A 230,686-nucleotide genomic window follows, 5' to 3' on the forward strand; every position below is an offset into this window, starting at 1 on the left:
TCCATTGTAAAAATTCGCTCAAAATTTTCTTCTTCAATCTCTGTTCGAGTTGGTAGACCGGAAAAAGCTGCACAGCGCAAAATGAAGCCTCCTATTCATGTGTTATTTCCCGTAGGTAACAAAGGCGGGCCAATGAGAGATCTTTTAAAAGCATCTAATATCGAATCCTTTTATTCAGAAAAATCCAATAGATTTTGCTACAATTGCAATGTCCCTTCATTAGGTACCAATTGTAGCCAATGCAATGAACCGACCCCTATTAAATTTATTTGTAATGTTTGTAAGATTGAATCTCTTGATTTGCCTTTCAACCCTGTGGACAAAATGAAAAAAAATATAAAGTGTTTGAAGTGTGGTAACGAATATAAAACATTCTCTCCAATAAAATTTCCATTAAAGACCTTAATTGAAAAAGCAGAAAATCACCTAAGTCTAAAAGCAAATTCTCCACTAAAAGGTGTAAAATCATTGATGGGAAAAGATAAGGAAGCAGAACAAATTGAGAAAGGCATACTTAGACAAAAGAGTGGATTATCTGTGTTTAAAGACGGTACTATAAGATTCGATGCGACAAACGAACCACTTACTCATTTTATGCCATCTTTCATAAATACATCGATTTCAAGATTAAGAGAATTAGGTTATACAGTCGACTATCAAAATTCGGAAATTAAATCCGATACACAAATTATAGAATTGTTGATCCAGGATGTAATAATTCCTTTGGATTCTGCAAAATATCTTTTAAAGATTGCTAAATTTATAGATGAGGAAATGGTAAGCTTGTATAACTTACCACCGATTTACAATGCTTATACTGAAAATGATTTGATTGGACATCTAATTGTTGGATTAGCTCCTCATACTTCTGTTGGCATTATCGGGCGCATAATTGGTTTTACAGAATCGCAAGTTTGCTTAGGTTCGCCTATTTGGCACTCTGCAAAAAGAAGAGATTGTGATGGAGATGCCGATTCAATTATTTTACTGTTTGATGCTTTTCTAAATTTTTCTTATTCATTTTTGCCTGACAAGATAGGTGGGTTGATGGATGCTCCTTTACTCATACAACCAACTGTGTTACCTCATGAGGTTCAGAGACAAGCTCATAATGTTGATATTGTAGAAAAGTATCCTCTTAGCTTTTATCAAAACACTTGGTTGGGAGTCAAAGCTTCTGATGTTTTAGATTCGATCGAAATACTAAAAAATCGAATCGGTACAAATAAACAATTCTATGATTATGGTTTTACCCATCATACCAATACGTTAATATCTGATGTAAATCGAAGTGCATATTCCACTTTAAATACTATGAATGAAAAATTAGAAATGCAAATAGCGACCGCAAATCTTATCAACTCGGTGGATACGAATGAAGTCATTTCAATGGTTCTTACAACACACATTATTCCTGATATTATGGGTAACATGCGTTCCTATTCGTCACAGTCATTTAGATGTAATAAATGTGGTGAAAAGTATAGAAGAATTCCATTATATGGTAAATGTTTAAATTGTAACCATACCTTATTACAAACTGTTACCCGGGGTTCGGTTGAAAAATATGTATTATTAGCCGAGAACATGTGCAATAATTTTAAAGTAACAAATTATTTGAGAAGTAGAGTAGAATCGTTGATTGTAGAACTAAATTTCATATTTCAATCAAAAGAAGAACAACCGACATTATTAGATTATTTGTAACTTTTTCTGTTTAGTTGTTGTATCCTGTATTTTACTTGAGTTAGAAGTTTGTAAAATTTATTTGATAAGGTTTCAGGGTAGACAAATTAATTACTATCGCTATTCCAGGGGTAGGCGTAATTCCCATAGCCCGTTGAAAAGGTGTTTGGGTTTGCCAAGCGCCAGAATTCACTACTAATGTCCCTTTGTAGCTATCCACGTCAATTACATGAACATGTCCAGAATGAAAAATGTCAGGGACTTCTTCAATAACCATCATGTCTTCAATCTCTGGTGCTATAGGCGTTCTTTGCCCATAGATAGGTGAAAGATGCCTAGATTTTAGTAAAATCTTCATTGCTTCAGCAGGTTTGGAATAGCTTAATCCAGGTATAGTAGCAATAGTGTCATCTAAACTTTGACCATGGAACATTAAGGTCTTAACCCCCTCCATATCAATCATACAGGGATTACCTAACATGGTGACATTATTTAAAGAGTAAATCTTATCGGCATATTTTTTAGGTATTGCTGGTTGAGGCAATGCACGTCTTCCCAGATCATGATTTCCCGGAATCAAAAATACCTTCATATGCTTAGGTATTCTTGACAGTAGTCTCGTAGCATGTTCCATCTGAGAAAAAGAATCCTTTTCGAGCAACTCCCTATCCTGATGTGGAAATATACCAATTCCATCTATCAAGTCTCCGCATATACAAATATATTTTATTTTTGAAACAACCTCTTTATGTTCTCCTGCGAAATTTAACCAGTCCAAAAACATTTGAAATTCATTTTCCATAAAAAATTTGCTGCCTATGTGCAAGTCAGATATCAAAACTGCATACACATCAGAGTGAGCTCTATTTGAAATTCGATCTGGTACATCTATTGAATACAAATTCTTCATCACATAGTTCTTTTTTTTCACATTGTTCTCAAGTTCTATCATGATCATTTGATCTAAAGTCACTAATGAAATTTGCTTCTTCAAGTCATCGTTATATGCCGCTACTTCTAGCAAACCTGTTTGATCATCAATGGCGATATTGTAGCTATTTTTTTTTTGCTTCTTTTCCATAACCAATCCTGCAATAAACAGGGATTCTTCATCTCTCTCTTTGGAATGCAAATTTGAATTAGAGTTATTCCGAGATTGACTGAATAATTGTTTTATGCTTGCAATTTTTTTTATTCTCTTGCTATCTGGTCTATTAGCTAAGATCTTCAATGATTTATCAAATCTGCTTCTAAACAAAGAAATATACCCCTCAACTCCTTCACCACTATTGATACTATAATTCGAATCATATACTATATTGCCATTATAATGATTCTTAAATTCTGTAGGGTTATAGGTGATAAGCTCTAGTGCCGTCTTTTCATTTACTTTCTCAATGTCATAGTACCTGTCACCATCAGTACCGTTTAAAATAATGGAATTGCTATCATCTTTGTCATTTTCTGTCAATGTAGTTTCTTCTGAAAGCCTCAGTGCATTTCTGATATCTTCTGAGGAAATAATCTTAGACTCTTTTCTTTCTCTTTTTCCTGTAAGTATCTCTTCGACTATTTGAATCATTTCTCCTTTCGTATTTTCTATCAATACCAGTGCATCGGGGTGTATCTGAAATCCCCTGCTGGTTATGAATGAAATTATTTTTGAGAGATTAAGGTTAACGCTCAATAGTCAAATTAACTAGTTCAAGATATTTTTTAAGTCTTTTTATATCGATTTAAGATAAGATACTTAGTAATGCTCATTTCGATTAAAAAGAGACTTTTGCTTTTCTTTATTGCCATTTTCTTCTTTTTAGGCATTTTCTTTGTTGGCTTTTCCTTTAAAATGGATGAATCATTTTCCAAGGAATTATCGAAAAATTTTATTAATCAAATAAGAGATATTGACGAATTTGGTATTTTTTTTAACAATCTAAAAATCGCGCTAGTTATGTTTATTCCTGTTATCGGTATTATAATGGGAACTATTTCTGGTTTTTCAACCGGTCTAGTATTTAATTCAATAATGGACGTGTCTGGTCCTACTTCTTATACTAATCCATTAATAATTTTTTTGACACCATTTGGTATTTTAGAACTTCTATCCTATGGATTGGCAATATCAAGAGGTGGAATTTTGTTCTTCGAACTTATAAAAAGGAAATTCACAAAAAAGTCTTTAATATACCTATTGGTAGAAGTCGCGCTAGTTGGTATAATGCTTTTGGCTGGTGCGATTATAGAATGGACGATGATTGAAAATATTCCAAGAAAGATATAATCTAACTTTATATTTTAATTGGATTAAGTTAGATTATTTTATATCATTGTTATAAAATGCCATAGTGTTTAAATAGTTTTAATGAAGATTTACCTACAGTGAATTATTAGATGCCAGTAGCAATACTTCCAGATGTTAGTGAACAGCATTGTATTGGATGTGCTTTATGTGTAGAAATTTGTACAGCTCTTGGTCCAGATGTATTAAGAGTAAAACCTGTTGAAGGTTGGAAAAGAGGTAAAGCATTTGTCTTTTATCCAGAGAGATGTATTTCTGATGGTGCTTGTATTGGTGTTTGTCCAACAAAAGCAATTTTCTGGATGAGACCGATGGAATATACGCCAGGACAACCAATCCCATTAAAGAAAAACGCCATATTTACGAAAGGCTGGGAAGAGGGCTAACTCCCATACTATTTTTATTTTTTTCAATTTAGTTTAGCAATGTTTTATATCCGTCTAAATCTTCAGTATATCTAATTTATCACTTAAATATGAAGTATAATTACTAGTAGTTTTACTTGACAAAAAAATTATATGTTGTAGGTGTGGGTCCAGGATCGAAAGAATACCTGACTAGTTATTCTATTGATATAATCAAAAAGTCAAAATTTATTATAGGGTACAAATATACCCTTAATACTATAAGACATCTTCTAGACGGATCTTATCATCAAATATTTGAAATAACTATGAGGAATCAAGAGGATGTGTATTTAAATGTATTCAGTAATTTGATGAACGAAAATGATGTATGCACTGTCCCGTTTACGGGCGATGTAAATTTCTCCGAATCAGAGGTCGTTGATAGACTCTTAAACTTGTTTGGTGATGAGAACGTCGAAATAATCCCCGGTATTAGTTCAGTTCAAATAGCATCAGCAAAATCTCGGGTTCCATTGGATAAGGCCAATATCATTACTTTTCACGTAACCGGCGATATCGAAGAGAAAAAAATTGATCTAGTAAAATCAATTATCGATAAAAAAAGTGTAATATTAGTACCAAGGCCCTGGCCATCTGATCTATCAAAAAACTTTATGCCCGCAGAAATCTCATCTTTTATTAAAGAAAAAGGAATTGATACTTCGAAAATAGACGTATGGGTGTTTGAAAATCTAACAAATAATGAAAAAGAAACTGTATATACAGGAAAATTAGATTCATTGACAAACAAAAACTTTAGCGATCTTTCAATAATGGTTATAGATCAGAATAAAAGACAAACTTACTTGGATTTCTAACTTTAATTTATGTGTTTTGTGCTCTGATGTAGATAAAATATATTACAATTAGTTCTATATATTATTGAATGAGCAAGATTGAATTTAGATATTGCATTGAATGTGGTTCAAAAATGTCTAAAAGTATCAGGTTATGTCCAGCTTGTGGAGAATCACAGCTCTAGCCCAGCCCTCGATCTTTTTAATTTTTACTTATTCTTAAAATATCTCTATTTTTTATTATTTAAAAGATGGTAAAAAAAATAACTCTTCTTATTCCGGTAATTATCTCAGCATTTATCATAGGAATATTAGGAATAGTATTTATTCCATCAGATATCACAAATAAGGACATTGATTTTTCAAAAGGAACAATAAAAATTGACGAAGAACTCTTGACAGTTGAAATTGCTGATACAGATTTTGATCGACAGAGATGGCTAACCTTTAGAGATGAAAAATTAAGCCTTGATTCTGGATTGCTACTGATTTATGATAAGCCTAGTTTATACGCTATGTGGTTATTAAATATTAGATATCCCTTAGATTTAATATGGTTTGATCAAGACGGTAATGTTGTTTATACCAAGAAAAATGCCCAACCTTGTGATACCATTCTTGATTCATCAGAATGTACATTCAAAAATACTAAACCTGCTAAATTTGTATTAGCTGGTATGTCTGGATTCATTCAGTACCACAATATAACCGGGACTTCAAAATTAGAAATGATTTCTGTTTAATCCTTTTACCTTCAAATTATATGTTATTTGAATAAGGTTATCAAGTCCATGTCAAGATCATTCACTTTTACCTTACCTTGAATGAAAATTTAGTATAGAAAATAATTTTGTGATATATCCTTGATATCTATCAAGATTTTATGGATGAGAACCGCTTAAATTGATGGGATATTTAAGTAGATAAGGTATCTTTATAGCTCTGTTCACTTAACGGGTTTTATCTCTTTGTTATGATAGTCTACAAATAACCGTAGCCAATTTTGTACATGCTTTAACTTGCAATTCTTTAACCTGCAAGGAAAATAATCATCAAAGTTTTCTGTTCTGTCCTTGATGTATTGCATCGTTCTTTCAATGATGCTTTCCTCAAATGAAGAATGAATGTGATGCTCTAGTCCAAGGAATCTACAGGCTTGTGGGTACCATGTTCCACCATCGGTCGATATAGCATGTTTTCCATGAATCTTAATTAACCCTGACAGAAATCTTTCGGCAACAAACATGTTTCTCTATTTGGATATGGTTAGTGCGAGAATTTGCCTGTTTTCAGGCTCAATTGCAACCCAAATCCAGATGTATTCAGAACCAATCTTGATCAAAGTTTCATCTACAATATACTCTAGAATTTTCCTTTTCCTATCCTGTATCTTTAAAGGCTTGTACTTTTGAATCCAATTCCAAATAGAAACGTGATTTCTCTTGTACATCTGTGATAATCTTTCCGAGGCTTTTCTTAAAGATAAACCTGAAAAGTACAAATGCAACCCATAGTAAACATATTTTGAAGGTGTTTTATTTCTGGTAAACATAAAGGAGATAAAGCATCTTCAAGCTATAAGATTTCGTTAAATGAACAGAGCCGTCTTTATAGTTGTTTATTGATCGCATTTAATTCCTGAGTGATCTCTTCGATTGATGCTTCATCCTCAAGAGTTGAGATGTCACCAATAGTTTCTTTATTTACGATGGATTTCAAAAGCCTTCTCATTATTTTACCACTTCGCGTTTTTGGTAACTTGTCTACAAAGTATATCTTTTCAGCTGATGCAATCGGTCCTATAGTACGTTTAATATGTTCATTTACCTCTGTATCTAAATTTTGTGATGACGCTATTCCTTTCCTTAATACCAAGAATGCTATGATAGTTTCACCCTTAATTTCATCACTTTTACTGGTAACAGCAGCTTCAGCAATTGATGGGTGAGATACAAATGCACTTTCTAACTCTATGGTTCCCAATCTATGACCAGCTACCTTTAAAATGTCATCTGCTCTTCCTAGTATCCATATATATTTGTCATTATCTTGATATGCAAAATCACCCGCAAAGAAACTGTTATCCACCCTTTCCCAGTAAGTTTTCTTGTATCTTTCATTATTGTTCCATAGTGAAATAAGCATTCCGGGCCATGGTTTCTTAATGGTTAAATAACCTTTTTTACCATCTTCTATCTTTATGCCCTTATCATCGACTATTTCTATTTCGATCCCTGGTAATGACAATGTTCCTGAACCGGGTTTCATTTTTATGCTTTCAATCCCTGGACACATACTTATCATGATTCCACCTGTTTCAGTTTGCCACCATGTATCTATTATTGGACACCTATTTTTTCCGATTACGTTGAAATACCATTTCCAAACTTCAGGATTTATCGGTTCTCCCACAGTACCTAGTAGTCGCAGACTAGATAAGTCATAAGAGTTCGGTATTTCATTTCCGTATCTCATATAGGATCTCAGTGCTGTTGGTGTAGTGTACAGTATAGTTGCACCATGTTTTTCAACTATTTTCCAATATCGATCTGGATTGGGAAAATCTGGTGCACCCTCATAAAGAACTTCTGTTACCCCGTGCATTAATGGTGCATATACAATATAACTATGTCCGGTTACCCAACCTATATCTGCTGTGCAGAAGAAAACATCGGTCGCATTAAAATTGAATACCCATTTTGCGGAATTATATAAATGAGTTAAATAACCGCCAGTTCCGTGTACTACTCCCTTAGGTTTGCCAGTAGTTCCTGAGGTATATAAGATAAACAAAGGATCATTACTTTCCATCCATTCTGATGGGCAAAAACTTGATTCTCTATTTACAGCGTTTTCATACCAAATATCCTTTTCTCCCATAATTATATTCTCATGAGTTCTTTTAACAACGATTATCTTTTCAATTGAGGAAGTATGTTTTATAGCATCATCAACTATTCTTTTTAATGGTACTATTTTTCCTCTTCTATATCCGCCGTCGGCTGTAATTATTATTTTAGACTTTGCATCATTTACTCTATCTATAATTGATTGAGAGCTAAATCCAGAAAAAATGACCGAATGGATTGCTCCGATTCTAGCACAAGCGAGCATTGATATTGGTAATTCTGGTATCATTGGAAGGTATATTGTAATTCTATCTCCCTTTTTAATCCCCATCTTTTTGAATGCATTGGCCAATTGATTTACTCTTCGAAACAATTGATCATATGTGATAGTAACTGTTTCTCCATCTTCGCCTTCCCAAATGATTGCTGCTTGATTTTTCTTATTGGTGGTCAAATGTTTGTCTAGACAGTTATAGGCCGCATTTAATTTTCCTTCACAAAACCACTTAGCAAAAGGATATTTCCAATCTAATACTTGCTGCCATTCTTTAAACCATACCAAGTTTCTTGCACAATTTGACCAGAATTGATTTGGATCCTGTTGAGCTTCATCTTTCATTTGCTTTATCCTAATTCCTTCTAGCGAAATAACCTCTGGGTTTCTATCCTTGCTAATCTGAGGATCATTCATGTGAAAGTGATAAATTTCCTTAGCATAAATTCTTTTTTTTGTTGACATGGATATTCACTATCTGTATTTAATTCAATGTTATAGATGGATAGCTTCTACATGAAACACAAAACTCGCGACTGAATGTTATTTTAGACGTCATATCTTACAACCCCTAATAAACTTATATAGGAATGTTATATGTGATTGTTGCAATAAATTAAAATAAATAGAAAGAACGAAAGTAAACTGTGAAATATAGAAGTAGAACTGAAATAGTGGCCATGATTCTTGATGCAGCAAATGGCGGTGCTACCAAAACAAAAATAATGTATAAAGCATTTTTGAGCTATGCACAATTACGAGAATATTTATCAGTATTAATCGAAAATAATCTAATTGAGTATGTTGAAGGCTCTCAAACTTATAAAACAACAGAAAAAGGCTTGAATTTTCTTAAGATGCACAATGAAATTGGGGAATTGTTAAGCTCAACAACTCCGAAGTAAAACAATCTATCTTTTCATAATTTTTTAGAATTATTTTTCAAATATTATTTGTTAATCATAACTGCAAACAAAATAAAAAAAGAAAAGCATTTCTATAGAAATCAAACAAACCAAAGTAATATTACATTACATTATTACTCTTCTACTCCTGTAAATATCAATTATTAGTTGCCATTATATGTGTAGATTCCTGGTTATCTGTTGTGTTTTCTATTGAAGCTTCAACATAGTTAGTTACTTCATTACCAGATTCATCAGTTGTTTCCATGTCTACCTCAATATCTCCTTGTTGGTCTTGTTGTAGATCGCGATTATAATTTATTGTCTGTTCAGATCCTTGATTTGTCTTTTGCATATCATACTCCATTACTTCTCCTTTGTCGTCGTTTTGGATGGTCAATTGATCATTATTATTGGCAGTAATTGTATTGTCAACTGTTTGTTGAGTCAGCTTATTAATGATATTATTAATTTCCGTTTTTTCTAAATTTACATGTTCTATTAATTCATTCGTATGCATGGTTATTTGTTGATAAATATCTTCAGTTATTTCGTTACTCTTATACTGTAGCTTTGCATCGAAAAGAACCGACTTTATTCTCTTGGATTCCATGTCAATTTCTGATATTCTTTGATTCAACCTCTCTATGATTTCTTTTGTATTTTCGCCTAAATCATCCAATCTTTTTTCGTATTTTAAGTATATCAGTTCTGCATCATCCTTCATGCTGTCATTATCGGTCACGATTTCTTGCAATGCCTTAATCCTTTTCAATGTTAAAGATTTTTCCCTCAATAGTTTTTGCGCATCCAATCTCCATCGGGGTATGAAAATAACGTAATCCCCCTGAACCAATAGTTGTTCATACGGTAAATTTTTTATCCCACTAGATCCGCAGTCCACGCTAACTGATTCGATAGATCCCTCTATATCTGTGATAATCCCTACGACTTTTCCGATGAAAGTTCCATACATGTCTTTAACTTTTTTACTGACAAATTCGAGCTTTAATTCGCTCATGTAATTTATTATTATACCAGTATAATGCTCGCTGTGTGAAAAAAAATTTATAATATTGTAATATTTAATCAACATTAATATTTCAAACATGCATGGAAACGATCATGTTGGTATAATATGAATTATGAAAGTTTTAGCGACCACGAAAAAAAAGAACTGGAGTCACATTTTTCTAATTCTGAAGATAATGTATTTGTAATAATTACGCCTCACCAAGTTGATCGTGGCGCTTTGATGTCTAGATACTCTAGAACTGATAAAACAATGAGAAGAATCTATATTGATGAATTTCTGTCTAACCCTAATAGGGGCCTAGAATTCTATAATAGAGTTCTTCTGGAATACGGAGATGATTCTGTAGCGGAGCTTGGTACTGCCCAATGTGCTTTGGAGTGGATTTCAAATATTTCCGCACAAAAGATAGAAGATCACAGAATCGGTTTATCCTTTTTAGAAAAATCATCCCGTTATGTAGCATTTGATAAAAAAATTAATGGATTTTATAAATATTATAGGGATAAACGAATTATGTCGTCTGATTATGCTGATAATTATGTAAAGTCTTGTGATCTGGCATTTGATATCTATGCTAAAAACATAAAACCCATGCAACAATATCTTAAAGAAAAAATTCCAATTGACAATTTGCCTTTTCATAATTCTGAAATTGGTATAGATAGTCCCTTCTGTAGTCTACGGAATTCAACAGATATAGATGTTGCCAATAAGATATACAATTCATCCATTAAAGCTAAAGCATTAGATATATTGAGAAATCTCCTTCCATCCTCGACTCTAACCAATCTTGCAATCACAGGAAATGGAAGAGCTTTTGAATATCTTTTATTTAAAATGAATTCTTCTGAATTGGATGAAATTAAGGAGCTAGGCATTCAATTATATGATGAAATGAAAAAATACATCGAACCATTCATCAGGAGATCGAGGGATATACATAGTACATCAAATCTAAGTTATCTGAGTAAAACTAAAGAATCTATTTCAAAAATTTTAGATAGTTTTGATCAGAAATACCATAATATTACTACAAATGATACTTCGCGTGAATTATTGCATGAAAATAAAAATACGATTGTAAATGTTAGGTTGCTACATCATCTGCCTAATGTTGAGGCAGAAGTCAGATTGGCTTCCTTTATATTACATGAATATGGCACCAATCTTTCTATGTCCGAGCTATTAGAATATGTTACCAACATTCCTATTGAAAAACGTTACGAAATAATTCGTGCATATTTTGAGTTTAGAGAAAATAGACGTCACAAACCGGGAAGAGCTTTTGAGATTATAGAATATTCATTTGAATTAACAACAAACTATGGAATGTTTCGGGATCTTCATAGGCATAGGCTTCTAACTATGAGCAGGCAATTATTATCAACAAAATATGGTTTTGACATTCCCAAAGAAATAACTGAATTAGGAATAGAAAAGGACTATATAGATTGTATGTATACCAGTAATGATACTTACAAGTTAATATCTACTAGAATGCCTGTAGAAGCACAATACGTTGTTAATTTTGCCTATAAATATCCATATTTTATAAAAATGAATCTTCGTGAAGCATGTCATATGATTGAGTTACGTACTACTCCTCAAGGTCATCCTGATTATCGAAATACTTGCCAACAAATATACTCATTGATAAAACATGTCCATCCTGTTATATCTGAAGGTATCAAATTTGTGGATATGAATAGTTATGATTTAGAGAGATTCAAATCAGAAAAAAATACTGCATTAAAAAAATCAAGGCTGGATTCAACAACCACGAACCTTTTTTTATAATTCACTAAATCCAAATTAATACCAGAATTACATATTCTATAAAGAACATTGTTTATCAAAACCATTTGTCAAGAGATTCACCTTTTTTTAGGGTATTCTTTTCTAATCTTCCTATATGATTTGCAACTCTTTCAATAGAGAAACTTTTCTCATCGCAAAGATATTTCATAATTTTTTCTTTTTCTATGTCTCTAAATTGGATCTTTAAATCCTCAATATTAGTAACCTTGGGATTCAGAAAAATTTCTCTAATTTCGTTATATGGAGTGTTGGATAATTCTTCTTTTATTTTTTCTATTTTTTCTATTTTTTCATACTTTTGGATTAGTTTTAGAGCATTTTTGGGACCAATACCACTAAATCCACTCGGATTAAAATCAGTACCAATAAGAATTCCGACATCTACAAGCTGTTCATGGGTTATGTTATTGATTCTTAAAACTTGATCATGTTCTATTATTTCTGGCACAATATCAACATATACGTTTCTATTTGGGATCTTTCGTTTTCCACTGATAGTCAAATTTCTAATGAGCCTTTTTGCACCAAACAAAATGGAATCGTAATCTTGACTCACACTTGAGTAAGCTAATTCCTTCTTAGATAGTAATGCTGCAGTCGCCTCCCCTTCTGACGTTGCATCAATAATTGGAATTCCCATTATAGATAACAAGTACTTTGATTCTTCAATCATTTTGGTGGTCAAAACTGAAGTGCCTTGGCTATATTTTTTTGCATCATCCATTCTTCCCTCTTCCAAAGCTCGATCGTATTTTTCAGAAGCTTCTTCCTTGACTTTCTTCCTTCTCTCAATTTCTTTAGCTTTCAATTCATGTGGTTTCCCGTCAAAAATATAAACCAATTTAACCCCATCACAAAGTAGATTAATGTTCCTATAAAAAAGTCCACTAAGATGACTTGTAGGTTCTCCATGAATATTCGCAAGCAATTCTCCGGTGGGACCTCTAATTGTTGCCAGGAATTGATATATTACATTCAAGGCGTCTACCGCGACTACTTTTCCAACCAACTCAGGAATTCTAATAGGATTGGATATAACCAATGGTTTCAAATTCAAACCCATTAACGATTCGTACTCATGAATGATTTTTAAATTTTTGATAAAGCTATCGAAAATTTGTTGGTTTGGTATCCTGACCGTTTTTTTGACATTCCAAATAATAATGAGCTTGGTTATCTTTAATATTAATTTAATTTAGTTTATTTATTAAATCTTGTCAAAAAATTTTAGTGACTAAATATCACAGCTTGGCTGATATTCCTCCATCTAGAGCCATTACAGAGCCGGTTATCCATTTCGAATCCTCAGAAACTAAAAATAAAATGGCATTAGAAACATCTTCTGGCTCTCCAATTCTTTTTAAGGGAAATGATCCTTCTAACATCCTTTTTGCATTTTCGTCTTGCAAATATGGTTCCATTATAGGACTCCGTATAGTTGAAGGGGCAATACAATTGCATCTTATATTATATTGTCCATATTCTACTGCAATACTTTTTGTCAGCATTATAATGCCTGCTTTTGTAACTCCATATACTGAAAAGGGTACCTTAGGTATCGCCCTTATTCCTAGCAGTGATGATATATTTACTATATTGCCTGATTTCTGTTCCATCATGATGGGTAGTACTGCTTTTATAGGTTGAAACGTACCTTTCAGATTGACATTGATCAAATTGGTCCATTGATCTTCAGTCATCAAATGAAATGGTGTGGGATCGTTAATTATTGCAGCACAGTTTATAAGAATGTCTATTTTATCAAATGCAGTTAATGTTTGTTCAATAACACTCAATACTTCAGATTCATGAGAAACGTCAGCAGCTGCATATATTAAATTGTCATTTCTACCTATCTCATCGACAGTTTTTCTTAACCTATTCCTATCCCTTGAAACTAATACTACTTTGCTGCCTTCTTCTAGAATCTTCTTTGCTGCCGATTTTCCAATACCTCCAGATGCACCGGTAATTATAGTTACTTTTCCATCCAGTTTCATGGAATAGTTATGATATAATTAATTAAAAGCTTTTCAATTAATCCAAATCAATTTTCATTACGAAATTATTAGTGAATAATTAAATCATTTGGCATTTCATATATTTGATTGAATTCATTGAGAACGCTAACTTTACGTGATTACAAAATAGATCAATATTTGGAAAAATTCTTATTTTGAGTATGTCATCTAACTAACTTGCCCGAATTGTTCAATCATGATGAAAACTAATCAAATATTTGGTGTTGCTATTGAATTCTGTACCTGTTATGAAGATGTTTTATTAGATAGAGGTGAAATAGAAAAAAATTGTTAATGCTCCTAAAAGATATGACGAGAACCCGGTTCTTTCAAACGAACGATTAGAGAATCGCGAAGGATGGTCTAGAAAATATGAAGATATCAATCCAACGACTATAATGATTATAATGACAAGTCTCTTCATTATGGACATAAAAGGAAAAAACAAGGTTTTTAACGACTCTTTTGATTTTTATTAATAACTAAATTCATCTAAATGAACTAGTGAGAGTTTACGAAATTTTGATTCTTTTATTAGAGTATCTTATCTCTTATTTGTTTTTTATATTTTGACTACTACTGTTATTCAGATCAATTTTTCTTTCCCTGTTTAGTATAATTATTATGAGTATAGGAAATGCTAATCCTATTAATATCATAACCTCCAATGTAATAGCAATAAAAAAACCAATAATGATGAACCAAACATAGCAAATTGTTACGATGTAGTCATACGTGCTCTTTAACATATGATTTGATGCTTTTACTCGATAATAAACTAAAAGTTATTAAGTTTAAATGCAGAAATAGATCATTAAAATCTAATTAGCCCATTTTAACCTTGAGCAACAATTCAAATGAAAAACAATTCGCAATTTCGTTCTCAAAGTATTACGTCAAAAATTTGTATACTGCAACAATGGATCATATAAAGATATTTTGTGTTAATGTTAATCCGTAATTTTCTAATTTTTTGAAAGTAATGACATCGAATCATTAATACTGGTACTTGTGCATAATTATTAAGATTAAGCATGAACTATTATATTCATGGTGAATATTCGTAGGGCTAAACCCTCTGATAAAGAACTAGTATTAGATTTTTGTATAAATACCTTTGAATGGGGTGATTATTTTGATAGAGTTTGGGATAAATGGATCTGTGATCCTTCGGGCCCGTTACTTGTGTATGATTCTTCTATTTCTCCTTCTACATCAAAATCCTTTCCATTGGGAATAATACATATCATAAACTGTTTAGGGGATATTTTATGGCTCGAAGGATTAAGAGTAAATAAAATTTACCGAAACAAAGGGATCGCCACAGCACTAGTAGAATACAGTCTCAATTATGGAATCAATAAGGGCATCAAGGAATCTTGCGCTTTGGTATCCAAGAATAATTTTGCTTCTCAAAAAATGCTGGAAAAATTAGGATTTTCTAAATTTTTAGAGTATTGCTATTATAACATCAATTTAAAAAAATATAGAGATGACCACAATGCATTTTTTAAGCCTGAACTAGTATTTTCATCGAAACTCGATATCAAAGTACCTCGATTAAGAGATATATTCTCCATACAAAAGTATCTCTCAAAACCTGAGATTTCAAAATCTTGTGTTAACAAGTATTTTGACTCATGGAGGTTGTATAATTTTAATACCAGTTCATCGAGCTTATCTTTATTTGTAAGAAATAAAGAATTACTAATTATTGTAAATGATACTAATGAGATTGTGGGTATTGTGATAGTAAAACCATCAAGAAAATTTAATTTTTACGATATACCCATAATACAAATCAGTTATCTCAATTGCCTCAACATAGCTATATTTGCAAGAGTTATTCATCTTCTCTTGAGGAAGTATTGCGATGTTAAATTATTCAACAATGCCCATTTTCTTTTGCCTGTTTTTGCTGAATTAGAAAAAATTCTGAATATTCAATCTATTGAGTATTCGGAACGTTTCTTTCTATATTCTAAATTTTTGAATACACTACATCCAACTTGATTTTAATATTACTTATCATTTAAAATAAGACAATTATGCGTATATAGATCGGATACTTCATTCTGTCTATGATTTATTAACAAATAAAAATAGACAAAGATAGTAGAGTAGGCTGCTAGACTATTTTATCTTGATTTAACACAGTAAACAATAGGCCATGTTAGCATTTCGATTTGTATAGCTGCTTCAATCTATTTTGATTCCTCATTAATTTCCTCTTTGATAATCTCTTTACCACTTAAGATCAGCTTATAATGAGTCAACATTCTTTTGTGCATACCCGCAAGTGCAGCTTTACCATAAATTAAAAGAAAGTCAAAAATGATCGTAACTACTATGAACATTGCAAGAGTTTCTCCAAATAGAGAGAAGGTAAATCCCGGTTCTATTCCAATTTTTTCAGGTATTTCAAACCTAATAATCATGCCTAAAGATGTAATAATTAAGCGTGTCACGGTTGCCAATATATAACTAAAATTAGAGAACCATCCTAGATCAACGAAAATTAAGCCTTCTTTATTTTTATAAAATCTTAATGTCTTATCTGCATACTTATTGCTTAAGTATAGTACAACAATGAATAGTGCAACGTAGGGTACTATAAAGCCAATTGGAACTCCAATAATGAAAAATGAACTAAATAATAATAATAATGTAAGAACAAATTGTATTACAGAATGAATGATAACTTTTCTTTTATTTATTTTTTGAACTTGTCTTACTGATTTAAACCTCATGGCTGATACAACTAACTATTACTTTATTAAACTTTGATTAAAAAATTTTGTGATTCATGTCGATTAATGCAGTTTCTCCCCATCGGATCTCTTTCTAAGCTTCATTTTTATGCCATTTTTGGGATTGAGTGTAATTCCCGGATCCATTTTAATATTCTGATTAGGAACAAGTTCCAATTTCCAATGACTTGAAACTGTTGCGATCAACAATATGCCTTCCTGCCATGCAAACGATTCACCTATACACCCACGTATTCCTCCTCCAAAGGGGAAATAACTAAATCTGGGTAGATGTCTTTTGAATTCGTCTGTCCATCTATCAGGATTGAATTCTTCAGGATTGCCATAATATCGACTATCATGATGCATAATATACTGACTCATTATGATTGAAGATCCTTTCGGAATTACGTATTTATCAATAATATATTCTTCATCAACCAACCTTCCAATACTCCAAACTGGTGGATAAACACGCATCGACTCCCTGAATATTCTTTCAATATACTTAAACTTGGGAAGGTCCTTAACTGTTGGATTTCTATAAACCTTCTTTCCGCTATCATCACTTTTTAGAAGGATCGTATCTATTTCTTCAAACATTTTTTGTTCAATTTCCGGAAACTTAGATATAAGATAATATGTCCACGTAATTGCATTTGACGTGGTTTCATGTCCTGCTATAAGCATAGTTATGATATTATCTCTTATCTGTTGATCAGTCATAGAATTGGGAGTAACTAAAGAACCTACACGTTGACTATTTTTCTGGTATTCAAGATCGTCTTCTGAATTATTTACACTTGATGATTGTGCTTGTAAGAGTCTTGATAAAAGATCATCCTCCTGACTCGCTTGTAAATTTGATTCTATTCTGCTAAAAGCACTTATCGACTTTTTTCTTTCGCTAATTAATCGGTAAACAATAGAATCTAGTATTTTAATAGATTCTCTACTTTTGGATACCTCTGGAAGAATTTCAAAATGGTCTAGAATATGGCCAATTGGATGTTGAAGGCGTTTAAAATATTTCTTGGAAAATTCCAACGCTGATGAAAATTTAGCAGCTTCTTCGGAATCAATTTCATAATTCATAATTGATTTGCAAATAATTTTTAAGGTAACATTCATCATTTCTTTATGAATATCAACAGTCGCATCATCCCTCCATCTTTCACTCATTATGGATGCCTTGTCTACAACAATTTGACCATATGATATGATTCTCTTTGGCAAGAATAGAGGATGAATGATTTTTCTTTGATTATCGTGTTTACTTCCTTCACTCGTTACCAATCCTTCGCCTAACAATCTCTTTGCAGTTTGTAATCTTTTGCCCTTTTTAAAATTTTTATGATTGTAAATCAAGATTTTTTCAATGTGATTAGGATTATTAATCAAGTAAATATGACCTCTTCCAATCTTGAAATGGACTATCTCACCATACCTTTGATTAAATTCACTTAAAGTTTTTATTGGATCTGTTGCCAATTGGCGTAATAATTTTGGTGAAAATTTGGATGCGGGTCCTGGTGGAAATTCTGTACTTACTTTTGCCATTCTAATTTAGAGAATTTAATTGACCTATATATCTTCAATTGGTTGATTATGGTCAGGAACCTTGGTTTATGGTCGATTTGAATCCAAAATTTATGATCATCGCGATAATATCATTTGTTATGTTCGACCTATTAGTGACTGGATTTGATAGATGCAATAGATTCAAGTAAAATTCTAGAAGTTAATAGGGAGGTCATATTATTCACATCAAAATCCGGAGAGAGTTCTACAATATCCATACCAACAATACCTAAACTAACTGCTTGTTTGATAAGTGTTATTAAATCAATACTAGAAATACCCCCTGCTGAAGGTACTGAAACTCCTGGCGCATAGGCAGGATCCAAACAATCAAGATCGATCGAAATGTATTTTCTACGTCTATTGTACTTAGATTTTACCTTCTCCATGATCCTAGAGATTCCGTTCTCATTGATATCTAGAGGTGTTACAATTTCTACTTCATATCTTTGTGCATTTTCTAGTTCTTCCGTTTCAGCAGATCTTGTTCCTATTAACAAACTTTCATTAAAGTCTATCCACTCAGTAGAATCGGTCAATACAGAACCATAATAATCTGTCGTAGAGGAAACAAAATCTGGGTGTGCATCAAAATATAACAAACCAATCTTTCCTATCGAATCGCCAATTGCTTGCAATACAATGGTGGTGATTGAATGGTCGCCTCCTATAACAATAGGAATCTTGTTATTTAAAACTAAATGAAATACTATTCGATATAATTCTTCCCTAGTGACATTACCATAATCAAAAATGTATTTTTCATTCAAATTACCACGCATTGGACAAATTGGAATAATGTTTCCATCTCTTTCAAAAAAATTTGATTCATTGGTTACCTTCCTGAGAACATCTGGACCATTGCTTGTGCCTTTTCTTTTAGAATGAGATTTAGTTTCATCGGGTACTCCTATAATTACTATTTCCGCCTTCGAAACCTCCTTCACATTAGAGTAAGTAAAGACAACCATGTATCGTTATCTTGCAGATTTTCATAATAATCTTACTATCCAACAAAATATTGCTTCCTACTTCTGATGATACTGCTGCATAATCTAATCAAGGTATTCAAGATTTACTCTTTCCAAGTTTTAATTCTTACAAAAAATCTCTCTATAAATACTGCCCAGTTGATTTTTAAGAAAAAAATAAAGAGGATGCTAAATACGATTACTGAAATTATGATCGTAATAATTAATGTGTTCATATCCAATGATATTTCAGAAAAATTTCCTATTACGGGTTTACCAATTATTAGTGTCCCCCATACGATTATTATGTTTAAGAGTAATTTTGAGAAAAAAGTTATAAAAATAAACTTTATGGGATTATACTTGTACATACCAAATGGAATGAATATTATGTTATCAGGAATGGGGGTAATTCCAGCCAAAAATATTGCCAAACCGCCATATTTTTTCAGAACCCTAAATGTCTCTGGATACTCTTTTGCATTAAAGTTTCTCTTCGAATTACCGATATTTGTGCCATAATAACTTATCATATATACTATTGATTTCGCAGTTACGGCGCCCAATGCCCCATATAAAATTATTAGATTCGGATCCAAATCTGTGACCAAAACAGCGGTCATGAGAACGGGGAAATAGGGAATAGGAACAATAATTAATATTGCAGAAACAAAGGTTAACAGAAAAATTGCAGAGTAATCCAACCCCTGAATTAGCTGTATGATATCAAAGACTTGCATGCTGTACACATATCTTATCAATTTCTTGATTAATTACTTTTTTTGTAGTTAGAAGAATATCTTAATTAATATGTTAACTTTTGCTAAATGTATTCGCACCGAATATAATTCGTCTAAAGTAACGAAAATCTGTTCTAAGAATCGGACATATCTTTAAGAATTCTCTTAAGATGGGTCATTTTGGTAGTGTAAACATAATTACTATTTTGATTTTGGCTACTAAGTATCACTAATTTAACTTGAGCATAGTTCCTGTTGTATTTTACCAAACTATTGGATCTGAATTGCAATTGGCTCCAGACAGAATAAATATATTATTCTATCTCAATCATGCGAGGAAAATCAATTTGTGACTCTAATGTAGAATTCTTATTCAATATGATTATATGAGACATAGATATCAGATTTGATACTTTGATTAGGTTTAACAAACGATTCCTATTGCTCTGTTGATCAGCGATTTAGAAACCGCTTTATAACTTAGAATTTCCGTTGTATTTTATGATGTAACCAAAAAGTGCAGCAGAGATATTTTTTACTAGATATTCATCTAAACCACGATGTGTATTTTTATATTCTTGTTTCAGACAAGTTCTTATTTTCAACAACTAGTGAGATTGTTACTACGCCTTTTTTGAACTTGAATTCAAATTAGAGCCAATAAATTTATTTAATACCCTATAATAGATTGATTATTGGAAAAAAAACAAACAGCAACAAAAGCAACAAAAGCAACACCTAAAAAAAGTGCAACAAAAGCAACAAAAGCAACACCTAAAAAAAGTGCAACAAAAGCAACAAAAGCAACACCTAAAAAAAGTGCAACAAAAGCAACAAAAGCAACACCTAAAAAAAGTGAAACCAGTGAACCTGTGGTAAAAAAAACAGTAGCAAAGACCAAATCAAAATCATCTACACGTAAGTAAAAAAGAAATTTTTCTCCATACTTTAAATTTTATTTTCTATTCAATTTTTCTTAACCTTAAGTGAATCAAAAATGACGTGAGATAATTTTGAACAAACTGTTAATATTGGCTTATTATTCTTTGAACTGAATAATCAATCAAACAACCAATTGAATTAGCAAGAAATGACTATTTAATGAATTAAAAAATAATGGCTTTGTAGGGATTGGATATGATCTCCAACTATAAGAAGGTAAACATCTACTTCTGCTATTTTGTTAACATCTTTATCATGAGCCTTGTGTATCTTATCTCTGCTCGTGATACGCAATAGTGGCAAACGTCTTTGACATCGATAAAATCATCTATAGATCAGTCTTACAAATGGTTTAATTTTTAATTCACTCAAATAAACCCGTTGAATTATCACGCTTATTACATTGGAAATAAATTATCAATACAAAGCAGTCAAAATTCCTCATGTAATAGTGTAATGTTCGAGTAACTTTTATAAGCACTTTAAGAAAGTAGATACGGAATAGATTGGGAATAACCATACTATATACTTCTGATGACAGCAAGTTCAAGCCATTTAACCTATATTTCGAGCCATATATCTCTGATAACGTTGCCGACCATCATTCTCGTATAAAATTAGTTAATAAAGATTTAGGATTAGAAATTCATTTGGACAGTAATGATAATGAAAATTCTATTAATCAAAAAATAAAAGACGACCTGGAATTATCATACAAAAAGATTGTAACTGACTATGACGATAGCAAACAGATATTTCGAACATTGAAGAAAATTAAGGACAATTTGGAGAAGTTGAGTGATCTATAAATCTAAATTCATAAATTTGTTTTTTTATAGTAATGGAATGTAACAAGATATTTTATTGAACATTCAAAAACAAAATTCAGTAATAGTATTATCCAGCACTTGTGCTTAAAGAAAAAGAGGTAGTTTATTTTCACGTATGGATCGAACCTAATATTTTTTGACAAGATAGTAGACATTTACGCTGCGTAATACATATTAGTACAGTACATAAATAATGTTAATGAACAAGAAAAAACAAATAATAAAACTAAAAATCATTAGTCGTTCACCATACCTTAGGGAAATCAGAAAGCGAATTAAGATACAAAGTAAGAGATAATCAATCATATTCACGATTAGGTATAATTATTTTAGGAGAAAGGAAATTTGACCTCAAATATAATCAAGGATGATTTGAAATCATTTCTTATTGACAACTCATAGACTGGTAGGAAATAATTCAGGTCAAGTCACGTCCATCTTTCTCATCATCTTTATCCAATTTTTCATCAATTTTTCTCTGCATTTCTTTATATTTTTTATATTTTTTATCCCATTTTGAAAGTACAAACCACTGTCTGATTCCTATTCCCAACCATACCAAAACTACCATCACTGGAATTAATGGCAAATATCTAAATGACGGGTTAGAGTTGGACCTGTCTTCCCATGGAGCGGTTTTAGCAGTTCCTCCTACATTGTTTGTTTCTTCACTTTGATTGATGTTACCGCTTATAACTCCGTCATTACTACTACTACTACTACTAGCAGCACCGCCATCACCACTACTGACACTACTACTTCTGTTAGCATCCATACCTGCACTTCCTCCATCGTCTTCCCTTATCCTGTCATTTGTCCACCACCATCTCCCACCATTAATGCCATTTTGATCGTCATCATAATCATTATCATGAAACGGAAAACCAAATAGTACAAATGATAACATAAATGCTATAGGCGGAATAATCATAATTGTAAGTAACATGATTATAAACAACTTTTTTGTTTTGTTTAGTTGATCGATTATTCCATCCATTATGAAGAAAATACTAGAGTCTGATCTTTCCTTATCATCGTTATTAGGTTTAGATTTACTCAAATTACTCTCCTCCTTTCTCCTCTTCTTCTTTTACTTTTTCATTTCTTGGAAACAATTCCTCATATGGTGCAAGAATTTCGTTTAAAATCGATCTTCCTCTTTCTGAAATTTTGTAGTTGATTATGATTTTACTGCCCCATGTTTGTTCCATTCGGGTTATCAAATCTTTGTAGACCATATCATCCAAAATCTCTTTGTGTTTCACATTATTCAATCCACAATAGCTCATGAGCTTGCTTTGATTGATTTCACCATATTCACAGAGTTTCAAGAGAATATCCTTCCTGATAAATATTCGGTCACGGTATTCATGAACCACAATGAATCAATCAGAATAGGTAAATTCTAATTAATTATTAAAATTTTTTCTTCATGGGATTCTTGCCAAATTAGAAATAAATGAACTATTTATAAAAATAAGAATTTTCTGTTTCTCTAGGAAAAGTAATTCAAAGGTTTGAGTTATTATGTTGCAATAGAGTTGGTGTTTTTTTACTTTATCGGTATCTGCTGAGAAAATCAAGGAACTCTCCTTTTTATTTTTGATGTTATGTTTTGGCTCTTCAAATGGGTATATAATTTTGCTAGGTTACAGTAAATAAATCCCTTCATGACGTCACTGGTAAAATCTTGAGTTGTTTTTCAATTCCATAGTAAGAATATTTCAAAAATAAGCTCATTTTTCTATCTTTGTGTCTTCATATATGTATGAATTAATTCGTTAATTAATAGGCTTCATGTGGAAAGTAACTCTTAGTATTATTACATGGAGATATGCTGATTATCAATATTAACGAATTCAAACATGAAGAAGCTCGAAAAATTTTTGTAAACTTGCCGGTAAAGGAACTAAATAAAAGTGTTGAATTTTTTACCAATCTTGGATTTAAATTTGATCCAAAATTCACAGATAAGAATACTACTTGTATGATAGTAAATGAAACCATTTTTGTTATGTTACTGGTTGAGATATTCTTTAGGACTTTTTCACAAAAGGAAAAATGTAATACTGCAAAAAATATTGAATTAATCTTGGCTTTGTCAGTAGAAGGTAGGGAAATAGTAGATGAATTGGTTGATAAGGCAATTAATGCCGGAGGGATTGAGCCACTTAAACTTCAAGATCATGGTTGGATGCATGACCGTTCTTTTGATGATATAGATGGATATCTCTCGAAATTGGTATTCATGAATGGGACCAAGATAATGTAACATCAAAATTTATGTCTACACAATCAATTACTGTCCTAATTTTCTTAACTTTCTGCTGTTGATTATCCTGCATCTACAAAGAATAAGTAATATACAGGAAGTTAGTCGTATTATATTTCCTTGAAAATGGTCGTATACCTTATAGTATTTTAATACTAATAACTACTTTGTAATTGGCTATTATGGATACAAGCAGAACAGCAAAAAGCAAAAAAATTGCATTGGTAACGGGAGCCAACCGCGGCATAGGGTTTGAGACTTGTAAACAGCTTTCGGAACTAGGTTTAACTGTTATACTGACCTCACGTGATCCATCTAAAGGCAAAATCGCAACAAGAATACTAGCAGCGAAGGGGTTAGATATAGTATTTTACCAATTAGACGTAACTGACAAAAATAGCATAATAAACGCATATAGTCAAGTAGAACAAGAATATGGCCGCCTTGATATTTTGATCAATAACGCCGCAATTCTATTCGATGAAGATCAGTCTACCGTAAATGCAGATTTAGATTTGGTTAATAATGCGTTGACAACAAATCTATTTGGTCCATGGTCCGTATGTCAAGCATTCATTCCATTAATGAAGAAAAATCAATATGGACGAATTGTTAATGTATCGAGTGGCGCAGGTTCACTATACTATATGGAAGGAGGTACTCCAGCATATGGCATATCTAAGGTAGCTCTCAATGCATTAACAAGAAAATTGGCATCAGAATTGAAAGGGGTGAATATACTTGTCAATTCAATTGATCCTGGTTGGGTAGAAACGGATATGGGTGGAAGGGGTGGACGTTCAGTAGTAGAGGGTTGTAAAGGGATAATTTGGGCTGCAACACTTCCGGACAATGGTCCTAGCGGGGGATTCTATCATGATCAAAAACCTGTTCCTTGGTAATGACCGATTATGATAGAAAACATTTTTAGAAAAACAAGTTAGACAAAAAAATAATTAATGATAATGATCATCAATAATGAATGCATTCATGCCAGTTTATGCATATTGTTTGTAATATAAGACGGACAGTTTAGTGGGGTGTTCAAATATTCACAACAAATGCAAATTAATGGTGAGATTAAGTAATACTTACAGCCACTCGTAAAGTTCATGGAGTATTAATAAAGTCAAGATTATTCAGCAACTAGAATATCCTTCTATATTAAATCTCAACCCGGTTATTTTGTAGAACGAATTAAGTTTCATAAGAAAATTATAGAAATTTGTTATAAAAATATTAACTAGAATTAAATTTGCAAAGTATATTCAAAAATTATTATATCATATATTATTGCAAAAGAAAGCAAGAATAAAATGTTAAAGTCAATTGACACAAAATTAACTGCAGTATTAGTTGTAGCAGTATTTGCTGTTTTGATGACGCTCGGACCAGCCGCGGCATCCAACTTTCAAAGCGCATTTGCACACTATGGGGTAGATAGTGAACAATGTAAAGATGATGAAGATTATTATGAAGATCATGAAGAAGCATGTGACAAGAATCTAAGAGTTCACTATGGTGAAGATTATGATGGTGATTTTGGATCTAAAACAATCGATGACGATGACGATGACGACAATGATAACGACGACGATAACGGAAATCGCTCCAATCAGGGAATAGGCCAATCTCAATCCTCTCGTCAAAACTCACAATGTGTATCAGGCGGTGACACAAATGACTCCTGCAATAACATAAGCCTTCAGAACCAAGAGAATTCTGGCAACAACGCAGCAGCTCAGAATGGTGGAGATAACGACGACGATAACGGAAATCGCTCCAATCAGGGAATAGGCCAATCTCAATCCTCTCGTCAAAACTCACAATGTGTATCAGGCGGTGACACAAATGACTCCTGCAATAACATAAGCCTTCAGAACCAAGAGAATTCTGGCAACAACGCAGCAGCTCAGAATGGTGGAGATGATGACGACGATAACGGAAATCGCTCCAATCAGGGAATAGGCCAATCTCAATCCTCTCGTCAAAACTCACAATGTGTAGCAGGTGGCAGTTTGGGTAACTCCTGCAATAACATAAGCCTTCAGAACCAAGAGAATTCTGGCAACAACGCAGCAGCTCAGAATGGTGGAGATGATGACGACGATAACGGAAATCGCTCCAATCAGGGAATAGGCCAAAATCAAGATAATGAACAAAATGCACAGTGTGTATCCGGCGAGGATGCAATAGTATCTTGTGACAATGTTAGTTTCCAAAACCAAATAAACAGTGGAAAGAATGCATTAGCACAAGATTAACATCTCTATCTTTTTTAGTTCAATTTTATGCAGAATTAATTCAATTAAAATATTTATCAAACTTGATGGAGAATCTCGAATTACTGAACAAAAATATTTTCTACCGCAATTAGTTTTGGTATCATGCTTGTTAATATTCATTATTTAAGAAAATTTTTATCATTCGGATTAGAAATATTCATTAATGATTGACGATACAAAAATTAATTTTCCTAGTTCTAATAAAATCGCAAACAATTTTGATAAATATTATATTTTGAACGGAGTTAGATATCGAATTCTTGTGTCAGGCAATCAGACTCAAAATAGCTATTCTCTTATCGAGGCCAAATTTCCATCCGGAGAAGAATCTGAAATTCCTTTGCATATTAGAAGTAGAGAATCAGTTGTAGTGTATGTTCTTGAGGGAGAATTCGTTTTTGTCTATAATTATGAAACTAAAAAAGTAAATCAAGGAACGATTTTGAAATTCGAAATTGATCTACCACTTTGCTATAAGAAACTTCATGACAACAGCGAGGGAAAATTGTTGTTCTTATATATTCCTGCTGGATTTGAAAACTTTTTCAAAGATTTAGAACGGCTAAATGTTACTAATTTTAAGATGTTTAGCGATGGCGATCCGATCTTGTTACAATTATTAGAAAATAACTATGGATGGAGATTTATTGTTGATCAAAAATAAAAAATATTATGATAACAACAAATGAGACAAGAGCATGGTTAGGCCCCCATCCAGAAAGATTAAACTTTAGAAAGGAACATAATCAATTATCTGTAGAAAATACCTCTCCATCAAGATTAATAAAGGGTTCTTCAGGATTGTCTCCCTTTTTGTTTGTAAATTGCTGACAACTTTCTACCAAATTAAAACCCGCATCTTGTGAGGATGGAGTAAAAGCTACACAAACAGAATAAGGTGCACCATCTTTAAACAGACCCGGCGGCGTCTCTATTTGGCTTAACTGGTAGGTATTAATACCGTCATCTACAATAGACTGCATATTTTCAAAAAATAAATCTGCAGTGGGTATTATGCAAAATGCTTGAGGATCATTATTCGATTCGAGAGTTACATTGCCTTCATATACACAATAACTAAAATCACCTTCCACATTATCACTCCATTGAATTATAGGTGTAATTTCTAGTCCTTCGCCTGATTGAGAATAAACGGGGTTAACCAAACCAGGATTGTAATATATTATAGATATAATAAATATAGAGACAATATATAGTAACAAAGAATATTTTATCATTATTACCAACGTAATCAAGAAACTATATAAGACTATGTCTTTTGACAAATAGGTAGTAGATAGAGGAAATGAGCCTGGTAAATATCCTTGATTGGTAATACAGTGATATTGATAAACATAGATTCATGAACAAGGTAGAAATAGCAATAACAATAGAATTTGACAATCAACTCAAATAACTAAAATGAAGTTTATAGAAATTCAGAAGACAACTTGAAAGAATAGAGATTTGATTCATTATGGAGTGGATCATTAATCAATTGAGAATGTGAATCATCTTATACAAAGCGAATATCAATCGGTGCTTTTCTGCTATAATATTTGTTTAGCTGATGAGAGATTGAATCAAGTACAAATACCTCACTGTTTGAAGATTCATATGGTCGATTCTACAGTAGAATTATTACAAACTCTATTTCTAACAAGATGACAAGAGTTCATGAGAAATCCCTTGTTTCAAATATATAAAAAGACTAGAGAGGACGAACTGGAATTAGAGTGTCAAGAGGAAAAATACGGCTTTGTTAGCAACTCAGAAAATGACTTTACAAAATTACAATCAGATGACTTGATGAATTGCTTAATGGGGGTAGGTCTGATAAGATTTCTCGAAGATGGATGGCATATTAACGTGTTACCAAAATAAGGATTATAATTAGATCCATTCCTCATTCGTGGGGACATATTGATTATGGAAGGATAATAAAAGCCCTATCTATAGTCAATACTAGTAAGATATTTTTAGTATTCCAAAATCATGAGATAGGATCGGTCTCTCTTTTTTTATCGGATTAGTGCAATATTTATTCATTCTTTTCAAATTATTGAATATAGATAGAGACTGCGAAGAATATTATAACATATATATCACATCAGATGAATTGGTTGGATAAGTATAAAGGATAGGATCATTAAGATCTTTTACTGTAAGACCTAACCTTATGGCTATTGAAAATATATTTATGACTTCCTCTGCGTGAGGTCCTAAAATATGAGCTCCTAAAATTCTATCACTTTCTTTTTCAATCAATACCTTAAATCCAGAATGAGTCTCTCCCACACGTCTAGAAGAATACCAGCTGGAGGTGTCTTTGTAATTGGTTCTAAATTGTAGTCCTTGTTTTGTTGCTTCCTTTTCATTTAAACCCACTGATGCAATTGGCGGGATAGTAAAAACAACACTGGGCAGTCCATTATAATTTGATTTACTGGTATTTCCATTTAGTATATTATGTGATACTATATTGCCATCATAGCTTGCTACTGGAGTCAAGGGTGCACCACCACTCGCCGCAACATCCCCTGCTGCATATACAATGGGATTAGAAATACTTTGAAGATATTCATTCACCTTTATTCCTCCTGTAGGTGTATATTCTATTCCCCCTGCCTTCAGATCGAGTTCTTCGACATTGGGAATTCGTCCAGCACCATGTACTACCATATCAGTTTTTAATGTTGAAGACGGATTATCGCTTGGATAAGATTCTAAACTTGTAGAATAATTTACAACTAATTTGCCGTCAGATACCAATTTGTCGATTCTGCCGACGTTCGTTTCTAAAAGGATATCAATACCGATGTCCCTGCTCTTTTGTATCAGCTGATTAACAAGGTCTGAATCAAAGTGATTTAATGGTTGTTTACCCCGATGTAAAATTGTAATTTTTTTGACACCTGAGCGGGCGGCAATATGTGCAAACTCAAATGAAATATATCCACCACCGATGAATACAATACTTTCAGGTAATTGATGGTTTTTAATATCCATAAACTGGTCACTTGTGATTACATTCTCTGAACCAGGGACATTTAAATTCATTGGTTTTGCTCCTGTTGCTATTACAATATGCTTACCTTTTAAAATATCATTATGCGAATTGGTATTCTTCTTATCCGTTTTCATGTACTCCAATTTGACTGTATCTTTATCGATAAATTTTGCTTTGCCATGAACAGGAATAATTCCAGCGTTGATATAACTGTCTTCCCTCTCCTTTGGGAAGGGTTCAGTAAAAGATTTCTTAAATCTTATCAATTCATCCCATTTCATATAAACTCGATCGGTAACACATATCCCTTTATTTTCATGTTTCTTGTTTGAATCAATAGTTTTTGCAGCTTCCACAAGAACCTTTTTTGGTTCACAACCGCGTAAAGCACAAGTACCCCCAAATGGCATCGAATCAATAATGGCGACTTTTAAGCCTTTAGAACGACAATTTAATGCTATTGTAGTCCCTGCTGTTCCTGTTCCTATTACAACTAAATCATACATGGTTGTTTTGTCCAATGGTTAATCATCAATATAGATAAGAAAGTCAAGTTATAAAAAGAAAAAGCCTTGTCAAATTTTCTGGTTACCGATAATGATGATAGGTTTTCATCAAACAATATTCTAACATCGAATCATTCTGCTTTTATAAATAGCCGAGCTTTAATACACTCAATCTATACTCGGTTGTCATATGTTCTAAAACTGCCAGAGTTTATCAATCCGCATTTCATTTCTTTTTAATAAAGTATTAGAACATGGTGTAGCGGATATCATAAAGTTAAGCAATTATCTGCGCCCTTCTTTTAGATAATCTACCTGCAGATTATTTCTAACTATTATTCAAAGTACTCGTCTTAAGATACTTTGGTATTTCTAGTTATATACTAAATCATATCTAATGGCCCATCAAATGTAGGTACGGGAAATACTCTGTTAATCTCTGTTATCTCATCCGCAGTTAGGTTCCAACCTGTGCTTTCACTATTCTCCTTAACATGATCGGGATTGTTGGCCTTGGGAATGGTAAAGATCTTAGTATGATTTACCATAAAATTTAGTGCTACTTGATGTACTGTTTTATGATGTCTTTCTGCAATCTCTGCAAGGAGTCGACCCTTGTTACTATTTGGTGATGGGAAAATGCCATGTCCAAATGGCGAATATCCTACTACAGCTATATTTTTACTATTACAATAGGAAAGCAACTTCCTTTCTATACCTCGAGAATTTAGATGATACAGAACTTGATTACATGCGATAGATTCGTCTTGAAGAACACTTTCTGCTTTTTTTAAATCTTCCACATCAAAGTTGCTTACTCCAATGAAGCTTACTAGCCCTTCCTTTACTAATTTTTCCATTGCGCGCATCGTTTCATGAATCGAATATTCTAAACTTGGCCAGTGAAGTAAATAAAGATCAAGCCAATTTGTTTTTAATCGGTTCAAGCTACGCTTACACGCTCTTATTGTGCCTTCATATGAAGCATTTGACGGCAAGACTTTGCTTACAAGGAACACTTCTTCTCTTCGGCCCATAATGGCTTGACCCACCAACTGCTCTACTATACCATTTCCATACATTTCAGCAGTATCTATATGTGTCATTCCTAAGTCAAGTCCTAATTGAAGGGATCTTGTAACAAATTCATATTTTTGAATGTCATTATCTCTCTCAATCATCCATGTACCTTGCCCCACAACAGAAACGTCAACGTTAGTGCAACCAAATTTATGCTTAATCATGATATGTATCTCAATCCTGTATCCTTAAAGTTCATTTTCATAGTCTTTTTTTTGCTGACAGCCGGTCTTATTTGTACCTATTAATTATCCATAATACCATCTTGCACTTCATTTATCTTTAATTTGTTAGTCTTGATAAAATTCTATATTCCAAACTCTTGATTCAATGAATTATTTATGAACAAAAGAAATACATAGTAAATAATTGCGATATAGCATCATAGCTTGCACGAAAAAATACAAATTATAGACAAACCCATTGAAGAGTTTACTAATGCTTGGAATAGATCTGATTCTAAATACTTTGCAAATTTGTTTGTTGACGATGACAAATGGACTGATGTATTGGGTCAGCATGTCAGGGGAAAGGATCAAATTAAAAGACTTTACGAATATTCATTCAAATCAGTCCTGAAGAATGGGACTTTAATTACTAGATCAAAAAGAATCAGATTTATTAGAAATAGTCTTGTAGCAATAGAGGTCGAATGGAAATCAACTGGAAACAAGTCTCCCGATGGTAAATTGCTTACATCTAGATGTGGATTGCCTGATCTTATTGTTGCCTTAGAAAATAATATCCATGATTGTAAGATTATTCTTAGACATATTGTGGACTATACAACTACCTATTATAGAAGCGATTTAATCCATGACCACATGACGATTAATGGGATTGAGGGGCATGAAATTTAAAACCGACTATCTTTTGTTCAACACACCATCAAAGTTTCAATTGCTTAACATTACACCACTAGTTGAAAAAACATTGAAAGAAAGTGGAATCAAAGAGGGATTATGCTTGGTAAATTCTATGCATATTTCCTCTAGCATATTCATAAATGATGACGAAGTAGGACTGCATAGGGATTTTCAAAAGTGGTTAGAAAAACTAGCTCCTCATGAACCCATTGGACAGTATAGTCATAACGATACTGGAGAGGAGAATGCTGATGCGCATTTAAAGCGACAAATCATGGGACGTGAAGTCGTAATAGCAGTTACAAGCGGTAAATTAGACTTTGGTCCATGGGAACAGATATTTTATGGAGAATTTGATGGAATGAGAAACAAGAGAGTATTAGTTAAGATAATAGGTGAATGATATGTTCTCATATGAGACTAGGTATAACAGAGCTATCTATTCTATTTTGCTACTTTGATATGGTATATATGAATCAAGGGTCAAAACTGATAAGTTGCAATTATCCAGCCAGAATAACAAAAAGAGAATGTGAAATTGTGATGTTATTTATGCTTCAATTCGTTTTGATTTCGTAAATAGTTTTGACTTTATTGTATATATTAATAGCTTGAGGTTTGAGGTGATCTTATAGAACTTCATACTTGTATATACAATGTTCTACTTTTTTATCTTTTTCATTTTTATAGGGTTTTTGTAAGAATTAGTCATCAGGTTTCCGCATCATAATCTACATATTTTATCATGCAGTACAATTTACACCGCCAGAATCAAAGCTAAAGACACTCAGAGCAAGACGATCTCTTTAATCAGCTTGAGAATTTACTCATACATAACATACGCAGGATGCTCGATTACTTGATCTCTTAATGATCTTTTGATATGTTTGATATTTTACACTTATTAACATCTTTCTGCCTAGAAGAAAATTATTGTAAAATAATGAGTGGAATTTATACAAGTATTTTGATAATTTCGGGTGCTTTTTGAGGCATATTTTTTAGTTCGTAACAATGCTTTTCATCATTTACTTCATCACTGTCAACTTCTTCTAAACATATATGGAAGACTTCATTGACATCTATTAAACCAGAGGGTATTACTATTTTAGTAGAATAATCTCCATTATTGCTATTGCTGTACATCGCATCGTCTAAATCGATGCCAAAAATACCATACCGAGGATATTCTTTAACATATATATCGACTGTATCAAAAGATATACTATTAGTTTCACCATTCAAATCGTCTACTAAATTTACATTTATGATGAACTTTCGTTTGTTATCGCTATCTTGTACAGATGCATAGGTCAAGTTCGTAGTATGACATATTGAAATCAGTGCTGCAAATACCATTATGGACATCGTAACTAAAAATAGGTTCCTCCTTTTACTTCTGGTTTCATTATATGTAATTGTTATACACATAATTCTTATTGAATCAAAAAAATATTAGTGATTTACTTACAAACTGCAATACTCTAATAGTCTTGCAAGTCTAGAATTGCATATTTTATTCATCATGTCTAAAAAAATAGACAGAAGGCATCTAACTGTATCATTAATTGCCTAATTGCAAGTTATTATCAATTTCTTAGGCCTTCTCGTTCTTACGCAAGGATTATTTGGTACATACAAATTTGGATTTGTAATCAAGTGATCATTTCACAAAGACCTCATTTAGTATTCATTTTAGAAAAAATGTTGATATGACGAATAAAACTTTAAGAAAGATAAAACAAGACAATATGCAATGAATATTAATATACTTTTTACCTTATTTGCTGGTTTAACATCTCTAGTAGGATTAGGGGGAGAAATCTATGTATTTGCCCAAAATATTACACCACAAACCGATCAAGTGAGAGATGATAATCAATCTGTTATAAATGGGACCACTGAAACTACAGGCAATGTAACAAAGGGATTGATTGGAGTGGCAAATGGGACTGGTAATGCAGCTGGCAATATAACTGAAGGATTAGTCGATGCAGTAAATGAAACAGGCGAAGCATTATCAAATACCACTAAAGGTACACTCGAAGGAATTCAAAACATAGTCAATGGCTCAAGCCAATGACTGCGTGAATCATTTTCTATAGTTCTATTGTATGTTGACTCTTACAAAATTTTTGGATAGGTTGGATTTGCTTGAGCATACTATTTGATTTTGTAGTGTATATCCTTATTGTTTCTTGAGTGTGTATATTGCCTGCCCTGCCACGTTAATGACTTGGTTTTTCCATAAACAAGTAACATAGCAGTATAGTAAAAACAGACGATAAAGACAAACCCAGATCCAAAAGGGGCTCCTAAAGTATATACAAATGGTATTCCTCTCGTACTTCTTTTCATTGAATAGAAACCAAATACAAACAAGCAAAAAATCAAACTTAAAACAGGCAAATATAGCACTAAAAGATAGTACTTTTCTTGAACACTTTGGACATAAGATGCAGTCAAAAGTTGAATACTAATGGAGAGTGTAATCGGAAAAAGTACAAACGGTAGTACGCAACTAAAAAAGATGATCAATAAATTTAGTATACTCTTGTATTTGTTATTCATTATTAGAGGTGCTATGGTTCTTCCTATTCCATGCCATAGAGTAGTTAGATCATCAGCCCATAATGTGTAGACCATATTTTTTAATTTAACTAATCTCAGCTCATATCCTCTCTCTTTAATGATGATACCGAGTGCTTTATCTTCTTGTATTTCTTCGCGAACTGATTCAAATGTTCCTATATTTATTAATACTTGTCGCTTAATGAGAAAGAAGCTGCCCATCAAATAAGCAATTTTTGATTTTGGATCGTTTACTTCAGCTACTGAACCAACGCCAAATAGTATGCCAAGGAGATCCCACATTGGATTTGTTATCTTTGACCAAAAATTGGTAAGTCTCTCTGAGGTAGGAATTCCAGTCAATACATCAAGTTTTTCTCTTTTCATATACAACACAGCTTGTAGTATTGTATCTCTTTTAGAGTAATATGTATCTGCATCGGTAAAAAGCAAAATTTCTCCTTTGCTTAAAAGGAATCCTTTTTGAGAAGCCCATGTCTTTCCTGTCCATTGATCAGGTTTATTCTTTAAAGTTATGATTCTAAGTCGATCCGCCGCTATAATTGAGGTAATAGAGGTATTTACCGTATTGTTGTTGTTGTTGTTGTTGCCATCAATGATATTTTTCAATATCTTTGATGTAGCATCAGTTGAATTATCATCAATAACAATAATTTCAAACTCCGGATAATCTTGTTTTAGCAAGGATAGTATGCAACGTTCAATGTATTTTTCCTCATTTCTTGCTGGAATTACTACGCTTACAAAGGGCAAATCATGATACTTGTTTGACAATGTACTTGCTAGCATGATTTTGTCATCATTCTTATGTTTACGAGATGATTCTTGTTTTTGAAACCTCTTGATGCCACGATTATTTATGATTGAATATGCCCAAGTTCCTTTTGATTTTAATTTATATCGATAAAACCATTTTTGTTTTTCAGATCTGATGACAGGTATAGAAAATTGTGCTCTATAAGATAGTCTGTATAAATAAGCACAAGCACAAATTGTCATCGAAAATAGCATATACATAATAATTATTTGTACATCCTGATGAAATTGAAAAGTTATAGTAGATAACATTTACATATTTATTTGTCTTAAAGTTTGTATAGTCACATTAGACCACCACTGGTTTCTTATGACCAATAGAGTCTTCAGTAATGAGACATTCAATGCTGGACATATTGCCCTGATTCCTCAAAAAGATAACAAAACATATTGCAATTCTCCGTGGGATCTTGTTAACCGCTAAAGGGTTTTTAGTTATTACAACGTATGTGCTTTTTGTCAATTAATTTAATCTCTTATAATAATAATACACAAACAATATGGAAGACGACATAATCAATAAAAAATTTTTATTGGTTGCACTATACACTCCCATTATATCTAATCTTTCAACTTTTGAAATCATTACTATTGAAGTTTACTTGTTCATGTATCAATTCACTTGTTATAGTTTTAGTTTCAAATATTGGCTTTTTCTTTAATACTATTTCTTCTTTGACAAAAGATCTTTTAGTGATGATAGGCTCTTCTCTTTCTAAAGCAATAATTATTTCAGTCACATTATTAGAATCGCCAGTAATACCAGCTTCTTGTTCTTCTTCTACTTTTATTGTTGAGAGAGTACTTTCTGATATAGTATCAGTTGCTTTATTTATATCCACGTTGACAGGTCTTTTAATTATAGTAACTTTATCATAGCTTAATTCGATTTCTTCACTTTTTGTTTTCTTTATAGGCTCTTTTATTACTTGCACATTTTCTTCTATAGTCTTTTTCGTTACTTCTAATTCCTCATCTATTATTGGAATGGTTGTCTGAACTTCATGTGACATGTCTGAGGCTTTAAATTCTGAATAACCTTCAAAAATAGTATCTTCAGTTTGTTCATAGCTTTTAAGATCACTTTCATTGATCCTTAAACTTAAGAACTCGCCATCATAACTTTCTATTGATGAAATTGGTAGATGATACTTTTTCTTATTTATTAGCCCTCTTTGAGTAACTACAAATGTATCTCCTATCTCAATTACTTTTCCTAAATCTAGTCCATCAATCCCGACAGCTTCTTTATCTAAAGCGTCATCAAAATTAATATTATTTTTTGAATTTGAATTTATTGTCACTTTCTTGTCAGACACGACCTTTTTTGTATAACATATTATATATTATTATTAGATTCCAGTGATTTCTTCTTTGTTACCATCAGGGTATTTCACAGTAACTTTTTCATTTCTGACTTCTACATCCAACTTACGATTTTCAGAGATTTTGGATTTCTTTATGATTACTTCGCCTATCTTGACTATTTTCTTGTCTATAATTAATTGCTCTCCCCAAAGTGGAATTACTTGTTCTTCTTCTTCCTCTTCCATATTATTCGAAACTTGTATTTGGTTCTTATCCGTCTCCTGGTCGGTGTATTTTTTTAGTGGTAATGCTGACTCAGCTTTATTTTCATGATTTAGCTCTTCGTTTCTCATGATTTTTATGTCTAAATCATTTGGATATTGTTTACTATCTTGGCCACTATTATTTGATTCATCATTTGCGTTCTTCTGTGGGTGAACCACTTCTGAAATTTTTTCCTTTATTTTTGAAAAAACCTCTATCAATTCATTATGAGAATACGAGTCAAGCTCACGTCCGTTGATAAATATCTCCTCATGTTTTGTCGGAATTTCAATTTTGCTTGTTGAATTGATCCATTTTTTTTCTAAATGCAATTGAGTCTTTGTAACTTCTTTGCTAATGCTGAAATCTTCTTCATATACAGGGATTTTCTCTATTATTTCCTCTTTTTGCTGTAATGGGGTATTAATGGAAGGAACATTATCTAGATTTGATGGAATTTCACTACTGGAAGGGATTTTTGAATTATCAGTCACAAATATATTATTACATTATTATTTATAATATTGTATATTTTTGGTATTATGAGATATAATTTTTTTTATTAATTTATGTAATTATTTAAGGATAAAACTTGTTATGTTATTTAACTGTGGTAGTAATATACACATCATTGATTGTCGGTTGCCATTAAAGCAGACGCAAGATAGTATAGTAGGATATCATTTTTTTGATCATGTAAATATAGTCTTTAGTGGAACCTCCAAAAAAAATCACATCAATTTGGCCATTGAAATTGACAATTTTTCAAAAAAATTATTCGTATAAGTACTACAAAGTTACAAAAACCAGTTAACAAACCACAAACAAAAAAGATATCTCAATAGGCTAGCTAACCTTGCAATCAATAAAAACAATTAGAAAAATATTGAACAATTACGGTTGTTTTACTTAAGATTTTAATATATATATTAACTGTGATGTGCACCTTTAGTTATTGATAAAAATAATAGAAGAATATTCTGAGCTTAATAAAAAAGAAATAAAGAAAATAAAAGTAAAAACAGAGGATATGCACGAGATCACCTTTGACTCCTATCCAATTAGAATTACATCCAAGAATTTAGAATATATGCAATATGAAGTGCAAAAGAAAAGAGATCATTCGAAAAATCATAATGGCAAAAATGATGGAGTGCTAGATAAGGCAAAAGAAAAAGCTCTAGAGTTTAAGGATTCTGTAGTAGATACCACTAAACAGTCATCGTCTTCTAACGTACAATCACAATAATTGATTATCACTTTCATGTATGTTCAGTATTTTAATGGGATATTACTAGGTCTACCACTGGAGGATTATTCCTCGTATATCAACAAGTACTAAACTAATTATCTTAATGAAAATAAGTTACTATCAATTTAGATCAAGCGCGATATTACAGCTTCTTGGTTTAGTTTCTATTACTAATATATTTTTTTGAAAAACATATTTCATCTTTAGAGTAAGTATGATACCAATAATACTAGTTAATAACAAGCCAAATTATGCCATTTACCACTACGGCAAATAAGAATCTATAATAATACCTGTTGTTGTTCCTCCTATAAGAAAAGGAACTTGATATATTAGAGTTGCTTTAGATAGTGCATTTACATTCGTATTCATATTTATTTTTATTTAGGACCGTTCAACATTGTTTTTATGGCGCTACAAACCCACAATGAGATTAAATTGAATATCATTTACTATTACTTTTCTCATTTAGAAGATAACAATTTGATACGAATTTTTTGAATATTATGATGGAATAAATTGATCTAATCATTTGAAAGCACAAATACTTAACTAAATCGTTCTGCGTCTTAGGAAATAATGATTCTTAAAGTATATGTTTTAATTTCTGAACAATACAGTATTAAGCAAATATAGTTAATATTTCGTTATTCAGCGAAAGCGAATTTGAATTGTTAAAAAGACAAAGATCGACGTAATTTTCTAAAATTCTGGTGGTATGGATAATAATTTCCTTTGACAAATAATATGTCTACTATGTGGAATATATAATTTGTTAAATTATACAATATATGTCATCAGTTCATGATGAGGATATTGATTGGGACAAAGTAATGGAAAAAGAAGCAATGGGTGAAAACGGCCTGGACCTTGGAACTATTAAACAAATAGAACAAGAATATATCATCACTGAAATGGGAGGTCTTACCAAAAAAAGATATAAACTTCCAAAGTCTGCTGTAAAGTCCTTTAATGGTGTATTTTTGAACTTTCTATTAGACGAGTCAGATGCATCAGCTTTTATGTTAAAGGAAGATAATGTTAATATCAACACCGACTCTGTAATGCAGCCAGTTGAGTCAAGCGTGCAAAAAGAGGAAGAAACTTTAGTTCCACTAATTGGGGAGGACTTGAAAGTAACCAAAAAAATAATAGAGGATAATGTTAAAATAACAAAAGAACCTTTAAGGGAAACAAAAACTATACAAATCACATTGATGCATGAAAAAATTACAGCCGAGAAAATAACAATCAGTAACAATTTTAATACTTATAATAGCAAATCCGTCTCTGTTCCTAGTGCAAATAACACTGCATCTTTAGAGGATGAGAAGGAAGATGACAATGAACCTGCTATATATTCGAAGATTGAATTGTTGATACCAGTAAAAAGAGAAGAACCAGTCATCACTAAAAGATCTTTTGTCAAAGAAGAAATAGTATTAAAGAAAAAACCGGTAACGGAAACAAAAAACATATCAGGAGAAGTAATGAATGAAGAAATGGAGTATATCAACACGACAGAATGAATGACATTATAATTTTGTTTTAGAATAATTTTACCAAAATCAAATTTTTCGTTTTTTTTGTTTGAAAATTATCCAGGGATCTTGTAATCCATTCTTTCATTGATTTGATATTTTTGACATCTGTATCTACCAAAAGTCAAAATGTAATTTTTGTCATATGCCTTCATTAATTTTTAAGATATTTTGAATATATAAAATATTAGTAGGTTAAATAGCATATTAAATATAGTCTAATTGAAATAGGTGAAAACTAAGCCATATAATATAAAGCGTTTATTATCCAGGGCTTATTTTAGATACTACAATGTCATTTCTTTAAACAAAAATTTACTTATTTCAGGCTTTGTAGGCTTGACGTTTAGCATAATTGTTTCACATTTTTTAGTAGATCAAGCCGTTGATTCGATTGTAAACTCTGCACTAACGGTTACAGTAGGTTTCATAGCATATAAAACAATTTTTGCACTTCTCTTTCACAATGATAACAAGAAAAACTATACGAAGAGACGATCTGGACGGTATAACTTTAGACTATTAAAACATATTTGGATTAGGATCCTTCTTGTTAGTTCGGTATTTGACAGTATAAATAATATTACAAGATTTATTCTTATGATCCAGTTACTCAATTCAAATTATTCAGCCATTGAGTCAACAACAGTTTCATCGGCTATCGCTTCCTTAATATCTTATTTATCTATTAATTTGGTTGTAAAATACACTCATCTTTATTATCTGAAAAAATGAGATAACTAATCACCCGTTGTGACTACTTTCGAGTATATTTATAACACGCATAAATACCATGATGGCAAAATGCAAAGTGGACATTTATTTTCATGATAATGATTCAAAAATGAGGTATAAGGTATATTGGTATAATATGGCTTCGTGGTAGGTATTACTATTACTATTACTCATTACCATTTCAAGTATTAATTTGTTTATGTATTAATACTTTGTTGTATAAATTATTGTATGAGTTCAAATATTGATTGGAGTGATGCTATTAAAAAGGAAGCCGAGGGTTTAAACGGCGAGGATTTTGGAGAAGTGCAGGATGTATCAAATGGATTTGTTTTGCTGCAGAGGGGCATCATCAACAAGGAAAGGTTTCTAATACCTCAGGGGTTGGCTGAAAGCTATGACGGTGATATTGTAAGGTTTAGCATATCAGAAGATGATATGCTAAATAAGTATCGTCAGGGGTCTGAGGTAGAATCAGCATCAGCAACAGCAACAACGATAAATACAGAACAAGATATGACAACGCAGGATAACGTACAGAAGGTAATAGAAACGAGTCCTTTGAAAGAAGAAAGACTTGACGTGTCAAAAAATGTTCAGGAGCAACAAGCCACAATAACAAAGAGGCCTGTGACTGAGACTAAGACTATAAAAGTCCCAGTAACTCATGAGGAAGTATCGATAGAAAAACGGGCACCTTCAGGCGGAGATGGTCAAGTTGCTTCTGAGGGTCCTGTAACTTCAACACAAGAGATAAGCATTCCAGTCAAAAAAGAAGAAGTTGAAGTAACTAAAACTCCATATGTAAAAGAAGAGATTGCAGTCACAAAAAAACCAGTTACGGAGACAAGAGAGGTCAAAGAAGAGGTAACCTCTGAAAGGATTGATACAGAAGATTTAAGATAAGATAATGGATTATTTATTTTTTGGAAATTTACATACAATATCGCGATATAGAGAGGTGCAGTTATACTCATGCCCGTAAGAAGATGGATAGTGTCGTATTTAGCTAGTAGAGGCGTTCAAATGCTAATTAATAGGCTTCTAAATCAAAGAAGGAGGCGGTAAATTGTTCAGTGGTCAATAGTATGCATTGGTCAATATAACGCCAAGTTACTGTATCAAATACTATACATAATTGCGCTATAGTTAAATACCAACGGTGCATATTGCTACTAAATATATTTTCTTAGAATACAAGCAATTAGAAATAAAAGCGATATAGAATATCTTAGTTTTAGTTATATATTTTGCATAGGGTAGGATGAAATTTTTTCTCATCTATAAAAGTCTTAAATCATTTTGTACTGTTAATCACGTTATGAATTACGTTAGTGACATAGATTCTGATTCTTCTGGACCTGCTATAACATCAGAAAATAATAAAGCTATAAAGGAAATACAAGATAAGCTGAAGGAACTAGTACCTTCGTTACATAACTCGATCAACCTGACTACTATTAAAGACCTTGAATCACGTATATCTAATTTAGAGCAAAAAGTAGATCAAATTCTTAAGACTTTAGAATCTAGAAAGATTAATTGAAGAAGATCACTTTCTTGCTATTAAATAGTATATTCTTTCATGAGTTTTCTTCCCACCATTGCCTTTATCCTTTCATATTGTATGAGCAAACATACTTTAGAAATGAATTTTGACTCACCTTCATGCATTAGAAATTACTACCATGATATCAAAAGGAGAATAAGTTTGGATTGAAACTAATTATTGAATACATGGATTGCGATTTTAAATATTGGATATAATGTAATCTTACACAGTAATGCTTAATGTTTAACCTCATTAGATGTATTGGTCTTAATTCATTAAAATAATTATGAGTACTGATCATATGGAATTTGTTGCTGCTACCATTGCTACCACTACTGCCTCCGCTGTCTGGCCTAGTAGTACGAAACTATAGTTAAATCGACATTTATACTCCGTTTTTCCCATAGCTTTTGTTGATATATTTATAATATGTTTAGATAGTAATAGTATGAGTTCAAATATAGACTGGACAGATGTTATTAAAAAGGAAGCAAGAGGATTAAATGATTATGATCTGGGTGAAGTCCAAGAGGTTTCTAATGGACTAATCCTAACTCAGAAAGGTATTGTAAACAAGGAAATTTTTAGTATCCCGCAAAGCATTGTTGCAAGCTACGATGGAAAGGTATTACGCTTCAGAATCTCAGAAGACGAGGCTACCAGCAAATATAAAAAATATTTTAAAAGAGATCCAAATGATATGGGTACAGATAATACTGAATTGGAGAATAAATCACCAAAGTTCGATGCTCCCAAGATTGATACGGTAATTGATAACGCAGTTGACGATACCTTGGAAGAGGCATTAATACCACCAACGGCAGAAGAAATGGAAATTGAAAAGAAAGTCCAAAAAGAACGAGCAGCCTTAGTAGATGAAGCTAATTCAGATATTACCATTACTAATGATAATCCTTCCTCGTATGTAGTGAATAATACAGAAGATACTCAATCCGAGATGGATGCGGATAAACAAGTTAGAGAACCGGTAAATTCAAAAGAAGATGTATCAGATCCTTTGAAAAAGGAAGAAGCTGGCATTTCATAGTTCTACAATTTTCCTGCTATAAGAAAAAGTCTGTTAATGGATATATCCACTAAAGAATCATCTAAATCCAATATCTATAACCTTACCATCAAAATCAAAAGTATTTTTACATTATTCAAGCGATGTTCTTATAATTTGTTATATTAGGCATAGTATGTCTCTTAACAAAGATGATAATAGAGTAGTAATTATTACTGGTTTGAGTCAAGGGATAGGGCAGTCAATTTTAAAAGATTTTGTAGAGTCTGGAACTAATGTTTTGGCTAATTCACCTAATGAGCAAGAGTTAAAAAAAATAGTTTCAAGTATTTCAGATTTAAATGATTATGATAATAACAATAGAATATCATATCTTGTAGGCGACATCACTGAAAAAGGATTTGCTGAAGTATTAATGGAAGAAGCAATAAAAAAATGGGGAAGAATTGATATCTTAATCAATAATGCAAAAATAACTAACAATCCCAAGATAAAGTGTGATGATGAAGTTATATCTGAAAATAAACAACAGCAACGAGAACAGCCATCTTCATATTTTGTGCCCGAAGAGTATGAAACGTCGGATCCAATGATAAGAGGTATATATTATTGTATCAAAGCAGCAGTAACTCGGATGTTATCTAATAATGACGGCAACGCCACTATTATTAACATATCGTCTTGTCAGGGATGTCTGTCCCAGCAATCTGTCAATTCCTATAGAGAAGATAATTTTGGAGTAGATCCATATGTTGATTCCATGGCTCGAATCGAAACTTTAACAAAGTCAATTGCTTTACAGTTAGCAGATAAAGGAATAAGAGTCAACGGAATTGTACCTGGTCTTGTGCTTGACGATATAGATGATGAATTAGTTAAGGATGTAAATAAAAGAAATTACAAAGAGAATGAAGTTCCTTTAGGAAGGATCGCTAAACCGCAGGAAATATCTAGGGCAGTCCTTTTCCTAGCCTCAAAGGAAGCTAGTTACATAACTGGAGCAATGATCCCTGTGGATGGAGGTTTAATGCTAAAGCGTCCTAATTATTTCGTGGAAGTAATTTAGTTGTACCATACACACACAGAGAGAGAATCCAACTGTTCATCCAAAAGAATGCATTTAGTTAAATAATACATACCTCTTATTTACTGCGTCTAACTCTAAAACATAGAGTCAAATTCTATCATCAAAATTATTCTTACGAGTTAGTCAAATAAAAGAGGTGCATATTGTGATGTGTGTGGGTTTCGATAATGAAGCAGGAGAAGAGGAAAATTATTATCGTTCATTAAAACTATTCTTCCTGATTTGGTTTATAGTAAAGTAATGATTTAAATCAAAATAATTTATACTATTAATCTATGTGTTTCTAATCCAGCTTCTATCTACTAAATTTACCACATTTTTATTATAAAAAGAAATGATCATTAAAATGAATTTTAGTTAACTTATGTATATTATATGCCTAATATAGTATGTTAAAAATATATATTTGTATTAACAATGAGCGAAATTATTGATAAAGTAAAGGAGAAAGCTAAAGATGTAAAGGATGCATTTGTTGACACTACAAAAGATGCTGCAGATAAGACAAAAGATACTATAGATCCATCATCATCATCTTCTGATGGAAATAGAAGATACGAGGAAGGCGGACCCGGAACAGATGTAAATAGAACCGATGATCCGCTAACAGAATATAGAGATAAAGAACCTATGACTCCTGCTAAACTTAATGCAGGCGAGCCAACTGCAGTAAAAAGAGATCCAAGTGATCAACAAATTACTTCGGAAGGACAGACTGGAACCAATACTCCAGAAGCACAAGAGGAATATAGGAAAAGAGGAATGACGAAGGTGGATTCTCATGAGCACTCGCACGAAGGTTCATCGTGTTCATGTGGTCACTAGTCCACATTTGCTCAGAAAACCAATATGGTGTATAAATAAACTAGCGATTCAATTTTTACAGACAGTGATTGTGAATTATAATCGACTGTCACTATTTTTTTAGAATAGTAAGTATATTTTTGCCAAGTCATGATCATATCTTAGAAATGAGTATTTCTATCAGTCGTGTAAAACTCAACTGTGAGATTTGTTACCATATATATCCTATAAATCTAGTTTCATTTTGTTTCCTTTAATAATCAAATATAATCTATCAAAATATTTACTAATCTGGATCGGATCCACAACTAAAGCGCTGGAGGTGGGCCGCGAACCATGATGCTCAACTTGTAGGTTTATCTAGTTATCTATAGCATAAATAACTGTAAATCAGCTTAATAAAGAACACTACTGAAAAATCCCTATGGGCCATTATAGAAAAATATTCATAGCGAGTTTAGTTTAAATGATGTGAAAGTGCAGAGCCTAGAAATTTAAAGTTAATCAACGGACTATGTTAGGGTTTAATTTTAAATATCTTTTTGATGAAATTATATTATGGTTTCAGGAAATGGATCTGGATTTAATGAAAGTCCTAATCACTTTATGGTTTTAGACGCTATTGCTCGAGGTATGAAAAAAGTGAACAGCATCGCTAAAGTTACCAAATTATCTAAAGATGAAGTGGAATTAATTGTAAACGACTTGAGATCACAAAGACTAATAACTCTAGAGGTAAAAAGAGGATTCTTTGGTAATAAGAAAATCGAAGCTTTTATCACAGAAACAGGAACAAGAATATTGAATTCGAAAAAAGAAGAACTATCCTATAAATCTCAAAAACTTCAACAACTTTATGAAACCGGTGATAGAACTCAAATGCAAAGTTACATGAATGATAACAGAAGTTGGATACCAATGATGTTATTTTCAGGATTGATAAATATGATGATGTTTGCGTCTATGATGTCGTTTATGGGAATGGCTATGAATCCTGCTGAAAGTGCGCAGACAGAAGGACAAGTTGATCAGTCAGGAGCAGCAGCAGCAGCAGAAGAATCAGCAGGAGCAGGAGCAGAAGATAGTGGAGCAGCTGGTGATACAGGCGGTTTTAGTGATATTGGTGGTGGAATGGATACAGGAGGTTTTGATTCCTTCTAGTAAATGCCTGGAATAGGATACTGTCTATTATTAATTATCATCATTGAGTTTCTAATCTAATAACCTGATGTTCTTCTTAAGACACATACAGTTCTTTATTTAATATTATAATACGATCAGAATCTAATAGGGCCTAATTAGATCATAATTTATTTTGTCTTCTTTATAGACTACTGGTAGTGATACAAGCTTTGTGATTACCAACTAAGAACAGTAACTCAATTCTAATTAATTGAAGAAAAATGAAAAATGAAAATTGATATTGCTTTTATAGAATAAGACTATACTTCTTGCGAAATATTGTTTATCCGATAAAAGCAATATTATTTATATAACAAACTATTTAGCCACTGATCATTTCATCCAGGTGGAGCATTTTATTAAAGGCGTGTTGTAGCCACCTATTGTCTATGACTTTCAATTCCAGGTATGCCTTGTTTATAACTAATAGTCAAGTTATCTCCCAGCTCATAAGGACAATTGTCAATTGATCGAGGCACACCATCTGAAGCCTCTACAACGCATGTGTTACCTTGTTTAATTTGTACAGAAACTACCTCTTCTATACTGCCACTGAAAAGTTGTGTTAGTGAACCTCCCATCAGCATAAAAACTACAACTATACCAGCTATGACAAAAAGGACAGCAAGTATTTTGGGTGAAAGATCAAAATCCATATATGATAGTTAATTTAAAACAAAGGTTTTAACGATTATACAGCTTGATGCATTTTTAACATGAACGTATAAATACCAAATAAGATAGTCAAATCAGTTTGTCAGTGGATAAACGATAATAACTCGTGAAAAGAATATTGTTTTGTTTTTATTATCTATACTGTTTAGCAAAAAATGAATGCATATAATTTATTTTGCTGAAAAATCTTTTGTTAGTTATTTACCACTTTTAATACACTTACAAAATAATTATTATGGTCCAAAACCAGATTTGATATCTTTATCCTTTACTTGCTGTTTTGAATGTGTGTTTACAGACTGTGAAACTTTGGAATCAAATTTATCATTTCTTTTTATTTGTTCTTCTTTCAAATCTGTAACTTGGTTTTTACTATAGCCGGAATACGATTCCGCAATATCGGCTTGATTTCTTTGTCTAAGCTCCTCAGCAATGTATTCTCTTAACTTGCTAGAATAAACAAAGTTATCAATTGGAGGATTTTCTGCAAGTTTACTTGCGATTGAATCTGAAATATCTTTGGCCATCATAAATGGTGTCCCAGCTCTGCTTATTCCTGTTAAAAGCTTTTCACTACTAAAGTTTTCTCGCTTTCCACTCTTTTTTTCAACTCTTAACTCCGATAGAGAAAAATTCGACTTTTCAACCATTATACTATTATTTTCATCTAAGTATAAAACTACTAACACATTGAAATTATGTCGAGGATTTGATGAAGTATATAAATAATCTATTAATTGAGTCTAAATCTAATAACAAAACTCAGTTAGTTTTTCAAACTAAATCATTATTTGTTTATTGTAGGAGATTCATTAATTGCTTTAGTATATAGAAAAAAGGTTTGAATAAATAACAAATATCGATCTACTGTTGGTAACATCTATAATCTGCTCTCATCAGATTCAACTTGTTACTTCACATGGACAATATTTGAAGTACATATGATAATACAAATAATAAATATCAGGGTTTGTTAAGATGATTCTGCAATATTTTAAAGTATCTTTTTTCTCAAAAGAATAAGAACATGGTTTTTAAAAATTACAAAACTGTAACAGACAAAGTCTGGGACTCTACTCGAATCCATACCGTATAATCGTAGAGTCCTCAAATAAAACTCTTGATTGAAAAGGAGCCGATTAGTTTATCTAGCAGTCCTGTGCTATGCAACAATCAAAACAATATCATTTGCACTTTCTGAAATTCTATATTCATGTTTTTTCTCTAAAGTGGGGTAATACTTTTTTACAAAATTGTTGTACAAAATCAAGTTCATCAGGACTAGTGCTATGTAAATAAATCTGAGTGAAACCACTATTAAAATAGCCCTCAAGTGGTTTTATCAAATCTTCTACAGATGTTACTATTAGGGTCGACTTTTTTAACTTTTCATCCGATACTTCTTCTAATGCTTTTTCCTGTAATTTTCTTGGATCATTAATAGAGGTATCAAACACATTTTCAATGTTGCTTGCTCTCCAAAAATTTACGGATTTGAATGCCTCATCGTAATCCTCAGAATAAGATATCTTGGGTTTTCCTATTTTCTCAAGTTTAGTTGGATCTTTACCTACCGCTTTAGCAGCCTGATCAAATTTATCAAATACGTCTTTTGAATTGTTAGGCTTTGATGTTGTGATCAGTCCATCTGTAAAAGTAGCTGCAGCTACAATAGCCTCAGGTCCTGATGCAGCCATATATAACGGGATTGGATGGGAGGAGGGAGTATAGAGTTTAGCCGATTTTGTCCTAAAATATTGACCATTATAGGTTAGAAATCCATCCTTGTCGATATGTGTATTGCCAAAGTTAAATCTCTTTTCGTTATCTGGTGGAATTTGAGAAAGAGGTTGATGGCCTTTATTCCAAAGATTGTTAATTATTTGGATCGCTTCTATTGTTCTATTTAATCTAGTTTCTGGAGAAGGCCATTCAAATCCTACGGAAACCTCATTCATGGCCTCTCCTGTGCCAATGCCCAAGCTAATTCTGTTTGGATACAACGTATCAAGGGATGCAAATGCCTGGGCTATTATTGCAGGATTGTATCTGTAAACTGGAGAAGTAACACCCGTAACAAATTGCATATTATTTGTTCTTTCTGAAGCTGCAGCAAGCCATATCCAAGTAAAATTACCAAATCCTCCATCATTCCACCATGGATGAAAATGATCACTTGTCATAGTTGAAGTAAAGCCGCCTTTCTCTGCTTCAATTACAAACTTGATTAAATCTTGCATAGAATATTGTTCTTGAGAAGCCCAATAACCAACTGATCTCACATCTTGTTATTTTTAAAATAGTATATATCACATATAGCATATACTAGACGATGCGATATAGAAAACAAACAAACCCATTGAAAAATTTACTATATCTTGGAATATACATGATGATGCTATAAAGAATTTGTAGAATTAGTTATTTATGATAATGAATCTCCAGATAATACAAATGTTGGGTGAATACAATAAATCTCCATTTAGGAATTTGGTAGGCAGTCTAACAACATTATCATTACAAACTATTCCATAGACAAAGTTAAGTCGGATGTAGGATTACTTTTAGTATGTCATTTACCATAAACTCCACGGCTAAATTAAATAACGGAATTCTAATTCCACGACTTGGACTTGGAGTGTATCAGATACCTCTTGGAAAATCAACATTCAATGCAGTCAAATACGCGCTAAAAGTTGGCTATAAGCACATTGATACTGCCAAGATTTATGGTAATGAATCTGACGTAGGTGAGGCAATTCAAGATAGTGATATAAAAAGAGATGAAATTTTTGTCACCACCAAAGTATGGAATAGCGACCAAGGATACGATTCAACCCTCAAAGCATTTGACGCAAGCTTAAGACGGTTGGGTTTGTCATACATTGACCTTTATCTTGTACATTGGCCAGTTCAGAAAAAGATTGTTGAAACATGGAAGGCTATGACCACTTTACTGAAAAACGGTAAATTACGTGCAATTGGAGTGAGCAACTATGACATTAATGAAATCAAAGAAACAATTCAAAACTCTGATACTATACCTGCTATTAATCAAGTGGAGTTTCACCCATTTCTATTTCAAAAGGATTTATTACAATTCTGCAAAAGTAATGGGATTCAACTTGAAGCGTATAGTCCATTAACCAGAGGTAAGAAATTAAATCATCATCAATTGATTAGACTAGGGGAAAAGTATAACAAAAGTCCAGCACAAATACTTGTACGCTGGAGCTTGCAACACAATCTAATTGTCATTCCTAAATCCAGTCACGAAGAAAGAATTTTAGAAAATAGTAGGGTATTTGATTTCTATATCAATGAAAAAGACATGGAAACTTTAAATTCGTTAAATGAGGATTTGCGTACAGTTTTCTTGGATTAGCAACAACAGTTTCGGTTAAAGTCGATCTTACTTTCTTTAGTCAAGTCTTTTATGTTTATCTCATTTGTTCTGTAATGATATATTTACAAACGATCATGGTATTATTGGGAGATATTTTTCTAATAAATTACTCAAAGATTTTTTAACATATACTTTTTGATACTTGCGAATTGAGTTAATTAGCTCTTGTACAATTGTTTCTTTCTTCTTAGCGACTAAACTGTCCTGTGGCTGAGAAGAGTTTTGCAAATTATCCTTAATTTTGTGTCTTTTTTTAGATAATTAAGGCATTGGGATAAATACGCGATTAAGGCGCCGGAGGTGGGACTCGAATCCATACCGTATAATCGTGGTTTCATCAAATAAAACTTTTTGATCTATAGGAGGGAATGGGATTTGTTCATATGTCAGGTTGTCATGGGTTTTATACTATAGTACAAAAAAAATAGATTGAAATTTTTTGAATTGATTGGGGATCGGGTCTGTGTGTTTCCGCTGCATTTTGTTATTAAAGTAAAACAAACTAAACATGATTGTATTAATTTTTCATTAGTTGATCCAGCGATGTGATAATATTTTTATTAGTAAAAGCAGACCCTTCGACATATTTTTTATCGTTTTTAAGAGTGACTGTTTTTGTCTATTGAGGGTAAACTAAATACAAATGTAGAACCAATACCGTCACTATTATTATATGCCCAAATTCTACCCTCATGAGCCTCGACTAGTTTTTTAGTAATATATAATCCAAGGCCAGTCCCAAAATCAGAGTCTGTGACAAACTTTTGGAATAATTTTGGCATTATGTTTGTAGATATTCCTTTACCCGAATCTGATATGCCAATGTAAATTTCACCTACTCCTCTTATTCTTTGATGTTCAAAATCATTTGATTCATCTTTTTTCGGAAGGGGGTTAACTTCGTCTACTTGTCTTTTGGATATATCAAAGCCAAAATCATTGTTATCTTTGATTAAAATATTGATTTCGCCTTTTGCCTGAGAGAATTTGATAGCGTTATCTATTAAGTTTATAAGAATTTGATTTAATCTAAATTTGTCAGCATATACCCACCATTTTTCACCCAAGTCGCTATTTATGAAATTTATTTTAATTTCTTTCTCTTTTATTTTCTGACTAAAATAGTCTGCAATAAGATCGTTTATTTCCTTTACCGCTTCTACTTTCTCTTTATAAAGTTTGATGTCATTATCAGGACTTGACTCAAATCGTGCTACGTCCAGTAAGTTGTTTATCAAAACGTTTAATCTTTCAGCATTTCGTAAAATGAATTCATGATGCCTATGCAGACTCTTGATTATTCTTCTTAGATCATCTGGGTTCAGATTGTTTTCGTTTCTATGGAAATCATCAAAAATTTCATTATTCATTTCTGAATATCCAGTAATGCTCTGAGTAGGGGTTCTTAATTCATGTGCTGCCGTGTTTATAAATTCTCTCTCTAATTGCTCGCTTTGCAAAAGTGCCTTGTTGGCTGTTTTCAGATTTTCAGCCATTTCTGTTTGGTCCCAAAGGCTTTCAAATATTGAGGTATAAGATTGTGTAGTAGGTTTAGTTAATGAATATGCAGATGTTCCTACCGCTTCTTCAAATAATTCTTTGGAGTCGTCCTTTAATTCTGTGACCAAGACATATTTTCTATCTACAATTACAATGGTAGATGCCAGATGTTCCTGTTTCCGAATCTCTCTAGTGAGGATGTTGTCTAAAACTTTATTCTTGTTCTTCTTATCATCATCATTATTAATAGTATTCTCTGAAAATAGTATTTCTTTTACATTCACAGGGGATAGAATTCTAATCCTAATATTTTCAGAACTCTTTTGTCTTAACAAGCCAGTAATTCCTGTGATGGTCTCTCTTTTAACGGCATTTAGTGAGGGAAAGAGTATCAGAATCTCTTCTCTTGCATCTTGTATCAAGTCAACAAAATATTGCTTCGTCTTAATTGGATTTTTAATGATCCTTGTAGGCTCAATCGCTGCAGCATCTGTTTCGTTTTGTTTGAATTTTTCTTGGGTACAGAATAAATCATTTGTTACCTTAGAATTATCGTCTTCTTCATCCATCTATTATGATAACTTGTGTAACAATTAATATAAAAGACATATAGTGTTGTTGGATTTATAGGTGCATTCTATTGGAGTGTCATTAATATTTGAATGTTACCTTTTAGAATAAATAATTTAAATTGAACATAGAAGGAACAATTAGCAAAATAGTCGTCATTACCTCACAACTTTGAACAATCAACTTCATTTCTATTTCTCGTCGATGGCTAAAAATTTTGTTAGTGGGCTTTGAATCTATAGATAAATAGAAATTATGCATCATAATTTTTAATTTTACGAAAAAGAGAAAATTAGTCGCTAATAGTTAGGATATAAATTTGAATGTAAGGCTAAGTTTGGGCAATATTTTCACCACTGGAAAAGGATTCTGCTAACGAGACTATCTACATAATTAAACTTTTATGATTAATTGATTATAGGTGTTGTAAAGTAAAGCCTAGAGATGAGATTCTGAAATTAAAGTTGGAAGATGCAGCCAATGTTGTATCAGAATCAGATTATGGCACTCACGCTTTAATTATTTACCAAGATTTACAAACACTAAGAGACTTTTATTCCCATTATGTGAAAAAAAGAATAGAGGAAAAAAATGAAATTGTTCACCTGGCATCATTTTATGAAACCGTTGATTCTGTTAGAAAGACCCTTTCAGAAGGAAAGGCGTCCATCACAGATATTGAAAAGAGAGAAGATAAAGAAAAGTCATTGATTATTATCGATTCGTTACAGAAGTATGCAAAATATGATTCACCGGATTCTGACAATAATTTCAACAAGGAACTAGTTAATTATGCCAATACAATTCAAAAGGCTGGTGTTTCGATATTGACTGATACAGGGGCGTTTCCATACAATCATCGTGAAGAGGACCTTGTTAATTATGAGTTGGCTCTACCTTCCAAATACGATGTTGATTTAAAGAGAATATGTTTGTATCATCAAAATGATTTTAATAAATTATCAGACGATCAAAAACTAAAGTTATTGGATCATCATATACTTGCATTTAAAATATGAATTAGACATTTCAAACTTGGTATATTTTATGACCTGATAGACTTAGAAAATTAATAACATTATTCCTTCAATACATTATTTATCATTTTACGAAGATCAGAAAATTGAATAGGTTTTTGTAATATTCTGTCGATTTCGGCTTCCTTGAAATCTTTATTCTCTTGTAAATCACTGATATCAAAGGCGGTCATTAAGAATATTGTTATGTTCTTATTTATCCGTCTAACATTCTTTGCAAGTGTAATTCCGCATAGACCTGGCATTCTGAGATCTGTTATTATTAATGAATGATTGCTTGAGGTTTCTTTGAAATACTCTAAAGCAATCAGAGAATCCGTGAAGGATAAAACATCATAACCTTCCATTTCCAAAAATTCTTTGAATAAAGTTGCAAGTTCAACCTCGTCATCGATTATGATGATTGAATGTTCTTGTGTCGATGACAATCGTTACTTCTCTCTTTAGAGACTATTTAACCTTATTCCTATTACTATTATGTAACCTGCAACAATATTATATATTGACTAAAAGTTACAATCTCCACACTCTCAGAAGAATATAAAGAAAAAAACGAATTCAGATTTTTAGTTTCAACATCTTTTATTTATGATCATCTTGATGGTAAACGTGATCAAATATACGTATTTTATTAGTTCGATACGAGAAAACAATCGTTGGGATCATAAAGTGATAAACAAATTCAAAGGAAAATGTAAATTATAAAACATGAATACTTGATAAATCTCCTATTACTCATTGCAAAAGATTTAAACTAAAAATATATCATATTAACTCAGAAGCGTTAATATGTGAATTTACAAAGGTTTTATTCATACATTTGGGGATCTTCCTTTACTGGTCTTATATCTTCCTGATAGATAATTAGCGCAGTAAATTTGTCAAGACCGTCTTTACTAATGGCAGTAAACTTGACATCAATTAATTGTTTTACTTCTTCTTTTTTGAGAAATTCGTTTATATTTTTTTCAAGTTCAGCAAGTTGTTGATTGTCATATATTTTTACTTTTGTCATAATATGTTTGGTCTCAAGAATCATATATTCTTTTATTGTTTTAGATAGACATCAAGAAAAAAGATAATGAAACGAGGTCTTGGCAGGTCTAAAAAGTTTTAATGACCTATCGTGTGCATCTGTTATTCGAAAAAAAGAAAAATCAAAATATCTTATTCTACTCTTACAGCCCCCGATCCACAGTTAGGACATTTTCTTTCTTTGTGTTCCTTTTTGCAATTCATACAAACAAATCTTAGCGGTTCTGCTCCCAGTGAACTATAGGGATTATTAAACAAAGTATTTGAAAGAGATTCGATGAACGCCCTAAATCCTTTGTTTTTGTTATTCTTTATGGTAGTACGCTCGTACATACTGGCTTGATAATTATCTTGTATTTTTTTTATTCTATATGTCTGCACTATTAGTATTATTCCTATGTATATTAGCAATGATACTGGAAAAGATACTGTAAAAGACAATATCAGTCCTATTGTAATATATATTGCAAACCATGTAAAGTAATTTTTATCTAGGCCATTGAAATTTTTGTAGTCTCCTATCTTTGCCATCTCATACACCCCTTTACCTCAGATGAATGATCGATAATTAATATTCCAAAACAACTAAATAAATTTTACTTCTATAGTGGTGAAGTTAGATAATACATCAAATATCGTCTTTTAGTATCAATTTTGATAATATGAATTGTTAACGTATGATTATTCTAAAGAAGGTCTAAAGTTATATCGTTAACATTCGTATACCCAATATTATGGTAATCGCCTTAATTTCCTAAACTTCATCATCAGATATCTAAAACAAATTTAATGATATACTTCAAAATAATTCGTTTTAGTAATAATATTGCTTGACAGAGAAAATCAACATAGTAATATTTTTCAAATCAAAAAAGGTAAATTAAGGTATTCATCACAGGTCTTTTCTAAATCAACTAGTCTATTTTGATTTCTTTTCCTGTGGGCTTTGCTTCTTTTTTCTTTTTGTTAAACCTTACCTCTAGTATTCCGTTGTTATAGGTAGACTTTGCTGTATCAATATCTGTTTCTCTGGGTAATTCTAAAATTCTATGGTATTTTCTTTGTGCGTCATTTGTTAATACTTCTACTTCTCCGTCACGAGCGTTTATCTTTATGTTCTCCTTCTTTACTCCCGGCATCTCTATAACTACTTTTATCTCATTATCCATAACACTTACATCTGCCAAAGGTTCTCTTTCGGCTGTTATTTGAGGACCCATGGTATAACCTGTATTAGTCCCTCTGATATTTCGCATTCCTCTTCCTGATGGATGCTTTATATTTCCAAATTCCGTTACCTTAGGCTTCCCATCAGGTCCAATAGTCATTGAATATCCGTAAACTAATGGTCCAATCTCTCTTACCTTTTCTCCTTCAGGTGTTTCATACTCTCTTATCAATTCTTTTGGAGAATTCTTTGATATGTGCTCGAACTGATCAAACATTTCATTCATCTCTCTATTCATACTCTCTTCAAATTCTCTCAATGGGTCTATGTCAAAGAAATTTGAAGGTCTACCTCTTCTCATCAAGTTATAATTGTAGTTGGGATCAAAAAATCTCTTAAACCATTCAAAGTTATTGTATGGTATCATGCTCATTTTTTTTGAACACCTGTCATATATTACAAATCAAGAAATATATTTTTTTCTAACATACTGTTATGTCTATTACATAAAGTAAAATTTATATTTCTAAAATGAAATATTTATCTCGGTGATTTCATTATGAACGCGAAAGAGTTTATAACTAAAATCATCAAAAAACAAAACCAAAATAAAATAATACAAAAAGTTAAAACAATGCCTAAACTATTTTCGGTAGGATTGATCTCTGTGCTAGGATTGCTTCCTTTAGCATCAATACCTAATAGAGGAATTGCAACTTATGCACAGCAAGCGCAGGGACAAAGCCCATTAGAACAGCAGCCTACTGATCCATGGTACCAATCAATAGAGATAGCACGTGCCAAAGTAGAAGCAGCCATATCGCCTGGAGCATATGGACATGGTGTCCCTGGATTACATAATTTAACTACAAACGATATCTTAATGGCATTTGGGATCGCTGTATTAGCATCTATAGCAGTATATACGGCTGTCAGGACGTTACCTAATCTTTTGAATAACCAAAAGATTGGTAGAGTACCACTAATAAATAAAATGGTCTAGGCTTGTGTCAAAAACTTTTTCTTTATTTTCTCTTGAGTTAAATTGACAGTTAATGATAATATAAAATTCAGTTTGATACTTTCAAACGTATCATATCCATTGATACCAAAAAAGGATACAAAGGGTTATGATTAGAATATATTAACGTTTGATTACCTTGCTCCTTCTAATTAAAAGATATGAAGAATTTATTTTTATTTGAGATTTTGGAAGATGGTGAATCATTATAAGTTGCAATGAAAATGTAAAAGATTCAAAGCAAAAAAGAATTCAAGTAATTCTTCACGGTATGCTTAAGGACTAAAAGATGCAGTGTCTGTGAGATGCTTATAGAGTAGAATGAAAATCAGTATGCCCGTGTTGTAATAATAAACTTATAACTATACCTTTCCGTGGATTTGGAATACACAAAAAATATAAAGAAAAAAGATACTAGCATTATCATTAAAAAACAAATAAATTTTTACTAGAGTTTCTCCCCTCTGATAATTTAATTCATGGATGAGATACACAAGAAGGTCATTTGGACAAATAGAACAAACAGCATTTGTATGACCTTCTTGTTATTCTCAGCAGAATCGCAGTGGAGGTACCTACGAATCTTGGCTCTGATATAACATGCCTCTAAAAGAATGGTTTTTTATTTCTGATTTTTTGTGCTGAAGTGATCCATTACACATCATCACTTATGTACTATAGTGCAAAATTCATATTTACAATTTTTGATCTACAAAGTTGATATTTCGTATCGTAAAATTAAAATTTTAGTTTTGTAATAGCATGAATCTCATTTACTGTCTTGATTGTAAAGTGATAGCAATATTATTGATAACATAATGCAATTGCTATTTCAAAACTTGGTCGTTAAAAATTATAAAACTAAAACAGATAAGGTTCGGGACTCGAAACCATACCGTATAATCACGCAGTCATCAAATAAAATTTTCGTCTGCTGTGGTTTCTTGAATTCTTAAGCGGTGAAGACAACGCTTTAATTGAAAAGAACTAGAATCTATATTAATTCTAACTGAGTTGCATAGGGATCGAGGTTTCCGTTGTGGCAATCATATACCTGAGAAATTATCAATGGTTTAAAACCTATGTAGTCTCATATTTTTTATGGTGAAAAACATATTGCCTGTATGTGATGTTTGCGGTATTTCTGTTAGTGATCTTGTGGAGCCAGAAGTAAAAAAGAAGGTCAGGTTAAAGAAGGCAAATACATTGACAATGTATGGATTTGCGTTGACTGTATGAAAAATAAATAGAATTACATACTTTTTGATAATTAATTTTATTGAATCTTCTGAGTCGGAGTAAATACTTATACATATTTGATCGCTTAGTAGAACCAAAATGCAAAAGATCACTCCATTTTTATGGTTCGACGACAATGCTGAAGAGGCCGCAAATTTTTATACATCTATTTTCAAAAACTCAAAAATTGAAAACACTAGTTATTACGGCGAGACAGCCGGAAAAATATCTGGAAAATCTAAAGGATCAATTATGACTATCTCATTTCAATTATCTGGACAAAATTTCATTGCTATAAATGGCGGACCAAATTTCACGTTCACTCCAGGAATATCATTTTTTGTGAATTGCGAAACCAACGAAGAAATAGATTATTTGTGGAAGAATCTTTCTGAAGGATCAACTGTTCTTATGGAATTAGGAAAATATCCTTTCAGTGAAAAATTTGGTTGGCTTCAAGATAAGTATGGTGTCTCATGGCAATTGAACATGGCATCACGTCCTCAAAAAATCGTGCCGTTTTTAATGTTTTTTGGAAACCAATATGGAAAAGCAGAAGAAGCAATGAATTTTTATGTTTCATTATTCAAGTCATCGAGAGTTACCAATATAGAACATTATAGTAGAGAAGAAAATGATTCTGAAAGAAAAGTTAAACGCACAATATTCTCATTGTCTGGACAGGAATTCATGGCACTTGATAGCCATATGAATCATCCTTTTACAATCACTCCAGCGATATCATTTTTGGTGAATTGTGAAACACAAGAAGAGATAAATGATCTTTGGGAAAAACTCTCCAAAGAAGGTGTGCCTGAACAATGCGGATGGATTAAGGATAAATACGGTATTTCGTGGCAGATTGTTCCTGCTATTTTGAACCATATGTTAACAGATAAAGATACTGAAAAATCAGAAAGAGTCATGAAGGCTCTGTTTGGTATGCAAAAGATCAATATTCAGGACTTGCAACTTGCATAATAATTATCATGATATTTTGTTAGACTCCATAACCTTGGAAAAATGAATTTCAGCAGATCTTTTTTTTAGAATTAGAACCTTTGTTACATATGCAATACTATAACAGACGAAGTTTGGGACTCGAAACCATACCGTATAATCGTGGAGTCATAAAATAAATATTTTCAATATGGAGGAGTGAGGGATTTGCATATTCTTGATAGAGATGGTTGATGTCAAGATATAGTCTCAAATTAACATATTATCTTACTCTTGCGTTCAGTTTTTTACAGATCATATTAAAAATCCAACTATGCAAACAAATAGAGGAAAAATGGAGAATAATTTGCTACTATTCCTTTGACATCGCTACCATAAAATTAAGATCAACATCTGTTCCAAAAGCATCCGTCTCGGCTGTTTCATATTCTACTACATCATCTACTTTAAAACCGTCTGCTTTCACATAATCTACAGCGTTGAATAACAGATCTGGATATTGTGAATCCATTAAGACTGTCTCATCACTTTCATACAGAACAAAGATTCTTTGAGTACCAAGGGAAGATTTCCATTCTGTTGTATTAAAAAAGGGTGCCCATTTAGTTGTTTGAGTAAAATTTTCAGTAGGTATTTGAGTAAAAGCACTTTTTGATTCATATAGCGATATTCCTAGTACCTATGAATACTGCTGTCAAAACAGACAAACAGGAAATTCCTACGTATAATTTTGTGTTCATCAACAATCATACTAAACTTATTTATTTAATCTATCCTCCATTAGCACAACTAGAACTTATCTGCTCTATGTTGATGAAAAACAGATTCATATAGATTATTTTCTAAGATGCAATTATTACCCATTTTGACCTATGGTAATGGGACGAATCTCCATCTTTCGGATGTGGATTTCATCCAATCCATAGTAATCTTGGATATGCTAGTTTTATTCTAGGTTAGGAGCGTAGGGATTAAGATCCTTGAAAAAGGGTTTCTAATGCGATATTTCTATTAATAAAGATCATTAAGTTATAGATTCATTAAGTCATATAGAGGCTGCTAATCCATTAAACACTCAATGGCACTCATTTGATTGTCTTTATTACCTATCTATTTCCATATTCCAATATAGTTAACTAAGAGATGAACAAAATTTAACTTAAAGTGGAGAAAATACAAATAATAAGAAACTTGGAAGCATTATTTCAAGTCTGTTTTTCAAAAGAACAAAATTTCTTACGTGCAGGAAGTGAACAAAACGATGTAAGAGTAACTTTCCATAAACATTTGATAAATACCATAAATTCTAGCATCCATTTATTGATATTTTCGGAATCTACATTATTAACAGAAGATTGGTGGACAAAAAAACTGCCTAAATATAAGATAAATAAACGGGTTTTCTCAACCAGTCCACAAGAGTCTCGTCAAATAGAAAAAGGCTATATCGATCAGTATTTGATATTTTCTTATTTTAATTTCATTTTTCATACATTCGAGTCTTCATTTAGAATAATTTGTGAAAATTGTTTTAAAGATGAGTATTATATCATTAAAGAAAATGGGGAGAGGAAAAAACGAGATATTAAGAATTTGTGTGAAGTGATCCTAAAGAAATTAAATTTATTGGATAAGGATAGAGAAAATTTTTTAGAAATAGTTGTAAAATTCAGAAATTCTCTTCATAATAATGGAGTATTCATTAATGATAACGAAAGGTCTCCTCCACCTTACACATGGAAACATAATTCATATGTATTTAATCATGGCAAACAAATTACATTAGAAAATAACAGTGATCTTTGGACCGAATATTTGAGATTTACCCGCGAATTCATTAGTATTTTTACTGAAGTAATAGAACATCCTACTGTTAAGAAATATCGGTTTATTGAAGATATCACAGAAATAGCATAAGACACAATATGCTTTTCATTTTAGAGATGAGCACTACTTTGTATATAGTAACGGTTCTCCGCCGTGGGGATACTGTTCAAGATTGAATAGAGTTGTATATTCACTCCATACAAAACAACCTTCTGAGAACTATTATAATAATGACAGAGAAAATAAAACAGAAATAAGTTTAAGTAAAGTTAATCATCAGATTATTAAATCAAATTTTAGTCCCATTAGTTTATAAGATGATGGGATTACAAAGATCAAAATCAAACCATTTTCTTCCTTTTGCATTCTTTATTTTTTCGCTGTTTTTTTTGAACTTGCCTTTTATAGGCTTGACTAACACCGTGTTTGCAGTTGAGGATGTGATAGATACAATAAATGTTGGAGAAAGGCCATATGCAATTGCATATAATCCTGATAATAAGAACATCTATGTGGCGAATATAGATGACAATTCTGTTTCAGTTATAAGAAGTTCTGACAATGAGGTGATAGATACAATAAATGTTGGAGATGATCCAACAGGAATTGCATATAATCCTGATAATAAGAATATTTATGTATCAAATACCGGTAGTTACAGCGTTTCAGTTATAAGAAGTTCTGACAATGAGGTGATAGATACAATATCTTTAAACGATAATCCATTTGAAATTGCCTACAATCCTGATAATAATAATATGTACGTCCTAGTTGTCGATCCTCGATATAATGCATTCTCTGTTATAAGAAGTTCTGACAATGAGGTGATAGATACGAAAAGTGTAGGGGGTTTCCCACGAGGAATTGCATATAATCCTGATAATAAGAATATGTATGTGGCAACTAGTGCTGATAACGCCATCTATATTATAAGTTCTGACAATGAGGTGATAGATAAGGTATTTCTAAGGAATTCGCCAACAGCAATTGCATATAATCCTGATAATAAGAATATGTATATATCAAATTTTGGCAGTAACACCATCTCTGTTATAAGTTCTGACAATGAGGTGATAGATACAATAAATGTTGGAGATACCCCACGAGGAATTGCATATAATCCTGATAATAAGAACATCTATGTAGCAGTTGATCGTGATAATACTGTTTCAGTTATAAGAAGTTCTGACAATGAGGTGATAGATACAATAAATGTTGGAGATACCCCACGAGGAATTGCATATAATCCTGATAATGCACATATATATGTGGTGAACTTGCTTGGCAACACTGTTTCTGTCATAGGAGAACTACCACCTCCAACTGCTGATGCTGGACCTGACCAGACAGTAGAATCTGGGGATACAGTACAACTCGATGGAAGTGGTAGTTCGGACCCAAGAAATGAAACACTAACCTATCAGTGGACTCAAACAGGAGGACCACAAGTCACTTTAAGCGATTCAACATCAGTTAATCCCACATTTACTGCACCGCAGCATAGTTCCCAAATAGATTATACCTTTGAATTAGTTGTAACAAATGAGAATGGCATTAAGAGTGACCCCAACATGGTCACAATCTCAGTATTTCCTGCATCTCCTCCAACTGCTGATGCTGGACCTGACCAGACAGTAGAATCTGGGGATACAGTACAACTCGATGGAAGTGGTAGTTCGGACCCAAGAAATGAAACACTAACCTATCAGTGGACTCAAACAGGAGGGCCTGGCGTGATGTTGGATGACTCATCTTCTGCTACACCGTCCTTTACCACACCTGATACGAATAACCAAGAACAATTAGTATTTGAATTAGTCGTTATGGATGAGCAAGGAATTGCCAGCGAGCCAGATAGCGTAGTTATAACGGTCAATCCCGAGAACGAACCTCCCCCATTTTCTGGAATATTCGGATCAGGTAACAACATAAATATCCAAGTTCAAGAGAATTCAGGCAATAACGTAGGTGGGCAATCAGGAGATGATAACATGTATTCTGATTCACCTATCCTACAAGACCAATCAACTGAACAGAACAGTAGTGTAGTATCCTGAGAATTTAAACTTAATGCACCCTAACCCCTTACTTTGTCGTCATCATCGCTCTTGTAGATTTGTGCAGTTGTATCATGATTTACTTGTTTTTTGGTAATTCTTTATAACTGATTTAGGACTAGGAATCAGAATTTCACTATATCTACAGAATAAATGTGCATATATATGGCAAGCCATGTTATTATACAGAAATATGGCAATACTTATTAGGCAGTGACGCCTATAATAAGTGTAGATTTAATGACTATAGATAAACTGACTATCCGGATTGACGCGAATTTGCTAAAGGACCTAAAACATTATGCAACGGATAACAATACTACTGTTACAAAAATAATACATGACGCCGTTTTGCAATTTTTCCATACACGAAAGGTGACAACTTATGAAGGGGATGATATGGCATCCTATGTGGCGCTGCTCGTGCCTTTATTCATAAAAGAACTTCGAAAATTAACAAAGAATGATGAAACGACGGATGTTGAATTTGAGAAAACTTATGTAGATGTGTGTAAAAAAACTGGCAGTCCAAGTGGTATTGGTGCTGTAGACGCAGGAAATTTAACGTTAAAAAACCGAGTATATCAGGAACTGTTAGGTAAGGGATTCATTAGAGAGACTACTAATGGTAATATAGTAATTACATATCAGGGAAAGAGCGTCCCTGGTTTAGGATAAGATAAAACATGAAAAAATCTAATCCTCAAATGGAATTAAAGAAAATAATTGAAAAATCCCATATGAAAATAAATGAGATGATTGGCTATGAATACTATTCTAAAAGTGATATTGAAGTTAAAAGCAATAAATTGGTACAACTGCTTCCATTAATGGAAAAGGTAACTAAATTCAAAAGACCAATCTCAGTAGATCAATTGAGCAATGAGATTCCAGATTATGATAAATGCACAGAGCGTGCAATTGAAGGGCTACTAGGAGGTCATATTATCAAAAATTATGCAGGTACTACCACAAAAGAAAAATTTGAAAATTATCTTTATTATTCAGGTATTGAGCAAATAAGATGGATTGCCAATACTTCTTATGATGGATATTACAAAAGGTTGTTTGTAGTAGCCAACAATATTAAGTATAAGATCGAAACCATTGGTTTTGTAAAACAATTTCTTTCAACAAAATTCTTACCAACTACGCAAGGGTTATCAAGTATCTTCCTCAAGGAAAAGTTCTGGAAAGAAAAATTATCCGTTGATGAAAGTATAATAGATGAATTTATTGAGATATTTCGGAGTCTAGTAGCAATATATGAAAATAAACTAAAATTGCTATATGGGATTAAATATCACAAATATCAGGATATTAAAAAATTAGAACGTAAAAAATTCTACGAGGTATGGTCGGATCTAAAAGAAGATGATGATTACAATTTATTTACGACACCACTGCTCAGTACCATATACTGGAATGCATCCAAACATGATGGCATAACAAAAGTTATCTATTCTAAGACAATAAGATTTGAGTCAAATGAGGGCACGGAAGAAATTTCTTATGAAGATTTCCTGGCTTTGGTTAGAGAACTATATGCTTGTGTAAGCGCTTTTATGAAGTTTAATCTTATTCTATATTTCCAGGATCGATACTCTATTAGATAAAAATTCAAAGTCATGGCAAATACTAATTTAGAACATTCTACAAATTCTCCACTTTCATACAACGAGATAATTAGTCTAATAAATGGAGTTAGTAAAAAAAAATTCTTAAGCGATCGGGATTTATACATTAAACCAATAAATGATAATCTAAATAATTTAATTGAAAAAAATGTCCACGATCTTATTACATGCATTAGAAAATTAGGGGTGTATACTAAGAACGATCTCTATCTCTACAATTCTTTGTTAATTGAAAATTCACCTCTAACCGACATCAATGGAATTAGTCTTCTCAAAGTAGTAGAAGAACGACATGATGATAAATTAGGAATCCTCCGTGGATTCATACTTGGGTTTTTGTCTGCCAGGAATAATAGTTTATTATCCGAGAGAATTAGTCCAAACCTGGTAGACAACACAGGAAAATACTATGTTATTGGATTGATGATAGCAATACGAATGTTGATAATAAATGATCCATTTTGCAAATTAGACAATAAAATACTAAAATTTCTATTATCTGGATTAAGTTCCGCAGATAAGGAGATATCAAATCAGGCACTAGATATCTCCTTAAGAACATATAACAGTCATAAGGTTAAGTTAAAAAAACCAATCAAAAGTTACTTCAATAAATCACTATTTCACAAATTTAATACCTGTCATTCAATGTATTTGCTGTATCCCTTTGTTAAGGATGAAAATCTTACTTATTATTTTTTTCACAATTTATACAATATAATCATTGTATCCAAATCCTTGAAAGTAACAAAAAATTATTCATATCTATTAATTCGTATGATCAGACAGTTAAGAAGATTTAGTGTCGATAAGTATGAAAAAAAATATCAGGAAATGGTTGAAAATTTGGTCGACAAATTTGTGGCAAAGGGTTGGTGGGATATTGTCCAGATGGATGAATTTTTAAAAGAATTTGGATTCTATGATCTCCAAACTAACGGTAAACATCTGCGAAAATTGTTATGGTCAAATAAACTAAGGATAGAATTAGTATACTTTTCTATAATTATCGTAAAAGCGTTTGGTTTCAATAAGATAATAATAGATTTTTTATATCATCTTCATCTTTATTATAATATAATCTTCCTGCCAACCTTAAAATTACTTGTAGATGAAATATCTGACAAATTCAATCAAGAATTTATTACTCACAAAACTTTGATTACTCAAATATTTAGAAAGGCAGGCAATCAGATAAATTATATTACTTTACCGGAATTTGAGTGCTCAACTTATGATGATTTAATACCACAAACAACAAAAATATTTGAACTAGTAAATTCTCTGAGAACTAAAGAATTTGAAAATAGTGTAAATGAAATCAGATGGTTTGATTCTGATTCAAAAAGGAGATATGAACTAATCCGAACTCTTGTTAAATTATTGGAAGACATTAATCAGTTACTTCTACAAGTAATAAAACCCTGTAACTGGATAAATCCAAATCAATTGAGCGCTAATACTCCTAAAATTGGAATCCAAAATAAACTACTGGCTTTTGAAAAAGCAATTTATGAATTGACACATCCTCCAGATATAATCATAGGAGAAACAGTTAGAAAAAATTTAGAACTATTTCCAATTATCAAAAAGATGTTTACAGATAAATGGATAGAAACCCAACTGAAGAGCAATTCATATCATCCACTTCTGAGATGGTTGAACAGATATAATGATATAACAGCAGAGAAAAAGGATTTTAGATCTGAAAGTACTTTTGCGAATCTCAAAAACTTAGAACATTCGTTATCATTTTTCACTAGTGTAACGGACAAAGGAACCAAAACCATTATGAATGAACTTAAAGATAATCATAGTTTTTTTGACGGTTTAGTTCATCTTCAATTAGCTAAGAAGTTATCAGGAAAATACAAACCTATAGCGGAAGAAAAAATAGAAGGAAAGCCTGTGGATATTTATTTACAAGGAAAAAATTCGAATTGCATAATTGAGGTTACAAGCATTGATATGTATCAAAGGCTAAAATATACAACGTCAGTTGTTCAAATTAATGATAAGGTAGAACCTGTATTCATTAAGAAAACTGAAAAGACATCTCAAATACCAAAAATAAAGGATCCTGTCATCATAGCAATAGATGTTTCGAGATCACCTGAATCGGATCCAAATGAATTAATTTCTGCTCTGAAAGGATATAAGACGGTAACAGAGGTTCGATTGGATAATAACAAAATGGTTATTGTAAATAGTGTAAAAAAGGAATACGATGCATTTTCTATAATTCCCGAAAGTAAGAACGTTTCTGCAGTTATATATTTTAGAACACAAGTTTTAAGGGAGGATACACAATTCTTTGGCTATATATTTCCGAACAAAAAAGCACTGATTAAGTTTCCTGATACAGAATTGACTATTCTAGGAAAAACCATATTTCAAAATGATGACTTCATGACTGAAGTGGAGGATTAATCATGGTTTGATATATCTTAATAGAATCAAAACCAAATAACTCATAATTCATTTATGTATATTATATGGCTAAAATTAATGTCTGGTTTAAAAGTGGTGCTTCCAGTGTAAAAATTATGAATTCTATTAGTATATATTAAATCCTGCTATACAATACGGTTACTTGTACTTGTGAACACATGATATGATCAAAAGTAAACTACTGAAATTGATAAAACTTTTATCATTTTAAGCACAAATATTGATAGGTTGACTCTATTCACTAAATCTGAAAAGGAGCAGATAATAACAATTGTATCAAGGTGCATGATATTTAGATTTACAGATGATGAGACAATGGCAGAAATTCAAAAAGTGTTTACTAGTAAGTGCATTAGTAAACCTACATTATCAAGGATTAAGAGGGATATCAAAACTAGAAATTTGAATATGTATAATCAATTGAAAATGACCCAGAATTTTTTTTTATCTAAAGTATTAGAGAAGTATCAGAATATAGATACTTATATCAAAGAATATTTCAAAATGTATAATAGTGAAAAAACTAGCAATATTATTAAATTAAAGATTCTTGAAAAAATAATAGAACTGGACCAGTGTCAATTGAGAATGCAACAAGATTTCCCTTATTTGGAATTATATCACAAAGATGCAAGGGATGAATTGATACGACTAGACAAAGATATGATGGAATTGAAGGAAAAATTAATTGATAAACAGGACCCTCAATCTGTAGATTCTTGTGTTACTAAAAACAACTCTACAATGAGAATCCCCATAAATTCTATTACAAAAGATGAAGAAATCCAAAATATTTTATTAAGTAGGACTCAATCAGGATTTGAGGGACGACTTTGATGATCCTTAGACAATTCTAAATGTCGCTTAATTTCTTCTGAATGTATGTTCTCTACACTAGGATGTTGTTTACAATAATAAAACGGGTATTTGAATCCAATGTTTGCATTAGATGTTGAGTTTTTGTTATTCTCATTTGCCTCATATTTTAGTTCTTCTTTTTGACTATTAAGATATATCATAAAATCCGATTCCTTTCTCTCATCTTTAGTTCTTTTAATGTCATCCCTCGCTAACGCTTTTAACGATTGTAACGTTTTTTCAGAATCAGTAGACTCTTTTATATCTGATTCCTTAGTTGACATATCTATTTTTTCGCTAACTTTTGGACGAACGTCATTGTTAATCGTCTTAAGAAGCGGGTTATTGTTCAATTTAGTTGATTCTAAATTTCTGTCTTTAAATTTGTTTTCACTAAGTGAATTCCAAAATGTGTTAAAAGCGTTAAAAGCGTTAGCGTCTCCATCACCTTTGACAGCAGTCTTATATGTAATTTCTATTTTGTCTATTTTAGAATAATTATCTTTCAATCTTTCAATAACATTTTTCTTAAATTTCAAACATCGTTGCTTTCCATCGTGGCCTCTTTCAGCACCAAATTTGTCTTCACAGATCTTTGTTAGTTGTATTTTTGAAACCATACCGAATTCGTCTGTTTGATATGAGTTTGGTTTGCTAGCAACAATACTTCCTGGTAAAGTTTGAATCACACTCCACAAGGTGTCATTAGAGATCGTAAAAATTTTTCCATACTTATCATTTCTTTGTGCCGAATCTAATAATATAGCATAAAGTAATGAGTCTAACGAATTAAGTTTCTTATTTTTCTTTTCAATTATGAATTTGGACAATGATTTTATTATTTTATCAGTAACATCATTATTTTGAAATAACCTTAAGAGAGGCTTGCATAGTTGTTTATCTCTGTTTTTTATCGAAAGATGAATATCTGGGATTGAAGTATCATAACTACATAATCTATATATAAACAGGAGTTTCCTTGTATCTTCAATCTCTCTTTCTAATTTCCTAAATACAGGATCTCCTGCATTATTTTCTATCTCAGAGATATCATACTGAGGATTACCTGATGAACAGTTAATCACTAATAATCTTTCATTAAATCCCTTTGCCTTGAAGAAGGAAGGATTTTTTTCGGAACTGAAGGCTTTAAAACAAAAAGTAAAGAATCTCTGCTGTTTTCTCTTAGTTTTTGAACCTTCAGCAGATTCATATAATCTTGTAACTCTAGTTCCAGAAACATATCCTCCTTTGTATATTTTCATTTTCTCTGGTTGTTCTTCAATGTTGTCTATCTCATCTTCCAAAATTATTCCCTGCCCTTCCTCTACTCTATCAAGAAAATTATAGATATTTGCTGGTGTGATGTCTGTATCTAATATAGGACGATATCCTAAATGATAAAAAATTCTTAGTGCGTTACTTTTTCCTGTGCTATTATCTCCGACGAATAAGAGATAATGAGTCATCCCAAGTTTATCTTGAAAATATGTAAATAGGGTATCAGCAGCACACAGTGTCAAAGATTCTTCGTCTATGTCAAAAAATTTTCTCCATATTTTTCTTAACCTTCTAAACAAAGAAGAAGGATTTTCTTTCATCGCTCTTCTAACATAATCCCTTATTTCTTCTATGGAAGAGAAAGAATATTCCTTACTTAGATAAGATATTTTGTCTTTAGGTGGCATCAATATTGTTTTTTCGTTTTGTATCAACCGTTCATGTAATAGAATTTCTTTATCTTTTATTTCAAGAAAGAATCCTGTATTGTTTACAAGAACTGCTTCGAGCAAGTTGCCTCCATTATTGTTACTATATTTGTATATCGTATGTTCAATTGAATTAGTCGATCTAGTTTTGTTGTCACTTTCTTCACTATTCTCATGGTTTGTATTTTTTTTCTCAGAAAAACTATTTGAAATCATGTTATTGTCACTATCTTGACCTTGTTAGCAAATTCCAAGCCGTAAACTTCTTCCAATGCTTTACGAAAACAAATCATTACTGTATACTGCTCAGTTGAACGAATCCACTCCTGGATTTGTTTTGTATCTTTAAAAAGTTCCTTCTTGATAGTTATGACATTAGTTCCATCCATTGAACGCTCTATGAGGTTGCAAGAGATACCTCTTTTACTGTCATAGATAACACAATTATTTAAAAGATATTGGATAAGGTCTTGGATGATTTCTTCATCTTTTTTTATGGATATTCTTTGTATCTTGCCTTTAACTGTCATATTACGCACTTCCATTAAATTTGTCTATACATTTTTTACAAACAAAGAATTCTAGAGTTCCAAACTTTCCTGCAGATAATGAAATTTTCTCAGTTGCTTCAAAATCGCAAAAAATGGCTTCGCAACAGATATTTTTATTTAATCGTTGTTCTTTTGATAACCTTGTAGAATTCTTTCTACCTCTTGTTTGATCAGATCGTTGGTTTCGTAGGCCCCGATCTTCAAACAATCCGCTTGATGAATTTGAATCAGTCGTCATTTTTTAGACCTTTGAATTATCATCCAGGAGTCTTGCAATTACATCATTAAATGTGTCACCAAGTCTTCCGTTTTGACAAAGCCGCTCGTATGTTTCGTATGTAACAATAACATGTTTAATTTTCGATTTTGTTAAATTATTATGGTTCATTTAATTAATTTAATGGATTTACTTAATTAGAAAGAATTCTATTGTGAGATATACACGAATGTCTCAGAACAGAAAAGGATATAAGGATCAAATGAAGACGGAAGGTTTTGAGAATATTCACGGCAAGACCATTATTGCCACGAAGAGAAAAAATAAGATTATTAAAGAGATCACCAAGGAATTAGAATCTGATAATTTTTCTAAACTGGATGTTTCGTTATTAGTAAAAAGAATTGGTGAGAAACAAGGTATTCCTGCGTCTACCACATTTCGAATAATTAAGGAAATCTTGTATGATGGATTAAAGGACAAATATAACTATGATGATCCACTAATAGAAACAAGTAACGAAGGAATATACAAACTTCTTAGTCATATGGTAGATGAAAACCTTGACAGTCGTAATAGATTATTTCCCCATTTTGCTCTTCACGAATTGTTTGAAGACAATTTATCAAATCCATTATTCCCTAATGATTCTGAACCTACCAAATTAGTTTCTTCTTTCATGGAAGAGGAGAAAATTCTCTTCGATCGAGCACTAAACTATAAAGATAATCTTACAAGAGAAACTAGATTCCTAGTTGATTTTTCATTGAAGATCGGATTGTATGTAACATTCGTCATGCTTAAAACCATTAAACCTCAATCAGGAGAAAAAAATAGAGAAGAAAAAAATGCCGAATCGCTTTCATGGTTAACAAATTCCATACTATCGGATAAATTCCTATTTTATTTCATGAAACAAGATGTGATTAGAAAAAACCTAAAGATCTACCAATCTAGAATCAAATCAAGAGTGGGCTCGGACAAGAAGATCAAAGATATTACCAGTACGAAGGATCGCGATATCACTTCTATTCAATCTGAAAAGAAAGACGAAAAGCAAGAATCTATTTCCAATTATGAAATAAATGAAAATGCTTATCAGAATTTAGAGCAGGGATTTAAAACAATTTTGCCCTTTACATATATTTTACTTGATTATTTGCAAAGACCAGAGTATTTAGATAATGAATTAAAAGAATTAATCAAATCTACAAAGAGAGAACAATACAAGCACAAGTGAACAACGGATTAAGATTTGATACAGTTATTTGGTCTTTTTAATCTGCAACGTCTCAGGTTTTATATATGCCAACAATGGGTTTTGTTGAATCAACATAAACATTTTATTCATTCCTTCTTTAAGTAATTCCATATCATTCTCTAACTATATCTGATTTTTTGCTTATCTTCGTTTCTTACCTCCTGAATAACCAGTAATTGATAAGAACCATCTTGCATTTGAAACAGAATTTGTTTGCTTCTGATTTATTATTTGGTTCATTACAATTCGGACAAATTATAATCTTATTCTCCTTTATGTCTATGTCTTCTTTCTCTATAATTCCAAATGATTGTAGCAGTTGTTTTGAAGATGCTCCTCCGAGGTGATGTATGTATACTTGTGGCATTTTGCTTGTGTTGCTCCATCCTGCGTGATTCCTTAACATATGTTCATTAAGAATTTTGGATTTTTCTGTTAACGCGATATGCCTGAATATGTACAGATTTATGGGTTTGGTCAATATGCTCTTGATATACGCTTTATCTGCTATCAGGAACATTCTCATTTATGAGTAAATTTGGATAAAATTTATCTCTATAGAATTCCTGAAAATGCTTTAAAAGTCCATCTCTTGTAATTTTCTTTCCATAGGATAGTTTTTCCTTCTGATACATATAGCCATTCTTTAGGGTTGTTTGATGATGGGTGGGCTAGAATCCATTCTTTAACATGTGGTAATGAATAAATTAATGGAACTGTTCTTTGGCCAGTTTTACCGTTGATAGTAATCTCTGCATATTGCTTTAGATCTGTCAGAGGTCAATTTAACTTCAATGTCCTCTAACTTCAAATTCAATAATTCCGATGGACGACATGAAGTATCTATGGCCATAGAAAGATATGCTCTATCTCTTTTTGATGGGCAATACTTTAGAAAGACTTCGCATTCTCTTGATGTCCAAAGGTCAGAAGGCCTGTATCTGGAAACTTCTTTTCTTCTAAGTCTCTTAATACCTAGCATACAATCCGGATGTTTTCTGTTTTTGATATCTGGGTTGTCTTGATCATGTAGCCATTTAAAGAATTTGAGTAATACTATGTGTCTATTATTCCAGGTTCCAATCCATCTATGAAAAGGATCATCATTCATCTGATTTTCTAAATCGGTTAAGATATGAAAAAATGTCTTCCTTAGTCATCTCTTCAAAATCTTTAAAGTCTAAAAATTTTGCTAATATCTATTAAAGTCTTAATCTTACCTTCCTTCGTCAATTCTCTTATGTTTATTTCATTTTGCTCTGTAATGATATATTTGCAAATAATCTCTGTATTTTTGGGAGATTTTTCTAATAAATTACCAAGAGAATTTTTTACAAATGTTCTTTGATACTTGCAAATTGAGTTAATTAACTTGGTTTATCGTTTCTTTCTTTTTATCGATTGAAACTGTCATGTGACTGCGAAGAGTTTTGCAAATTATCATTAATTTTGTGTCTTTTTTTAGATTATTAAGATCATTCGGATGACACACGCGATTAAGGCGCCGGAGGTGGGACTCGAACCCACGAGTCCGGAAGGACATCAGCTATCTATCCTTTTTTCCTCTTTATTAGATCTCGAGGCTGACCCCTTTTAGGGCTGGATTTTCTTACTGCTTACCTAGCTTGGGTACCCCGGCTTATTTCCTTGAACTTATTTTATATGCGCTAAATTTTAAACTTGTGTTAATGTTATCTGCCACAAATATTTAATACCCTATTTTATTAGTTATGCTATGATTTCACTAAAGACTCAAAATCCTACACTAGATACAATAAAAGAATTATCACTTACCGATTTAGCAATAATGTCATTTACTTCACAACAATTGAGAAAAAGACTTGCGAGTTATTTTAGGATAGATGCATTTACAGCTCCAGATCCTTTCTCAAAAGAGGACGAATTAAGTTATTTCCTGGTTGTGGATAAATCAAATACAAATAGAATATTAGCTTTTATTGCTCTAAAAGAAGCACCTGATCTTGATTTATGGGATTTGTTATTTGGAAAAGATATGTTGAGGCTGGATGTTTCAAAGGAAGAAGCCATGTCCTTGAAACAACAGCTAATGCCTAAATATACTGATAATTTTTTCCCCATCCGTAAAGAAAGCACTATAATTGGATATGTTGCTTTTACTTTCGAAATATGCGGACTAAAAGATTGATATTTTGACTGAAGTAGCAGTATCATTAACAGCAGCATCTTTATTTTCCGTTTGACTGTATTAATAGATTAAATTTTTTTATTCTATCTACATACTAATTGAGAACGGTAGTTCTGGTTCTCCTTTTTCTAAAATATTAATTTTCATATCCTTTAGGATTTCTCTTGCCTTAATCATCCCTTCTCTGTCTATAATCTTTTTTGCAATGTCTTTTTTAAACGAGCTTGTCCATTCCTGTCCTATTTTATACTTGCCCTCAATTGTTTCAACATTAATTTTTATAACTGTAAGATAGATTATGGATTTTGACTCTTGAGTTAACTCGGCATAGTGGCCTTCGGATTGATACTTTTGCATCATTTTGTTCATTGCTAGTGCTTTCTCTTTATTATCGGAAACTATCGAAGCTTTTCCCTTTATTACTATACTAGTATACAGTGTATCAGCAAAGGATGCGTCGGTGGGATGAAAATAATACGATGGTAAAAAGCAAATTTCTTTGTCGACCTCAAATCCTACTTTACTATTGCGCAACAAGTTTTCAATCTTCTCTCCTTTGTGGTGAGAGTGCATGTAGATTATATGGCTGTAAGTTTGTTGGTATGTGTTTTCTGTAGCATCTGGATTGAATTCACTATTGACTATATTATTAGCTTTAGCTTTAGCTTCCTTTTGTTGGTATCTCTTATTTCCATTTAATGTGTCGATGTAATTACCATCCTGATTAATAGTAGTCAAATGAACAAAATTCATAGGAATGACTTGAGGATATCCGTTTTTGTCAATTGTTGCAAGTCTTCCTACATGGCACTCACTTAGAAAACCAATAATATTGTTAATATTTTTTATTCTAAATCTAGAAGTTAATTGCATTTTTTCTTCTCTTATCTTGGTAAGTTCTTAAGATGGTTTATCTCCTTCTTCTCTTCTCATTTCCTCTCCTTCTGTTTCTTCCATCGTATCGGTTGTAACTGGAGAAACTTTTTCTTTCCGTGCTAGTATAACCAACAAGATCCCAAATAGTCCTAGTATTAATGATAATCCAAGTGCTCCTCCATAGGGTATGAATAAATAGTAACCAATAGAAAAGCCAAAACAGATAATTGCTTGTAAAGCATAGGTTACTGTCTTTCTTAAATCAATTTTTTTTGTAATAAAGCCTATTGCAAAAAATGCTATACTTGGATAAATGATTAAAAGAATATACTGATCTAAGTCTATGCCATTATGAGACATATTGTATATATTAGATTTTGTACTAATTAATATATCAAAAAAAATAGCAAATGAAAAAATGTTAACGATACGATTTCTGCTTTCTTCTTCTTGCCCCTGGACCACCATATTTCTTTGATTCTGTTTGTCTTGGATCACCTACTAGCAGGTGCCTATCAAATTCTGTAATTTTTTTCTTTATTTCTTCTCTGACATTTTTAGTAAAAGGATGATCTCTTGGATCTTTTGCACCCTTTGTTTCTCCGGTTAATGCTCGTGAAATTGCTACTGCACTTGCAAATGCTTGACCCATAAAGCCACCACCATTGACATGAACATTTACATCCACTCTATCCCTAAGTTCGCCAATTATGTTTGTAGGAGTTAATATGAGTTCTTTTGCTACTTCTGGCTGGATGACTTCTGCTGGGATGTTATTAATTCTAATTTTTCCGTTTCCTTTAACAATCGTGGCCACTGCTCTACATGTTTTTCTTTGTCCTGGATAAAGATCTATCTTATTCATATTATTGAACTACTCCTTTCCAGCCAATCTGTTTTGCTACATCACTCATAGATGTATAAAATGATTCAGGTCTGGTAATTTTTGCATCATCAAATGTTTGCATTGCTGAATTTTTTAACTCATCTGGCACACCTATATATACCCTTAATTTTTTAAAAGCATGGATACCACTTGGTTTCCTTTTAGGAACCATTCCCCTTATCATTTTTGTAATTATGGTATCAGGTCTTCGAGGATGAAATGGACCATGAATAGGATTAATAACTGATCCTACTTCTAATCTCTTCTTATAACTTTCAATAATTTCATATTTATTTCCAGATACCATCACTTTTTCGGCGTTAACTACTGATACCCTATTACCTTGGAGTAATAATTTTGATACTTTTGAACACAATCTTCCGGAAATACAATTAGCTGCATCTACTACAACAAGCTTATTTTGTTGTTGTCCTTGTTGTCCTGTAGGTTGTTGTTCTTTTTGTTGCTGTTGTTGTTGTGGTGACGTTTTTCTTTGTTTTTTTGGTGATGAAGTAACACTTTGTTTTTTATTATTTGCCTGTGATTCCTTAACCAATTATTCTTACACCTTTTCCATCAGGATATTTATTTATCAGAGATTGCAATGAAATAATTTCGGCTCCTGCCGTATTTAATTTATTTACAGCAGTATCTGAGAATGAATATGCAGATACTGTTAACTTGTGCCCTAGAGTTCCACTGCCTAAAACTTTGCCTGGAACTACTATTATATCTCCATTATTGGTGATTTTATCTAATCTTTGAATATTAATTAATCTTCTTTGTGATCGGGACTTTGAGAATTCTTTCTCTAATGCTTTCCAAATCTGAGCTTTATTTTTCTTAAAAGCTTTACGTAGAATCCATATTGTATTATCTATTAAAGTATCGTTTAACATTACTTGCTATTCCAATTAAAAGTGTGTAAAGTACCAAATAAATTTACCTAGAGGTTGGAAGGTACTTGAATAGACTTGATGGTCTCACCGAATTCCTTTATGCTATTATTAAGCTTCTCTACTGCTGCTATAACTATCTCTTCTGCAGTCAATGCACCATTAGATTCTATAGTTAAAAAGATCTCATTTTCGTTTTCACCATCGTACTTTACAACTGATATTGTGGCCGGTTGCCATTTTGCATGGTCCCTACCAAATCCTAACCTTGCATAAGCTTCAAACTTTATTTTTTGACCTGGTGCTAGTACTATAATTGGAATGTCCTGATTAACAGGCTTTACAAATTCGTCTTCTGAAATTAGCTCCGATGTAGTGATTGTTTTGGTTTTCTCATTAGCTTCCGCATCAAGTTGCAAGAGAACTCTACAATGTACACATCCAAGAGTACTTTTACAACTGCATTCGTCAGGTAAAGAGAATTTTTTCAGGTCGGTCCTAAGTGGAATTAGACCAAGCCTGTGAGCAACAGCCTCATCGTGCATTACTGATGAGTTTTCCAAAATTACGACATCATCGATAGCAAATGTGGGTACTTCACTAATTGATAATCGTCTTATAGCATTTACATACTGACGCGGTACATTATTAAATTTAATGGTTATTCTCTCATCTTGCTTTTCAATAACCTTTAAATCTATGGAGATCAAATCAGATAACTTTAATCCTACGCATATTAAAAATGTAATGAATTAATAACGATTACACGTGTTTGCAGGTCTAAAGATCTAGCGATTATCGATCTGACTACGAATATCTTACCATTTGCTTGTTTTGTTTGTCACTTGCACATACACTCACACAGAGAGAATGTAATGATAACCTGAGATAGAAAAGTCAAATATGATGATTACTATAATACATAATAAACCAAAACCTAGCGAAACAATGGATGTACAACAAAGTTGCTAAAGTCTTTGCCGTTATCGACTCAAGTTTTGCTAATGATAAATCACCCGATTTATCATATTAATATATGACGGTTATTTTTTATCTATATGGCTGATTCCAAGGTTACGATTGTAAAATTGATTATTGGAAGTGACCGATTTGAAATTTTGGTTAAACCGGATCCTGCATTAGAATATAAAATGGGAAAAAGAACTGATCTATCTTCCGTTTTAGTTTCTGATGAAATATACTTAGATGCAAACAAAGGATCTAGAGTTGGTATTGATAAATTAAATAAACACTTTAAAACCAAAGACCCCAATGAAATACTAAAACAGATCCTACTTAAAGGAGAGCTAAATCTTACGACTGATCAGAGACGTAAAATGGTAGATGATAAGCGAAGACAGATTATCCAGTATATTAATAAAAACTTTGTAGATCCAAAAACCAAATTACCGCACCCTATTCAACGAATAGAAAATGCTTTGGAGGATGTAAGAGTTACTATTGATCCATTTAAGAAAGCAGAAGATCAAGTAAAATCCATAGTTGATGCTCTTAGAAAAATTTTGCCTCTAAAATCTGAAATGTTACGCCTGTCTATTCTCATACCTAACTCATATTCATCAGCAAGTTATAGCTTTGTTAAAGGCTCTGGCGCTTTAACCTCTGAAGAATGGTTATCGGACGGTTCACTGAAAGTAGAATTAGAAATAAATGCTGGAATGAAGGGAAATTTTTTGGAACGTATTGGCTCATTGACCAGAGGAACTGCACAAGTTAAGGAATAATAACTACTTACAGAATATATTATAGAACAATTTCTACATTATTAGAAATAGAAATATGAAAACATTTCATTTTACATATTTTTTGTTATTGGGGGTAGATAATTCCTAAAATGCAAGAAATAAAGAGAAGGTATGTTATACCTGGAGATAAGATTATTGAGGGTAATTATAAACCTTTGATGAATGTTGTTAAAAGTGGTAATTATTTAGTATCAACAAGAGTCGGAATTGCTGAGGCTGGTAAAGATGGTGTGAAAGTTATTCCCTTATCAGGTGTATATATCCCACGCGTAAATGATCTGGTAATAGGAAAGATCATCGATCGATCTTCTTTATCGTGGGATGTTGATATCAATGCATGTTTTTTTGCACATTTGCCGGCTCAAGATGTATTTGGTCGTGATTTTTCACCCGCTAAAGATGATATGGGGCGTCAATTAAGCATTGGTGATTTAATTATTGCAAGGATTGTATCATTCGATAGGACTCGAGATCCTATGCTTACAGTTCAAGATAAAGATTTGGGTAAAATTCCATATGGTGAATTCATTAAAATTTCTCCAACTCGAGTCCCACGGTTGATAGGTAAGCGAGGTTCCATGATTCAAACAATAGAACAAGCTACTCAAACTCGAGTTATTATTGGTCAAAATGGCATAGTAGTTGTTACGGGCAGGGATCCTGATGGGCTGAGTTTAGCTGCAAAGGCCATAAGACTAGTGGAAGAAGAGTCACATACCACTAATCTTACTCAAAGAGTCAAGGCTTTGCTAAATGTTCAAGACCCAGAAGATCCAGAACAACCAGAATCAGTTAATGCATCCGCTGACATCGAGCCACAGACACCTCAACAACAACAACAACAACAACAGCCACAAGAACAACAACAGCAGCAGGAGCAACAACAACAAGGACAACAACCAACCTCCGAACCACAGCCACCTCAACAACAACAAGGACAACAACCAACCTCCGAACCACAGCCACCTCAACAACAACAAGGACAACAACCAACCTCCGAACCACAGCCACCTCAACAACAAGGACAAAAACAAAAAGGTCAACAGCAGGAAGAACAACAGCAACAACAAAATACTTCCAAGTCTAGTTCAAAGGAAAAACACAAAATTGACAATTCTGAAAAATCATCCAGCAACAACAGCAATAACGATCAAAAAGAAAAAAAACAAGAGTGATTAAATAGGATGTGTATAGCTTGAAAGAATTAACCTTATTGGATGAAAACGGAAAAAGATCTGATGGTAGAGGAATAGATGATCTACGTCCAATCAAAATTACCGTCGGCGTGGTAAAAAATGCAGACGGTTCTGCTTTTATAGAATTTGGAAAGAACAAGATAATTGTGGCTGTTTATGGACCACGTGAAGTCCACCCAAAACATATGGCCCTTCCTGATAGATGTGTTCTTAGATGTAGATATCACATGTCTCCATTTTCAACAGATACAAGAAAAAATCCTGCCCCCTCTAGAAGAGAAGTAGAGATATCAAAAGTAATGCGCGAGTCATTAGAGCCCTCATTAATATTGAGCGACTATCCTCGAGCTGTTATTGACGTATTTGTTGAGGTGTTGCAAGCTGATGGCGGATCTAGATGTGCTGGTATTAATGCCGCATCGGTAGCATTGGCAGATGCTGGAATTAATATGCGTGATTTAGTCTCTGCCTGTGCTGCGGGAAGAATAGCAGATAATATCGTTTTGGATGTTAACGACTTGGAAGATAAAGAAGGAGATGCTGATATGCCTGTAGCATATCTGCCTAATTTGGAACAAATTACATTACTTCAAGTTGATGGAAAGCTTACTACTGCTCAATTTAGTGAATGTTTGAATAAGGCAATTGATGGATGTAAATTAGTATATGAAATACAAAAGGATGCTCTAATGAAGAAGTATTTTGGAAATGAATTGGAGGTAAAAGAAGAGGTATGAGTTCATCTAAACGTTCTACAATAATAGTTGAACAACTACGAAAACAACAAATGTTAGAAGCCTTGACTAGAGGAAAAAGATTGGACGGTCGTGAATACGAGTCCTACAGAAACCTCGAAATTGAGGTGGGCATAATCGATAAGGCATCTGGTTCTGCAAAGGTGATACTTGGAAACACCGAAGTTATTGCAGGGGTTAAAGTAGAAACAGGCGAACCATTTGAAGGATTAGAAAATAAAGGAGCATTGATCATGTCCGCAGAAGTTTTGCCTACTGCCTCTCCACATGTTGAACCCGGACCTCCCGATGAAGATGCAATCGAATTGTCTAGAGTTGTCGATAGAGGAGTACGTGAATCAGAAATGCTGGACTTGGACAAATTGGTTTTGGTTCCAGGAAAAATTGTCTACACCGTTTTTGTTGATTGTAGTATAATAAACAGCGATGGTAATTTGCTAGATGCTACTTCTTATGCTGTTGTGGCAGCCTTATCGACAAGTAAATTTCCGATTTTTGAAATGCAAGATGATAAGGTAGTAGATACGGGTAAAACCATGCCCCCTCCTATTACTACTATCCCAATTTCAATCACTGCAGTTAAAATCGGCGAATCAGTACTATTAGATCCCACTACCGAAGAAGAGGCATGTATGGATGCACGTATAACTATGACTACTCAATCAGATGGAAGCATAGTTGCGGTACAAAAAGGGTTTACAGGTCCATTCACTTTTGATCAAATTATTAGCTTCTCCGAAATAGCAAGAATTAAAGGAGAGGAAATACGCTCTAAAATAAAGGAGTTGAACTAAGATTAAAAGGAAAAAGGGCTCAACAGCACTAAAAGGTTTGGGTGTAAAATTTGGTGCTACTGTACGAAAAAGATATGGTAAGGTCTATAGAACTTTAAAACAAAAAAGAAGATGTCCCAGCTGTACTTCACTAAAATTCCGAAGAATCTCTATTGGTATTTGGCAATGTGGTAAATGTGAATATAAGGTAGCTGCAGGGGCATATGACATAAATCTTGGAAAACTACAACTCTAGAATCCATATTTATTTTGATATAAAACCCAATCCAGATTTCTTTAAAGATCCCACTAATTTATTAACTCAACAATTAAATTCCATATTTGTTGCTCTAAAAGGCGATATACAGTCTACTCCTGATTTTGGTGCCCAAGTTACTGTTTCCACTGAAAATAACTGTATTGTAGTATCTATTTCAAGTAACAATGTATCCAAATTTCGTGCAACTATTGTATCACTTTTGAGATTGATTGATTTGTCTTATTCTGTAATTCAGATAGATAAACAATAATAATAATCCAACCATAATAATTTTTATCTCAGTGCATATCTAGTTAGTCTGTATAAACAATGAGTGAACAAGAGCTTCCTCCATGGCTCAGAGAGCAGCTTGCGAGGTTACAACAATTACAACAAAACCTTCAAGCAATAATGATGCAAAAACAACAGGTTGAACTAGAAGTATCTGAAACCGAAAGAGCATTGGAGGAATTAAAGAAAACTACTGCCGATGATACTGTATACAAGTTAGCAGGCCCACTACTGGTCAAGTCTAACAGAGATGATCTGATAAAGGAATTAGAGGAGAAGAAAGAATTGTCAAACACTAGAACCGTTGTTTTAGGAAAGCAAGAATCCAGAGTCAAAGAAAATCTCAAAGAAGTTGAAAGCAAGATTAACCAAATGATGCATATGGCCCAGTCGGGTTCATCACCACCATCATCACCATCTGGTAATAAATTTAGCCCGCCACCATCCTCATAAAAACAACCATAATTTTTTCTTTCCTATTAATATTAATTAAGACTATTTGTTTTGTTATTATAATATTGGCTATTAGAATTGTAGTAGATGAGAGAGAGAAAAATAGTCGTGTTCCTGATTTACTAAAACTAATGGGAGTGCATGTGGATTATAAACAATTAGTAATTGGGGACTATATAGTTTCATCAGAAACTATCATTGAAAGAAAAACAATATATGATTTACTTAATTCTGTTTACGATGGTCGTTTATTTGTACAGTGTTCCGATCTAATAAAACATTATTCCAGACCTGTAATTATTGTTGAAGGAAATTTAACAGATCTTGATACCCGGGAGGATTTTTCTTCAGATTCTAGATTAATAATTGACAAACTTCGCATAGCCTACGAAACCTTGATTAAGGTTGCACTCGATTTTCGACTACCCGTCTTGTACACCAGTTCTGTTTATTATACCGCTGAACTATTGGTTTTGTTGGCTTCAAACCAATTCAAAAACAAAAACGAGGGACCCCTTTTAAAAAAGATCAAAAAATCAAACCCATTTGTCCTTCAACAATTATATGTTCTTACTTCTTTACCTGGAATAGGTTCTAAGGTGGCTACACGACTATTGGAAAAATTTCATTCTCCTCGGAATGTTTTGAACGCTTCAATTGCAGAGCTTGCTAGGGTACCTGGTATTGGTAATATGAGGGCAGAAAAAATAAGAAAAATTCTGGATACATCTGTTTCTACCGAAGTCAATGTCTATACTCAAAAGAAATTAATGATGGAAAATTCTGATCAGGAACTGGATACTACTACCACCACTACCACCGCCACAACCACGGCTACCAGCAGCACCACTTCGACCAATGACAGTCCTTGATTAACTATCTCCTAAGTTGATTGTGATTTTTCAAATATTGAAACTATTTTTTCATTCATCTCAGTATTTCCTATGGTAATTCTCATAGCCCCTTGGTAATTTCCTAGATTTCCAAAGTTCTTTATCAATATTTTTTCATTCATCATTGAATTCTTTATTTTGTCAAAATGATTAAACGTTTGAAAGAAAAAGAAGTTAGAATGTGATTCAAATATTTTGATTTGATTCATTTTGTTTAATTTCTCAAATATTTTTGATCTTTCGGTTTTTATCAATTCGATACTTCTTTTTACTATGTGTATATTTGCAAGAACTTCAATTGCCAATTGCATTGAAAAACTACTAAGAGGATATGGTAGTTGTAAATACTGATTGAATATATCTGCCAAATGTTCGTTGGTTAGCATATAGCCTATTCGAGCACCGGCCAACCCAAAAGCCTTTGAAAACGTTCTCATAATTACAACGTTATTATACTTTGATACTGTGTTTGCTAAATTATATTCAGCAAATTCGACATAAGCTTCGTCTATTATTATTAGTTTATCTTTTAATGATTCAATTATATTTAATATTTCATAGAACCTGAATTGATTTCCTGTAGGATTGTTTGGTGATGCTATGTATATTATGTCGTATTCTCTTGCCTTCTTAATGAACAATTCGACATCAAAAGAATTGTCTAAACTTGAAAGATCAATTTGTTTTGTTGGTATTTTATATAAATTACATCTGTCTACAAAATAAGAGAAAGTGGGATTTAGTGTGATTACGCTTCTACCTTTACCAATCGTTGATAGTAATAAATCCATTATTTGATCAGAACCGCTACCAACTCCAATATTTCTTGTACTCAAATTGGTATACTCTGATAATTTTTTATACAATTTGTCAAATTGCTCTAGTGGATATTCCCTAAAATCACTTTCACGAAGCGATTTCATTGCGATTGCTCTAATTAAATTCTTTTCTAATACTATATTTTCATTGGAATCTAATTTATAAAAGTCATGAACTTTATCTGGTCTTTTATAGGGTTTGTGAGATTTAATATAGACAAGCTCTTTTTCTAACCACTCTACCATCGTTATTTTGTCAGCCTTCCTTTTACTGCTTCATAGTGATTAACTAGTCCTTCTGTCAAAGTGATTTCTTTCATAATGGGAGAAATTTTCGCTAGGGTGTCTTTATTCATTTCTATCATGTTTACTAATTTAATGAAATCTAAAACAGATAATGCTGACCTGGATTTTGCAAATCTGTATGTGGGTAAGACGTGATTAGAACCAAGGCAATAATCACTTACCGAAGACGGAGTGTACTGGCCTATTAATATTAAACCAGCATTACGGATCTCTTTGATTAAATTCTTGTTATGAGTTGAGAATATTTCTAAATGCTCAGGTGCAAATTCATTAATAAATTCTGTTATTTGTTTATCGTTTTGGCATAATGCAATGAATCCATTGTTATCAATGCTTTTCTCTACAAATTCCTTTCTGGATATGTTGGTTTCCTTAATTATTGTGTCAAGTTCTAAGGAAATTTTGGTAGCTATCGATTTTGATTTAGTTACTACCCCACAGAGTGTATCTTCGCTATGCTCTGCTTGAGAAATCAGATCCAGTGCAATATAACGTGGATTTGATTTTTCATCAGCGAATACCAACAATTCTGTCGGCCCTGCTATCATATCTATGGAAACGTCTTTTGATACTATGGACTTTGCAACAGAAACATACACTCCACCAGGCCCTACAATCTTGTCAACTCTTTTTATGGTCTTTGTGCCATATGCTAATGCGGCTATTCCATAAGCTCCCCCAATCTTGTAAAACTCATTAACACCGCAAATGTCTCCTGCTACAAGAGTTAGTGGATCCACCTTACCGTTTTTCATAGGAGGAGTAATGGCAACTATTTCTTTTACTCCTGCAACTTTAGCAGGTACTGCACACATAACAATAGTACTTGGATATCTAGCTTTTCCGCCTGGAGTGTAACAACCCACCCTAAAAATAGGTAAAACAGTTTTTTTTATTTTGATTCCGTCTGAGTTAATGTTTATATTTTTTAAACTATCAATAACTGCTTGTTCGCTTTTTTCTAATTTCGATTTCATATATTTTATGATTCTGATTTGTTTTGCCGAAACATTTTCATATGCCTCCTTGATTTCTTCCTTGCTAACAACAAATGAATCCATTGTCTTAACGTTCTCATATTTTTTAATACATTTTGATATTCCCTCATCTCCTTCAGCTTTTATAATGTCCATGATTTTTAGAACATTTCTTGTAGGAATAGACAAATCTTTGTTCCATGATCTTTCTCTTAATTCACTTGCTTGTTCTTGTGGGTCTTTGATGTCTATGATATTAATCAATTTTTACTTCATCTTTATCATCTAAAATGACTTTGTCCATTGACAATATTTGACTGGGTTCTAAAATGACAAGACCCTGAGCAATTTTTCTTATGGTTGGAACAAGTCTAATAAACTCATTTTTGTCAATTATGGTGTTTACTCCGAACCAACCTTCTGTACTTAGGTTACTTACGGTTGGTCCTTTTAATGAAGGAAGGATGTTTAGTAACGCTTTGAGATTGTCCTTTTCCACGTTAACGAAAATATGCAATTTCTTCCTGGCCTCTACAACACCCTTTAGCAAAACAATCATATCTATTATCTTTTCTCTTTTTATGGGATCTTTTAGTGCTTCTTTATTGGCTATGAGTACGGCCGTGGATTCCATAACTTGATCTATAATTTTTAGATTGTTTTGAATTAAAGTCGTTCCTGTTTCTGTGATATCAAAAACTGCGTCAACATCTTCTGGTGGTTTTGCTTCCGTTGCTCCAAATGACAAAAATATTTCTACCAATTTGTTGTCACCTGTTCTGGACCATGGAGTTACTATTGTAGGTTCCAAATCTCCAAAGTGCTTTTTATAATTTCCTTTTGATTTTATGTATTGAGATGCCGATTTTAAATATTCAGTCGAAAATCTCAACGTCTTTTTGTTTAGTGCAAAATCGTCTATCAACTCATCTAGGCTGTTAAACTTGAAGGATTCTGGAATAGCTATTACCTGTTTTACTTTACCATATTCCAAGTCTAATAATACTTTGACATCGGCATTGGTTTCTTTTATCCAGTCTTTACCAGTTATTCCTACATCGTGAAACCCCTCCTGTACATATGTAGGAATTTCTTGTGGTCTTAGAATCTTGACCTCTATCTCTGGGTCCGCAATTTTTACTCTGTATATTCTACCCCTGCCGCTAACGTTACATTGCCATGCTCTTTCTATTATTTGAAAAGTAGCCTCTTCTATACTGCCTTTGGGCACCACAAATTTAACAATACCCATATTTGATACCTATATCGACTATACTAATTATCGTGTAGTTTATTTGTTTTTTTAATGATAGGACGATAAGAAATTCTGTTAATCAAGTTCATGTTTTATTTAGTGTATCGAGAATTTCTCTGGCCCTTGATACCGAGACATTGCTCTCCTCAACCATTTTTTTTGAAACCAATTCAATCTGTTCATTTGTAGCTCCTGCAATAATCGCAATATTTTTTGAATGCAATTTCATATGCCCTTTCTGTATGCCTTCGTCTGATAATGCCCTTATTGCTGAGAAATTCTGTGCCAACCCTGATGCGGCTATTATAGTTGCTAATTCTTTCGAACTCGATACGTTCAATAATCTTAAGCATGACTTAACAAGTGGATGTGTGTTTGTTATTCCTCCAACCGTTCCAACTGCCATAGGAATTTCTATTTCTCCAACTAGGTCCCCGTTAGAATCTTGATACCATTTGGTCAATGATCTATAATGCCCATCTCTACAAGCGTATGCATGACAACCTGCTTCAATAGCTCTAAAATCCTGGCCCGCGGCTATGGCAACACTATCGATTCCATTCATTATTCCTTTGTTATGAGTTACTGCTCTATGTGTATCGGTGTATGCCATAGCATAAGCAAATAAAATCCTTTTAAGAATATGTTCACCACCAATTAGATCCCTCGGAAATATCGCCTTGCATCTTACTAGGCGTTCTGTAGCATAATTAGACAAAATTTTCAATATTACTTTACCACCTGTTAGTAATTCAATCTCTGGGGCTATGGCTTCGCACATTGTATTTATTACATTGGCTCCCATCGCGTCTTTGGTATCTACTAGAATCTCAACTATTATCATTCTTCCTAGGTTGTTTATACTTTCATCTTCTACAAGTTTGAATTTAATATCTATACACTCTGCAAATTTGCTCTTTGTATTTGCTAGCAAAGTTATTTTGTTTTTATTGTCTTGTAATACTTTGATTATGTTATTATCATTAATTTCTGATTTATTGGTTGAATTCTTGTGTATGGGGATTAATTGAACCTGCCCTATCATTATAGAATCGTCTGCATGAGCAATAAATCCTCCTCCTCTGCCGGCTATTTTTGCAGCATTACTAGCTGCTGCAATAACAGAAGGTTCTTCTATTGCCATAGGGATTAAATATTCTTTACCGTTGATAACAAAATTCGTTGCTATTCCAATGGGTAGAGGAAAGATTCCAATAGCGTTTTCTACCATCCCATTAATAGTATCAAATTTGATTGCTCCTGTGTTTCTAAACAAATCAATATCTTTTTCATCCAAATTTGTTCTTGTCTTTAGATAGTGAAGCCTTTCATCCTGATTCATATCTCTAAATTTTTTTAGTTCCAATCTTTACTCACTGATTCCTAATTATCTTTAAAATTCTATCAGATCCAGAATCGTCATAAAATCCTCTATTGTTTGTTATTATATATAGTGAACCGTTCTTATCTTCAGTTATATCTTTAATCTTGCCATATCCAGTTAATATTGGAGATTGATCTTTTGTAATAGGATCAATACTTCTCAAATGTTCTCCTTTTATGGTGGCAACTAATAATTTTCCATAATAATTTAGTTCTGATGAATTACTGATTATAATCCCAGAAGGGTAAACAGAGGGAGTAAAGCAATATTCTGCATTAACAAATAGACTTTCCTCTGGGGTACCACATACTTCTATTGGCCAACCATAATTCTCGCCTGATTTAATTATGTTTATTTCATCATTTCCAGTACTTCCTGCTTCGGTAGCGTACATCGTATTATTGTTAAAATCCCAAGCAATGCCCACTACATTTCTGTGACCGTATGAATAAATTGAAGAGTTATCAAAAGGATTGTCATTTGGAATAGTTCCATCAGGGTTCAAGCGGAGGATTTTTCCTGCAAAACTAGATAAATTCTGAGATAATTCTGATTCTGTTGTGTCGCCTACACTTATGTACAATTTTCCATCGGGACCGAATTTAAGCGCTCCACCGTTATGAAGTTTTGAAGCCGGAATATTGTCTATAATCGTCTGTACGTCAACTAATGAATTATTTTTTTCCTGTGCTCTGATTACTTTATTGAATATGTTGCTGCTATTGTTATCTGTGTAAGTATAATAAAGATACAAGAAATGATTGCTAGCAAATTGTGGGTCCGCTGCCAATCCTAACAGGCCTGCACCTTCTTCAAAATAATTATCAGGTAATTGAATTGTATTTAGCAATGTTCCGTTGCTATTAAAGATCAAAGTTTTTCCGGTTTGTTCAGTTAATACCATTCTCTCATCAGGTAAAACTAAAATGTTTGTAGGATATCCTAAATCTTCTGCCATGACTCTTACAGCCGATTCTCTATCTTCAAAGTTAGGTGAAGGCAATAAAATTGTGGTATCTGATGGAGTATTTGCTATCGTGAAGACACTTATCACTACCACGATAATTCCAATTATAATACCAGTATATTTTTTCATCTTATTTTATATAATACATGTTGTGTCAGAGCCACATTATAAAATATTGTTTTATTGTCTCTTTTTTTGCGTTATGGTGGGTGGTATATTTACAGGTTAAATGCCTCCTCTCTGACGTCGATAATATGTTTCAATTTACTCAGGGTATAGATTACGACTCTGCTGTAAGAATTCTTGAATATTTGCACCAAGTAAAATTGAGCGCAGATGAGGAGATTTGAACTCCTGCTCGCCGTACGGCGAATCGGCTTTCATGTTATCTACCTTGATTAACTCAAGGCCGACGCATTATTATGGTCCTAAAAATATGATTTTGTAGGATGACCACTCTGCCACATCTGCACCAAAATTAGTTAATATCGCCCTCTATTATATTTTAACCACTTATTTGGCAGTAGTATTACAATACGAACTCCACCATCCTCAAACCCAAACCTAATTCTTTTTAAGCCTATACCATAACAAAAGAAAACCAAGCCAAGCCCCCGTACGCAACATTATGATTTAATTTTATAGAGGGTTTTTACATTTTTTCTTACTGATTTTTATATCTGTAATCATAGTATTTCAATAATGATTCCTATTAACAAGCCTTGGTTGGATGATGATGCCAAACAAGAGGTACTAAACGTACTTGCTGAAAATTCTTTAACTTCTCCTGCCAAAAATGGCGGAAAGCGTGTTCAAGATTTTGAAAATCTTTTAAAATCATATCTTAATGTAAAACACGTTATCGCAGTCAATTCAGGAACATCTGCGATACATGCTTCCTTATTGTCTTTGGGAATTAAACCTGGAGATGAAGTGATACTTCCTTCCTTTACTTTTGTAGCCACGGCAAATTCAGTTGTCGCAACTGGAGCCAAACCGGTATTTGCAGACATCAATACTGACGATTATACAATTGATTTCTCTGATGTTGAGAAGAAAATTACAGACAAGACAAAGGCGATTATACCCGTACATTTGTACGGTCATCCCTCCAATATGGAAAGACTATATGCCATTGCAAAATCTAAATCAATAAAAGTAGTCGAAGATGCATGTCAATCACTTGGATCTTTATATAATGAAAAACAATCCGGAACAATAGGGGATCTGGGCTGCTTTAGCTTTTACGCAAGTAAGGTGCTCACTACTGGAGAAGGTGGTGCTATTGTTACTAATGATGATAATATATACGAAGAACTTTTAATGATAAGAAATCACGGTATGGTTAATGGATACGATACTCGTGTATTTGGATTGAACTTGCGACTACCTGAACTCTGTGCGGCAATAGGAATATCTCAAATGCGAAAATTAAACCAAATGTTGGAAATAAGAAAAGCCAACGCAGAATTGCTATCTGAAGGTTTAAAAAGCTTTGAACAAAAAGGCATACTCAAACTTCCAAAAGAATCAGAGAATAATAAATTTAATTGGTATCTTTTTACAGTCGGGTTTAAGGATAATTCTCATCGAGAATTAGTAAAGGATAATCTTCTCAAAGCAGGAATCGGTGCTACCGTTTACTATGATCCACCTGTGCATAAAACCCCATATTACGATAATGATACTGATAAATCCGGATCGAGTGCCGATAATTTACTACCTAACACGACTTGGGCATGGAATCATGTACTATCATTACCCGTACATCCATTGATGGCCAAAGATGATCTAAACGCCATCATTAGAACGTTCGAAAATACCCTGTAAATTCACCGATTTTTTATATGATATATCATTTTTATATGAGAAGTTAATCGGTTTAAATATAAATGAAACTGAGCACAGAAAGAGACGAACTTCTTTCCAGACGGTTCTACTTGTATGTTTTTTATATTTGTGCATTTGTTATGGCTGTGATTACAGCTTATTCTCTCTACGTTAGTATTAATGAATATTTGATTACTGGAAAAGTCATAATAGGCGAGGTACTGGTTAATACCGAATTTCCAGTTAAAGGATTAGCAAAATTAGTAACATATTTGATGATAGTTTCTGTTGTAGCTTGGTATTGCGTTACTAAACTTGGAACAGATAAAGTAAAGAATGTTCCAAAAAGTGTGAGGTCTATTTTGCAATTAATTGTTCTTGCTATATTGATAATTTCGATTTACGAGTTCTTTTATAATTTTATAATTTGGAATGCATTGATAACTGCGGATTTAGTCAAGGGAGAATTAAGGTTAGATGATTTGTTTATGCCATATCCAAATCCGAATACTCCATGGAACTTGGTATTTGCTACAAAGATGTCCCTGGCCGCTTTGATAATTTCAGCGCATGGATTTTTTATCATTTCAAAAAGAACATGAAAACTAGGAGCGCAATATTATAACCTTATTTGATATATTCATACCCTCAATTTTCCATACACACGCTTTATCTTCTTCTCCCTCTCCCTCTTTCAATCTCTCTCTCTCGCTAACTTGCCAACAAACCTTGGTTCTGTTTTCATTTATTCACTACTTTTTCTTCCTCGTGTGCATTTCTCTCCCAACTCATCCTCCTCCTTCTTTATCCTATTATTTCTTGATACTCAAATTCTCACTTTACGAAATTGCTATTGCTTGGAGTAACCGTTCTTCATTTAATAGTCGTAAATAAGATTTTATTACAGAAAACTAAAAAATTTCAATATGGGCAACACCGATAAAAAAAGTATTCAATTGACTGAAAGGGAGTGGCAAATAGTGCTTGACTCTTTAAGTAATACTATTTTTAACGAAGAAATCACAGAAGAAGCAAGAAAAAATGCTAAGGAATTATTTGTCAAAATAAACAAAAACGTCTAATTTACAAATTATATTATTAATAAAATCGGGTGATTATGAGAATCTGATTTATTATACAAATGTATAAATTCAATTCAGGTTGTTATTGTGAGAAATAAAGCTATAATTTATCAGGCATATTAATTCATTGGGTATACGAAAATTTCATATTCGCTAGATGTTAACGAATGGTTTTTAACATAATTGACTATTTTAACTGTAATATTGACCTGGTTTTTTCTTGCAGGCTTAGAATAGTTAAATACTTACATGAACTCAATAACGATATCTAACTTGTTGATATTGACCCAAATTTTACTTTAAAATAGGATTACACGACTGCTTTGATATGCTAACCATTTAGTTTCGTCTTCTACCAATGAAAATAGCAATTCCAAATCTAACTTGAAATTGTATTTCTTATCTGTTTTACCAGCTCTAATATACTGTCGATATCATTTGCTTCGGGATTTAATTCGATATATTCATAGAGATTTTCTAAAGCCTTTTCATATTCTTTGTTTCTATATAGGATTATTCCCTTGTCTCTTATTCCCTCAGGGTTTGAATTATCCAGTGAAAGAATCATTTCATTAATTTTCATGATCTTGTTAAGATCATCTACCTCAGAATATCCATTTTTCAGATTGTTTAAGATTCTAATTAGAATTTGTTTAGGCTTTGCTTTTTCAAGCAAATCTTTGGAAACGGATATATCTAATCCTGGATATGCCTTTTTCAAAACATCTTGTAGTACATAGTCGTCTATTATTCGACCTTTATTAAATGGGTCAATTACTATAAAGTCATTTGTTTCTTCATCCAACACATATTTAATTAAAAAATGAGAGGGAAAATTAACTGGATACAGCTCAAAATTCAGATAACTTACAATATGAATATATAATAATGAAAGTGTTATCGGAATTCCTGTTCTTTTTTCTAATACTATGTTGAGATAATTATTAACCGGATTGTAATAGTCGCTTAGGTTCGGCTTGAATCCTTGCTCTTCAAAGAAAAAATCATTATATTTTTCAATAACCTGAGTCGGCCTCATACTCTTTGAGTACTTTATCTTTGAACTTAGTTCTTTTCCTATTTCATCGATCTGCGTCAAATATTCTGATACATTGAGGTTAGGATAATCAATAATCCTTGCGGTATGAAGCAAGTATTCGTTTATCTTTCTTATTCCATCATTTTTGTCGTCTACTTTTTTTACTATGGTTTTATTCCAGTCTTGCAAGTAATCATTGTCTATGTCTATAACTCGATCCCTGTCCTTATATTTGTCCCTTCCTTCATCTGTCCCTTCAAAACTCAATAATAGTAAAAACTCTTTTCATACTTATAAGTAAAATCGATCAATAATTGCTGCTAAATGCTTGACAGGGGAGTTTTTGAAATATTGTCAATGATTCTTATCATACATTTGGTCGTTTTTTCAAGAAGGTCGATTCTAGCATATTCATTGGGAGAGTGTATTCTTGAGAAAATGTATGTCCCGCCAATTGAAATGCAGGGTGCTTTTAGCAAATCTATAAAGTCGAACATCGGTCCGGTTCCTGCAGATGAAATAGATATTATTGAATCTCCAAAAATTTCATTGGCAGAATTTTGAATTACTTTTACATATCGATTGTTTAGTTCTGTTCTACCAGCTGCTTCTCCGTGAATCTTTGTAACTTTAATATCATCAAAGCCATTTTCCTTAAGGTGATTTTGTAGCCTATTAAACTGCACCATTGGGTCCATGTTTGGAACCAATCTAAAGTCGATCTTTACCATTGCCTTTGAAGGAGTTATGGTTTTTGCCCCCGGTCCAGAATAGCCAGAATTTAATCCAGAAATATTGCATGTTGGTTCGCAAATTAAGGCCTTCTTGATTCCTTTTCCTTTAAGATTGTTGATGAATTTGCTGATACCGTACTCTTTTTTAAAACTGTCCTCATCAAAGGGTTCATTATCTACCACTATGTTTTCCTCTTTGGATAACTCTTTGACTTCTTTATACCAATCCTTTATCAATATTTTTCCCTTATCATCAACCATCGTTGATAATGCTTTTATGATTCTCCAAGCTGGATTTTCTATCAAAACTGCTAGACTTGAATGAACATCCCTGGATGCGCCTTGGGCAGTTAATTCCACGTATAATAGACCTTTCATCCCAAGACTGATAATGGGCTTTTGTTCCTGATCAACGTAACCAAATTCCCAAATAACTATATCGGCTTTAAATTTCTCATTGTACTTTTTTAGATACTTTGAGATGTTGTTACTTCCAATCTCTTCTTCTCCTTCCACTATGAACTTTATGTTTATTGGCACGTCGCCTAAATTTTTTAGAAAATATTCTATTGCTTTTAATCTAGTTACAAGTTCACCCTTGTCGTCTGAGGCGCCTCGTCCATAAATTAGATTGCCATCTACTGTGCCTTCAAACGGCTCATAATCCCACAGATCTATAGGCTCTTCTGGCTGGACATCATAGTGGTTATAAAACAATAAAGTCTTACCATTGGGATTAGATTTTGATTTGACCTCCCCATAAACTAATGGTGGTGGAATGCTACTAGAGTTTTTCTGATCACTTTCAAGAAGATGTAATAACTCTGCTTCTATCCCTATTCCTTTCATCATTTCAACGATTTCTTTAGCACATTCTTCCAGATTTTGCTTTCTTGCAGAAACACTTGGTATTTTTATCAACTTTTGTAGATCTGTTATTAATCCTTGAGTATCAATATCTATGGTCAAATTGTTTGAAGACATTAAGTATGTTGATGATAAATATTTCTTTAATATAAAAACTAAATTTTTTAGGCTCTAAACTTTGAGTCAGTTTTCTGGATTAATTCGGACTGCAAAAAATATCTGTCACATAAAACTACAGATATAAAATATTAAGAGAAACACCTGATAATCAGAAATTGTATTTATGAGTTCAGCATACAATCTATGGACAACCCTTGTGATTTAGAGATGAAAAGAAGCACTACTCTTGTTAGACGTTTTTGAGTGTTATGAAGCTGATCTAGCGGAGTCAATCAAGACAATGAAAGAAAAATTAGGTATCGAGTTTTAACTTTGAGTCTGTTGAAAAAAAGAAAGAAAGAGTGAGAGAGTTAGATTCCGTTAGAAATATCGAGAATAGATTAAAAACAAAATAGGTTAATTAGTTATTGATTAACTTCACTAGCTTTAGGTTTTGAGAATAGTTTCGTTTTTATCCTGTGAATTAATAGCCTGAGATTTGATGTGATCTTGTACGTTTGCATACGTATATGTATATACGAAGATGTACCACTTATTCTTTTACTATGTGACGAAACTTTTCAACTAACGAGTATTATCTGACGAAAGTTGACAGACAATAACTGACCAAGACATAAGACGTAAATTTGACAAAGCCTTTTTTTAATATATTTATATCCATGTGCTATTAAATTTTTTTATTGAGTAATGAAAATGACCATGAAAATTTAAAGAACATTTTTCTTTCACCGTCTTCTATAGCTGTAATAGGAGCTTCTGAAAAACCTGGAGTTGGCAAAGCCATTTTTTCTAATATTTTGAACGGCTACACTGGAAAGATCTATCCAATCACACCTTCAAGTTCTTCTGTTTTTAACATCAAAGCCTACAAAAGTGTACTGGATGTTGACGATAACATTGACCTTGCGGTAGTAGCCACTCCCAACCGAACAGTTCCTGCAGTTATGGAGGAAATTGGAAAAAAAAATATTAAATCATGTATTATTGTTTCTGCAGGTTTTAAGGAGGTTGATGAAAATGGTGCCAATCTGGAGCGACAAGTTCAAGAAATCGGCAAAAAATATGGAACAAGGATAATTGGTCCAAACTGTCTCGGAATCATGAGTTTAACCGATAAGAATCTGATGAATCTTACATTTTTAAAAATTACACCTAAACACGGTGAGATAGCCCTTGTTTCACAGAGTGGAGCTATTTGTGCAGCTACTGTAGAGGATGCCATTGCACAAGGAATAGGATTTTCCAAAGTAATAAGCATGGGAAACAAGGTCGATATGAATGAGACTGATATTCTTGAATTATTAGAAGATGATCCGTATACAAAGGTAATTGTGATGTACCTGGAGGATATCCATGATGGACGTAGATTTATGATCACTTCAAAGAGAATTACCCTGGAAAAGAAAAAACCCATCATTGTTCTAAAATCTGGAAGGACCCCTGAAGGAGCCAAAGCAGCAATGTCGCACACAGGTGCATTAATGGGCGCAGATGAAGTTTATGATGCTGTATTTAAGCAGGCTGGTGTGATTCGGGTTGATACCATGCAAGAATTGTTTGAATTAGCTACTGCGTTCTCAAAACAACCATTACCACTGGATAACAAAGGTGTTGTTATAGTTTCTAATGCTGGTGGACCTGCTATTATCTCTACTGATTCGTGTTCTAAATATAACATACAAATGGCAGACGTTTCTGGTTCGAGAGAAAACATATCAAAAGTTATTCCGCCACATGGATCTTCTCGAAATCCAGTTGATATAGTAGGCGATGCAGACTTTAATAGGTTTGAAAAGGTACTTGTTGAAGTATTATCTAATCCTAACGTTGGTTCTGTGGTAACGATGTGTACTCCATCTGCAACTTTAGATTACAATGAATTGGCAAGAACAATAATCCGAACATCAAAGGATAGCGGAAAAACTATGCTGGCAGCCTTGATGGGACTAGCAGAAGGAGTTGAAAATAAGAGTATACTATCTGAAGGGGGTGTACCTCACTTTATGTATGCCGAACCAGCGATTAGAACACTAGATTCAATGTACAAGTTTGGCAAATGGTTAAACAGCAAGAAGGAGCCTATACCTACATTTTCTGTTGATAAAGAGAGGGTCAAGAATGTTTTGTCAAGTGTATACAGCCAGGGAAGAACGAACCTCCTAGAAGATGAAGGCTATTCGGTGCTTCAAGCATATGGATTTCCGGTTCCCAAGAGCACATTGGTAAATAACACAGATGAGGCTGTTAAGGCTGCAGAAGAAATAGGATTTCCTGTGGTCATGAAGATATCATCTAAAGATATCATACATAAGTCAGAATCAGGCGGTGTAAAAGTCGGTTTAAAGAATCCAGATGACGTTAAAAATGCATATACTACAATCTTGTCCAATGTGAAGAATTACAATGCAAATGCAAAAATTGAAGGTGTATTGGTTCAGGAGATGGTTACAAATTCCAAGGAATTGATCCTTGGTGCAAAACAAGATAAATTATTTGGACCGTTACTGATGTTTGGACTAGGAGGTATCTACGTTGAGATTTTAAAGGATGTAAATTTCCGACTTGCTCCCATTTCTGAATCCGAAGCAAGAGAAATGATCGAATCTATTAAAACAATTTCATTACTAAAAGGAGCTAGAGGCGAAAAATCATCTGACATCGCATCGGTGGTTGACTGCCTACTGCGACTCTCTCAGTTACTTGTAGACTTTCCAGAAATTGAGGAATTTGACATAAATCCGCTGCTTGTGTTAGAAGAGGGACGTGGCTCAAGAGTAGTTGATGTAAGAATTGGATTAAGAAAATAGTTACTCCAATTTTTTGCCACACTCTTCGCAGAATACCGATTCTGCTTCGTTGCTATGATTACAATTACTGCAAATTTTTCCATGCGATTCTGACCCGGCTGATGATAAGGATGCATATGTGTTTGCAGGGTCTTTTGATATGTTACCCGTATTGGAGCTCGATGACGATAGAATAATTATGTCCCCAATTTTTGAGATCCTATTCCATGGAATCTCACTAATGGAAGAGTTCTCTGAATCTTTTACTTTGAAACTGAATTCGACTTTTCCATCTGGTGTTTTTCTTAAACCTATCTCATCTACCCTGCCTATTAATCGTGCATTATGATCATAAGTTAGCATACCTGTTATTTGTTCAATTTGAATATAGTCAGATCTTGAATCCATGCCTTTGTCATTGCCGCCAGTAGTAGCAGCATTAGCAGCTCCTACCTCCACAACAGAGGAAGAAGAAGAAGCATCTTGTTGTTTTTCTTCTTTAACAGTATTTTCTGCAGATTCGCTTGCAACTTTTGTTTTTGAGGTTGTTATTGCTTGTTCTCCTTCTTCCTCTTTTGTTCCATTATTATTATTATTGTAATCAATTTTTGATTGGGAATTTTTGTCATCTTCTTTTTCATTACTAGAAGACTCGTTAAATTTTCTATACTGGGCTATTACATAATTACATGTTTTGCATTTGTATTCCCCTTTTTCAATTAATATTATATTTTCACCCAAATCTTCATTTGGATTTTCAAATTCAATATTGGGTCCTCCTTGATACTCTTTTTCACATTTATTACAATAATATTTCTTGAATCTGTTGTCTTCTAACCTACCAATACCTGCTAAAAAGAGCTCGGGACCGCCCAAATTTGCTTTCTTTTGTTCATCATCACTTACCTTTGCTATTGCGTATCCTCCAGAACCTCTTAATTTTTTTTCTACAAGTGATTTATCTTTACTCATGATTGCAAGGCCAATTAAACGGTGAAATTCAAACAATATATAGGTATCTTGATTGTTTACTTTTTTGCAAAATTGATTAAAGTGATTAATCAGGACCTACTATGGGTAGCGCCTTACCCGCTGGCAAAGTTATAAGCCGATCCTGTTGTTCCTTATCTATTCTTTCAAATTCGATTGTCATTTCAATAGGTGCATTATATCTCAAACTCAATTCCTCTGCAAGCTGTGCTATGGATTCTTTATCTGCAAATTCTTTTGAACCCTGTAAGAATCCTCTTGTCTGTCTGAAGAGTATTTTTCCACCATACTTTGAATTTAGAAAATTAGCGATATCTTGAACTTTATCGTAGGGTATCTCATTAAAGTAAAAACAAATGCCATTTACTGGTTCTTTATCAAAAGGGGTGCCATATCTATACCAAAATACTCCAAAATGCTCATGCTCGCCTTGTAAACATTTTATCTCCCAGTGATTTGCGTTATCAATAGGGTATGTTCCATTCCTTAATTCGTCTAGGTTAAGTCTCCAATATCTTACGCGCATGTTATAACTATGGATTAAATAAAGTATTTTATATTTGTAGATTCAATTCCCTGTCATTTTTGTAGCACTTTAAAATATCATGATGCCGTAATAGGAGACCTTCTTACTCAAATTAACAAACAATATCTTAATACAATATTATCCATGGGGAGAAATTTACAAACTATTATAAAACGTCGCAAATTTTTCTAAATCTGCTTTGGATAATAGATTAGAGTTGTTAATGGAAATGGAACAACATTTTGATAACAAAGATGAAGAGTATTTTAAAAAATTAGTCAATCATGATGATTTGGTAATAAGGACTAGAGCCGTATGCATATTGGCCGATATTTCTGGAGAAAAAGCTATCGATTCTATAGGACAAGTCTTGTTAAATGATTCAGACCAGCTAGTAAGACATGAAGCAGCATTTTCGCTGGGCCAATTGGGGTTTAAGAGAGGAATAGAAGCATTATCAAGAGCAGTGTTAAATGATCCCAGTTTTTTTGTAAGACATGAAGCAGCAGTGGCGTTAGGTGTTATAGGGTCAGAGGAAGCCAGAAAAACTCTTGAACAGGCACTCAATGATGATGAGAGTGAGGAGGTAAAGGAGTCTGCTATGATAGCGCTGGCAAATTTAGATTACATATCACATGTAAAAAGAACAAACAAGTTTACAACCTTGACAGGCGGATAATAATTCTAATTTTAGCAAAAAGCAAAAATAAAGAAAATCTTCTAAACCAAAGAAGAGAAAGGACAAGATAACAACACATCTTCTATTCACTTTCTACCGGTGGACTGACGACGACAATAACAAAATGATCGACAAATTAATATTGATTCTACAAAAAATATGATTATACTATATGTCTGATCCCAAACAAGATGAAGGTTTGATAATGTTACTTGAAGAACAAGTAAACGAATTTAATCAATGGCGTATGAAAAATCTCACCTTAAAATTAGACTATACTGGTGCTGATTTTTCAAATAAGGATATGTCTAATGCATATCTTAATGGCATAAATTTTACCGAATGTAATTTTTCAAATTCAATAGTGAATGGTACTAATTTCGTGCAAGCTAATTTAGCAAATACCGATTTTGAGAGTTCTGATATGTCTGGAGCTTTGATAATGTACTCTGTACTAAAGGACTCTAATCTTGCCAAGAGTCAATTAACCAATACCAATTTTATGTGGTCAGATTTGCAGGGGGTGGACCTCCGTGAAAGTATCTTGGATAAAACAATCTTTGTCGAGGCTAATCTTACTAATGCTAAAACTGAGAATTTAGATAAAAGCAAAGCATTTTTGAAGTTCGCTAAGCTTGATGGAACAACTTGGCAACAGTAACAGAATTTGTTTCCTTAACAGTTTTACTAAAACAGATTTCATAATGTAATTCCTGTGGATAAACACTCTATAGACTAACAGATAACAGTATCCAATTTCAGGTATACTGAATTCATCCTCTAAACTAACAGTATGATATCGACTTGATAGACTATACATAATAGGATTAGGATTTCAACATAGTCATCATAATATATTGAGATATTGGGTTGGTTAGTTTGTTTCTTGATCAAGTTGTTAACCTTACATAACTCGAATAGCTATCATATATTGATACGCAATAGACGGACTAGACCATTATGATTAAAGTGCAGGAGTACTAGCTGTCATTTCCTTTCATCATTATTAGATTTTATCATAATTATGGAAAAGAACTTTTTTTGCTGTTGTTGATTTATCAGATATTATAGGTTTTCCAATTCTTCCAATGATGGTGGGATTGAATTTATGCTTGGCTAGCTCTTCAACTATCGTTGGAGCAAGATCCTTGGACACAATTATCAGGTTGGTATCTGAAGTTGACGCACCAATATTGGCTATTAGATGCTCCTTTGCCAAAAACGTAGAGACGTCTTTGTCTACATATGGTATTTGTTGTTGGTCGATTACCACCTCTTTATTTATTAATTGTGATAGTTCCTTAAACGAGGAAATACCATTCTTTGAAATCGGGTGTGTTACTAATATATTGGAATTTACGTCAAATTCATTTTCAAAATCTGGCAGATACTTTGAAACAATTCTTCCAAGCGATAACCTTGGTTCTGTAAGATTTTTTAATGCCAGATCCTTTAGCTGAATTACTTTCTCTAAATCTATTCCATAGCTATTCATTTTTTTCAAAACTATTTCATTATCTAGGGTAGAAATTATGTACAGCCCTAAACAAGCTAATAGTCCTATTTTATCAGTAACTATTATCTGCATATCTTGTTGTACTAGATCATATTTATTGGGTAACTCTTTGTGAGTATTGCCCACAGCTGTGGTACCAAAAAAAAGACTTCCTAATTTCAAAGAACTATAGTCTTCAAAAGTAAAGTTGTATTTTATTGTAAAACTATCGATATTTTTCCTAATTTCATCAAGCATTTCATCGTTTGGAGCGTCATAGATAGGATAAAGTTTTATATCTTTGGTACATCCAACAAGATTCAAAAGATTTATCGCCTCTGTGAGAGATATTTCCATATGAATTGGAGATCTTATAGATTGGGTAACATCTGTTGCCTGGGTGTTAGAATTAGTTACAACGGTATATCCAGTTTTGTTCCCTCTGTGAGACTTTATATGATCAAATAATATAAAATGAAAATCTTTTTTGACATTTGTAGGAATAATGGATAACTTATCTATCTCAATTTTTGAATCAATCGAATTTGATATTTTCTTTATTTCCTCAACTATAAGGTCGTCGTCATAGACTACGTTTTTACCATATTTTAATATCGTAACGGCCTTTTTAGTCTTTAAATCCTCGTGTCTGAGCTCCTCATCGACTTTATAAATTCTCCTAATTATTTCTGCCTCTTTTTTTTCTGGATAGTGAAAATAACTATAGTAACTAGGTATTGTTATTCTTAAATTATTTCTTTTAAATTCATTAGCAATGTTATCATAATGTTTTAACTCATTGGAACAATCGGGTAACCATCTCAACGGATCAAAGCCCAGATTTTTATACTCTGAAAATAATTCCCACTTTTCTAAACTCAGACCCTTAATTCACCTACCACGAGTTCTATTTACTAGGATACTCTCCCTAATAAACTAGATGTCATTCCATTCCATTCTATTGCATCTACATAACGCTTAAGATGAGATAATGTTATATGAGTTAAATCATTAATTATTATTACGTTGTCGTCCAATACCGCTGATATTATTAGAAAAACCGAATTTATGAACCGTTTTTCTGCAGATCCCGATAAATTTGAAGCAGAATCTGCAGAAGAGATTTTATCTATGTCTCTTGAGACTTTTGCTCCAAAAATCGCTTTTGCATCCAGCTTTGGAGCAGAAGATGTGGTAGTAATCGATTTGATGCATAAGGTTTATGGTGACAAAATCCGGGTTTTTACGTTGGATACGGGCAGGCTCAATCCTGAAACCTATGATGTAATGGACCAGATACGAGAAAAATATTCCATATCTATCGAGACCATGTTTCCAGACTATTTGGAAGTTGAAAAAATGGTTACAGAAAATGGCTTCAATCTAATGTACGACAGTATAGAAAAAAGAAAATTGTGCTGTGCAATTCGTAAAGTTCATCCATTAAGAAGAATGCTAAAAACTCTAGATGCGTGGATAACTGGATTGAGACGTGATCAGACTGCTACACGATCTGATGTAAAAAAAATTGAACTAGACGCTTCAAATAACAACATTGTCAAGATCAATCCTATTGTGGATTGGACCAATGATATGGTCTGGGACCACATAAATAAGAATGATGTCCCTTACAATAAATTACATGACAAGGGCTATCCGAGTATAGGCTGTGCCCCATGTACTCGTGCAATAAAACCCGGTGAAGACTTGAGAGCCGGCAGATGGTGGTGGGAAAATGATTTTCATAAAGAATGTGGTTTGCATTGGAACAAGTGATATGATTAGGAGAAGAAGATGAAGAAGAAGAAAAAAGAATGAAATAGCCTACTTATTAATTCATAAAATAATGCCTGCTGTTACTAGACCACACGGTGGTAGTTTAACAAATAATTTTGTAGATATATCCAAAATCGACAAGGATCTTTTTACTTTAGATGTAGATATTGGACTAAGAAAGGAAATCGAAAATATTTCTTTTGGAATATTTAGTCCCTTGAAGGGATTCTTAAATGAGCAAGATTTCCTTAACGTTGTTAGTAAAGGCAGACTTGCCAATGATTTACCTTGGACGATTCCTATTGTACTGGATGCTGACGAGGAAGCAGCAAAAAAAGCCAAGGATTCCTCTCAAATTGCATTCAGAAGCAGCAACAACAACAATGATAATAACCAAATCTTTGCAGTTATGAATGTAGAAGATGTCTATAGCTTTGACAAAAAAGCCAGTGCAAAGTCAGTATTTCAAACAGATGATCCTGTGCATCCTGGTTTCCAAAAGTTTGTTACAATGAAAGATAAACTTATTGGAGGCAAAGTAAGTGTTGTTGGTCCTTCTTCTTCTGCTAATAGTTTTGACGGCAAATTTCGTCTAACTCCCTCAGAATCAAGAAAAAAGATCCAAGATCAGGGTTGGGAGAGTACCGTTGCATTTCAAACCCGAAACGTTCCTCATGTGGCTCACGAAATGTTACAAAAAGCTGCATTGAATATTTTTGACGGTTTATTCATAAATCCCTTAATAGGCAAGAAAAAGAAAGGCGATTTTAAGGACGATGTGATTCTTAATTCATATACTGTTTTAATAGATAATTATTATCCCAAATCTAGAATCATATTTTCTACGTTACATACGGAAATGAAATATGCCGGACCAAGAGAAGCTATTCACCATGCAATTATGCGTCAGAATTTCGGCTGTTCTCATATTATTATTGGAAGAGATCATGCCGGTGTTGGTAACTACTACTCTCCTTTTGCTGCACATGAAATCTTTAAGGATTATCCAGAACTAGAAATCAAACCGATTTTTTTCCCCGCCTTTTACTTTTGTAAAAAGTGTCAAGGCTATGTAAATGAACGTACGTGTCCACATGAAGGGTCTGACTTTAGAGAAGAATTATCTGGAACTAAAATGCGGAAAATGTTTTCCTCCGGAGAATTACCACCTTCACATTTGATGCGTCCTGAAATTTCCAAAGTCATTTTATCATATTCGGAGCCATTTGTTGAATAGTATTGAGGTATGTATTCTACAAATATATACTCGATTTACGGAAAAACAACATATATGATATTTAATTTTAGAAAAATATTCCCCTCTTTTCATAATTGTCACTACTATTGTCTATTGATTATTGTTTTATCTATCGCACTAGTTAGTATTTCTTTTCAAAATTTTTCATTCTCTCAAATGCAAGCTAATAGTTCTCAAGACTTACAAACAATCAAAACTAATACTTCTGAAAATTTTGTAATACCATTTGGCGATACCAATAATGATAGACGAAATCCTGTTGAATATGTTTTTGACGAACCAAAGTCAAGTAATTGGATTATTTCAATATACAATAATCTTAGCTACTATAATAGCCCTGATTCAAAAACCATCATTAAACTTCAGGAAAGACCTCCCAGTGAAAAATTTGTTGAATTGATGTTATTTGGTAATCAATCAAAGAGATTTATTGTATCTGTTAATACAAATGACACCGGATACATTCGAATGTATGAAAACAATCAAAATGGGTGGTCTACAGACGGTCCGGTAATTGTATCTCATGCTAACGTCCAGGGATTGACTGTGACCAATGGAAAAAGAATTGTATTAGATAAACTAGGAATGGAAGGTTTTGATGTGGGCTCGATTAGCGTGTACGGTAAGGATGATTCGGCCAGTCCAGATTCCACATTCGCTGGTTCTGTTCAATTCCAGGTACTTAGTGGTGACTATTCTCAATCCGTGCTTTATTATATGCCTCTGATAATGGTTGTGGTTGTAGGCGGAGCAGTAATAACTTTACTAGTTCTAAAGAAGCGGCGTTAAGCTGAGTGTAAACATGGGAATTGACCAAAGAGAAGAGTAAGTACCAACTCTCTTCTCTATTTTTCCTACTTCCTTATTTCTCTCTATTTTCCCTTTCGCTGGTTACTACACAACTTGAAAAAATCATTGAATATGCTGTAATAATAGTATTAGTAGTTGCACTAAATAGAATTGTTTAATTAGTTATTGTGTTTTTGCGCTCGTGCTTTCCACTTTAGTCTCATCTGAGTAATATTTACAGATCTTCCTCAAATTACAGTAATTGCATTTGGGTTTTAGCGGTAGACAAATATTTTGACCGTATCTCACAAATATTGAATTTAACCTAATCCAGTGTTTTTTGTCTGCATGTTTGCTCAATTCTTTCTCTGTTTCTTGAGGTGTTTTTGTATTATCAACAAGCCCCAATCTGTTAGAAATCCTGTGAACATGAGTATCCACAGGTATTGCTGATTTTTGAAAAGCATATACCAGTACACAATTGGCAGTTTTTCTTCCAACTCCTGGCAGCTTTAACAATTCTTCTTCGTTATCTGGTACTATCCCTTGAAATTTGCTTTCAATGATTTTTGCAACTTCTTTGATTCGAATTGCTTTGACATTGTAAAAACCCACTGATGAGATTTCCTTTTTGATATCCTCTGGATTAGCTTTTGAAATATCTTTGACTCCTTTATACCTTTTAAATAATCTTGTTAACGCCTTTGTGGTGTTTTCATCTCTTGTTCTGGAAGAAAGAATTGTGCCTATCAGAATTTTGAATGGATCGCCACTCTCACTCTTGTGTAAATCTTCTAGAGCTGTCATTCGTAAAAAATTGTTGGAATTTAATGCACTTTCCATCTCGTCAATTATACGGGACAGATCATGCATTTGTCATTATCATTGTCTCTTCTTTATTCTTGCTCTTCCTGTCTTTCTAGGTGAAATATTGCCTACTTTAGCACCAGGTGGGGTATTTCTTCCAACAGATGATGGGTGACCAATGTGTTGGTGTCTTCCTCCTCCGTGTGGGTGATAAACCGCGGCTTGGGCAATTCCTCTTACCACTGGATATAATCTTCCTCTTGACTGCATGAATTTGGCCTTATTTCCTGCCTTAAGGAATGGTTTTTCTCCCTTACCCCCTCCAGCAATAATCCCAATCATTGCGCGACATCTGGGATTCATATCTAATATCATACCAGACGGAAACTTTATTTTTACACTGTCAATTGAGTGTGAAAATACTATTGCCGATGATCCGGCGGCTTTAATCATTTTTCCACCATCACCATAGTGTCTTTCTATATTACATACTACAGTTCCATCAGGAATTGTACCAAGGTCAAGAATATTTTTAGGTACCGGTTTTGCTCCATTTCCTATCTCGATTTTACTTCCTACGGCTGTACCTTCTGTAGCCGGAACATAATAATAATTATTATCATCAAATTTAATTTTAGCAACTGGTGCATCTCTTCCTCGTTCGTGTACTAGATCCATTACGATACCGTTATGAAGTTCGCTAATTTCAAAATTAGGATACTTAGTGGGAGCTATTTTTCCAGTGATGATTGCTCTGAATTGTTTGCCTCCTCTGCCTCTTCTTCGTACTAATGTCCTTTTTCCCAATTAAATCTATATACCGATCTAAGAGTCCCGCTATTAAATTTATTCTTAGATACAATAAACCCAAATTCATGTATGTTGTATTAACGAAATTGACCACATTTATCTGAAATATCTTTTAATTAAGGAATATCTTGTGCGGGTATCAGCTAAATAAATAATAAAGTTATAAGGAGTCACGACGTTATAGTATTGTAATTATGAGCCAAAACACCATATCACTAAAGGTGCTTGAAGCATATACCCGAGACGTAGGCCGTGGTGTTGCTAGAATTGATTATGATTCTATGGATGCTTTGAGCGCATCTACAGGTGATGTCGTGGAAATAAGGGGTAAACGTAAGACTGTTGCAAAGTGTTTACCTCTGTATCCTTCAGATGAAGGTAAGGGTATCATACGAGTTGATGGTCTTGTCAGAAACAATGCGGGAGTGGCTATTGGTGACACTGTAATTGTTAGAAAGATAAAGGCAGTTCCTGCAGAAAAGGTGATTGTAGCACCATTAGAAGCTATTCCACCAATCGATGAACGATACCTTGCAGATGCACTTGAAAGCGTACCTCTTATAAAAGGTGATAATGTGATGGTGCCTTACTTTGGCGGTAGATTAACATTTCAAGTAATAGGGGTAACTCCAGGTCCTGGTGTTGACGCTGTTTTAGTCACACAAAAAACTGTATTTCATATTGCTGAACGTGGAGAAACACTCCGTGGAGTACCACAAGTAACATACGAAGATATTGGAGGCTTAAAGGAGGAAGCCCAAAAGGTTCGAGAAATGATAGAGCTTCCTCTTAGGCATCCTGAAATATTTGAAAAGTTGGGTATAGAAGCACCCAAAGGAGTATTGTTGTATGGTCCTCCAGGTACTGGTAAAACATTACTAGCAAAGGCTGTTGCGAATGAAAGCAACGCGCACTTTGTAAGTATTTCAGGTCCAGAAATTATGAGTAAATTCTATGGTGAATCAGAAGCAAGATTGCGTGAGATATTTAAAGAAACCAAAGAAAAAGCCCCTTCTATCATGTTTATAGACGAAATAGACTCTATTACTCCAAAACGTGAGGAAGTAACTGGAGAAGTTGAAAGAAGAGTTGTATCTCAATTACTATCGTTGATGGATGGATTAGAAGCAAGAGGCAAAGTCATTGTTATAGCAGCTACAAACAGACCCAACGCTATTGACCCAGCACTCAGAAGACCCGGAAGATTTGACAGGGAAATTGAAATCAAAGTTCCAGATAAACGAGGTAGATTAGAAATATTGCAAATCCATACCCGAAATATGCCATTAGATTCTGATGTCAATCAAGAAAAGATTGCATCTGTAAGCCATGGATTTGTTGGTGCAGATTTAGAATATTTATGTAAAGAGGCTGCAATGAAATGTCTGCGTAGGTTATTACCAGAGCTTAATCTTGAAGATGAGAAAATTAATCCTGAAGTATTAAATAAACTGGTTGTTACAATGACTGATTTTGAAAACGCAATAAAGGAAGTCATGCCATCGGCCATGAGAGAGGTATACCTAGAGTCCCCAGACGTTGAATGGGCTGACATTGGTGGATTAGATGAAGTCAAAAAAGAGTTACAAGAGGCAGTAGAATGGCCACTAAGATATCCTGACCTTTATACAAAATTGGGCCACTCTAATCCTAAAGGAATTTTGATGCATGGTCCATCTGGGACTGGAAAAACGATGCTTGCTAAAGCAGTCGCAACAGAATCAGAAGCCAACTTTATCAGTGTCAAAGGACCAGAATTGTTATCAAAGTGGGTAGGAGAATCAGAAAGAGGAATCCGAGAAATCTTTAGACGTGCGAGACAGGCAGCACCCTGTGTTGTTTTCTTTGATGAGATCGATTCTATTGCTCCAGTTAGAGGTCTGGGTGGCGATAGCATGGTAACCGAAAGAGTTGTTTCTCAACTTTTAACAGAATTAGATGGAATTCAAGAATTAAGCAGTGTTGTCATAATTGCTGCGACTAATCGTTCAGACATGATAGACCCAGCTTTGCTAAGACCAGGTAGGTTTGACAAGATCGTGTACGTTCCGTTACCTGATAAGGCTACTAGGAAGAAAATTTTAGAAATCCATGTAAATGAAAAGCCTATTTCCGAAGTGGTCGATTTTGAAAGAATTGCCGAACTTACTGATGGATTCAGCGGTGCCGATGTATCTGCCGTAGCCAACACTGCAATATCTCTAGTACTGCATGAATATCTTCAAAAATATAGCAGTCCAGAAGATGCTGCAAAACATGCTTCAGAAGCACATGTGACTATGAAGCATTTTGAGGATGCTGTAAAGAAGATAAAAACTCAGAGAGATAGTAAATCAGGTGAAAAAGTTACCGTACCATATTATAGATAATTTTTCCATTTTCTTCTGACATTTATTTTTTTTATTACTTGAAAAAAACTATAATCTTGCAATTTTTATTTACTTTTTATAACTGTTATTATAAAATATTTAACTTACAGAACAAAATAAAAATAATTTTTGGGGGCAATGTTTTTAAGTTTAATCTCTTTGAATAAATTTCACAAAAAGAATGGTTGAAAATGTAGTACAGATTATTCAAAACAAAAAATCATTGTCAAAGACAAATCGTTTTATTACAAACGAGGAGATAAATCAGTTAGTCAAGGAACACGGCACTCCTTTATATTTAGTAGATGAAGGAACATTGCATGAAAAGGTTTTAGAACTTAGGAACGCTTATAAAAAATTTCATGGTCATGATGTAGAGATTGCATATTCAATTAAAGCCAATTTTAATCCATCTATTCTAAAAACATTCATGAAGGATAATATCACATTCGATCTTACATCCCTTGGCGAATTGTTCTTCATTAGAGAACTAAAAATTAATCCTGAGAATATTATCTATACGAGCGTAACAGAAGAATTGGAAGAGTACAAACAGGTATTATCTTACGGTGTTAAGAGAGTTGTAGTTAGCTCATACTTTGGATTAATTAATTTATCCCAGGCTGCCAATATTGTGGGTGTTATTCCGAAGGTAATGGTGCGGATAAATCCTGAAGTGGGTGTTAAAGCCGAGGTACGCGCATCTTACAAAAATGGCAAGTTTGGAGTTCCTTTAAATGGTGGAAAGGTTGATTCGGCATATTATATAGTTAAATCAATATTTAGCAGCCGTCCGAATCTAGAGTTTGAGGGATTTCATTTTCATCTTGGATCTCAAATTACAAACTTTATATGCTATGTTAATGCCCTGGAAAGATTACACTCACTTTTAAACAAACTTAAGAAAGAGATTCCCAATTTTTCATTCAAGACTTTGGATATCGGAGGTGGAACCCCGGTTTTCTACAACGAACCCGTTCCTACTCCACAGGAAATGGCTTCTATATATTTAGATAAATTGAATAACTTGGTATCGTATCATGGTAAATTTACACTAATGATAGAAAGTGGTCGGTTCCTTGTGGCAGAATCTTCTCTGATGGTTTCAAAAATAGTCAATACCAAAGAATACAATGATCACAAGATAGTGATTTTGGATACCGGTTATCATTTATTGTTAGATGCTGCATTGCTCAAGCAAGAATATCCACAAGAAATCGTATCAAATAAGAGTAACAATAACCATCTCTACTTTTCATCAAATTCTAACAAACAGTATACAGGAAAGAATATTCAGCTTGCAGGACGATTGTGTGATACATTTGATGTTTTTCCAACATCAAAATTATCTGATTTATCGTATGCAAATATAGGCAATTACGTTTTGTTTTACAATGTCGGCGCATATTCTCTGGTTTTTAACATGCCCTTTCATTGTCAGACTAAACCACCAGTACTAATGAAAACATGCGACGGTGATATAAAATTAATAAGAAAAGGCACCACCTTTAACGATCTGTACATAGAAGAAGGCGGATTAATTTCTTAATTTTATTTATACATACAGTTGTGTATACATACAGGTGTTTGGAGAGTTGATGATTTTATTTGACAAAAGATACTAGAGTTCATATTTTCGTTAGCGGAAAAGTTCAGGGCGTTTATTATCGTCAGAACACACTACAAAAGGCACAAGAATTAGGCATTTTTGGCTGGGTCAGAAATTTGTCGGATGGACGAGTGGAATCTGTGATGGAGGGCAGTAGAGCTGATATTGATAAAATGTTGGCCTGGTGTAAAGAAGGTCCCCTTGGTGCCAAAGTAGAAGAAGTTAAATTCATTGATGAACCATATAAAAATGAATTTTCGACTTTTGATATAATCAAATCCCTCTAATTGTAATCATACACGCACTCACCCATCCACCCATTCACCCACACACGGGCACACATTTATCGTCGCGTGAGTGATTATTTTTTTATTGCTGTAGCAGCAACAATCATCATCTTTTTTTATAAAGGCCTTACCAAGATCTCATTTTCTGTTAGATATTTTTTAACTTCCTTTAATTTTGCCTTATTAAAATGAAATAATGAAGCAGCCAATGCAGCGTCAACTTGCGTATTTTTGTATACCTTTAGTATATCGTCAACTGAACCGCAACCTCCGGACGCAATAACTGGAATATTTATTTTGTCACAAATTGCGTTAATCAACTCTATATCATATCCATTTTCTGTTCCGTCTGTATCAATACTAGTTAAAAGTATCTCTCCTGCTCCTAGCGTTTCTACTTTTTTTGCCCATTCAATAGCGTCAATCCCGGTTGCCTTTTTTCCACCAAAAATTTGAATTTCAAACCAATAATCCTTTCCATCCTTGGAAAACATGTATTTTCCTTTCTTATCAAAAGTTCTTTTTACATCCAAAGCAACTACTATGCATTGTTTTCCAAAAATACGCATTAATTCTTGTATCAACTCGGGGTTTACTACTGCTGCCGTATTGATCGATACTCTATCTGCACCACTTAGTAGCAGATTACGTGCATCTTCTAAAGTCTTGATCCCGCCCCCTACAGTAAACGGAATATTTATCACACTTGCTACGTTCTTTACAATATCTTTCATTGTTTCACGGTGTTCTTCTGCAGCAGTAATATCTAAGAATATCAATTCGTCTGCGCCTTCATCGCTATATTGTTTGGCTAGTTTAACCGGATCGCCAGCATCTTTTAACTCTTTGAAATTGATACCTTTTACAACTCTTCCTTTATTCACATCTAGACAGGGTATGATTCTTTTTGCTACTGTCATATCAGATCAATTCTTGGACATGTTCTATTTTCAGCTTCTTGTCATACAACGCTTTCCCTAAGATTACAGCATAGCAATTGACATTTCTTAACTTCAAGATATCGATAATATTACTTACCCCTCCGCTAGAAATTATTTTTATGTCCTTGAATGTGTTGTTTATCTTGACCAAAGTTTCTATATCTGGTCCTTCCAATGTACCATCTTTACCTATGTTGGTCAACAAGAACTCATTGATTCCTAATTCTTTGTAAAATCTTATCGCATCAAATAATTTTATGCCCGAAAATTCTTTCCATCCAGATATCATAACATTTTCCTCATTGTGATCGACAGAAATTATGATTCGACTTAGCTTCTTTCTTGAAATTTTTTGTATAATTTCAGGTTGTTTGAAGGCAAATGTTCCGATTACAACTTTAATCTGTTTTTTGATGTCCAAGAGTCTGTTGATGCTATTTATAGTTCTAATTCCACCAGCCACCTGAACTGGAATGTTTACTGAATCTATTATTTTTGATATTAGTTCGCTATTGTTTTTGCCAATATTCAAAGCTGCATTAAGATCAACTAAGTGTAACATATCAACGCCCTCAGCTTCCCATTTCTTTGCTACTTCTAACGGATTGTTGTCGTATACCGTTTTGTTCTCAAGTTTACCGTTAACTAATCTGACCACTTGACCGTCCAACAGATCGATTGCTGCAATGCTTTTCATTTTGACCTTTTACAAATTTTTACAAAGTTTTTTATCATTTTTTCGCCTACCGTGCTTGATTTCTCTGGATGAAATTGCGTACAATATATGTTGTTAATCTCTATGGAAGCTGGAATATTTATTCCATAATTTGATTTTGAAGTGATTATGTCGCTATTCTTAGGCATTGTATAATAAGAATGTACAAAATAAACCCATGATCGGTTGGGCACACCCTCAAATAATTTGCTATCTTTACTTGTTATCTCCAAGCAATTCCATCCGATATGCGGTATTTTTACCAATTTTTTGGGTAAAGATAATACTTCTCCTTTTATTATGTCCAGTCCTGCCAGCTTTCCCTCCTCACTTTTTTCAAATAACATCTCCATTCCTAGGCATATTCCCAATATGGGAGTGTTTTTTTCTATAAACTTTGAAAATCCTGATTTACATTTATTTATTGATATGATTGCCGGATCAAAATTTCCAACTCCGGGCAATACTATTCCGTCTAAATCGTCTATTGAACTATCAGAATCGAGATCATTTGTTACGGATACTTCTTCTGCCCCATTTCTTTGCAAAGATGATTTCAAACTAAAAATATTTCCAGCACCATAATCAAATATTGATATTTTTACCATTAATTACATCAATCCTTTAGTAGTAGGAAGTTCTCCCCCTCCGTTGTCTGGATCTATTTTTATTGCACTTCTCAATGCAACCGCGGTAGCTTTTATAGCGGATTCGATTTTGTGATGATCATTTGCGCCATAATGTACAGTTATATGCATGCAGCACTCCAAATTCCCTATAAATGATTGAAAAAAATGGATGATATCCTCTTGTGAGATGTCCTCTATCTTTTCTCTATCTAGTTTCAAGTCAAGATGACTGTATTGTCTCTTTATCAAATCTATTGAAACGCTTGAAACTGCTTCATCCATGGGAATTGTAGCATTTCCAAAACGGTTTATCTTTTCTCTTTTGCCGAGGGCCTTATCAACTGCTTGACCCAGTACAATTCCAATGTCTTCTATCAGGTGATGTTTAATACCGTCCTCGCTCTTAGCGTTTAATTGAATGTCAATTTTGCTGTGTTTTGAAAATGAAATTATTATGTGATCCAAGAAGTCAATTCCGGTATTTATTTTTGAAATTCCCTTTCCGTCTAAATCAATCTTAGCCACGATGCTTACTTCTTTTGTCTTTCTTTCTATCTCGCTCGTGCGCTGAGGATCCTCTACAATCACTATTTGAATTTAATTTTTTGTAATATTTAATATATTTGGTAAATCATTAACATTTTCTATAATTAAATCAGCATTTTTTGACCTTAGTATTTCCTCTTTGATTTTAGACAAGTTGTTTTCACAAGCCTCGTGGGTGGCAGTGGTGGTGTTGTTGTCATCATGCTCGCTCTCACTACTAATATTTCTGTCAACTCCTTCCCCATATACTCCACAGAAGAATACCTTGCTCTTTTTGTTTACTTGACCATTAAAATTTTCAACCATCAAGAGATCTGCGATAGAGTCACCGACATATAAGGCACTTTTTAATCCTAAATTATCCAATACCCTGTGGAGAGAATATGCATTTGGTTTAGAAAATTCTCTTTTTTCGTCTTCCAAAAATATACAGGCGTTGTCTTTGAAATATTTCATGAAATTGCCTAAAGTAAAATAAGAGGCAACTTTGCTTCGACCAGAAATTAGGCCTAAATTTCCATTGAATCTTTGTGAAAGCTTTTTGATCGTCTCCTCTTTAATTATGAGTATATCGTTGCTAATCAGTGGTTTTTCAAAATAATATCTTGATTCCCTATCGAATCGCTTCTTAAAGAGAACTGGACCATAAAATATTTCATTAAAGAGTGTTGAGATCACGTTTTCATCATTACCATCATCATCATTTTTTGCTGCTGCATGGCCTGGATAGCTTAATTCGTTTATTATAGTTCGTATGTCACCCATACTCTCCAATTCTTTTTCTACCGAATCCTTGCCTTTGTCATCGAGTTTTTCTACCACTTTGTCAAAAGTTACTAGAGTTTTTTCTATATTCATTTTATTTATCAGAATACAGTGTAATATGATTAAGATAATCGCATACGCAGTATCAATGTCGTTATTAAAACCACCTGTATTTCGAAGTTTTGAGATTAATTTCTCAAATGGAAATTCGTTTGAAATTTTGATGTCGTAACTATCTTTTAGAATTAGTTGAACTGTTTTTATTATGGCCTCGTTATAAGATCTCCTAACATCCACCAATACGCCATCTATATCAAAGATAATAGCTTCACACTCATCTATACCATTGGACAAGTTTTAAATCTAAATGAAATTTAATTATTAATAACTGTATGAATTAGATATATAGAGGTAGCAATTACGATCAGTATAGTATATTAATATAGTATAATCAACGATATAAGTTATATATTACAATCTTCTATAATATTATGTGAAATATCGGAATAGGACCGAAATAATTTCTAATATTCTAAATGCCGCCAATGGGGGAATTTCTAAAACTAAAATCATGTACAAGGCATTTCTTTCTTATGCTCAAATCAAAGAATACTTGCCTATATTATTAGAGAATAACTTGTTAGAATTAGGTCCTGACGGTAAATACCGAACAACTGAAAAGGGTATTCGATTCTTAAAGATGAACGAGGAGATCCAAGAATTAATAGAATCAAAATCACTTCAAGATGATTTTACCTAACTGCATCTATATTTTGTGATTATTGCAGTCAAACCTGAAATTAATAATTAATTTCTTGTAGTAGTAACCACACGCTTTTGTGATCAATATAGTCAGACTAACCAATAGTTTGTTATGGTATTAATTATATGATGCTATTATCAGAACTTCATCCAAGTACCATATTTCTGAATTTTGTCTTTACTGTTTGCATTCATCCGTCTATGCTTCAGGTGATTCGAAAGATAACTGTTGTTCACTTAATATTATAACATCGCCAAAGCCATATAATTCTGCTATAAAGGTAGGGGAAAGGAAATAATCCTATATCGTTACAGGTATTTTCCTTCAAAAGTAGAGATAATACTGATACCTCTATAATGGGTTTAGATACTATAGAAAAGATCGGGTGCCATTTAATTTTCCTGATAATACAAGATTCATTTCTTTTTTTAACAATTTGGGTGAGCTGTCAAAAGAAGTAATTGATAGTAGAATTCAGATGGTTATAATGTTAAACGCAAGGGCGTTGATACCTGCTATCGTCTCTCCTATGATGAGGTAATAAATTCAAATAAGGCTCCGCTTATGCTTTTGAAGCAATTGAGAAAATTCATAAATTCATATATTCAGGACCCTCTTCTTATTGTCTTTAGATAAGTTGAGATAACCTGGGACTAATTGCTTTTGCTCATTGCATCATATCTAACTATATATTTTCTAACTTATTTCTTAATTCTATAATTGACAGAAAAGATAATTGACTCTTTAGATTCAAATGAGAATAAAAGGAAGAACAGTTATTGCAAAAATTCTCAGAAAATTTTAAACAAATTCAGGGTTGATATCGGTAATGAAGCAAAAATAGTTACCAAAACCCAAGAATTTTTTGGAATTATTTTGCCTCGATATGAAACTTTTAGTGATAAATACATCGTCTTAAAATTGAAGAGCGGTTATAATATTGGTATTGAGGTTGACAATATTGTTGAAATAGTATCTCTAGAAAATAATCTTTCGTCTGCAAAATTTTCTTCAGTATTATCCACCAAAAGTTCAACTTCACTCTCTGTGCCCTCCTCATCACCATCATCACGACTAGAATCAAGCTCAAGGTCTACACATAATAAACTAGGAGGAAGTTCGAACTCCTTGCCCAAAATATTACTAATTAGCACTGGTGGAACCATTGCAAGCAAAATTGATTATAGAACTGGAGGTGTAACATCACTTTTGAGTGCCTCAGAACTGTATTCTGTTTTTCCTGAACTCGCAGAATACAGTGTTATTCACCCTGAATTTTTATTTAATGAATATAGCGAAAATATAACACCCGAGCATTGGACGTTACTGGCAGATAGAATATCACAAGCAGTTACTAAAGAACATTATGATGGTATTATTGTATCTCATGGCACTGATACAATGCATTACACTTCCTCTGCATTGAGTTTTGCTCTCAAAAATGTCCCAATACCCGTGATCTTGGTTGGCTCACAGCGCTCATCTGATAGGCCCTCTTCTGATGCATTTAGCAATTTAGTTGGTGCAATTCGATTTATAAAAGATGCAAAATATTCTGGAATATTCGTTTGTATGCATAGCAATACTTCAGACGATATAATTGCATGCCATATAGGAACTAGAGTAAGAAAAAATCATACAAGCAAACGTGATGCATTTAGATCACTTGATTCTCTTCCATTCGCTTTTATTGAGAACTCAGGAACACAGTATAATAAAGTCTTGCACAATGAAATAATAAATTACAAAGACACTTCAAAAGTTTTCGTATCAAAAACAGCATTTGACTCCAGAGTATTTCTTCTAAAATTCTATCCAGGTTTTAATCCATCATTTCTAGAAACTTTTTTGAATTTAGATTATAGAGTCATTATTATAGAGGGTACAGGACTAGGTCATATAAACAAAAAATGTTTTTCAATTATATCAAAACTTATTGAATCAGGAATTTTTATTTTTATGACATCTCAGTGTATATTTGGTCGGGTACAGATGACTGTGTACGATACAGGACGAGATCTTTTAGCATTGGGCGTTATTTCACTTTCAAATATGAGCTCTGAAACCGCTGTTGCAAAAGCAATGTGGGCTTTGAGCAATAATTCTGGAAAAGAGGATTTCATCAAGATCATGAAATCCGATTATGCAGAAGAATTTTCTGATATTTTGCCATTGATTTCTTCCACACAAGAGAGAGGAGAAAAGAAGAGGGAGTAGATGATGGAAAAGCAGAAGGAAAAGAAGGAGTAGGAGAAGGAGGCTTAGAACAAGTAAGATGAGTTTAAATCTTGACAAGTTGAATGTTAAAGTTGGATTTGAAATACATCAGCAACTAAATACATCGACTAAATTATTTTGTGACTGTAGTGGCAAGGGGTCAGACGACGAATATGATTTCGACTTTATTCGTGTCCTAAGACCCACTAAAAGTGAATTGGGAGATTTTGATAGGGCCGCTTTATTTGAACATGCCAAAATGAGCTCCATCAAATATTATTCTAAAATTGGGTACAGTTGCTTGGTGGAAGCTGATGAAGAACCTCCACATAATGTAAACTATGATGCACTTGAAACGGCATTACTGTTTTCCCTCGCCTTAAAATCTAATATTGTTGATGAAATTCACGTCATGAGAAAGTTAGTCATCGACGGATCGAATGTCAGTGGATTTCAAAGGACCATGCTGGTATCTACGGGTGGTTATTTGGAAGTAGAAAATTTTCAAAAAGTGGGTGTTCAGGGTATTTGCTTGGAGGAAGATGCAGCAAAATTAATTTCAACAACAAATCCGAAATTTAAGGAATACGGGTTAGATAGATTGGGAATTCCACTGGTAGAAATTGCACTTGAACCAGTTTCTGGGACTCCTGAAGATATTGTAAATGTGGCGCTGACTCTGGGTCGACTACTTCGAAGTAGTAAAAGAGTAACAAGAGGGATCGGAAGTATAAGACAAGACGTGAATATTTCAGTCAATGGAGGTCAAGTTGTAGAGGTTAAAGGAGTACAGCAACTCTCTCAACTTGTTAAGGTATTGGACTATGAAATAAAAAGACAGTACGGCATGATTAAGATCGCAGAGGAATTTAGTAATAGAAATATTGAAGATTCATTCATTGGAGATAAGGTTATAGATGTTACCTCTATTTTCATGAATTCTTCATCAAACGTCATAAAAAAAATCCTAAAAACTTCTGATCCCGTTATCAAGTGTATTCGTTTAAGAAAGTTAAGAGGACTTGTTGGTTATGAACCTGTCAAGGACGTTAGAATTGGCAAGGAGTTGGGTGAATTTGTTAGATTTTTTGGATTAGGTGGACTTTTTCATTCAGATGAGTTACCCCATTATGGAATCACAGCTTACGAGATCGAAAAAATTGAGAAATCTCTTGATATTCCTGTAGATAGTGACTTTGCCTTCATCATTATTGGAGGTAACAGAAACAGAATAGATAATTTGATTGATCCACTGATTAAACGGATAATCCAGTTTAAACTCGGTGTGATCGCCGAGACACGTGCCGTTACCTTAGACGGAACTACAATTTTTTCACGCCCCAGACCTGGTTCATCCCGTATGTATCCTGAAACAGATATCATGCCTATTCCAATCGAGCCAGAGTTGATTGAAAGATTAAAGGACAAAATACCGTTACCATGGAATGAATTGATTAAGCGAATTATGAAAAAATACGAATTAAATAAGAAATTGTCTGAACAAATATTTGATTCTGACTATTACGATTTGTTTGAAACTATAGTTAGAACTAAATCTTCTACTGCCTCTCCCACCTCTCGCTCTGCCATTACTCCTACATTTGTTGCGTCAAAACTTACTGAGGATATTGTAAGTCTTGCAAGAAATAATCTTGATAAAAGCCTCCTGACCGACGAAATGATTCTGGAGATTTTTGATAGACTCGAAAAGGGGCTTATTGCAAAAGAGTCGGTAATCTTAATTTTTGAAAAACTAATGAAAGGAGAAAGCGTATCAGTACAAAAAGCAATAAATTCTCTCAATTTGATCCAAATGAATGATACGGAACTATATTCACTTTTGGATAAACTATTTAATGATAATATCAATATCATAAAAGAAAAAGGTTCTAATTCTATGGGAGTACTTATGGGCAAAAGTATGGCAATATTAAGGGGTAAAGTAGATGGAAGTAAGATTAATGATTATTTAAAGACAAAATTAGAAACTTTTCTGAAAGATGAAACATCGAAGTAGTATGACTCGCCTACCAAAATCAATTAAAAGCCACTACATCGATTCATTTGAGACAAACTTGGAAAACTTGAGAACCTTTTTGCATCGTCGTAAAATTCCGAGGTACGAATCCGATGAAGTATGTTCGTTGATTTCCATGATTTATAATCAAAAAGTGGATTACATTTTGGCAACTTGTGAAGATGACTGGAGCAAATTAGAACCTTTCTCTTCTCCATTGATCATTTTTGTCCAATGTATGGGAGAACTGCTTGCTGATCAGGATCATCATAATATTTCATCAGAATGCCGACTTATTTTAAATTCATATACAAAAACATTAGAATCTTGGATGATTTAGTGATTAATATTCTTGTTTATAATTATTAATGTAATTGATTAAAAAAATATTTAGTGTGCGTGAGGCGGAGGTGCACTACCCTTTGATAATTCTTCGTTAAATGTTCCTGATGCTTTTTCATGGAATTCTAGTGCAGCTTGATCTACCTTTATTGCCTGAGGTGGACATACCGATACACATGCCATGCACCAGATACAATCATGTTCTCTAATTGGATCTGCTTTATCGGTGTAATCTTTTCTTTCTTCCTTTTCAGAAGAGCCAGTTCCTTCCCATACTTGATTTATAGCTTCTTTTGCTGGTACATCGTGTTCAGTTCTGTACCATTGAAATACTTGTACAGGACATGCTTCAATACATGCTCCATCTGCTACACATGAGTCCCAGTCGACTGCTACCATGGTCCCACTTATCCCTAATGGTCCCACTTCTTCTCCCTTTGCTTCAAATGCTTCTTTAACTTCTGAATTTTCTGATGCTTCTTTTAGTGAACCAGGACCCCATAAAAAGTGATAATGTTCACCGTCTGACATTTTTATCTTTCCAATTACCTGATTATTTGTTGGAAAATCTGGATCGATTGGCATATTTTTTCGCAGTGGTATTTGATCTTTAATATTATATAAATCATGTGTAGAGTTTCTTCGGAATTGTATTTCTATATGCATATAAATACATTGGCAGTTGTCTATCATACGTCTTTTGCCATTGGATATTATTCATTGTTGTTAGACAATAGTGAGGTAATTTCTAATACCTCATCAGGTATTTACCAGTTGAATATATTGATAAGCTGACGTTTTGTCATCAAATGCATAATGTACTTTTTGAAAGTTCTTTCTGAATTCTATTACATTTGTCCGAACCTTGGAGATGTCTTGCTTATCGATAACAACTTTTTTGATAAACGTCGCTATTTCTTGCATTTCATTTTCTTTCATTCCTAGTCGGGTTACCTCTGGAACTCCAATCCGTACCCCACTAGGATGAAAATAATTTCTACCCCCTTTAATATCGCCAGGAAGCAATTGTCTGTTTAAGATTATGTTGCATCTTTCTAAGTCTTTTTCAATATTTCCACCATCCCCATAATTTGAGACATCTACAGCCAGCTGATGCGATTCAGTGTATCCTCTCTTTTCTCCTAATACCTTAAATCCATGATTTGCAAGCGAATAGGCAAGCATCTTTGCATTTTTAATTACTTGTTTGGCATACTCCTCACCAAATTCTAGAGATTCCGCTAATGCAACGGCCTTGCCCGCGACGTGATGCAAGTGATGACTGCTTGTATTTCCTGGAAAAATCGCTTTTTTAATTGGCTCTGCATACTTTTCCGCAGAAACTATTATTCCTCCTTGAGGGCCCCATAATGTTTTATGCGAACTCATTGTCATAGAATCTGCACCCTCTCGTAAAGGATCCTGAAACTGTCCACCTGCGATCAAACCTGCAACGTGTGCACCATCATAATTTATGTAAATATTTTTATCATGAAGAAATTCTGATAATTCTTTAACGGGATGTGGAAATAAAAAGAGACTTCCGCCAAACATGGCTATTTTTGGAGGCCTCCCATCATCGATTAAATTGCTTATTTTCTTCTTAGTTTCTTCTACATCTATAGTCATATTTTCTTTGGAAAATGGAAAGTGTTCTATTACCAAACCGTGTACCAACCCTGCAGTCCCATAGTGTTCCCTTTTACCGTGCGAAATATGTCCTCCTGTAGGAATTGAGGAGGCTATCATGGTATCTCCTGGATTTGAAAAAGCTGAATAAATTGCTAAATTTGCAACAACACCTGATGTAGCCCTGCAGTCTGCGAATTCGGCCTTAAAAACCGACCTTGCCAAATCATTGCAAATATTTTCAACTTTGTCTATGTAGGTGCATCCAGCATAAACTCTCTCTCCAGGCCAGCCTTCTGCGTATCTATTTCCAAAATCTGAAGCCACTGCTTCTCGGACGGCAGGACTAGGAATGTTTTCACTAGCTATAAGTGGGATTGAATTATTAAACCAGTCATGGTGTTCTTTAATCAACTTTAAAATGTCATTCTGTATTTCTTTTCCATTCAACACCTTTTTTTGGAATAATTACTTATATAAAATATCGTAATCTTGATAAATAGTAATATTTTAGGTATAATTTTTTAGGTAATTATAACAATAATTTTATACTACATGTATTTTATCTACTCATGCAGAAGGTTAATCAGATGGAAGGATATTGTGTAAAGTGTAAAGCAAAAAGAGAAATGAAAGATGAAAAACAGGTAACAATGAAAAACGGAAGACCTGCCACCCAGGGTATATGTAGCGTATGTAATACGAAAATGTTCAAAATAGGAGGATCTAAAAAATAATAAAAAATAATGAACATTTTGATAATTCCGATGATTAAAGTCGATATTTTTATTATTTTGAGCATATCTGAGTGTCTGCAAACTCCAACCTAGGCTAATTAATTCGTATCAATAATGATAATGCAATCACAGTACAGTCACTATATATACAGTTGTTAAAATTTTTATATTTGATAACTTTTATTTTTTGTACAGTAATGATGACAACCTTCTAGCTCTGAACTGTTATATATTAATCAGTAATGCTTTATAGAATTCATGAAGGGCACGTCCACAACAGATTTTGATAGGCCGGATTGGGATACGTACTTTATGATACAAGCCTTTTTAGCCAAACTTAGAGCAAATTGCCTTACAAGGCAAATCGGAGCAGTTATAGTTAAGAATTATAGGCAAATATCAACCGGTTACAATGGTACTCCTTCGGGCTTTACTAATTGCTATGAAGGTGGGTGTAAAAGATGTTCTGATAGGGTAAAAGGCGCAATTAAATCGGGAGAAGGTCTTGAGCGATGTATATGTGTGCATGCTGAGGCTAACGCAATAATGCAGTGTGTTATGTTTGGAAATGCCGGCAGCACTAAAAATGCCACTCTGTATTCTACTCTTTCACCATGCATAGAATGTAGTAAGATGGCGATTACAGTTGGAATTGACAGAGTTGTTATATTGACTCGGTATGCCGAGGACGGGACTGCTATACTAAAGCAGGCTGGGGTAAAGATCTTGGAAATGGATCCGTCAAAATTAGAATCTTGGATTGAAAAAATGTTCAAATAATTGTGAAATGGTACTTTTACTACAAATCAGTGAATAATTTGCATTAACTGTTTAAAACTCTAAACTAATAAGAACAAAACAAAAAAAAATAAAAAAATTAAGGAACTGATCTGCTGTAGAGTTTTCCTTCTAGTGCTAGTTTGTACATTTCTGCTACGTATGGGTTTCTTGCAGGCGTTTCCGCACCCAGCTCCACCAAACGTGCATATACCCTAACTACATAGGCCAAAGCACCCATAAATGCTACTACTACACCCATGTTAAACATCCAGTGGTTTGGTACAGAGAATATCTCTTCAACAAACCAAAAGTGCCACATTTCATTGATACCTATAGTAAACATGGTTGCCAAGTAACCGATAATGGTGATCTTTAGACCAGTATTCATTGAATTGTTTGGTCCTCGAAGTACTGGAACTCTTCTGTCATACATTGCAACAAATCCCCAACCTAATGGAAGTGCAATAAAGTGACTGTACAACCACCAGTGAGCTGGTGTAAATGCACTATCTCTAATTGCTGTTTGGTGTAGTGATCCATCAACAAAGTTATCTACTTCTACTGATGCAGCAATAGATCCTAGCATGATGACCATCAGATAGATCTTTTTTAGTCTTTGAATTTCAACTTCTTTTGGAATTAATGCTGGCATTTGGGCCATAATCTTTCTTCAACATATCTTCCAGATTTAGGTATATAAGATATTAAGTATAAAAGTTACAAATGCAAATAGGACAATATATAGAAAATACTATTCTTATATGTCAATAGTATAGAAATTATATAAAAGTGAACAAATAATGGATATTGTGAAGTAAAGCATAGCTGATTAGCGGGAGTGATAAAAAGGTCCAAACGATAAATAATTAGTTATCTCTAAATTGAGATGTTGGATCCATTCATCTTTTTTGATCTGGGACAAACTTTGATTGATGAATGGAGTTTTGTAGCCTATTTTGATAACCTGTTGTTTAAGACTCTCAACGACTATGGTGCAAGAGTAGATCGGAGAAACTATACTGCACTGAGAAATAATTTAATTCTGGATAGAAAGTTTGGAACTTCTGGATTTTTGGAACTGGTCCCTCTAATATCTAAACTAATTCTCCCCCGTGGATATGAATCAACGATTAACGATGTTTTGATGGAAGATTTACTACGTAACAAGAGAGAGTTAATCAAATTGTTCGACGAAGTTCCTAAAATAATTCCGCAGTTGTCCAAAAAATATTCCCTGGGAATTATTAGCAACAATTCATCAGGTTCTGCAAACCTGCTACGAAGACATGATCTCGATAAGTATTTTGATGTGGTGTGCTTGTCTGAAAATATCGGTTTTAAGAAACCGGATCATAACATATTTCAAAAGGCACTGGCTGATGCAAATTTAAGTATCAATAAATGCATAATGGTCGGAGATAGATTAGACATAGATATAATGCCAGCTAATGAGCTTGGGATGAAGACTATTCGTACTCTGAATTCTTTGTACAAAATTCAAAGAGCTAGAAATGAGAAGGAAACACCGCTATTTACAATAAATTCTTTAACAGAATTACCTGAGATATTGTTACGCATTGGTTAGGCCGACTCTATCAATTTCGATATGTTTTTCCAGTGGTCATCAAGCTCGTCTGCTGGGATATTTTTCTTGTCAAATAATGAATGAATTGACCTATTTCTTTCTGATTCAGAAGCTGGAATAATGTGTACATGGAAATGGGGAATCTCTTGCCCTGCGTCCCTCCCATTATGAATGCTTATTAGTGATGAACTACCATCCATCGCCTTTTCAATTTTATCAGTCAAAAAATGTAGTGCACTAAAAATATCACTATTTTCGCCAATGCTTAGATCCTGAATTTTAGGTCTGTGAGTTTTAGAAATTAAAAGCGAATGACCTTTTCTTAAGGGAAACGCATCTAAAATCGCAATTGAATGTTCAGTTTCATATATTTTTCTGGTCTTTATGTTACCTTTTATGATTTCACAAAATACACACTTGTTTGGACTCATCATATTTATTCCTAAATGTGCTCATAATAATAAAAGATTACAATATATTCTGATTCACCAAGATTAATAAAATTGAACTAAAAAGGATATGACATGAATAAAACATCAATTCATGAGAGGCCTTTAGTTACAATTCTGATGAACGAAAATATTGCCAAGAGTTTAAGCGATCCTCATAGGCTAAAAATTTTGGATTTTCTTTACCATAGAAATCTGTCGACTAGAAATCTGTTTGATTTATTAAAAAAAGCTAAATACGATATAGCCATGACTACCTTGAGACATCATATATTAATACTGAAAAAAAATGGTTTGATAAGTATCCAAAGAAAAGAAGAGGTTAAAGGGAAATTGGTAAAGTACTACAAATCCAATGTAAAGATGTTAGTATATGAAAATTTTCCATTTGTGACCTTTGCACGAGATAGTAAGGAAATTGTCAACTTGTTATATCCAAAACTCTACAAAGTTATAAAAAAAATTATCATAAATGAAAAGGATTTGATCTCCACTATTTTATCTGATGTTAAATCAAGATGCAAAATATGTAGAACTTATCACTACGCGGAATTTTTACTTTTTATGGTTTTTAACATGGTTATAGCAAAAGTATTGCGAAAATTACTCAAGACAGTTTTGTCCCCAACGGTATAGTTTTTGGTTTCGATTATAGCGGTTGTTATAAAGCAAATAACGGCACTAATAATGCTATTTCAAATCAGGCAATCCCAGATCCTCTTTTTTGAGATTGCAAACATTATTTTAAAATACTAAAAAGTTCTTAAATTATCTAACTCATGTCCCCTTTTCTTTTACTTAAGAATGTAAATAAGATCTTCCCTATTCATAGAAATTTGTTTAGTTTTTTTTCAAAGTCCAATCATATTCGAAAAGTAATAGATAACGTATCATTGGAGGTGGGCGCAGGCGAAGTAATGGTTCTAGCTGGCGAATCTGGATCCGGAAAAACAACTTTGGCCAAGCTCATAATGGGATCACTAACACCAGACAGCGGCACGATCTACTTTGAAGGAAATGATGTTCAAGTTTTGAAAAAGAAAAAAAAGTTTTATTCATTGATACAAATGATCCATCAGGATCCTTATAGTTCGCTTAACCCGCATCTCAAGGTTAAAGATATAGTTATGGAGCCACTAAAAATACATGATAGAGGATCCAGTAGTAAGGAAGAAAAAATAGAGCAAGTACGTATCGCTTTACGTAGAACTAAACTTGAACCAGTAGATGAATTTTTAGATAAATATCCGACAATGCTCTCAGGGGGACAAAGACAGCGTGTTTCTATTGCACGGGCTATTGTAAAAATTCCCAAGTTAATTATCGCTGACGAACCAGTTTCCATGCTGGATATTTCTGTTAGAGCCGAAATCTTATCATTGCTTAATGATTTGAGGAAATCTCTGAATATTTCTATTATATATATTACTCATGATCTCGCTACTTCTAGATTTATCGGTGACAAGATTGGAATAATGTTTGCAGGAAATATTGTGGAATATGGGGATATCGATGAGGTATTACACAACCCACTTCATCCATATACTTGGATGTTACTTGATGCCGTTACATTTGCTTCTACTGAATCCAAATTCTACAAGACTTTCTCTGGCTCGAATACTTCTGCTGCTGCTTTGCCATTAAAAGGGTGCAAATTTTACAACCGTTGCAAATTATCTTTTGCTGATTGCACCCAAGATATCCAACAATTTAATATCAATAAGAAGCATGCTGTTTCATGTTTTTATTACAAAAATGTCGTTACCAACCTAAACTAGAATAATCTTAAAATTTCGATTCTCTTGCCAAGAATACTTTTAGAGTTATCAAATCACTGTGCTTCCACTTTTACCTTGCTAGGATGATTATATTTTACCACTTGAGATATTCCGTTCTTTGGATAAACTCCAAAGATTAGATCTGATTTAGCAACTGTAGAATCTTTAAGGGTTACCATTATTATCTGGTTATTTATGGATCTTAGCATTAATATTTTTGATAACCTGTCAGTATTTTGAGCGTCGAGGTGAGCATCTACTTCATCCATCAGATAAAAAGGGGATGGTTTAAGGGACTGCAAGGCTAGGAGAAATACTATAGCTGCCATTGTCTTCTCACCACCAGATAAGGAGGTAGATTCTCTTGCAGGTTTGTTGGGAAACTGTACCATCAACAGGATTCCTCCCGAAAAAATATTTTCCGGATTTTCTAGTTCTAACCAAGCGTTACCACCTGTAATATCAGAAAAAGTCTTTCTTATATCTTCATCAACCTTTCTAAAAGCATCTATGAATTGATTTTCTTTTTCCTTTGCTATCTCCTCAATGAAACCCACGATTGAATTTCTCTCTTCCTCAAGTTGATTTCTTTTGTCGGATAATCCCCTATATCCTTCTATTATTTCCAAATATGTTTCGTCTGCCCTAAAGTTAACTTGATCTTTGATACCCTCAAATTCTTCTTTTAATTCACGATAAAGTGTATCCACATCAAAACTTTCCAGCAATGTTTTGTGACCCAATCTTGCAAGTTCATTACTCTGATTTACAAATTGATTTTCTAAATCCATGATATCTTTTCTCAGAAATCCTAGGTCTTTATCTAATTGATTTAATTCTCGACTAGTACTTTTCTCTTGCTCACTCAGTCTTTTGTTTATATTTTCATACTCTTGCAATTTTGTATACGTTAAACTAGATGATTGTATTATTTCATCCTCTTTTTCTCTCAAAATTTTCATTTCTGACTCAATTCTTTGGCTTTCTAATATGGCCTTATCCAAGAAATTTTTCTTCTCAATCTTCTCGACTTGTAGGCTTTCATATGCCTCTTTGGCTCGGTTGTATAAACGTGAATTACTTTCCAAATTGTTTGCAGTCATGGATTCTGTCAGCTTTAGCTGATTTAGTTTGATGTTAAGAGATTCCATTTCTGCAACAATTGAATTTTTCTCCTCTTCTATCTTTTCTATACCTTTATGATCTATTCTTTCTTCTATTTCTCTTATTAGTAAATTGAGCCTTTCAATGGTATTTATTATGATTGTGAATCTCTTTTCAAAATATTTTAAATCAAGGAAAAGCTTGTCAAGAAATGAACTGTGTTCTGCATTTAAAGTATAAAGTCGATTTAAATTCTTTTGATTTGTAGATATTACATTCTCTGCTTCCTTTATTTTCTCTATGATATTGGATCTTTCGTGATCGTAATTATCAAGTTCTTTTGATTTGGCGATTCTTAATTCATTGAGATCATTTAGTTCTTTAACTCTTAGCTTGGTCAATTCCCTTAACTTTTCTATATTTATTTTTAGATTTTCGATAGAATCAGAAAGTAACAAGTCCTTTGTAATATCTGCAATCTTTGAACCATAATCGAATTGCATCAGAGATAAATCCGGGAAAAAGATTTCTCCAGTTATCGATACTGCTTTAAATCCTTTTTTAGATAGTATATAGGCGGTCAATGGATTCTTTGTGAGTATTATATTTCCAAACAAGAATTCTGACAAGTATGGTATCTTGCTAGATACAAAGTCTGATAGAACCCCTAGAACTGATGGATTATCTTCTACGTTTCTTATTCTATCTACTACAAGCAATTCCTGTGGAATGATTTTTAAAAAATTTATTCCCTTGTTTTTGGAAAATTCAGCAAGTGTGATCATACTTTTGATATCTTTGACTACTATTGATTTCATCCATTCGTTTCCTGATGCTATTACGGCCTTTTGATATTTTTCGTTCCACGTTAGTAAATTAAATACGTATCCTATTACTCCTAGATTCTCAAAATCTTTTGATAAAGTTGCAATGGCATAGTCTTCTGTCAAACTATTCTTTGCAAGTTTGATCTTTTCATCATATTTTATGATTACTTTATCTGCATTTTCTATAACCGACTTTGATGTATTTGTCTCTTTGTTCATTTTTAGAAATTTTTCCTCAATTTTTTCTTTTTCACCCCTAAATGCATTTAATTCCTTGTCCATGAGGGTAATTTTTGATCTTGAATTACTTACTATCCTTTCAATTTCTTTATTTCTTGCAAGTATTTGAAATATTTGTGAATCGTTCTCTTTTATCTTTGATGAATCGTTCTTAATGTTCTCTTCTAATCTGGCAATGTTTATTTCGATTTTGCCCTTTATAGGTATCAATTTGTTTATTCTATTTATCAAGAAATTCTTTTGATTTATATCATCCGAATTTGATTTCTTTATTTCATTAAATTGCTTATTTTTCGCCTCCAGTGAATTTCTCAGATTAATTTGAGTCTCTTCTAAAGAACGGATTTCTGGTTCGATCTTTTTGAGTTGGAGCTGAAGTTCATTAATTTTCTTCTGATGTGTTTCCTGTTCAATCTTATTTGATTTTTCATTCTGTACAATCTGATTAAAATGATATTCTGCTTCCTTAAGAGCGGATCTTGTCTTTTGATATTCGAAGTTTGCCGCCGATAGTTTCTTTTCGTGCATCATTTTCTCATTGGTAGAGGCGTTTGCTTGAATAAGAAACTGTTCCTTATCTTTATTTGCATTTTCAATTTGTGAGCTTAATTCATCCAATTTTTTTGAAATTTCTATATTTTTCTCCTCCTTGTTTTTTTGCTCTTCTTTAAACTCTGCAATTTTATTTGTTAGGTTATTGAGACTTCCAGATAATCTAATAGCCTTTAACCTGTTAATTTCTGATTCTATTTGCGAATATCTATGTTGATAGTTTCTTTCCTCTTCTAACTCATCAATTCTGTTTCTAACCTCGCCCATTTTGGCCAAAGCTATTTCTAGCCTTCTGTCTGATTCTTCCAGTTGCTTATAGGCTTGCTCTTTTTTTTCATCAAAATACGATAGCCCGATGATATCTTCTATGATTTTTCTCCTATCTTCTGAATTGAGTTCGGAAATCCTTGTGATCATTCCCTGCTGAACAATGTTAAGTTTATTGGGCGAAGCTACTACTATTTCCATTAGTTCTAGAATGTTATTTCTTGACACCCTTTTCTTATTCAGATAATATTGACTTTCACCTGTATTGCCTCCAGACATTTCTCTTGTAATGGTAACAAGATTGTCATCTATTGGGATCCCTCTATCCTCATTGTCAAATGTTACACTTACTTTTACCACTTTGTGAGGGTTATCACTAGCATCACTATCATGAAATAATGACTGAAACTTGTCTACTCGAAGAGCCTTTGGGCTATTCTCTCCTAGAGCGAATATAATGGCATCAAGGATATTGCTTTTTCCAGACCCATTTGGACCGGTCACTGCTATTAATCCCTTCTGAAAATTTAAAGAAATATTCTTTGAACCAAATGATTTAAATCCAAAAACATCTAATTTTTTAATATAAACCAAAATTATATTGTATTCCTATGGTCCTTTTCTTTATTATTTCTTTTTGTTTTTTAACTACTAATTATAGCTGTTACTGTTATTTTGGTGTAAATTTTGAATGGTAATTACTTTGACCCGCCTTAAATTGTTAGGTTTACTTGAACCATCTGAATTGGGCAAAAATGTATCACTTGACTCAAGTATCTTGTAGTCGTGAGCTGGTATGAGGGAAATTATTTTTTCAAAGTCTACATTATCGTCTACAACAATCTGAATAGTCCCGCCATGATTTAATTTTGAGCTATAAGAATGAAGCAAGTTCTTCAAAATTCTTTCCTTATTCACAGTTTTTCTGGATTTATCATAAAAGATAGTAACTATGAAATTATCCACAGATTTATCTTTTATAAAAGGAAGGATATTTTCGCTGTTACCGGGCAATATTTCCAAGTTGTTGATTTGAATACCGGATAGTTTTGCTTGTGTATTGATTATTTCTATTTTGTCTTTTACAATACCGATGAAATATTCGTTCCTTTTCTTTAGAGCATTATTTATTAAAAAATCACAACTACTTGTCTTTACGTCTATGTTTATTTTTTCATACTTTGTTTTGGCATCTAAAATTAGATTGTTTATTTTATTGGCTGGGTTACCTTCATGAAAAAATTGGTACACATTATCCCATTTTTGCCTAAATACGTCTGGAAAATTCTTTCTTGTTATGATTTCTTTAAATAGAGAACCTTCTGAAAATAATGATAAAAATCTATCAGTTCTAGAAACTGCCTCAACTATTGGAAAATCTAATTCTTCATATAATTTAACTACTCTGTTCCAGGCTAGGAGAGGGTCTGAACTTAAATATGTTACCGATAAATCTGAAAGTGATAGAATTTCTGCGATCAAATTGATTTTTTCTACCGAAATCTCTTCACTATCTATTTCCTTTAGCAACTGATTAAAACTGTTATAAGCCTTCTGGTTAAATGGATAATCTGTTCTCCAGATTAGAGCTTCAACTATTTTGCTTTCGACATTGACTTTTCTGTCCGCAAGCATTTCTGGATGCGTAGTTGCGAACTCCTGCGGAGGCAATAATGAAGACTCGTATTTTCTGAAAAATCTGATGAATTCATCATTTGTCAACATAAAATATGCATCATGAATTCTTGTTCTCTTTAATTCCGCTATGGTGCTTGAAACTGTAGGTACTCTTGAATATCTTAATTCATAATGAGATGTGCCAATTACAGGATCGTAGTCATGCAGCAAAGCAGCCACCACCATTATTTCAAAGTCTTTACTAGTGATGGTATATCCATGTATTTCCTTTGGTAACATATTGAGGCTCATATACGTGACCTCTAGTGAATGGTGTAAGTTGTGATATTCACTTGAGCCTTCCCCCAAACCCAGCTTTTCATACTCTTTTTTTAGGAACTCTGTCAACGTATGCAGTTTATCAAGGGACATTTCATTGATTCCCACTGCTTTTGATTTTATTAGAATTGATTCGATTAAGTAGTCTAAAGTTAAACCCGACAAATTTTCATTTGTGTATTGAATTTGTCTCTTTTTAGCACCAGGGAGGATATCTTTTGCTTTGTTATATACTATTCGTATTGGGAGACTTTTGTTTAAATAAGTATAGAAAGATGTGAGTATATTTCCTGTATTCTTAAGTACGGGTTTTTCTTTAAATAGGATTTCGTCAATTATTTGGGGAATGTTCTTATTAACGTTAGATATTTTATTCGTTATTGTATTTATTTCCACCTGAGAGAACATATTAAATCTCTTGTATTCTGTATTTAATACCAGCCACTGTGGTATCATGACTTTAAAAACTGTGATTGAATTATCGTCTACTAATGATCTTGTGTTCCTAGACATCGACCCTATATTATTGGTATATCGTATTATTATGATAACGTTCCCTTTTCCTTTATTAAATGAGAGGCTGGCATCCTTTACTACTTGCAATTTTACATTCTTGTTTATTTTTTGTAACTCTAAGAGCATCTTCCAATATTTACCCTTATCGAGCCAATGCGGTACTTCGTTTTCTCTGTCCCAGAAATCTACCAAACGGTGATATGCATAACCTTCTTCTGGCTGGTTTGTTTCTGGATTCAAGGTTTCGCAATCATATTCTCCGATGAGCGGGTCCAATTTACGACTAGCGTGCCATGTATCTCTGACTAATTTAGTACCATACTCAAACTGTGTGTGCGCCATCAGACCCCATACACACCCCAATGCACTGGTAATCGAAAATAACAAATTTATCCAATCCTTGTTCCAATCAAATTTCTCATTCAAAAAAAGGTCAGACAATAGTGGGATGGCAAATATACCTGTGCTAATCATAGAGGTAAAAGATAAAGCAATAAAAAAATATGCAGCATAATCGTAATGAGATAGATTAAATGTCCATTTTTTAGACTTTATGGTAGAATTACCTTCTACAGTCAATTAACTCCACACCCAATTGGAAATCGGGCACCGTCTAATTTTCCATTTATTGATATTTAATTTAATTTATCCCTCTTTCTATTTTATGAATGTTATTTTTAAGATCTCTGCTTTAATGCTAAGAATAAAGTGACTAGCTGTTATTATCATTATTAGGTCAAGGTCAAAAGCTACATCATCAATATGATAGGAAACAAAGACCAGATGTATAGGGAACTAGTAAACATCCATCTTTCTTGCCTTATTTTCAACATTGTTTATAATGTTCTTTGAAGCTGAAAGCTGAGTTTGAGGATTAAAGATAACTTTTAGTTCCTCTTTGCTAATATTATCAGTGATTTCAGGTTCACTTATTAGTGCATCATAAAAATGCTTGTGATTTTCTGCTGCATTAAAGGCTATGGATTGGATACTCCTATATGCCTTAACCCTTGGAAGACCCTTTAATATCAATCCTTGAAGAACAAACTCTGCAAATATTTGACCGTTTGTTAATTCAATATTCTTTTGAATTTTGTCTGTATTTATTTTCAATCCCGATATGATTTTTACCATCGTACCTATCATATCGTCGATTAAAATAGATGCCATTGGAATTATGAAACGCTCGTTAGCAGAATTTGATAGATCCCTTTCATGCCATAATGCAATATTTTCTAAAGAAACATTTAGATTTGATCTAATAATTCTGGCCAAAGAAGAAATCCTTTCACTCTTTATAGGGTTTCTTTTTACTGGTACTGCACTACTCCCCATTTGTCCTTTTTTAAATGATTCTTGAACCTCATCAATTTCAGTTCGTTGTAAATTTCTAATTTCAATAGCCATTTTATCAAGGGTGGAAGATACAAGCGTAATTATGAACATCATCTCCGCATACCTTTCTCTTTGAATTACTTGAGTAGCGGCCTCTGTAGGAAATAGGTCCAATTCATTTGCGACGACTTTTTGAACTTCGAGCGCTTTCTCTCTCATCAATGAACCTGTTCCAACTACCCCCAAGGTCTTACACAACAAGAATCTTTTTTTACCTTCGTTAATTCTCGTCAAATCATCTAGTAACTCGTTTGCCCAAATAGCAAATTTGAGTCCAAATGCAGTGATGCTGGCATGTTGTCCATGTGTTCTACCCACTGAAGGCAAATCCTGATATTTTCTCGCTTTATCCAGCAATTCTTTTATCAATTGTTGTAATTTTGTTTCAATAATTCTAAATACATCTCGCATCTGCATGGAAGTGCTGCTATCTACTACATCATTACTTGTTAATCCGTAATGAACCCACGGTTTAGAGCTTTCCGAGCATAATTCGCTGATTGCTTCAACTATTGCCGCTATATCGTGATCACTTACACTTTCTAATTCTTTAACTCTTTTTACTGTAATTCTATTCGACAAAACTACATTTTTTATATCGGCTGCTGCTGCTTTTGGAATCATGTTTAGTTTAGCTTGTGCGTTGGCCACTTCAGCTTCGAAGGTCAATTCATAATGTAATTTTGTTTCTTCCTCAAAAATAGCCTTCATTTCTTTTGTTCCATATCTTCCACTATCAATAGGTAAAATCGGCATCAGTCTAGAATCAAATATGAATTATCTAATTTATTATTTAGGATGATTAATATTTGCCAAAATTCGATTATTTATCTTAAAAGGTATAATGTCTGGTTCATTAGTAACAAAAAATGGTAAACATGTAGTTAACAAAATTTCAGATAATCAGTTTCAGATAGAGAGGGATAAATCGAGAGGAATGAATGTTCCAGTCACAGTATTCGCAAATGATCTATTGATTTCCAAAATGACGTTAGATAGAACACTCGATCAGGCGGTCAATGTCACAACTCTGCCTGGCGTCAAAAAGCATATGGTTGTACTTCCTGATGGACATGAGGGCTACGGCTTTCCAGTTGGCGGAGTAGCTGCATCTGATTTCGAGGAAGGGATAATTAGCCCCGGTGGAGTCGGCTATGATATCAATTGTGGAGTTAGATTGATTCGAACTAATTTACTGGAATCTGATATCCATTCAAAACTCAAACACTTGGTGGATTCTCTATTTTCATCTATTCCAACTGGTGTGGGAAGTGAAGGGGCTATTAAGCTGACCAACGCGGAACTAGATGATTTGCTTGTTGATGGAGCAAAGTGGTCTGTGGAACATGGTTACGGTATGGATAGTGATCTGGAATCATGTGAAGAGGGCGGAAAGATGAATGGCGCAGACCCCGTTAACATTTCGGCCAATGCAAGGAAAAGAGGCTCGATGCAATTAGGCAGCCTCGGTTCGGGGAATCACTTTCTTGAGATCCAAAAGGTAGACAAGATACTTGATAAGGAAGCAGCAAGTGCCATGGGTATTTCACGGGAAGGAGAGATACAGATCCTAATACATTGTGGTTCTCGTGGATTCGGACATCAAGTTTGTTCAGATTATCTTAGGTTATCAGAACAAGCCATGAAAAAATATGATTTAAATGTAATAGACAGGGAGTTGGCTTGTGTACCCAATATTTCGACAGAGGGAGAAAGTTACAGAAAATCTATGTTCTCTGCATTGAATTTTGCATGGGCAAATAGACAAATGCTTACTCACTGGACGAGGATGACATTTCAAAAGGTTCTAAATCTACGAGAAGAGGATCTGGAAATGAAGCTAGTATATGATGTGTCTCATAACATTGCAAAGGTTGAACATCATAAAATTGATGGTGAAGGTTCTCGTGACTTGGTAGTACATAGAAAAGGTGCCACGCGTGCATTCCCATATGGAATGGAACAACTTCCTTCAAGGTTTCGGTCTATCGGTCAACCTGTGATTATACCAGGATCGATGGGTACAGCAAGCTGGGTTCTCTTAGGTTCTCCAAAATCTATGGATCTTAGCTTTGGATCCACGGCACATGGCGCAGGAAGAACTATGTCAAGATCAGAGGCAAAAAGAACCCATACACTAGAAAGTGTAAAGAAAAAATTAGAGTCAAGAGGAATATATGTTAGATCTTTGACCAAAAATGGACTAATTGAAGAATCACCGGATGCATACAAGGATGTAGACATGGTTGCGGATGTATCACACAACGTTGGGATCGCGACTAAAGTCGTTAGACTTGTCCCTCTGGGAGTTATTAAAGGTTAAATTGGACGCAGGTAAGAATTCAGGCATGGATGATCCAGATCTTGAATTAATTAAAAAACGAAAGATGAGGAAATTACAGGAACAATTGGCATTCAGAGAAAGGCAGGAGCAAGAGAAGGCGAAGGAGAAGGACAAGAATAATTTGGAACTCCAAAATCAAATAAATAAACAAAAATCTAACGAAATTGATTCCGAAAGGAACTTTTTGCTGCGCCACATGTATGACAGAGGGGATGAGGTTCTAAAACTTGCAGAACAACAATACCCATTCCAAACTAAGATGATAATAAAGAGGTTAAATGAACTAATTCGGTTTGGAGAAATCCCTGGAATATCTGGTGGTGATATGCTTAGTGTTTATAGATCACTTGGTCTAAATATCAGGGTTGATACCCATATTTCTATATCAGACCATGGCAAAACAATAAGTTTTTCGGATAAACTAAAACAATCAACAGCTTCAGAACTGGATGAATCGTCCTAAGCTAAGTAAAGTCAATAGGGCTTGCTAGAAGTTTCTTGCCATCATGCTGGCATCCATTTTATATAAACTTTATGGAAAATACTTACACTTTGTTACTATTTTGATTATCTTTTTATGATTAAATTCTACTATAATTAAAACAAAAAAAAATAAAAAAATTAAGGAACTGATCTGCTGTAGAGTTTTCCTTCTAGTGCTAGTTTGTACATTTCTGCTACGTATGGGTTTCTTGCAGGCGTTTCCGCACCCAGCTCCACCAAACGTGCATATACCCTAACTACATAGGCCAAAGCACCCATAAATGCTACTACTACACCCATGTTAAACATCCAGTGGTTTGGTACAGAGAATATCTCTTCAACAAACCAAAAGTGCCACATTTCATTGATACCTATAGTAAACATGGTTGCCAAGTAACCGATAATGGTGATCTTTAGACCAGTATTCATTGAATTGTTTGGTCCTCGTAGTACTGGAACTCTTCTGTCATACATTGCAACAAATCCCCAACCTAATGGAAGTGCAATAAAGTGACTGTACAACCACCAGTGAGCTGGTGTAAATGCACTATCTCTAATTGCTGTTTGGTGTAGTGATCCATCAACAAAGTTATCTACTTCTACTGATGCAGCAATAGATCCTAGCATGATGACCATCAGATAGATCTTTTTTAGCCTTTGAATTTCAACTTCTTTTGGAATTAATGCTGGCATTTGGGCCATAATCTTTCTTCAACATATCTTCCAGATTTAGGTATATAAGATATTAAGTATAAAAGTTACAAATGCAAATAGGACAATATATAGAAAATACTATTCTTATATGTCAATAGTATAGAAATTATATAAAAGTGAACAAATAATGGATATTGTGAAGTAAAGCATAGCTGATTAGCGGGAGTGATAACCGAACATTTAACTAAGAAATTATAGGCTCCACCTTTTGAACCGTTAAGGCATGATTATCGGTGTAAATGTTTGAAATAATTTCTGTCTTGTATACCTGGATATCTGATATGTTTGTGCTATTGCCTTCTTGTAAATCTAACTTATTCTTGATTAGGTTGACAGGATTTATTATTTCATCAGAGTCTATTTTAAAAATAGCGGTAAGATTATCCATCATTTTTCCCTCAGCGGAGGGTATCGAGAAATCTGTTTTTAGATACAACGCTTCTTTGTTTAAATTATCCAATGTATTTACCGTGTGCAACACGTCTACATTGACCAAATTACCAATTTCTGACGCATTGATTATCGTATTTCCAATCTGATTGTTTAAAAAATTATTTACCAGTAACCCGTCATTGATACTGATCTCTATTTTTACAATCCCTTCTGCAAAATTGTTTGAAATATTGTTGGTAGTGTTGTTAGCAGTAGCGGAATCTGGACTTGTTTGAGAAAATGGAAATATTTTTGCACAATTAATATTTACAATACTTTCTGAAGGGACATTAAGAATATTGAAATTACTCTTATATTGTTGATTTACCGCAATCGCTTTCCAAATTATGGTGATTGGAAAATCCTTTTTGTTAAAAATAGTAATATCTGAATCATACTTTCCGGGCCTTAACGGTCCACTATCGTCATCGATTGAACCACAATTGAATCTAGCATAATAGTTCACTGTCAACTCATTTTGCGAAAAATTTGGTTTTGAATTAGTAGTATTAGTGTTGGTTGTAATGGCTGTGGTAGTCTGGCCTAAAACATTTTTGACCGACAAGAATCCACTTTCTCCTCCTACTCCTCCTCCTCCAAAAATGATGACTTGAGTAACTAGAATAGCTAATATGGTATAGAGTTTATAGCGAACCATTCAACAAACGATGTTCTTTTCGTCGATATAATTTTTATCATAAATTTGAATAATAATTATATAGTCAAATATCACTAGTATGTTATATATGAAATTTGTTTTTTCTCTGATTATTATTTTTAGTTTGTTGTCTAGTCCGTTATTGACTTTTTCTCTTGTTCCAAAAAGTGTTTACGGTGATGGTCTTTTCATGGAAGAGCTGGGTGCATCTTTTGGTGACCGTACCGCTAATTTGTTGATAAAAATGTCACCTCCGGTGGTTACTACAGAGACAATCCAACAGCAAGCTCAAAAACCCGAAATCCAATTTAGACTCTATGAAAATCAGTCGGACCAGAACTTTAAGGAGGTAACATATTTCATTACAATCGAAAAAGATGGAAAAACTTTGTTATCTGACTGGTTCTTTAATCCAAATGGAAATCTGACCATCCAGATGCAACCAAGAAACCAAAGCCAGATTTCAATATATGGAGAGCTCGATCCCATAATGAATGCATACACTACCAGAGGTGATGATCCGGTGGTAGCAGCTGGACCCATATTTTTGGAAGGAGGATTGTATCACTTTATTGTTAGAATATTGACCGTAGACTTTTCCCGCACTATTCTTCCCGATGATCAACAACCCGTATTCGATAGTTGGCTCAGTATTGGAGCAGCTGAAAACGCAATATTGGATGTAAAAGGACAAGAAGTTCCAATTAAGGTCCTGTCATACTACGATGAAATAGGGAATATAACCTACGATCAACAACCTAATTCGATAAACTTTACGATGCCGTTTTCTTATGATCCACAACGAATAGCCGATCCTAGAAACACTGTGTTTATTCATCAGGAAGTGGAAATCCCAAAACCTAGTCCACTGTCTGCGGAAGGTGGTTATCAGGGATTTACTAATGGCAAAGACGTTACAAATGTACTGATGGTTGATGGGAATAATAAAACAAAGGATGTCGTACATTTTATGATCGCTAAACCAGCTGTTGAGCAAATTACAAACGAGTATTTGAAAAATTCTAACACTACTAGTGCTGAGGGCTTAATGACCTTCTCACTAATTCCTTCTAAAAATGGTTCAATGGCAATGGGGGGAGGGGCTATGAATCACACGATGCCTATGGATATGCCAATGTAACAACCATACAGACACTATTCTCCCTCTCTCTCTTATAACGGATGGAAGAGAATGTAACGACTAAGGCCAGTAATTTTCCTATTTTTATTTCTATCAAATCACAATGTCCAGGTTACAGCGCATAACAAAGGATGAATATATTACAAATAACATTTTATATCATGGATTTATTTAAATACTAAATTTGGGTAATCGATATTTCTCCCCTTCTTTTTTGTTTGTTTTATCGACCTTTATCGCTACCTTTATCGTTGCTTTGGTGATTGCAGTTGCAGTCGCAGTCACGTATGTACCTTTTTCTTTAGCTATCTATATACCTCATTTTGAATTATTTTTACCTAACGAAAGATTCTTCGAAATAGCCTATGGACAAGTATATGATGATCTATTTCTCTCAGTTAATCCAGATCCATTTATATCTTCTGAAAGCAATAATCTTCCTCTAATCAATAATTCTAATACCTTTTTTACTAAAGGATTGTTGTCCACCGTATTAACTCCAGATCCAAACTATTTGACCAAAAATATATCTGAATTATTGTCTCAACAACAACAACAACAACAGCAGCGGAGGGATAACCTGAGCAGTTCCCAAAATCAGACTGTTCAGACCGATTTGTTTTATCCTTACCCTAAGCTTGTCTCTGGAACTTGGGTTCTTAATGTATCTAAAGGATTGGTCACCGATTTTCAAGCCAATTTTAAACTACTTCCTGTAAACGGAATTGATAAACACTTTATTGACATCCTGGATTTTCGAAATGCAGATGGTTCTTCTATAACATTCGACCAATTTTCTAGTACTACCATAAACGGGTTTGCAGACATTAAGATCGATAATGAGTTATTTCAGAAAGACTTACCAATGACAATTCAACTCTTTAAAATAAATACTATTGCCATAGATATCAAGGAAGAAGTGGTGTCTAATGTATTTTACAATAATAAATTATTAGGGATTACAGATTCCTTTAGGAATTTCAAAAACGATGAACTATTGATATTTGACGAAGAAAATGACGATGAAATTTGAAATATAGTTACTATGTAAAGTATTACTATAGTAGTCCAATTATTTAATATATCTGAAAGTTGTTATGGTAGAATATGGGAGAAAAAAAGAATAGTGAAAGGATAAAAGATGAAGACGTCATGAATGCCCTTTCTAGCGAAAGCCATGAAATTGAGGCAACAGCAGTCGAAGACAATCTCGATTCAAGGCCTATCCCTACGATGATTGATGATTTAGATATTCAAGATATTCCGGGTATCGGACCTACTACTGCCAAAAAATTGAGAGATGCAGGTATATTAACAGTAATGGATCTTGCAGTTGCATCTTCTGAAGAACTGTCTGTAGAGATCAATTCTTCAAAAGAGAGTGCAGCCGCATTTATTATAGCAGCCCAACAATTGTTGCGTGACTCCAACCTTTTAGATAAAGAATTTGTTACGGCAGATGTAGCACTTGAAAAAAGGAAATCTATGCTGCGTTGTACGACCGGATCAAAAGCTTTGGATAAGCTTTTGCTTGGAGGTATAGAGACCCAGGCTGTTACTGAATTTTATGGTGAGTTTGGATCTGGAAAATCTCAAATTTGTCATACACTTTGTGTTACAGCAAGCCAGCCTGTTGAGAACGGAGGATTTGGAAGTGGCTCAATTTATATCGATACTGAAGGAACATTTAGACCTGAAAGAATTGATCAAATAGCAATCTCGAGAGGACTTGATCCAGCAAGTGTTTTAAAAAGCATTGCTGTTTGTAAAGTATACAATAGCTCTCACCTTGAATTAATCGTTAAGGATCTTGGAAAATACATTAATGATTTCAAAGCAAGGCTAGTTATCATAGATAGTATTATATCATTACATAGGGCAGAATTTGCAGGAAGAGGTACCCTTGCTGATAGACAACAACGACTGAATGGAATGCTACATAAAATAATTCGATTGGCTGAAATATATAACATATCTGTTGTCATAACAAATCAGGTTCAATCTTCACCAGATACATTTTTTGGAGATCCTACAAAAGCCGCTGGAGGAAATGTCCTAGGGCATGCCTCGACATATAGAATATATCTTAGAAAATCAGGTGAAAATAGAACTGCCAAGATGATCGATTCTCCTTATCATCCCTACTCAGATACTAAATTTACGGTGACTGAAAAGGGTGTGGATGACCTGGAAGAAGAAACGAGTTCAAAAAGAGGAAAATAAAAATATCCCATCACCAACAAAATTTTTTTGTTTTTATTAGCACAATTTAGCTCTTGATAATTAAATTAAATTAAATTAGTGACGTATTATCTGTCAATCCGTCAATCTTGCTGTCAATTCCATTCCAATTCAATCCAATCATTTTAAAATCTTAAAATTTTCAGACGATTAATAATTATTATTTTTTAGATCAAAGTCAGATCGTATCCATTAAGTTTTTACATTCCATTGGATGTGTATATCAAAGTACCAGAAGCTAGAGGATATATGATAAATGACGTGTCAAATATTTTCTCTCTCCTTGTGGTTGTCGACATCAGCAGCATGCTCGTACTCCTTATTAGACTCGTTGAGGGTTGTTTTTCGTTTATTACTGTCTTCTTTAGGATCAATAGTAAGCAGGACAACAATGGGGATTAGAATCAAATTATTTTTGCATCTATATGCCTCCATCTCTTTGAAATATGTGTCAATAACTTCTTTGCAATGACGATACTGGCTAATTGAAGCATTCATAATATTGATGAAGTTGAATATATTTTGACAAATCAATCCTAATGTTTGTGTCTGGAAAACTAAACTAGAATGTTCTCTTTCAATCTGATGTAATTGATTATTTCGTTCATTGATGGCTGCCTTTAATCCTCCATAATTCTTTAATTCTTCTCTTAGTTTTTTCCATCCCTTTGTATCTTTATTGCTACTTGCATCAGACTGGACATTTTCATTTCTTGAATCGTCGGATAGAAGATCCGACATAGTTCGACTTTCATTAAATATGCGACTCATTTCAACTATATCTTGCTCAGTTATACCCCTTTTAAAGAGAGACAATAGTGTGGATGCTATCCACGGTTGGGATAAAAGGTTCTGTCTACCTACTTTTACTTGGAAATTCAACGTGTCTAGTTCTTCTCTTTTTTCGTTTACCCTGTCTTCAAATTTGAGCTTGTCATAATAATTATTTTCTACATCCTTTATGAAAAAAGCAACAGGATTTTCACTCCTATCAAAATCCTTTAGAGAATCCCCGAGATGTCTAATTTCTGAAACTGTTAACCATAATTGCTTAAGTTCATTTATTCCAAATTTCATGACATCAAGTTGCTGATACAAGTCCAACTTCATTCTGTGCTTATCTAATATCGACTGACTTGATCTAATGTTTTGATGCAGCTCTGATAATTGATTGTTAAGTGCTTGAATTTGATTTTCGTTAGTCTTGATATCCCATTCTAATCTTTGAAGCTTTCTCGTATAGATGAACAATACTTGTAACATTGTATTCCTTTTCCTTAAAGTCATAGAATACTTTAGTGAATGGTTCTAAATCTTTTCTTAAATCGATGTGACAATCATTTTTCAATATATTTTCAAGGTGTGTAAATGTTTCATGGAATACGAGTATGGACTCTTTTTCTTGCTTCAGGGATGCCACTTCATCTTCTAGTTCCTTTATTTGTTCTTCATGTTTTCTTATCGTATTTCTTGTATTCCTCTCGGTTTGAAGTAATTGTTCCAAATCCCTTTTCTTTACTTCTATAAAATCAGAAACTAAAGATACAGAAGGTATTAAATTATTTTTGTCAATCTGATTAACTATTTCTGAAGAAGTACCTGACGATGTTTTGGCTATTTCCTTTATATAAATACTGGTAATTATTGACTAGTGAAATTTAACAAATCTGTAATCCAAGCGGTTATGATATTTGGACCAATGCCATATTCTTTGCATTTTAGATATATTTCATTAATAAAGAAAGATAAATCGTCTATATCAGAGTCAACAGCCTCATTTTCCTTAACTATATCAAATTTCTTTAATGATTGTAAAATTCTAAACCCTTTGGCACATTGTCTGACATCTACACCTGATTTTCTTATTAGTGTGGTTATTTGGCGTATTTCATCGATATCTGGAATTTGAGTTCTTTTCTTCCATTCATTAATTTTGTTAGAAACCGAACCAGCGGCAGCATTGGTGACCTCTTGTAATTTCATCTCTTGTACATCCCAATACATGATTTAGAATAATTTGTTCTTCTAGATATTTGCTAAGCATGATAGCTCTATAGCATTTCGCAAAGCATAATAGATTTCGTCATTTCCGTCATTTCTATCGTCATTTCCGTCATATTCTAGAGCTATTCCTGGTTGCGCGTGATTACCATACTAAAATTCAGGAGTCCGATGAAAAATATGTAAAGAGTTATAGTGAGTTCAAACAATATTTAAATTTCAAAATCTTTTTTAAGATGTTCAATACAATATATAATACACAGTATTCCTTAGTCAGATACGTTGTGCGTATAAGGTCTTACCTCTTGCGTAGGACCTTATAATGTTGTGGATTTTGTCAAGATGAATGTTTGTAATCTTTTTGCGAATGAAAAATCGGTTGAAATATGTTGATATCATACTACGTCTAAAATTTGGCAATCTCTCCATGGAGGATGAAACCATTCGGATTGTTTGTTTCTTTAATCTTTTTGGTTCAAAGTCTGGAAAGTTTTCTAATAAAATTATTTAAGAGTAAAATTGAGTTCGTAATGCATTATATTACATTTCATGATAAATTCTTTGATTAATAGGTTGACGACTACCCTATTAATCGCCAAAACTAAAGTCTATTCCACTTTCTCTCATTGTATCTTCAACTTCATCCATTATGTCGCGACTGCTGTCGTTGTTGTCATTGTCGTTATTATTATCTTCGTTATCGTTGTTATTACTCTCCTCTTCCTGTTCATCATCATTTCTATTGTTGTCTTCCTCTTCTGTGGTCTCTTCTTCAACTTCCTCTTCCTCTTCAGTGGCTACTTCAGAAGTATCATCTGCTAATGCTGCTGTTGTTGGAGTAGTAGTTCCTGCTGTTTGACCGGGAATAGTACCCCCTACTGTAGTGCAACATACTGGTCCACTTCCTGTATCTTGATTAAATTGTTGAATTTGAGCAACTGGCTGAATAGCATTTGATGCTAGTGTGCTATTACCATTGGTTGAGTTAGAAGCAGACTCTAACATCAGTTCATAGTTTGTCAATTGTGCTTGAGTAAAGTTACTAGCAGTAATATTTACAGAATAATATGCCTGTGAGGGTTGAGGGGGTAATGCTACACTACCAGTAGTACCATTACCAGTACCAGTATTATTACCAGCTGTGCACAGTATATCTTTGAAGTTATCTTGTTATTTCCTTCATTGATACTGGTATAATTACTTGAGAGTGTATATTGCCATGTTGAATAATCGTTATTTCCTTGTATTCCTGTAGGTTGGACATTTTGATAGGGCTTTACGTTATTCACAATAATTGTCACATCACAGTCAGTTGAAGCAGTATCCTTTGAGACTCCATAGATTACTAGTGACTTGTTTGAATTAAGGGGAACCAAGTCACCTTTGTCGGGTGAATTTATCTTTATACCTCCTGCAAGTTTTGAGATGCTAGATGCAGAGGTAGTGGCATCAGCATCAGTATTAGTAGTAGTAGGAGGGGTAGTAGCACTAGGAGAAACAGCTGTCTCTGTATTATTATTATTATTCGTAGTCAAAGTATTGTTCTGTGCTAATACTTGAACACTTGAATTATAATGAATGTTTGATAATAATAAGAGTATCAATAGTCCTGAAAAAATAATCCCAATATTTTTTATCATGATTGAATTTCCCATTTTTCAATATATTAAAGTTTGACAAGATTTTTCTATATGATAAATCCAGATGTATATGTTGGGAATGATGATTGCAATTGATGGATGAACTTACATATACCATAAACTTTAACAATTCCAAAACATCATTATCGTCGTGGTAGAAAATACCGAAGGCAATCAAAAAACTCTGCTAACTTTCTCTAATATCCAATACTTAGTCGAAGGTTTGGATGCGTTACTTCATACGAATCTTGATGGAGACAAAAGAACAAAGGTGATCAAGTTAAGAGATGATCTAACCGATTATATCAATAACTTCTTTAACGATTATTCTTAAATTGGCTTTTGCTTACTAACTAACTAACTAACTAACTGTATCAACTAGTGACTATTAAGATGAGAAAATGAGATTTTGAAAGTAGTAATTACTGGTACGCCCGGTGTAGGCAAACATACAATTGCTGAATCGCTATCAATTGTAATGGGAAATATACCTATTTTAGATATAAACAGGATTATTTTGTCTGAAAATCTATTAACTGCTTCTTCAAAAAAAAACGATAGTAATAATGATAATGAGGTAGACATTCAAAAGTCATATGAATTTTTGACATTTTTACTGTCTGAAGACAAATTTCAAGATTCAATTATAGTAGGTCATCTAGCACCCTATGTTATCACTCCTGATTTAGTTGATTTTGTAGTGGTATTAAGAAGGTCGCCGTATGAACTAAAAAAAATTTATCATGAGAGAAGTTATTCAGAATCCAAAACTAGAGATAACATCAATGCCGAAATTTTAGGTATATTGTCATACGACGCCTCTAAAAATTTTGAGTTCTCAAAGCTCTCCGAATTGGAGAACTCCAATAACTTGATACCTTCATCCGTAGCTCACTGCATATTCAACATGTACTTGAATCCAAAATCGAGGTCCTTTGGGTTTATTGATTGGCTATCCTTGATTCAAAGCGATCCAGAAATGCTAAAATACATAAAATAAACCTCTTTTTAACTGATTTCATATATATATACCTTAAGATACTTATCCTCTTGGATTATGGCTGCTTTAATTTCAAGAAAGTTTGCTGAAGAAAGTGTACAATTTCTAGGAAAAAAAGTTTCAATTGAAACTTCTGACAATAAAACTTATTCAGGCATTTTGACTGGTTTTAATGAAAAATTTGATTTGATATTAGATAATGTTGATTCTCAGCAGATTCAAAAACTAATGATCAATGGTCAATTCGTAAAAGAGGTAAAACTTTTAGAACGACCTTTTGATTTAAAAGCTCTATCCGAAAGATTATCGAGGGTTTTCCCTGGATTAGTTAAGATTCGTGAGGACGTCGGTGCCATCATTGTAATGGATAAAATTAAAGTCACCGAGTCTGGAATCGAAGAAGGTTCTGGCCTCTCTGCAACACGTGTCAAGGCTATTTATGATGAATTCCTTAGGGAGTCAAAGAACTAATCTTGGTATTTGAGGTGAAATGTACTGACCTAGCTGCCCGAATTGGTAAACTGACTACACCCCATGGTTCTTTTGAAACACCGGCATTTATACCAGTAATTCACCCCGTAAAACAGCAATTAAGTCCTAGTTTTTTAAAATCACTTGGATTTGAATGCATAATCACAAATGCGTATATAACTTTCAAATATTATGGTGAAAAAGCCCAAAAACAGGGAATCCATAGAATCGTTAATTATGATGGGCCCATAATGACGGATTCGGGAGGCTATCAAGTTCTTGAGTATGGTAAAGTAAATGTTACACCATCCACAATGGCTCAATTTGAGCTCGATATTGGAAGTGACATACCTGTTCCCTTGGATAAACCCACCGGATATGGCTTACCTTACAATACAGCCAAGTCTTATGTGGAAGAAACGATTTCAAATATTGATGAAACCATAAAAGTAATAAAAAGCAACAACGGAGCTGGCACAAATTATGACGATAACAATAATGGACTTGATGTTGATAATTCGTTATCTTCAAAGGGAGAGTTATGGACAGGAACAATTCAGGGTGCAGAACACTTTGATCTGGTAAGATATTCTTCCTCTATTTTAGATAAGAAGGGATTTTCATTTTTCGCAATAGGTAGTCCTGTCGAACTTATGGAAGCTTATGAATTTTCAATATTGGCTCAACTAATAGAAGCTACCAAATCCTCCATTCCAAACAAACCTATTCATTTATTCGGTGCAGGCCATCCTCTTACAATACCACTTGCAGTTGCATTGGGTTGTGATACATTTGATTCTGCATCATATATTTTGTATGCAAAAGCCAATAGATACATGAGCTCTTCAGGAACATTGAGACTGGAAGATCTTTCATATTTGCCATGCTGCTGTCCGGTTTGTTCTCATTTTACAGTTAAAGAATTAAACGATGAAGAAACTAATAGTCGAACCATTAATCTTGCCAAACACAATTTGTTTATTCTAAAACAAGAAATGGCTGCGGTAAAACAGGCCATTTATGATGGTCGTTTGTGGGAATATATACTACAAAAAGCACGATCTCATCCAAAATTGATGGATGCAATTCATACCATGAAAAACTTTGATTATATTCAACAAAATACTCCTATATTCAAGCATAAAGCGATTTACTTGTTTGAACCCTTAGATCAATTCAGACCCGAATTAGTGAATTTTAGAAAAATGTTGATAAATAATTATAGATCACCGCCAAACACTGATTCTCTATTGCTTTATCCTGATCAAGGAATAAGACCGTTTTATTCCTCCTCCATATTAAAAAAACTTTCCAACTCTTATCCTGATGCCTCCATTTGTCTGTACAATCCATTCTTTGGCCTGATTCCAGTTGAGATTTCAGACATTTATCCGGCTTCTCATAACATTTTTATAAAAAACTTTGACGAGTACTCTCCTAGAGATTATCCTCAATTCTTAAAATTGATTAATTCGTTCTTGAAAAAAAATGATAAATTCAGGTCGATTCATATAATAGCAAACAAGTTCATGAAGGGGTTAATTCCTTATATAAAGACCGTAGAAGAAACTGAGGTCAAAATCGAAGATTTTAGAGGTTTTAATTTAAAATAATTACAAAAATTAAATTGATTTTGTTAGAATTTAGCGCCGACGCTATCTTTGACTTCTTTTGACAACTCCTTGTATCCTTCCTTATCTATTATCACGGCATTTATGCTATCACCGGTTCCAGCATTTCTTCTAATAGCTGCAGCGATGGCCTGGATTGCTACCTTGTAGGCCTCATTTACGCTCATCCCTTCTTTGTATTCAGATTCTAGATAACCATAGGCCACAGGAGAACCACTTCCTGTAGAAATAAACTTTTCCGTTGTCATAGAACCAAATAGATCAATGTTATAGATTTGTCCTTTTTGTTGGCGAAAATCAAATCCGCCCATGATGATTTGAACATAAAATGGAAAATATCTTTGATTAAATAGAATATTAGAACAAAGTCTTGCAGCAGAGCTAACTGGAATTGGCTCCCTCTTGGATAACCTGTAAATATTTGAATTATATCTCATTGTATCGACGAGATTTTGAGCATCTGCAACACCACCTGCTATTGTCATACCTAAGTGATTATCGACCTTTTGTATTTTCATTACATGTCTGTCTGCAATAAATAGTCCTGCACTTGCTCGAGTATCAGCAGCTAATACTACACCATCATTACATGTTAGAGCACAAGTAGTAGTTCCCTTCTTAATTTGATCTAAAATTTGTTGAGGATATCGATCATCATTAATGTGCATTTATATCAACTTCTAAAAGACTACATTTAAGCATTGTCAATTCACATTCAATTACAAAATAATTATTATATCTCTTTTGTTGTTATATATTTTATATTTGGCTCAAACTTTGTATGATAAGATCTGGGATGATCATGTAGTATACTCTGATGAAAATAATGATTTGTCTCTTTTATACATTGATAGACATTACATACATGAGGTAACTTCACCGCAGGCTTTTGATGGCCTTCGTATTAACAATAGGAAAGTGAGAAGACCCGATCTTACTTTCGCTACGGTAGATCATAACGTTCCTACCACAGACAGATCTTTGCCAATTGTAGATCAAATTTCTTCATTGCAGATAAAAGCATTGGAAAATAATTGCAAAGAATTCGGTATATCCCTTTTTGATATGAATGACAAGTATCAGGGTATAGTTCATGTGATTGGTCCGGAATTAGGATTGACACTTCCCGGTAGTACGATTGTGTGTGGAGATAGTCATACTTCAACTCATGGAGCATTTGGATCTTTGGCTTTTGGTATAGGAACCAGCGAAGTCGAACATGTGTTGGCCACCCAATGTTTGTGGATGAAAAAATCCAAGAATTTTGAGATTGTTTTGAATGGTGGTTTAAAAAATAATAGTAATATCTCTTCAAAGGATGTGATCTTAAACATAATTAGACAAATAGGTACATCTGGTGGTTCGGGCTCAGTGATTGAATACAAGGGAGATTATATTTCCTCTCTTTCTATGGAAAAACGCATGACCATTTGTAACATGTCTATTGAGGGAGGAGCCAGAGCGGGTCTTGTTGCACCGGACGATACTACCTTTAATTATTTAAGAGGTAGGATCTTTTCACCCCGGAATGAATCATTTGAACGCATGATACATGATTGGAAAGGTCTGAGATCAGACAACGGAGCAAAATATGATAGAACCTTTTCTATCAATATAGATAATCTTGCTCCACAAGTTACTTGGGGTATTAATCCTGCAATGACTGTTGATGTCGATTCGGTCATTCCTACTCCAGACGAGTATTCTAAAGGAAACGATGAGGAAAAGAAATCTGCTATTAAAGCTCTCAAATATATGGATTTAGAACCTGGAATACCAATTACAGATATTTCAATTGATAGAGTATTCATTGGTTCATGCACTAATGCAAGACTAGAGGATTTGATGGAAGCATCAGAGGCTGTGAAGGGAAAAAAGGTATCAGATAGTGTTAAAGCTATGGTCGTTCCTGGATCTCAGCAAGTAAAACATGCCGCAGAAAAATTGGGATTGGATAAGATATTTACCAATGCTGGTTTTGAGTGGAGAGAACCTGGATGTAGTATGTGTTTAGGAATGAATCCTGATATACTTAAAGCAGGAGAAAGATGCGCTAGCACTTCTAATAGAAATTTTGAGGGGCGTCAAGGAACTGGCGGTCGGACTCATCTTGTCAGTCCAATAATGGCCGCAGCAGCGGCAATAGCTGGTAAATTTGTTGATGTAAGGGAGTGGGTTTAGCTCAATCTTATTTGTAAAGGATATACAGAGTAAAGTAGAGGTGTATTTTGATGGAACCATTTAGAAATCTTGCTAGTAAAGTTGTGCCACTGGATATAGCTAATATCGATACCGATCAGATTATTCCTAAACAATTCTTGAAACTTTTGGGCAAAACAGGATATGGCCAATATTTATTTTTTAATTGGCGTTATGATGAGAATGGAAATCCAACAGAGAATTTTGTATTAAATTTACCAAAGTTTAAGGGAAGACAAATACTTTTGACACGTGAAAATTTTGGAATAGGCAGCTCGAGAGAGCATGCCGTTTGGGCTCTTAAAGATTACGGGTTCAAAGTTGTTATTGGAGTTTCTTTTGCGGATATTTTTTATAATAATTGCACTAAAAATGGGGTCTTGGTTATCAAATTGGATAAAAATACGATTGACGATTTTTTTTCTACCAAGACAGACGATGACTTTGAAATAGATTTAGCTCAACAACAAATAAGGATAAATTCGACCATCTATTCGTTTGAAATAGATCCAACTATTAAAAATTCATTGGAAAGTGGAATTGATGAAATATCAAAGACTCTGCAGTTAGAAAGCCGTATTAAAAAGTATGAAGACAAAAAGAATCTTACCGTTCAGCCTAATACAATATTATAAACATTTAGGTAAATTGTTATCATAAATAATATGATAATATTTGCATGACGAAAATTTAAGGCTGAAACCTAATTAAATTTACTATTATACCAATTGAAGAGTTTCTTATAAGATATAAAATACTGCTTTTAAGATATGAAAATAGTTACACTAAATTTGTATGTATTTTTTGTCCTAACAGCTGTTCTAGTTACCGGAAGCTTGGTTACGTCACAAACAACATTTTCATCCGCTCAAATTGTTGATCCCAAAAATGTGTATTCAATTTCAAAGTCAAACTATGCACATTCAGTAGATACGTTTGTTTGGTCCTCACCTTCGACCTCCTCTTCCTTCTCTTCTTCTACTACCATCCCCCCTACTATTGCCAACGCAGCAACTTCCTCTTCTATTAATGCTGAAATGTCTGATGTCCTAACTGCAAGCTTTACTAATATTATAGATACGCAAATTTACACTGGTTTAGACCGGTTAACCAACTAACCGGTAATAATCTTCTGTTTTATTAGTTTGTCAATTTGATATTCTTGAGCACCCTATCAAAGACAATAACATATTTGTCATATTGGTCTTGTTCTGCTAGAAGTGAAAATATGTAAATACCACTGTTAGTGGTCAAAAATACTTGTTTAGTTTTAAATAACAACCCGGCGTCGGCAAAGCTGTATACTATACTCTCAGCCGAAATCTTGGAATTATCTAAAATTATGGAAGACATGTTTTCAAACCTAAAATTGTCGTATTGATTTCCTAATTTTTCCACAATATCTTGTGTATCAACACCATCTTCCATGGATATATTATTTGTAGGTCTCTGAACACTTAGGACGATATTTTCTTGAAATAAATCACTAGGATTTTCTTTTGGGGAAAGAAATACAATATTATTAGTAGTCTGATTAACTTGCCTTGTTTTATCTTCTATGATTTGCCATCCAGTGGGAATTTTGGTATTTAGGTTACTTCCATCGCTATTATTGCTGGTGTAATTGATCCAACCTGTTTCTTGCGAAACTGTTTCTTGAGCAAATGCAGAATTGTTAAAGTAAATAAAGGAAAAATCAATCTTAGTACTTTCTGAATTTGGATTTTCAATCATATTGACAAACATGAGAATAATTAGAAAACAAGGAAAGAAAATAATAATCGCTAAATTGGCTTTCCCTAGCATCTGCATAATACAACTATTATTCTATTATAATTAGTATTTTATTACGTTTCTACTGGATATTTCTTATATTATCATAATCAATAGGTTCATATGATAATCTACTCCTGTTCTAAGTTATTTGGGTATTTTCCGATATGACTTGTATAAAAGTCCTAATGTGGGTATTTTTGCTAAATCTAACGACAAGTTGGTACTACTTCCCCATGGGTATGCTGAAACAAAGCTGAAAAAAATTACAGAAATCCTGGAATCAGAACCTCTTTTCGTTTCTATAGCAGGAAACAGGATAATAGGTCCTATGGTGGTTTTAAATAATACTGGGATGATACTCCCCTCTACAGCATCAGATGATGAACTCATTTATCTAAAAAGCATTACAGGATTAAATGTAGCGAAGCTTGATTCGAAATACACTGCTGTAGGCAATCTTATTTCAGCTAATGATAATGGGGCAATAGTGTCTCCATTGTTTAAAAATGAGCTTGATAAGCAGATCGGTGATGTTTTAGGAGTTGAAGCTCATACTATGTCAGTAGCCGATTTTAATCAAACTGGCTCAATAATTGTAGCTACAAATACCGGTGCTGCCGTACATCCCAAGGCTACAGAAGAAGAAATTAAAATTATCTCATCTGTACTAAAAGTGGAGGTCGAACCTTTAACCATAAATGGTGGAATTCCGTATTTATCATCGGGAATAGTTTGGAATTCAAAATCTCTGATTGTAGGGAGTTTAACAACAGGACCAGAATTGATAATGCTTAGTCGAGCCTTTAAAATGTAGGTTATATAGATTTCAAATACTATAGTTCAATTTAGTCTCAAGAATATCAAGATTTATATCCAAAAATCTTTTGCGTGTTTTAATCACGTGACTATTTAATAAGAATGTGATAACCTCATACTGATCGACTATCATATAAGTAACAAATAACATATACTTTCTTTTCATTCGTATTGTATTGCAGTAAAGTTGTAATTTGAGAAATAAAGAGAAAATTTGGTAATATTCTCCTTCAATTATTTTTCTAAGGGTTGAATTTTTTTATAGTTTTGAGAATATTTTTTGAAGCCTTTCTAATCCCTTTCAATTCTTTTAGAACTTGTTTCTCATAATAGGATAGTTGCTCATTATCTTTGTCATCTTTCTTTAGCTTATCTAGCTTCAGAGGCAAGATGCTATCACCTTTATTCTTTGTAGAACCAGAAGCATCATCTTTGTTATCTTTTTTGGTTTTTGAATTATTGGTTTTAGGTGCAGTGGAAGCTGTTAGATTTGCAGTTGATTTTGAAGCTGTTGACTCTATTGGTGAAGCCTTTTTGGTATTCTTTGTAGAACCAGAAGCATCATCTTTGTTATCTTTTTTGGTTTTTGAATCTGTTGACCTTTTGGTACTATTACTATTGCTTATCATGATAACTGTATCTTATGTTCATAATAAATATCTTAATTATTGTCATTTCATTTATCCCGAAATTGACAGACAGTTATAGACAATAAACGATAATTACACTTTGCATATTAAAATTATCGCTAAAAATGAGAAACAAATTTTCTTAATATCGACTCTGTTAGAAATCCTGGAACCTACTGGAATTTTCGCGAATAATTAGGAACAATACATAGGTTGGAATTGTTTTTGTCAATACCTGATAGAGTGGAGTAGAAAATATTAATCGTCGGCTATTATCAAAATGAATCGGATTTATTTGATCGCTTTAAAGTTGTTGCATAATGGCATTACACTAACAAATATGAAAGATTGTGATCCTAATATTACACTGACATTCACTTAGACTATATACAAAATGACTATTAGAACTACACAAGTACACTAAACATGAATCCTCAAGATATCATGAATTGTAACACGGATGAGCTAACTAGATTAAAAGACAGTTATAAATATATTAATTCAAACTATGAAACTTTTAAAAAATACTATAAGAATCAATTTGTCGCAGTCAAAGATACCGAATATTTTGACAACGACAGTAACTTGGAGAAGTTAGTTGAAAGGATAACACTTAGTAACACTAACAAACTAATAGCAATAGAATTTATCCATCCATAAAATCATACCAAAAACAATTTCAACTACTAAAAGCTGACTCTTCAGATTTCACTAGTCATTTCTTTGGCTGGGTAAGTCATTAACTTTGGGCATAATAAACAGTTAAAAAAAGATTTTATTATCTATAAATACTAGATGATTGACGATCTATTTCTAAATTTGAATGGTAGGTATCACTATACACTACTTCATCTCTAGGAATTTCGATTTCCTTTACCGTAACAGTTAATGGTGTTAAATCTATAACATATTTTCTATTGCAGTTAATGTTATAAACTGACGTATATTCAAACTTGCCAGTCTTTTCAAATCTTATCTCATGCCCATGGATATCTATAAAAGTTTCATTCAGAATTTCTGATGCTTTTAAACGTAATCCGTCAATCATTTTTCTCATTTTGTCGTTAAATTTATATCTAAACTATACTTATTATTTTATTTCAATATAGATCTCGTAGAACATGATGATACCAAGATCAATATTTCTATTTGTTTATATGTTGATGTTCTGAAAGGAATTATAACCATATTTGGTACCAATTTCAAATTAATCAAAAAAACATATGAAGATTAAAATTAAATTTTTGTCATCATCAAGCCTGTAATTTAGTTGATTCCTAGATATCAAATATACGGCTTCAGCGCGATGATTACAAGCTTAGTAACACGGTTTTGATGAATACTATTATATCCTATGATTAACTGATATAGAGATTTAATTGAGTGGAAATATCCACAAAAAGCTTTTCTAATCTAGCTCCGAACCACATTTAAAGCATTTGAGATTGCCAACTATGTATTCATCCATTCTAAAGCCGCATTTTATACAATCAATATTGTGTTTTCCATATCTTTCATCAGATCTATGAGAATTCACTAGTTCTTCTAACTTGATGCACTGAAACAACAAATTAGGAATGACAATAATTTTCATTCTACCAATTATGGAAACAAATTTCTATTAATGATTGTCAATATATTTTAAATGATTCTATATAGTTAAGGGTGATAATCTGATTCGTTAGATCGATTAAAAGTACAATATAGTATATTATCTGGTAATTTCTTTACTAAAAGTTGTATGTTGGTTTCAATTTATGTGATAATACATGTATGTATGATTACAATTCTCAGGTATCTTTCATGGTTTCAAACATTCAAAATATAATAACAAATAGAGAAATGGACGCCACCTATGCTATTGACTATTTGTTTTCATTGTCGTAGTAGTAGAATTTGAATTTCCAGGTCCTGAAGTAGTTGTAGTAGTGGTAGTAGTGGACTGAGAGCCATTGCCATTTACAGGAGCAGAATTGTTACTATTATTAGAGGCTTGACCTATCGATTCAAAAGTGTTCTCAATATTATTGTTTACAGCATTTTGTATGGAATCTGTTAGACTTTGTGCATGTGCAACTTGTATAATAGATATTAAAATCAAGGCGCCTAGGATATAACTAACGTTCATGGATTGAGATGTGAATTATACTATAAAAAGATACCGGTATCGGCTCTTAAAAGTGATATTTTGATTAGAACTACAATTTGCCTCTATATATCCTATTGTGTAAAGCTTACGTCTCTTGTTTAATAAAACATTTATTTCATTGCAATGACAATTCATGGTAACTCTGATATTTCATTATTGAGTATGGATATTACATCTGTAAATGAATACTTTATAATTTGTTCATTTCTTACATGTTTTGGAATTTTGTGAACTTGTTTCTTGTAATTGTCTACTGTTTACTTGGTCTAGAAACCAATACTTGATATCCATTAATCAAAAAATAATAATCATCATCATCAGCCATTTTAATATGCTGCAATGGCCGAATTATCAGTATTCTTTGCATAATCCATAAGTAGAGTTACAAGGTTCGAGCGCCAACTCATATGATCTATTTTTGTATTTTAGAAACTGGGTTTCCTGTGAAGAATTAGAACATCATAAAAATATTGCAGAATTAATTTAACAAACCCTGATATTTAATAGTCATCTCATTATATTCATTCAAACTTTTTTCTACAGATTAATGCAATCACTGACGTACCCACAAATGTAGCGGTCCAGTACAACCATAGATCTGTCCAATACTCCTGAAACTAAGGCTGGAGCCAATGAACGTGCAGGATTCATTGATGCTCCAGATATAGATGCCAAAAACAAAATGTCTAATCCAACAATACCTCCAATCACTATTCCCCCAAATCCTTTCAAACCTTTTGTATAAACGACAGTCAATATTACAGCCATCAAAAGTGCTGAAGCTAAAACTTCTATTCCAAATATTAACGGTAAAGGATATGAATAATTAGGCGCATTAGCTCCTAGATTAGCCTCATTACCTATTACAACGCTTACAAAAAGACTTGCTAGGAAAGCACCAACGAGCTCCGCGAAAAGGTACAAAACAAATAGTTTTCTTGTAATGTGCTTTGTTATCAAAAACCCAAAAGATACAGCAGGATTAAAATGAGCCATAGAGATTTTTCCAAAAAGATATACACCTATGGCAACACCCACAAAAGGAGCAAATGCAATAAATGGTAAACCTAAAACACCACCTAACTTTGCATCAATGACTACTGAACATGTGGCTAAAACTACAACAATAAAAGTTCCTATAAGTTCAGCGATAAACCTCTTTTGATTAACAGTCAGTTTGCCAACTACAGATTCAAAAGAAGATTCCTTTGACATGCTATATTCTCTAATTACATGAGTATCGCTTTAACCAACCAAAAGAGTCATCATTTAGATTGGAATTTTATTATTTTGGTCTTGATGAGAATCAATTATTTCCAATACTCTTTTTTCAATTTCATCTCTTATTTCTCTCACTTTCTCTATTGGCTTGTCTTTTGGATCTTCTATACCCCAATCTATAACTTTTGGTATAAATAAAGCAGGACAGAACTTGTCATCCATACAGCCCATATTAATAATAGTTGTTGCATTTCGCATCATGTCTTCTGTCAAATCTTTGGGCTTTTGCTTGCTGATATCAATTTCGACCTCCTTCATAACCTCTACCGCAATGGGATTGATTTGTGAAGTTGGAACTGTACCAGCACTAATAACCTCATAACCTTTCGGAGCATACTTTCTGAAGAAACCCTCAGCCATTTGGCTTCGTCCAGCGTTTTGAACACATACAAAGAGAATAGTTTTTGCATCTTTGTCACGCTCTCGTTTACCAAATGAAAATTTCACCTATATTGCACCCTATCCTATTCTTTAACAGCTTTGATAGATATGCTAGTGATTTGTCTTTTTTCTTGATCTTCTTTGCCTTCATCTAGTTCCATATACAGTTTCTCATCAAGTATCTCAACGTTGGTAAAACCTGCTTTCTTAATACTATCAATGTAATTTTCTTTCGTTAGGGCGCCATCGATACAACTGCACCAGTTTTCCGTATTATTAGAGTCTGCATCTATTTCTTTAGAGGTAACCAAATCTGATATGATCATCATTCCTTTTCTGTCTGGTTTAAGTATTCGGTAGATTTCTCTGAACGTATCTTCCTTGTTAGTGGTCAGATTAATAACACAGTTACTTATAACTAAATCCACAGAATTATCTTCAACTGGTATTCTTTGCTCAATATCACCATGTCTGAACTCTACATTTCTATAACCATGTTTCTCAGCGTTTTCTCTCGCTTTTTTGAGCATATTTTCTGTCAGATCAATTCCAATCACCTTACCACTTTCTTTCACTAAATTGGCTGCAAGAAATACATCTATACCTGCACCTGAACCTAAGTCGACTACGGTATCACCTTCTCCTATATCTGCAAATCTAATAGGATTTTACAACCTACTCCTAATACAGAGGATTCGGGAATGAGATTCAATTTGTCAGAATCATATCCAACAGCTTTTGATGATTCAAGCGGAGTTAAGAGAATTTCAGATGGAGTGCCGCAGCAATCACTTGAGGGCATACAACATGAATTAGAATTACCATCTAAAGCAATTTTTCCATATTGCTCTTTGATTTTTTCTTTTAAATGTGATGATTTATCCATAGATATAGGTTTACTAGAAAAACTATTTAAGTTGGTAAGAGAAATGGGGTAAACCAAGTGAAATTATGGAAACTATAAGAAAATGGAAATAGTAAAATAATATCCAGATCATCAAGGCTACCAATACTTGAGGATGATAATGATTCTTGCGATTTCTATGGTTATAATGTGGAGAGTTTAATGAAGGAAACAGCTGAACTGAGAAATATAATTACTAAAAGAGGAACGCTAGAAATCTTGATACCACTATGTTGTTCCACTGATCCTGTTAGATATATCGCATCTAGAAAATCAATGAAAGGTTTCAGTAGTAAAACTCTTACTACTCGCTTAAAGGAGTTAGAGAAAAATGGTATTCTAAACAGACAATCCTTTAATGAAATTCCACCCCGAGTAGAATATCGACTTACCCCAAAAGGTCAAGAACTTGGATCAATTATTAATTTGCTTCAATGGATGAGGAAATGATCAGTTAAATAGACATCTCCGACCAAATAGATCAGACTACTAGGAAGCAGGGGTTGTTTCTACACTGCTAGATATTCTGTAAAGTGCACCTTGGCCTCCATCTGCCCTGCTGTAAGTTAATATATAAAGGTCTCCATCAGGACCTGTTTCAATATCTGTTATTCCCTTGAATCCACTACCCAATGTTATCGAAGAAATCTCATCTTCAGTTGATACAACCAAGTCATCTGCTATGTCTGGATTATTATCAAATTGAAGACCATTTCTATTTTCATTTACTTCAAAGAAGAATAGATTGCCTCGAGTTATATCCCCCACAAATATATTGTTTTGATATTTCTGTCCCAAATTACCGGACTTTAAAAATTCCAAATCTGTAACACCTCTTGATTGTTCCCAACTCAAAAGCGGATCTGCATAATTTGATCCATGAAATGTAACTAAATCATCTTCTGTTACAGTTGGTGAACCAGAGATCGGTCCCATAACCAATTTCCATCCGCTATTAAACCCTGGTTCTACTAGATTTATTTCATCATATAGATCTTGACCGTTTTCCGCATTCCATAATTTTCCGGTTACAGGATCAAAGTCCATCCCAAAACTGTTTCTTATACCATATGCGTAATATTTTGATAACAGGTTGGAATCGGTGTTCTCACCTACTTGTACGAATGGATTGTTAACCGAGGGGGAACCATCAGAAGGATCTACTCTGAAAATAACACCACTATCATCGGGAGTAGGTCCATCATGAATATTCTGTAACTGTCCTTCCCTTTGGAGTTCTCCTACTATTGCATATAGTTGATTGTCAGGTCCAATCTTGACCTTTCCTCCTTGGTGGTTAGTTCCCGGACCGGCTGGCAAATCCAAAAGAATTGTTGGATTTGAAAGGGATTCTCCATCCCATGTATATTTATATACCTTATTCCTTAATTCGTTACTACTTGATGCTGATGTTGAAGTTTCCTGCATTTGTTCATCTGATTGAGTACCCGTTGCAGTAACAAAAACAAATACATCAAATTCTTCAGATTGGTTGGTATTATTTTTAGAGTCACCAATAATGTCTTTTCCAATTGCTATACCTAAAAGTCCTCTTTCATTTTTACTATTGACATTGTTTAATTCCAGTATTGGTTGTAAACTGGTTGGATTGTCAAGCTCTAATTTTGATATTGTGCCCTCCTTATGTGTAATAAGGATTGAATTGTCAGTAAGAAATGCCATGCTAGTAGGAGATTGCAATCCGTCCGCTACAAGATCTAATTTTAATGAGGGATCTTCTAGTAGCGGTAATTCTTGTGAAAATGCAGGCATTAAATTATTGTTTGTGCAGATAATTGCCACAACTATAGATGTAACAAGGAAAAATTTTAATGGCAAGCGGTTACTAATTGAATTTTTAAAATAATGATCAATCCAATTCATTTGACTTATTTGACATTCATATTATTAATATGTTACAGCATCTAAAACAAACATAGAAATTTATTCATGATTTAGTGGTATAGTGTATTTATTTGCAAGAATTAAAACCAAACTATTAGCAGCAGTAGCAGTAGCAGTAGCAGAACGACAACTATGAAAATGATAAGGTTGTTGTGGATACTTTCGTTATCTACAACTAGATTTTATTATTTCTTAATTACTACTGTCAATAAATAATCTAGACCTGTGCTCTTGTCTACTGAATATGGATCTATTGTTTCTAGTCCTCGGCATCACTTTGTGATATTAACTATACTTAGGTAAGTATATAAACTGCTGACTATTAAGTATTAAGATATAGGGTAGTAAAGTCAAGTTGGTGGAAGTCAATGCCTCCAAACATTATGAAGAAAAAGAGGGAGATTATATTCGACCAAGATCGATTGAGAACATGGAATTCAAAAGTTGTCCTGTTTTTAATACATTTAATATAATTGGTAAAAAATTTTCTATATTGATTCTACGCAATATGATTTACGATAAACAAACCCGATTTAATGAGTTTCTTAATTCTATAGAGGAGATCAATCCAAAAACACTCTCAATACGGCTAAAAGAAATGGAAAAAGATGGTCTTATAAGAAGACAAGTGTATGACGAGACCCCCATCAGGATAGAATACTATCTTACACAAAAGGGTAAAGAACTACAACCCATTCTGGAACAAATGGCATTATTCTCAGTAAAGTATTGTTGTGACCAAATATTCGATAGCCCTGACCCAATTAAAATTGAAAAAATTACTGCTAAATCACTTCGAAAATATATTTAGTTTGGGATGCACTCCATATTACACAACATAAACTCATAAAAGTTTTAATCTTTTTTAAGATTTTGATTCGCTATGAGAGTGATGATTTAGATTAGATATAACCTGTCCTGTATCCAAATGTGTTCGAAAACCGATCTAAATACCTTTTTTGCTCAATGTGTTTAACTAAAATAAAACACTAATCACATGATCACATGTTTTCTCATTTGAACTTTATACTAAACAATCATCATGTTTATATAGGATTAAATGATCTTGGTTTCTAACTATATAGTCCGTTTAAAGTATATAGAATAGCTTCATATGTCTCCTCTTGTAAGTATCAATCTTCCATGTTGATTTCACTTACCAAAAGTTCACTTACCAATTTATATACTTACCTAAGTATAGTTAATAACATAAGGAAAGTTACCTATGATCGATAAAAGACAAGAAAAAAATAATAATTTAATCAATGAAACTACTACTGTTAGTCGTCATGCATGGCTCACATTAGCAATACTGAGCAGCACACTTTTGACGGTTTTTTTCTCAGAAACTATGCTCCTACCAGCAATTCCTGATATAATAACTGAGTTTAATATTTCCTATGGAACTGCCGCATGGATATTTAGTGCATATCTGATCGTCGCAGCAGTAATGACTCCCGTTGCAGGCAGGCTATCCGATCTATTCGGCAAGAAGAAGGTATTGTTGACCATGTTGGGGATTTACATAGGTGGACTAATCATCGGAGGATTTGCTGACAATATAATATTGTTGCTCATAAGTAGAGTAATCCAAGGTGTGGGGTTAGCAGCTATTCCAGCAGCTTTTAGCCTTCTTAGAGACACTTTTCCACCAACTAAACTTTCAATTGCTGTAGGTGTATTTGGATCCGCATATTCTGCAGGCTCAGTGATAGGACTTTTGGTTGGAGCAAGTATTATTCAATTCTTTGGATGGCATACAACCTTCTTGGCAATAGTACCTTTTACTGCTGTGGTAACACTATTAATAATTAGGTTTGTCAAGGAAGGCAAGGCTTCGGAGAACAAATTCTCATCGAAAAATATTCAACATCCAAAATCAGTAATAAAAAGCAACTCCTTTTCTATCGATTTGAAAGGAGTTTTATCTTTATCAGCTACTATTTCATTCTTTCTGATTGCACTTACGATAATTCAAATTGGAATAAATATCGATAATTTACAACAGATTGTGGGCGCATTTGCGATATCGGCTATTGCGTTATCCTTTTTTATTACAATCGAAAGGAGAATGAAAAATCCCTTTGTCAATCTAAATCTATTAAAGGATAAGATATTGTTACCATCTTACATCCTGTTAATAGCCACTGGAATTACAATGTTTATGATATATCCAGCAATTGTTCAAATGGTTAGAAGTCCAATTCCATTAGGATTTGGAGGTAGTTCTGTGGATGCTGCGAACGTACAACTGCCATTTATGATCGGCTTTTTAGTGTTTTCTAGTATTACGCCGTTTATCATAAACAGAATAGGGGGTATAAGACCAATTATTATAGGAGGCATTGTTAGCCTAGTTGGTGCATTAGCACTATTGGCGTTTCATTCAACAGAACTTGCGGTGTCAGTAAGTTTGGCAGTATTGGCAAGTGGTCTTTCTCTTACTATGACAGCTGCATGGAATTTGGTCGTGTCAAAGTCTCCTACAGAATATACTGGAATTTCGGTAGGCGTCGGTGCATTATTGCTCTTTATTGGAATGGCTATTGGCCCTGCCTTGGCGGGAGTTTACATGGCGAATCATGAGACGATTACCGGAGTACAAGGATCATACCCGTCAACTAATTCCTATAACCTTGTATTCTTAACTGCGGGGCTTCTCTCGGTAGTTACTATTGTTTTCGCTATATTGCTAAAAAGAACCAGTTCATTAAGGATTGCATAGTGTCTGCGGGAGTACTTTATTTAATTTGTCTTCAATAATTTTATCATGCATGTAAAGGGGGTTGGACAAAATTATAGAGTATTACTATTACTTAGGCATGCAAAATCAAGCTGGAAGAATAAGGAGTTAGATGATCATGATAGACCATTAAACAAGAGGGGTAAAAGAGACGCGATCAAAATGGGAAAGTATTTAAAAAAGATCAATATGATACCCAATGCAATTGTTACCTCATCTGCACTTAGAACAGTTGAAACAACCTCTCTTGTTTGTCGACATTGTGATTATGACGGACCAGTAGAGGTGAATTTTACATTTCATAAAAGTGGTGTCTATTCTTATATCCGCGCCATATCTCAAACTCCTGTTGATAGAACTAGGCTATTGCTAATCGGACATAATCCAGAATTAGAAGAATTGGTAGAGATGCTAACACATAGTTCCTTAAAAATGTCTACATGTACGCTTGTGCAAATAAATATGTACATACCAAATTGGAGTAATATTATTTCTCAGAATGATTTTAGATCTGAAATAATGAATATTTGGAAACCTTGAAATTGAGATGCTGTGAATGAAGTATTGTTTTGTCTAAATATATTTTTCTATATTCAGAATATGGATTTAATAATATGATCGAATTTATTTCTATTATCCTTAGGTGTCCTTTCTAAAGTCAACCGTATATTTTTGAATGGATGAATTCTTCATATATCTATAATCTAAGAACTACGGATGATTCAAATAGCTTCTATCCACATTTGTATTAGGTTGGAGTATTATTATATCCAGTATAACCCTGAGGTTTACATTAATAATTGTGCTCGAAACTTTGATAGGGTTTATATCAAACTGGCCAAGTATTTACACGATCCAACCAAAGAAAACACTCACCAAATGAGAACATCATTACGTAGACTAGAAGCTACTTATCGATCAAGTCCTAGAGAGATTCTGAAAAAAAAGAATGTTAAAGCTTTTGTTCATAGAGGTAAAAAGCTGTTTAGAATCAATAGTAGAATAAGAGATATAGACATAATTCTGGAGAAACTGACCAATGAAGGAAAAATGGGCGCCTTAGAACTAGAATTGATCGAAAGTCCTCTTAAACATGAAAGGCAAGATAAACTTAAAGAAGCTAAGATCGCAGCGTTTCGGTTAGAAAAGATCATCGTCTCCAACATTTATGGTCCAAACACAATCAATAGGAAATTCAAATACAAATCTAGAAAAAGAATTCTAAAAATAATAAGAAAGTTGAAAACCAATATGGATTCACAGATTCCTGCAGTAATTAGCGATAAATCCAAAGTTTCGGAATTGCATCAAGTCAGAAAGGACACTAAAAAATTACGTTATGTAATCGAACTTTTACTAATAAGTAAGGAATATGAAGAGAAAGACAATAGGGTTAGGCAGACAGATGTTGTCAATCCAATCAACAAAGATATTCGTCGAATATTGGCTTACCTTGAGAAACTTCAAGATATACTGGGCGATATCCACGACTATGATATTACACTGGAGTATTTGAAAAAGAAACAAAAGGCAGATAAGCTAATCATAACAAATACTATAACAAACATTCAGAATATAAGAAATACAAAATTTGATCAATTCGTTGATTATATCAGATCATTAACATTATGATTCATAGCACAATTCAAAATTTAACGCATCACATCAAATGTAGAATAGATAAGAATTATCTATTATTATTATTAATAAATGTCTACTTCTATTCCTCTGTACAAAGAGTTTTCACTTGGATAAACTAGGCGGTCAATACAAGATAATTGTGAACATTCATTCGATCCAAATGTAATTATGGTAGATATCTAGTTTGGATTCATTCTACGAATTGAATACACTCGAATTTTGGATGACCCCATAAAAGACGATTATCACAATCCATGTTATTATCGTTCATCATGATATATACATTTGATATACAAACTGGTAAATATCTTATGACATCCAAAGGAATGCTCTGAATCGCACTAAATAGTATTAATTGGTCCCAATATTTTTGGCACAATTCAAAAAATCACTTATCTTTGTTTGAATCTCCTCATAGATTTCATTAATATCTTTATCCCCATTGATGTCGATTAGGCCATATTTTCTTTGCATAATGCTAAACTCCTTTTTTAATAAATATTGATACTTAATGAAAGAATCAAAAATATCAGATGATATTCCAAGATCGGCGCCTGATTCATAGTAATCGAGAGCCTTATTTTTCTTAAATACTCTGTGGATTAAATTGTAGGGATCAACATTCAGATAAAAAATGAGGTCCGGCTTAATTGCAAAACTATGCAATTGGTGCAACCAATTTTTGTCTATTCCTCTAACCGAGCTTCTTGCAATTAGAGTATAGATGTATCTATCGGAAATTACAACAAAACCTGCCTTTAAAGCAGGAATTATTTTGTTCTCTAGCTGATCAGCAAAATCAGCTGCATAATAAAGTGCCATTGTTCTCCTGCCCACGTAGTTTCTTTTTGCTTCTATGATTCCCTTTGAAATCAGATCGGATCTTTTTAAACCCGTATTAACTACTGCATGTCCATCGGCTTCTAATTTTTCAGTTATTTTTTGAATTTGAGTACTCCTTCCAGAGGCATCGGGCCCCTCTATTACAATGAATGATCCATTAATTTCGGTATCCTTTAAATATTTTATACCTGTTTTACCAATAAACCTTATTTTCTTGCTGATATCTTTGTGATTATCAGAAGTAATGACTTTATTAGATACTTTTTTTGATAACATTTTATTTTCGTAACCTTCTTATGAAGTCTTTTCATGAAGTTTATTCTTCATTTTAAGAACTTTTAGTACGTTTCTTCGTACCATATCTTGCTGTTTTTCTATTTCAAGAGTTCCATCAATCACTACAAAGTTGTCGTCATTAATCATAGATTCATACTCGTCCACAATTCTTCCTTGAAATATTCTATAACTTTCGTATTCGTCTTTACTTAATCCTAGATCCATTCCTGCTTCATAATGTTTCAGCTTGGGTCGACCGGAAATGATCCTATTTACTGCAGTTTCAATTGGCACCCTAAAATAGAATGTTAAATCTGGTTTTCGGGCATATTTATACATGTTCTTTACCCACGACTTGTCACATCCTCTAACTGTATCACGGGCTAATGCCGTGTAAATATACCTATCTGCCAGAACAATATAGCCCGCTCTTAATAACGGATAAATATTTTTTTCATATCTGTCGGCAAAATCTGTTGAATGTAAGAGTGAAAATGTCATAGGGGTTAATCTTGCTTTCTTCTTTCCCTTTGATGTAATTTCTCTCACTGTCTCTGATGAATTCCATTCGGTAAAGAAAACATCATATCCTTTTGATCGGAGCCACCTATCTACTAAATGAATTTGTGTTGATTTCCCCGACCCATCTATACCCTCAACTACGATCAGGATACCAACTTCATTCTTTTTTTCAATGTCTGCAATAGCAATCACCATATATTCACTATAATTAAATTATAAACAACAAAACAATTATGAAGTTTCATCTGATTCTCTTAATATTTGAACCTACACGTATTTAATATAGTTGGCCGTCCAATATATAAAAGTCCTTTTACTGTGTTTTTCTAACCAAATCATTTAGAAGTCTTTACTCGGTTTACTGCAAAAATTCCTTTTTCCAAATGTGTAATGATCCGATTTTACTTGAGGCAATTATAACAACATCGTACAAGATGAACCAACACATAGTTATGATTCCATCTCTCTTGTTTTAACCTCAAAGATAATTAGCTGGTAGGCGAATCAAACCCTTCACTATGATGATAATAAAACACTGAATTCAAATCCAATCATTATCGATTGATTAATACAGTCTAAAAAGCGAAATGCGGACTAATGGTTTACGTTGAACAATCGATTTAATTCATAGGTTGTGATCGCAAGTAGGTAGATAGACAAATAGACTGATAGATAGATGGATAGGTGTGGTCTTGCTACAGATATTAACTTGGATTATCAACTCAACTAATACCGGGTTTCCGTTCTAAAGCATTTCTATCCCAATTTGCAGTAGTTGCTGCAGCAATGTAAGTAGACTCTAGAAAGTCGAGTAAAATTTTATCTGGATTTTCTGCCTTTCGAACCACCTCATATGGTAACATAAATTCTCCCATTCTCTTATCATAATATGCTTCCTCAGGTTTGATCGAAAATTCCTTGAATCCTTCCGGTTCTGGATAAGTATAAGAATAATAAATAGGATTGTCTATATCACCTCCTCCCGGCCAGAAACCACAACTACTTACTTCGTGTGAATAAGCTTCAATTGCAACGAATTTTGCCAAACCTGGTGCTCCCGCATGTGATGGAGCCGAACGACCTGAGAATCTTGTAACAGCTAGATCAAACGCACCCCAAAAAAAATGTACCGGACTAACCTTTCCTATAAAACGGGAACGGAATTCTGTAAGTATTCTGCTAGACTGAGACAAAATCTGCCATAAATGAGTAACATATTTGCGATCATAAGATGCATGTTTGTAATCTTCCTCAAATGGTGTCCTATCTGAAACTTCTACAGGTGTTGTCCACAAAGGAACATAAATGTTGATGTCTGATAAATTATACATAATGTCCTTGTACATCTCTGCAATTGGGCGTGGTTCTAACGGAATCTTTCTTGTAATACCTTCGCTTGTTTGAATGATAAAAAAATGATCTATGAAATCAAAATCAATTTGAAATTGTATGTTTTCGTATGACATTGCAGATGTAGTAAGCCCCCTCGAATTAATGTACAAAGTAGAATTCCACCAGTGGTTTACCAGAGGTTCCAGTGCGATTCTGATTTTTCCTGCTATTTGAGTTAATCTATGGAGTGTCTCGTATGTGTCTTTCCATTCTGACAGCGGTAAAGATGGCCAGGTATTTTTTGACAATGTCATATTTGTTTGTAGTTGTTATCATCAATAACTGTTGTCGTCTGCTGTTTTACTAATCAGATGAAGCATTTTTGTACCAACATAGTATGACATCGACGTGAAAACACATTGACAAATCATGTTCTCATAATTGAAGTAGTAGTAGTAGTATTTCCATTGTTATATGTAATCCGTTGTTTTGCTTTTATGATCTAAATCGTCTTGTAAAGATAGCATCAAGAAACTATCTATATTTTAGCATTCTAAATGATAGAATGATTACTACAAATATTACCGCAGCGGAAATGATGAAGGTAGTTGTGCCAATCAAGTTGTATAGTAAACCTCAACCCAATGATGCTTGCGAGACTTCCCATACTACTTACTACTCCTTGTATAACGCCTTGATACACATTGCCTCCTTGTTTTGTAAGTAATGACATAAAAGATGGCCACATTAAACCATTGCCAAACGCAAACAAGATGATCGCTACATAAGCTACTAAAGTACTATTGAAAACGAATAGGACAAAATTTGTTCCCAAAATTAGACTTCCAATAATTACTAACTTTTTCTCAGAACATTTCTTTAATACTTCTCTCAATATGGGACCTTCTACCAAAACCATTAAACCGCTTAATACCGAATAAAATACTCCCATTTCCAACATAGACCATTTTAAGCCTGAAACTGCATGAATGGGAAAGGATGTATAATAAATATTGAATCCAAGAAATATTAAGAAATACAAAATAGGCATATATGATATGTTTCTGAGTTTAAAAACATGTTGAATTCTTAAATTTTTGGGATTCGGAATTTCGAAACAATCTTTGCATTCGACTGAAAAAACTTTCCGAATTTCAGGTTCATCTGGAATGGCCTTCACTATAGATGATGCTTCTATAGTTCTTGATTCTTGTAACTTGAAGATTATTACTATTACTGTTATTAAAGAAACTATTACTGCTGCCATCACGGGCAAAATCTCCTTATAAATAGTTGCACCCAGAATGCCTGCTAATACGGGTCCAATTATGAAACCAAGATTAGAAGATATTGCCATTTTCCCAAAATTTTTACTTCTGTCCTTGTCTGTTGCTACATACGCCAAGTATGCGTTTGCAACTGATATGTTTCCTCCTGTAATTCCGTCTATCCCTCTTGCTAAAAACAGGATAATCAACGGAAGGGTTATGACAAAAGAGCCTGCTACTTGGGAATCAATATTATGTATAGACCAAACAGGTACAAGCAAAGCAACTAAAAAAATAATCCATCCAATGAATGTTCCAATATTACTCACCAATAGTACCTTTTTCTTTCCTATCCTGTCGGACCATTTTCCCAAAAGTGGATCTCCAATAAGTTGAAAAGCTGGATATATAGCAGCAAGTATTCCATAAATAATGGAATTTCCTCCGAAATCAATCACCAAAAAAACCAAGAATGGTAAACTATACTAAAATCCAAAGTTCCGATAAAGTTTGAAAATAATAATGGGAAAATAGATATCTGTCTATCTTGTGCAGACATTTTTAAATAGAACACATATGTGATGTATAAAAGATTGTTTGATTCTCTTTGGATTTTTATATTTTAAGTATCTTTTGGTTGACAAAATTTTGTGTTTTGCATGCTTACTCCTGCCATTTTACTTCATAAATAGAAATTTCTTGTTTTCAATATTACTTATGGTTTTGGGAGATCAAGAATTGTTATTTAAGGTCTAATTTTGAGACTAGTACAAATTGTATATATATTCGATAATTCATGTGTTCGTACATCTATACATACATTCCTAACCTTATGTTCCAACTTATCAGTTTCATTACGAATTCTTACAACATGTGTTCCTATTCCTATTGTTAGGATAACAAATCTAAATACTCTCCTCTTGGATTTGGGAAGAATGAAGAAGATGATGAAAAAATACACCAGCATCCTCAATCTCTATGATGGCCAAAATTCACCGCATGGGATGTCTTATTATTCTTTATAGTTTCAGCATCTTAAAGTATAGTATATTTGACTTTATCTGGCATTTCGATGAAATTGTTGGTAGATGTTTTAAATCTTCGTCTTCACTTGTGTCCATGACGCCACCAGCACTATAACTAGAATCGTTTCCTTGTTTGTAAATTATCTCAATGGAATTATGTAGGTGAAAGGGTAATTTCACCAATTGGATGTAAACATTTTATATAAAGTGACAAATCAATATCACCCAGTAGTAGAGACAATGACAGTCGATATCATCCAATCTCTGATTTTAGGAATAGTACAAGGCATAACTGAGTGGTTGCCTATCTCAAGCTCGGGTCACTTGGCTTTGACCCAATTAATATTTAATATACGTGTTCCGGTCTTTTTTGATTTAATTCTTCACATTGGAACACTAGCTGGACTGGTGGGATTTTATAGGACTGATCTTTCAAAGATTTTTAGATCGATTATATTTCCTCGATCAATGGAGATTGGAGAACTAAAGGAATATCGCAATCTGCTGATGCTCATCATAATTGGCACTATTCCCACTGCAATTATCGCCTTCGCGCTAAAATCATTGTTTGAGTTTTCATTCTATGATATATTTTTACTGTCAATAGGATTTTTCATCAGTGGAGTTTTCATTTTCATAACAAATTTTTTTAAAAAAGGTTCGAGAAGTATCAATAAGTTCGATGCGGTTCTCATTGGGATTGCCCAAGGATTCTCTGTTTTCTCAAGCATTTCTAGAAGCGGTATCACCATATCATTAGGAATGATTCGACAAATAGATCATATTCAATTAGTCAGGTTTTCATTTTTATTGTCCATTCCTTCAATCATTGGGGGCTCTGTATTTGACTTTTTATTAATGGATGATGCCCAGGTCTCTACAATAGGTAATATTCCCATTGCTTCGTATATCATGGGATTTTTGTCTTCAGCCATAGTTGGATATATAACGATAAAATTATTAATAGATATTGTTAATAAAGGCAAACTACATTACTTTGCGTATTATTGTCTGGCTTTAGCTCTGATCCTGTTAATCTATTCATTCTTGTAAATTTGATTCAAGGAATCGACGTATTGCAGTAATAGTGCCACTAAAATAATACGTCTTTAATCATTCACATAACAATCAATAACGAGATTTACGATCTCATTAGGATTTATTATCTATTTTCACAAACATATAGCTTGAAGGATGCTAAAACTGTACAAATTTTTGATAATAATACAATATTGCTTCTGTATTCCTTTATAATCTTGATACCCAAAATATTTCTAATATTATTACAGATCGGAATGACCTAGAATGCCTGAATAAATAGAGATGGAATAGTCTTCCCATCATTACCAACTATTCCATCTCTATTTTTAATATGTTAAAGTCAATCATCAAAGGAATATTATCATCAACAGGTAAGATCTATACACTATAGTGAATATTTAGATAAATAATTAATACATTTGGATATTAGAACCATCATGGAAGAAAGGCAATTTCTCCATAAACTGTGCATTAATGCACTACAAGTTGATGATTCTATTGAATTTGCTGGTGTAGTAGATTCACATGGTAAGCTTTTAGTGGGTAAATCGAGAGATATTTTTCGTTATAACGATTATTACAAGAAAAGAAAAAATAACTCTTGTTCGAGATATTCAAACTCTTATGGTAAAGCGGTTTTCAAAGATAAGACTGTCTCAGTCAATAATATAAAAAATATCGTCTCTCTTCAATCCAATTTGTTTGAAGATCAAACATTATTTAAGCTTATTAATCTTAATAATGATGTGTTTCTTGCATATATACCCATAAATGAATTAAACGACAAATTTTTGTATATCTATTTTAGTACCGGTGATTATTTGGAGGACGTTTTGATACGATTAGATTCTACTTTCTCTTGATGAAAATATTATCTTTTTTTGGAATAAAATTTTGCGTTCCTATAAAAGGGAGGAAGCACAAACATTCCCATACAGAATAGAAATAAAAAAATTTAGATTTGATAATCTACTCAACAACAATACCAGTCAATTTCTTTTTGGTAGATACATTGTAGTATTTGGTTTCTTTTCTAAGAAGTTCCAAAATTTTTCCTGCTCTGTTACTAGTTCTTCTTAAATAGTCAAACACCAAGGTACAGGATATTTTTCCTACTATTTTGATTATTGAATTATAGATCCTCTTTATAATGTCGTCTTTTACCTTTGATCTCCTGTTTAATTGCTCTATAGTGGATTTAGAATCACTCCTGATTACTATAATTTTTTTCTTATCCTTTCTCTTTAGTTTTTTTTTGAATGCTTTGAGATTGTCTGATATTGCAAAGTATACAGCCAACATCTCCATCCGTTGTACCCCAAATCTTTCGTTTCTCTTGTATGGTTTTAACGCCTTATCTTACTTTTGTTTTGAAAATGGTTATGCCAAGAAATATATCCAGAAGGTGAGCCGTCTACATCAATTGCGATAAGTATGTTGCGCAATCTGATCTGCTATTTAGTTGGTATGAATATAATCATTATCCATATAGTTATCATAGAATGTATACTCTGTAACGATTGCCATGCCATTAGAGAGTGTAGTGATTGATAATAAACCAAGAATGTCTGCATTTTAGAGTGGATATGAGTTTTTCGACATGTTTCTAACAGGTGGTATTTAATTTCCGCTTTATTCATCCAGCGACCATTCAATTATTACTTTTGAATGGTCACTGTGCAACTCAGATGGAAAAGAGTAAATCTCACAAGCCAATATTTGACTTAACATTTATCCTGATATTCTATATAGATATGTGCATTTGTTCGACTAATTTACATTTAAACTCTAGTTAGTTTAACCATTCCGTTTCAAAAATCTTTAGCCATTTTAAGAATGCGGAAAAAATTGAATTATTTAGCAAATTTAAAATCTTAAATAACTTTTTTAACATATTTAATTATAATACATTAATATATTCTATATAGAGTATTAATAATATATAGATAATTGATTAATAATCATATAGATATAACCATTTTGATGGTTAATTTAAGAAACTATAGGATACTAGGTGTATCGCTTTTAGCCTTATCGCTATTAGTTCCAGTATATGTAAATTCCGTAAATGCACAACAAGTAACTATTAATGGAGCAGGGGCCACATTTCCCTTTCCCTTGATAGATACTTGGAGAGTAGAATATCAAAAAGTCAATCCTGATGTGAGTCTTAATTACGCTTCCATTGGTAGCGGTGGTGGTATTAAACAGTTTACAGAAAAAACTGTTGATTTTGGTGCCACAGATGCTCCATTGTCTTCAACTGAATTTCAAAAAGCAGGAAATGCCGTTCACATTCCAGAAACCATAGGTTCAGTTGTAATATCTTATAACCTTCCTGAAGTAACTACTCCCCTTAAACTGACAGGTCCAGTGATAGCTGATATCTTTTTAGGAAAAATAACAAAGTGGGATGATCCTAAGATAAAAGAACTTAATCCTGATGTGACTTTGCCAGCTGAAGATATAATTTCGGCTCACCGTTCTGATGGTTCGGGTACTACATTCGTCTTTACAGACTATTTATCTAAAGTTAGTCCAGAATGGAATTCCACAATTGGAGTTGGAAAGTCAGTTCAATGGCCATCAGGTTTAGGTGCACCAGGAAATGAAGGTGTAGCAGCATCAATTCAAGGTTCACCCTACTCCATAGGCTATGTTGAATTAGCTTACGCTTTAACCACAGGCATGAAGTTTGCATCAATTCAAAACCAGGAAGGAAACTTTATTGCACCATCAATTAATTCAACAATGGCAGCAGTAAACGCAGCAGCACCAACATTACCTGAAGGTTCACAGCCATGGAATACTGTATCTATAACAAATGCACCAGGTGCAGACTCTTATCCACTTTCTAGTTTCAGCTACCTATTGCTCTACAAGGAATTGAGCACCAACCCAAGCATAAATGAGCAAAAGGCAAATGCATTGGTAGAGTTTGTTGAATGGGCCATAACTGATGGACAACAATTTGCCGAACCACTGGGATATGTTCCATTACCTCAATCGGTTATAGATATCAATGAACAAACACTGAAATCTTTAACCTTTAATGGAAACCCCGTTCTCACCAACTAATTTTATTATTTTTTTCTATATAGTTTATGTGTTCTATATTAATTATATATGTAAAATATATTATCAAATTGTTTTAATTTATTGATATACTTTGTCCCTAAAAGACTCTAAAGATGCACATGCCGAGCTTGTAAAAAAACTTGATTTACGAAATAAAAAATCGATCTTGGGGGACAAGTTTTTTAAAGGTCTGGTTATCGGCGCTTCTCTTTATACTTTATTGATGGTTGCACTTGTATTATTCTCCTTATCTGAAGGTTCGATACCTATTTTCGTAAAGGAAGGGTTTAATTTTGTAATTGGGACAGATTGGAATGCAGTTGAGGGAAGAGAATCCTTTGGTGCACTGCCTTACATTATAGGGACGCTTGTAAGTTCTGCTATTGCCATGGCCATAGCTGTTCCGATTAGTGTAGGAATAGCGATATTCATTACAGAGATGATCCCAAAAAAACTAGGGACTATTCTATCCTTTGTTGTTGAATTGTTAGCAGCCGTTCCCAGTATTGTTTACGGTCTGTGGGCGTTATTTGTCTTTAGATTCTGGATAAGGGATTTTGTGGAAGAACCCCTCCATAATTCATTTGGCGATTATATATCTATATTTGCAAAGGCCCCATTTGGCCTGGATGTGTTTACTGCTGGAATTGTACTTGCTATCATGATTATACCTATTATTACTGCTGTTTCAAGGGAGGTCATGAAAGCTATCCCTCATTCGCAGAAAGAAGCAGCGTATGCTTTGGGTGCAACGAGATGGGAGATGGTGAAAACTGCAATTTTGCCCTCATCAAAAACAGGTTTGATGGGAGCCTCATTTTTAGGATTGGGGAGAGCCATTGGAGAGACAATGTTGGTCACATTAATAATAGGAAACGCAATCGGTTTGGCCGCTATCCCTACATCATTGTTTTCCCAAAGCCAAACCTTGTCCAGTATTATTGCAAATGAATTTAATGAGGCTGCGAATGATCTTCATCTGTCGGCACTGATTGGGCTAGGTTTAGTTCTTTTCATAATTACAATTTTTATAAACATCGCCGCTATTTTCATCATATCGCGAGTTTCAAAATCTTATTCAAATGTGAGGGAATAATATGAGCAATATTAGTAACAACGATAACAATAAAGAAAAAAGCTACAAGTCAATAATTCGAGAAACTACTGCAAAAAATGCATCAAAAAGAAAAATGAAAAACAATTTGATCACCGTTTTGTTAGCTTGTTTTGTAATAATAGCAGTTATTCCACTGAGCTCAATTTTGATAGAGGTGTTTAAGAATGGTATAGGTGCATTTAGTTTCGACTTTTTGTTTCTCCCACCAGGATCAATAGGCTCCGGAGGTGGAGGTATAGGGCCAGCTATTCAAGGGACCTTAATGGTTGTAGGATTTGCCACTTTAATAGGCGCACCTGTTGGCGTTTTGGCCGGAGTATTTCTATCAGAGTATTCCAGCTCAAGCAGAGTGTTTGCCTACATTTTGAGACTTTTTAACGATGTATTAACCGGGATCCCTTCTATCGTCATAGGAATTGCGGGATACATTACTATAGTGCTGACCATGGGCTCCTTTTCCATATTGGCAGGTGCATTTGTTTTGTCTATAATAATGATCCCTATTATTGCAAGAGTTTCCGAAGAAACTCTTAAACTCGTACCAAATACACTAAGAGAGGCTGCATATGGTTTGGGTCTTCCAAAGTGGAAGGTAGTGTGGCATATTGTCATAAAGGGCTCCAAAAGTGGTATTTTAACTAGTATTGTACTTGCCATATCAAGGATTGCTGGTGAAACAGCACCATTAATAATGACCATATTGGGGACAAGTTTATTCTTTAGCGGCTTTAATTCTCCAGTCGATGCCTTGCCTTTGAGAATTTGGAGACTTGCTTCTCAGCCATACCCTTCTGCTCATGAACAAGGATGGGGTGCTGCATTACTATTGATATTACTTGTATTATCGCTGAGTATTGCTTTGAGAATGTTTGCTCAAAAGAGGAGCCTTACTTTTAAATCGACTATTTGATCTATTTTTTCTATATAATACTATATACTTCCTATAGACAAATATTATTATGAAATTGCGCATTTAGAGAATTGTCTAGTGGACAATTTGAACAACTCATTGAACCCTACTGTAAATGAAGAAATTAATCATTTATCTTCTATCGATTCTAATCCTAAACACGAATCTACTAGCCCTTTTACTGAGCCCGAATTCCAAGAAAAATCAGATTCAAGATTCAAAATCGAGAATCCAAAGCTATCTATACAATCACTAAAAGCTTGGTTTAGCGGCAAACTGGCTTTAAAAGATATCAATCTTGAGGTGAAAGAAAAACAAATCACAGCATTAATTGGTCCATCGGGATGTGGCAAAACAACTCTATTAAGATGCATTAACAGGATGCATGATTTGACTCCAAATGCCACTGCTGATGGAAGGGTTATTTTGGATGATCTTAATATTTATGATAAACAATCAGATCCTGTTCTCATAAGAAGACGAATGGGAATGGTATTCCAAAAACCAAATCCATTTCCGACTATGAGCATATTTGATAATGTAGCAGCTGGCTTGAAGCTGAATGGTGTTAAAGATAAGAAATTGATTAAAGAAATTGTTTATGATAGCTTACAGGGCGCTGCTTTATGGAATGAGGTTAAAAATGATTTAGACAAGCCCGGAATAAGCTTGTCAGGTGGTCAACAGCAAAGGTTATGCATAGCAAGGGCACTGGCAATGCAACCCGAAATATTATTAATGGATGAACCTACTTCTGCATTGGATCCAATTGCGTCTTCAAAAATTGAAGAATTAATGACTGAATTAAAGAAACACTTGACCGTAATAATTGTAACTCATAATATGCAACAAGCAGCCAGAGTTTCTGATTATACCGCATTTATGTATCTGGGCGAATTAATTGAATTTGGACCTACAGATCAAATATTTAAGAATCCAAAAAAAGAGCTAACTGAAAGATACATTTCCGGAAAGTTCGGCTAGACTTGTTTATTTAGTTTCTTGATTCATTTTAATTAAAGTGGCGCGATTACTTGACATGGGGCTAACTAAGGTTAGCAGCATTGTTCTTGATATGGCTATTTTAGCTGAAAGTACTGTTACTAAAGCTGTTACATCCTACAATGACGATGATAATTCAGCAAAAAAGCAGATATTTGAATCATCTGCAAAACTTCGATTTCTCCAAGATGAAGTATCTGAGTTGACGATCGAACTTATCGCTCGGTTTCAACCTGTGGCAACGGATTTAAGATTTATTAAATCTTGCATGGAGCTTGCGTATGGTTTTTCAAGGTTTGGAAGGTATGCGTATGATATTATAATGGTGCTTGAAATCCTTGGGCCATTGGAACATTGCGATAAATTGCCAGTAATGCGAATGTCAAAACTCGTTATGGAGATGATGGCGCTAGGGGTAGCGGCGTTACGAACAAGAGATAACTCTAACTTAGGTAGAATATATGAAATGGAAGAAATGGTCGATGTTTTGTTCCGAAAAAATCTACGGGAATCGTCTCAACTTATACGATCAAATAATTACTCTGATAACAGATGTAATATTTCCACTGCTTTGATACTGAAATATTTGGAACGGATATCTGATCATGCTTGCTACATTGCAGATTCAGTTAAATATATTGAAACTGGAATGGCAAGCCCTAGAAGATAATAAAATTTAACTATATATGAAGCGAATCATCTAGAGTAGAAGTTTGTATGAATAACGCTGATGCAACTAAGAAATGCATAATATGTGGATGCACAGGACATGCTTTGTTTGGATGTTTTGCACACTGGACAGGTCATAAGAAAACCAAGGGTAAGTGCATAAAGGAGTAGTACTTATGGGTGGCGCGGTGCTGTTAACTTAAGCGTTGTTCACCTCCTTGTTATGATAGTCTGAAAACATATTCAACCAGTTACTTACGTGCTTCAACCTGCAATTCTTTATTCTACAGGGAAAATAATCATCGAAACTTTCAGTTCTATCCTTTAGGTATTGCATAGTTCTCTCGATAAGGCTTTTCTCCAATGAGGAATGGATATGATGTTTTAGTTTCAGGAATCGACATGCTTGAGGATACCACGTACCACCATCAGTAGATACACCGTGTTTTCCGTGAATCTTAATCAAGCCATCAGGGAATCTTTCGGCTACAAACATGTTTCTTTCCTTGGAGATGGATAGTGCGAGAATATCCATGTTTTCGGATTCAATTGTAACCCATAACCAAATATACTCGGGTCCAACTTTAATCAATGTCTCATCTATGATAAATTCTGAGATCCTTTTCTTTTTGATTGACATCTTCTGAGGTGTATACTTTTGAATCCATTTCCTGATTGCAACATGACTTCTCTTTACTTTGTTTAGATGAAATATTGCTTTGGAAACACTTCTGGTTGATAAACCAAGAAAGTACAAATACAAAGCATGGTCAATATCTAACGAAGATGTTCTGTTTCTTTTGATGATCATAACTGAAATAGAGCATCTTCAAGCTATATCATTTTCTTAAGTTAACAGAGCCGGTGGCGCTGTTGTTCTACTTATTATTTTAATTCATAAAGCGCAATAACTAGCTTTAGCAAAATTTTCTCATTAGTAGTTTCTGCCAATGGTATAAAGTATTTCTGAGTTTCCTCTTTCATTCTGGTTATCTTATCTCTTCTTCTGGAATTTTTTAAAGATCTGAGTTCATCTAAGCGTTCTGCCAAAAGGATGTTCTTTATCAAAGTATCTGATTGTTTTACTCTGCTGAATTGCCTTTCAATTTTTTGTTCCTCATTCTTGTTACTTTGTTCTTGATTAGAATATTTATTAAAGAAAGATATTACATCAAGTGTCTTTTCACTAAGTTCATTTTTTATGTATTCCTTTGTCTCTTTGGAAATTTCTTGTTTGATAGAAATGTCGTGAAGTAATGCCGAACAAACAAGATCAGAGTCATCAACACTCATTTCTTCATTGACGATTAAGGCTACTCTCAAAGAATGATTTATTTGAGGTTCAATCTTGTCATATTGGTATTTTCTTGTCATATTATTATGAATTCTTAAAGCCAAACCAAAAGCTTTAGAAATCTTTTCTACTTCATTCATAGATTTCTCAAAAGGTTTCAACAGCTTTGGAAACCCTGTTTTAATAAAATTATTCCTATTATCGCTATCCTTGTACATTCCTAGTGATTTAACCTATGATTTTTTGGCTATTCATCCTATAATTTACTTTTCATCTATTATGATATGCTATTCCTATTAATGAAATTTCTAAAGTATAGATATACATTCATAAGTTTATAATATTTTATCACTTTACTGATTATATTTATATGATTTCCAATGATACAAACAAAATTGACGATGTAAGCGTCTCTATTCAATTAAATGATATTAAAGTGCAATTTAGTGGAGGACCTGAAAATGTTTTGTTGTCGACTATCAATTTTCTAACGAAACATATTCCAGAACTACGTTTGGCTCAGAAAATCTCGTTAAATTATTCTGTATCTGAACTGATTGATATGTATTCCTCTATAATAAAAATTACCCCTGAGGGACCAAAAATTTTACCTAATCTGGGAGAAATTCACAATAAGAAATTCTCTGATAAAGAAATAGTTATGCTGTTTCTACTAGGCTCTAAGATTGCATATGAGCTAGGCAAAATTCCTGAAAAATCATCCCCTATTTCAGATATTCAAACAACAACAAATCTAAATCCAAAGTCTATCAGCTCCAGATTATCTGAATTGGTTAAGGTTGGATATGTAACAAAAAGCGTAAATAAAGAAACCCAAACAGAATCGGTAGTCTACGGAATAACTACCATAGGAATAAAGTGGCTAAATGATGTTATGAACAAAAAATTTGCTGTAAGGCAGTAGTCATTTTTCAAATAACGGTTTCTTTTGGATGTATCTATAATTTCTTAAAGTTCCTACTCTAGTTAGTATTCCCTCTCTGACCATATCACTTAAGGAGTGTGATACTGCAGTTTTATCATAATTATATCCCATTCTTGCCAATTCTTGATGGACTTCGATAAGTAATCTCTCATTTTCAAAAAATTTTTCATAAAAAATTTTTTCCATCAAACTTCTACAGGTATTACCATTTTTTGCAAGTTCCTTTAACGATACCGTATTTTTTTTCTGATTACTAATTTGAAGTGTGCTGTTTGTATCTATTCTCGACTTTATGTTGTCGATTTCAGCTTTAAGTTTTTCAATTTCATTATTTGCATTTGTACCTGACAATGAAGCAATATCTATACCGGTAAGTACGTTTTCTACTACGTTTTTTACTTTATCTTCTACACAAGTAATTTCAACTTCCCATTCTTTATACTTCAGCTTAATCTTTGCTTCTAAAGACAATTTTGACACAGCTTCACTCATGTTTATATTATATTAGCCTCACTAATTGATAAACGTGTTGTTGCACAACATGAACAACATGAACAACATTTATTAATATGCTATTGTTGTTGAACAACATGCACAATCAACTTAATCTTCAGGACCTAGAATCAAATTTAGAATCTATGAAAAGATCCCTTATCAATAGTTTTAGCAATTCGTATTTTTGTAAGGACTACAAAAACTTAATTCAAAACAAGAAACTGGTTTTCGTAGATGATGAAGAGAGTATACCCATACAAAATTGGGGAATCCATTCTGAAAAATATTCCAATCTTAAATTAACCCGTATATCTCCTACAGAAGCTGAAAAATTGGTTTTTGGAATAGATTCAAGCTGCATCAAAGTAGCTGAGGTTGAAGATGGTGGTTTGTATGCAGTTAAAGGGTCTGTTTGTATATCCTTTAAGGGAAAGCCTACTGCTCATTTAAAAATAGGTCCGTTGATGTTTTATCTTAATGAGGAAGTTCTCCAGAGCCTTAAATTTGACCGTAACGTGTTTAAATTAATACTATTTAACGACGACTATGCGAAGAAATTTCTGCGCGTCAATATAGAAAGGTACATCCAATTTTGGATTTCTAAACTGATTTCTGGATCATTAATTTTGATTGATGGCTCGTTAAAATCTTCGATATTTGAAAATCACATGTATCACATTTCAAAGATCTTAGAAAATTCTGTAGTTAATGGCAATTCTGTAATAGGTATTAGCAAAAGCTCTAAAATCAAGATACTAAAATATTTGTCATATCCTCTTATTAGGTCAACATTTCCAGCATATGTCGATATCAATCTAATAATCCGGAGTCTTATTTCTAAAACATATGGTGAACATATGTTAGTAAAATTATCTAGCAATGAATATTCAAATATTTTGCGAGCCGATATAGTATCATATGACAATGATGTGAACTCTACTTTAGGAACGCTACTTCATAATGAATTGATTAATTTCGGCTATCCTAGTTCTCTTTCTCTTTCACATCATGTTTCAATTTTTTCAAATACAGAATTGGCCAGCATCAAGAGTTTTATTAAATCTAATTATTCTATAAAAGAAATTACACATGAGAATGCTAGAGCATCTGTGCTTGGAGCCGCTTGGAGATGAAAATTCTTTCCAAAACAGGGGACGAAATTCTATTATTAGCTGTTACTAATGATTTCGCTAATAAAGGAGACTATTTTGTCATAGAAGATTTTAATAGTAGCAAGAAATTGCTTGTTCAATTTTATGAAGAGGAGTATTTCTCTTCATCATCGCTAGTTGATGAGATTATAAAGGACGAAGTAGTCTCCCAATTTAGTAATGAGAATATTTTCGATCCTTTGGAAATAAATAACCTTTCTCAAATTATTAGGGATGTCAGAATCTTTAAGACAAAAATAAGAGGATCTATAGACAATGAAAATCAACTATCAACAGACGTAGACTGGGTTCCTTCAAGGGTTAATTCTAAAATCGTCAAGATAGGTATGAGAGAAATGAATTCTCTATTGAATAAAAAAATGCACTATCCAATATCCTTGGGAAGATGTGGATCTGACAATCAACCATTTGAGATATTTGCTGAAGACCTCGATGGCCGGTTAAATATTATTACAGGAAAGAAAGAAACAGGCAAGTCCCATCTGTCAAAAATCTTGATGAAATCTCTCATCCAATATGGAGCATACGTTATTGTTTTTGATCTAAATAATGAGTACAGTGGTCTCTCATACAATCTTGATGGGAAACGTTCTCCCATAGCCGATAAATTACTTTTGTTAAATCCTGGCCTAGAATTAAAATTTGATTTGACATATTTTGGAAAACCATCAATTTCAAATATGTTGAAGAATGCATTGGATATGCCCTCCGCTTCTCTGCGGGAGTTTTTTAGGATCTGGGATGCATTAGAAAACAAAAAGATTTTGAGTCTTCCTGAATTAGGCAAAGCTTTTGGTACTTGGACAATCAATGAATTGGTGAGAGATGCTTTATTATCGAGATTTCATACCATTAACTCATCTCATCTGTTCTCTTCAAGTGTTGCCAAAGAGAAATGTTTTAAGTTTGAAGATTTAGTCAAAACAAAAGCTAAAGGTGCCGCAATGATAATAAATATGAGTAGGGTTTCTCCAGTAATTAGGCGAATGATTGTTGAATTAGTAATGAGTAAGTTAATTGAATTATTAGAGAAATCACAGATCCCCCCAGTTTTTATCTTTGCAGAAGAAGCTCAGCTCTATATCCGTGACACGTATTGGGAAGATTTGATAACACGAATGCGTCATTTTGGAATATATTCAACATTTATTACTAATCAACCAGATGCCATAAATGATACCATATATAGACAGGTAGACAATATTTTTCTATTCAATTTTACAAATGATGCTGACTTAGAAAAGATCTCTAAAGTTTCCTTACTTGACAGTGCCACAATAAAATCTCTTGTTAAAACTTTGTCTCATAGAAATTGTTTAGCAATCGGTAAAGCAGTTTCAAATTTGCCTATGGTAGTTAAAGTTGATCCGGTAGATGTACTAACTTTAGGGGAAACAAAAAAATTTTTTAAATAATGGGATCTCCTCTAATTGAAACGATGAATTCCTTTTGAGCAATCTTGTCTATATTATAATTGAGACCGTTTATGTGTTTTATTAACTCTAGATTTGTTAATAGATGATTCGTAATTTTCGATATCTTGTATTTAGACTCGCCTTTAACAAAGCTTAAAGGTAATACCAACATATCAGCTAAAAATTGATCTATACACGCACGAGATTCATAGTCTGCTATGAATCTTTTTGCTGCATTATGCCCAATTGTTTCTGCCTTTATACCTTTTTCGCCGATATAATCTGCGCCTAAATAAATGCCTGATTCCGAAGTACTATAAACGAGGATCGAAGATCCGGGACTTACTGAAGTTTCAATTATGGATATATGCTTGATAGGTTTTATTCCTTTTTTTTCTAGTGTTGTAATGGCGTGCTCAATTTGTCTATCTGGCACATGTCTCGGTAACTTACCTGCAATGCTCATGATGGCTGGTTGCGTATCCTTAAAATTACAAAACTCGATTGTATGAAGTTCTGATGTTTTTTTTATTTGTACATCAACAATACCTTGTCCATTCGGATAAAAACCTCGTCTTATGACATTTATACTAAAAGTGATCCCAATTCTAGATAGGATGTCTCTTAATAAGTATCTAATATAATCTATTGTTGGGCTATATTTCACATCCGTTCCTCCTTGAATTCTTAGTGTCAAATTTTTTTGGAAGATAGCAACTACTGGAATTATCGTTTGCAATAATAGCGGTATGCTTCCTGCTGTTCCTATATCTATTACTAGATTATTATTTTCTGAACCAATTTCCACATTCTTATGTGCTTTGTACTTGATCCAACTTGCGCCTACTGTTACATTTTCGATACTGATGTTAAAAAGCCTTGAAAGTAATTGAATTGTCGAAACATGTTGTTGCTTTAGTCCCGGGTCTTTTCTATTTGATCGGATGTTGATTATTTCCATTGGCTTACCGATCAAAGTTGAGATGGTTATGGCACTACGAAGTATTTGTCCACCACCCTCACCCATCGATCCGTCGACTAATATCATTTCATCATTTTGTTAATTTGTACAGTTTCTTTATTCTTTCTTCACCATTCATTTCTTTGATTAATTTAATTGTGGATAAAGGCACAAGCTCTTGCCAGTCTTTGTCCTCTGCTATACGTTTTCTAACTTCTGTGGCAGACATTATATCTCTGTTGATCATATCAGGCCTTATAATGTCCTTTCTTCGCTCTACAAATAACATGTTTGTAAATGGATCATTTGTAAATACTGTACTATATCTGGGTACTAATAAATCCAAGTTATAACTCCACAACATATGAGTTCCTATATCTGGAACAGGGATTATGATTATCTTCTCTAGTTTATCCTTTGCTTCAATTTTCAGAGCATCTCTGATCATCTCAATTCTCTCTCCAGCAGTAAAAGGATTTCTAGATTCAAAACTCTTATCAGAGCTTCCCACAGCCACTATTAGCTCATCCATTTCCTCAGTGCACCATAAAAGTGAGTGTAGATGCCCATGATGCAGAGGTTGGAATCTTCCAATATACAATCCTCTTTTCAATACTTCTCTAGTATTCTCTCTGATTAAAAATTTATCACTGTAAAAAAGATGCCTAAGCAATAAAGTTATTATATTTTATTTTCTAAAAATATTCTAGTATTGTCTTGTAGTAGGTTTGGACGGGAAGCCGAATATTTAACGGGATTATATCTGTCAAATAACAATTGGTTAGTTTTTTTTTCGAAAGGTAGTAAGGGGCCCGCTGATATTGTTGCAAAACAAAATGATATAATACTGCTTGTTCAAGTTAAATCTAGTACAAAAATACCGCGAATTCACGGATGCGAAATACAACAACTTATTCAAATGGCCGACAAAATTAGTAACAGTTATCCCATACTATCACTAATACATCCTCAATTGAATTGCAATACGAATAACAATACTATTTTTCTTGGAAATTATTTGCTCGATTTCTTCTTATTACCGGACTGGATCAGTATAGATCCCATGACATTAGCTCCAGTAACACATCGAATCTAATTCCCTCATTACCCCTACTGTTTAATGGTGATCGCGACATCAATCTTATTTGTCTTTATAGTTATTCCAAAATTCTTTTATGATTTTTTCGTTCATCTTTATAGACGTTATTGCCATCTCCTTCCAAAATCCTATCATACTTGAAACATAACTATGCCAAGCATTTTCGAACTGATTAGACGTTATTGCCATCTCCTTCAAACTATCTTTTGTAAATAAATCGTTTTTGAATTCTGATTTTTGTTCGGTCTCATACTTTGTATCTGCTTTGAAGTTATAGTTTGCGACAAGATCGGAGACTATTTTTTTGATATCGTTATTACTTAAATCATTATCTGTACCGCAAATTACTATTTCTGAATTGGTTGGTAAATTAATTAACTTCATTTTATCATATTCAAACGTAACCGACTCCAAATTTCCCAAATCTGTAAATCTCTTTCCTGCATCCAATAAATGAGGTGTCTGGGTCATACTCAAATTTATATCATTTTTGTCAATGTTGTTTTCCGGATTAATACTGATATCTTGACCATCACTTTTCAAAATCCCTACAAATCTTATTTTAGGTTCACGACTTAAGATTTCCTTTGATACCTGAGTTACACTCATTACTCCTTTTTTTTACAGATAGGAGTATATTTACATTCTTTTTTTATCATATTTGTTATAATTATCTACTTATAATCTTAGCAATTCATAATAATTCATCAATTTTTCTTGCTAAAGTTATATCATTACTACTAATTCCGTTAATATCATGAGTTGTCAGTCCGATATCAACACTATTATAGGATAATTTAATATCTGGATGATGATCCATTTTTTCAGCTATTAGAGCGATTTTTGTAATAAAACTAAATGCCTCAACAAAATCTCTAAATTTGAAGTTTTTTTCCAACTTCTTATCCTTTTTCTTCCAATTTTCCAACTTCTTTATCTCGTTTTCTAAATTCTCCATGTCTCTTAATCTATATAAAATTAATTAAACATTATCAATTGCGATTTGTATCTTGGCTAACTAATTCAAAATGGCCGTAAATGATGTTCTTTCTATTATACCCTTACCAGCCATCTGGAGACACGTCAGTTCAAAGCCAAACATTTGATATCTTTTCTATTGCATTTGCTTTTGGTAGGCTAACTTTAATAAATGGTATCTTGTCTAATTTTGACTTTATATTTATCATGCATTTCATATAGATGAATTCTCTAAATTTGAAGATTCCTTGAAGCTAAAACTAGATTTAATATTACCTCTGTTTCTTTAATTTGTATATTCATGGTAAAGGTTTCAATTGTCCAAATGAAGTCTTCTATGGACAAAGAGGAAAATTTGCAATATTCTTTAGAACAAATTAAAGAATCAGCCAAAAATTCTGCTAAAATAATTTGCTTTCCGGAATTTCAAATGTCTTTTTCTCCCTCGTCTCAAAGTAGTGAAGAGTTATTTTCTCTTTCTGAATCCAAACATGGTAATTTTGTATCACAATTAAAAAAAAGTGCCAGAGATAATAATATCTTTATTGTTGGTTCTATTTATGAAAGAGCAAATTCAAAACAAACAAAAAAAATCCAAAGTCAGAGAAATTTTGACAAAGATTCTTACCGCGTATTTGATACTGTTGTGTTGATAAACAATAAAGGACGATTAGTTTCACAATATAGAAAGCTGCATCTGTACGATGCACTTGGTTTTAGGGAATCCAATAAATTACTAGCTGGAAATAAATTATTTTCTCCCGTTGCATCACCTTTGGGCAAGATTGGAACTTTGGTTTGCTATGATTTGCGATTCCCGGAGTTATCAAGAATGCTTGCTCTAAAGGGTTCCGGTATTCTTATAGCACCATCTGGCTGGGTTCAGGGAACTATGAAAGAGGATCATTGGGTGATAATGTGTAAAGCAAGAGCAATAGAAAATGGAGTTTATTTAATAGCCCCTAATCAGATTGGTAATATTTTTTGTGGTAGAAGTTTGATTGTTGATCCGTTTGGGATAGTAGTTACGGATATGGGTAATAAAGAAGGGTTTGATATTGTTGACTTGGACCTTGACAGAATTGATGTTGTTAGAAAAACCCTTCCTCTTCTTAAGAATAGACGTAAAGATATGTACAAGATCATCTAATTTATGTATGGTTGATTCCGACGGCCTGTGGATGGTTATCAATTATAAGTAATGATCTGTTTCTGACTTCGTTTATCGTTACTGGCTAAAGATTTAATTTAACAGTGGCTGTGTCTACAAAAGTAATAGTGTTACTCGCATCTTGATGGTATTCAGTGCTACCACCTTAATTTTCTCTTATTTTTATTAAGATTGAAATTGATGAAAGATCTATTTCAAAAACGCACACATTTTTATTATGCTAAAGCCCTCTCTATATAATATATGGGTGAAAAAGTCTATGTACTTGGTGCTGGAAGTACAAAGTATGGCAAGTTAAATGAAAGTATTATTGAGATTGCTTTGAACGCTTCAAAAGATGCCATTGATTCAGCAGGTATAACTCCAAAGGATGTGAAAGCCGGATATATTTCAAATGTTTTTGGTGTAGCAGATAAACAGGTACATATGGCTCCAGTAATCATGAGCAACCTCGGAATTCCCGAGGTGCCTGGGTTGACTATTGAATCTGCATGCGGCTCTGGATCTGTTATGTTTAGGGAAGCGTTTGCAAATGTCTCTGCTGGATTTTATGATTGTGTATTGGCATTGGGTGTAGAAAAAGTAACTCATACCAGTACGGTTGAGAGTACAACCCTTTTTTCGTATTGTTCTGATTTTTTCTATGAAGGTGGCAATGGTGCCTCTTTTCCCGGACTTTTCGGCTCTATGGCAAGAGCTTATCTTGCAACATATAAGGCTACTGAAGAAGATCTAGCAAGAGTTGCAGTTAAGAATCATGAAAATGGATTGTTAAATCCAAAAGCGCATGTTAGGAAAAAGATTACTGTGGAGGACGTGTTAAAATCTCCTGTAGTAGCATCACCATTAAAACTATATGATTGTTGTCCCTTCTCAGATGGGGCTTCTGCTGTAATATTGTGTAATGAAGAATTTGCAAAAAAGAGTGGGAACCCATATATTGAGATTGTAGGTTCGGGAAGAGGAGCATCTCCTGCTTCTGTACAATCTAGAAAAGATATAACTACAATTCCTAGTACCGTAGAGGCATCACGACAAGCCTACAAGATGGCTAATTTATCTCCAAAGGATATAGATTTTGTTGAAGTCCACGATTGTTTTACTATAGCCGAATTAATAGATATAGAAGATCTGGGTTTTTTCCCTAAGGGATCTGCCGCTCAGGCAGTTAGGGAAGGACGTACCAAATTAAATAGTGATATTACAGTTAATCCCTCTGGAGGATTGAAGTCGAAAGGTCATCCAATAGGTGCCACAGGCGTTGGCCAGGTAGTGGAGGTATTTGAGCAGTTTACAAATAAAGCTGGAGATCGAACAGTTAAGGATGCAGAGATAGCAATGACTCACAATTTTGGTGCAACGGGGGCTAGTGCAGCCGTTCATATTTTCAAAAAAATCAAGTAATGTGTGATACCCTGATTGTCTGAATCAAAGTCTAAGAAACAAAGCACAAGAGAACAATTTATCGAACATGCAAAAAAGGGAGAGATACTTCTTAATCAATGTACAAAATGCAATAATATCATGCTAGAAACCGTATATTACTGCGACAAATGTTTTTCAAATTCTTTTAGACACGTATCATACACCGGAAAAGGTAGAGTTGTCACTTATACGATTCAATCGGTTGCCCCAGAAGGATTTGAAGATGTTAGTTCCTACGCTTGGGTTATTTTTAAATTAGATGATTGTGACATCAATGTTTCTGGTTTTCTACCAGGAATATCTACGCCATTGGACTTGCCGCTAGGATCTAAAATTCAGGTCATTGATTTTCACGTAAAGCATGGATTGATATTACAAAAATATTAGCGAATACCTACTTTTATTCATCAAGCTAAAATTAATCTTCCTTTTTGTTTAGAGAGTTTAACATTTGTTTTTAACAAACCTTCCGATTATTGATCTATAGATGGAAAAAAGTGGCCAGTTCTATTATGATGTTAATAGTGCAATCTCAGTGATCAATACGCAAATCTCTCAGCTTAGGGTAATCGACAAAAAGTTTTCTAACATAGATGCCAATTTTAGCTCTAAAATTACACAAAATATTAAATCTGGAAATAATGCACGCGCTAATATTATAGCAAATGAACTATCTGCTATGAGACGCCTTCGAAAGAATACCCAAAATGCTAGTTTAGCTCTGGAAGTAGTTGCAATTCGTTTTACTAGTATTAATGAATTTTCTGCAATAATGGATACTATTAATCCAACTGTAGACATGCTGCAAGACATACAGAAAGATCTCTCCAAGGCTGTTCCCTCTGCAACTAATGTTCTATCTGAAATTCATACTTTAACTGATGACGTACTGACTAATTCTAACATACACACTGACGATGGTAAAATAGGCTCCGTTGTAGATAAAGACGCCTTAGCCATATTAAATGATGTTCAAAATAGTTTGGAAGATGAGGCTAAAGAGAAATTACCAGACGTTCCAGAATCTATCATTTCTAAAAGACCTGCTATAAATTTAAAAGATGATATATTAAATAGCGGACAGGTTTTGCTAGAAAGTTAGATTATTTTTTTCATTCCCATCTATTGCTTATTTTTATACGGATAGTTTTATTTATATAGTAATATTCAGACTGCTTTGTAGTTGAGGTTTTCATATTCGCCCCCCTCTGAATCTAAACGTGGTGTATTAGAATCTACGTCTAAGAGAGTTAGAATGATTTTTTCAGTTATGGCTAGTCCCAACCGAATAGATATTCTACGAATTCTAAATAATAAAGGACCGCTGACATATTCTGAGCTTAAGTCATTAGCCGGATTCAAATCAAAAAAGGAATCTGGCAAATTTGCCTATCATTTACGCAAATTGTTAAAACAATCTTTGGTCGGTCTAAATAAATCAGAAAGACGATATACCATTACAAATCTGGGTAAATTGGTGTTAAATTTAGCTAGGCAAATAGAAGAAAAATCTATTGTAGAGAGTGGAAAGATGTACGTAAGGACAAGTCATCAAACTCTTGAAGAATTCAATTCTCACAAGATAATTCAAAGCTTAGTTAGAGAAGCAAACTTATCATTAGAGCAAGCTACTAAAATTACAGAAGAAGTAGAAAATAAAATCTACAAACTCTCAACTTCTTATTTAACCTCTCGCTTAATAAGAGATTGTGTTAATAACATTTTGGTAGAACATGGCCTAGAAGATCAGATGAACAAGTTGATTCGAGTTGGGATCCCTATATTTGATATAGATAAAACATTAAACAATAGTAATAACACGTTGAGAAATGGAATAAATGACTTGATCATCGATATATCAAAAAACGTACTTTCTGATTATTTTGTCAATACCTTTCAAAAAGATATACTGGATATGCATTACAATGGTGAAATTCATCTTGATACCTTAGGTCATTGGGGAATTGGTCCTGATACCATTTTCATTGATGTTGAACAAGTAAAAAGTAATCTCAATATGAAAGGGCATTTCCTATTTTTGCCGCGAACACTTGATCAAAGTAATTTCAATTTAGTTTTGCCTATTATAGTATCAATCCTTCAAAGGGAGGTATCTAAGGAAATAGTTATAGAAAATATGGATAAAATTTTTAGAGATTATCAAATGGATAAAATACCTGATTATTTCTCGTTATCGTTAATTTTGTCTTCAATATCTATGCAATATACAAATGCTCCTATTGTTACTCTTGTTATATCAGGAAAAGAAGATAATGAACTATTAATTCAAATGTTAAAGGGATATTCTTCATACCTACAACAAGTGGCGTTGCCCAACTTTGGATTATTCATTAATCATGCAAGATCCTTGTCAGGCGATGTTTTGTCGCTGATTGCAAAAATTGTTAAACTTGGAGGTAAGATCCTCTTATCACAAGAATCAATTCTTAGTAGTAGAGGCATTCGTAAATTAAACAGCACTTCTTTGCTACCAAACATGGTATTGAATTCTCTAACTATCAACCTCCCTCGATTGGCTTATCAGTCAAACAAAGACGAAACATATTTTAGAACTAAATTGGCATTGTTAATGAAACCATCAATAAGTACATTATTGTTGAAGAAAGAAATGTTGTCAAGAAATATACAACATAATATATTGCCTACAATATCTGATATTCTTGGTTTTCCGGAGGTAGGTTCTACCACTGTAGTTGTTAATATAGCAGGATTAAACGAATCAGTCTATGATATTCTAGGGCATTCCAGAGAAGACGGGTTTGAGATAGTTAAAAAAGTGATAAAAACAGCTAATGATGTATTACTTAGTTTCAGTCAAACCAATACCGAAAAGTTTGGAGTTTCTATGATTAATGATGGTAGTTCTACAAGATTTGTCGTTTTAGATTCTGACAAATTTGGTAAACTGACCCATGATTTTCAATCATATTCACAAGGAGTGGTAATTACAAGAGGATTATTAGAAAATGATGATTCTATTTCTGAAAATCTTATGCAGTTGGATAGCCTTGTATCAGGAGGTCTATATATCAGACTCGATATAACTGGCACTTCCGAACAGGAGTTGATTGACATATTAAAAATTGCTATTCCTACAATTCCCTACTTTGTTATATTTGAAAAACATTTTGTATGCTCTATATGTGGAAGAAGGAATATCCAGAACAATATTTGTTTGTCTTGTGGATCTAGCAATGTCAATGAGATTAATTAATTTATAGACTAAAGTGAGAAATAAAAATCAGGTGTTGCTGACTACGGCTTACTTATTCCACAATTATGTGTATCTTTGATACACATATGACAATCAAAGAGATAATTCATACTTTAGATATTACGCAGTTTGCTATATAATTATACTATATAGTCAAATTTAGATCACGGGTCCTTGGCCATAACTTTATGGGCATATTCTTTACTTTTGTACTTCTAAGCTTCTTTGTACTTGGGTCGGAATTAAATTCCGTACAAACTCCTCTATATGGAATTAATCTCTAAATATCTCAACTCATCATTTTGTAAAATAAGATATCGAAATTAATATAAGCGATCTATAGATAATATATAAATGTTATATGGCTGAAACTGATCTTCCTGAGTCAAAAAGCAAAACCATTGTACACATTAAAAAGCGAAACGGTACAATTGTGGATTTTGAACAATCAAAAATTTCAAATGCTATTTACAAAGCATTAGTTGCAGCTGGTAAACCAGATCATAAATTAGCTGAATTTCTTGCATCAAAGTTAGTTAATAAGATCATTAAAAATGATTACTTGGAATCTATTCATAAAGGTCATGTTTTGAGCGTTGAGGATGTACAAGACATGGTCGAATCTATTTTAATTGAAGAAGGTTTGGCTGAAACTGCAAAAGCCTATATTCTATACCGTCATGAGAGGCGCAAACTAAGGGAGATGAAGATGAAGATCTTAAATAAAAGAGATCTAGACGAAGTTGATAAATCACTGGATGTTAATTCATTACGTGTTCTAGCTTCTAGATATCTGTTAAGAGATAACAGTGGTGAAATAATTGAGGGTCCAAAACAATTATTTGAACGAGTCGCAATTTTGGTTGCAGTATCTGATATTATACATGATCCACGTGTATTTGATTTTAAGGGTAATCATTTACGGGATTTGTCTGAGGCCGAACATTATTATAAGAAATTGGACGATTTTGATAGCAAATTAAAAATTGGTGATTACTATTTAAATAAATATCATTTTGAATCGCTTATTAGAGCATACATCGATGAAGCAAAATCTGGAAAAATGAAAGTAGGTTTCAAGGATCTTCTGAGATTAATCGCAGAAGGCCAAATGATTAATCATGCTAGTAAGATTTTAGAATATTATAATCTAATGGTTTTGAATGAATTTCTTCCCAACACCCCAACTCTTATGAATGCAGGTGCTAGATTGGGACAATTATCTGCTTGTTTTGTCCTCGATATGCCAGATGATATGTATTCTATAATGAAATCATCTACTGACGCTGCTATGATATTTAAATCCGGAGGCGGAGTAGGGATAAATTATTCTGACCTTAGACCTGAAGGTGATATTGTTGCATCTACAAGTGGGGTAGCATCTGGACCAACCTCTTTTATGCAGATAATTGATTCAATTACAGATGTAGTTAAACAAGGGGGAAAACGCCGTGGTGCAAATATGGGTATATTGGAATCTTGGCATCCTGACATAGAAAAGTTCATTACAATGAAAACTAAACCAGGAATGTACGAGAACTTTAATGTAAGTGTTGGAATTTGGTCAGATTTCTGGCAGTCTCTGGTAAATAAGGAAGATCATAAATATTCTCTGAAAAATCCTCGAACTAAAGCCACTATGAAAAACATCGACTCCCATCAATTAATGGAGCTGATAGCTTTAAGTGCATGGAAAAGTGCCGAACCTGGAGTAATATTTTTTGATAATATTAACAAGTATAATCCTTGTATCGATGCTAAAGGCGGTCCACTTAGAGCAACAAATCCTTGTGGTGAACAGTCTCTTTATCCATGCGAATCTTGCAATTTAGGTTCTATTAATTTATCTAAGTTTGTAAAAAGAAAAGCCGATGGAATGTATGAGTTTGATTGGCCAAGATATGAACAATCTATAAGAACAGCCACAAGATTTCTTGATAATGTCATAGATGTTAATAAATATCCTGTAGAAGAGATTGATATCAATACAAAACTAACTAGGAGAATTGGATTAGGAATCATGGGTATAGCCGATTTATTATTCATGTTGCGTATTCCATATGATTCCAAGGAAGGGTATGAATTTATGGGTAAACTAGCTGAAACCTTATCGTATTTCAGTATGGATGAAAGCGTAGTTATTGCAAAATCACGTGGAGCCTTTCCGTTATTTGAAAAAACTGAATACAAAAATGGTAGCATACCATTATCTGGTTATTATGAAATACCTAAAGATTTACATTGTTATGATTGGGATTCTTTAATAGGAAAAATCAAGAATTATGGAATTAGGAATTCATGGACTACTACTATTGCACCTACTGGAACATTGTCAATGATTTCAGACGTATCTAATGGAGTAGAACCAATATTTGCCTTGGTATTTGAAAAACGGGTTACAGTTGGTCGATTCTTTTATACAAATAAGATATTTGAGAGTATATTAAAAGAACATGGACTTTATACAGATGAAATTTTGTTAAAAATTTCAAACAATTATGGTTCCGTACGTGGAATTAACGAAATACCTGAATGGATACAAAAGCTCTTTGTTACGGCTATTGATATTCATTGGACCGATCATATTATGGCTCAAGCCGTATGGCAAAAGTGGATTAGTAATGCAATAGCAAAAACAATCAATATGCCTGGAGATGCTACTGTTGAAGATGTAAAATGCGCATATTTACTTGCTCATGAGTTCGGATTGAAGGGAGTTACGATATATAGGGATGGTTCAAGGAATGAACAAGTTTTACATATAACTGGAAATGATCGTGAGAAAAGATTTCAGGTAACTCCAAGCAAATATTTGTATGATTTTATTAATACAAATGTGCATGAACCATATGTAGTTGATCAAGTCAAACCAATTTTCAAAGATTACGATGCAAACAAACACCATACTAATGCGGATGACAAACTAAATATCTCTCTGGAAGCTAATACCATCGGAACAAATCTCTCTATAAGTAAAATCAAATCTGAACCATTGGTCAATTCTCTTGCTGTGACAGAAAACGATAAAGCGGTATGTCCGGTGTGTAAAAATTTCTTAATTATCACAGAAGGATGTAATATGTGCATAGAATGCGGATTTAGTAGTTGCGGCTCTGGATAAACATATTCTATCTTTCACTCAAAGGTATTTGCATATATTAACAAGTTTTACTCTTTAGTTGTTCATGGCTAAAAATAGATTCTTTAATCGTAATGTAGTTTCTATCCGAGATTTTAATCTGGATGATTTTGCATATTTGTTTGATGTTACTGATAAAATTCAAACATTAAAATCCAAGGAACGTGGCGAAATTGCCAAAGGATTAATTCTTGGATATATTTTCTATGAGTATAGCACTAGAACCAGACTCAGCTTCGAATCTGCTATGTCATCTATAGGAGGCCGATCCTTGGGAATTTCCGATGTCGATTCATCTTCGATCATGAAAGGCGAAAGCTATGCTGATACCATAAAAACTATTTCATTATACTCTGATGTAATTCTTATACGCCATCCATCTGATGGTTCCAGTAGATATGCTTGTGAAATATCACAGAAACCGGTTATTAATGGAGGTAGTGGTAGTGAGGAACATCCTACTCAAGCTATGCTGGATATTTATACTATATTCAAAGAAAAGAAAAGAATCGATGGTCTGTCTATAGGCATAGTAGGTGATTTAAAATATGGTCGGACTGTATACTCTCTAATTTATGCTCTATCTAATTACCATGTGGATATTCACTTAGTTTCACCTGCCGCATTAAGAATTCGAAATGAATCCATTTACGATATTTCATACAAAGTGAATATGCAACATCATGTGGAACTATCAGACGATTTGTTAGAAAAACTAGATATAATTTATGTAACACGTATTCAACGAGAACGTTTTCCGGACCTGCAAGAATACAATAAGATTCAAGGATTGTATACAATCGATGACAATATTTTGAAAAAGTCAAAGCCAGACGTTTCTATTCTTCATCCCTTACCCCGAGTTGATGAAATATCCCCTTCAATTGACAATACAGTAAACGCTCTTTATTTTAAACAAGCTGCCTATGGAAAAGAACTTCGTGCAGCTTTGTTGTCTTCCTTGTTGCATGAAAATCCTTTTTAGAAAAGCTAATATATTTACCAAATTTTCTTTTTACAGTATGGTTTCCCGATTTTAACTATAGATCCTTTTTCTCTTAATTATTTTTGTGTTTAATCCGCCGAATTTGTTATTCCTTTTAAAAGTACTTTTGATTCTAACGTTGAAAACTCACTTAAATTGATGTCAGCACCATCTTTCATCAAAGTTTTCAAATAGGTTCCAGCTTTATCTAGTTCCCACCAATTTTGACCAAATTTTTCTTCGATTTTTCTCTCTAATTCTGCTGATCGAACTGCAGCCAATAAATAACTAGGAACATACATTATTGATTCAGGCATAATATGGTGTAGCATCCAATACTGTCCAGGCATCTCTAAGCCTGTATATTTCATCATCATTTCTGAATAAATTTCATTCATATCTTCAATAGATAAACTATCTGACCAAAATTTCATTTTTGTCAAAGAATTAACAGAATAAAAAACTACAAAGAACAATTCCATAAATTTATTTAATTCAATTATTTCATCCAGGTTTTTATCATCTGTTATACCAATTTTCTTTCGTAAATACGTTCTATTTCTGGAGAACCTCTCTAATAAGATTGAGAATATTTCAGTTATTCCCATTGGTATATGATATTTTTTTCATATACTAAGTCAGGTCTAATTGTTGTAGCATGCATCGCATGACCAGATTCATGAAAGGCATGCCTTGAAAGTCAAAATATGGACTCTCTTGTTTATAGAGAATACGTATATTCGACGGAATCTCGATAAAAAAGCAGATAGGAGAAGGATATTTGTTTTTTCTATCTTCTATATCATAAGATATCTTGGTGATGTCAAAACTTAAATCCTTCATTGTCTTCATAACCGTTGAAATAGGATTTACTCGTGCAAATTTTTCTGATATATCCTCAAAAATTCGATTCCTAAAATAGTAAAAATCATCAAAATATTCTGGATTTTTACCAAATATTGCATTTGATAACTCAATTATTTTTTCACCAAACAGTTTTTTTGTATAGTTCGCCATATATTCAATAAGATTTGTTAGTGATTGATACGAAATATTTTCACTATCTAAGTATCCCTGTAATGGATTCATCTTGCCTTTGGTCTCATAAATTTCCCTTATATTACAAAATCTTTTTTCTATCAGAGGCCTTAATAATTCAGTTTTCTCAATAAAACAATCAAAAACATCTTTCCTGTGATTATGGTTTCGTTCTACTGCATTAAATTGTCTCCAGTTGTTCCAATTTACATAGTCACCTTTTAGCCTGTATCTCTTATCAATATTCCTACATTTCTTGTTTCGTGTAGTTCTTGTTCCAAACTTTTCGTGCCGTCATCTGCCAGAATTTCTAGGGAAGCTAAAAACAATTCACTTTGTGAGTCATAAGATTTCATGAATAGCTGACAGCATTGGATATTTATTATTGATACTTGTTCAATTATTGCCGGATTATACCCCAACCCTGCGAACTGATAATAAGTTTCCTCATTTTGGATTATGTCGGCATTTTCTAACATGTTCCTAATATTATCTCTATTCACTTACAGTAATTCAGTTCATTCTATCATCATATTTGTATTTGTATTTGGTTTCTTTCATAATAATTATTTTAACAAAACAAGAACTCGATCGAATCTATGAGCCAATTTTGAAATTATTCTCAATTAGATAAAATATTAATGCTGTGATGCTCTGAATGTATAAAATGAAACAGCCTAAAATTCAGCCCGAAGGTGTGATTTTAATGTCCACATTTCCGGATGAAAAATCGTTGATTAACATCAGTAAAATTCTTGTGACGGATAAACGCTTATGTGCATGTGTAAACTATACAAAAATAAGATCGTTGTATCTATGGGAGAACAAATTGAAACATGAAGATGAATTCTTAGCCCTTTTTAAGACTACTTCGAGCTTAATCGATGAGTTGAAAGCAGAAATAAAAAGTAACCATCCATATCAAATACCTGAAATAGTGATCTTATCAATGGCTGATGTTTCCTCCGATTATATGTTATGGCTCACTAATAATACTCACGCGAATAGGATTAAATAATTAATTTTAATCGTCATAATTTTTGTTAGGTTTTTGATGGCTTACAAAATTATTGAGTCTACAAAATTTAATAGATAGGGTATCTCAATAATGCAATCACTCCGCCTAAAGACGATACTCTTAATCCCATATCTGTAGTAGAATCGGTGGCAAAAACCTTTGTGTTATTATACTCTATATCATTCAAAAGTTTAATAAAATTCTCTTCCTCTATTTCAGTAAATACCTTGTCTGAATAAACCATTGCCTCGATAGCATTTAATGACTGCGCATATATTATTTCCTTGATTCCCATCGCGTATCTTTTTTCTCCTTTGCTGATCTGCTGCATTACTTTATCTAATATGTTTGCAACCATAGCAATTTTGCTGTTGGACATTAATTCCTTCATGGCTTGTGATCTTAAAAATACAAAGATTCCGTCTTCACCAGAAGTTTCGATTCCTTCAACTATACTAAAATCTGCTTTTTGATAAAACTCACTCCGATCTTTCAGGTAGTTATATAGTTTTCTTTTTGTTTCTCCAGGTCCAAATACTATGATCCTGATTCCTTGTTCGTCAAGATAAATGTCCATTCCGGTTCTTACACTCTCAAAATAGTTGTTATTTGATTCATTTTTCTTGTCTCCAGAATACCTTTTTCCACTCTTCCCCGAATATATATTTGGAGTTGTTTTCAAATAAGTCCCAGTTAAACTTGCTATACATGCCTCTTGAGAATCAATAGACACAAGAAGGTACTTGAATTTCATGGTGGATTTTGATAATATTTTCATATAATTTTCATTCCATTTTGCTTTTTCTAAGATTACTGTATCACTAATTTTTACAGTTATAGAATGATGTAATCCTCTAGGTATATTCTCATTATTGGAGGTAATTATTATTCCTGAAACTTTTAATCTGTCAATTGAATCATCAAAACTAATTTTCTCTACTCTTAGAATTATTCTAATCTTAACTCGTTCGCCCTTATCTGGTCTAGAAAATTCGTTATCTTGCTTAATTACTCTTGTTGTGTCAGCGGTAATATTATCACCAACATCAATTACCCTTCGTAAGCTAAACAGATCATCGGGTTCTTCTAACGTTATGACAAGTTTGTTATCCGAATCCTTTATCTTCGTTACTTTCATTTTTCCTTATTTCCTGACTTGTCTATTTCTGGGATCGGTATTGAAAACCGCGACATTTCTCAATCCACCTTTTGATACCACTTTTGAATCCAACACATTAATCAATTCATTATTGAATGCATTTGTCATTAACTTTATCGCTGTATTTTCTTATTTGCCTCAACTTTGAAACTGTATTGACAGGCTTGTATAAGTAGATTATTGTTAGGTTTTCTCTTGCATTCAAAAAGCGATCTTTATTCCTTCCAGCATAAATTTTTCGAATACTTTGACATAAATGTCACCAGGTTCTGTTTGTCATTCATGCAATATGTATGATTATTTTCATAGATGACGAAGATGATTAATCTATATGTCCTGAAAACAATAAACTTTCCAAAATTCTCTAGTGAGGATGTAGTTTCTATGAGGACCACTATTTTTCTACAGTGTTCTTATTTGAGTGGATGGGATATATTCATTGAAAAATTATTAATTAAATTAAATTGGACAAACTCTTCACTCAAGATCTCCATCATCTATTCAGTAGGGCTTTTCATGTCATTGTTTGTCCTTTTTACATTTGTATTTCTCTATATAAAAATCTAGATTGTTATTTTTTTGCATCTTGCCAAAGATACTGGAAATAATCTTTAGCAAAACTTGCCAATCCTGTGTGTTCTGCCCAAATTGCTATAGTATCATAACTATTTACAACATCGTTTTTTCCTTCTCCCAGCAAAATTAGTACGTGTTTAGAATCGCCTATGACTCCACCTCCAAACATGTCATTTTTTAATCTTACCTCTGCAACCCTTGACATTGCTTTAACAGTATCCCCGTTAGTTTCATCAGACGCTAGTATGATTATTTTTACTCCTTTATCAAATAATTCACGTAAAACTGGTTGAATTGACCGTACTACATTTTCTGGAATCTTTGGAATTGCAATGAGTAATTCCTCTTTGGTTGATTGAATGATTTCAGTTACTTTTATCGCAATATTATATAATCCACTTACAACCCAGATATCTGGTTTTTCCTTCAATCCCGTTTTCTCATATATGGGCATTAATTCATTAATTATGACATTCTTATTACTACGAAGATTGTTTTCCATCTCGATCATCATAGCTTCTACAGCATTTGAAGGGGACTTCGGAAAAAAATTCTGTGGCCTTTGATTATCTGAATAAATCCATCCTCTTACATACAAACTATTAAGAACGTCATATATTTTAGAATAAGGGACGCCGGATTTCTTGCTAATTTCCGATGCTGTATTTGAGCCTGCAAATAATAACGAAGTATATACTCTAATCTCATAATTTGTTAATCCAAGGCTTTCCATAGATTTTTTGGCCTTGTCACTTATCTCCATGACTTTAACTGACTAATCTAATCTTAGATATTAAATCTTTCATCTAGATATTAATTTACTAACTAAACACCGTAGGATTGGTGAGATCATGTTTATAAAGTTAATTAAATTTAGTATTAAAGGTAACATTATGGATCTAATACAAATTTCCAATTTAACTAGTAAAACTATTGGTTCAAAACGTACCATTAGGTACACTCAAAGTATTTGCCCAGATTGCAATATGATTCTTGATGCCGAGGTATTTGAAAGAGAAGGAAAAGTTTTCATGACAAAAACTTGTCCAAGCCACGGGGAATGTGAGGAATTATACTTTGGCTCCTATGACATGTACAAAAAATTCAGTACCTATTGGATGGATGGGAAGGGCGCAAAAGCACCAAATGTAATGGTAGATAAATGTGCTTGCCCCACAAATTGCGGTTTGTGTACAAACCATCTTTCTCACTCTGGATTGGCAAATATGATAGTAACAAATAGATGTGATCTTACCTGTTGGTATTGTTTCTTTTATGTTAAAAAGGGATTGGAAGGTGCTTATTTGTATGAACCGTCTCATGAGCAAGTTCGTGCAATGATGAAGACTTTAAAAGCAGAAAGACCTATTGCAGGAAATTCAATCCAAATCACAGGTGGCGAGCCTATGCTAAGAGATGATATCACTGAATTGATTAAGATTATGAAGGAAGAGGGAGTGGATCATGTTCAGCTAAATACTAATGGCATAAAACTGGCCTTATCACCAGAAACGATGAGGCAAGTAAGAATGTCGGGGGTTAGTAACCTATATTTATCATTTGATGGAGTAACGCCGAGAACAAATCCAAAAAATCACTGGGAAGTACCATATACACTAGAATCTGCTAGAAAATGCGGCATGACGGTTGTTTTCGTTCCTACGGTAATAAAATCGATAAACGATCATGAATTGGGTGGTATTATCAGATTCGCTCAAAATAACATGGATGTAGTGCACGCTGTAAATTTCCAACCTGTGTCTCTGACCGGTAGAATGAGTAAAAAAGAACGAGAAAAATATAGAATTACTATCCCAGACTGTATCGAAAGAATCGAAGAACAAACAAATGGTGAAATATCAAAGGATGGTTGGTTTCCAGTTCCCTCATGTATGCCATTGACAAATGTGATTGAGGCATTCAGCAAAAAACCAAAATATGAATTATCAATCCATTTTGCTTGTGGTGCGGGAACATATGTTTTTGAGGATGTTCAAACCAAAAAGTTAATCCCGCTAACATCTTTTGTAGATATAAAAGGCCTACTCGAATACTTTGAAGAGAAAACCGAAGAGATTAAATCAGGATCAAATAGATATTGGACGATGTTAGAAGTAATACGAAAACTCAACCAATTTGTTGATCGTAATAAACAACCATATGGACTTGATTTAGGCCGGATGTTTTCAAGTATTCTTCTCAAACAGAATTTTGACTCTGTGGGATCATGGCATGTCAGATCTCTTTTCTTGGGAATGATGCATTTTCAAGATAAGTATAATGAAGATCTAGAAAGATTACAAAGGTGTGATATTCATTACTTGACACCAGATCTACGTATAGTACCCTTCTGTGCATTTAATGTGATCCCTGAATGGTATCGTGATAGAATCCAAAAGAAATACAGTATACCGGTCGAAGATTGGGAAAAGCAGCATGGTCAAACATTGGAAGCCGGATTATATCGTGGTATTATGCGAAAAGGCAAATCAGAAGCGCAAATGGGATGTGCGATGTCCGAGATGCATAAAGCAGCAGCAGAAGCTGATGAAAATCACAAGGGAATTGAACTACGAAATGGAATGGCCGGTGCATAAATTTTCCTTTTTCCTATTTAGTTTTTAAAATATATTTTAACAAAATTTTATGTCATTTCCCCCAAAACCTTTCAAACTGATTTTTCCATATGTTTTTGTAGAAAATTTTAAATAGCTTGAAACTGTATATTATTATATAAAATGCCGTCATCATCAATAAATGCCATCACCCGTATGAGTGCAACACTAAAGGATCTTTTTATTTACATCTATGATTTATCACCTTTGGATATGGATCTTTTATTAACATTAATCGCACATAATAATAAGCAAATGACTTTAGAGGATTTATCTAAAGCAGTGAATCGTGACAAGAGTACTGTTTTTCGTTCATTACAAAAATTAACAGGATTGGGAATATGTGTAAAAGAAAGTCGAACTTTGAAAGAGGGAGGACATTTCCATGTGTATTCTGCTATATCGAGGGAAATCTTTAAACTTGAAACTGAAAAACGTGTTAAAGAATTAGAACAAAGCTTGAGAAGAATATTGAAGAAATTTGAAGATGATCTCGAAATAATGCTGGATGATGTTTTTGATACTAAGAAAAAAATAGTAAAATAAGAAAACCAGCTAAAAATACATGGATTTCAATTTAGCTAAGGTATTCGAAAAGCTAGATAGTGAAAGAATTGATATAGTCTTAAATTCCTATTATTCTTTTATTTTTCTCAAGAAAAATTCTTTTGAAGATATCCTGAAATCTTTAGATTCTTCGTCTATACGGATACTAATTTCATGTAGGAGCGGTGATCAGTATGAATCAATATCTGATTTTCTTAAACCCTTTAAGAATATATCAGTAAAGAATACTCTATCTACTGTCGAAATTAGTGAACATATGATTACAATAATCATTGACCAGGTTCGTGTGTATTTTTTTAATATAACTTATGACCATAATGAACGAATTTTTAGTTGCAACTTATCAGAATCACTTAAAGGAGATATAGTTAATTTTTTTAATACCCTTTTTAATAATACTTGGACAGCACTAGAAATGAATACTGTTCTTGAAAAACGGAATATATTTCAACAAGATTTTGTAGATATAGCCTCACATCAACTTAGAAATCCCATCTTGCCGATAATAGGTTTTTCAAAGACTCTGAAAGCAAAAATTAAAGATCCTGATATGTTAGATTATCTTAATATCATAATTAAGAATGCTGAAAAATTAAAGAATATTGCAAATGATATTTTAGACATTTCTAAAATAGAAGCAAATCCAATGAAGCTGGATTTTGAAATTTTTGACCTTTGTGAACTTTTGGAAAATATAATAGGGGATTATAATCAATTTTCTAGTAAGGATTCATCAGGAATAAATTTTATTTTCCATTGTACTTCTGGTATGCTAATAGAAGCGGATAGAGAATATGTAAAGCAAGCCTTTGAAAATATACTTAACAATTCATATTTTTTTACCAAAAAAAATGAGGGAAATCGAATACTGATTAGTGTCTATGATCGTGATGAAAATAATCATGCTTCCGTATTGATAGAAGATGAGGGACCGGGGATAACAGATGATGACCCCGAGAGAGTTTTTACAAAATTTTACCCCAATTCTGGCGGAGCAGGACTTGGTTTATTCATTTCAAAGAAAATAATAGAGATACATGGCGGTACTGTTACAGTAGAAAATCGAATAGACGATATTGGTGCTAAATTTCTGATTAGAATTCCTATAAAAAGAGTTGATATGCCATTTCAATCTGTTACCAATAAATCCGATTATGAAAATTTAAGCCTCCTAATTATAGATGAATTCTCGGATAACCTGGCGTTAATAAAAGAATCAATTACTAACTTAGGATACGAGGTCGATTATTTTGAAGATCCTTACAACGCGATTGAGAATTTTATTCCTGGAAAATACTCTCTAGTTTTTTTGGGGATCAATATCAAAGGGTTAGACGGATTTGATCTTTATGATGATTTAAAGAAACGGGATAAGAACATAAAAGGCTATTTCATGTCCTCTAGCAAAATAAATAAGGACGCGATGGAATTACTAAATAAAAACTTAATGTATGACCATTTCATCTTCAAACCTCTTTCTCTTGATTCATTTGTAAAGATTCTTGAGAGTGAACAATTGAACTAGAATTTATCTCAATCTACGATAGTAAAATTTTATTATTTGCTTGGCCTAACTGGATCAATATGAATATTCTAATCATAGAAGATGATGACGATATCTGTCAATTATATTCTATATGGTTAGAAGAAAATAGACACGACTATATTATTGCTAAAAATTATGAAGATGGGATATCTGAATATGAAAAATCCATTCATAATACCGACGAAAATCCTAAATCACATAATAACTCTTTTGATTTGGTAGTCCTGGATTATGATCTCCCATCAAGGAATATTTCTATAAATCAAAATGGTTTGCATATTGCTAAGAAGATTTTAGAAATGAAAAATGATCAAAGGATAATGTTTGCATCAGCATGGCCTAAAAAAGCATTTGTTGAATATGTTTCCACTCTAAAAAGTGTACCAGAGGTTCTTCCCAAACCATTCGAAAAAGAGGAATTCATAAATCTAGCAGAAAAAATTAAATTATATGATATTGCAAAAAAATTTACTAAACAACTTCGCGATATGAAAAATCCTAATAACCCAAATGTAGATATTAAATCCTTAGAATCATTATTTAAACTTATGAATAATGCAAGAAGAGAATTTTTGCAAAAGGACAATTATAAAAATGATGAAACCGATCTTATTGAATAAGATTTAATAAAGTTTAATTTGAAGAACTATAAAACACCTTTTGTGTCTTCCATGAAATATGTTCAGATAGATTTATCCAATGATACAGCTATTCTAAGAATAAATCGACCCGAAGCTTTGAATGCAATGAATTTAGATGTGATCGCCGAGTTGACTAGAGCAATTGACATAATTTCTGCAGATGATGGGATTAAGGTACTTATTATCACAGGAGCAGGTGAACGTTCGTTCTGTGCAGGTGCTGATATTTCTTACATGGTAAACATTGATGCTGTAACGGCAGAAAAATATGCTTCGTCTGCACAATCTATGCTAAATAAACTTGAGAAGATGGAGAAACCAGTAATTGCAGCCATTAATGGTTTTGCATTGGGAGGAGGATGTGAACTATCTCTTGTTTGTGATATTAGATTTGCCTCTGAAAACGCAAAAATTGGTCAGCCAGAGGTAACCATTGGTATCCCTCCAGGATGGGGCGGAACTCAACGTCTTTTAAGAATAGTTGGACCTGCAAAAGCCAAGGAAATGATTTTTACTGGAAAAATGATATCTTCTAAAGAGGCTGCAGATATTGGATTAGTAAATCAAGTAATTTCTCTCTCTGATTCTGAAAAATCCGATTTAGATCCATCTGTCGATCAAAGTAACGAAAAGGAGAAGAATATTGCTCTTTCAAAAATGCTTAATAAGAAACTTATAGATTACTCTATATCATTTGCTAAAGAGATTACTAAAAATAGCTTTAATGCTGTTAGAACAAGTAAAATGTTGATTAATAAAGGGATGGATGCCGATATTGACACAGGATTGCGGTTAGAAATTTATGGTTGGGCACTATGTTTTGCTCATGAAGATAGACAAAAAATGATGTCATCATTTCTTAATAAGAGTAATAAAAAGTAACCCTAATTTTTTTCTGGATTTTTTCTATTTTTTTGAAACTATTTTTGAACCATTACTCGGTCTGTTTAAAAATGTTTCGCATTTAATGTCGAGTTTTTTATATTCTTCCCTCATGACCTCTGCCAAATGTAAACTCTTTTTCCTTGAATTCGAAAAGGCAATACTCGAAGGTCCGGCTCCGCTAATTGTGAATGCCATTGCTCCCTCTTCCATGGATCTTTTTTTTAGTTCATCGTAGCCCGGAATCATTTTTTTTCTAACAGGTTCTACTATGCAATCATTGATCCCATTGCATATCATATTTATATCTTGATTGCAAAATCCTGCAACAATTGAGCAAGCATTTGCAATATTGTGAACAGTTTTTTCTAAATTTACTTTCCTAGGAATTATTTTCCTGGAAACTTCAGTCTTCATGTTTGGAACTTTAATTTGAGGAACACAAATTACTACTATCAAGTCCTTAGGTGCTTTGATTTTGATAAATTCTAATCTTGGATATGTTTTAACTACTACAAAATTTCCAAATAGAGATGCAGCTATGTTATCATAATGCTTTACCCCGGCACTAGCCAATTCGCCTTCAGCAGAATAATCTAATAATTTGTTTTCATCCATCTCTAGTCCAAACAAAGAATTAAAGGAAATTGCGGTTGCCACTGCCGATGCAGCACTACTGCCCATTCCATATCCTACGGGTATATTTTTTTCAATTTCTATCAAACACCTATAATTGTGTAAATTATAATCAGATATGATTTTTCTTGCAACTATACCTGATGTATTGTAATCAGGATCATTTGGAATATTCTTTTTCCCATGGCCCTTCGTAATTATTTTTAAATTATTCTTGATAGTTTTTGGGCTCTTATTGATCTTTACGGTAACAATATCCTCCAACGCATCCAAGCCCAATCCAAATACATCATATCCTGGGCCTAAATTGGCCGTAGAAGCTGGTGCATGGGCCGTACATTCAGTAAATTTCGTCTCTATATTAACTTTCATCGTTGTGTCCCTCCTCTCCATGCGTTAATATTCTTGATAATGCTGCCGATAAGTTTACCATTCCATTCATAGTAATATTTGACATTGCAATAGGACTCAGCATATTTCCACTCTTATAAAGTGTTTTTATGATATCTTTACTTAGTAAAGATTGCTCTGTATCTTTTTCAAGATTTAATGAATTTTGAAGTGAAGTAATTGAATTCGACCAATTCACAATTTCTGGCAATTTCTCAATTATCTTGTCTCTTTTTGTAAGAACATTAATTTGAGGAATGCCTAAACGTAACTTAATTGATTGTGCTAGAAATATTAGTGAAACGTAACTAATAGGAGACGTTGCTAACGTGCCGTCCATGGTAAATAGCGTTACCTTGCTATCCGAATAAAAATTTGAAACAAAATAAGGACCACTAGACCTAAATACAAATAGTTCGATTTGTCCAGGTGTATCTACTATTACGTAGTCAGGATTAAGTTCTTGAACTTGATTTTGAATTTCATCTATTTTTGTAGATATTAAATCGTTAGCCAATATCAGCGAACCATTTGGTCCCAAATTGTAATCTTCCATTATTGAATAAAAATCAACCAATTCTCTAACATCTATATCTGGATCATACTGTAATTTGGATACTCCAGGATCCAAGTTAATCGAAATTGGAGATACTTCATGACTGTGATACCACTCCAATAATCTTGCTGTTAGTAATGATTTTCCTGATCCGGCTGTCCCAGTAACGAAAATAGTATGCATTTAAATAATTTTTAGATGTTATTGTAATTTTATTGTTATATTTGTATGATTATTATATTCCTTCTCTTAATCTAGTTGATATACATTGAATTGGCGGGTAATTTTCATAGTGGTAAGCATTATACCCATGATGCTTATTTTTTTATTTACACCAGTTTCGCTGAATGATGTATTATCAGTGGGTGTGATCCCATTTATACTATCCTTTGTAGCAACTATGGCCAGAATTTTTCTTCAAGCAATTAGGTTCTACTATTTCGTCAGAAAATTTATTGGGAAAAACGTCAGTTCATTTTGGAAGATTATTTATGCCCGATTAGCAGGAGAATTTGTCACACAAACTACTCCTTCTTATATTGGAGGGGAACTTGTAAGGATTGCTTTCTTAACCAAAAGTGGAGTTCCAGCTGGACGAGCGGCATGGGTAACCACAATGGAAATCATTGCAGATGTATTTGTGGGAACGATTTTGGCTTTCATAGCTGGATTTATTGCCATAGCAAATGGATCACTTTTGATCGGGTTAATTGTTATATCAATAGCTACTCCTACATTTGGATTTTGGTTTTTTATATTGATTTATTCAGCAAAAAAAAATATTCAATTGCCAGCCTTCTCTTTAAGATTAGCAAGAAAATTTGTATCTGATCAAAAAGCTCAAAGGGGTATTAATTCTGTTAATAAGGCCTTGGATGACTTGTGTGTTATGAGCAGAGAAAATTTTGGCTCCTTCACATCTGTAAAAATATTTTCAGTAGGAATTGCAATTACTTTAATAGCCTTTGTTTTTCATGGGCTTTCATTTTTAGTGTTGACGCATTCGGTTGACTCATACATAGGTTTATTTCTATCGTTTATGGCTACTTCATCTTCTACCATTTTGGGTACACTGCCTATTACAATAGGTGGTTCTGGATTAGCAGAATGGGGTTTATGGGGGTATATAAATCACCTAAATGATTTCTCTCAAATTGGGAATATACTACATGACAATGATCAATTAAACGTTATAATTGCTTGGAGAATTGCTTCTTATTATATTCCTCTTGTAATAATGTGGGTTGCACTAATGAGATTGACTTTGCGGACAAATTATTCATCCTCCAGTCCATCTCAATCATGATATTAATTTAAATCACAAAAATCATACAATATCACATTTTAAATAATTTAACTTCCTCTTCATAACATGGGAATATTGCATGATCTACTGAAAAATAAGATTATTTTAATTACGGGGGCATCAAGTGGAATAGGTAGATGTATAGCACACGATTTTTCGAAATTTCAATTAAGGACGTTAATTTTGGTTGCAAGAAATCAATCTAGATTGGATGAAACTGCTTCCACTATCAAACAGAACTTTGAGATACTTCCAATCTCTTGTGACGTATCAAGAAAAGAAGAAGTTAAACATCTAGGGGAGGTTATTCATGATCGATATGGGTATATTGATATACTAGTAAATAACGCAGGCGTTGGTCTATTTGGACCTGTAGAAAAGATGTCTATCGAAGAAATAGAACGGGTGAGTTTCACTAATTATTTTGGTATGATTTATTTTACAAAAATCTTTCTAGATTCTATGATAAAAAGAAATTCAGGCCACATTATCAATATTGCATCTCTAGCAGCGAGTTTTGGTATACCTGGAATGGCAGCTTATTGTGGTTCAAAATTTGCCATGTTAGGCTTTTCAGAATCCTTAAACCGTGAGTTGAAAGAAACCGGGATAAAGGTTTCTGTAATCAGTCCAATAGGTGTAAAAACCAATTTTTTTAATAACGAATATTTTGATCATAAATATCCAATGAAATACATGCTAAATCCTGAAAAGGTTTCTAAGGCTGTTTTGAGTTCCATTGAATCTGGTTTATTCCAAATTCATGTTCCTACCATAGTCGGATTATCCATTCCTTTTAAATCCTGTTTTCCAGCCTTAACAGATTTAATAATTGCACATCAGTTTCGAAAAATTTAGTTTGAAATTTAAATTTCTAATCTTCATCTTCCTCATCATCTTTGCCACTGGGATTGAAATCCGATTCTACATCCATCATCTGTGCGCTCTCTAAATCAAATTTGAATATCTCTTCCATATCGATTTGATACCGAGCTTTCAGTAATTCACACAATTGATCACTTAATCTAGCTTTTGAAATCTTTATTTTATATTCATACACAAATCCTTTCATAAGTTCTGACGTTTTTACGTCATCTGATATTTCTATTTCCTCTACTATTGTTCTGCCGTCTGGCAAAGATTCATACAGTTGAATATCTGCTTTCTTATTTTGTTCATTAATGTCTAAAAAATAGCCAGTTCTATTTATTGTGTCTAGTGGCTGAAAAATTGCATTCTTTAGTTCATTATCTGCCCAATCAGGTAGCCCATTCTCGTCGGATTTCGCCTTTGCCGCTCTTTTTGTCATATCTTGCCTCGTTATGTACTCTAGTACTTTTTATTAAAAACCTTTTCAATCAATTTTTGTTGAGAAAGTAATAATTATTGGATATACTCAATTAGGATCTTGAACACCATCCTAAACAGTAGTTTTTTATTTGATATGATGAATCATTTACAATCTAAACTAATACTTGTTGACACTAGAGCCTTCAATGAGTACGCCCAGGGTCATATACCCGGTGCTGTAAACATCGATCTAATGCAATTTCATTGGTTGGATACTACAAGACAGGGAATTGTTCAATTTAATAAACAAATGAAATTATTGTTAAATTATCTTGGCATTGATTCATCAAGTCATGTAGTTTTTTATGATCGCATTTCAGGGCCAACCGCATCAAGAGGAGTCTGGTTGCTGAATTATTTTTCACTTCAAAATGCGTTTATATTAGATGGCGGATTCGAGTATTGGACGAATCTTAACTATCCAACTGAAACAACTACAAACCAATTCCAGCATAACAAGAGTAACTACAAGATAAACAAGAGCGTTTTGGCCGATGTTCAATACGTTAAGGACAGTATCAATAGCGACAAGGATGTAGTAATTATAGATTGCAGATCAGAGGCTGAATATCTCGGGATAATTGTTCGTGCATTTCATAGAGGACACATTCCTAAATCAAAAAATATTGATTGGATTCACAATCTTGAAAATGAAAATTTTTTAGAATTCGACAAACTCAAAAAATTTTACTCATTTATATCTAATCAAACTGAAATAATCACTTATTGTCAGGGAGGGTATCGAGCTGCAAATACCTATCTTGTTTTAAAGCATCTCGGATATGAAAATGTAAGAATGTATTTAGGATCTTGGGGAGAATGGGGGAATAACCCCAATCTTCCTGTAGAAAAGCGGGGTTAGTACTTTGCCCATCACTGGAGGGGTTTATGATTAATTGCTATTTCTTATTTATTGGAAGATTTTCCAATTTTTCGAATTCTCTGTCAAGTTCAGTTGAATTTTGATTACCGTATGTAATTAAGATCCTATCGTCATCATTTATTACATAGTTCATAATGTCATTAGTTTCATTGCCATTAACATAAGATGTTAATTCATATCCGCCAGTATCGCAATATCGCTGGTTATTGTCGGTAACAAAACATCCATTTGATATATCCATTCTAATACTCTTCAAGAATTCTCCTAATGGTACATTCGATGAATGCTTATGCAGAGTTGTTCCATCCAGTGTGCCGTTATAACTTTCAACATGTATATAGTTCGATCTTACCATGTATTTCTGTTGTGCCAGATCAACTTCCGTACCATTTAGACTAATTAGTAATGCAGCATGTTCATGTGCAGAGCCCAAGTCCCCATATCTAGCCGCGACATTATCACCTGGAAACAATATTGCCAATACAATTGAAAGACCAACTATCCCTGCAACAGCAGGGAGTATGATTTTCAAATATTGTTTCCTTTTCTTTCTTCCTCTTGCAAAATAACTCCCGTCATTATTGGAATCTTTGTTAGCTGTATTATTTTTATTAGCATCAGTTTCCGTGCTTTTCTTCTTTTTGCTCATTCTATTGTATATCCTAGTAATATGTTCTCTAATTTAAAATTAATATTTGCAGTTTCAGGTCTTATTTGTCATTTCACTGATGATGTTTTTTAGTTTCAACGAGAATGGATGATTTGGATTATTGATAACAGTCAAAAATTCCCTGGGACTGAATTGTATATCACAGTAGCAAGGTAGAGGAGAAAGATAGTTTGCTCCTGTTGCATCATGTAATTCTTCCAAAACTTTTTTATGGTCTTGGTTTTCTCCGAGATTTGAATCAATCACATCACATGGAATGCAGTATCCTGACACTCTGTTAAGCAAAATATATGAGATTGCACCAAATCGAACGAATGTTGTATATATCTCAAACAACAGTTTTTTAGTCCCTTCTATATCCAAATCATCCATTTTCATGGTTAGAATTAACTTATCGGCTATTGATAATGCATTAATCGACCAATGTCTTATTCCAGGACTAGTATCTATTATAATGTAATCTGTATCAAGTTTGGTGATTATTTGCTCTCTAAGGAAAACCAATTTCCTGAACTGTTTTTTCCAATAGTCCGTTCCATTACCCATTTCAAATTTGAATATTGCATCTCGACTGGGATTTGAAAATCCTGCATAAAGTCTTCCTTTGGATTTAGATTGTTCCTGTCCTTTTGGAAAAAGTAAATGAGTCATATCAATAATGGATTCATAGATATCTGCGTTATTATCTAAAAAATCGTTTATCCATTTCTTGGGGTTTATTTTAAAATAATTATGCAAACTTGGAGCATATACGTCAAGATCAAGTATAGCAACCTTCTTACCCATTTGAACAAGTAGTGCGGCTGCATTTGCAGCTATTGTTGTCTTGCCTGTACCTCCCTTATAGGAATGTATTGCTATACAATGAGTCATACTAAGTTTGCCTATTATTCTACTTTAAAGTTTAATATTAAATCTTTTGAATTTCCATGAAAAATACAAGTTGTATCACTTGGCTTGATACGGAAAAATTTAATATTTCTTGATTTTTTTTGAGAAATTAAGTCGACAAGTCCATTACGATCCAACTGATTTGCTGGTTTATTTGTACTTTCAAAATGAAATGTCAAATGTGGTTCAAATCCTCTGAAAATATAGAAAATAAATACAACAATAAATATCATAAAATTATTATTTACCTAAAAATAAACATGAAAGTATTTACTTGAGTTACTTTCCATGTTGATAATATCGATGTCTTATGGTTAGAAAGGGTATATTGCAGGAGATTTTTAGTAAAGCAATTTACGCCGATAATCCTACGATTTATTTTGTGACCTATAGAGATTATGAGAATTTTAAGCGAATTACATTAGAAGAATTCGTTTTAGTCTCGGAGCATTTTCAAAGGATACCTGCTTCAAGAATAATTAGCGTCGAATTACAAGGACAAATCCTTTATAAAAAAATTAAAATATTGCCGAGCTGAAACTCCAATAACAATAATCATGGAAAACAATGTTACTGAATTTAGTACCCTATGCAAGAAATTGGTTGGAATAGACCAGAGAATTCGATTCGTAGGTGTTGCTGATAAGCATGGCCTGATACTTACAACTGCAGAGCGAGAAGGTATAATTCCGCTTTTAAATGATGAAGAAACTGAACAATATGCAATTACTGCATCAACAAGACAATATACTAGATTGAGATGGCAAGATCTACTTGGAAAACTAAATTATACTTGTTCCCTTTATGAAAAAATACTTAGGATTACAGTTCCAATAACAAATCAAAAAAATAGATTGGAATATCTATTAATCTTCACTTTGGATCCGAGCACAGATGATTTTGATCATATCATCATGCAAAAAGTAATTCCTCTTGTTGCTGATTTCTTTTCGGCGGCCTTCACAAAATTGCCATGAACTTTCGAATCTACAAGATACTGATATTATCTTTTTAAAAAGAACCATATGATGGATTTCATATAATAAACGTAAACGTTGTCTAACTCACATTGATATTTAGTAAATAAATATGCGTTAATCTTGGTCGATTCACTTGTAGTATCATAACTTGAATTTTATTAATGAGTTTAAAACATGTAAATGAATGTTTTTAAAACAATCAATGTTATTTTGATTGTTGACGACTATAGGTAATACTTCTGTCAATCCTGAAGAATCTGTCAAGGTCATGGGGATTATTAATATCAGTCCCGAATCATTTTACGAAAATTCGATCAAACAAACTGAAAATGAAATTCAGGATACATTATATGAGATGGAAGATGCTGGAGTTGACATAATTGACGTTGGAGGCATGTCTACTGCTCCTTATCTTAGAACAATGATTCCAGCGGAGCTTGAAATAAGACGATTGTATAAGGCCGTGTCCGCAATTAGGCAAATTAGTAATATCCCTATTTCAATAGATACCACACGCTCTAGTGTAGTCAAATCTCTATTGAAATTGGAAATAGATGCGGTAAATGATGTTACTGGATTGAAATTTGACACTAAAATGTCAACACTTGTATACGAAAATAATCTACCCATTATTCTCGGTGCGTACATATCTAACAGTGAAAATTCGTATTATGGGGGCGATGCAAAAGATACTTTATCACTTTTGCGAGATAGCATCATGATAGCACAGAAATCTAAAATTGACACAGATAATTTAATCATAGATCCTTCTATTGGTTTTTTTAGACAAAGTGGGCATAACCAATTTTTCTCAAGAATCAAAGGGATGGATTGGTATGTCCGTGACTTGGAAGTTTTATCAAATATACAGATATTCAGGTCTCTTGGGATTCCGCTTTGTGTTTCAATATCTAGAAAATCCTTTATCCACGCATTGTTTGGATCAAAAGTTGAAAACAGGTTAATTCCATCAATAATAGCTGAGATGCACTGCGCAACTCATGGGGCATCTTTGATAAGAACTCACAGTGTAAGAGAAACTAGGCAGGCACTAGAAATGCTTGAAGTGCTAAGTAGATAGGAAAATAATCAAATTGTAACAATTATAACTATTAAGTTACTAAAGATTATAGATTTAGTTTGAGAAAAGTTCACGATATCGATCATGTTACTCCGGGTATATTGCTATCTGTAATCGAGGAATTTGATGCAGGCAAAAATACATATGTTGATGAAGGTGATGTCAGAGCCTCAGTTATTGGAGGTTCCGCAATAGACTATTCTGATCGTATATTAAATGTGAAACAGAAAAACCCTCCAATGATCCCTAAAATAGGTGATGTTGTAGTGGGCTATATTGATATGTTATTTGGAAATATGATATCTGTAAGAATACTTTATATTAATGAAAAGCTTACCAAATCTGGCTTTTCAGCAATAGCTTCTACACGTATATCTTATTCTGGTGGCAACTATAATTCAAATTGGCGTGAAAGAAACTACCGAGGTAAATATGTTTTCAAAGTGGGAGATATAATCAGAGGACGAGTATATAGCTTGTTGAATTCTTCTATCCATTTGACATTAGATGAAAAAGACTTGGGAGTAGTCTATACCATGTGCTTTTCTTGCGGCAATGAGTTTACTAAAGTTCCAGGAGGCTTAAAATGCAATTTCTGTGGTAATTTTGAGGACAGAAAGGTTTCCATCGATTACGGGAAGGAATCATTTACCCTTTTATATGATAAACAATTTCTCAAACTATGAGTTCTTTTCGTGTAGGCTTTCAAGGAGAATCTGGGTCCTACAGCGAAACCTCCGCTAGTATCGAATTTCCAACTCCAAATTATTCTTTTGTTCCCTTCAAGTCGTTTCGCGAATTATTTGATGGAGTCGAGAATTCTGTAGTCGATTTGGCCGTTGTACCAATTGAAAATTCTACAGAAGGTAGTGTAAATGAAACATATGATCTATTAGTAGAAAAACCCCTCTTTGTGATAGGGGAAATATATCAAAAAATACACCATTGTTTAATTATTAATAAGACTTCAACTGTAGAAAATATTTCAACTGTTTATTCTCATCCTCAAGCTCTGGCTCAATGTAGGAGATACCTTCAGTCAAAATCATTAGAATCTATTCCAATGTACGATACAGCGGGCTCTGTTAAATTTATTAAAGAATCCCTGAAGTATGACGCAGCAGCTATAGCAAGTAAACGTGCAGCTCAAATATACGATATGAAAATATTAGATGAAAATATAGAGGACAATTCTAATAACTATACCAGATTTTTTGTAATATCAAAAACATATGAAAATAAACCAGATCACGACAAGATATCCGTAATCTTTTCTATATCTCATACTCCAGGCTCATTATATTCGATACTCAAAGAATTTGCAACGAGAAAAATAAATCTAACTAGAATTGAATCCAGACCTACAAAAAATGTACCTTGGGAATATTATTTTTTTGTGGATTTAGAGGGTAATACTAACGAAAAAAGAATTTCTGACTCTCTTTCTTCCATTGAGAACATAGTTAAATTCTTCAAGCTACTGGGGTCTTACAAGAGGGCCGAGATAAATTAATCAGATTGCATCCTGGTTCTAATACCGAGGCCTAATATTACTATTCCAGTTATGATGAGCATCATTTGGCCGCTGAATGCTATCGGACTCGCCTTTGAATTTGCACCTAAATTCAAATTCAATATGTTACTACCATCGTTAACAACTTGAATCCTGTATTTTCCATTGATCTCCGATTTAATAGTTTCATTAAAAATTCCATTGATGTCTGTCTCGTTTAATATCAAGTTATTATTTGGGTCCATAACCGAAACTCTTGATCCAGATCCATTGATATAGATATTTGCTATGTTGCCCGCATTCATATCGGGTGTAAAAATCTCTGTTTGATTTGGATCGATCTTTTCAGTTATTTCAACAAACCTCGGAATATAAGAATCGACAATTGAAACAATTCCTATACCAATAAATGTGAAACCCGCAACAAAAAAAATTACAAAAGAAAGTCTTCTTGAGATAATTACCATAAATTGGTTTATCTAGTCAATTGATTTAATATAATCTTTACAATAGTCTAAATAGATCATTCAAATCGCGGTTTCATAAAGTCCAGAGGATTGTAATAAATAGACGACATTGACTATGATGGCCCCCCTTACTATCGACGTCTTGTTATTGTAATTGGACTCTGATTGATTATTTGTTTCTCTGTTCTTTATATGACAAATATCATTAAATGCTAGTCCATAAAGATGAAAATAATTTGTATAACCTGTATATTTTTTCCGAGCGGGCCTATATAATAAGTAGCAAAATTTGACAATGCTAAAGAAGCAAACAATTTTCGTTTATAATTTTATACAATTCTTCTATTTTACATCCTGATTTTTGATGAATGGATCTATAGCCAATGTTGAAGTTTGAAAAATTCCTCGATAGGCTCCTTTTTCAATAATTTGATTAACGCTAATGCTTGTGGAACCGAAAGTACTGGCTTCGAAAAAAAGTTGTCAGTACCCAATCTCGGACAAGCAACCTGAACAAAGGCATCAATTTCTTTAAAGTTTTCGAGTTTTTCATTCGAAATCTCCGTCAAAGCTAGCAACTGTGTATTCATTCCCAATTTTTTCAGTTCTTTCCTAAATTCTAAAGCTTTGATGTTTGCAAATTGTCCTTCCTTGAGACCAATTATTATTCCAATTTTTCTAGCATCGAGTGCCTTGTACACCGACAAAATTGCTCTTTTTTTCATAATTTCTGCTTCTTCATTTATTTGTGTGAATTCCTCAAAGTAAGGATCTAGCATAAATGTTGGTTTTTCCGTTGAAAGAGCTACGCCTATCGAATGAAATCTGCTCTGACCGAGAAATATGAATGCCTCGATATCATCTTTTATTTTATATAAAGGATGAAATTCGCAACCAAACACTTGTGCATCATTCAATTGGCCTTTTCCCTTTCCTATTTCTACATTGTAGCCATTCTTTTCAAATATTTCTTTTACTATATCGATCTGGTGCAAGTGCTGGCTATCTGTTACTAATGAAATTGTCTTATATTGTCCTTTTAATTCATTTGCGCACTTTAATGCAATTTTATCAAAACTGATGGTGTCAAAAGCGTTTATCATAAATACCTTTTCGCCAAAACTTTCTAAACTAATCGTGTGTCCTATGTTAAATAATATATCTGCACCCAGCATATTCGCAGCTTGAGTATTTAAATCACAGGAACCCCAACTTTTATCGCCAATAATATAGGAAGTAATATTGAATTTCTCCTCGATACTCTCGGAAACTTTTTGAATTTTTGGTAACAATGGTTCAGGACCATTTAGAGCCACGGAATGAGGCTTCTTTGATTTAATGATTTTGAAAATACTATCCTCATCTATTTGAATCATATTGAATATCTATTTGAATCATATTGACCTTATTCATTAATATTTTTATGTATTTCAAACATCCCAGGTTGAGATATTTATTCTTCTTTATGAGCAATTTCATTTTTAGTATGAATTGCATGGGTTTTACAATTGCTTGTTAGAATTTGGTGTCATCGTATTCCAGAGATGATTGCCATTTACTAGAGGTTCGATATACAGGGGTAGTCAATCTTCTATATTTTTTGTAATATTTAATAAATTCCTTATCGGGGCGCGAGGTTATAACTTCCCAAATCGAAACAGTAACATTCTATTTAATTAAAGAACGATGTTTTAGACAGAGTACAATAAAAATAAGATGATAAGAACAAAAAGGTAGTTAGTATTTGTAAAACAAACCAAATCATCCTTCTTGTTACTATTTTCACTATTTTCAAAGTATCCAAATCTAGGATCAAGTTATTAATGGGGTTTCCAAAAATACTTTAATGAGGCAATCATAGTTATAGCGAGATACTAATCAAAAATTTGATTACTCATTAAACTAGTTTATTATACATATGGGATCAGAGGACTATGGTTTCTGAAATTTAACGAGTGTCCAACATATTGTCACTTATTACCAATGTATTCTCCTTGCCCTTTTCTATAGCTTCGTCAACAAATAGATTGATCGTTTCTATCGAGTATAGTCTTAAAATCTCTACTAATTTAAAATTATGGTTTATTTCGTAATTCTTGATCCTTCCTTTATATTTATTTTCAATCACGATTTTATTCTTGACTAAATGGGGCAGAATTCTTTGAACAGACCTCAATGGAGTATCACTAAGCTTACTTATTTCTTTTGATGTGAACTTGAATTGTTGATTTATTATAAAAAAATCTACAATTCTAGCTATATTATTTCTAAAAATCCTCTCAAGAGGTCTATTTTTTAAAACGTCTGGATGAGCATCGTCTTCCATGTGTTAACACATGTCTTATTCAATAAATATCTTACGCCATATTTGGCGTTAAAGGTCTCTTCGCATCGTTATGGCTTTCTTCACGAACCCTAATTTTTCATAAAATTTCACCACATTTGGGTCACAATCAAGAATGATCTTATAACACCCATGTTCATTTGAAATTTCTGTCAACTTGTGAATCATTTCTCTTCCCACTCCCCTTCCTTCAAATCCCTTTCTTGTTGCAACATCTTCGATATGACCAACTCTTCCTCCATTGTGGATAAATTTCTGTTCAATTAATAGTGTAGCTGTGCCAATTATTTTGCTACTCTCTAAATCTTCCGCAACTATTATTATATGATTTTGATTTTCCAGAACTCTGCGTATTATCTCTTTCTTAAGTTCATCATTTGAATAAATGTCACCTACCGTGGTTAAATTGGAAAGAGTTTCAAAGAATCCATTCTCAAAATCTCTTTCCTTAATTTTTCTAATTAGAATTGACATGTATAGATTTACATTAATATTATTCAAAATATTCTTTACCATTTTGTTTGTTCTAAATTTTTGTCTAATATTTCAGTTGGCTAAAATCAAATCCTTTACAAAAAATATTGAATTGTTATTAGTCTACACATTTACTATTAGAATCAGACTATAGAATGTCTTTATTTCATTCACTCGTACAATGAAAGTACAAATTCTTTAGAAATGCTAATTAATACATTTCCTTTAATTAATTATTAGTGTAAAAATAGTATCCATGACATCCGAAGTTGAAATTAACAATCCCTATAAGAATAAGATGGCTAGAATTATGGTAGTAGATGATGAGAAAGATATTCTTAGGATTATTAAGAGAGATTTAGAAATAACCAATGAATTTCAAGTCGAAGTATTTTCGAGTGGACATGATGCGTTGAATTCTTTTAAGAATCATGAACTAGGATATTATGACGTCATTATTACTGATATTCGCATGCCTCGAATGAATGGGTTTGAGTTATATAGGCATATAAAAGAAATGCGTCCTAACACCAAAATAGCTTTTATAACTGCATTTGAAATAAATAAAGATGAATTTACAAAGGTGCTTCCTTCTATTGATGTTAAAGATTTTATAATAAAGCCAATTGACATGAATGATTTGATTTTCAAAATCAAATCGATGTTGGCCGCTTGAAATAAGATCTCAAACCATATGTATAGATTAACTTTTAAATGCTAAGCATAGTATTATCCAGAATCAATATCTTTTTACTAATTCTCGTAATCGGTGTCGGCATTTCATTATCTATACTATCATATCATTATTCTGGTCTGACAGCGGATCAAATTGGGGAAATTGCCTCTAATGATATTAGATCCAATGCTATAATTGAAACAGACGGTCTATCAAAGACTTTGTTACATATTATCGATCCTGTTTCTACTAACTTGGAAATATTATCTAAAATTGTCAATTATAGTAACATTGAGGGAACCAGTATTATTATGGATGCGGTTCAAAACTCCACAAGATCGTTGACCGAAGGTTATTATTGGATAGATGAAAATGGTAAAATCGTCTCCATTAGCAATGTTAACTCTAGCATAATTGCTTCATACAGCGGTATCGACCTGAGCAATAGAGAATATTTTGTAATTCCTAAAGAAACTCATGCTAGTTACTACAGTAGTGCAATAGAATCAATAGACAAAGTTCCTCGATTATATATTTCGTTCCCCGTTTTGGAAGGATCTAATGAAGTATTTAAAGGAGTAATAGTGGCTTCCATAAAAATACATGAACTTGGACGTTTCTTACAGAGTGAATTGGCACCACAGGTTGCAGGAAATGTTGGATTGATGGATAAAAATGGTATTATAATTTATGGAAGTAATCCTTCTCTAATCGGAAAATATTACCTTGGAGAAGAATTTCAATCTCTCGTCCCGGAAGAAATTCGAGGACCTTATAATTCCCTATTGGCCAGATCACTAAAAGGTTCTGCAGGAGCTGAAGACTTGATTCTGTTTGGTGGTAATAAAACTACTCTTACTTATCAACCTGTTTTCATTGGTGGAAAGTATCTATGGACATTGTTTGTTAGTTCTCCTCATCAATTGGCTGCTGAGGTTGGTGTATTGATCAATAATCAGAAAAACTTTAGCACATTGATGATCTTAATTATTGGGGCCGTAGCTCTGGGCATCGCATTCTTGATCCTATCTTGGAACAAGAGATTAGAATCGGCCGTGAATTCTAGAACTATTGAATTAAAAGATGCGAATAACTCTTTGCTCCGGTATAACAAGTTATTGGAATCGGCCAATGAAAAATTGAGTATTCATGACAAGATGCAAAAAGAATTTATCAATATCGCCGCTCACGAATTAAGGACTCCAATTATGCCAATTCTTGGAGATGCCATATATCTTGAAAGGCAATTTGAGGAAGGTAAGACAGAGGTTATGGTTGATAGGGAACAAGTTAGTTCCATAATTCGAAATGCAAAACGTCTAAGGAGACTAGCTTCAGATATTCTAGATATTACCAAAATCGAAAGCCAATCACTAAAGCTCAATAAAGAACAGTTTAATCTTAATGACATAATACAGTCTTCTATAAGCGATATAAAGGCCCAATTGTTAAGCAGTAATCCTGAGCAGCTCGAAAATCTGACAATTAGTTACGAACCTAAAGATATTTTCGTATTTGCTGATAAGAACCGAATTACTCAAGTCATTTTCAATCTTCTTAGTAATTCGGTTAAATTCACCGAAAAAGGTTCTGTTGAAATTATGATAAAAAGTGAGCGCGATTCTACTACTGACACTACTTATGTGGTAGTAAGCATCAAAGATACAGGACAAGGTATCGATAAGGATATTCTACCTAGACTTTTTACTAAATTTGCTTCTAAATCCTTTGAAGGAACTGGCTTGGGATTGTTTATCTCCAAAAGCATTATTAATTCTCATGGAGGAAAAATTTGGGCCGTCAATAATCATGATAGTGGTGCCACTTTCTACTTTAGTATACCACAACAATGACAAACATACAGGAATCCAAACTATACCGCTCAAATTTCGAAATGTTATCCCTTTATTGCAATTCTGTTTCATACATTAAGCTACCAGATAACAAATCTCTTCCAAACGACATATTTTCAATAAATCAATTGACTAAAATTGACGAAATTCTCTATTGGTTGTTCTCTTTCTCATGCTTGGATTTTTCCAATCGTTTATTCCATGCCTTGCTGGCAACAAATAACAAAACTATAGTTATTAAGAGTGAAATTTCAAGGATTATAATACTAGTTAGAGTGAGTGTTTCAAATATTTGAATTAAAACTACCCCCATAATATTCCCAGTAATCAATGCAATAAAAAAAATCTTTGCCATCTCTTTCTTAGTCATTCTGCGATTATCTTTTCGTATATTGAAATTAAATATATTTTTATTGAATTCAATCTTAGTTTTCAATATGATACTATATCGGGAAATTTTTGAGTTGAATTTGATGTTGTAAACTATATATCAATTCTTGTAATTTATTAGTAAGTTAAATGCGATAATCAAAAACCATTATATCTACACCCGCAAGCCAAATTCACCACCATGCCTATCCTATCTCTGCCCTGCATATCCACATTGCCAGTTGTTCTTGTTTCCGTACTTGCCCCTGAATCCGATTTTTACCCACCACTTGAGGCATCCACTTGTGATTGAACTTTCTATTGGATTATGTGCTGTGCCACTAAAGGTCATAAGCACCATAAAGCACACCATATCAATCAAACCCAAAAATTATTGAAAAGTGCATTATTATCTATTATTTCCCATCAAAGTTTGAGATTTGACCTAGTCTCCTTAAGAATACCTCTGTTTTACATGCCTCAACCGTTTTGCAATTCTTATTCTTTCAAGTTAAAACCTTCAAACCTGTTTCAGTTATATTTTATTGTAAACTTTTTCAAAAATACTTTTTTCTCCGATTTGCCGACTAATTTTCGACCTTCAAGCTCCTTGTGGGTCATTTCCACTTTGGATCAACCTATCTTTGTATACTTTGCAGCCTTATCTAGAGATTAAGATTCCTATAAACATTATCAAGTACTAGAAAATGGATCGGGCTACCATCAATATTAGGTTATCTGACACTTCTAGATATGGCCCTGTAGTTATGCTTCAATACTATATATTGAATACAATGTTTTGAAAAACAAACTTGTTATTTATTTATCGAACCCTAAGGATTAACTGTAATTACTCTATACTAGTTGAATTAAGCCTTCTGATTTCATGTCATTGGTCCCATTTAGTTGAAAGACAAGATCGAATCTGCATATCTATTTATCCAAATGTTGCTTAGTCATATCTAATGGTGGCAGATAGGACTATAGCCTTAGACCTGGATTCCGTTTTGGCCGATGTAATGCAGATCTGGTTGGAAGAATATAATAACAGGTTCCATACGGATTTTAAGAAAGATGATATTTCTGATTGGCACATTTATAATGTATTGCCCATAAGCAAAGAAGAAATTTCAAATTTGTTTATAACCGTTTGGAAAAACCGATGGCAAGATATTCCTCCAACTAGTAATGATATCGCTGAGGTAACTAGTCAACTACTTGACCTTGGATTCAGGATTTCCATTATCACAAAAAGAGAACGCATCACTATGCCTTTTGTTTCTTATTGGCTCGACCTTTACAAAATCCCGTTTAGCGACATCATTTTTATTTTTGATGATACATCGAAGAACCACTTTCCATTCTTCCTTTTGGTGGATGATTCTCCTATTAATGCAAAGGAAATTCTGTCTCCTAAGAGAATAATCATTTTTGATCAGCCCTGGAATAGATCACTGACGTCGTATGTTAGAATTGATAGATTAAATCAATTAATTAATTTGTTGTGATTATCCACAGTTTAACTTCCCATCCAACTCAATAAATATTCTATTTATAGTAGAGGTTAGTCCATTATAGTTACTTAGAAAATTGCAAACATCGTCAAATACTTGATTATTTGAGACAGGCTTTCCAAGATAATCCAACTCTATTTCCTCGTTTTCAGTCGTTAAATATATCTTTAATACATATTCTTTTGAAATGTTATTATCCTTTTTTTCATACTCCCTAAGTTCGATTTTCTTCACTACTCTTCCTTCAAATTCGAACTTATTGTCCAGTATTACTTTGGTTCTATTCAAATTCAACAATAATATCCTATTCTATATTGCATTAACTATTAAAGTTCTGTATAAGAAATATTTTTCATTTCGCTATCTATAATCCAAGAATCGTATCCATTCGGGGAACCATAACTGACTTTCGTGTACGCCAATCCCTTTGGCTAGAATTTCAGGGGAATTGTAGAATACCGAATCAACTCCCAATTCGGAAGCTACTTCTTTATTCAAATCATCTATGTAGGATATTTTGCCGATATATTTTCTGCCTATAAGATCTTTTTGTTGAGTATATAATCCAACCTGCCTGCCATCGACAGTAGGAACGTAACTTACCAATACATGTATTTTGTTTACATTAGATTTCTTCAAATAAAAAACTGTTTCTATGATTGTACCACCTGTTTGTATCGTTCCTTGTATTGAAAGTATTTTTTTATTTTTGGTAACAGGTTCTATAATAAATTTAAGTGTTTTACCATTGGAGAGTAATTTGTTCTTACTTACTTGTTCTGAATAATCTATCATTGGGTCAGAATCATCATACCTGTCTTTTATTATCCCTTCAATCATTTCAATTTTCCTTTTGCTGTTCCTAAACCCTTGATTTAACCCCAATGCCATGGGTCGTGTATAATCCGGTTCGGCTAGAATGATGTCCGCTTCAGCAATCTTGCCAGACAAGAATTGTGCTTGAGCATTCCCTATATTTTTTCTAATCGAATAGATGCTCTTATTGTTGAAAATACTTGACACATGTGATTCTCTAATAAACTCGAATGGGTCCATCAGGATTCTGTTTTTGTCTAATTGAGTTAAGATATCCATTCCATAATTAGAGTTGATGCGTATGAGCTGTCCAGGATTGATTTCTTTTAGATTTATGAACGGAAAGAAACTCTCAATGTAATTTTCAGAAGTAACAATAAAATCATTATGACTTTCGTCTTTTCCTAAAAAGAGAGGCTTAAATCCTGTGCTATTTCTAAAAATATAAATTTCATTATCTATATTTATGACATAATTTCCCCTCAAATGCCTATCCAGGAATTCTGCGGCCTTGTAAGGATCTTTTCTCATTATCAGTAAATCTTTAAAAATAAAGTGAACTTGATTAAGGGGTTCGAAATTCTTACGTTTCATTAGAGGATGCGACAACAATTTATCCAGATCAATGAAAAATCCGTCAAGAGCAAAATTTATTTTCTCTAATCTTTTGGTCATTGGTTTCTTCTTTGATAAATGGCCCACAATAGCACGCATTGGATCCTTTTGATGCTTCAAAACCTTTTCATGAATTAAATCAAATGCTGGCAAGGATCCATATCCGCTAACCTCAAAATTTCCAGAACTAATTTTCCAAAATGCTTTACCACGATGCTGAAGTAATTGCATTCCGCGAAAGACTTGATAAATTGATTTATCGTTGTTAATATCATCAGTCATTCTACAGGCTGCAATAATCCCACCCATTAAAATTCAAACTTGCTATACCGTTCGAATGATAAATGTTTTGATATACTCAAATTGGTTTGTAAAAAGAATCATACTTATACAAAGTAAATATATATTCCAATCCTTCGCAGGTTTATTTCTATTGATAATTGGATTGTTGGGTAAGGCGAATGTAGGTAAATCAACATTCTTTAACGCAGCCACTGATTCATCCGTTCCGATTGCTAATTTTCCTTTTACTACCATTAATCCTAATATTGGTGTAGCATTTGTAAGGGTTCAGTGTGTTTGCACCGAATTGGGTGTAGCTGATAATCCTGTAAATTCCCAATGCATTAGTGGAATCAGATACATACCGGTAAAGTTGATTGATGTTGCTGGATTAGTGCCAGGAGCACATTTGGGCCGTGGATTGGGAAATAAGTTTTTAGATGATGCACGTCAGGCCGATGTTTTGATCCATGTAATAGATATATCTGGATCAACCGATGAGGAGGGCAAATCCGTCAGATCTGGTGAAGGCGATCCGTTTCTTGACATCCAATTCGTGGAAGAAGAATTCGATCTATGGATACGTTCCATTATTTTAAGAGATTGGCAAAAATTAGTTAGAGAAAGTGAAAATCTAAAACAAAAGGTGGAAACTGTTATATCCAACAGACTCTCCGGCCTGTCAATTAGTGAACAATTGATTCGAAACTCTATGGATCAAGTTGGATTGACAAAAAAACCTAGTGAATGGACTGAGAATGATTTGCTATCCTTAAGTAAACAAATTCGTATCAAATCTAAACCAATTGTCATAGCAGCGAATAAAGCGGATCTGCCTGCCTCTGATTCTAATATTATAAAACTAAAAGACCTTGGAAGACCTTTCTTTCCCACGGTATGTGAAGCTGAGCTACTTTTGAAAAGAGCTTCCATTAAGAATCTAATCTATTATCTACCCGGAGATTCCAATTTCGAAATCAAACGAAACGAAAAACTTTCCCAGGAACAAATTGGTGCTTTAAACATGGTATCCCATGTATTGTCAAAGTTTGGTTCAACGGGTATCCAACAAGTTCTAAATCATGCTTGTTTCCAGGCACTAAAGAAGATCGTCGTTTATCCGGTAGAAGATGAATACAAATTTACTGATAAGAATGGAAATGTTTTGCCTGATGCTAGAATTATTTCGGATAATTCAACTGCTAAAGATTTGGCATTTCTCATCCATAACGACTTGGGAAAGGGCTTCCTTTATGCAATTGATGCTAGAACAAAACAGCGAATAGGTGCTGACCATATATTAAGAAATAATGACATAGTAAAGATAGTAGCCAATACTGGTCGTAAATGAGTATGCTGTGTCTAGGAATAGAAAGTACTGCTCATACGTTTGGGTGTTCCGTGGTAGAATATAATAAGGAAAGACCTTCTAGTGCACCTGAAGACGGATTCATTCTGTCGGAAACAAGAGATATTTATCAAGCATCCGCAGGGTGGGGGATTCATCCAAGGGATGCCTCAAAACACCACTCCCAGGTAGCTACAGACATATTAAAAAAGTGTTTGGAGGAAGCTGGAATCAGTATTAAAAACATCGATCTTATCTCTTATTCTGCTGGGCCAGGATTGGGCCCTTGTTTACGAGTGGGAGCAGTTGTTTCCAGATCACTAGCATCATTTCATAACATACCTCTGGTACCCGTAAATCATGCAGTTGGACATTTAGAATTGGGGATTAAACTTACCAATTCAAATAATCCGCTCACACTTTTAGTTTCAGGTGGCCATACCATGTTGCTTGTTTACTACAAGAATAAATGGAGGATTTTCGGCGAGACTCTTGATATTACACTGGGTCAGCTCTTTGATCAAGTGGGGAGAAAAATGGGTTTTGCCTCTCCATGTGGCAACAAAATAGAGGAACTATCCGGTCTCTCAAAAGGCAGTTGCTTACACACTTTGCCCTATATTATTAAAGGAAATGATGTCTCTTTTTCAGGATTACTTAGTTCGGTCAAATCTTTGATTGATGATAAATCGAACAACCTGTATGATATTTGTTTCTCATTACAGGAAACTGCTTTTTCAATCATTGTAGAAGCTGTGGAACGTGCACTAGCGTTTACCGGAAATAAGGAGTTCCTAATTGTCGGAGGCGTTTCTGCTAATAAAAGATTGTCTGAAATGCTTAATTCTGCATGCATGACCCATGGATCTGTTTTTCATTCCTGTCCACTAAGATATTGTGGAGATAACGGAGCACAAATCGCTTGGACTGGTTCGCAGATTTACTCTAGTGATAAATCGTCTTCCATAATGCCAGAAAATGCTTCTGTAAACCAATCTTGGAGACTCGATAGCGTATACATTCCATGGAGGTAGGTACTATTGATTATTATTATTAGTTTGTTGATTTATTTGCGATGTGATTTCTTTAGCCCAATTACTTGGATTTAATACTCCAAACTTGTATATTTGATCACTATTGCGTAACTCTATAACTAGTTTCTTGATAATTCTGCCTTCAGATCTTGCTTGGGATATATTTTTAAGTTCAAAATCTATTTTTTCACCAAGCATTTCTTTAGATAATGTAGCAATTCGACCTTTGGTCTTCTCAAAAGCCAGTTTCTTGTTTGTTAAAGTAAGAATCCCGCTCTTTAATGTATCCTCTGAACAGTCCTCGAATAAGATTCCTTTTTCTTTATTGGGGGATTGTGAAGTATTATCCATAATTTTTAAAGTACTGACACATTACTAAAATTATCTATTGGTTAGGGATGGAACTTTGTTAAAAAGGGGTGCCGAATCAGAATTGTATTTGATCGATTGGTACGGAAACCATGGCGTATCAAAGGTAAGAATACGTAAAGATTATCGTCATCCATCTATAGATATCCCGTTAAGGAAACAACGAACTCTTCATGAAGCAAATATTTTATCTCAAGTAAAACTACTTGGAATAAACACTCCTTTCATTTACTATATTGATATATCCAATTTCGAAATTATCATGGAATTCATCCGGGGCAATACGCTCAAGGATGTTTTTTCACCAATATACTGTACTACAGTAGGGAAAATAATTGGAACTTTGCATCTAAACAACGTAATTCATGGTGATATTACAACTTCTAACTTTATTGTATCTGCTGGTGGCGTACTTAGCTTGATAGATTTTGGTCTGTCTTTTATTTCTGAACGTTACGAGGATAAGGCTGCGGACATCAGGTTATTCAAAGAGATATTAAGTAGTATTCACGTTGAGGTATTTGATGAATCATATGAAAACTTTTGTAATGGATATAACCAAAATTACCCAAAAGTTGCATCTTCAATATTTAAGACGGTAGGCGATATTGAAAAAAGGGGTCGATATTCTAGGTCTGCCTCATAAAAGGATTTTCTAAACTGTTTGTTGTATATTATTGTATAATTTTTTTACACAAACCTCTTTCCTTGTGTTGAACAAAATGGTCTTGACAAAAATCAATTTCACATTCATAGCAATGCCAGCCACACAAAGTATAACAAATATTGCACTTTGATATAGGTTTGTTATAGTCAAATTCTTTGTTTTGTTTGTCAGTTCTTGTTTTTTGCAATCTTTTTTGCTGTTGTCTCATATATCTATCCTCTATAGTAGCATAAAACATCTAAACGATGTTTGAAACTTATTCTCCAACTGAATGGATCTTTCAACCTGTTTCATAAAATCAGAATATTATTTAAGCTTTTCAAGCAATATTTAGTATTAAATGTTCGATGTTGTTGGAGATGAGCCTGAATTATTATAATATGCGGGAGGTGGGATTCGAACCCACGAATCCCTAAGGAACAGGGTTGTAGGAAACTTCCAAGCTCTTTCTAAGCCTCGCACTTTTACGACCTGCGCCGTTGACCGGGCTTGGCAACCCCCGCATTAACTCTCTTCATATGTGAAGCCAAATTTATCTATTGTCACCAATTTTTTTGACGCATTGGGTTCCAATAACTAATCTTCCGTTTATTGAAAGATAGGCCGTCTTTAGCTGTCTACAGTATTAAGATATAATTATATAATTATTCATGTAGGTAGATGATTGATGGTTAAGAGGCTATTTGGGACAAATGGGATTAGAGGGGTCTTTGGTCAAGACCTGTCAATCGAGTTTCTAATCGATATAGCATTTTCAATTGGATATTATTTCGAAAAAGGACCAATAGCATTGGGTTATGATGGCCGTTCTTCTAGCTTATCTATTTCAAAAATTGTGTCTGCTGTATTAATGTCCATGGGCATAGATGTTTATCAAATGGGTTTGACACCCACACCCTGTCTTCAATATAGTGTCAAAAATTTGAAAATGTCTGGCGGTATTATGGTTACTGCTTCACACAATCCTAAAGAATATAATGGATTGAAACCAGTTTCTCATCTTGGGTACGAATTATCAAGAGAAGAGGAGATCAAAATTGAGACTATTTACTATGAGAAGCCATTCTTGAACGAGAGGTATAAAGTTATTGGCAGCCTGTTCGATTTGAATGTATTAGACCAGTACATCAATAAAGTGTTGTCATTTGTTGATAGAGAAATTATAGAAAAATCTAATATAAGGATTGTTATGGATTGTGGCAACGGTGTACAATCAATAATTGCTCCTCTTATCGCACAAAAATTGGGCTGCGAGGTCCTTATCATGAATGGTAATATTGACTCAAATTTTTCGGCAAGAGGATCTGAGCCTAAAATGGATAATTTGCTTAGTCTAACAAAGATGGTTAGTGAAAATGGTTATGATTTAGGTGTAGCATATGATGGAGATGGTGACAGGAGTATCTTCTGTGATGAAAAAGGTGTAATCCACTGGGGAGATAAGACGGGATCGCTATTATCCTATCATCTAATAAAGAACAAAGGGCTTGAATCAGAAATTGTATGCCCAATTAATTCCTCCCTGGTAATATCGAAAGTCGGAGATTTGCTTAATAAGAGAGTACATTTTACAAAAGTTGGGAGCGTTGAAGTAACATATGGCATGAAAGATACCAATTCTTTGATCGGTTTTGAAGAAAACGGTGGTTTTTTCTATGGTCCCCTGAATTTGGTTCGTGATGGGGCGATTACAACAGCATTAATTCTGGATATGCTAAGCTACTATAAACAAGGAGATCCTGTCAACCCTGATTACAAGATTAATTTACCAAGCGAAGCTTCGAAACTTTCCAGTATCTATTCTATATTAGGAGAAACATTTCAATACAAATCCAGCATAAATTTATCCAGTAAGGATGATATCAAAAGAGTACTAGAGATTTGTTCAGAACATGGATCTGTATTTAAAGTTGAAAAGGTGGATGGAGTAAAAATATGGTTTGACACCGAGTCTTGGATAATGTTTAGGCCAAGTGGTACAGAACCCTTAGTCCGAATCTATTCTGAGTCAAATGACTATAGCTTGATGAATTCAAAGGTAAAAGAGTATTTGAGTTTGATAAAGAAACATTTGAACAGAGAAATTAACATATAATAACATTTTTAATACTCTTTTTTATCATAAAAAAGAGTGGAAATGATCCCAATGGGTGATTATAAAATATGAGTAAACCTTATTACGTAAAGTTCGAAATAC

The 230,686-nt window shown here is 33.3% G+C and carries 241 protein-coding genes, 3 tRNA genes and 2 pseudogenes (2 of these 246 cut by a window edge); 128 read left to right on the top strand and 118 right to left on the bottom strand.

Annotated features, from left to right (window positions below; all coding sequences use genetic code 11):
- Positions 1–1,707, top strand: partial view of a DNA polymerase II large subunit gene (locus ACMT7R_RS07575; RefSeq protein ID WP_415311010.1) — the end only. It extends 1,911 nt beyond the left edge of the window; the window shows 1,707 of its 3,618 coding nt (coding positions 1,912–3,618); its start codon lies off the left edge, out of view; the stop codon is at positions 1,705–1,707.
- 40 nt (positions 1,708–1,747) lie between these two features.
- Here ACMT7R_RS07575 and ACMT7R_RS07580 read toward each other — a convergent pair whose 3' ends face one another.
- A complete protein-coding gene (locus ACMT7R_RS07580; RefSeq protein ID WP_415311011.1) occupies positions 1,748–3,373 on the bottom strand; it encodes a DNA-directed DNA polymerase II small subunit in 1,626 nt (541 codons plus the stop codon).
- A 69-nt stretch (positions 3,374–3,442) separates the two neighbouring features.
- Between ACMT7R_RS07580 and ACMT7R_RS07585 the strand changes: the two genes are divergently transcribed.
- The 4 genes from ACMT7R_RS07585 to ACMT7R_RS07600 all read left to right on the top strand — a co-directional run bounded on the left by ACMT7R_RS07585 (position 3,443) and on the right by ACMT7R_RS07600 (position 5,932).
- Positions 3,443–3,967, top strand: coding sequence for a stage II sporulation protein M (locus ACMT7R_RS07585; RefSeq protein WP_415311012.1), 525 nt, complete (start codon positions 3,443–3,445; stop codon positions 3,965–3,967).
- A gap of 110 nt (positions 3,968–4,077) precedes the next feature.
- The gene (locus ACMT7R_RS07590) at positions 4,078–4,371 is read left to right on the top strand and encodes an NADH-quinone oxidoreductase subunit I (protein WP_134484161.1); all 294 of its coding nucleotides are present in this window, start codon (positions 4,078–4,080) and stop codon (positions 4,369–4,371) included.
- Between the two features lie 116 nt (positions 4,372–4,487).
- The gene (cbiE, locus tag ACMT7R_RS07595; protein WP_415311013.1) at positions 4,488–5,210 is read left to right on the top strand and encodes a precorrin-6y C5,15-methyltransferase (decarboxylating) subunit CbiE; all 723 of its coding nucleotides are present in this window, start codon (positions 4,488–4,490) and stop codon (positions 5,208–5,210) included.
- A gap of 230 nt (positions 5,211–5,440) precedes the next feature.
- On the top strand, positions 5,441–5,932 hold the full coding sequence (locus ACMT7R_RS07600) for a DUF192 domain-containing protein (RefSeq protein ID WP_415311014.1): 492 nt from the start codon (positions 5,441–5,443) through the stop codon (positions 5,930–5,932).
- Positions 5,933–6,135: 203 nt separating this feature from the next.
- Here ACMT7R_RS07600 and ACMT7R_RS07605 read toward each other — a convergent pair whose 3' ends face one another.
- The 3 genes from ACMT7R_RS07605 to acs are packed head-to-tail and all read right to left on the bottom strand — an operon-like array spanning position 6,136 to position 8,777.
- On the bottom strand, positions 6,136–6,435 hold the full coding sequence (locus ACMT7R_RS07605) for a hypothetical protein (RefSeq protein ID WP_415311015.1): 300 nt from the start codon (positions 6,433–6,435) through the stop codon (positions 6,136–6,138).
- A gap of 6 nt (positions 6,436–6,441) precedes the next feature.
- Positions 6,442–6,741, bottom strand: coding sequence for a hypothetical protein (locus tag ACMT7R_RS07610; RefSeq protein ID WP_415311016.1), 300 nt, complete (start codon positions 6,739–6,741; stop codon positions 6,442–6,444).
- 56 nt (positions 6,742–6,797) lie between these two features.
- Positions 6,798–8,777 carry an acetate--CoA ligase gene (gene acs / locus ACMT7R_RS07615; RefSeq protein WP_415311017.1) on the bottom strand — a complete coding sequence of 660 codons (1,980 nt, stop codon included), beginning with the start codon at positions 8,775–8,777 and terminating at the stop codon, positions 6,798–6,800.
- A gap of 182 nt (positions 8,778–8,959) precedes the next feature.
- Between acs and ACMT7R_RS07620 the strand changes: the two genes are divergently transcribed.
- Complete coding sequence (locus ACMT7R_RS07620) at positions 8,960–9,217, top strand: winged helix-turn-helix domain-containing protein (RefSeq protein WP_148685285.1); 258 nt, start codon at positions 8,960–8,962, stop codon at positions 9,215–9,217.
- 157 nt (positions 9,218–9,374) lie between these two features.
- Here the strand turns inward: ACMT7R_RS07620 and ACMT7R_RS07625 are convergent, their stop codons facing one another.
- Positions 9,375–10,238: a CdvA-like protein gene (locus tag ACMT7R_RS07625; RefSeq protein WP_415311018.1), complete on the bottom strand. Its 864-nt coding sequence runs from the start codon at positions 10,236–10,238 to the stop codon at positions 9,375–9,377.
- A gap of 117 nt (positions 10,239–10,355) precedes the next feature.
- Between ACMT7R_RS07625 and ACMT7R_RS07630 the strand changes: the two genes are divergently transcribed.
- Positions 10,356–12,050: an FAD-dependent thymidylate synthase gene (locus ACMT7R_RS07630; RefSeq protein ID WP_415311019.1), complete on the top strand. Its 1,695-nt coding sequence runs from the start codon at positions 10,356–10,358 to the stop codon at positions 12,048–12,050.
- A gap of 55 nt (positions 12,051–12,105) precedes the next feature.
- On the opposite strand, the gene fen is transcribed toward ACMT7R_RS07630, so the two are convergent.
- The 3 genes from fen to ACMT7R_RS07645 form a co-directional block, all read right to left on the bottom strand.
- Positions 12,106–13,134: a flap endonuclease-1 gene (gene fen, locus ACMT7R_RS07635; RefSeq protein WP_415311020.1), complete on the bottom strand. Its 1,029-nt coding sequence runs from the start codon at positions 13,132–13,134 to the stop codon at positions 12,106–12,108.
- A gap of 178 nt (positions 13,135–13,312) precedes the next feature.
- Positions 13,313–14,071 (bottom strand): SDR family NAD(P)-dependent oxidoreductase, encoded by a 759-nt coding sequence (locus tag ACMT7R_RS07640; protein ID WP_415311021.1) that lies wholly within the window; start codon positions 14,069–14,071, stop codon positions 13,313–13,315.
- Positions 14,072–14,643: 572 nt separating this feature from the next.
- Entirely contained in the window at positions 14,644–14,841 is a 198-nt protein-coding gene (locus ACMT7R_RS07645; RefSeq protein ID WP_415311022.1) for a hypothetical protein, read from the bottom strand.
- A gap of 301 nt (positions 14,842–15,142) precedes the next feature.
- Here ACMT7R_RS07645 and ACMT7R_RS07650 point away from each other — a divergent pair, with 301 nt between their 5' ends.
- Complete coding sequence (locus ACMT7R_RS07650; protein ID WP_415311023.1) at positions 15,143–16,105, top strand: GNAT family N-acetyltransferase; 963 nt, start codon at positions 15,143–15,145, stop codon at positions 16,103–16,105.
- Between the two features lie 191 nt (positions 16,106–16,296).
- On the opposite strand, the gene ACMT7R_RS07655 is transcribed toward ACMT7R_RS07650, so the two are convergent.
- The 4 genes from ACMT7R_RS07655 to ACMT7R_RS07670 form a co-directional block, all read right to left on the bottom strand.
- Positions 16,297–16,842, bottom strand: coding sequence for a hypothetical protein (locus ACMT7R_RS07655; RefSeq protein ID WP_415311024.1), 546 nt, complete (start codon positions 16,840–16,842; stop codon positions 16,297–16,299).
- A 63-nt stretch (positions 16,843–16,905) separates the two neighbouring features.
- A complete protein-coding gene (locus ACMT7R_RS07660) occupies positions 16,906–18,402 on the bottom strand; it encodes a cytochrome P450 (protein ID WP_415311025.1) in 1,497 nt (498 codons plus the stop codon).
- Between the two features lie 131 nt (positions 18,403–18,533).
- The gene (locus ACMT7R_RS07665; protein WP_415311026.1) at positions 18,534–19,394 is read right to left on the bottom strand and encodes an arginase family protein; all 861 of its coding nucleotides are present in this window, start codon (positions 19,392–19,394) and stop codon (positions 18,534–18,536) included.
- 104 nt (positions 19,395–19,498) lie between these two features.
- Entirely contained in the window at positions 19,499–20,134 is a 636-nt protein-coding gene (locus ACMT7R_RS07670) for a VTT domain-containing protein (RefSeq protein WP_415311027.1), read from the bottom strand.
- A gap of 695 nt (positions 20,135–20,829) precedes the next feature.
- Between ACMT7R_RS07670 and ACMT7R_RS07675 the strand changes: the two genes are divergently transcribed.
- Together ACMT7R_RS07675 and ACMT7R_RS07680 are read left to right on the top strand one after the other, a co-directional pair.
- Entirely contained in the window at positions 20,830–21,060 is a 231-nt protein-coding gene (locus tag ACMT7R_RS07675; RefSeq protein WP_415311028.1) for a hypothetical protein, read from the top strand.
- Between the two features lie 522 nt (positions 21,061–21,582).
- Entirely contained in the window at positions 21,583–21,885 is a 303-nt protein-coding gene (locus tag ACMT7R_RS07680; protein ID WP_415311029.1) for a hypothetical protein, read from the top strand.
- A 439-nt stretch (positions 21,886–22,324) separates the two neighbouring features.
- On the opposite strand, the gene ACMT7R_RS07685 is transcribed toward ACMT7R_RS07680, so the two are convergent.
- Both ACMT7R_RS07685 and ACMT7R_RS07690 read right to left on the bottom strand, forming a co-directional pair.
- A complete protein-coding gene (locus tag ACMT7R_RS07685; RefSeq protein ID WP_415311030.1) occupies positions 22,325–22,966 on the bottom strand; it encodes a hypothetical protein in 642 nt (213 codons plus the stop codon).
- 1 nt (position 22,967) lies between these two features.
- Positions 22,968–23,237: a hypothetical protein gene (locus ACMT7R_RS07690; protein WP_415311031.1), complete on the bottom strand. Its 270-nt coding sequence runs from the start codon at positions 23,235–23,237 to the stop codon at positions 22,968–22,970.
- A 503-nt stretch (positions 23,238–23,740) separates the two neighbouring features.
- On the opposite strand from ACMT7R_RS07690, the gene ACMT7R_RS07695 reads away from it, so the two are divergent.
- The 4 genes from ACMT7R_RS07695 (at position 23,741) to ACMT7R_RS07710 (ending at position 27,127) form a co-directional block, all read left to right on the top strand.
- Positions 23,741–24,178, top strand: a complete 438-nt coding sequence (locus ACMT7R_RS07695; protein WP_415311032.1) for a VOC family protein — start codon at positions 23,741–23,743, stop codon at positions 24,176–24,178.
- Positions 24,179–24,360: 182 nt separating this feature from the next.
- Positions 24,361–25,080, top strand: coding sequence for an SDR family oxidoreductase (locus tag ACMT7R_RS07700; protein ID WP_415311033.1), 720 nt, complete (start codon positions 24,361–24,363; stop codon positions 25,078–25,080).
- Between the two features lie 414 nt (positions 25,081–25,494).
- On the top strand, positions 25,495–26,442 hold the full coding sequence (locus ACMT7R_RS07705; RefSeq protein WP_415311034.1) for a hypothetical protein: 948 nt from the start codon (positions 25,495–25,497) through the stop codon (positions 26,440–26,442).
- 184 nt (positions 26,443–26,626) lie between these two features.
- Complete coding sequence (locus ACMT7R_RS07710; RefSeq protein WP_415311035.1) at positions 26,627–27,127, top strand: hypothetical protein; 501 nt, start codon at positions 26,627–26,629, stop codon at positions 27,125–27,127.
- Between the two features lie 82 nt (positions 27,128–27,209).
- Here ACMT7R_RS07710 and ACMT7R_RS07715 read toward each other — a convergent pair whose 3' ends face one another.
- On the bottom strand, positions 27,210–27,629 hold the full coding sequence (locus ACMT7R_RS07715; RefSeq protein ID WP_415311036.1) for a hypothetical protein: 420 nt from the start codon (positions 27,627–27,629) through the stop codon (positions 27,210–27,212).
- A 523-nt stretch (positions 27,630–28,152) separates the two neighbouring features.
- Here ACMT7R_RS07715 and ACMT7R_RS07720 point away from each other — a divergent pair.
- On the top strand, positions 28,153–28,347 hold the full coding sequence (locus ACMT7R_RS07720) for a hypothetical protein (protein ID WP_415311037.1): 195 nt from the start codon (positions 28,153–28,155) through the stop codon (positions 28,345–28,347).
- Between the two features lie 207 nt (positions 28,348–28,554).
- Here the strand turns inward: ACMT7R_RS07720 and ACMT7R_RS07725 are convergent, their stop codons facing one another.
- Entirely contained in the window at positions 28,555–29,994 is a 1,440-nt protein-coding gene (locus ACMT7R_RS07725; RefSeq protein ID WP_415311038.1) for a dihydrolipoyl dehydrogenase family protein, read from the bottom strand.
- Between the two features lie 368 nt (positions 29,995–30,362).
- Positions 30,363–31,223 (bottom strand): aldo/keto reductase, encoded by an 861-nt coding sequence (locus ACMT7R_RS07730; RefSeq protein WP_415311039.1) that lies wholly within the window; start codon positions 31,221–31,223, stop codon positions 30,363–30,365.
- 225 nt (positions 31,224–31,448) lie between these two features.
- On the opposite strand from ACMT7R_RS07730, the gene ACMT7R_RS07735 reads away from it, so the two are divergent.
- Both ACMT7R_RS07735 and ACMT7R_RS07740 read left to right on the top strand, forming a co-directional pair.
- The gene (locus ACMT7R_RS07735; RefSeq protein WP_415311040.1) at positions 31,449–31,919 is read left to right on the top strand and encodes an SgcJ/EcaC family oxidoreductase; all 471 of its coding nucleotides are present in this window, start codon (positions 31,449–31,451) and stop codon (positions 31,917–31,919) included.
- Entirely contained in the window at positions 31,909–32,328 is a 420-nt protein-coding gene (locus tag ACMT7R_RS07740; RefSeq protein ID WP_415311041.1) for a secondary thiamine-phosphate synthase enzyme YjbQ, read from the top strand. The genes ACMT7R_RS07735 and ACMT7R_RS07740 overlap by 11 nt, the downstream gene beginning before the upstream one ends.
- Before the next feature lie 551 nt (positions 32,329–32,879).
- On the opposite strand, the gene ACMT7R_RS07745 is transcribed toward ACMT7R_RS07740, so the two are convergent.
- Entirely contained in the window at positions 32,880–33,284 is a 405-nt protein-coding gene (locus tag ACMT7R_RS07745) for a hypothetical protein (RefSeq protein ID WP_415311042.1), read from the bottom strand.
- 397 nt (positions 33,285–33,681) lie between these two features.
- On the opposite strand from ACMT7R_RS07745, the gene ACMT7R_RS07750 reads away from it, so the two are divergent.
- Positions 33,682–34,008 (top strand): hypothetical protein, encoded by a 327-nt coding sequence (locus ACMT7R_RS07750; protein ID WP_415311043.1) that lies wholly within the window; start codon positions 33,682–33,684, stop codon positions 34,006–34,008.
- Positions 34,009–34,088: 80 nt separating this feature from the next.
- Here ACMT7R_RS07750 and ACMT7R_RS07755 read toward each other — a convergent pair whose 3' ends face one another.
- The 3 genes from ACMT7R_RS07755 to ACMT7R_RS07765 all read right to left on the bottom strand — a co-directional run bounded on the left by ACMT7R_RS07755 (position 34,089) and on the right by ACMT7R_RS07765 (position 37,399).
- On the bottom strand, positions 34,089–35,516 hold the full coding sequence (locus tag ACMT7R_RS07755; RefSeq protein ID WP_415311044.1) for a glycosyltransferase: 1,428 nt from the start codon (positions 35,514–35,516) through the stop codon (positions 34,089–34,091).
- A gap of 386 nt (positions 35,517–35,902) precedes the next feature.
- On the bottom strand, positions 35,903–36,652 hold the full coding sequence (locus ACMT7R_RS07760) for a DUF2382 domain-containing protein (protein WP_415311045.1): 750 nt from the start codon (positions 36,650–36,652) through the stop codon (positions 35,903–35,905).
- A 33-nt stretch (positions 36,653–36,685) separates the two neighbouring features.
- Positions 36,686–37,399 carry a DUF2382 domain-containing protein gene (locus tag ACMT7R_RS07765; protein WP_415311046.1) on the bottom strand — a complete coding sequence of 238 codons (714 nt, stop codon included), beginning with the start codon at positions 37,397–37,399 and terminating at the stop codon, positions 36,686–36,688.
- 461 nt (positions 37,400–37,860) lie between these two features.
- On the opposite strand from ACMT7R_RS07765, the gene ACMT7R_RS07770 reads away from it, so the two are divergent.
- From ACMT7R_RS07770 to ACMT7R_RS07805, 8 genes are all read left to right on the top strand, one after another.
- Entirely contained in the window at positions 37,861–38,154 is a 294-nt protein-coding gene (locus ACMT7R_RS07770; RefSeq protein ID WP_415311047.1) for a hypothetical protein, read from the top strand.
- A 794-nt stretch (positions 38,155–38,948) separates the two neighbouring features.
- A complete protein-coding gene (locus tag ACMT7R_RS07775) occupies positions 38,949–39,686 on the top strand; it encodes a YsnF/AvaK domain-containing protein (protein ID WP_415311048.1) in 738 nt (245 codons plus the stop codon).
- Positions 39,687–40,664: 978 nt separating this feature from the next.
- The gene (locus ACMT7R_RS07780) at positions 40,665–41,339 is read left to right on the top strand and encodes a YsnF/AvaK domain-containing protein (RefSeq protein WP_415311049.1); all 675 of its coding nucleotides are present in this window, start codon (positions 40,665–40,667) and stop codon (positions 41,337–41,339) included.
- 415 nt (positions 41,340–41,754) lie between these two features.
- Complete coding sequence (locus ACMT7R_RS07785; protein ID WP_415311050.1) at positions 41,755–41,979, top strand: hypothetical protein; 225 nt, start codon at positions 41,755–41,757, stop codon at positions 41,977–41,979.
- 454 nt (positions 41,980–42,433) lie between these two features.
- Positions 42,434–43,033: a hypothetical protein gene (locus ACMT7R_RS07790; protein ID WP_415311051.1), complete on the top strand. Its 600-nt coding sequence runs from the start codon at positions 42,434–42,436 to the stop codon at positions 43,031–43,033.
- Between the two features lie 154 nt (positions 43,034–43,187).
- Positions 43,188–44,078, top strand: a complete 891-nt coding sequence (locus tag ACMT7R_RS07795; protein WP_415311052.1) for an SDR family NAD(P)-dependent oxidoreductase — start codon at positions 43,188–43,190, stop codon at positions 44,076–44,078.
- A gap of 438 nt (positions 44,079–44,516) precedes the next feature.
- Positions 44,517–44,924 (top strand): hypothetical protein, encoded by a 408-nt coding sequence (locus ACMT7R_RS07800; RefSeq protein ID WP_415311053.1) that lies wholly within the window; start codon positions 44,517–44,519, stop codon positions 44,922–44,924.
- A gap of 537 nt (positions 44,925–45,461) precedes the next feature.
- The gene (locus tag ACMT7R_RS07805; RefSeq protein ID WP_415311054.1) at positions 45,462–46,064 is read left to right on the top strand and encodes a MarR family transcriptional regulator; all 603 of its coding nucleotides are present in this window, start codon (positions 45,462–45,464) and stop codon (positions 46,062–46,064) included.
- A gap of 401 nt (positions 46,065–46,465) precedes the next feature.
- On the opposite strand, the gene ACMT7R_RS07810 is transcribed toward ACMT7R_RS07805, so the two are convergent.
- The 3 genes from ACMT7R_RS07810 to ACMT7R_RS07820 all read right to left on the bottom strand — a co-directional run bounded on the left by ACMT7R_RS07810 (position 46,466) and on the right by ACMT7R_RS07820 (position 49,042).
- Positions 46,466–46,741, bottom strand: coding sequence for a hypothetical protein (locus ACMT7R_RS07810; protein ID WP_415311055.1), 276 nt, complete (start codon positions 46,739–46,741; stop codon positions 46,466–46,468).
- Positions 46,742–46,993: 252 nt separating this feature from the next.
- Positions 46,994–47,410 carry an ATP cone domain-containing protein gene (locus tag ACMT7R_RS07815; protein ID WP_415311056.1) on the bottom strand — a complete coding sequence of 139 codons (417 nt, stop codon included), beginning with the start codon at positions 47,408–47,410 and terminating at the stop codon, positions 46,994–46,996.
- 561 nt (positions 47,411–47,971) lie between these two features.
- Complete coding sequence (locus tag ACMT7R_RS07820) at positions 47,972–49,042, bottom strand: LLM class flavin-dependent oxidoreductase (protein WP_415311057.1); 1,071 nt, start codon at positions 49,040–49,042, stop codon at positions 47,972–47,974.
- A gap of 287 nt (positions 49,043–49,329) precedes the next feature.
- On the opposite strand from ACMT7R_RS07820, the gene ACMT7R_RS07825 reads away from it, so the two are divergent.
- On the top strand, positions 49,330–50,145 hold the full coding sequence (locus ACMT7R_RS07825; protein ID WP_415311058.1) for an aldo/keto reductase: 816 nt from the start codon (positions 49,330–49,332) through the stop codon (positions 50,143–50,145).
- Between the two features lie 620 nt (positions 50,146–50,765).
- Here the strand turns inward: ACMT7R_RS07825 and ACMT7R_RS07830 are convergent.
- Positions 50,766–52,235 carry an ATP-binding protein gene (locus ACMT7R_RS07830; protein ID WP_415311059.1) on the bottom strand — a complete coding sequence of 490 codons (1,470 nt, stop codon included), beginning with the start codon at positions 52,233–52,235 and terminating at the stop codon, positions 50,766–50,768.
- 465 nt (positions 52,236–52,700) lie between these two features.
- On the opposite strand from ACMT7R_RS07830, the gene ACMT7R_RS07835 reads away from it, so the two are divergent.
- A complete protein-coding gene (locus tag ACMT7R_RS07835; RefSeq protein WP_415311060.1) occupies positions 52,701–53,255 on the top strand; it encodes an MEDS domain-containing protein in 555 nt (184 codons plus the stop codon).
- A 59-nt stretch (positions 53,256–53,314) separates the two neighbouring features.
- Here the strand turns inward: ACMT7R_RS07835 and ACMT7R_RS07840 are convergent, their stop codons facing one another.
- The 4 genes from ACMT7R_RS07840 to hsp20 form a co-directional block, all read right to left on the bottom strand.
- Positions 53,315–53,701, bottom strand: coding sequence for a response regulator (locus ACMT7R_RS07840; protein WP_415311061.1), 387 nt, complete (start codon positions 53,699–53,701; stop codon positions 53,315–53,317).
- A 380-nt stretch (positions 53,702–54,081) separates the two neighbouring features.
- Positions 54,082–54,288 carry a sporulation protein Cse60 gene (locus ACMT7R_RS07845; protein WP_415311062.1) on the bottom strand — a complete coding sequence of 69 codons (207 nt, stop codon included), beginning with the start codon at positions 54,286–54,288 and terminating at the stop codon, positions 54,082–54,084.
- A gap of 152 nt (positions 54,289–54,440) precedes the next feature.
- Positions 54,441–54,839, bottom strand: coding sequence for a hypothetical protein (locus ACMT7R_RS07850; protein WP_415311063.1), 399 nt, complete (start codon positions 54,837–54,839; stop codon positions 54,441–54,443).
- A gap of 383 nt (positions 54,840–55,222) precedes the next feature.
- Positions 55,223–55,909, bottom strand: coding sequence for an archaeal heat shock protein Hsp20 (gene hsp20, locus ACMT7R_RS07855; protein WP_415311064.1), 687 nt, complete (start codon positions 55,907–55,909; stop codon positions 55,223–55,225).
- A gap of 126 nt (positions 55,910–56,035) precedes the next feature.
- Between hsp20 and ACMT7R_RS07860 the strand changes: the two genes are divergently transcribed.
- From ACMT7R_RS07860 to ACMT7R_RS07870, 3 genes are all read left to right on the top strand, one after another.
- Positions 56,036–56,479, top strand: a complete 444-nt coding sequence (locus ACMT7R_RS07860; RefSeq protein WP_415311065.1) for a hypothetical protein — start codon at positions 56,036–56,038, stop codon at positions 56,477–56,479.
- 1,119 nt (positions 56,480–57,598) lie between these two features.
- Positions 57,599–57,736: a hypothetical protein gene (locus ACMT7R_RS07865; protein WP_415311066.1), complete on the top strand. Its 138-nt coding sequence runs from the start codon at positions 57,599–57,601 to the stop codon at positions 57,734–57,736.
- Between the two features lie 99 nt (positions 57,737–57,835).
- Positions 57,836–58,717, top strand: a complete 882-nt coding sequence (locus ACMT7R_RS07870; RefSeq protein WP_415311067.1) for a VOC family protein — start codon at positions 57,836–57,838, stop codon at positions 58,715–58,717.
- A gap of 331 nt (positions 58,718–59,048) precedes the next feature.
- On the opposite strand, the gene ACMT7R_RS07875 is transcribed toward ACMT7R_RS07870, so the two are convergent.
- A complete protein-coding gene (locus ACMT7R_RS07875) occupies positions 59,049–59,207 on the bottom strand; it encodes a hypothetical protein (RefSeq protein WP_415311068.1) in 159 nt (52 codons plus the stop codon).
- A 653-nt stretch (positions 59,208–59,860) separates the two neighbouring features.
- On the opposite strand from ACMT7R_RS07875, the gene ACMT7R_RS07880 reads away from it, so the two are divergent.
- The 6 genes from ACMT7R_RS07880 to ACMT7R_RS07905 all read left to right on the top strand — a co-directional run bounded on the left by ACMT7R_RS07880 (position 59,861) and on the right by ACMT7R_RS07905 (position 67,505).
- Complete coding sequence (locus tag ACMT7R_RS07880; protein ID WP_415311069.1) at positions 59,861–60,613, top strand: hypothetical protein; 753 nt, start codon at positions 59,861–59,863, stop codon at positions 60,611–60,613.
- Between the two features lie 299 nt (positions 60,614–60,912).
- A complete protein-coding gene (locus ACMT7R_RS07885; RefSeq protein ID WP_415311070.1) occupies positions 60,913–62,580 on the top strand; it encodes a PKD domain-containing protein in 1,668 nt (555 codons plus the stop codon).
- A 240-nt stretch (positions 62,581–62,820) separates the two neighbouring features.
- Positions 62,821–63,258 (top strand): hypothetical protein, encoded by a 438-nt coding sequence (locus tag ACMT7R_RS07890; protein WP_415311071.1) that lies wholly within the window; start codon positions 62,821–62,823, stop codon positions 63,256–63,258.
- 8 nt (positions 63,259–63,266) lie between these two features.
- Entirely contained in the window at positions 63,267–64,196 is a 930-nt protein-coding gene (locus tag ACMT7R_RS07895) for a hypothetical protein (protein ID WP_415311072.1), read from the top strand.
- A gap of 12 nt (positions 64,197–64,208) precedes the next feature.
- A complete protein-coding gene (locus ACMT7R_RS07900; protein ID WP_415311073.1) occupies positions 64,209–66,647 on the top strand; it encodes a hypothetical protein in 2,439 nt (812 codons plus the stop codon).
- A gap of 249 nt (positions 66,648–66,896) precedes the next feature.
- On the top strand, positions 66,897–67,505 hold the full coding sequence (locus tag ACMT7R_RS07905; protein WP_415311074.1) for a hypothetical protein: 609 nt from the start codon (positions 66,897–66,899) through the stop codon (positions 67,503–67,505).
- On the opposite strand, the gene ACMT7R_RS07910 is transcribed toward ACMT7R_RS07905, so the two are convergent.
- From ACMT7R_RS07910 to ACMT7R_RS07920, 3 genes are read right to left on the bottom strand one after another with little or no spacing between them, the layout of a single operon-like run.
- Positions 67,478–69,451 carry a hypothetical protein gene (locus ACMT7R_RS07910; protein WP_415311075.1) on the bottom strand — a complete coding sequence of 658 codons (1,974 nt, stop codon included), beginning with the start codon at positions 69,449–69,451 and terminating at the stop codon, positions 67,478–67,480. The two genes, ACMT7R_RS07905 and ACMT7R_RS07910, sit on opposite strands and share 28 nt — an antisense overlap.
- Positions 69,448–69,765 (bottom strand): hypothetical protein, encoded by a 318-nt coding sequence (locus tag ACMT7R_RS07915; protein WP_415311076.1) that lies wholly within the window; start codon positions 69,763–69,765, stop codon positions 69,448–69,450. Before ACMT7R_RS07915 ends, ACMT7R_RS07910 begins: the two co-directional genes overlap by 4 nt.
- Position 69,766: 1 nt before the next feature.
- Positions 69,767–70,024: a hypothetical protein gene (locus ACMT7R_RS07920; RefSeq protein WP_415311077.1), complete on the bottom strand. Its 258-nt coding sequence runs from the start codon at positions 70,022–70,024 to the stop codon at positions 69,767–69,769.
- A gap of 241 nt (positions 70,025–70,265) precedes the next feature.
- On the opposite strand from ACMT7R_RS07920, the gene ACMT7R_RS07925 reads away from it, so the two are divergent.
- Complete coding sequence (locus tag ACMT7R_RS07925) at positions 70,266–71,243, top strand: hypothetical protein (protein ID WP_415311078.1); 978 nt, start codon at positions 70,266–70,268, stop codon at positions 71,241–71,243.
- Between the two features lie 175 nt (positions 71,244–71,418).
- On the opposite strand, the gene ACMT7R_RS07930 is transcribed toward ACMT7R_RS07925, so the two are convergent.
- From ACMT7R_RS07930 to ACMT7R_RS07940, 3 genes are all read right to left on the bottom strand, one after another.
- Positions 71,419–71,790 (bottom strand): hypothetical protein, encoded by a 372-nt coding sequence (locus tag ACMT7R_RS07930; RefSeq protein ID WP_415311079.1) that lies wholly within the window; start codon positions 71,788–71,790, stop codon positions 71,419–71,421.
- Between the two features lie 207 nt (positions 71,791–71,997).
- Positions 71,998–72,375 carry a hypothetical protein gene (locus ACMT7R_RS07935; RefSeq protein WP_415311080.1) on the bottom strand — a complete coding sequence of 126 codons (378 nt, stop codon included), beginning with the start codon at positions 72,373–72,375 and terminating at the stop codon, positions 71,998–72,000.
- Between the two features lie 391 nt (positions 72,376–72,766).
- Positions 72,767–72,903, bottom strand: a tRNA-Ser gene (locus ACMT7R_RS07940).
- Between the two features lie 96 nt (positions 72,904–72,999).
- On the opposite strand from ACMT7R_RS07940, the gene ACMT7R_RS07945 reads away from it, so the two are divergent.
- A complete protein-coding gene (locus ACMT7R_RS07945; protein WP_415311081.1) occupies positions 73,000–73,431 on the top strand; it encodes a hypothetical protein in 432 nt (143 codons plus the stop codon).
- 87 nt (positions 73,432–73,518) lie between these two features.
- On the opposite strand, the gene ACMT7R_RS07950 is transcribed toward ACMT7R_RS07945, so the two are convergent.
- From ACMT7R_RS07950 to ACMT7R_RS07975, 6 genes are all read right to left on the bottom strand, one after another.
- Positions 73,519–74,304 carry a pyridoxamine 5'-phosphate oxidase family protein gene (locus ACMT7R_RS07950; RefSeq protein ID WP_415311082.1) on the bottom strand — a complete coding sequence of 262 codons (786 nt, stop codon included), beginning with the start codon at positions 74,302–74,304 and terminating at the stop codon, positions 73,519–73,521.
- 27 nt (positions 74,305–74,331) lie between these two features.
- Positions 74,332–74,667 (bottom strand): hypothetical protein, encoded by a 336-nt coding sequence (locus tag ACMT7R_RS07955; RefSeq protein ID WP_415311083.1) that lies wholly within the window; start codon positions 74,665–74,667, stop codon positions 74,332–74,334.
- 61 nt (positions 74,668–74,728) lie between these two features.
- Positions 74,729–75,172, bottom strand: a complete 444-nt coding sequence (rpsI, locus tag ACMT7R_RS07960) for a 30S ribosomal protein S9 (protein ID WP_415311084.1) — start codon at positions 75,170–75,172, stop codon at positions 74,729–74,731.
- Position 75,173: 1 nt separating this feature from the next.
- The gene (locus ACMT7R_RS07965; protein ID WP_415311085.1) at positions 75,174–75,749 is read right to left on the bottom strand and encodes a 50S ribosomal protein L13; all 576 of its coding nucleotides are present in this window, start codon (positions 75,747–75,749) and stop codon (positions 75,174–75,176) included.
- On the bottom strand, positions 75,742–76,092 hold the full coding sequence (locus ACMT7R_RS07970; RefSeq protein ID WP_415311086.1) for a 50S ribosomal protein L18e: 351 nt from the start codon (positions 76,090–76,092) through the stop codon (positions 75,742–75,744). Before ACMT7R_RS07970 ends, ACMT7R_RS07965 begins: the two co-directional genes overlap by 8 nt.
- Before the next feature lie 47 nt (positions 76,093–76,139).
- Positions 76,140–76,799, bottom strand: a complete 660-nt coding sequence (locus ACMT7R_RS07975; RefSeq protein WP_415311087.1) for a DNA-directed RNA polymerase subunit D — start codon at positions 76,797–76,799, stop codon at positions 76,140–76,142.
- A gap of 348 nt (positions 76,800–77,147) precedes the next feature.
- Between ACMT7R_RS07975 and ACMT7R_RS07980 the strand changes: the two genes are divergently transcribed.
- From ACMT7R_RS07980 to ACMT7R_RS08015, 8 genes and pseudogenes are all read left to right on the top strand, one after another.
- Positions 77,148–77,834 (top strand): ribosome assembly factor SBDS, encoded by a 687-nt coding sequence (locus ACMT7R_RS07980; RefSeq protein WP_415311088.1) that lies wholly within the window; start codon positions 77,148–77,150, stop codon positions 77,832–77,834.
- Between the two features lie 110 nt (positions 77,835–77,944).
- Positions 77,945–78,610, top strand: a pseudogene (gene rrp4, locus ACMT7R_RS07985) (exosome complex RNA-binding protein Rrp4); the annotation flags it as partial.
- Between the two features lie 440 nt (positions 78,611–79,050).
- Positions 79,051–79,788 carry an exosome complex exonuclease Rrp41 gene (rrp41, locus tag ACMT7R_RS07990; protein WP_415311089.1) on the top strand — a complete coding sequence of 246 codons (738 nt, stop codon included), beginning with the start codon at positions 79,051–79,053 and terminating at the stop codon, positions 79,786–79,788.
- Positions 79,785–80,600, top strand: coding sequence for an exosome complex protein Rrp42 (gene rrp42, locus ACMT7R_RS07995; protein ID WP_415311090.1), 816 nt, complete (start codon positions 79,785–79,787; stop codon positions 80,598–80,600). Before rrp41 ends, rrp42 begins: the two co-directional genes overlap by 4 nt.
- 37 nt (positions 80,601–80,637) lie before the next feature.
- Positions 80,638–80,835 (top strand): transposase, encoded by a 198-nt coding sequence (locus ACMT7R_RS08000; protein ID WP_231129081.1) that lies wholly within the window; start codon positions 80,638–80,640, stop codon positions 80,833–80,835.
- On the top strand, positions 80,816–81,109 hold the full coding sequence (locus ACMT7R_RS08005; RefSeq protein WP_415311091.1) for a KEOPS complex subunit Pcc1: 294 nt from the start codon (positions 80,816–80,818) through the stop codon (positions 81,107–81,109). The genes ACMT7R_RS08000 and ACMT7R_RS08005 overlap by 20 nt, the downstream gene beginning before the upstream one ends.
- Positions 81,110–81,168: 59 nt before the next feature.
- On the top strand, positions 81,169–81,582 hold the full coding sequence (locus tag ACMT7R_RS08010) for a prefoldin subunit beta (protein ID WP_415311092.1): 414 nt from the start codon (positions 81,169–81,171) through the stop codon (positions 81,580–81,582).
- Positions 81,583–81,647: 65 nt separating this feature from the next.
- Positions 81,648–82,454, top strand: a complete 807-nt coding sequence (locus ACMT7R_RS08015) for an ERCC4 domain-containing protein (RefSeq protein ID WP_415311093.1) — start codon at positions 81,648–81,650, stop codon at positions 82,452–82,454.
- A gap of 11 nt (positions 82,455–82,465) precedes the next feature.
- Here ACMT7R_RS08015 and ACMT7R_RS08020 read toward each other — a convergent pair whose 3' ends face one another.
- The 6 genes from ACMT7R_RS08020 to ACMT7R_RS08045 all read right to left on the bottom strand — a co-directional run bounded on the left by ACMT7R_RS08020 (position 82,466) and on the right by ACMT7R_RS08045 (position 88,653).
- Positions 82,466–83,539, bottom strand: coding sequence for a pyridoxal phosphate-dependent aminotransferase (locus ACMT7R_RS08020; protein ID WP_415311094.1), 1,074 nt, complete (start codon positions 83,537–83,539; stop codon positions 82,466–82,468).
- A gap of 2 nt (positions 83,540–83,541) precedes the next feature.
- Positions 83,542–84,840, bottom strand: coding sequence for a histidinol dehydrogenase (gene hisD / locus ACMT7R_RS08025; RefSeq protein ID WP_415311095.1), 1,299 nt, complete (start codon positions 84,838–84,840; stop codon positions 83,542–83,544).
- Positions 84,833–85,828 carry an ATP phosphoribosyltransferase gene (gene hisG / locus ACMT7R_RS08030; RefSeq protein WP_415311096.1) on the bottom strand — a complete coding sequence of 332 codons (996 nt, stop codon included), beginning with the start codon at positions 85,826–85,828 and terminating at the stop codon, positions 84,833–84,835. Before hisG ends, hisD begins: the two co-directional genes overlap by 8 nt.
- A gap of 88 nt (positions 85,829–85,916) precedes the next feature.
- Complete coding sequence (locus tag ACMT7R_RS08035) at positions 85,917–87,197, bottom strand: hydroxymethylglutaryl-CoA reductase, degradative (RefSeq protein ID WP_415311097.1); 1,281 nt, start codon at positions 87,195–87,197, stop codon at positions 85,917–85,919.
- 7 nt (positions 87,198–87,204) lie between these two features.
- Complete coding sequence (locus ACMT7R_RS08040; protein WP_415311098.1) at positions 87,205–88,311, bottom strand: PQQ-dependent sugar dehydrogenase; 1,107 nt, start codon at positions 88,309–88,311, stop codon at positions 87,205–87,207.
- Positions 88,312–88,513: 202 nt separating this feature from the next.
- Positions 88,514–88,653 (bottom strand) — tRNA-Ser (locus ACMT7R_RS08045).
- Between the two features lie 231 nt (positions 88,654–88,884).
- On the opposite strand from ACMT7R_RS08045, the gene ACMT7R_RS08050 reads away from it, so the two are divergent.
- From ACMT7R_RS08050 to ACMT7R_RS08060, 3 genes are all read left to right on the top strand, one after another.
- Complete coding sequence (locus tag ACMT7R_RS08050) at positions 88,885–90,012, top strand: DegT/DnrJ/EryC1/StrS family aminotransferase (protein WP_415311099.1); 1,128 nt, start codon at positions 88,885–88,887, stop codon at positions 90,010–90,012.
- Between the two features lie 62 nt (positions 90,013–90,074).
- The gene (locus tag ACMT7R_RS08055) at positions 90,075–90,614 is read left to right on the top strand and encodes a hypothetical protein (RefSeq protein WP_415311100.1); all 540 of its coding nucleotides are present in this window, start codon (positions 90,075–90,077) and stop codon (positions 90,612–90,614) included.
- 324 nt (positions 90,615–90,938) lie between these two features.
- Positions 90,939–91,094, top strand: coding sequence for a hypothetical protein (locus ACMT7R_RS08060; protein WP_172602200.1), 156 nt, complete (start codon positions 90,939–90,941; stop codon positions 91,092–91,094).
- 379 nt (positions 91,095–91,473) lie between these two features.
- On the opposite strand, the gene ACMT7R_RS08065 is transcribed toward ACMT7R_RS08060, so the two are convergent.
- Positions 91,474–92,400, bottom strand: coding sequence for a SirB1 family protein (locus tag ACMT7R_RS08065; protein WP_415311101.1), 927 nt, complete (start codon positions 92,398–92,400; stop codon positions 91,474–91,476).
- Between the two features lie 53 nt (positions 92,401–92,453).
- Positions 92,454–93,851: a M20/M25/M40 family metallo-hydrolase gene (locus tag ACMT7R_RS08070; protein WP_415311102.1), complete on the bottom strand. Its 1,398-nt coding sequence runs from the start codon at positions 93,849–93,851 to the stop codon at positions 92,454–92,456.
- Positions 93,852–94,534: 683 nt separating this feature from the next.
- Between ACMT7R_RS08070 and ACMT7R_RS08075 the strand changes: the two genes are divergently transcribed.
- Positions 94,535–96,661, top strand: a complete 2,127-nt coding sequence (locus tag ACMT7R_RS08075) for an acetate--CoA ligase family protein (protein ID WP_415311103.1) — start codon at positions 94,535–94,537, stop codon at positions 96,659–96,661.
- Here ACMT7R_RS08075 and ACMT7R_RS08080 read toward each other — a convergent pair whose 3' ends face one another.
- A complete protein-coding gene (locus ACMT7R_RS08080; RefSeq protein ID WP_415311104.1) occupies positions 96,662–97,612 on the bottom strand; it encodes a hypothetical protein in 951 nt (316 codons plus the stop codon).
- 85 nt (positions 97,613–97,697) lie between these two features.
- A complete protein-coding gene (locus ACMT7R_RS08085; RefSeq protein WP_415311105.1) occupies positions 97,698–98,156 on the bottom strand; it encodes a hypothetical protein in 459 nt (152 codons plus the stop codon).
- 199 nt (positions 98,157–98,355) lie between these two features.
- On the opposite strand from ACMT7R_RS08085, the gene ACMT7R_RS08090 reads away from it, so the two are divergent.
- Both ACMT7R_RS08090 and ACMT7R_RS08095 read left to right on the top strand, forming a co-directional pair.
- Positions 98,356–98,835 carry a HEAT repeat domain-containing protein gene (locus ACMT7R_RS08090; RefSeq protein WP_415311106.1) on the top strand — a complete coding sequence of 160 codons (480 nt, stop codon included), beginning with the start codon at positions 98,356–98,358 and terminating at the stop codon, positions 98,833–98,835.
- 172 nt (positions 98,836–99,007) lie between these two features.
- Positions 99,008–99,496, top strand: a complete 489-nt coding sequence (locus tag ACMT7R_RS08095) for a pentapeptide repeat-containing protein (RefSeq protein ID WP_415311107.1) — start codon at positions 99,008–99,010, stop codon at positions 99,494–99,496.
- Positions 99,497–99,841: 345 nt separating this feature from the next.
- Here the strand turns inward: ACMT7R_RS08095 and ACMT7R_RS08100 are convergent, their stop codons facing one another.
- Positions 99,842–101,155, bottom strand: a complete 1,314-nt coding sequence (locus tag ACMT7R_RS08100) for a hypothetical protein (protein ID WP_415311108.1) — start codon at positions 101,153–101,155, stop codon at positions 99,842–99,844.
- A gap of 243 nt (positions 101,156–101,398) precedes the next feature.
- Between ACMT7R_RS08100 and ACMT7R_RS08105 the strand changes: the two genes are divergently transcribed.
- The 3 genes from ACMT7R_RS08105 (at position 101,399) to ACMT7R_RS08115 (ending at position 104,153) form a co-directional block, all read left to right on the top strand.
- Positions 101,399–102,106 carry a phosphoadenylyl-sulfate reductase gene (locus ACMT7R_RS08105; protein WP_415311660.1) on the top strand — a complete coding sequence of 236 codons (708 nt, stop codon included), beginning with the start codon at positions 101,399–101,401 and terminating at the stop codon, positions 102,104–102,106.
- Between the two features lie 70 nt (positions 102,107–102,176).
- Positions 102,177–103,343, top strand: a complete 1,167-nt coding sequence (sat, locus tag ACMT7R_RS08110; RefSeq protein ID WP_415311109.1) for a sulfate adenylyltransferase — start codon at positions 102,177–102,179, stop codon at positions 103,341–103,343.
- Positions 103,344–103,520: 177 nt separating this feature from the next.
- Positions 103,521–104,153, top strand: coding sequence for a hypothetical protein (locus ACMT7R_RS08115; RefSeq protein ID WP_415311110.1), 633 nt, complete (start codon positions 103,521–103,523; stop codon positions 104,151–104,153).
- 183 nt (positions 104,154–104,336) lie between these two features.
- On the opposite strand, the gene ACMT7R_RS08120 is transcribed toward ACMT7R_RS08115, so the two are convergent.
- Positions 104,337–105,026 carry an endonuclease III domain-containing protein gene (locus tag ACMT7R_RS08120; protein ID WP_415311111.1) on the bottom strand — a complete coding sequence of 230 codons (690 nt, stop codon included), beginning with the start codon at positions 105,024–105,026 and terminating at the stop codon, positions 104,337–104,339.
- Between the two features lie 9 nt (positions 105,027–105,035).
- Positions 105,036–105,767 (bottom strand): 50S ribosomal protein L2, encoded by a 732-nt coding sequence (locus ACMT7R_RS08125; RefSeq protein ID WP_415311112.1) that lies wholly within the window; start codon positions 105,765–105,767, stop codon positions 105,036–105,038.
- 197 nt (positions 105,768–105,964) lie between these two features.
- Here ACMT7R_RS08125 and ACMT7R_RS08130 point away from each other — a divergent pair, with 197 nt between their 5' ends.
- The 3 genes from ACMT7R_RS08130 (at position 105,965) to ACMT7R_RS08140 (ending at position 110,035) form a co-directional block, all read left to right on the top strand.
- Entirely contained in the window at positions 105,965–108,139 is a 2,175-nt protein-coding gene (locus tag ACMT7R_RS08130; protein ID WP_415311113.1) for a CDC48 family AAA ATPase, read from the top strand.
- Positions 108,140–108,320: 181 nt separating this feature from the next.
- Positions 108,321–109,688, top strand: a complete 1,368-nt coding sequence (locus ACMT7R_RS08135) for a diaminopimelate decarboxylase family protein (protein WP_415311114.1) — start codon at positions 108,321–108,323, stop codon at positions 109,686–109,688.
- Positions 109,689–109,747: 59 nt separating this feature from the next.
- Positions 109,748–110,035 carry an acylphosphatase gene (locus tag ACMT7R_RS08140; RefSeq protein ID WP_415311115.1) on the top strand — a complete coding sequence of 96 codons (288 nt, stop codon included), beginning with the start codon at positions 109,748–109,750 and terminating at the stop codon, positions 110,033–110,035.
- A 116-nt stretch (positions 110,036–110,151) separates the two neighbouring features.
- Here ACMT7R_RS08140 and hisF read toward each other — a convergent pair whose 3' ends face one another.
- The 5 genes from hisF to ACMT7R_RS08165 are packed head-to-tail and all read right to left on the bottom strand — an operon-like array spanning position 110,152 to position 113,985.
- Positions 110,152–110,955 (bottom strand): imidazole glycerol phosphate synthase subunit HisF, encoded by an 804-nt coding sequence (gene hisF, locus ACMT7R_RS08145; RefSeq protein ID WP_415311116.1) that lies wholly within the window; start codon positions 110,953–110,955, stop codon positions 110,152–110,154.
- A gap of 1 nt (position 110,956) precedes the next feature.
- Positions 110,957–111,673 carry a 1-(5-phosphoribosyl)-5-[(5-phosphoribosylamino)methylideneamino]imidazole-4-carboxamide isomerase gene (hisA, locus tag ACMT7R_RS08150; RefSeq protein ID WP_415311117.1) on the bottom strand — a complete coding sequence of 239 codons (717 nt, stop codon included), beginning with the start codon at positions 111,671–111,673 and terminating at the stop codon, positions 110,957–110,959.
- Positions 111,670–112,299 carry an imidazole glycerol phosphate synthase subunit HisH gene (gene hisH, locus ACMT7R_RS08155; protein ID WP_415311118.1) on the bottom strand — a complete coding sequence of 210 codons (630 nt, stop codon included), beginning with the start codon at positions 112,297–112,299 and terminating at the stop codon, positions 111,670–111,672. The genes hisA and hisH overlap by 4 nt, the downstream gene beginning before the upstream one ends.
- A 3-nt stretch (positions 112,300–112,302) precedes the next feature.
- Positions 112,303–112,908 carry an imidazoleglycerol-phosphate dehydratase HisB gene (gene hisB / locus ACMT7R_RS08160; RefSeq protein WP_415311119.1) on the bottom strand — a complete coding sequence of 202 codons (606 nt, stop codon included), beginning with the start codon at positions 112,906–112,908 and terminating at the stop codon, positions 112,303–112,305.
- 9 nt (positions 112,909–112,917) lie between these two features.
- Positions 112,918–113,985 (bottom strand): HAD family hydrolase, encoded by a 1,068-nt coding sequence (locus ACMT7R_RS08165; RefSeq protein ID WP_415311120.1) that lies wholly within the window; start codon positions 113,983–113,985, stop codon positions 112,918–112,920.
- Positions 113,986–114,124: 139 nt separating this feature from the next.
- Here ACMT7R_RS08165 and ACMT7R_RS08170 point away from each other — a divergent pair, with 139 nt between their 5' ends.
- The 5 genes from ACMT7R_RS08170 (at position 114,125) to ACMT7R_RS08190 (ending at position 118,968) form a co-directional block, all read left to right on the top strand.
- Entirely contained in the window at positions 114,125–114,391 is a 267-nt protein-coding gene (locus ACMT7R_RS08170) for a winged helix-turn-helix domain-containing protein (protein WP_415311121.1), read from the top strand.
- 388 nt (positions 114,392–114,779) lie between these two features.
- Complete coding sequence (locus ACMT7R_RS08175; protein ID WP_415311122.1) at positions 114,780–114,935, top strand: hypothetical protein; 156 nt, start codon at positions 114,780–114,782, stop codon at positions 114,933–114,935.
- A gap of 179 nt (positions 114,936–115,114) precedes the next feature.
- Positions 115,115–116,611, top strand: a complete 1,497-nt coding sequence (gene gatD, locus ACMT7R_RS08180; RefSeq protein WP_415311123.1) for a Glu-tRNA(Gln) amidotransferase subunit GatD — start codon at positions 115,115–115,117, stop codon at positions 116,609–116,611.
- A gap of 58 nt (positions 116,612–116,669) precedes the next feature.
- A complete protein-coding gene (gene gatE / locus ACMT7R_RS08185) occupies positions 116,670–118,628 on the top strand; it encodes a Glu-tRNA(Gln) amidotransferase subunit GatE (RefSeq protein ID WP_415311124.1) in 1,959 nt (652 codons plus the stop codon).
- 1 nt (position 118,629) lies between these two features.
- Positions 118,630–118,968: a hypothetical protein gene (locus ACMT7R_RS08190; protein WP_415311125.1), complete on the top strand. Its 339-nt coding sequence runs from the start codon at positions 118,630–118,632 to the stop codon at positions 118,966–118,968.
- A 50-nt stretch (positions 118,969–119,018) separates the two neighbouring features.
- Here the strand turns inward: ACMT7R_RS08190 and ACMT7R_RS08195 are convergent, their stop codons facing one another.
- Both ACMT7R_RS08195 and glyA read right to left on the bottom strand, forming a co-directional pair.
- On the bottom strand, positions 119,019–119,555 hold the full coding sequence (locus tag ACMT7R_RS08195) for a ferredoxin family protein (protein ID WP_415311126.1): 537 nt from the start codon (positions 119,553–119,555) through the stop codon (positions 119,019–119,021).
- 174 nt (positions 119,556–119,729) lie between these two features.
- Positions 119,730–121,049: a serine hydroxymethyltransferase gene (gene glyA / locus ACMT7R_RS08200; protein ID WP_415311662.1), complete on the bottom strand. Its 1,320-nt coding sequence runs from the start codon at positions 121,047–121,049 to the stop codon at positions 119,730–119,732.
- Between the two features lie 140 nt (positions 121,050–121,189).
- Here glyA and ACMT7R_RS08205 point away from each other — a divergent pair, with 140 nt between their 5' ends.
- Both ACMT7R_RS08205 and ACMT7R_RS08210 read left to right on the top strand, forming a co-directional pair.
- Entirely contained in the window at positions 121,190–121,336 is a 147-nt protein-coding gene (locus ACMT7R_RS08205; protein WP_415311664.1) for a DUF5679 domain-containing protein, read from the top strand.
- Positions 121,337–121,594: 258 nt separating this feature from the next.
- Positions 121,595–122,116 carry a deoxycytidylate deaminase gene (locus ACMT7R_RS08210; protein ID WP_415311127.1) on the top strand — a complete coding sequence of 174 codons (522 nt, stop codon included), beginning with the start codon at positions 121,595–121,597 and terminating at the stop codon, positions 122,114–122,116.
- Between the two features lie 97 nt (positions 122,117–122,213).
- On the opposite strand, the gene ACMT7R_RS08215 is transcribed toward ACMT7R_RS08210, so the two are convergent.
- Positions 122,214–122,777 carry a methane monooxygenase/ammonia monooxygenase subunit C gene (locus tag ACMT7R_RS08215; protein WP_144732171.1) on the bottom strand — a complete coding sequence of 188 codons (564 nt, stop codon included), beginning with the start codon at positions 122,775–122,777 and terminating at the stop codon, positions 122,214–122,216.
- Between the two features lie 225 nt (positions 122,778–123,002).
- On the opposite strand from ACMT7R_RS08215, the gene ACMT7R_RS08220 reads away from it, so the two are divergent.
- Positions 123,003–123,701, top strand: a complete 699-nt coding sequence (locus ACMT7R_RS08220; RefSeq protein ID WP_415311128.1) for an HAD family hydrolase — start codon at positions 123,003–123,005, stop codon at positions 123,699–123,701.
- Here ACMT7R_RS08220 and ACMT7R_RS08225 read toward each other — a convergent pair.
- Positions 123,698–124,135, bottom strand: a complete 438-nt coding sequence (locus ACMT7R_RS08225) for an HIT family protein (RefSeq protein ID WP_415311129.1) — start codon at positions 124,133–124,135, stop codon at positions 123,698–123,700. The two genes, ACMT7R_RS08220 and ACMT7R_RS08225, sit on opposite strands and share 4 nt — an antisense overlap.
- A 90-nt stretch (positions 124,136–124,225) precedes the next feature.
- Here ACMT7R_RS08225 and ACMT7R_RS08230 point away from each other — a divergent pair, with 90 nt between their 5' ends.
- Both ACMT7R_RS08230 and ACMT7R_RS08235 read left to right on the top strand, forming a co-directional pair.
- The gene (locus tag ACMT7R_RS08230) at positions 124,226–124,786 is read left to right on the top strand and encodes an ArsR/SmtB family transcription factor (RefSeq protein WP_415311130.1); all 561 of its coding nucleotides are present in this window, start codon (positions 124,226–124,228) and stop codon (positions 124,784–124,786) included.
- A 200-nt stretch (positions 124,787–124,986) separates the two neighbouring features.
- On the top strand, positions 124,987–125,928 hold the full coding sequence (locus tag ACMT7R_RS08235; protein WP_415311131.1) for an ABC transporter ATP-binding protein: 942 nt from the start codon (positions 124,987–124,989) through the stop codon (positions 125,926–125,928).
- Positions 125,929–125,981: 53 nt separating this feature from the next.
- Here ACMT7R_RS08235 and ACMT7R_RS08240 read toward each other — a convergent pair whose 3' ends face one another.
- The 3 genes from ACMT7R_RS08240 to purB form a co-directional block, all read right to left on the bottom strand.
- A complete protein-coding gene (locus ACMT7R_RS08240; protein ID WP_415311132.1) occupies positions 125,982–129,512 on the bottom strand; it encodes a chromosome segregation SMC family protein in 3,531 nt (1,176 codons plus the stop codon).
- A 57-nt stretch (positions 129,513–129,569) separates the two neighbouring features.
- Positions 129,570–131,969 carry a hypothetical protein gene (locus ACMT7R_RS08245; protein ID WP_415311133.1) on the bottom strand — a complete coding sequence of 800 codons (2,400 nt, stop codon included), beginning with the start codon at positions 131,967–131,969 and terminating at the stop codon, positions 129,570–129,572.
- Positions 131,970–132,185: 216 nt separating this feature from the next.
- Complete coding sequence (gene purB, locus ACMT7R_RS08250) at positions 132,186–133,541, bottom strand: adenylosuccinate lyase (RefSeq protein ID WP_415311134.1); 1,356 nt, start codon at positions 133,539–133,541, stop codon at positions 132,186–132,188.
- Positions 133,542–133,629: 88 nt separating this feature from the next.
- Between purB and ACMT7R_RS08255 the strand changes: the two genes are divergently transcribed.
- Together ACMT7R_RS08255 and ACMT7R_RS08260 are read left to right on the top strand one after the other, a co-directional pair.
- Positions 133,630–135,108, top strand: coding sequence for an RtcB family protein (locus tag ACMT7R_RS08255; RefSeq protein ID WP_415311136.1), 1,479 nt, complete (start codon positions 133,630–133,632; stop codon positions 135,106–135,108).
- A 1-nt stretch (position 135,109) separates the two neighbouring features.
- Complete coding sequence (locus ACMT7R_RS08260) at positions 135,110–135,592, top strand: hypothetical protein (protein WP_415311138.1); 483 nt, start codon at positions 135,110–135,112, stop codon at positions 135,590–135,592.
- 158 nt (positions 135,593–135,750) lie between these two features.
- Here ACMT7R_RS08260 and ACMT7R_RS08265 read toward each other — a convergent pair whose 3' ends face one another.
- On the bottom strand, positions 135,751–136,314 hold the full coding sequence (locus ACMT7R_RS08265) for a methane monooxygenase/ammonia monooxygenase subunit C (protein WP_144732171.1): 564 nt from the start codon (positions 136,312–136,314) through the stop codon (positions 135,751–135,753).
- A 196-nt stretch (positions 136,315–136,510) separates the two neighbouring features.
- Positions 136,511–137,416: a hypothetical protein gene (locus tag ACMT7R_RS08270; protein ID WP_415311139.1), complete on the bottom strand. Its 906-nt coding sequence runs from the start codon at positions 137,414–137,416 to the stop codon at positions 136,511–136,513.
- 142 nt (positions 137,417–137,558) lie between these two features.
- On the opposite strand from ACMT7R_RS08270, the gene ACMT7R_RS08275 reads away from it, so the two are divergent.
- From ACMT7R_RS08275 to radA, 3 genes are all read left to right on the top strand, one after another.
- On the top strand, positions 137,559–138,557 hold the full coding sequence (locus tag ACMT7R_RS08275; RefSeq protein WP_415311140.1) for a hypothetical protein: 999 nt from the start codon (positions 137,559–137,561) through the stop codon (positions 138,555–138,557).
- 184 nt (positions 138,558–138,741) lie between these two features.
- Positions 138,742–139,590, top strand: a complete 849-nt coding sequence (locus tag ACMT7R_RS08280; RefSeq protein ID WP_415311141.1) for a hypothetical protein — start codon at positions 138,742–138,744, stop codon at positions 139,588–139,590.
- 74 nt (positions 139,591–139,664) lie between these two features.
- The gene (gene radA / locus ACMT7R_RS08285; protein ID WP_415311143.1) at positions 139,665–140,780 is read left to right on the top strand and encodes a DNA repair and recombination protein RadA; all 1,116 of its coding nucleotides are present in this window, start codon (positions 139,665–139,667) and stop codon (positions 140,778–140,780) included.
- A gap of 282 nt (positions 140,781–141,062) precedes the next feature.
- Here radA and ACMT7R_RS08290 read toward each other — a convergent pair whose 3' ends face one another.
- The 5 genes from ACMT7R_RS08290 to ACMT7R_RS08310 all read right to left on the bottom strand — a co-directional run bounded on the left by ACMT7R_RS08290 (position 141,063) and on the right by ACMT7R_RS08310 (position 144,439).
- A complete protein-coding gene (locus ACMT7R_RS08290; RefSeq protein WP_415311144.1) occupies positions 141,063–142,061 on the bottom strand; it encodes a hypothetical protein in 999 nt (332 codons plus the stop codon).
- Positions 141,997–142,302, bottom strand: coding sequence for a hypothetical protein (locus ACMT7R_RS08295; protein WP_415311145.1), 306 nt, complete (start codon positions 142,300–142,302; stop codon positions 141,997–141,999). Before ACMT7R_RS08295 ends, ACMT7R_RS08290 begins: the two co-directional genes overlap by 65 nt.
- 137 nt (positions 142,303–142,439) lie before the next feature.
- A complete protein-coding gene (locus tag ACMT7R_RS08300; protein ID WP_415311146.1) occupies positions 142,440–142,781 on the bottom strand; it encodes a hypothetical protein in 342 nt (113 codons plus the stop codon).
- Positions 142,782–143,387: 606 nt separating this feature from the next.
- Complete coding sequence (locus ACMT7R_RS08305; RefSeq protein ID WP_415311148.1) at positions 143,388–143,822, bottom strand: hypothetical protein; 435 nt, start codon at positions 143,820–143,822, stop codon at positions 143,388–143,390.
- Positions 143,823–143,893: 71 nt separating this feature from the next.
- Positions 143,894–144,439, bottom strand: a complete 546-nt coding sequence (locus tag ACMT7R_RS08310) for a hypothetical protein (RefSeq protein ID WP_415311150.1) — start codon at positions 144,437–144,439, stop codon at positions 143,894–143,896.
- Between the two features lie 151 nt (positions 144,440–144,590).
- Between ACMT7R_RS08310 and ACMT7R_RS08315 the strand changes: the two genes are divergently transcribed.
- From ACMT7R_RS08315 to ACMT7R_RS08330, 4 genes are all read left to right on the top strand, one after another.
- Entirely contained in the window at positions 144,591–144,773 is a 183-nt protein-coding gene (locus ACMT7R_RS08315; RefSeq protein ID WP_415311152.1) for a hypothetical protein, read from the top strand.
- A gap of 75 nt (positions 144,774–144,848) precedes the next feature.
- Positions 144,849–145,439 carry an adenylate kinase family protein gene (locus tag ACMT7R_RS08320; protein ID WP_415311154.1) on the top strand — a complete coding sequence of 197 codons (591 nt, stop codon included), beginning with the start codon at positions 144,849–144,851 and terminating at the stop codon, positions 145,437–145,439.
- 57 nt (positions 145,440–145,496) lie between these two features.
- Positions 145,497–145,910, top strand: coding sequence for an Lsm family RNA-binding protein (locus tag ACMT7R_RS08325; protein ID WP_148687820.1), 414 nt, complete (start codon positions 145,497–145,499; stop codon positions 145,908–145,910).
- 14 nt (positions 145,911–145,924) lie between these two features.
- Positions 145,925–147,523, top strand: a complete 1,599-nt coding sequence (locus tag ACMT7R_RS08330) for a tRNA-ribosyltransferase family protein (protein WP_415311155.1) — start codon at positions 145,925–145,927, stop codon at positions 147,521–147,523.
- Between the two features lie 23 nt (positions 147,524–147,546).
- Here ACMT7R_RS08330 and ACMT7R_RS08335 read toward each other — a convergent pair whose 3' ends face one another.
- The gene (locus ACMT7R_RS08335) at positions 147,547–148,209 is read right to left on the bottom strand and encodes a proteasome subunit beta (protein WP_415311156.1); all 663 of its coding nucleotides are present in this window, start codon (positions 148,207–148,209) and stop codon (positions 147,547–147,549) included.
- A 97-nt stretch (positions 148,210–148,306) separates the two neighbouring features.
- Here ACMT7R_RS08335 and leuC point away from each other — a divergent pair, with 97 nt between their 5' ends.
- The 3 genes from leuC to ACMT7R_RS08350 all read left to right on the top strand — a co-directional run bounded on the left by leuC (position 148,307) and on the right by ACMT7R_RS08350 (position 150,858).
- On the top strand, positions 148,307–149,722 hold the full coding sequence (leuC, locus tag ACMT7R_RS08340; protein WP_415311157.1) for a 3-isopropylmalate dehydratase large subunit: 1,416 nt from the start codon (positions 148,307–148,309) through the stop codon (positions 149,720–149,722).
- A 50-nt stretch (positions 149,723–149,772) separates the two neighbouring features.
- Positions 149,773–150,375 carry a 3-isopropylmalate dehydratase small subunit gene (gene leuD, locus ACMT7R_RS08345; RefSeq protein WP_415311159.1) on the top strand — a complete coding sequence of 201 codons (603 nt, stop codon included), beginning with the start codon at positions 149,773–149,775 and terminating at the stop codon, positions 150,373–150,375.
- A 135-nt stretch (positions 150,376–150,510) separates the two neighbouring features.
- Positions 150,511–150,858 (top strand): hypothetical protein, encoded by a 348-nt coding sequence (locus ACMT7R_RS08350; protein WP_415311160.1) that lies wholly within the window; start codon positions 150,511–150,513, stop codon positions 150,856–150,858.
- 22 nt (positions 150,859–150,880) lie between these two features.
- Here the strand turns inward: ACMT7R_RS08350 and ACMT7R_RS08355 are convergent, their stop codons facing one another.
- Entirely contained in the window at positions 150,881–151,474 is a 594-nt protein-coding gene (locus tag ACMT7R_RS08355; protein WP_415311162.1) for a hypothetical protein, read from the bottom strand.
- A gap of 190 nt (positions 151,475–151,664) precedes the next feature.
- Here ACMT7R_RS08355 and ACMT7R_RS08360 point away from each other — a divergent pair, with 190 nt between their 5' ends.
- Positions 151,665–152,330, top strand: a complete 666-nt coding sequence (locus ACMT7R_RS08360; protein ID WP_415311164.1) for a translation initiation factor IF-6 — start codon at positions 151,665–151,667, stop codon at positions 152,328–152,330.
- Between the two features lie 244 nt (positions 152,331–152,574).
- Here ACMT7R_RS08360 and ACMT7R_RS08365 read toward each other — a convergent pair whose 3' ends face one another.
- The gene (locus tag ACMT7R_RS08365; RefSeq protein ID WP_415311166.1) at positions 152,575–152,961 is read right to left on the bottom strand and encodes a hypothetical protein; all 387 of its coding nucleotides are present in this window, start codon (positions 152,959–152,961) and stop codon (positions 152,575–152,577) included.
- A gap of 444 nt (positions 152,962–153,405) precedes the next feature.
- On the opposite strand from ACMT7R_RS08365, the gene ACMT7R_RS08370 reads away from it, so the two are divergent.
- Positions 153,406–153,621, top strand: coding sequence for a hypothetical protein (locus ACMT7R_RS08370; protein ID WP_415311167.1), 216 nt, complete (start codon positions 153,406–153,408; stop codon positions 153,619–153,621).
- 118 nt (positions 153,622–153,739) lie between these two features.
- On the opposite strand, the gene ACMT7R_RS08375 is transcribed toward ACMT7R_RS08370, so the two are convergent.
- The 6 genes and pseudogenes from ACMT7R_RS08375 to ACMT7R_RS08400 form a co-directional block, all read right to left on the bottom strand.
- Positions 153,740–154,009, bottom strand: coding sequence for a hypothetical protein (locus ACMT7R_RS08375; protein ID WP_415311169.1), 270 nt, complete (start codon positions 154,007–154,009; stop codon positions 153,740–153,742).
- Between the two features lie 810 nt (positions 154,010–154,819).
- Positions 154,820–155,089 carry a hypothetical protein gene (locus ACMT7R_RS08380; RefSeq protein ID WP_415311171.1) on the bottom strand — a complete coding sequence of 90 codons (270 nt, stop codon included), beginning with the start codon at positions 155,087–155,089 and terminating at the stop codon, positions 154,820–154,822.
- Positions 155,090–155,631: 542 nt separating this feature from the next.
- A pseudogene (locus ACMT7R_RS08385) lies at positions 155,632–156,325 on the bottom strand (MIP/aquaporin family protein).
- Between the two features lie 54 nt (positions 156,326–156,379).
- Complete coding sequence (locus ACMT7R_RS08390; protein ID WP_415311172.1) at positions 156,380–156,838, bottom strand: arsenate reductase ArsC; 459 nt, start codon at positions 156,836–156,838, stop codon at positions 156,380–156,382.
- A gap of 17 nt (positions 156,839–156,855) precedes the next feature.
- Complete coding sequence (locus ACMT7R_RS08395; protein WP_415311666.1) at positions 156,856–157,434, bottom strand: methyltransferase domain-containing protein; 579 nt, start codon at positions 157,432–157,434, stop codon at positions 156,856–156,858.
- The gene (locus ACMT7R_RS08400) at positions 157,416–157,658 is read right to left on the bottom strand and encodes a hypothetical protein (RefSeq protein WP_415311174.1); all 243 of its coding nucleotides are present in this window, start codon (positions 157,656–157,658) and stop codon (positions 157,416–157,418) included. Before ACMT7R_RS08400 ends, ACMT7R_RS08395 begins: the two co-directional genes overlap by 19 nt.
- Before the next feature lie 180 nt (positions 157,659–157,838).
- On the opposite strand from ACMT7R_RS08400, the gene ACMT7R_RS08405 reads away from it, so the two are divergent.
- Complete coding sequence (locus ACMT7R_RS08405) at positions 157,839–158,126, top strand: winged helix-turn-helix transcriptional regulator (protein ID WP_415311175.1); 288 nt, start codon at positions 157,839–157,841, stop codon at positions 158,124–158,126.
- A 39-nt stretch (positions 158,127–158,165) separates the two neighbouring features.
- Here the strand turns inward: ACMT7R_RS08405 and ACMT7R_RS08410 are convergent, their stop codons facing one another.
- Complete coding sequence (locus ACMT7R_RS08410; protein ID WP_415311177.1) at positions 158,166–159,560, bottom strand: PQQ-dependent sugar dehydrogenase; 1,395 nt, start codon at positions 159,558–159,560, stop codon at positions 158,166–158,168.
- 379 nt (positions 159,561–159,939) lie between these two features.
- Between ACMT7R_RS08410 and ACMT7R_RS08415 the strand changes: the two genes are divergently transcribed.
- From ACMT7R_RS08415 to ACMT7R_RS08430, 4 genes are all read left to right on the top strand, one after another.
- Positions 159,940–160,392, top strand: coding sequence for a winged helix-turn-helix transcriptional regulator (locus tag ACMT7R_RS08415; protein WP_415311667.1), 453 nt, complete (start codon positions 159,940–159,942; stop codon positions 160,390–160,392).
- A gap of 414 nt (positions 160,393–160,806) precedes the next feature.
- On the top strand, positions 160,807–162,306 hold the full coding sequence (locus ACMT7R_RS08420; protein ID WP_415311179.1) for an MFS transporter: 1,500 nt from the start codon (positions 160,807–160,809) through the stop codon (positions 162,304–162,306).
- Between the two features lie 45 nt (positions 162,307–162,351).
- Positions 162,352–162,864 (top strand): SixA phosphatase family protein, encoded by a 513-nt coding sequence (locus ACMT7R_RS08425; RefSeq protein WP_415311180.1) that lies wholly within the window; start codon positions 162,352–162,354, stop codon positions 162,862–162,864.
- A gap of 177 nt (positions 162,865–163,041) precedes the next feature.
- Positions 163,042–163,956: a CHAD domain-containing protein gene (locus ACMT7R_RS08430; RefSeq protein WP_415311181.1), complete on the top strand. Its 915-nt coding sequence runs from the start codon at positions 163,042–163,044 to the stop codon at positions 163,954–163,956.
- 360 nt (positions 163,957–164,316) lie between these two features.
- On the opposite strand, the gene tmk (ACMT7R_RS08435) is transcribed toward ACMT7R_RS08430, so the two are convergent.
- From tmk (ACMT7R_RS08435) to ACMT7R_RS08450, 4 genes are all read right to left on the bottom strand, one after another.
- Complete coding sequence (tmk, locus tag ACMT7R_RS08435; protein WP_415311183.1) at positions 164,317–165,084, bottom strand: dTMP kinase; 768 nt, start codon at positions 165,082–165,084, stop codon at positions 164,317–164,319.
- An 18-nt stretch (positions 165,085–165,102) separates the two neighbouring features.
- Entirely contained in the window at positions 165,103–165,801 is a 699-nt protein-coding gene (tmk, locus tag ACMT7R_RS08440; RefSeq protein ID WP_415311185.1) for a dTMP kinase, read from the bottom strand.
- Between the two features lie 527 nt (positions 165,802–166,328).
- The gene (locus ACMT7R_RS08445) at positions 166,329–167,252 is read right to left on the bottom strand and encodes a DUF5996 family protein (protein ID WP_415311186.1); all 924 of its coding nucleotides are present in this window, start codon (positions 167,250–167,252) and stop codon (positions 166,329–166,331) included.
- Between the two features lie 239 nt (positions 167,253–167,491).
- Positions 167,492–168,664, bottom strand: a complete 1,173-nt coding sequence (locus ACMT7R_RS08450; RefSeq protein WP_415311668.1) for an MFS transporter — start codon at positions 168,662–168,664, stop codon at positions 167,492–167,494.
- 807 nt (positions 168,665–169,471) lie between these two features.
- On the opposite strand from ACMT7R_RS08450, the gene ACMT7R_RS08455 reads away from it, so the two are divergent.
- Complete coding sequence (locus tag ACMT7R_RS08455) at positions 169,472–170,284, top strand: undecaprenyl-diphosphate phosphatase (protein WP_415311187.1); 813 nt, start codon at positions 169,472–169,474, stop codon at positions 170,282–170,284.
- A gap of 425 nt (positions 170,285–170,709) precedes the next feature.
- Positions 170,710–171,135: a hypothetical protein gene (locus ACMT7R_RS08460; protein ID WP_415311189.1), complete on the top strand. Its 426-nt coding sequence runs from the start codon at positions 170,710–170,712 to the stop codon at positions 171,133–171,135.
- 106 nt (positions 171,136–171,241) lie between these two features.
- Here the strand turns inward: ACMT7R_RS08460 and ACMT7R_RS08465 are convergent, their stop codons facing one another.
- Positions 171,242–171,580 carry a hypothetical protein gene (locus tag ACMT7R_RS08465; protein WP_415311191.1) on the bottom strand — a complete coding sequence of 113 codons (339 nt, stop codon included), beginning with the start codon at positions 171,578–171,580 and terminating at the stop codon, positions 171,242–171,244.
- Between the two features lie 675 nt (positions 171,581–172,255).
- On the opposite strand from ACMT7R_RS08465, the gene pstS reads away from it, so the two are divergent.
- From pstS to ACMT7R_RS08495, 6 genes are all read left to right on the top strand, one after another.
- Positions 172,256–173,350, top strand: coding sequence for a phosphate ABC transporter substrate-binding protein PstS (gene pstS, locus ACMT7R_RS08470; RefSeq protein ID WP_415311192.1), 1,095 nt, complete (start codon positions 172,256–172,258; stop codon positions 173,348–173,350).
- Between the two features lie 91 nt (positions 173,351–173,441).
- A complete protein-coding gene (gene pstC, locus ACMT7R_RS08475) occupies positions 173,442–174,446 on the top strand; it encodes a phosphate ABC transporter permease subunit PstC (protein ID WP_415311194.1) in 1,005 nt (334 codons plus the stop codon).
- 1 nt (position 174,447) lies between these two features.
- The gene (pstA, locus tag ACMT7R_RS08480) at positions 174,448–175,377 is read left to right on the top strand and encodes a phosphate ABC transporter permease PstA (RefSeq protein ID WP_415311196.1); all 930 of its coding nucleotides are present in this window, start codon (positions 174,448–174,450) and stop codon (positions 175,375–175,377) included.
- 222 nt (positions 175,378–175,599) lie between these two features.
- On the top strand, positions 175,600–176,361 hold the full coding sequence (gene pstB / locus ACMT7R_RS08485; RefSeq protein WP_415311669.1) for a phosphate ABC transporter ATP-binding protein PstB: 762 nt from the start codon (positions 175,600–175,602) through the stop codon (positions 176,359–176,361).
- Positions 176,362–176,416: 55 nt separating this feature from the next.
- Positions 176,417–177,049 (top strand): phosphate signaling complex PhoU family protein, encoded by a 633-nt coding sequence (locus tag ACMT7R_RS08490; protein WP_415311198.1) that lies wholly within the window; start codon positions 176,417–176,419, stop codon positions 177,047–177,049.
- Positions 177,050–177,096: 47 nt separating this feature from the next.
- Complete coding sequence (locus ACMT7R_RS08495; RefSeq protein WP_415311199.1) at positions 177,097–177,219, top strand: hypothetical protein; 123 nt, start codon at positions 177,097–177,099, stop codon at positions 177,217–177,219.
- Between the two features lie 28 nt (positions 177,220–177,247).
- Here the strand turns inward: ACMT7R_RS08495 and ACMT7R_RS08500 are convergent, their stop codons facing one another.
- Both ACMT7R_RS08500 and ACMT7R_RS08505 read right to left on the bottom strand, forming a co-directional pair.
- The gene (locus ACMT7R_RS08500) at positions 177,248–177,859 is read right to left on the bottom strand and encodes a DDE-type integrase/transposase/recombinase (protein WP_415311200.1); all 612 of its coding nucleotides are present in this window, start codon (positions 177,857–177,859) and stop codon (positions 177,248–177,250) included.
- 74 nt (positions 177,860–177,933) lie between these two features.
- A complete protein-coding gene (locus ACMT7R_RS08505; protein WP_415311202.1) occupies positions 177,934–178,560 on the bottom strand; it encodes an HD domain-containing protein in 627 nt (208 codons plus the stop codon).
- A gap of 152 nt (positions 178,561–178,712) precedes the next feature.
- Between ACMT7R_RS08505 and ACMT7R_RS08510 the strand changes: the two genes are divergently transcribed.
- The gene (locus tag ACMT7R_RS08510) at positions 178,713–179,267 is read left to right on the top strand and encodes a hypothetical protein (protein WP_415311203.1); all 555 of its coding nucleotides are present in this window, start codon (positions 178,713–178,715) and stop codon (positions 179,265–179,267) included.
- On the opposite strand, the gene ACMT7R_RS08515 is transcribed toward ACMT7R_RS08510, so the two are convergent.
- Positions 179,268–179,768 carry a hypothetical protein gene (locus ACMT7R_RS08515; RefSeq protein WP_415311204.1) on the bottom strand — a complete coding sequence of 167 codons (501 nt, stop codon included), beginning with the start codon at positions 179,766–179,768 and terminating at the stop codon, positions 179,268–179,270.
- A gap of 110 nt (positions 179,769–179,878) precedes the next feature.
- Here ACMT7R_RS08515 and ACMT7R_RS08520 point away from each other — a divergent pair, with 110 nt between their 5' ends.
- A complete protein-coding gene (locus ACMT7R_RS08520) occupies positions 179,879–180,916 on the top strand; it encodes a DNA double-strand break repair nuclease NurA (protein ID WP_415311205.1) in 1,038 nt (345 codons plus the stop codon).
- Positions 180,913–182,370: an ATP-binding protein gene (locus ACMT7R_RS08525; protein ID WP_415311206.1), complete on the top strand. Its 1,458-nt coding sequence runs from the start codon at positions 180,913–180,915 to the stop codon at positions 182,368–182,370. The genes ACMT7R_RS08520 and ACMT7R_RS08525 overlap by 4 nt, the downstream gene beginning before the upstream one ends.
- Here the strand turns inward: ACMT7R_RS08525 and rtcA are convergent.
- Both rtcA and ACMT7R_RS08535 read right to left on the bottom strand, forming a co-directional pair.
- A complete protein-coding gene (gene rtcA, locus ACMT7R_RS08530; RefSeq protein WP_415311207.1) occupies positions 182,363–183,418 on the bottom strand; it encodes an RNA 3'-terminal phosphate cyclase in 1,056 nt (351 codons plus the stop codon). The genes ACMT7R_RS08525 and rtcA overlap by 8 nt on opposite strands.
- A gap of 4 nt (positions 183,419–183,422) precedes the next feature.
- Complete coding sequence (locus ACMT7R_RS08535) at positions 183,423–184,004, bottom strand: nicotinamide-nucleotide adenylyltransferase (RefSeq protein WP_415311209.1); 582 nt, start codon at positions 184,002–184,004, stop codon at positions 183,423–183,425.
- A gap of 39 nt (positions 184,005–184,043) precedes the next feature.
- On the opposite strand from ACMT7R_RS08535, the gene ACMT7R_RS08540 reads away from it, so the two are divergent.
- Positions 184,044–184,427, top strand: a complete 384-nt coding sequence (locus ACMT7R_RS08540) for a hypothetical protein (RefSeq protein ID WP_415311210.1) — start codon at positions 184,044–184,046, stop codon at positions 184,425–184,427.
- Between the two features lie 45 nt (positions 184,428–184,472).
- Here the strand turns inward: ACMT7R_RS08540 and ACMT7R_RS08545 are convergent, their stop codons facing one another.
- Both ACMT7R_RS08545 and ACMT7R_RS08550 read right to left on the bottom strand, forming a co-directional pair.
- Complete coding sequence (locus tag ACMT7R_RS08545) at positions 184,473–185,039, bottom strand: hypothetical protein (RefSeq protein WP_415311211.1); 567 nt, start codon at positions 185,037–185,039, stop codon at positions 184,473–184,475.
- Between the two features lie 85 nt (positions 185,040–185,124).
- Entirely contained in the window at positions 185,125–185,388 is a 264-nt protein-coding gene (locus ACMT7R_RS08550) for a 4a-hydroxytetrahydrobiopterin dehydratase (RefSeq protein WP_415311212.1), read from the bottom strand.
- Between the two features lie 321 nt (positions 185,389–185,709).
- Here ACMT7R_RS08550 and ACMT7R_RS08555 point away from each other — a divergent pair, with 321 nt between their 5' ends.
- The 4 genes from ACMT7R_RS08555 (at position 185,710) to ACMT7R_RS08570 (ending at position 189,106) form a co-directional block, all read left to right on the top strand.
- Positions 185,710–186,558 carry a carbon-nitrogen hydrolase family protein gene (locus ACMT7R_RS08555; protein WP_415311213.1) on the top strand — a complete coding sequence of 283 codons (849 nt, stop codon included), beginning with the start codon at positions 185,710–185,712 and terminating at the stop codon, positions 186,556–186,558.
- A 264-nt stretch (positions 186,559–186,822) separates the two neighbouring features.
- Complete coding sequence (locus ACMT7R_RS08560; RefSeq protein WP_415311214.1) at positions 186,823–187,983, top strand: thiolase domain-containing protein; 1,161 nt, start codon at positions 186,823–186,825, stop codon at positions 187,981–187,983.
- A gap of 15 nt (positions 187,984–187,998) precedes the next feature.
- Positions 187,999–188,391 (top strand): Zn-ribbon domain-containing OB-fold protein, encoded by a 393-nt coding sequence (locus tag ACMT7R_RS08565; RefSeq protein ID WP_415311215.1) that lies wholly within the window; start codon positions 187,999–188,001, stop codon positions 188,389–188,391.
- Positions 188,392–188,491: 100 nt separating this feature from the next.
- Entirely contained in the window at positions 188,492–189,106 is a 615-nt protein-coding gene (locus ACMT7R_RS08570) for a Snf7 family protein (protein ID WP_415311217.1), read from the top strand.
- A gap of 65 nt (positions 189,107–189,171) precedes the next feature.
- Here the strand turns inward: ACMT7R_RS08570 and ACMT7R_RS08575 are convergent, their stop codons facing one another.
- Positions 189,172–189,387: a hypothetical protein gene (locus tag ACMT7R_RS08575; RefSeq protein ID WP_415311218.1), complete on the bottom strand. Its 216-nt coding sequence runs from the start codon at positions 189,385–189,387 to the stop codon at positions 189,172–189,174.
- A gap of 37 nt (positions 189,388–189,424) precedes the next feature.
- Between ACMT7R_RS08575 and nrdD the strand changes: the two genes are divergently transcribed.
- The 3 genes from nrdD to pyrB all read left to right on the top strand — a co-directional run bounded on the left by nrdD (position 189,425) and on the right by pyrB (position 195,363).
- Positions 189,425–191,239, top strand: coding sequence for an anaerobic ribonucleoside-triphosphate reductase (gene nrdD, locus ACMT7R_RS08580; RefSeq protein WP_415311219.1), 1,815 nt, complete (start codon positions 189,425–189,427; stop codon positions 191,237–191,239).
- Between the two features lie 361 nt (positions 191,240–191,600).
- The gene (locus ACMT7R_RS08585; RefSeq protein WP_415311220.1) at positions 191,601–194,360 is read left to right on the top strand and encodes an adenosylcobalamin-dependent ribonucleoside-diphosphate reductase; all 2,760 of its coding nucleotides are present in this window, start codon (positions 191,601–191,603) and stop codon (positions 194,358–194,360) included.
- 64 nt (positions 194,361–194,424) lie between these two features.
- Positions 194,425–195,363 (top strand): aspartate carbamoyltransferase, encoded by a 939-nt coding sequence (pyrB, locus tag ACMT7R_RS08590; protein WP_415311221.1) that lies wholly within the window; start codon positions 194,425–194,427, stop codon positions 195,361–195,363.
- A gap of 89 nt (positions 195,364–195,452) precedes the next feature.
- Here the strand turns inward: pyrB and ACMT7R_RS08595 are convergent, their stop codons facing one another.
- The 3 genes from ACMT7R_RS08595 to ACMT7R_RS08605 all read right to left on the bottom strand — a co-directional run bounded on the left by ACMT7R_RS08595 (position 195,453) and on the right by ACMT7R_RS08605 (position 196,904).
- Positions 195,453–195,971, bottom strand: coding sequence for a hypothetical protein (locus ACMT7R_RS08595; RefSeq protein ID WP_415311222.1), 519 nt, complete (start codon positions 195,969–195,971; stop codon positions 195,453–195,455).
- Positions 195,972–195,996: 25 nt separating this feature from the next.
- A complete protein-coding gene (locus tag ACMT7R_RS08600) occupies positions 195,997–196,452 on the bottom strand; it encodes a hypothetical protein (RefSeq protein ID WP_415311223.1) in 456 nt (151 codons plus the stop codon).
- 170 nt (positions 196,453–196,622) lie between these two features.
- Positions 196,623–196,904: a hypothetical protein gene (locus ACMT7R_RS08605; protein WP_415311224.1), complete on the bottom strand. Its 282-nt coding sequence runs from the start codon at positions 196,902–196,904 to the stop codon at positions 196,623–196,625.
- A gap of 203 nt (positions 196,905–197,107) precedes the next feature.
- Here ACMT7R_RS08605 and cutA point away from each other — a divergent pair, with 203 nt between their 5' ends.
- Complete coding sequence (gene cutA, locus ACMT7R_RS08610) at positions 197,108–197,419, top strand: divalent-cation tolerance protein CutA (protein ID WP_415311225.1); 312 nt, start codon at positions 197,108–197,110, stop codon at positions 197,417–197,419.
- A 67-nt stretch (positions 197,420–197,486) separates the two neighbouring features.
- Here the strand turns inward: cutA and ACMT7R_RS08615 are convergent, their stop codons facing one another.
- The 3 genes from ACMT7R_RS08615 to ACMT7R_RS08625 form a co-directional block, all read right to left on the bottom strand.
- A complete protein-coding gene (locus tag ACMT7R_RS08615) occupies positions 197,487–198,557 on the bottom strand; it encodes an mRNA surveillance protein pelota (RefSeq protein ID WP_415311226.1) in 1,071 nt (356 codons plus the stop codon).
- Between the two features lie 6 nt (positions 198,558–198,563).
- A complete protein-coding gene (locus ACMT7R_RS08620) occupies positions 198,564–198,686 on the bottom strand; it encodes a hypothetical protein (protein WP_415311228.1) in 123 nt (40 codons plus the stop codon).
- 463 nt (positions 198,687–199,149) lie between these two features.
- Positions 199,150–199,917 (bottom strand): TrmB family transcriptional regulator, encoded by a 768-nt coding sequence (locus tag ACMT7R_RS08625; protein WP_415311230.1) that lies wholly within the window; start codon positions 199,915–199,917, stop codon positions 199,150–199,152.
- 130 nt (positions 199,918–200,047) lie between these two features.
- On the opposite strand from ACMT7R_RS08625, the gene tes reads away from it, so the two are divergent.
- From tes to ACMT7R_RS08650, 5 genes are all read left to right on the top strand, one after another.
- The gene (gene tes / locus ACMT7R_RS08630) at positions 200,048–201,751 is read left to right on the top strand and encodes a tetraether lipid synthase Tes (RefSeq protein ID WP_415311671.1); all 1,704 of its coding nucleotides are present in this window, start codon (positions 200,048–200,050) and stop codon (positions 201,749–201,751) included.
- A 141-nt stretch (positions 201,752–201,892) separates the two neighbouring features.
- A complete protein-coding gene (locus ACMT7R_RS08635) occupies positions 201,893–202,315 on the top strand; it encodes a helix-turn-helix domain-containing protein (RefSeq protein ID WP_148687768.1) in 423 nt (140 codons plus the stop codon).
- A gap of 19 nt (positions 202,316–202,334) precedes the next feature.
- Entirely contained in the window at positions 202,335–203,861 is a 1,527-nt protein-coding gene (locus ACMT7R_RS08640; RefSeq protein WP_415311232.1) for an ATP-binding protein, read from the top strand.
- A 59-nt stretch (positions 203,862–203,920) separates the two neighbouring features.
- The gene (locus ACMT7R_RS08645) at positions 203,921–204,502 is read left to right on the top strand and encodes a response regulator (protein ID WP_415311233.1); all 582 of its coding nucleotides are present in this window, start codon (positions 203,921–203,923) and stop codon (positions 204,500–204,502) included.
- A gap of 51 nt (positions 204,503–204,553) precedes the next feature.
- Positions 204,554–205,405: an enoyl-CoA hydratase/isomerase family protein gene (locus ACMT7R_RS08650; protein ID WP_415311672.1), complete on the top strand. Its 852-nt coding sequence runs from the start codon at positions 204,554–204,556 to the stop codon at positions 205,403–205,405.
- Between the two features lie 24 nt (positions 205,406–205,429).
- On the opposite strand, the gene ACMT7R_RS08655 is transcribed toward ACMT7R_RS08650, so the two are convergent.
- Entirely contained in the window at positions 205,430–206,413 is a 984-nt protein-coding gene (locus ACMT7R_RS08655; RefSeq protein WP_415311235.1) for a homoserine kinase, read from the bottom strand.
- Positions 206,403–207,170: an ATP/GTP-binding protein gene (locus ACMT7R_RS08660; RefSeq protein WP_415311237.1), complete on the bottom strand. Its 768-nt coding sequence runs from the start codon at positions 207,168–207,170 to the stop codon at positions 206,403–206,405. The genes ACMT7R_RS08655 and ACMT7R_RS08660 overlap by 11 nt, the downstream gene beginning before the upstream one ends.
- A 109-nt stretch (positions 207,171–207,279) precedes the next feature.
- Between ACMT7R_RS08660 and ACMT7R_RS08665 the strand changes: the two genes are divergently transcribed.
- Together ACMT7R_RS08665 and ACMT7R_RS08670 are read left to right on the top strand one after the other, a co-directional pair.
- On the top strand, positions 207,280–208,293 hold the full coding sequence (locus ACMT7R_RS08665) for a lysylphosphatidylglycerol synthase transmembrane domain-containing protein (RefSeq protein WP_415311238.1): 1,014 nt from the start codon (positions 207,280–207,282) through the stop codon (positions 208,291–208,293).
- 66 nt (positions 208,294–208,359) lie between these two features.
- Positions 208,360–209,151, top strand: coding sequence for an SDR family NAD(P)-dependent oxidoreductase (locus ACMT7R_RS08670; protein ID WP_415311240.1), 792 nt, complete (start codon positions 208,360–208,362; stop codon positions 209,149–209,151).
- A gap of 16 nt (positions 209,152–209,167) precedes the next feature.
- On the opposite strand, the gene ACMT7R_RS08675 is transcribed toward ACMT7R_RS08670, so the two are convergent.
- Complete coding sequence (locus ACMT7R_RS08675) at positions 209,168–209,602, bottom strand: hypothetical protein (protein WP_415311241.1); 435 nt, start codon at positions 209,600–209,602, stop codon at positions 209,168–209,170.
- A 99-nt stretch (positions 209,603–209,701) separates the two neighbouring features.
- Here ACMT7R_RS08675 and ACMT7R_RS08680 point away from each other — a divergent pair, with 99 nt between their 5' ends.
- Positions 209,702–210,505 (top strand): sulfurtransferase, encoded by an 804-nt coding sequence (locus ACMT7R_RS08680; protein ID WP_415311243.1) that lies wholly within the window; start codon positions 209,702–209,704, stop codon positions 210,503–210,505.
- 37 nt (positions 210,506–210,542) lie between these two features.
- Here the strand turns inward: ACMT7R_RS08680 and ACMT7R_RS08685 are convergent, their stop codons facing one another.
- Both ACMT7R_RS08685 and ACMT7R_RS08690 read right to left on the bottom strand, forming a co-directional pair.
- Positions 210,543–211,175: a hypothetical protein gene (locus ACMT7R_RS08685; protein ID WP_415311244.1), complete on the bottom strand. Its 633-nt coding sequence runs from the start codon at positions 211,173–211,175 to the stop codon at positions 210,543–210,545.
- Between the two features lie 54 nt (positions 211,176–211,229).
- A complete protein-coding gene (locus tag ACMT7R_RS08690) occupies positions 211,230–212,069 on the bottom strand; it encodes a ParA family protein (RefSeq protein WP_415311246.1) in 840 nt (279 codons plus the stop codon).
- A 575-nt stretch (positions 212,070–212,644) separates the two neighbouring features.
- Between ACMT7R_RS08690 and ACMT7R_RS08695 the strand changes: the two genes are divergently transcribed.
- From ACMT7R_RS08695 to pheA, 4 genes are all read left to right on the top strand, one after another.
- On the top strand, positions 212,645–213,064 hold the full coding sequence (locus ACMT7R_RS08695; protein WP_415311247.1) for a hypothetical protein: 420 nt from the start codon (positions 212,645–212,647) through the stop codon (positions 213,062–213,064).
- A 220-nt stretch (positions 213,065–213,284) separates the two neighbouring features.
- Positions 213,285–214,148, top strand: coding sequence for a dihydropteroate synthase (gene folP / locus ACMT7R_RS08700; RefSeq protein WP_415311248.1), 864 nt, complete (start codon positions 213,285–213,287; stop codon positions 214,146–214,148).
- 59 nt (positions 214,149–214,207) lie between these two features.
- Positions 214,208–214,834, top strand: a complete 627-nt coding sequence (locus ACMT7R_RS08705) for an exosome complex RNA-binding protein Csl4 (protein WP_415311249.1) — start codon at positions 214,208–214,210, stop codon at positions 214,832–214,834.
- A complete protein-coding gene (pheA, locus tag ACMT7R_RS08710) occupies positions 214,831–215,661 on the top strand; it encodes a prephenate dehydratase (RefSeq protein ID WP_415311250.1) in 831 nt (276 codons plus the stop codon). The genes ACMT7R_RS08705 and pheA overlap by 4 nt, the downstream gene beginning before the upstream one ends.
- Here the strand turns inward: pheA and ACMT7R_RS08715 are convergent.
- The 4 genes from ACMT7R_RS08715 to ACMT7R_RS08730 form a co-directional block, all read right to left on the bottom strand.
- On the bottom strand, positions 215,658–216,128 hold the full coding sequence (locus ACMT7R_RS08715) for a hypothetical protein (RefSeq protein WP_415311252.1): 471 nt from the start codon (positions 216,126–216,128) through the stop codon (positions 215,658–215,660). The genes pheA and ACMT7R_RS08715 overlap by 4 nt on opposite strands.
- Positions 216,129–216,502: 374 nt before the next feature.
- Positions 216,503–217,504 (bottom strand): diphthamide biosynthesis enzyme Dph2, encoded by a 1,002-nt coding sequence (dph2, locus tag ACMT7R_RS08720; protein WP_415311253.1) that lies wholly within the window; start codon positions 217,502–217,504, stop codon positions 216,503–216,505.
- A 572-nt stretch (positions 217,505–218,076) separates the two neighbouring features.
- Positions 218,077–218,454 (bottom strand): hypothetical protein, encoded by a 378-nt coding sequence (locus tag ACMT7R_RS08725; protein ID WP_415311254.1) that lies wholly within the window; start codon positions 218,452–218,454, stop codon positions 218,077–218,079.
- Between the two features lie 48 nt (positions 218,455–218,502).
- Positions 218,503–218,973, bottom strand: a complete 471-nt coding sequence (locus tag ACMT7R_RS08730; protein ID WP_415311255.1) for a GNAT family N-acetyltransferase — start codon at positions 218,971–218,973, stop codon at positions 218,503–218,505.
- Positions 218,974–219,202: 229 nt separating this feature from the next.
- On the opposite strand from ACMT7R_RS08730, the gene ACMT7R_RS08735 reads away from it, so the two are divergent.
- Together ACMT7R_RS08735 and ACMT7R_RS08740 are read left to right on the top strand one after the other, a co-directional pair.
- A complete protein-coding gene (locus tag ACMT7R_RS08735) occupies positions 219,203–219,622 on the top strand; it encodes a response regulator (RefSeq protein ID WP_415311256.1) in 420 nt (139 codons plus the stop codon).
- 38 nt (positions 219,623–219,660) lie between these two features.
- Positions 219,661–221,475 (top strand): ATP-binding protein, encoded by a 1,815-nt coding sequence (locus tag ACMT7R_RS08740; protein WP_415311257.1) that lies wholly within the window; start codon positions 219,661–219,663, stop codon positions 221,473–221,475.
- A gap of 151 nt (positions 221,476–221,626) precedes the next feature.
- On the opposite strand, the gene ACMT7R_RS08745 is transcribed toward ACMT7R_RS08740, so the two are convergent.
- Together ACMT7R_RS08745 and ACMT7R_RS08750 are read right to left on the bottom strand one after the other, a co-directional pair.
- Positions 221,627–221,845 (bottom strand): hypothetical protein, encoded by a 219-nt coding sequence (locus ACMT7R_RS08745; RefSeq protein WP_415311258.1) that lies wholly within the window; start codon positions 221,843–221,845, stop codon positions 221,627–221,629.
- Between the two features lie 210 nt (positions 221,846–222,055).
- Positions 222,056–222,196 carry a hypothetical protein gene (locus ACMT7R_RS08750; RefSeq protein WP_415311259.1) on the bottom strand — a complete coding sequence of 47 codons (141 nt, stop codon included), beginning with the start codon at positions 222,194–222,196 and terminating at the stop codon, positions 222,056–222,058.
- A 613-nt stretch (positions 222,197–222,809) separates the two neighbouring features.
- Between ACMT7R_RS08750 and ACMT7R_RS08755 the strand changes: the two genes are divergently transcribed.
- Positions 222,810–223,352: a 5' nucleotidase, NT5C type gene (locus ACMT7R_RS08755; protein WP_415311260.1), complete on the top strand. Its 543-nt coding sequence runs from the start codon at positions 222,810–222,812 to the stop codon at positions 223,350–223,352.
- Here the strand turns inward: ACMT7R_RS08755 and ACMT7R_RS08760 are convergent, their stop codons facing one another.
- On the bottom strand, positions 223,353–223,652 hold the full coding sequence (locus ACMT7R_RS08760) for a hypothetical protein (RefSeq protein WP_415311261.1): 300 nt from the start codon (positions 223,650–223,652) through the stop codon (positions 223,353–223,355). It abuts the gene before it with no gap.
- Between the two features lie 66 nt (positions 223,653–223,718).
- Complete coding sequence (locus tag ACMT7R_RS08765) at positions 223,719–225,098, bottom strand: hypothetical protein (protein ID WP_415311262.1); 1,380 nt, start codon at positions 225,096–225,098, stop codon at positions 223,719–223,721.
- Positions 225,099–225,222: 124 nt separating this feature from the next.
- Here ACMT7R_RS08765 and ACMT7R_RS08770 point away from each other — a divergent pair, with 124 nt between their 5' ends.
- Positions 225,223–226,422 carry a redox-regulated ATPase YchF gene (locus tag ACMT7R_RS08770; RefSeq protein WP_415311263.1) on the top strand — a complete coding sequence of 400 codons (1,200 nt, stop codon included), beginning with the start codon at positions 225,223–225,225 and terminating at the stop codon, positions 226,420–226,422.
- Between the two features lie 2 nt (positions 226,423–226,424).
- Positions 226,425–227,453 carry a KEOPS complex N(6)-L-threonylcarbamoyladenine synthase Kae1 gene (kae1, locus tag ACMT7R_RS08775; protein ID WP_415311673.1) on the top strand — a complete coding sequence of 343 codons (1,029 nt, stop codon included), beginning with the start codon at positions 226,425–226,427 and terminating at the stop codon, positions 227,451–227,453.
- 3 nt (positions 227,454–227,456) lie between these two features.
- Here the strand turns inward: kae1 and ACMT7R_RS08780 are convergent, their stop codons facing one another.
- On the bottom strand, positions 227,457–227,804 hold the full coding sequence (locus ACMT7R_RS08780; protein WP_415311264.1) for a hypothetical protein: 348 nt from the start codon (positions 227,802–227,804) through the stop codon (positions 227,457–227,459).
- Positions 227,805–227,859: 55 nt separating this feature from the next.
- Here ACMT7R_RS08780 and ACMT7R_RS08785 point away from each other — a divergent pair, with 55 nt between their 5' ends.
- Positions 227,860–228,468 (top strand): KEOPS complex kinase/ATPase Bud32, encoded by a 609-nt coding sequence (locus ACMT7R_RS08785; protein ID WP_415311265.1) that lies wholly within the window; start codon positions 227,860–227,862, stop codon positions 228,466–228,468.
- Between the two features lie 402 nt (positions 228,469–228,870).
- On the opposite strand, the gene ACMT7R_RS08790 is transcribed toward ACMT7R_RS08785, so the two are convergent.
- Positions 228,871–228,992: transfer RNA gene (locus ACMT7R_RS08790), tRNA-Tyr, on the bottom strand.
- A gap of 164 nt (positions 228,993–229,156) precedes the next feature.
- Between ACMT7R_RS08790 and ACMT7R_RS08795 the strand changes: the two genes are divergently transcribed.
- Together ACMT7R_RS08795 and rpl7ae are read left to right on the top strand one after the other, a co-directional pair.
- Positions 229,157–230,584 (top strand): phosphoglucosamine mutase, encoded by a 1,428-nt coding sequence (locus ACMT7R_RS08795; protein WP_415311266.1) that lies wholly within the window; start codon positions 229,157–229,159, stop codon positions 230,582–230,584.
- Between the two features lie 68 nt (positions 230,585–230,652).
- Positions 230,653–230,686, top strand: partial view of a 50S ribosomal protein L7Ae gene (rpl7ae, locus tag ACMT7R_RS08800; RefSeq protein ID WP_415311267.1) — the start only. 347 nt of this gene lie beyond the right edge of the window; the window shows 34 of its 381 coding nt (coding positions 1–34); its start codon is at positions 230,653–230,655; its stop codon lies beyond the right edge, outside the window.

It is taken from the genome of Candidatus Nitrosocosmicus sp. FF01 (genome assembly GCF_047711275.1).
GTDB lineage: Archaea > Thermoproteota > Nitrososphaeria > Nitrososphaerales > Nitrososphaeraceae > Nitrosocosmicus.

Excerpts from the sequence above, each read along its gene's own strand:
- ACMT7R_RS08695 (WP_415311247.1), top strand. The coding sequence starts at position 212,645 with ATGGAAAACAATGTTACTGAATTTAGTACCCTATGCAAGAAATTGGTT.
- ACMT7R_RS08050 (WP_415311099.1), top strand. The coding sequence starts at position 88,885 with ATGATTCCTATTAACAAGCCTTGGTTGGATGATGATGCCAAACAAGAG.
- ACMT7R_RS07785 (WP_415311050.1), top strand. The coding sequence starts at position 41,755 with ATGAATTACGTTAGTGACATAGATTCTGATTCTTCTGGACCTGCTATA.
- ACMT7R_RS08375 (WP_415311169.1), bottom strand. The coding sequence starts at position 154,009 with ATGATTGACGGATTACGTTTAAAAGCATCAGAAATTCTGAATGAAACT.
- rtcA (WP_415311207.1), bottom strand. The coding sequence starts at position 183,418 with ATGATATTAGTCGACGGATCGATGGGTGAGGGTGGTGGACAAATACTT.
- ACMT7R_RS07860 (WP_415311065.1), top strand. The coding sequence starts at position 56,036 with ATGAACGCGAAAGAGTTTATAACTAAAATCATCAAAAAACAAAACCAA.
- ACMT7R_RS07730 (WP_415311039.1), bottom strand. The coding sequence starts at position 31,223 with ATGATTAAGCATAAATTTGGTTGCACTAACGTTGACGTTTCTGTTGTG.
- ACMT7R_RS08325 (WP_148687820.1), top strand. The coding sequence starts at position 145,497 with ATGGCTGCTTTAATTTCAAGAAAGTTTGCTGAAGAAAGTGTACAATTT.
- ACMT7R_RS08510 (WP_415311203.1), top strand. The coding sequence starts at position 178,713 with ATGATTTCCAATGATACAAACAAAATTGACGATGTAAGCGTCTCTATT.
- ACMT7R_RS08675 (WP_415311241.1), bottom strand. The coding sequence starts at position 209,602 with ATGACAAAAAGAGCGGCAAAGGCGAAATCCGACGAGAATGGGCTACCT.
- ACMT7R_RS08430 (WP_415311181.1), top strand. The coding sequence starts at position 163,042 with ATGATTCAAATAGCTTCTATCCACATTTGTATTAGGTTGGAGTATTAT.
- ACMT7R_RS08620 (WP_415311228.1), bottom strand. The coding sequence starts at position 198,686 with ATGACAAATGCATTCAATAATGAATTGATTAATGTGTTGGATTCAAAA.
- ACMT7R_RS07610 (WP_415311016.1), bottom strand. The coding sequence starts at position 6,741 with ATGTTTACCAGAAATAAAACACCTTCAAAATATGTTTACTATGGGTTG.
- ACMT7R_RS07900 (WP_415311073.1), top strand. The coding sequence starts at position 64,209 with ATGGCAAATACTAATTTAGAACATTCTACAAATTCTCCACTTTCATAC.
- ACMT7R_RS07645 (WP_415311022.1), bottom strand. The coding sequence starts at position 14,841 with ATGTTAAAGAGCACGTATGACTACATCGTAACAATTTGCTATGTTTGG.
- ACMT7R_RS07865 (WP_415311066.1), top strand. The coding sequence starts at position 57,599 with ATGGTGAAAAACATATTGCCTGTATGTGATGTTTGCGGTATTTCTGTT.
- ACMT7R_RS08490 (WP_415311198.1), top strand. The coding sequence starts at position 176,417 with ATGGGGCTAACTAAGGTTAGCAGCATTGTTCTTGATATGGCTATTTTA.
- ACMT7R_RS08520 (WP_415311205.1), top strand. The coding sequence starts at position 179,879 with ATGCACAATCAACTTAATCTTCAGGACCTAGAATCAAATTTAGAATCT.
- hisG (WP_415311096.1), bottom strand. The coding sequence starts at position 85,828 with ATGGGTATTGTTAAATTTGTGGTGCCCAAAGGCAGTATAGAAGAGGCT.
- ACMT7R_RS08595 (WP_415311222.1), bottom strand. The coding sequence starts at position 195,971 with ATGGGAATAACTGAAATATTCTCAATCTTATTAGAGAGGTTCTCCAGA.
- ACMT7R_RS07925 (WP_415311078.1), top strand. The coding sequence starts at position 70,266 with ATGAAGACGGAAGGTTTTGAGAATATTCACGGCAAGACCATTATTGCC.
- ACMT7R_RS08220 (WP_415311128.1), top strand. The coding sequence starts at position 123,003 with ATGTTGGATCCATTCATCTTTTTTGATCTGGGACAAACTTTGATTGAT.
- ACMT7R_RS08130 (WP_415311113.1), top strand. The coding sequence starts at position 105,965 with ATGAGCCAAAACACCATATCACTAAAGGTGCTTGAAGCATATACCCGA.
- ACMT7R_RS07875 (WP_415311068.1), bottom strand. The coding sequence starts at position 59,207 with ATGGATTCACAATATCCAGATCTGTTATTCAACGCTGTAGATTATGTG.
- ACMT7R_RS07810 (WP_415311055.1), bottom strand. The coding sequence starts at position 46,741 with ATGGATTTTGATCTTTCACCCAAAATACTTGCTGTCCTTTTTGTCATA.
- ACMT7R_RS08270 (WP_415311139.1), bottom strand. The coding sequence starts at position 137,416 with ATGGTTCGCTATAAACTCTATACCATATTAGCTATTCTAGTTACTCAA.
- ACMT7R_RS08080 (WP_415311104.1), bottom strand. The coding sequence starts at position 97,612 with ATGAGTAAAGATAAATCACTTGTAGAAAAAAAATTAAGAGGTTCTGGA.
- ACMT7R_RS07945 (WP_415311081.1), top strand. The coding sequence starts at position 73,000 with ATGATTTCACTAAAGACTCAAAATCCTACACTAGATACAATAAAAGAA.
- ACMT7R_RS08400 (WP_415311174.1), bottom strand. The coding sequence starts at position 157,658 with ATGGATAAATCATCACATTTAAAAGAAAAAATCAAAGAGCAATATGGA.
- ACMT7R_RS07750 (WP_415311043.1), top strand. The coding sequence starts at position 33,682 with ATGAATATTAATATACTTTTTACCTTATTTGCTGGTTTAACATCTCTA.
- ACMT7R_RS08735 (WP_415311256.1), top strand. The coding sequence starts at position 219,203 with ATGACATCCGAAGTTGAAATTAACAATCCCTATAAGAATAAGATGGCT.
- ACMT7R_RS08780 (WP_415311264.1), bottom strand. The coding sequence starts at position 227,804 with ATGGATAATACTTCACAATCCCCCAATAAAGAAAAAGGAATCTTATTC.
- ACMT7R_RS08615 (WP_415311226.1), bottom strand. The coding sequence starts at position 198,557 with ATGAAAGTAACGAAGATAAAGGATTCGGATAACAAACTTGTCATAACG.
- ACMT7R_RS07870 (WP_415311067.1), top strand. The coding sequence starts at position 57,836 with ATGCAAAAGATCACTCCATTTTTATGGTTCGACGACAATGCTGAAGAG.
- ACMT7R_RS07955 (WP_415311083.1), bottom strand. The coding sequence starts at position 74,667 with ATGTCTCATAATGGCATAGACTTAGATCAGTATATTCTTTTAATCATT.
- ACMT7R_RS07630 (WP_415311019.1), top strand. The coding sequence starts at position 10,356 with ATGAATTATGAAAGTTTTAGCGACCACGAAAAAAAAGAACTGGAGTCA.
- ACMT7R_RS08070 (WP_415311102.1), bottom strand. The coding sequence starts at position 93,851 with ATGTCTTCAAACAATTTGACCATAGATATTGATACTCAAGGATTAATA.
- ACMT7R_RS07745 (WP_415311042.1), bottom strand. The coding sequence starts at position 33,284 with ATGGTATTTGCAGCACTGATTTCAATATGTCATACTACGAACTTGACC.
- ACMT7R_RS08545 (WP_415311211.1), bottom strand. The coding sequence starts at position 185,039 with ATGAGTGTAACTCAGGTATCAAAGGAAATCTTAAGTCGTGAACCTAAA.
- ACMT7R_RS07700 (WP_415311033.1), top strand. The coding sequence starts at position 24,361 with ATGGATACAAGCAGAACAGCAAAAAGCAAAAAAATTGCATTGGTAACG.
- ACMT7R_RS08570 (WP_415311217.1), top strand. The coding sequence starts at position 188,492 with ATGGAAAAAAGTGGCCAGTTCTATTATGATGTTAATAGTGCAATCTCA.
- ACMT7R_RS07790 (WP_415311051.1), top strand. The coding sequence starts at position 42,434 with ATGAGTTCAAATATAGACTGGACAGATGTTATTAAAAAGGAAGCAAGA.
- ACMT7R_RS08455 (WP_415311187.1), top strand. The coding sequence starts at position 169,472 with ATGACAGTCGATATCATCCAATCTCTGATTTTAGGAATAGTACAAGGC.
- ACMT7R_RS08335 (WP_415311156.1), bottom strand. The coding sequence starts at position 148,209 with ATGCACATTAATGATGATCGATATCCTCAACAAATTTTAGATCAAATT.
- ACMT7R_RS08525 (WP_415311206.1), top strand. The coding sequence starts at position 180,913 with ATGAAAATTCTTTCCAAAACAGGGGACGAAATTCTATTATTAGCTGTT.
- ACMT7R_RS08215 (WP_144732171.1), bottom strand. The coding sequence starts at position 122,777 with ATGGCCCAAATGCCAGCATTAATTCCAAAAGAAGTTGAAATTCAAAGA.
- ACMT7R_RS07780 (WP_415311049.1), top strand. The coding sequence starts at position 40,665 with ATGAGTTCAAATATTGATTGGAGTGATGCTATTAAAAAGGAAGCCGAG.
- hisA (WP_415311117.1), bottom strand. The coding sequence starts at position 111,673 with ATGAAAAGCATTGCAGCAATCGATCTGTTGGACGGTCAAGTGGTCAGA.
- ACMT7R_RS07935 (WP_415311080.1), bottom strand. The coding sequence starts at position 72,375 with ATGAATGATGATCCTTTTCATAGATGGATTGGAACCTGGAATAATAGA.
- kae1 (WP_415311673.1), top strand. The coding sequence starts at position 226,425 with ATGCTGTGTCTAGGAATAGAAAGTACTGCTCATACGTTTGGGTGTTCC.
- ACMT7R_RS07920 (WP_415311077.1), bottom strand. The coding sequence starts at position 70,024 with ATGACGACTGATTCAAATTCATCAAGCGGATTGTTTGAAGATCGGGGC.
- ACMT7R_RS08585 (WP_415311220.1), top strand. The coding sequence starts at position 191,601 with ATGGCTGAAACTGATCTTCCTGAGTCAAAAAGCAAAACCATTGTACAC.
- ACMT7R_RS08190 (WP_415311125.1), top strand. The coding sequence starts at position 118,630 with ATGACTCGCCTACCAAAATCAATTAAAAGCCACTACATCGATTCATTT.
- ACMT7R_RS08715 (WP_415311252.1), bottom strand. The coding sequence starts at position 216,128 with ATGGTAATTATCTCAAGAAGACTTTCTTTTGTAATTTTTTTTGTTGCG.
- pheA (WP_415311250.1), top strand. The coding sequence starts at position 214,831 with ATGAGTTCTTTTCGTGTAGGCTTTCAAGGAGAATCTGGGTCCTACAGC.
- tmk (WP_415311185.1), bottom strand. The coding sequence starts at position 165,801 with ATGGTGATTGCTATTGCAGACATTGAAAAAAAGAATGAAGTTGGTATC.
- hisF (WP_415311116.1), bottom strand. The coding sequence starts at position 110,955 with ATGACAGTAGCAAAAAGAATCATACCCTGTCTAGATGTGAATAAAGGA.
- ACMT7R_RS08265 (WP_144732171.1), bottom strand. The coding sequence starts at position 136,314 with ATGGCCCAAATGCCAGCATTAATTCCAAAAGAAGTTGAAATTCAAAGG.
- ACMT7R_RS08420 (WP_415311179.1), top strand. The coding sequence starts at position 160,807 with ATGATCGATAAAAGACAAGAAAAAAATAATAATTTAATCAATGAAACT.
- ACMT7R_RS07740 (WP_415311041.1), top strand. The coding sequence starts at position 31,909 with ATGAAATTTAAAACCGACTATCTTTTGTTCAACACACCATCAAAGTTT.
- dph2 (WP_415311253.1), bottom strand. The coding sequence starts at position 217,504 with ATGATTCAAATAGATGAGGATAGTATTTTCAAAATCATTAAATCAAAG.
- ACMT7R_RS08550 (WP_415311212.1), bottom strand. The coding sequence starts at position 185,388 with ATGGAGAATTTAGAAAACGAGATAAAGAAGTTGGAAAATTGGAAGAAA.
- ACMT7R_RS07710 (WP_415311035.1), top strand. The coding sequence starts at position 26,627 with ATGATTGACGATACAAAAATTAATTTTCCTAGTTCTAATAAAATCGCA.
- ACMT7R_RS07660 (WP_415311025.1), bottom strand. The coding sequence starts at position 18,402 with ATGGCAAAAGTAAGTACAGAATTTCCACCAGGACCCGCATCCAAATTT.
- ACMT7R_RS08095 (WP_415311107.1), top strand. The coding sequence starts at position 99,008 with ATGTCTGATCCCAAACAAGATGAAGGTTTGATAATGTTACTTGAAGAA.
- fen (WP_415311020.1), bottom strand. The coding sequence starts at position 13,134 with ATGGGTTTGAATTTGAAACCATTGGTTATATCCAATCCTATTAGAATT.
- pstS (WP_415311192.1), top strand. The coding sequence starts at position 172,256 with ATGGTTAATTTAAGAAACTATAGGATACTAGGTGTATCGCTTTTAGCC.
- ACMT7R_RS08040 (WP_415311098.1), bottom strand. The coding sequence starts at position 88,311 with ATGAAAAAATATACTGGTATTATAATTGGAATTATCGTGGTAGTGATA.
- ACMT7R_RS08195 (WP_415311126.1), bottom strand. The coding sequence starts at position 119,555 with ATGCCAATCGATCCAGATTTTCCAACAAATAATCAGGTAATTGGAAAG.
- ACMT7R_RS08500 (WP_415311200.1), bottom strand. The coding sequence starts at position 177,859 with ATGATCATCAAAAGAAACAGAACATCTTCGTTAGATATTGACCATGCT.
- ACMT7R_RS08685 (WP_415311244.1), bottom strand. The coding sequence starts at position 211,175 with ATGAGCAAAAAGAAGAAAAGCACGGAAACTGATGCTAATAAAAATAAT.
- tes (WP_415311671.1), top strand. The coding sequence starts at position 200,048 with ATGGATCTAATACAAATTTCCAATTTAACTAGTAAAACTATTGGTTCA.
- ACMT7R_RS08020 (WP_415311094.1), bottom strand. The coding sequence starts at position 83,539 with ATGGTAGAGTGGTTAGAAAAAGAGCTTGTCTATATTAAATCTCACAAA.
- ACMT7R_RS08445 (WP_415311186.1), bottom strand. The coding sequence starts at position 167,252 with ATGACATTGTCAAAAAATACCTGGCCATCTTTACCGCTGTCAGAATGG.
- ACMT7R_RS08115 (WP_415311110.1), top strand. The coding sequence starts at position 103,521 with ATGCAAGCTAATAGTTCTCAAGACTTACAAACAATCAAAACTAATACT.
- ACMT7R_RS08370 (WP_415311167.1), top strand. The coding sequence starts at position 153,406 with ATGAATTGTAACACGGATGAGCTAACTAGATTAAAAGACAGTTATAAA.
- pstA (WP_415311196.1), top strand. The coding sequence starts at position 174,448 with ATGAGCAATATTAGTAACAACGATAACAATAAAGAAAAAAGCTACAAG.
- ACMT7R_RS08560 (WP_415311214.1), top strand. The coding sequence starts at position 186,823 with ATGGGTGAAAAAGTCTATGTACTTGGTGCTGGAAGTACAAAGTATGGC.
- ACMT7R_RS08725 (WP_415311254.1), bottom strand. The coding sequence starts at position 218,454 with ATGGAAGACGATGCTCATCCAGACGTTTTAAAAAATAGACCTCTTGAG.
- ACMT7R_RS08310 (WP_415311150.1), bottom strand. The coding sequence starts at position 144,439 with ATGATAAAAAATATTGGGATTATTTTTTCAGGACTATTGATACTCTTA.
- ACMT7R_RS07705 (WP_415311034.1), top strand. The coding sequence starts at position 25,495 with ATGTTAAAGTCAATTGACACAAAATTAACTGCAGTATTAGTTGTAGCA.
- ACMT7R_RS08755 (WP_415311260.1), top strand. The coding sequence starts at position 222,810 with ATGGTGGCAGATAGGACTATAGCCTTAGACCTGGATTCCGTTTTGGCC.
- ACMT7R_RS08460 (WP_415311189.1), top strand. The coding sequence starts at position 170,710 with ATGGAAGAAAGGCAATTTCTCCATAAACTGTGCATTAATGCACTACAA.
- ACMT7R_RS08495 (WP_415311199.1), top strand. The coding sequence starts at position 177,097 with ATGAATAACGCTGATGCAACTAAGAAATGCATAATATGTGGATGCACA.
- ACMT7R_RS08205 (WP_415311664.1), top strand. The coding sequence starts at position 121,190 with ATGGAAGGATATTGTGTAAAGTGTAAAGCAAAAAGAGAAATGAAAGAT.
- acs (WP_415311017.1), bottom strand. The coding sequence starts at position 8,777 with ATGTCAACAAAAAAAAGAATTTATGCTAAGGAAATTTATCACTTTCAC.
- ACMT7R_RS08640 (WP_415311232.1), top strand. The coding sequence starts at position 202,335 with ATGGATTTCAATTTAGCTAAGGTATTCGAAAAGCTAGATAGTGAAAGA.
- ACMT7R_RS07930 (WP_415311079.1), bottom strand. The coding sequence starts at position 71,790 with ATGAGAATGTTCCTGATAGCAGATAAAGCGTATATCAAGAGCATATTG.
- ACMT7R_RS08600 (WP_415311223.1), bottom strand. The coding sequence starts at position 196,452 with ATGAATCCATTACAGGGATACTTAGATAGTGAAAATATTTCGTATCAA.
- ACMT7R_RS08645 (WP_415311233.1), top strand. The coding sequence starts at position 203,921 with ATGAATATTCTAATCATAGAAGATGATGACGATATCTGTCAATTATAT.
- ACMT7R_RS08625 (WP_415311230.1), bottom strand. The coding sequence starts at position 199,917 with ATGGAGATAAGTGACAAGGCCAAAAAATCTATGGAAAGCCTTGGATTA.
- ACMT7R_RS08060 (WP_172602200.1), top strand. The coding sequence starts at position 90,939 with ATGGGCAACACCGATAAAAAAAGTATTCAATTGACTGAAAGGGAGTGG.
- ACMT7R_RS08210 (WP_415311127.1), top strand. The coding sequence starts at position 121,595 with ATGAAGGGCACGTCCACAACAGATTTTGATAGGCCGGATTGGGATACG.
- ACMT7R_RS08010 (WP_415311092.1), top strand. The coding sequence starts at position 81,169 with ATGAGTGAACAAGAGCTTCCTCCATGGCTCAGAGAGCAGCTTGCGAGG.
- ACMT7R_RS07650 (WP_415311023.1), top strand. The coding sequence starts at position 15,143 with ATGGTGAATATTCGTAGGGCTAAACCCTCTGATAAAGAACTAGTATTA.
- ACMT7R_RS08380 (WP_415311171.1), bottom strand. The coding sequence starts at position 155,089 with ATGAACGTTAGTTATATCCTAGGCGCCTTGATTTTAATATCTATTATA.
- ACMT7R_RS08690 (WP_415311246.1), bottom strand. The coding sequence starts at position 212,069 with ATGACTCATTGTATAGCAATACATTCCTATAAGGGAGGTACAGGCAAG.
- ACMT7R_RS08795 (WP_415311266.1), top strand. The coding sequence starts at position 229,157 with ATGGTTAAGAGGCTATTTGGGACAAATGGGATTAGAGGGGTCTTTGGT.
- ACMT7R_RS07890 (WP_415311071.1), top strand. The coding sequence starts at position 62,821 with ATGACTATAGATAAACTGACTATCCGGATTGACGCGAATTTGCTAAAG.
- ACMT7R_RS08655 (WP_415311235.1), bottom strand. The coding sequence starts at position 206,413 with ATGAAAGTTAATATAGAGACGAAATTTACTGAATGTACGGCCCATGCA.
- ACMT7R_RS08255 (WP_415311136.1), top strand. The coding sequence starts at position 133,630 with ATGTCTGGTTCATTAGTAACAAAAAATGGTAAACATGTAGTTAACAAA.
- ACMT7R_RS07695 (WP_415311032.1), top strand. The coding sequence starts at position 23,741 with ATGCTGATTATCAATATTAACGAATTCAAACATGAAGAAGCTCGAAAA.
- ACMT7R_RS07800 (WP_415311053.1), top strand. The coding sequence starts at position 44,517 with ATGAGCGAAATTATTGATAAAGTAAAGGAGAAAGCTAAAGATGTAAAG.
- ACMT7R_RS08105 (WP_415311660.1), top strand. The coding sequence starts at position 101,399 with ATGAACCGTTTTTCTGCAGATCCCGATAAATTTGAAGCAGAATCTGCA.
- ACMT7R_RS07640 (WP_415311021.1), bottom strand. The coding sequence starts at position 14,071 with ATGAAACTGGATGGAAAAGTAACTATAATTACCGGTGCATCTGGAGGT.
- ACMT7R_RS07585 (WP_415311012.1), top strand. The coding sequence starts at position 3,443 with ATGCTCATTTCGATTAAAAAGAGACTTTTGCTTTTCTTTATTGCCATT.
- ACMT7R_RS07845 (WP_415311062.1), bottom strand. The coding sequence starts at position 54,288 with ATGACAAAAGTAAAAATATATGACAATCAACAACTTGCTGAACTTGAA.
- ACMT7R_RS08425 (WP_415311180.1), top strand. The coding sequence starts at position 162,352 with ATGCATGTAAAGGGGGTTGGACAAAATTATAGAGTATTACTATTACTT.
- ACMT7R_RS07825 (WP_415311058.1), top strand. The coding sequence starts at position 49,330 with ATGTCATTTACCATAAACTCCACGGCTAAATTAAATAACGGAATTCTA.
- ACMT7R_RS08505 (WP_415311202.1), bottom strand. The coding sequence starts at position 178,560 with ATGTACAAGGATAGCGATAATAGGAATAATTTTATTAAAACAGGGTTT.
- ACMT7R_RS08740 (WP_415311257.1), top strand. The coding sequence starts at position 219,661 with ATGCTAAGCATAGTATTATCCAGAATCAATATCTTTTTACTAATTCTC.
- ACMT7R_RS07980 (WP_415311088.1), top strand. The coding sequence starts at position 77,148 with ATGGCTGATTCCAAGGTTACGATTGTAAAATTGATTATTGGAAGTGAC.
- rpsI (WP_415311084.1), bottom strand. The coding sequence starts at position 75,172 with ATGAATAAGATAGATCTTTATCCAGGACAAAGAAAAACATGTAGAGCA.
- ACMT7R_RS07590 (WP_134484161.1), top strand. The coding sequence starts at position 4,078 with ATGCCAGTAGCAATACTTCCAGATGTTAGTGAACAGCATTGTATTGGA.
- ACMT7R_RS07665 (WP_415311026.1), bottom strand. The coding sequence starts at position 19,394 with ATGGTTGTCTTTACTTACTCTAATGTGAAGGAGGTTTCGAAGGCGGAA.
- cutA (WP_415311225.1), top strand. The coding sequence starts at position 197,108 with ATGTCCACATTTCCGGATGAAAAATCGTTGATTAACATCAGTAAAATT.
- ACMT7R_RS07605 (WP_415311015.1), bottom strand. The coding sequence starts at position 6,435 with ATGTTTGTTGCCGAAAGATTTCTGTCAGGGTTAATTAAGATTCATGGA.
- ACMT7R_RS08225 (WP_415311129.1), bottom strand. The coding sequence starts at position 124,135 with ATGATGAGTCCAAACAAGTGTGTATTTTGTGAAATCATAAAAGGTAAC.
- ACMT7R_RS08750 (WP_415311259.1), bottom strand. The coding sequence starts at position 222,196 with ATGACCTTTAGTGGCACAGCACATAATCCAATAGAAAGTTCAATCACA.
- ACMT7R_RS08290 (WP_415311144.1), bottom strand. The coding sequence starts at position 142,061 with ATGTTACAAGTATTGTTCATCTATACGAGAAAGCTTCAAAGATTAGAA.
- ACMT7R_RS07970 (WP_415311086.1), bottom strand. The coding sequence starts at position 76,092 with ATGTTAAACGATACTTTAATAGATAATACAATATGGATTCTACGTAAA.
- hisH (WP_415311118.1), bottom strand. The coding sequence starts at position 112,299 with ATGGTAAAAATATCAATATTTGATTATGGTGCTGGAAATATTTTTAGT.
- ACMT7R_RS08055 (WP_415311100.1), top strand. The coding sequence starts at position 90,075 with ATGAAACTGAGCACAGAAAGAGACGAACTTCTTTCCAGACGGTTCTAC.
- ACMT7R_RS08410 (WP_415311177.1), bottom strand. The coding sequence starts at position 159,560 with ATGAATTGGATTGATCATTATTTTAAAAATTCAATTAGTAACCGCTTG.
- tmk (WP_415311183.1), bottom strand. The coding sequence starts at position 165,084 with ATGTTATCAAAAAAAGTATCTAATAAAGTCATTACTTCTGATAATCAC.
- ACMT7R_RS08465 (WP_415311191.1), bottom strand. The coding sequence starts at position 171,580 with ATGGAGATGTTGGCTGTATACTTTGCAATATCAGACAATCTCAAAGCA.
- purB (WP_415311134.1), bottom strand. The coding sequence starts at position 133,541 with ATGCCGATTTTACCTATTGATAGTGGAAGATATGGAACAAAAGAAATG.
- ACMT7R_RS07805 (WP_415311054.1), top strand. The coding sequence starts at position 45,462 with ATGGTTTCAGGAAATGGATCTGGATTTAATGAAAGTCCTAATCACTTT.
- ACMT7R_RS07670 (WP_415311027.1), bottom strand. The coding sequence starts at position 20,134 with ATGCAAGTCTTTGATATCATACAGCTAATTCAGGGGTTGGATTACTCT.
- ACMT7R_RS07755 (WP_415311044.1), bottom strand. The coding sequence starts at position 35,516 with ATGACAATTTGTGCTTGTGCTTATTTATACAGACTATCTTATAGAGCA.
- ACMT7R_RS07950 (WP_415311082.1), bottom strand. The coding sequence starts at position 74,304 with ATGCAATTAACTTCTAGATTTAGAATAAAAAATATTAACAATATTATT.
- ACMT7R_RS07850 (WP_415311063.1), bottom strand. The coding sequence starts at position 54,839 with ATGGCAAAGATAGGAGACTACAAAAATTTCAATGGCCTAGATAAAAAT.
- ACMT7R_RS07815 (WP_415311056.1), bottom strand. The coding sequence starts at position 47,410 with ATGGTTGAAAAGTCGAATTTTTCTCTATCGGAGTTAAGAGTTGAAAAA.
- ACMT7R_RS07830 (WP_415311059.1), bottom strand. The coding sequence starts at position 52,235 with ATGGATGAAGAAGACGATAATTCTAAGGTAACAAATGATTTATTCTGT.
- ACMT7R_RS07655 (WP_415311024.1), bottom strand. The coding sequence starts at position 16,842 with ATGAGGTTTAAATCAGTAAGACAAGTTCAAAAAATAAATAAAAGAAAA.
- leuD (WP_415311159.1), top strand. The coding sequence starts at position 149,773 with ATGGAACCATTTAGAAATCTTGCTAGTAAAGTTGTGCCACTGGATATA.
- ACMT7R_RS07895 (WP_415311072.1), top strand. The coding sequence starts at position 63,267 with ATGAAAAAATCTAATCCTCAAATGGAATTAAAGAAAATAATTGAAAAA.
- ACMT7R_RS08300 (WP_415311146.1), bottom strand. The coding sequence starts at position 142,781 with ATGAAATTACAAGAGGTCACCAATGCTGCCGCTGGTTCGGTTTCTAAC.
- ACMT7R_RS08120 (WP_415311111.1), bottom strand. The coding sequence starts at position 105,026 with ATGCATGATCTGTCCCGTATAATTGACGAGATGGAAAGTGCATTAAAT.
- ACMT7R_RS07910 (WP_415311075.1), bottom strand. The coding sequence starts at position 69,451 with ATGATTTCAAATAGTTTTTCTGAGAAAAAAAATACAAACCATGAGAAT.
- ACMT7R_RS08660 (WP_415311237.1), bottom strand. The coding sequence starts at position 207,170 with ATGCATACTATTTTCGTTACTGGGACAGCCGGATCAGGAAAATCATTA.
- ACMT7R_RS08230 (WP_415311130.1), top strand. The coding sequence starts at position 124,226 with ATGAATAAAACATCAATTCATGAGAGGCCTTTAGTTACAATTCTGATG.
- ACMT7R_RS08555 (WP_415311213.1), top strand. The coding sequence starts at position 185,710 with ATGGTAAAGGTTTCAATTGTCCAAATGAAGTCTTCTATGGACAAAGAG.
- ACMT7R_RS07915 (WP_415311076.1), bottom strand. The coding sequence starts at position 69,765 with ATGACAGTTAAAGGCAAGATACAAAGAATATCCATAAAAAAAGATGAA.
- ACMT7R_RS07775 (WP_415311048.1), top strand. The coding sequence starts at position 38,949 with ATGTCATCAGTTCATGATGAGGATATTGATTGGGACAAAGTAATGGAA.
- ACMT7R_RS08635 (WP_148687768.1), top strand. The coding sequence starts at position 201,893 with ATGCCGTCATCATCAATAAATGCCATCACCCGTATGAGTGCAACACTA.
- ACMT7R_RS08085 (WP_415311105.1), bottom strand. The coding sequence starts at position 98,156 with ATGCGCGTAAGATATTGGAGACTTAACCTAGACGAATTAAGGAATGGA.
- ACMT7R_RS08765 (WP_415311262.1), bottom strand. The coding sequence starts at position 225,098 with ATGGGTGGGATTATTGCAGCCTGTAGAATGACTGATGATATTAACAAC.
- ACMT7R_RS08650 (WP_415311672.1), top strand. The coding sequence starts at position 204,554 with ATGAAATATGTTCAGATAGATTTATCCAATGATACAGCTATTCTAAGA.
- ACMT7R_RS08745 (WP_415311258.1), bottom strand. The coding sequence starts at position 221,845 with ATGACTAAGAAAGAGATGGCAAAGATTTTTTTTATTGCATTGATTACT.
- ACMT7R_RS07625 (WP_415311018.1), bottom strand. The coding sequence starts at position 10,238 with ATGAGCGAATTAAAGCTCGAATTTGTCAGTAAAAAAGTTAAAGACATG.
- ACMT7R_RS08405 (WP_415311175.1), top strand. The coding sequence starts at position 157,839 with ATGAAGGAAACAGCTGAACTGAGAAATATAATTACTAAAAGAGGAACG.
- pyrB (WP_415311221.1), top strand. The coding sequence starts at position 194,425 with ATGGCTAAAAATAGATTCTTTAATCGTAATGTAGTTTCTATCCGAGAT.
- rrp42 (WP_415311090.1), top strand. The coding sequence starts at position 79,785 with ATGAGTTCATCTAAACGTTCTACAATAATAGTTGAACAACTACGAAAA.
- ACMT7R_RS08365 (WP_415311166.1), bottom strand. The coding sequence starts at position 152,961 with ATGATAAGCAATAGTAATAGTACCAAAAGGTCAACAGATTCAAAAACC.
- radA (WP_415311143.1), top strand. The coding sequence starts at position 139,665 with ATGGGAGAAAAAAAGAATAGTGAAAGGATAAAAGATGAAGACGTCATG.
- ACMT7R_RS08135 (WP_415311114.1), top strand. The coding sequence starts at position 108,321 with ATGGTTGAAAATGTAGTACAGATTATTCAAAACAAAAAATCATTGTCA.
- ACMT7R_RS07795 (WP_415311052.1), top strand. The coding sequence starts at position 43,188 with ATGTCTCTTAACAAAGATGATAATAGAGTAGTAATTATTACTGGTTTG.
- ACMT7R_RS08670 (WP_415311240.1), top strand. The coding sequence starts at position 208,360 with ATGGGAATATTGCATGATCTACTGAAAAATAAGATTATTTTAATTACG.
- ACMT7R_RS08350 (WP_415311160.1), top strand. The coding sequence starts at position 150,511 with ATGAAAATAGTTACACTAAATTTGTATGTATTTTTTGTCCTAACAGCT.
- sat (WP_415311109.1), top strand. The coding sequence starts at position 102,177 with ATGCCTGCTGTTACTAGACCACACGGTGGTAGTTTAACAAATAATTTT.
- hsp20 (WP_415311064.1), bottom strand. The coding sequence starts at position 55,909 with ATGAGCATGATACCATACAATAACTTTGAATGGTTTAAGAGATTTTTT.
- gatE (WP_415311124.1), top strand. The coding sequence starts at position 116,670 with ATGAGTTTAAATCTTGACAAGTTGAATGTTAAAGTTGGATTTGAAATA.
- ACMT7R_RS08355 (WP_415311162.1), bottom strand. The coding sequence starts at position 151,474 with ATGATTGAAAATCCAAATTCAGAAAGTACTAAGATTGATTTTTCCTTT.
- ACMT7R_RS07600 (WP_415311014.1), top strand. The coding sequence starts at position 5,441 with ATGGTAAAAAAAATAACTCTTCTTATTCCGGTAATTATCTCAGCATTT.